208 protein-coding genes and 3 pseudogenes (1 of these 211 cut by a window edge) are annotated in these 225,270 nt (G+C 68.0%); 95 read left to right on the top strand and 116 right to left on the bottom strand.

Annotated features, from left to right (window positions below):
• Positions 1-42: 42 nt before the first annotated feature.
• Positions 43-546: pseudogene (locus tag ACIOU8_RS12985) on the bottom strand (IS3 family transposase); the annotation flags it as partial.
• Positions 547-915: 369 nt separating this feature from the next.
• On the opposite strand from ACIOU8_RS12985, the gene ACIOU8_RS12980 reads away from it, so the two are divergent.
• The gene (locus tag ACIOU8_RS12980) at positions 916-1,185 is read left to right on the top strand and encodes a hypothetical protein (protein ID WP_400790113.1); all 270 of its coding nucleotides are present in this window, start codon (positions 916-918) and stop codon (positions 1,183-1,185) included.
• Between the two features lie 115 nt (positions 1,186-1,300).
• Here the strand turns inward: ACIOU8_RS12980 and ACIOU8_RS12975 are convergent, their stop codons facing one another.
• Entirely contained in the window at positions 1,301-1,624 is a 324-nt protein-coding gene (locus ACIOU8_RS12975) for a hypothetical protein (RefSeq protein ID WP_400790110.1), read from the bottom strand.
• Between the two features lie 66 nt (positions 1,625-1,690).
• Between ACIOU8_RS12975 and ACIOU8_RS12970 the strand changes: the two genes are divergently transcribed.
• The 3 genes from ACIOU8_RS12970 (at position 1,691) to ACIOU8_RS12960 (ending at position 4,706) form a co-directional block, all read left to right on the top strand.
• Entirely contained in the window at positions 1,691-1,951 is a 261-nt protein-coding gene (locus ACIOU8_RS12970) for a hypothetical protein (RefSeq protein WP_400790108.1), read from the top strand.
• A 217-nt stretch (positions 1,952-2,168) separates the two neighbouring features.
• The gene (locus ACIOU8_RS12965) at positions 2,169-3,101 is read left to right on the top strand and encodes a DUF2971 domain-containing protein (protein WP_400790106.1); all 933 of its coding nucleotides are present in this window, start codon (positions 2,169-2,171) and stop codon (positions 3,099-3,101) included.
• A gap of 558 nt (positions 3,102-3,659) precedes the next feature.
• On the top strand, positions 3,660-4,706 hold the full coding sequence (locus ACIOU8_RS12960) for an NAD(P)-dependent alcohol dehydrogenase (protein WP_400790104.1): 1,047 nt from the start codon (positions 3,660-3,662) through the stop codon (positions 4,704-4,706).
• A gap of 78 nt (positions 4,707-4,784) precedes the next feature.
• Here the strand turns inward: ACIOU8_RS12960 and ACIOU8_RS12955 are convergent, their stop codons facing one another.
• The gene (locus ACIOU8_RS12955; RefSeq protein ID WP_400790102.1) at positions 4,785-5,540 is read right to left on the bottom strand and encodes a GntR family transcriptional regulator; all 756 of its coding nucleotides are present in this window, start codon (positions 5,538-5,540) and stop codon (positions 4,785-4,787) included.
• Between the two features lie 227 nt (positions 5,541-5,767).
• Between ACIOU8_RS12955 and ehuB the strand changes: the two genes are divergently transcribed.
• The 4 genes from ehuB to ehuA all read left to right on the top strand — a co-directional run bounded on the left by ehuB (position 5,768) and on the right by ehuA (position 8,863).
• Positions 5,768-6,658: an ectoine/hydroxyectoine ABC transporter substrate-binding protein EhuB gene (gene ehuB / locus ACIOU8_RS12950; protein WP_400790100.1), complete on the top strand. Its 891-nt coding sequence runs from the start codon at positions 5,768-5,770 to the stop codon at positions 6,656-6,658.
• Positions 6,659-6,670: 12 nt separating this feature from the next.
• Positions 6,671-7,390, top strand: a complete 720-nt coding sequence (locus ACIOU8_RS12945; RefSeq protein WP_400790097.1) for an amino acid ABC transporter permease — start codon at positions 6,671-6,673, stop codon at positions 7,388-7,390.
• On the top strand, positions 7,387-8,043 hold the full coding sequence (gene ehuD, locus ACIOU8_RS12940) for an ectoine/hydroxyectoine ABC transporter permease subunit EhuD (RefSeq protein ID WP_400790094.1): 657 nt from the start codon (positions 7,387-7,389) through the stop codon (positions 8,041-8,043). Before ACIOU8_RS12945 ends, ehuD begins: the two co-directional genes overlap by 4 nt.
• A 61-nt stretch (positions 8,044-8,104) precedes the next feature.
• On the top strand, positions 8,105-8,863 hold the full coding sequence (gene ehuA / locus ACIOU8_RS12935) for an ectoine/hydroxyectoine ABC transporter ATP-binding protein EhuA (RefSeq protein ID WP_400790128.1): 759 nt from the start codon (positions 8,105-8,107) through the stop codon (positions 8,861-8,863).
• A 9-nt stretch (positions 8,864-8,872) separates the two neighbouring features.
• Here the strand turns inward: ehuA and ACIOU8_RS12930 are convergent, their stop codons facing one another.
• On the bottom strand, positions 8,873-9,538 hold the full coding sequence (locus ACIOU8_RS12930; RefSeq protein ID WP_400790090.1) for a class I SAM-dependent methyltransferase: 666 nt from the start codon (positions 9,536-9,538) through the stop codon (positions 8,873-8,875).
• Between the two features lie 38 nt (positions 9,539-9,576).
• On the opposite strand from ACIOU8_RS12930, the gene ACIOU8_RS12925 reads away from it, so the two are divergent.
• Entirely contained in the window at positions 9,577-11,067 is a 1,491-nt protein-coding gene (locus tag ACIOU8_RS12925) for a dihydrolipoyl dehydrogenase family protein (RefSeq protein ID WP_400790088.1), read from the top strand.
• A 14-nt stretch (positions 11,068-11,081) separates the two neighbouring features.
• Here the strand turns inward: ACIOU8_RS12925 and ACIOU8_RS12920 are convergent, their stop codons facing one another.
• Entirely contained in the window at positions 11,082-11,729 is a 648-nt protein-coding gene (locus ACIOU8_RS12920) for a CDP-alcohol phosphatidyltransferase family protein (RefSeq protein ID WP_400790086.1), read from the bottom strand.
• A complete protein-coding gene (locus ACIOU8_RS12915; RefSeq protein ID WP_400790083.1) occupies positions 11,722-12,378 on the bottom strand; it encodes a TVP38/TMEM64 family protein in 657 nt (218 codons plus the stop codon). Before ACIOU8_RS12915 ends, ACIOU8_RS12920 begins: the two co-directional genes overlap by 8 nt.
• Positions 12,379-12,516: 138 nt before the next feature.
• Here ACIOU8_RS12915 and ACIOU8_RS12910 point away from each other — a divergent pair, with 138 nt between their 5' ends.
• From ACIOU8_RS12910 to ACIOU8_RS12895, 4 genes are read left to right on the top strand one after another with little or no spacing between them, the layout of a single operon-like run.
• Positions 12,517-13,758, top strand: coding sequence for an ABC transporter substrate-binding protein (locus tag ACIOU8_RS12910; protein ID WP_400790081.1), 1,242 nt, complete (start codon positions 12,517-12,519; stop codon positions 13,756-13,758).
• Entirely contained in the window at positions 13,755-14,630 is an 876-nt protein-coding gene (locus ACIOU8_RS12905; protein WP_400790078.1) for an ABC transporter permease, read from the top strand. The genes ACIOU8_RS12910 and ACIOU8_RS12905 overlap by 4 nt, the downstream gene beginning before the upstream one ends.
• Positions 14,631-14,634: 4 nt before the next feature.
• Positions 14,635-15,573: an ABC transporter permease gene (locus ACIOU8_RS12900; protein WP_400790075.1), complete on the top strand. Its 939-nt coding sequence runs from the start codon at positions 14,635-14,637 to the stop codon at positions 15,571-15,573.
• On the top strand, positions 15,570-16,619 hold the full coding sequence (locus tag ACIOU8_RS12895) for an ABC transporter ATP-binding protein (protein ID WP_400790072.1): 1,050 nt from the start codon (positions 15,570-15,572) through the stop codon (positions 16,617-16,619). Before ACIOU8_RS12900 ends, ACIOU8_RS12895 begins: the two co-directional genes overlap by 4 nt.
• Here the strand turns inward: ACIOU8_RS12895 and ACIOU8_RS12890 are convergent, their stop codons facing one another.
• The 8 genes from ACIOU8_RS12890 to ACIOU8_RS12855 all read right to left on the bottom strand — a co-directional run bounded on the left by ACIOU8_RS12890 (position 16,620) and on the right by ACIOU8_RS12855 (position 27,790).
• Positions 16,620-18,104 (bottom strand): hypothetical protein, encoded by a 1,485-nt coding sequence (locus tag ACIOU8_RS12890; protein WP_400790070.1) that lies wholly within the window; start codon positions 18,102-18,104, stop codon positions 16,620-16,622.
• 151 nt (positions 18,105-18,255) lie between these two features.
• On the bottom strand, positions 18,256-20,370 hold the full coding sequence (locus tag ACIOU8_RS12885) for a heavy metal translocating P-type ATPase (protein WP_400790126.1): 2,115 nt from the start codon (positions 20,368-20,370) through the stop codon (positions 18,256-18,258).
• Between the two features lie 69 nt (positions 20,371-20,439).
• On the bottom strand, positions 20,440-22,707 hold the full coding sequence (locus tag ACIOU8_RS12880; RefSeq protein WP_400790068.1) for a heavy metal translocating P-type ATPase: 2,268 nt from the start codon (positions 22,705-22,707) through the stop codon (positions 20,440-20,442).
• Positions 22,704-22,916, bottom strand: coding sequence for a heavy-metal-associated domain-containing protein (locus ACIOU8_RS12875; protein ID WP_400790123.1), 213 nt, complete (start codon positions 22,914-22,916; stop codon positions 22,704-22,706). Before ACIOU8_RS12875 ends, ACIOU8_RS12880 begins: the two co-directional genes overlap by 4 nt.
• Before the next feature lie 136 nt (positions 22,917-23,052).
• Positions 23,053-24,591, bottom strand: coding sequence for a glycoside hydrolase family 32 protein (locus tag ACIOU8_RS12870; protein WP_400790065.1), 1,539 nt, complete (start codon positions 24,589-24,591; stop codon positions 23,053-23,055).
• A gap of 36 nt (positions 24,592-24,627) precedes the next feature.
• The gene (locus tag ACIOU8_RS12865) at positions 24,628-25,461 is read right to left on the bottom strand and encodes a carbohydrate ABC transporter permease (protein WP_400790062.1); all 834 of its coding nucleotides are present in this window, start codon (positions 25,459-25,461) and stop codon (positions 24,628-24,630) included.
• Between the two features lie 8 nt (positions 25,462-25,469).
• Positions 25,470-26,408, bottom strand: a complete 939-nt coding sequence (locus tag ACIOU8_RS12860) for a carbohydrate ABC transporter permease (RefSeq protein ID WP_400790060.1) — start codon at positions 26,406-26,408, stop codon at positions 25,470-25,472.
• Positions 26,408-27,790, bottom strand: a complete 1,383-nt coding sequence (locus ACIOU8_RS12855; protein ID WP_400790057.1) for an ABC transporter substrate-binding protein — start codon at positions 27,788-27,790, stop codon at positions 26,408-26,410. Before ACIOU8_RS12855 ends, ACIOU8_RS12860 begins: the two co-directional genes overlap by 1 nt.
• Positions 27,791-27,986: 196 nt before the next feature.
• Between ACIOU8_RS12855 and ACIOU8_RS12850 the strand changes: the two genes are divergently transcribed.
• Both ACIOU8_RS12850 and ACIOU8_RS12845 read left to right on the top strand, forming a co-directional pair.
• The gene (locus ACIOU8_RS12850; protein WP_400790055.1) at positions 27,987-29,012 is read left to right on the top strand and encodes a LacI family DNA-binding transcriptional regulator; all 1,026 of its coding nucleotides are present in this window, start codon (positions 27,987-27,989) and stop codon (positions 29,010-29,012) included.
• Positions 29,013-29,129: 117 nt separating this feature from the next.
• A complete protein-coding gene (locus tag ACIOU8_RS12845) occupies positions 29,130-29,882 on the top strand; it encodes an SDR family NAD(P)-dependent oxidoreductase (RefSeq protein WP_400790053.1) in 753 nt (250 codons plus the stop codon).
• A 169-nt stretch (positions 29,883-30,051) separates the two neighbouring features.
• Here the strand turns inward: ACIOU8_RS12845 and ACIOU8_RS12840 are convergent, their stop codons facing one another.
• The 4 genes from ACIOU8_RS12840 to ACIOU8_RS12825 all read right to left on the bottom strand — a co-directional run bounded on the left by ACIOU8_RS12840 (position 30,052) and on the right by ACIOU8_RS12825 (position 32,494).
• A complete protein-coding gene (locus ACIOU8_RS12840) occupies positions 30,052-31,275 on the bottom strand; it encodes an MFS transporter (RefSeq protein ID WP_400790050.1) in 1,224 nt (407 codons plus the stop codon).
• Between the two features lie 74 nt (positions 31,276-31,349).
• On the bottom strand, positions 31,350-31,640 hold the full coding sequence (locus ACIOU8_RS12835) for a hypothetical protein (protein WP_400790047.1): 291 nt from the start codon (positions 31,638-31,640) through the stop codon (positions 31,350-31,352).
• Positions 31,641-31,643: 3 nt separating this feature from the next.
• A complete protein-coding gene (locus ACIOU8_RS12830; protein WP_400790044.1) occupies positions 31,644-31,973 on the bottom strand; it encodes a hypothetical protein in 330 nt (109 codons plus the stop codon).
• Positions 31,974-32,044: 71 nt separating this feature from the next.
• On the bottom strand, positions 32,045-32,494 hold the full coding sequence (locus tag ACIOU8_RS12825; RefSeq protein ID WP_400790041.1) for a MarR family winged helix-turn-helix transcriptional regulator: 450 nt from the start codon (positions 32,492-32,494) through the stop codon (positions 32,045-32,047).
• 120 nt (positions 32,495-32,614) lie between these two features.
• Between ACIOU8_RS12825 and ACIOU8_RS12820 the strand changes: the two genes are divergently transcribed.
• Complete coding sequence (locus ACIOU8_RS12820) at positions 32,615-32,872, top strand: hypothetical protein (RefSeq protein WP_400790039.1); 258 nt, start codon at positions 32,615-32,617, stop codon at positions 32,870-32,872.
• Positions 32,872-33,429 (top strand): MarR family winged helix-turn-helix transcriptional regulator, encoded by a 558-nt coding sequence (locus tag ACIOU8_RS12815; RefSeq protein WP_400790037.1) that lies wholly within the window; start codon positions 32,872-32,874, stop codon positions 33,427-33,429. The genes ACIOU8_RS12820 and ACIOU8_RS12815 overlap by 1 nt, the downstream gene beginning before the upstream one ends.
• Before the next feature lie 46 nt (positions 33,430-33,475).
• Here ACIOU8_RS12815 and ACIOU8_RS12810 read toward each other — a convergent pair whose 3' ends face one another.
• The 3 genes from ACIOU8_RS12810 to ACIOU8_RS12800 all read right to left on the bottom strand — a co-directional run bounded on the left by ACIOU8_RS12810 (position 33,476) and on the right by ACIOU8_RS12800 (position 35,634).
• Positions 33,476-35,053, bottom strand: coding sequence for an MFS transporter (locus ACIOU8_RS12810; RefSeq protein ID WP_400790034.1), 1,578 nt, complete (start codon positions 35,051-35,053; stop codon positions 33,476-33,478).
• 102 nt (positions 35,054-35,155) lie between these two features.
• The gene (locus tag ACIOU8_RS12805; RefSeq protein ID WP_400790031.1) at positions 35,156-35,329 is read right to left on the bottom strand and encodes a CsbD family protein; all 174 of its coding nucleotides are present in this window, start codon (positions 35,327-35,329) and stop codon (positions 35,156-35,158) included.
• 56 nt (positions 35,330-35,385) lie between these two features.
• A complete protein-coding gene (locus ACIOU8_RS12800; protein ID WP_400790029.1) occupies positions 35,386-35,634 on the bottom strand; it encodes a hypothetical protein in 249 nt (82 codons plus the stop codon).
• Between the two features lie 102 nt (positions 35,635-35,736).
• Between ACIOU8_RS12800 and ACIOU8_RS12795 the strand changes: the two genes are divergently transcribed.
• Complete coding sequence (locus ACIOU8_RS12795; protein ID WP_400790026.1) at positions 35,737-37,335, top strand: SDR family oxidoreductase; 1,599 nt, start codon at positions 35,737-35,739, stop codon at positions 37,333-37,335.
• Positions 37,336-37,474: 139 nt separating this feature from the next.
• On the opposite strand, the gene ACIOU8_RS12790 is transcribed toward ACIOU8_RS12795, so the two are convergent.
• The 3 genes from ACIOU8_RS12790 to ACIOU8_RS12780 form a co-directional block, all read right to left on the bottom strand.
• Complete coding sequence (locus tag ACIOU8_RS12790; RefSeq protein WP_400790023.1) at positions 37,475-39,475, bottom strand: BCCT family transporter; 2,001 nt, start codon at positions 39,473-39,475, stop codon at positions 37,475-37,477.
• A 71-nt stretch (positions 39,476-39,546) separates the two neighbouring features.
• Positions 39,547-41,253 carry an ABC1 kinase family protein gene (locus tag ACIOU8_RS12785; RefSeq protein ID WP_400790020.1) on the bottom strand — a complete coding sequence of 569 codons (1,707 nt, stop codon included), beginning with the start codon at positions 41,251-41,253 and terminating at the stop codon, positions 39,547-39,549.
• A 24-nt stretch (positions 41,254-41,277) separates the two neighbouring features.
• Positions 41,278-41,865 (bottom strand): PadR family transcriptional regulator, encoded by a 588-nt coding sequence (locus tag ACIOU8_RS12780; protein ID WP_400790017.1) that lies wholly within the window; start codon positions 41,863-41,865, stop codon positions 41,278-41,280.
• Positions 41,866-42,054: 189 nt separating this feature from the next.
• Between ACIOU8_RS12780 and ACIOU8_RS12775 the strand changes: the two genes are divergently transcribed.
• A complete protein-coding gene (locus tag ACIOU8_RS12775; RefSeq protein WP_400790014.1) occupies positions 42,055-43,584 on the top strand; it encodes a glycosyltransferase family 2 protein in 1,530 nt (509 codons plus the stop codon).
• A gap of 3 nt (positions 43,585-43,587) precedes the next feature.
• On the opposite strand, the gene map is transcribed toward ACIOU8_RS12775, so the two are convergent.
• Positions 43,588-44,412 carry a type I methionyl aminopeptidase gene (gene map, locus ACIOU8_RS12770; RefSeq protein ID WP_400790011.1) on the bottom strand — a complete coding sequence of 275 codons (825 nt, stop codon included), beginning with the start codon at positions 44,410-44,412 and terminating at the stop codon, positions 43,588-43,590.
• Positions 44,413-44,490: 78 nt separating this feature from the next.
• Here map and ACIOU8_RS12765 point away from each other — a divergent pair, with 78 nt between their 5' ends.
• Positions 44,491-44,769, top strand: a complete 279-nt coding sequence (locus ACIOU8_RS12765) for a helix-turn-helix domain-containing protein (protein ID WP_400790121.1) — start codon at positions 44,491-44,493, stop codon at positions 44,767-44,769.
• A 1-nt stretch (position 44,770) separates the two neighbouring features.
• Positions 44,771-45,529, top strand: a complete 759-nt coding sequence (locus tag ACIOU8_RS12760) for an SDR family NAD(P)-dependent oxidoreductase (RefSeq protein ID WP_400790008.1) — start codon at positions 44,771-44,773, stop codon at positions 45,527-45,529.
• A gap of 395 nt (positions 45,530-45,924) precedes the next feature.
• On the opposite strand, the gene panB is transcribed toward ACIOU8_RS12760, so the two are convergent.
• The 6 genes from panB to ACIOU8_RS12730 all read right to left on the bottom strand — a co-directional run bounded on the left by panB (position 45,925) and on the right by ACIOU8_RS12730 (position 51,091).
• Positions 45,925-46,794: a 3-methyl-2-oxobutanoate hydroxymethyltransferase gene (panB, locus tag ACIOU8_RS12755; RefSeq protein WP_400790005.1), complete on the bottom strand. Its 870-nt coding sequence runs from the start codon at positions 46,792-46,794 to the stop codon at positions 45,925-45,927.
• The gene (gene panD / locus ACIOU8_RS12750) at positions 46,791-47,177 is read right to left on the bottom strand and encodes an aspartate 1-decarboxylase (RefSeq protein WP_400790002.1); all 387 of its coding nucleotides are present in this window, start codon (positions 47,175-47,177) and stop codon (positions 46,791-46,793) included. Before panD ends, panB begins: the two co-directional genes overlap by 4 nt.
• A complete protein-coding gene (panC, locus tag ACIOU8_RS12745) occupies positions 47,177-48,154 on the bottom strand; it encodes a pantoate--beta-alanine ligase (protein ID WP_400789999.1) in 978 nt (325 codons plus the stop codon). The genes panD and panC overlap by 1 nt, the downstream gene beginning before the upstream one ends.
• Positions 48,151-48,930 (bottom strand): DUF2520 domain-containing protein, encoded by a 780-nt coding sequence (locus ACIOU8_RS12740; protein ID WP_400789997.1) that lies wholly within the window; start codon positions 48,928-48,930, stop codon positions 48,151-48,153. The genes panC and ACIOU8_RS12740 overlap by 4 nt, the downstream gene beginning before the upstream one ends.
• 167 nt (positions 48,931-49,097) lie before the next feature.
• Positions 49,098-50,324, bottom strand: coding sequence for a hypothetical protein (locus ACIOU8_RS12735; protein ID WP_400789995.1), 1,227 nt, complete (start codon positions 50,322-50,324; stop codon positions 49,098-49,100).
• A 296-nt stretch (positions 50,325-50,620) separates the two neighbouring features.
• A complete protein-coding gene (locus tag ACIOU8_RS12730; RefSeq protein WP_400789992.1) occupies positions 50,621-51,091 on the bottom strand; it encodes a hypothetical protein in 471 nt (156 codons plus the stop codon).
• Positions 51,092-51,320: 229 nt separating this feature from the next.
• Between ACIOU8_RS12730 and ACIOU8_RS12725 the strand changes: the two genes are divergently transcribed.
• Positions 51,321-52,817: a SulP family inorganic anion transporter gene (locus ACIOU8_RS12725; protein WP_400789990.1), complete on the top strand. Its 1,497-nt coding sequence runs from the start codon at positions 51,321-51,323 to the stop codon at positions 52,815-52,817.
• Positions 52,818-53,329: 512 nt separating this feature from the next.
• Positions 53,330-55,177, top strand: coding sequence for a glycoside hydrolase family 127 protein (locus tag ACIOU8_RS12720; RefSeq protein ID WP_400789988.1), 1,848 nt, complete (start codon positions 53,330-53,332; stop codon positions 55,175-55,177).
• A gap of 666 nt (positions 55,178-55,843) precedes the next feature.
• Here ACIOU8_RS12720 and ACIOU8_RS12715 read toward each other — a convergent pair.
• The 16 genes from ACIOU8_RS12715 to ACIOU8_RS12640 form a co-directional block, all read right to left on the bottom strand.
• A complete protein-coding gene (locus ACIOU8_RS12715) occupies positions 55,844-57,403 on the bottom strand; it encodes an aldehyde dehydrogenase (NADP(+)) (protein WP_400789985.1) in 1,560 nt (519 codons plus the stop codon).
• Positions 57,400-58,902 carry an FAD-dependent oxidoreductase gene (locus tag ACIOU8_RS12710; RefSeq protein WP_400789984.1) on the bottom strand — a complete coding sequence of 501 codons (1,503 nt, stop codon included), beginning with the start codon at positions 58,900-58,902 and terminating at the stop codon, positions 57,400-57,402. The genes ACIOU8_RS12715 and ACIOU8_RS12710 overlap by 4 nt, the downstream gene beginning before the upstream one ends.
• On the bottom strand, positions 58,895-59,365 hold the full coding sequence (locus ACIOU8_RS12705) for a (2Fe-2S)-binding protein (protein WP_400789982.1): 471 nt from the start codon (positions 59,363-59,365) through the stop codon (positions 58,895-58,897). The genes ACIOU8_RS12710 and ACIOU8_RS12705 overlap by 8 nt, the downstream gene beginning before the upstream one ends.
• Entirely contained in the window at positions 59,362-60,528 is a 1,167-nt protein-coding gene (locus ACIOU8_RS12700; protein ID WP_400789980.1) for an NAD(P)/FAD-dependent oxidoreductase, read from the bottom strand. Before ACIOU8_RS12700 ends, ACIOU8_RS12705 begins: the two co-directional genes overlap by 4 nt.
• The gene (locus ACIOU8_RS12695; protein ID WP_400789978.1) at positions 60,528-61,232 is read right to left on the bottom strand and encodes a GntR family transcriptional regulator; all 705 of its coding nucleotides are present in this window, start codon (positions 61,230-61,232) and stop codon (positions 60,528-60,530) included. Before ACIOU8_RS12695 ends, ACIOU8_RS12700 begins: the two co-directional genes overlap by 1 nt.
• Positions 61,219-62,289: an ornithine cyclodeaminase family protein gene (locus ACIOU8_RS12690; RefSeq protein ID WP_400789975.1), complete on the bottom strand. Its 1,071-nt coding sequence runs from the start codon at positions 62,287-62,289 to the stop codon at positions 61,219-61,221. Before ACIOU8_RS12690 ends, ACIOU8_RS12695 begins: the two co-directional genes overlap by 14 nt.
• Entirely contained in the window at positions 62,286-63,287 is a 1,002-nt protein-coding gene (locus ACIOU8_RS12685) for a proline racemase family protein (RefSeq protein WP_400789972.1), read from the bottom strand. Before ACIOU8_RS12685 ends, ACIOU8_RS12690 begins: the two co-directional genes overlap by 4 nt.
• Before the next feature lie 13 nt (positions 63,288-63,300).
• On the bottom strand, positions 63,301-64,209 hold the full coding sequence (locus ACIOU8_RS12680) for a dihydrodipicolinate synthase family protein (protein WP_400789969.1): 909 nt from the start codon (positions 64,207-64,209) through the stop codon (positions 63,301-63,303).
• 109 nt (positions 64,210-64,318) lie between these two features.
• Positions 64,319-67,249: a beta-L-arabinofuranosidase domain-containing protein gene (locus ACIOU8_RS12675; protein ID WP_400789966.1), complete on the bottom strand. Its 2,931-nt coding sequence runs from the start codon at positions 67,247-67,249 to the stop codon at positions 64,319-64,321.
• Positions 67,246-68,688 carry an aminopeptidase P family protein gene (locus tag ACIOU8_RS12670; RefSeq protein ID WP_400789964.1) on the bottom strand — a complete coding sequence of 481 codons (1,443 nt, stop codon included), beginning with the start codon at positions 68,686-68,688 and terminating at the stop codon, positions 67,246-67,248. The genes ACIOU8_RS12675 and ACIOU8_RS12670 overlap by 4 nt, the downstream gene beginning before the upstream one ends.
• Positions 68,685-69,992: an alpha/beta fold hydrolase gene (locus ACIOU8_RS12665; RefSeq protein ID WP_400789961.1), complete on the bottom strand. Its 1,308-nt coding sequence runs from the start codon at positions 69,990-69,992 to the stop codon at positions 68,685-68,687. Before ACIOU8_RS12665 ends, ACIOU8_RS12670 begins: the two co-directional genes overlap by 4 nt.
• Complete coding sequence (locus tag ACIOU8_RS12660; protein ID WP_400789959.1) at positions 69,989-70,921, bottom strand: ATP-binding cassette domain-containing protein; 933 nt, start codon at positions 70,919-70,921, stop codon at positions 69,989-69,991. Before ACIOU8_RS12660 ends, ACIOU8_RS12665 begins: the two co-directional genes overlap by 4 nt.
• Positions 70,918-71,808, bottom strand: coding sequence for an ABC transporter ATP-binding protein (locus ACIOU8_RS12655; protein WP_400789957.1), 891 nt, complete (start codon positions 71,806-71,808; stop codon positions 70,918-70,920). The genes ACIOU8_RS12660 and ACIOU8_RS12655 overlap by 4 nt, the downstream gene beginning before the upstream one ends.
• Positions 71,805-72,803, bottom strand: coding sequence for an ABC transporter permease (locus ACIOU8_RS12650; RefSeq protein WP_400789955.1), 999 nt, complete (start codon positions 72,801-72,803; stop codon positions 71,805-71,807). Before ACIOU8_RS12650 ends, ACIOU8_RS12655 begins: the two co-directional genes overlap by 4 nt.
• Positions 72,800-73,774 (bottom strand): ABC transporter permease, encoded by a 975-nt coding sequence (locus ACIOU8_RS12645; protein ID WP_400789952.1) that lies wholly within the window; start codon positions 73,772-73,774, stop codon positions 72,800-72,802. Before ACIOU8_RS12645 ends, ACIOU8_RS12650 begins: the two co-directional genes overlap by 4 nt.
• Before the next feature lie 2 nt (positions 73,775-73,776).
• On the bottom strand, positions 73,777-75,477 hold the full coding sequence (locus ACIOU8_RS12640; protein WP_400789949.1) for an ABC transporter substrate-binding protein: 1,701 nt from the start codon (positions 75,475-75,477) through the stop codon (positions 73,777-73,779).
• 810 nt (positions 75,478-76,287) lie between these two features.
• Here ACIOU8_RS12640 and ACIOU8_RS12635 point away from each other — a divergent pair.
• The 5 genes from ACIOU8_RS12635 (at position 76,288) to ACIOU8_RS12615 (ending at position 82,298) form a co-directional block, all read left to right on the top strand.
• Positions 76,288-77,364 carry an extracellular solute-binding protein gene (locus tag ACIOU8_RS12635; RefSeq protein ID WP_400789947.1) on the top strand — a complete coding sequence of 359 codons (1,077 nt, stop codon included), beginning with the start codon at positions 76,288-76,290 and terminating at the stop codon, positions 77,362-77,364.
• Between the two features lie 40 nt (positions 77,365-77,404).
• Positions 77,405-78,421, top strand: coding sequence for an ABC transporter ATP-binding protein (locus ACIOU8_RS12630; RefSeq protein ID WP_400789944.1), 1,017 nt, complete (start codon positions 77,405-77,407; stop codon positions 78,419-78,421).
• A gap of 109 nt (positions 78,422-78,530) precedes the next feature.
• A complete protein-coding gene (locus ACIOU8_RS12625) occupies positions 78,531-80,339 on the top strand; it encodes an ABC transporter permease (protein ID WP_400789941.1) in 1,809 nt (602 codons plus the stop codon).
• Positions 80,336-81,364, top strand: a complete 1,029-nt coding sequence (locus tag ACIOU8_RS12620) for a LacI family DNA-binding transcriptional regulator (RefSeq protein ID WP_400789938.1) — start codon at positions 80,336-80,338, stop codon at positions 81,362-81,364. The genes ACIOU8_RS12625 and ACIOU8_RS12620 overlap by 4 nt, the downstream gene beginning before the upstream one ends.
• Positions 81,365-81,404: 40 nt before the next feature.
• Positions 81,405-82,298 (top strand): metallophosphoesterase, encoded by an 894-nt coding sequence (locus ACIOU8_RS12615; protein WP_400789937.1) that lies wholly within the window; start codon positions 81,405-81,407, stop codon positions 82,296-82,298.
• Positions 82,299-82,526: 228 nt separating this feature from the next.
• Here ACIOU8_RS12615 and ACIOU8_RS12610 read toward each other — a convergent pair whose 3' ends face one another.
• Positions 82,527-84,968: a hypothetical protein gene (locus tag ACIOU8_RS12610; RefSeq protein ID WP_400789934.1), complete on the bottom strand. Its 2,442-nt coding sequence runs from the start codon at positions 84,966-84,968 to the stop codon at positions 82,527-82,529.
• A 508-nt stretch (positions 84,969-85,476) separates the two neighbouring features.
• Entirely contained in the window at positions 85,477-86,181 is a 705-nt protein-coding gene (locus ACIOU8_RS12605) for a hypothetical protein (protein ID WP_400789932.1), read from the bottom strand.
• Between the two features lie 931 nt (positions 86,182-87,112).
• Between ACIOU8_RS12605 and ACIOU8_RS12600 the strand changes: the two genes are divergently transcribed.
• Positions 87,113-87,241, top strand: coding sequence for a hypothetical protein (locus ACIOU8_RS12600; RefSeq protein WP_400789929.1), 129 nt, complete (start codon positions 87,113-87,115; stop codon positions 87,239-87,241).
• A gap of 830 nt (positions 87,242-88,071) precedes the next feature.
• Here the strand turns inward: ACIOU8_RS12600 and ACIOU8_RS12595 are convergent.
• On the bottom strand, positions 88,072-88,944 hold the full coding sequence (locus tag ACIOU8_RS12595; protein WP_400789927.1) for a hypothetical protein: 873 nt from the start codon (positions 88,942-88,944) through the stop codon (positions 88,072-88,074).
• A gap of 759 nt (positions 88,945-89,703) precedes the next feature.
• On the opposite strand from ACIOU8_RS12595, the gene ACIOU8_RS12590 reads away from it, so the two are divergent.
• From ACIOU8_RS12590 to ACIOU8_RS12580, 3 genes are all read left to right on the top strand, one after another.
• On the top strand, positions 89,704-94,584 hold the full coding sequence (locus ACIOU8_RS12590) for a DEAD/DEAH box helicase (protein ID WP_400789924.1): 4,881 nt from the start codon (positions 89,704-89,706) through the stop codon (positions 94,582-94,584).
• A 35-nt stretch (positions 94,585-94,619) separates the two neighbouring features.
• The gene (locus tag ACIOU8_RS12585) at positions 94,620-95,534 is read left to right on the top strand and encodes a restriction endonuclease (RefSeq protein WP_400789922.1); all 915 of its coding nucleotides are present in this window, start codon (positions 94,620-94,622) and stop codon (positions 95,532-95,534) included.
• A gap of 399 nt (positions 95,535-95,933) precedes the next feature.
• Entirely contained in the window at positions 95,934-96,854 is a 921-nt protein-coding gene (locus ACIOU8_RS12580) for a hypothetical protein (RefSeq protein ID WP_400789919.1), read from the top strand.
• A gap of 370 nt (positions 96,855-97,224) precedes the next feature.
• Here the strand turns inward: ACIOU8_RS12580 and ACIOU8_RS12575 are convergent, their stop codons facing one another.
• Positions 97,225-97,374: a TetR family transcriptional regulator gene (locus ACIOU8_RS12575; protein WP_400790118.1), complete on the bottom strand. Its 150-nt coding sequence runs from the start codon at positions 97,372-97,374 to the stop codon at positions 97,225-97,227.
• 82 nt (positions 97,375-97,456) lie between these two features.
• On the opposite strand from ACIOU8_RS12575, the gene ACIOU8_RS12570 reads away from it, so the two are divergent.
• The 4 genes and pseudogenes from ACIOU8_RS12570 to ACIOU8_RS12555 form a co-directional block, all read left to right on the top strand.
• Positions 97,457-98,458 (top strand): SDR family NAD(P)-dependent oxidoreductase, encoded by a 1,002-nt coding sequence (locus ACIOU8_RS12570; RefSeq protein ID WP_400789916.1) that lies wholly within the window; start codon positions 97,457-97,459, stop codon positions 98,456-98,458.
• Positions 98,459-98,610: 152 nt separating this feature from the next.
• Positions 98,611-100,680, top strand: a complete 2,070-nt coding sequence (locus tag ACIOU8_RS12565) for a hypothetical protein (RefSeq protein WP_400789914.1) — start codon at positions 98,611-98,613, stop codon at positions 100,678-100,680.
• A 2-nt stretch (positions 100,681-100,682) separates the two neighbouring features.
• Positions 100,683-100,952, top strand: a complete 270-nt coding sequence (locus tag ACIOU8_RS12560; RefSeq protein ID WP_400789912.1) for a DUF3850 domain-containing protein — start codon at positions 100,683-100,685, stop codon at positions 100,950-100,952.
• A 60-nt stretch (positions 100,953-101,012) separates the two neighbouring features.
• A pseudogene (locus tag ACIOU8_RS12555) lies at positions 101,013-101,129 on the top strand (short-chain dehydrogenase); the annotation flags it as partial.
• A gap of 3 nt (positions 101,130-101,132) precedes the next feature.
• On the opposite strand, the gene ACIOU8_RS12550 reads toward ACIOU8_RS12555, so the two are convergent.
• On the bottom strand, positions 101,133-101,408 hold the full coding sequence (locus ACIOU8_RS12550) for a hypothetical protein (RefSeq protein WP_400789909.1): 276 nt from the start codon (positions 101,406-101,408) through the stop codon (positions 101,133-101,135).
• A gap of 73 nt (positions 101,409-101,481) precedes the next feature.
• Here ACIOU8_RS12550 and ACIOU8_RS12545 point away from each other — a divergent pair, with 73 nt between their 5' ends.
• Together ACIOU8_RS12545 and ACIOU8_RS12540 are read left to right on the top strand one after the other, a co-directional pair.
• Positions 101,482-101,793, top strand: coding sequence for a hypothetical protein (locus ACIOU8_RS12545; RefSeq protein WP_400789907.1), 312 nt, complete (start codon positions 101,482-101,484; stop codon positions 101,791-101,793).
• Between the two features lie 31 nt (positions 101,794-101,824).
• A complete protein-coding gene (locus tag ACIOU8_RS12540) occupies positions 101,825-102,205 on the top strand; it encodes a hypothetical protein (protein WP_400789904.1) in 381 nt (126 codons plus the stop codon).
• Between the two features lie 10 nt (positions 102,206-102,215).
• Here ACIOU8_RS12540 and ACIOU8_RS12535 read toward each other — a convergent pair whose 3' ends face one another.
• Positions 102,216-102,626, bottom strand: a complete 411-nt coding sequence (locus ACIOU8_RS12535; RefSeq protein WP_400789902.1) for a DUF1428 domain-containing protein — start codon at positions 102,624-102,626, stop codon at positions 102,216-102,218.
• Positions 102,627-102,700: 74 nt separating this feature from the next.
• A complete protein-coding gene (locus tag ACIOU8_RS12530; RefSeq protein WP_400789900.1) occupies positions 102,701-103,270 on the bottom strand; it encodes a TetR/AcrR family transcriptional regulator in 570 nt (189 codons plus the stop codon).
• Between the two features lie 102 nt (positions 103,271-103,372).
• Between ACIOU8_RS12530 and ACIOU8_RS12525 the strand changes: the two genes are divergently transcribed.
• Positions 103,373-104,596 carry an FAD-dependent oxidoreductase gene (locus ACIOU8_RS12525; RefSeq protein ID WP_400789898.1) on the top strand — a complete coding sequence of 408 codons (1,224 nt, stop codon included), beginning with the start codon at positions 103,373-103,375 and terminating at the stop codon, positions 104,594-104,596.
• Here the strand turns inward: ACIOU8_RS12525 and ACIOU8_RS12520 are convergent.
• Entirely contained in the window at positions 104,572-105,138 is a 567-nt protein-coding gene (locus ACIOU8_RS12520) for a dihydrofolate reductase family protein (RefSeq protein WP_400789895.1), read from the bottom strand. The genes ACIOU8_RS12525 and ACIOU8_RS12520 overlap by 25 nt on opposite strands.
• A gap of 337 nt (positions 105,139-105,475) precedes the next feature.
• On the opposite strand from ACIOU8_RS12520, the gene ACIOU8_RS12515 reads away from it, so the two are divergent.
• Entirely contained in the window at positions 105,476-106,432 is a 957-nt protein-coding gene (locus ACIOU8_RS12515) for a G5 domain-containing protein (protein WP_400789892.1), read from the top strand.
• A 3-nt stretch (positions 106,433-106,435) separates the two neighbouring features.
• On the opposite strand, the gene ACIOU8_RS12510 is transcribed toward ACIOU8_RS12515, so the two are convergent.
• Both ACIOU8_RS12510 and gnd read right to left on the bottom strand, forming a co-directional pair.
• Positions 106,436-106,906: a GNAT family N-acetyltransferase gene (locus ACIOU8_RS12510; protein ID WP_400789889.1), complete on the bottom strand. Its 471-nt coding sequence runs from the start codon at positions 106,904-106,906 to the stop codon at positions 106,436-106,438.
• 199 nt (positions 106,907-107,105) lie between these two features.
• Positions 107,106-108,167, bottom strand: a complete 1,062-nt coding sequence (gene gnd / locus ACIOU8_RS12505; RefSeq protein ID WP_400789887.1) for a phosphogluconate dehydrogenase (NAD(+)-dependent, decarboxylating) — start codon at positions 108,165-108,167, stop codon at positions 107,106-107,108.
• Positions 108,168-108,739: 572 nt separating this feature from the next.
• On the opposite strand from gnd, the gene ACIOU8_RS12500 reads away from it, so the two are divergent.
• From ACIOU8_RS12500 to ACIOU8_RS12490, 3 genes are all read left to right on the top strand, one after another.
• Positions 108,740-109,909, top strand: a complete 1,170-nt coding sequence (locus ACIOU8_RS12500) for a MalY/PatB family protein (protein WP_400789884.1) — start codon at positions 108,740-108,742, stop codon at positions 109,907-109,909.
• A gap of 235 nt (positions 109,910-110,144) precedes the next feature.
• The gene (locus tag ACIOU8_RS12495) at positions 110,145-110,408 is read left to right on the top strand and encodes a type II toxin-antitoxin system Phd/YefM family antitoxin (protein WP_400789882.1); all 264 of its coding nucleotides are present in this window, start codon (positions 110,145-110,147) and stop codon (positions 110,406-110,408) included.
• A complete protein-coding gene (locus tag ACIOU8_RS12490) occupies positions 110,405-110,788 on the top strand; it encodes a type II toxin-antitoxin system VapC family toxin (RefSeq protein ID WP_400789880.1) in 384 nt (127 codons plus the stop codon). Before ACIOU8_RS12495 ends, ACIOU8_RS12490 begins: the two co-directional genes overlap by 4 nt.
• A 442-nt stretch (positions 110,789-111,230) precedes the next feature.
• Here the strand turns inward: ACIOU8_RS12490 and ACIOU8_RS12485 are convergent, their stop codons facing one another.
• The 4 genes from ACIOU8_RS12485 to ACIOU8_RS12470 all read right to left on the bottom strand — a co-directional run bounded on the left by ACIOU8_RS12485 (position 111,231) and on the right by ACIOU8_RS12470 (position 114,153).
• On the bottom strand, positions 111,231-112,415 hold the full coding sequence (locus ACIOU8_RS12485) for a MalY/PatB family protein (protein WP_400789877.1): 1,185 nt from the start codon (positions 112,413-112,415) through the stop codon (positions 111,231-111,233).
• A 238-nt stretch (positions 112,416-112,653) separates the two neighbouring features.
• Positions 112,654-113,418 (bottom strand): 3-keto-5-aminohexanoate cleavage protein, encoded by a 765-nt coding sequence (locus ACIOU8_RS12480; protein WP_400789875.1) that lies wholly within the window; start codon positions 113,416-113,418, stop codon positions 112,654-112,656.
• Positions 113,418-113,645, bottom strand: coding sequence for a DUF2188 domain-containing protein (locus ACIOU8_RS12475; protein ID WP_400789872.1), 228 nt, complete (start codon positions 113,643-113,645; stop codon positions 113,418-113,420). Before ACIOU8_RS12475 ends, ACIOU8_RS12480 begins: the two co-directional genes overlap by 1 nt.
• A 112-nt stretch (positions 113,646-113,757) precedes the next feature.
• Complete coding sequence (locus ACIOU8_RS12470) at positions 113,758-114,153, bottom strand: hypothetical protein (protein WP_400789869.1); 396 nt, start codon at positions 114,151-114,153, stop codon at positions 113,758-113,760.
• 222 nt (positions 114,154-114,375) lie between these two features.
• On the opposite strand from ACIOU8_RS12470, the gene ACIOU8_RS12465 reads away from it, so the two are divergent.
• From ACIOU8_RS12465 to ACIOU8_RS12445, 5 genes are all read left to right on the top strand, one after another.
• The gene (locus ACIOU8_RS12465) at positions 114,376-115,932 is read left to right on the top strand and encodes a serine/threonine-protein kinase (protein WP_400789866.1); all 1,557 of its coding nucleotides are present in this window, start codon (positions 114,376-114,378) and stop codon (positions 115,930-115,932) included.
• Between the two features lie 478 nt (positions 115,933-116,410).
• Entirely contained in the window at positions 116,411-118,744 is a 2,334-nt protein-coding gene (gene purL / locus ACIOU8_RS12460) for a phosphoribosylformylglycinamidine synthase subunit PurL (protein ID WP_400789863.1), read from the top strand.
• Complete coding sequence (locus tag ACIOU8_RS12455; RefSeq protein WP_181164282.1) at positions 118,741-118,884, top strand: hypothetical protein; 144 nt, start codon at positions 118,741-118,743, stop codon at positions 118,882-118,884. Before purL ends, ACIOU8_RS12455 begins: the two co-directional genes overlap by 4 nt.
• Before the next feature lie 318 nt (positions 118,885-119,202).
• Positions 119,203-119,910 (top strand): DUF2786 domain-containing protein, encoded by a 708-nt coding sequence (locus ACIOU8_RS12450; protein ID WP_400789860.1) that lies wholly within the window; start codon positions 119,203-119,205, stop codon positions 119,908-119,910.
• Positions 119,911-119,972: 62 nt separating this feature from the next.
• Positions 119,973-120,182, top strand: coding sequence for a hypothetical protein (locus ACIOU8_RS12445; protein WP_400789858.1), 210 nt, complete (start codon positions 119,973-119,975; stop codon positions 120,180-120,182).
• Between the two features lie 25 nt (positions 120,183-120,207).
• On the opposite strand, the gene ACIOU8_RS12440 is transcribed toward ACIOU8_RS12445, so the two are convergent.
• The gene (locus ACIOU8_RS12440) at positions 120,208-120,777 is read right to left on the bottom strand and encodes a TetR/AcrR family transcriptional regulator (RefSeq protein WP_400789855.1); all 570 of its coding nucleotides are present in this window, start codon (positions 120,775-120,777) and stop codon (positions 120,208-120,210) included.
• Positions 120,778-120,849: 72 nt separating this feature from the next.
• Between ACIOU8_RS12440 and ACIOU8_RS12435 the strand changes: the two genes are divergently transcribed.
• The gene (locus ACIOU8_RS12435; RefSeq protein ID WP_400789852.1) at positions 120,850-123,390 is read left to right on the top strand and encodes an MMPL family transporter; all 2,541 of its coding nucleotides are present in this window, start codon (positions 120,850-120,852) and stop codon (positions 123,388-123,390) included.
• Between the two features lie 658 nt (positions 123,391-124,048).
• Here the strand turns inward: ACIOU8_RS12435 and ACIOU8_RS12430 are convergent.
• The 5 genes from ACIOU8_RS12430 to phnD all read right to left on the bottom strand — a co-directional run bounded on the left by ACIOU8_RS12430 (position 124,049) and on the right by phnD (position 128,234).
• On the bottom strand, positions 124,049-124,612 hold the full coding sequence (locus tag ACIOU8_RS12430; protein ID WP_400789849.1) for a TetR/AcrR family transcriptional regulator: 564 nt from the start codon (positions 124,610-124,612) through the stop codon (positions 124,049-124,051).
• 191 nt (positions 124,613-124,803) lie between these two features.
• Entirely contained in the window at positions 124,804-125,571 is a 768-nt protein-coding gene (locus tag ACIOU8_RS12425; RefSeq protein ID WP_400789847.1) for a tyrosine-protein phosphatase, read from the bottom strand.
• On the bottom strand, positions 125,568-126,488 hold the full coding sequence (gene phnE, locus ACIOU8_RS12420; protein ID WP_400789844.1) for a phosphonate ABC transporter, permease protein PhnE: 921 nt from the start codon (positions 126,486-126,488) through the stop codon (positions 125,568-125,570). The genes ACIOU8_RS12425 and phnE overlap by 4 nt, the downstream gene beginning before the upstream one ends.
• Positions 126,472-127,335, bottom strand: coding sequence for a phosphonate ABC transporter ATP-binding protein (phnC, locus tag ACIOU8_RS12415; protein ID WP_400789841.1), 864 nt, complete (start codon positions 127,333-127,335; stop codon positions 126,472-126,474). Before phnC ends, phnE begins: the two co-directional genes overlap by 17 nt.
• A complete protein-coding gene (phnD, locus tag ACIOU8_RS12410) occupies positions 127,332-128,234 on the bottom strand; it encodes a phosphate/phosphite/phosphonate ABC transporter substrate-binding protein (RefSeq protein WP_400789839.1) in 903 nt (300 codons plus the stop codon). Before phnD ends, phnC begins: the two co-directional genes overlap by 4 nt.
• Before the next feature lie 166 nt (positions 128,235-128,400).
• On the opposite strand from phnD, the gene ACIOU8_RS12405 reads away from it, so the two are divergent.
• A complete protein-coding gene (locus ACIOU8_RS12405; RefSeq protein ID WP_400789836.1) occupies positions 128,401-128,751 on the top strand; it encodes a TraR/DksA family transcriptional regulator in 351 nt (116 codons plus the stop codon).
• Positions 128,752-128,769: 18 nt separating this feature from the next.
• On the opposite strand, the gene ACIOU8_RS12400 is transcribed toward ACIOU8_RS12405, so the two are convergent.
• From ACIOU8_RS12400 to ACIOU8_RS12370, 7 genes are all read right to left on the bottom strand, one after another.
• Positions 128,770-129,849: a tartrate dehydrogenase gene (locus ACIOU8_RS12400; protein ID WP_400789834.1), complete on the bottom strand. Its 1,080-nt coding sequence runs from the start codon at positions 129,847-129,849 to the stop codon at positions 128,770-128,772.
• Positions 129,850-129,997: 148 nt separating this feature from the next.
• Complete coding sequence (locus tag ACIOU8_RS12395) at positions 129,998-131,014, bottom strand: ABC transporter ATP-binding protein (RefSeq protein ID WP_400789831.1); 1,017 nt, start codon at positions 131,012-131,014, stop codon at positions 129,998-130,000.
• Positions 131,011-132,018, bottom strand: a complete 1,008-nt coding sequence (locus ACIOU8_RS12390) for an ABC transporter ATP-binding protein (RefSeq protein ID WP_400789829.1) — start codon at positions 132,016-132,018, stop codon at positions 131,011-131,013. The genes ACIOU8_RS12395 and ACIOU8_RS12390 overlap by 4 nt, the downstream gene beginning before the upstream one ends.
• Positions 132,015-132,917, bottom strand: a complete 903-nt coding sequence (locus ACIOU8_RS12385) for an ABC transporter permease (protein WP_400789826.1) — start codon at positions 132,915-132,917, stop codon at positions 132,015-132,017. Before ACIOU8_RS12385 ends, ACIOU8_RS12390 begins: the two co-directional genes overlap by 4 nt.
• Entirely contained in the window at positions 132,914-133,879 is a 966-nt protein-coding gene (locus ACIOU8_RS12380) for an ABC transporter permease (RefSeq protein ID WP_400789823.1), read from the bottom strand. The genes ACIOU8_RS12385 and ACIOU8_RS12380 overlap by 4 nt, the downstream gene beginning before the upstream one ends.
• 35 nt (positions 133,880-133,914) lie before the next feature.
• Entirely contained in the window at positions 133,915-135,612 is a 1,698-nt protein-coding gene (locus ACIOU8_RS12375; RefSeq protein ID WP_400789820.1) for an ABC transporter family substrate-binding protein, read from the bottom strand.
• 130 nt (positions 135,613-135,742) lie between these two features.
• Positions 135,743-137,575, bottom strand: a complete 1,833-nt coding sequence (locus tag ACIOU8_RS12370; protein ID WP_400789817.1) for an alpha/beta hydrolase family protein — start codon at positions 137,573-137,575, stop codon at positions 135,743-135,745.
• A 167-nt stretch (positions 137,576-137,742) separates the two neighbouring features.
• On the opposite strand from ACIOU8_RS12370, the gene ACIOU8_RS12365 reads away from it, so the two are divergent.
• Positions 137,743-138,459 (top strand): TetR/AcrR family transcriptional regulator, encoded by a 717-nt coding sequence (locus ACIOU8_RS12365; RefSeq protein ID WP_400789815.1) that lies wholly within the window; start codon positions 137,743-137,745, stop codon positions 138,457-138,459.
• A gap of 199 nt (positions 138,460-138,658) precedes the next feature.
• Here the strand turns inward: ACIOU8_RS12365 and ACIOU8_RS12360 are convergent, their stop codons facing one another.
• Positions 138,659-139,759, bottom strand: coding sequence for a M20 family metallopeptidase (locus ACIOU8_RS12360; protein ID WP_400789813.1), 1,101 nt, complete (start codon positions 139,757-139,759; stop codon positions 138,659-138,661).
• Complete coding sequence (locus ACIOU8_RS12355) at positions 139,756-140,637, bottom strand: alpha/beta fold hydrolase (RefSeq protein WP_400789811.1); 882 nt, start codon at positions 140,635-140,637, stop codon at positions 139,756-139,758. Before ACIOU8_RS12355 ends, ACIOU8_RS12360 begins: the two co-directional genes overlap by 4 nt.
• 132 nt (positions 140,638-140,769) lie before the next feature.
• On the opposite strand from ACIOU8_RS12355, the gene ACIOU8_RS12350 reads away from it, so the two are divergent.
• Both ACIOU8_RS12350 and ACIOU8_RS12345 read left to right on the top strand, forming a co-directional pair.
• Positions 140,770-141,585, top strand: a complete 816-nt coding sequence (locus ACIOU8_RS12350) for a hypothetical protein (RefSeq protein WP_400789809.1) — start codon at positions 140,770-140,772, stop codon at positions 141,583-141,585.
• On the top strand, positions 141,582-142,427 hold the full coding sequence (locus tag ACIOU8_RS12345) for an SMP-30/gluconolactonase/LRE family protein (protein ID WP_400789806.1): 846 nt from the start codon (positions 141,582-141,584) through the stop codon (positions 142,425-142,427). The genes ACIOU8_RS12350 and ACIOU8_RS12345 overlap by 4 nt, the downstream gene beginning before the upstream one ends.
• Positions 142,428-142,453: 26 nt before the next feature.
• Here ACIOU8_RS12345 and ACIOU8_RS12340 read toward each other — a convergent pair whose 3' ends face one another.
• Genes ACIOU8_RS12340 through ACIOU8_RS12330 form a run of 3 tightly spaced genes read right to left on the bottom strand, consistent with a single transcriptional unit; the run spans position 142,454 to position 145,228 of the window.
• The gene (locus ACIOU8_RS12340; RefSeq protein WP_400789803.1) at positions 142,454-143,308 is read right to left on the bottom strand and encodes a fumarylacetoacetate hydrolase family protein; all 855 of its coding nucleotides are present in this window, start codon (positions 143,306-143,308) and stop codon (positions 142,454-142,456) included.
• A gap of 32 nt (positions 143,309-143,340) precedes the next feature.
• Positions 143,341-144,315 carry a C-terminal binding protein gene (locus ACIOU8_RS12335; protein WP_400789800.1) on the bottom strand — a complete coding sequence of 325 codons (975 nt, stop codon included), beginning with the start codon at positions 144,313-144,315 and terminating at the stop codon, positions 143,341-143,343.
• A 19-nt stretch (positions 144,316-144,334) separates the two neighbouring features.
• The gene (locus ACIOU8_RS12330) at positions 144,335-145,228 is read right to left on the bottom strand and encodes a LysR family transcriptional regulator (protein ID WP_400789797.1); all 894 of its coding nucleotides are present in this window, start codon (positions 145,226-145,228) and stop codon (positions 144,335-144,337) included.
• A gap of 113 nt (positions 145,229-145,341) precedes the next feature.
• Here ACIOU8_RS12330 and ACIOU8_RS12325 point away from each other — a divergent pair, with 113 nt between their 5' ends.
• From ACIOU8_RS12325 to ACIOU8_RS12310, 4 genes are all read left to right on the top strand, one after another.
• Positions 145,342-146,661, top strand: a complete 1,320-nt coding sequence (locus tag ACIOU8_RS12325; RefSeq protein ID WP_400789794.1) for an MFS transporter — start codon at positions 145,342-145,344, stop codon at positions 146,659-146,661.
• Between the two features lie 78 nt (positions 146,662-146,739).
• Complete coding sequence (locus ACIOU8_RS12320) at positions 146,740-148,377, top strand: amidohydrolase (RefSeq protein ID WP_400789791.1); 1,638 nt, start codon at positions 146,740-146,742, stop codon at positions 148,375-148,377.
• A gap of 59 nt (positions 148,378-148,436) precedes the next feature.
• Positions 148,437-149,186, top strand: coding sequence for an SDR family NAD(P)-dependent oxidoreductase (locus ACIOU8_RS12315; RefSeq protein WP_400789789.1), 750 nt, complete (start codon positions 148,437-148,439; stop codon positions 149,184-149,186).
• Positions 149,179-149,514, top strand: a complete 336-nt coding sequence (locus ACIOU8_RS12310; RefSeq protein ID WP_400789787.1) for a nuclear transport factor 2 family protein — start codon at positions 149,179-149,181, stop codon at positions 149,512-149,514. The genes ACIOU8_RS12315 and ACIOU8_RS12310 overlap by 8 nt, the downstream gene beginning before the upstream one ends.
• A 5-nt stretch (positions 149,515-149,519) precedes the next feature.
• Here ACIOU8_RS12310 and ACIOU8_RS12305 read toward each other — a convergent pair whose 3' ends face one another.
• Genes ACIOU8_RS12305 through ACIOU8_RS12290 form a run of 4 tightly spaced genes read right to left on the bottom strand, consistent with a single transcriptional unit; the run spans position 149,520 to position 153,592 of the window.
• Positions 149,520-150,311 (bottom strand): SDR family NAD(P)-dependent oxidoreductase, encoded by a 792-nt coding sequence (locus ACIOU8_RS12305; protein ID WP_400789784.1) that lies wholly within the window; start codon positions 150,309-150,311, stop codon positions 149,520-149,522.
• Between the two features lies 1 nt (position 150,312).
• Complete coding sequence (locus ACIOU8_RS12300) at positions 150,313-151,389, bottom strand: mandelate racemase/muconate lactonizing enzyme family protein (protein ID WP_400789781.1); 1,077 nt, start codon at positions 151,387-151,389, stop codon at positions 150,313-150,315.
• Positions 151,386-152,153 carry an SDR family NAD(P)-dependent oxidoreductase gene (locus ACIOU8_RS12295; protein WP_400789779.1) on the bottom strand — a complete coding sequence of 256 codons (768 nt, stop codon included), beginning with the start codon at positions 152,151-152,153 and terminating at the stop codon, positions 151,386-151,388. The genes ACIOU8_RS12300 and ACIOU8_RS12295 overlap by 4 nt, the downstream gene beginning before the upstream one ends.
• 53 nt (positions 152,154-152,206) lie before the next feature.
• Complete coding sequence (locus ACIOU8_RS12290) at positions 152,207-153,592, bottom strand: hypothetical protein (protein ID WP_400789777.1); 1,386 nt, start codon at positions 153,590-153,592, stop codon at positions 152,207-152,209.
• A gap of 81 nt (positions 153,593-153,673) precedes the next feature.
• Between ACIOU8_RS12290 and ACIOU8_RS12285 the strand changes: the two genes are divergently transcribed.
• Both ACIOU8_RS12285 and ACIOU8_RS12280 read left to right on the top strand, forming a co-directional pair.
• Positions 153,674-154,330 (top strand): GntR family transcriptional regulator, encoded by a 657-nt coding sequence (locus ACIOU8_RS12285; RefSeq protein ID WP_400789774.1) that lies wholly within the window; start codon positions 153,674-153,676, stop codon positions 154,328-154,330.
• Positions 154,331-154,338: 8 nt separating this feature from the next.
• On the top strand, positions 154,339-155,181 hold the full coding sequence (locus tag ACIOU8_RS12280; protein ID WP_400789771.1) for an SDR family NAD(P)-dependent oxidoreductase: 843 nt from the start codon (positions 154,339-154,341) through the stop codon (positions 155,179-155,181).
• 34 nt (positions 155,182-155,215) lie between these two features.
• On the opposite strand, the gene ACIOU8_RS12275 is transcribed toward ACIOU8_RS12280, so the two are convergent.
• The 8 genes from ACIOU8_RS12275 to ACIOU8_RS12240 form a co-directional block, all read right to left on the bottom strand.
• Entirely contained in the window at positions 155,216-157,369 is a 2,154-nt protein-coding gene (locus tag ACIOU8_RS12275; protein WP_400789769.1) for a peptidase C14, read from the bottom strand.
• Between the two features lie 2 nt (positions 157,370-157,371).
• Complete coding sequence (locus tag ACIOU8_RS12270) at positions 157,372-158,400, bottom strand: hypothetical protein (RefSeq protein ID WP_400789766.1); 1,029 nt, start codon at positions 158,398-158,400, stop codon at positions 157,372-157,374.
• Positions 158,397-159,398 carry a hydroxyacid dehydrogenase gene (locus tag ACIOU8_RS12265; protein ID WP_400789764.1) on the bottom strand — a complete coding sequence of 334 codons (1,002 nt, stop codon included), beginning with the start codon at positions 159,396-159,398 and terminating at the stop codon, positions 158,397-158,399. Before ACIOU8_RS12265 ends, ACIOU8_RS12270 begins: the two co-directional genes overlap by 4 nt.
• Positions 159,395-160,456, bottom strand: a complete 1,062-nt coding sequence (locus tag ACIOU8_RS12260; protein WP_400789761.1) for a dihydrodipicolinate synthase family protein — start codon at positions 160,454-160,456, stop codon at positions 159,395-159,397. Before ACIOU8_RS12260 ends, ACIOU8_RS12265 begins: the two co-directional genes overlap by 4 nt.
• Positions 160,456-161,490 carry an NAD-dependent epimerase/dehydratase family protein gene (locus ACIOU8_RS12255; RefSeq protein WP_400789758.1) on the bottom strand — a complete coding sequence of 345 codons (1,035 nt, stop codon included), beginning with the start codon at positions 161,488-161,490 and terminating at the stop codon, positions 160,456-160,458. The genes ACIOU8_RS12260 and ACIOU8_RS12255 overlap by 1 nt, the downstream gene beginning before the upstream one ends.
• A 19-nt stretch (positions 161,491-161,509) precedes the next feature.
• Positions 161,510-162,418, bottom strand: coding sequence for a carbohydrate ABC transporter permease (locus tag ACIOU8_RS12250; protein ID WP_400789755.1), 909 nt, complete (start codon positions 162,416-162,418; stop codon positions 161,510-161,512).
• Positions 162,415-163,314 (bottom strand): carbohydrate ABC transporter permease, encoded by a 900-nt coding sequence (locus ACIOU8_RS12245; RefSeq protein WP_400789753.1) that lies wholly within the window; start codon positions 163,312-163,314, stop codon positions 162,415-162,417. The genes ACIOU8_RS12250 and ACIOU8_RS12245 overlap by 4 nt, the downstream gene beginning before the upstream one ends.
• 75 nt (positions 163,315-163,389) lie before the next feature.
• Positions 163,390-164,628 carry an ABC transporter substrate-binding protein gene (locus ACIOU8_RS12240; RefSeq protein ID WP_400789750.1) on the bottom strand — a complete coding sequence of 413 codons (1,239 nt, stop codon included), beginning with the start codon at positions 164,626-164,628 and terminating at the stop codon, positions 163,390-163,392.
• 186 nt (positions 164,629-164,814) lie between these two features.
• Here ACIOU8_RS12240 and ACIOU8_RS12235 point away from each other — a divergent pair, with 186 nt between their 5' ends.
• The 5 genes and pseudogenes from ACIOU8_RS12235 (at position 164,815) to ACIOU8_RS12215 (ending at position 169,310) form a co-directional block, all read left to right on the top strand.
• Positions 164,815-165,987 carry an ROK family protein gene (locus ACIOU8_RS12235; RefSeq protein WP_400789748.1) on the top strand — a complete coding sequence of 391 codons (1,173 nt, stop codon included), beginning with the start codon at positions 164,815-164,817 and terminating at the stop codon, positions 165,985-165,987.
• Positions 165,957-166,319 (top strand): annotated as a pseudogene (locus ACIOU8_RS12230) (Gfo/Idh/MocA family oxidoreductase); the annotation flags it as partial. The gene ACIOU8_RS12235 and the pseudogene ACIOU8_RS12230, both read left to right, overlap by 31 nt.
• A gap of 24 nt (positions 166,320-166,343) precedes the next feature.
• Positions 166,344-166,988: a Gfo/Idh/MocA family protein gene (locus ACIOU8_RS12225; RefSeq protein ID WP_400790115.1), complete on the top strand. Its 645-nt coding sequence runs from the start codon at positions 166,344-166,346 to the stop codon at positions 166,986-166,988.
• On the top strand, positions 166,985-168,010 hold the full coding sequence (locus ACIOU8_RS12220; RefSeq protein ID WP_400789745.1) for a Gfo/Idh/MocA family protein: 1,026 nt from the start codon (positions 166,985-166,987) through the stop codon (positions 168,008-168,010). Before ACIOU8_RS12225 ends, ACIOU8_RS12220 begins: the two co-directional genes overlap by 4 nt.
• Before the next feature lie 298 nt (positions 168,011-168,308).
• A complete protein-coding gene (locus ACIOU8_RS12215) occupies positions 168,309-169,310 on the top strand; it encodes a magnesium and cobalt transport protein CorA (RefSeq protein ID WP_309692831.1) in 1,002 nt (333 codons plus the stop codon).
• A 52-nt stretch (positions 169,311-169,362) separates the two neighbouring features.
• On the opposite strand, the gene ACIOU8_RS12210 is transcribed toward ACIOU8_RS12215, so the two are convergent.
• Positions 169,363-169,836: a cytochrome C5 gene (locus ACIOU8_RS12210; RefSeq protein WP_400789743.1), complete on the bottom strand. Its 474-nt coding sequence runs from the start codon at positions 169,834-169,836 to the stop codon at positions 169,363-169,365.
• 41 nt (positions 169,837-169,877) lie between these two features.
• Between ACIOU8_RS12210 and ACIOU8_RS12205 the strand changes: the two genes are divergently transcribed.
• From ACIOU8_RS12205 to ACIOU8_RS12185, 5 genes are all read left to right on the top strand, one after another.
• The gene (locus ACIOU8_RS12205) at positions 169,878-170,609 is read left to right on the top strand and encodes an SGNH/GDSL hydrolase family protein (RefSeq protein WP_400789740.1); all 732 of its coding nucleotides are present in this window, start codon (positions 169,878-169,880) and stop codon (positions 170,607-170,609) included.
• Between the two features lie 564 nt (positions 170,610-171,173).
• Positions 171,174-171,536, top strand: a complete 363-nt coding sequence (locus tag ACIOU8_RS12200; protein WP_400789737.1) for a PadR family transcriptional regulator — start codon at positions 171,174-171,176, stop codon at positions 171,534-171,536.
• A 1-nt stretch (position 171,537) separates the two neighbouring features.
• Positions 171,538-171,909: a DUF1048 domain-containing protein gene (locus ACIOU8_RS12195; protein ID WP_400789734.1), complete on the top strand. Its 372-nt coding sequence runs from the start codon at positions 171,538-171,540 to the stop codon at positions 171,907-171,909.
• Positions 171,906-172,745 (top strand): ABC transporter ATP-binding protein, encoded by an 840-nt coding sequence (locus tag ACIOU8_RS12190; RefSeq protein WP_400789731.1) that lies wholly within the window; start codon positions 171,906-171,908, stop codon positions 172,743-172,745. Before ACIOU8_RS12195 ends, ACIOU8_RS12190 begins: the two co-directional genes overlap by 4 nt.
• Positions 172,742-173,509, top strand: coding sequence for an ABC transporter permease (locus ACIOU8_RS12185; protein ID WP_400789728.1), 768 nt, complete (start codon positions 172,742-172,744; stop codon positions 173,507-173,509). The genes ACIOU8_RS12190 and ACIOU8_RS12185 overlap by 4 nt, the downstream gene beginning before the upstream one ends.
• Before the next feature lie 257 nt (positions 173,510-173,766).
• Here the strand turns inward: ACIOU8_RS12185 and ACIOU8_RS12180 are convergent, their stop codons facing one another.
• From ACIOU8_RS12180 to ACIOU8_RS12160, 5 genes are all read right to left on the bottom strand, one after another.
• A complete protein-coding gene (locus tag ACIOU8_RS12180) occupies positions 173,767-175,269 on the bottom strand; it encodes a lipase maturation factor family protein (RefSeq protein ID WP_400789726.1) in 1,503 nt (500 codons plus the stop codon).
• Positions 175,270-175,427: 158 nt separating this feature from the next.
• On the bottom strand, positions 175,428-176,336 hold the full coding sequence (locus tag ACIOU8_RS12175) for a glycine betaine ABC transporter substrate-binding protein (protein ID WP_400789723.1): 909 nt from the start codon (positions 176,334-176,336) through the stop codon (positions 175,428-175,430).
• Between the two features lie 85 nt (positions 176,337-176,421).
• Complete coding sequence (locus tag ACIOU8_RS12170) at positions 176,422-177,399, bottom strand: ABC transporter permease (protein ID WP_400789721.1); 978 nt, start codon at positions 177,397-177,399, stop codon at positions 176,422-176,424.
• Positions 177,399-178,703, bottom strand: a complete 1,305-nt coding sequence (locus ACIOU8_RS12165) for a glycine betaine/L-proline ABC transporter ATP-binding protein (protein ID WP_400789718.1) — start codon at positions 178,701-178,703, stop codon at positions 177,399-177,401. The genes ACIOU8_RS12170 and ACIOU8_RS12165 overlap by 1 nt, the downstream gene beginning before the upstream one ends.
• A 469-nt stretch (positions 178,704-179,172) precedes the next feature.
• Complete coding sequence (locus tag ACIOU8_RS12160; protein WP_400789715.1) at positions 179,173-180,390, bottom strand: class I SAM-dependent methyltransferase; 1,218 nt, start codon at positions 180,388-180,390, stop codon at positions 179,173-179,175.
• A 61-nt stretch (positions 180,391-180,451) separates the two neighbouring features.
• On the opposite strand from ACIOU8_RS12160, the gene ACIOU8_RS12155 reads away from it, so the two are divergent.
• The 7 genes from ACIOU8_RS12155 (at position 180,452) to ACIOU8_RS12125 (ending at position 186,686) form a co-directional block, all read left to right on the top strand.
• Positions 180,452-181,108, top strand: a complete 657-nt coding sequence (locus tag ACIOU8_RS12155) for a TetR/AcrR family transcriptional regulator (protein WP_400789712.1) — start codon at positions 180,452-180,454, stop codon at positions 181,106-181,108.
• On the top strand, positions 181,105-182,097 hold the full coding sequence (locus ACIOU8_RS12150; protein WP_400789709.1) for an ABC transporter ATP-binding protein: 993 nt from the start codon (positions 181,105-181,107) through the stop codon (positions 182,095-182,097). Before ACIOU8_RS12155 ends, ACIOU8_RS12150 begins: the two co-directional genes overlap by 4 nt.
• The gene (locus tag ACIOU8_RS12145) at positions 182,094-182,894 is read left to right on the top strand and encodes an ABC transporter permease subunit (protein WP_400789707.1); all 801 of its coding nucleotides are present in this window, start codon (positions 182,094-182,096) and stop codon (positions 182,892-182,894) included. The genes ACIOU8_RS12150 and ACIOU8_RS12145 overlap by 4 nt, the downstream gene beginning before the upstream one ends.
• A gap of 479 nt (positions 182,895-183,373) precedes the next feature.
• On the top strand, positions 183,374-183,781 hold the full coding sequence (locus ACIOU8_RS12140) for a GntR family transcriptional regulator (protein ID WP_400789704.1): 408 nt from the start codon (positions 183,374-183,376) through the stop codon (positions 183,779-183,781).
• Positions 183,778-184,695: an ABC transporter ATP-binding protein gene (locus ACIOU8_RS12135; RefSeq protein WP_400789702.1), complete on the top strand. Its 918-nt coding sequence runs from the start codon at positions 183,778-183,780 to the stop codon at positions 184,693-184,695. The genes ACIOU8_RS12140 and ACIOU8_RS12135 overlap by 4 nt, the downstream gene beginning before the upstream one ends.
• Positions 184,695-185,381 carry a hypothetical protein gene (locus ACIOU8_RS12130; protein ID WP_400789700.1) on the top strand — a complete coding sequence of 229 codons (687 nt, stop codon included), beginning with the start codon at positions 184,695-184,697 and terminating at the stop codon, positions 185,379-185,381. Before ACIOU8_RS12135 ends, ACIOU8_RS12130 begins: the two co-directional genes overlap by 1 nt.
• A 159-nt stretch (positions 185,382-185,540) precedes the next feature.
• Positions 185,541-186,686 carry an aromatic acid exporter family protein gene (locus ACIOU8_RS12125; RefSeq protein WP_400789696.1) on the top strand — a complete coding sequence of 382 codons (1,146 nt, stop codon included), beginning with the start codon at positions 185,541-185,543 and terminating at the stop codon, positions 186,684-186,686.
• A gap of 3 nt (positions 186,687-186,689) precedes the next feature.
• On the opposite strand, the gene ACIOU8_RS12120 is transcribed toward ACIOU8_RS12125, so the two are convergent.
• Positions 186,690-187,271 carry a helix-turn-helix domain-containing protein gene (locus tag ACIOU8_RS12120; RefSeq protein WP_400789694.1) on the bottom strand — a complete coding sequence of 194 codons (582 nt, stop codon included), beginning with the start codon at positions 187,269-187,271 and terminating at the stop codon, positions 186,690-186,692.
• Between the two features lie 75 nt (positions 187,272-187,346).
• Here ACIOU8_RS12120 and ACIOU8_RS12115 point away from each other — a divergent pair, with 75 nt between their 5' ends.
• On the top strand, positions 187,347-188,672 hold the full coding sequence (locus ACIOU8_RS12115; protein ID WP_400789692.1) for an MFS transporter: 1,326 nt from the start codon (positions 187,347-187,349) through the stop codon (positions 188,670-188,672).
• 25 nt (positions 188,673-188,697) lie between these two features.
• On the opposite strand, the gene ACIOU8_RS12110 is transcribed toward ACIOU8_RS12115, so the two are convergent.
• Positions 188,698-189,489 carry an SDR family NAD(P)-dependent oxidoreductase gene (locus ACIOU8_RS12110; protein ID WP_400789689.1) on the bottom strand — a complete coding sequence of 264 codons (792 nt, stop codon included), beginning with the start codon at positions 189,487-189,489 and terminating at the stop codon, positions 188,698-188,700.
• 116 nt (positions 189,490-189,605) lie between these two features.
• Between ACIOU8_RS12110 and ACIOU8_RS12105 the strand changes: the two genes are divergently transcribed.
• A complete protein-coding gene (locus tag ACIOU8_RS12105) occupies positions 189,606-190,106 on the top strand; it encodes a MarR family winged helix-turn-helix transcriptional regulator (protein ID WP_400789687.1) in 501 nt (166 codons plus the stop codon).
• A 60-nt stretch (positions 190,107-190,166) separates the two neighbouring features.
• The gene (locus ACIOU8_RS12100; RefSeq protein ID WP_400789684.1) at positions 190,167-190,625 is read left to right on the top strand and encodes a hypothetical protein; all 459 of its coding nucleotides are present in this window, start codon (positions 190,167-190,169) and stop codon (positions 190,623-190,625) included.
• Between the two features lie 77 nt (positions 190,626-190,702).
• Here ACIOU8_RS12100 and ACIOU8_RS12095 read toward each other — a convergent pair whose 3' ends face one another.
• The gene (locus tag ACIOU8_RS12095; protein ID WP_400789682.1) at positions 190,703-190,921 is read right to left on the bottom strand and encodes an SCO4848 family membrane protein; all 219 of its coding nucleotides are present in this window, start codon (positions 190,919-190,921) and stop codon (positions 190,703-190,705) included.
• Positions 190,922-191,356: 435 nt separating this feature from the next.
• On the opposite strand from ACIOU8_RS12095, the gene ACIOU8_RS12090 reads away from it, so the two are divergent.
• The 4 genes from ACIOU8_RS12090 (at position 191,357) to ACIOU8_RS12075 (ending at position 196,898) form a co-directional block, all read left to right on the top strand.
• Positions 191,357-191,983, top strand: a complete 627-nt coding sequence (locus ACIOU8_RS12090; RefSeq protein WP_400789679.1) for an RNA polymerase sigma factor — start codon at positions 191,357-191,359, stop codon at positions 191,981-191,983.
• Positions 191,980-192,462 (top strand): hypothetical protein, encoded by a 483-nt coding sequence (locus ACIOU8_RS12085; RefSeq protein ID WP_400789676.1) that lies wholly within the window; start codon positions 191,980-191,982, stop codon positions 192,460-192,462. Before ACIOU8_RS12090 ends, ACIOU8_RS12085 begins: the two co-directional genes overlap by 4 nt.
• A 186-nt stretch (positions 192,463-192,648) precedes the next feature.
• Positions 192,649-194,223 (top strand): S8 family peptidase, encoded by a 1,575-nt coding sequence (locus tag ACIOU8_RS12080; RefSeq protein ID WP_400789674.1) that lies wholly within the window; start codon positions 192,649-192,651, stop codon positions 194,221-194,223.
• Positions 194,224-194,399: 176 nt separating this feature from the next.
• The gene (locus ACIOU8_RS12075) at positions 194,400-196,898 is read left to right on the top strand and encodes a CHAT domain-containing protein (RefSeq protein ID WP_400789671.1); all 2,499 of its coding nucleotides are present in this window, start codon (positions 194,400-194,402) and stop codon (positions 196,896-196,898) included.
• 289 nt (positions 196,899-197,187) lie between these two features.
• Here ACIOU8_RS12075 and ACIOU8_RS12070 read toward each other — a convergent pair whose 3' ends face one another.
• The 5 genes from ACIOU8_RS12070 to ACIOU8_RS12050 are packed head-to-tail and all read right to left on the bottom strand — an operon-like array spanning position 197,188 to position 201,695.
• Positions 197,188-197,964: a DeoR/GlpR family DNA-binding transcription regulator gene (locus ACIOU8_RS12070; protein WP_400789668.1), complete on the bottom strand. Its 777-nt coding sequence runs from the start codon at positions 197,962-197,964 to the stop codon at positions 197,188-197,190.
• Between the two features lie 28 nt (positions 197,965-197,992).
• The gene (locus tag ACIOU8_RS12065) at positions 197,993-198,847 is read right to left on the bottom strand and encodes a ketose-bisphosphate aldolase (protein WP_400789665.1); all 855 of its coding nucleotides are present in this window, start codon (positions 198,845-198,847) and stop codon (positions 197,993-197,995) included.
• Positions 198,844-199,785: a 1-phosphofructokinase family hexose kinase gene (locus ACIOU8_RS12060; RefSeq protein WP_400789662.1), complete on the bottom strand. Its 942-nt coding sequence runs from the start codon at positions 199,783-199,785 to the stop codon at positions 198,844-198,846. The genes ACIOU8_RS12065 and ACIOU8_RS12060 overlap by 4 nt, the downstream gene beginning before the upstream one ends.
• The gene (locus tag ACIOU8_RS12055; RefSeq protein ID WP_400789659.1) at positions 199,782-200,774 is read right to left on the bottom strand and encodes an ROK family protein; all 993 of its coding nucleotides are present in this window, start codon (positions 200,772-200,774) and stop codon (positions 199,782-199,784) included. Before ACIOU8_RS12055 ends, ACIOU8_RS12060 begins: the two co-directional genes overlap by 4 nt.
• A gap of 24 nt (positions 200,775-200,798) precedes the next feature.
• On the bottom strand, positions 200,799-201,695 hold the full coding sequence (locus ACIOU8_RS12050; protein ID WP_400789656.1) for an SIS domain-containing protein: 897 nt from the start codon (positions 201,693-201,695) through the stop codon (positions 200,799-200,801).
• A gap of 290 nt (positions 201,696-201,985) precedes the next feature.
• Here ACIOU8_RS12050 and ACIOU8_RS12045 point away from each other — a divergent pair, with 290 nt between their 5' ends.
• The 4 genes from ACIOU8_RS12045 (at position 201,986) to ACIOU8_RS12030 (ending at position 205,907) form a co-directional block, all read left to right on the top strand.
• Complete coding sequence (locus ACIOU8_RS12045; RefSeq protein ID WP_400789653.1) at positions 201,986-203,230, top strand: extracellular solute-binding protein; 1,245 nt, start codon at positions 201,986-201,988, stop codon at positions 203,228-203,230.
• 50 nt (positions 203,231-203,280) lie between these two features.
• Entirely contained in the window at positions 203,281-204,255 is a 975-nt protein-coding gene (locus tag ACIOU8_RS12040) for a carbohydrate ABC transporter permease (protein WP_400789650.1), read from the top strand.
• 2 nt (positions 204,256-204,257) lie between these two features.
• Entirely contained in the window at positions 204,258-205,178 is a 921-nt protein-coding gene (locus ACIOU8_RS12035) for a carbohydrate ABC transporter permease (RefSeq protein ID WP_400789647.1), read from the top strand.
• A 324-nt stretch (positions 205,179-205,502) separates the two neighbouring features.
• On the top strand, positions 205,503-205,907 hold the full coding sequence (locus ACIOU8_RS12030; protein ID WP_400789645.1) for a hypothetical protein: 405 nt from the start codon (positions 205,503-205,505) through the stop codon (positions 205,905-205,907).
• 46 nt (positions 205,908-205,953) lie between these two features.
• On the opposite strand, the gene ACIOU8_RS12025 is transcribed toward ACIOU8_RS12030, so the two are convergent.
• The gene (locus ACIOU8_RS12025) at positions 205,954-207,120 is read right to left on the bottom strand and encodes an ROK family protein (RefSeq protein WP_400789642.1); all 1,167 of its coding nucleotides are present in this window, start codon (positions 207,118-207,120) and stop codon (positions 205,954-205,956) included.
• Between the two features lie 138 nt (positions 207,121-207,258).
• A complete protein-coding gene (locus ACIOU8_RS12020; protein WP_042541193.1) occupies positions 207,259-207,558 on the bottom strand; it encodes a chorismate mutase in 300 nt (99 codons plus the stop codon).
• A gap of 94 nt (positions 207,559-207,652) precedes the next feature.
• Between ACIOU8_RS12020 and ACIOU8_RS12015 the strand changes: the two genes are divergently transcribed.
• On the top strand, positions 207,653-208,933 hold the full coding sequence (locus tag ACIOU8_RS12015; RefSeq protein WP_400789638.1) for an AI-2E family transporter: 1,281 nt from the start codon (positions 207,653-207,655) through the stop codon (positions 208,931-208,933).
• A gap of 491 nt (positions 208,934-209,424) precedes the next feature.
• Here ACIOU8_RS12015 and ACIOU8_RS12010 read toward each other — a convergent pair whose 3' ends face one another.
• From ACIOU8_RS12010 to ACIOU8_RS11970, 9 genes are all read right to left on the bottom strand, one after another.
• The gene (locus ACIOU8_RS12010) at positions 209,425-210,348 is read right to left on the bottom strand and encodes an ABC transporter substrate-binding protein (protein ID WP_400789635.1); all 924 of its coding nucleotides are present in this window, start codon (positions 210,346-210,348) and stop codon (positions 209,425-209,427) included.
• A 53-nt stretch (positions 210,349-210,401) separates the two neighbouring features.
• Complete coding sequence (locus ACIOU8_RS12005) at positions 210,402-211,136, bottom strand: ABC transporter permease (protein ID WP_400789633.1); 735 nt, start codon at positions 211,134-211,136, stop codon at positions 210,402-210,404.
• Positions 211,133-211,813, bottom strand: a complete 681-nt coding sequence (locus tag ACIOU8_RS12000; RefSeq protein ID WP_400789631.1) for an ABC transporter permease — start codon at positions 211,811-211,813, stop codon at positions 211,133-211,135. The genes ACIOU8_RS12005 and ACIOU8_RS12000 overlap by 4 nt, the downstream gene beginning before the upstream one ends.
• Entirely contained in the window at positions 211,810-212,697 is an 888-nt protein-coding gene (locus ACIOU8_RS11995; RefSeq protein ID WP_400789628.1) for an ABC transporter ATP-binding protein, read from the bottom strand. The genes ACIOU8_RS12000 and ACIOU8_RS11995 overlap by 4 nt, the downstream gene beginning before the upstream one ends.
• Before the next feature lie 65 nt (positions 212,698-212,762).
• The gene (locus ACIOU8_RS11990) at positions 212,763-213,065 is read right to left on the bottom strand and encodes a DUF427 domain-containing protein (RefSeq protein WP_056310755.1); all 303 of its coding nucleotides are present in this window, start codon (positions 213,063-213,065) and stop codon (positions 212,763-212,765) included.
• 201 nt (positions 213,066-213,266) lie between these two features.
• The gene (locus ACIOU8_RS11985; RefSeq protein ID WP_400789625.1) at positions 213,267-214,700 is read right to left on the bottom strand and encodes a dihydrolipoyl dehydrogenase family protein; all 1,434 of its coding nucleotides are present in this window, start codon (positions 214,698-214,700) and stop codon (positions 213,267-213,269) included.
• A 383-nt stretch (positions 214,701-215,083) separates the two neighbouring features.
• The gene (locus tag ACIOU8_RS11980; RefSeq protein WP_400789622.1) at positions 215,084-216,454 is read right to left on the bottom strand and encodes an MFS transporter; all 1,371 of its coding nucleotides are present in this window, start codon (positions 216,452-216,454) and stop codon (positions 215,084-215,086) included.
• Positions 216,455-216,511: 57 nt separating this feature from the next.
• The gene (locus ACIOU8_RS11975; RefSeq protein ID WP_400789619.1) at positions 216,512-217,633 is read right to left on the bottom strand and encodes a lactonase family protein; all 1,122 of its coding nucleotides are present in this window, start codon (positions 217,631-217,633) and stop codon (positions 216,512-216,514) included.
• A 7-nt stretch (positions 217,634-217,640) separates the two neighbouring features.
• Positions 217,641-218,927, bottom strand: coding sequence for an adenylosuccinate synthase (locus ACIOU8_RS11970; RefSeq protein ID WP_400789616.1), 1,287 nt, complete (start codon positions 218,925-218,927; stop codon positions 217,641-217,643).
• Between the two features lie 344 nt (positions 218,928-219,271).
• On the opposite strand from ACIOU8_RS11970, the gene ACIOU8_RS11965 reads away from it, so the two are divergent.
• The 7 genes from ACIOU8_RS11965 to ACIOU8_RS11935 form a co-directional block, all read left to right on the top strand.
• A complete protein-coding gene (locus tag ACIOU8_RS11965; RefSeq protein WP_400789613.1) occupies positions 219,272-220,204 on the top strand; it encodes a DMT family transporter in 933 nt (310 codons plus the stop codon).
• A gap of 102 nt (positions 220,205-220,306) precedes the next feature.
• The gene (locus tag ACIOU8_RS11960) at positions 220,307-221,011 is read left to right on the top strand and encodes a Pr6Pr family membrane protein (protein WP_400789611.1); all 705 of its coding nucleotides are present in this window, start codon (positions 220,307-220,309) and stop codon (positions 221,009-221,011) included.
• Positions 221,012-221,208: 197 nt separating this feature from the next.
• Positions 221,209-222,351 carry an AAA family ATPase gene (locus ACIOU8_RS11955; protein WP_400789609.1) on the top strand — a complete coding sequence of 381 codons (1,143 nt, stop codon included), beginning with the start codon at positions 221,209-221,211 and terminating at the stop codon, positions 222,349-222,351.
• 52 nt (positions 222,352-222,403) lie between these two features.
• Positions 222,404-223,357, top strand: coding sequence for a DUF58 domain-containing protein (locus ACIOU8_RS11950; protein ID WP_400789606.1), 954 nt, complete (start codon positions 222,404-222,406; stop codon positions 223,355-223,357).
• A complete protein-coding gene (locus ACIOU8_RS11945; protein ID WP_400789604.1) occupies positions 223,344-223,835 on the top strand; it encodes a hypothetical protein in 492 nt (163 codons plus the stop codon). Before ACIOU8_RS11950 ends, ACIOU8_RS11945 begins: the two co-directional genes overlap by 14 nt.
• The gene (locus tag ACIOU8_RS11940; RefSeq protein WP_400789601.1) at positions 223,826-224,812 is read left to right on the top strand and encodes a VWA domain-containing protein; all 987 of its coding nucleotides are present in this window, start codon (positions 223,826-223,828) and stop codon (positions 224,810-224,812) included. The genes ACIOU8_RS11945 and ACIOU8_RS11940 overlap by 10 nt, the downstream gene beginning before the upstream one ends.
• Positions 224,809-225,270 carry the start of a VWA domain-containing protein gene (locus ACIOU8_RS11935; RefSeq protein WP_400789599.1) on the top strand. 564 nt of this gene lie beyond the right edge of the window, so 462 of the gene's 1,026 nt are visible here — the first part of the coding sequence; the start codon lies at positions 224,809-224,811; its stop codon lies beyond the right edge, outside the window. Before ACIOU8_RS11940 ends, ACIOU8_RS11935 begins: the two co-directional genes overlap by 4 nt.

Here is a 225,270-nt window from a genome sequence, read left to right as displayed (position 1 = left end):
CGGGACTGCTGACGGTTTGGTTGACTCGTCTTGTTTGGGTTTTCAGGCCGCGTGAGCGGCCGGTGTGTTGATTATCTCGAACTCGATGGGCGTGAGTCTTCCGAGGCGGCGTTGCCGGCGTCGACGGTGGTACGTGCGTTCGATCCAGGTAACCATCTCCAGCCGAAGTTCCTGCCTCGAATGCCATCGCTTCTTGTTCAGAACGTTCTTCTGCAGGAGTGAGAAGAACGACTCCATCGCGGCGTTGTCTGCGCATGCTCCGACGCGTCCCATCGACCCCGTGATCCCGCTCTGTCGGAGCAGCTCGACGAACTTCCGCGACCGGAACTGCGACCCTCGATCCGAGTGCAGCGTCGTTCCGGTGGGCTCACGGAGCGCGACTGCGTTGCGGAGCGCCGCGACTGCGAGTTCGGCCGTCATCCGTGAGTCGAGTGAGTAGCCCACGATCCGGTTCGAGTGCACGTCTTTGATCGCGCAGAGATACAGCTTCCCCTCGTCCGTCCATGCTCGGGCGGAATCGACGCGCCGTGGGCGGTCGACGCGGAAGGCCGCTCCCTTCCGACTCACTACGAAATCTCCGGCTCGACCCTCAACCAGATCGTCGACACGACCGGAGCGACCTTCCCCGTGGTCGCAGATCCCACCGTCAACTTCTACGGACCGTACATTCAGGTTCACCTGAACAGGCACGAGAGCCTCACAGCCATCTCTGGTTACGCTGCGTGCGCCGCGATCCTGGCCAAGTCGCCCGTTCCTTTCGCGAAAGCTCTGCAGATCGCGTGCGGCGCCGTCGCCGCAATCGGCACGGCTCAACTGGCAGCGGGCCAGTGCATCTCGATCCACTACGTCGTCGGCGTCGGTGGACCCGCCGGCGTATGGTGGCCTTGGATCAGAAACTGCTAGGAGAGACAGAACATGATTGGCGTAGCCGTTGCAGGTATAGCTCTTCTCATCGTTGGTGGGATTGTCGGGAGAGCCGGCCGGAAGCTAGGCACAGCCATCGCATGTGCACTCGTGTTGGCGTGGTTCGGCGTGCTGGGATGGTTTGCACTATCGGGGAACCTCGACGGACCCGCAGTGCAGATGCTCGCTCTCTACCTCGGAGTCGGGCTCGTGGCCTTCCTCATAGGTTCGAACCTCACCAGCCGCATCTCGCCGACCACAGAGTCCCGCGAGAGTAGCTAGCACGCTCCCAATGTGGGGTGGACTGCGCGAGCCGCGGTCCACCCCATACTTATGCCCTGGCGCATGGGAGCGTCGGCGAGGGCGGCAGTAAGCCGCGGGGCCGGCTGCGTCATGTTCACGCACGGTCACCTTCTGAGGAATCAACAGCGTTCCCCCAGACCCAGCAGCGGAAGGCGGTGTCGCCGGCTCGGAACTCGATTCCTGCGGCCGAGAGTGTGGAGCGGGCGAGCTTGGCGTCCACGCGGATGGCTTCTGGGCCGAAGCGGACCCACGCCCGGACCGCACGGTACGGCTGGGGGTAGATGGTGACCGGCTGCTCGCCTAGCGCAAGCTCGCGGTCAGTCAGCGACTGGAGGGGGCCGGATCGAGCTGCGGCGAGGATGGCGTGGTGCTGGGAGCGCATGTCGTAGTGGGCGGCTAGGCGCTTGCTCGTCCCCATGCCGACTCCCTTCTCCGGCCTGGATACAGGGTAGCAACATTCGAATCTATGTTCTATCCTGAAATCATGCGACCGGCGACCGAACACCTCCCTGCGACCCTATGGATGGTCGACGACATTCCGTCGCGCATGGTGTTCGCGGGACGCCGGTGGAGCGTGCCTGATACGCCCACGCGCCTGCGTCACTCGACCTGGTCGGCGTCGCCAGATCAGCATCATGGACTCTATGGCTGGCGCTTCCAGGGCACTGATGACGACAGTCAGTCACCGGTGTTCGACGTCTTCAAGGGCGAGGACAGCTGGCACGTCCACCGCAGCTACGACTAGAGAGGCGTGCAGCCGGTGCGACACCGACATCGGGAATAGAGGCCACCACTGCGCGGCGCGCCTTCACTCACGGTCAGGCTGGCGAGGAACGGGACACCTCAACGTGTGCGTATCGCGGACCTCGTTCGTCATCACTTAGGTCACGGCAATTCCGTCGAGGGCGGCGCGCCGTGCGCTCTCATCTTTCCAGCAAACCTGACCATGCCATCATCGGAAGATGAAGTCAGTGACGGAGTATGGCCTGCTGAAAACATTGTTGGAACAGCAGCCTTCTGTGTATCTGTACCACTACACCGGACCGGCCGGAGCAATCGGGATCCTAAAGTCGAAGAAGCTATGGGCCGGGCGCCCCGCAGACATGAACGACTCCACCGAGCAAGTTCTGGCACAGCAGTACGCCCAACAAGAGCTTCGCAGCCTGTCGGTACTGGAGGGATCGTTTGGGGAGGCGATGGTCGAGTACGCCCTTGAGCTACTTCAACGGCCAAACGAGTACTACCTGCGGCTGTCCCGGGTCTACACGGTATCCCTAACCTCCGAACGCGACTCGTTGGAACAGTGGCGCGCATATTGCCCCCGAAGCGGGGGAGTCGCGCTCGGCTTCAGGTCCGATCATCTGCGCAACGTCGCATCTGACCAGGGGTTCATTCTTGCGCCGTGTATCTACGATGAGGACGTACACGAGCGTATGGTCACACAAATTGTGGAGCATCACCTTCGCGTCTGGTCGGATCGCCGCAGCCTGGAGCTGCCAAGTCAGGGTCTCAGCTCACATCTGGTCCATGACTTCATCAACGATCTCGAGCGACTCGCACCCCTGATCAAGCATTCATCGTTCCGCGCAGAACGTGAGTGGCGGCTGATCTCACCCCATGTCTCCGAGGCGAGCACCGCTGGCTATGTGCACATCGCCGGGGAAACAGGCATTAGGCAGTTTCGTGAATTCAACCTCCTTACCGAGAACTATCCAACGATCCCCGACGGCGAGATCGACCCAAATGGGTTCCCAAGCGGGACAGGGCAGGGCCTTCACCCAGTCATCGGCCCGTCGCTTGACCCGCTAGCGATGGAGGAGGCGTTGCGCGCCCTAGCGCCCGAAGAATTCGGTTGGATGTACTCGGTGGGGCGAACGACCTCTCCGTATCGGTAGGCCGTTCGCGCGCAGCACTGGCGATGACGAGGCGGCCGGCCTTGCCGACGCAGGTCGCACGGATCCCGGAAGGGCGTCCGCACTGCCTGGCTTCGCACGGAACGAAGATCGGTGACGTTGCCGACCTCCCCGATGGGGTCGACTTGTTGGAGAAGCACCTCGCCAGCAAGTAGGCAAACTTCGCCCGCCGAGTGACATCAACCGCCTCGTCTCGCCAGACTTGACGAGACAAGGTGTCGAGATCACGCACGGGACGGCCTGCGAAACGCACGTACCGCCATCGCGGCAAGACAAGAAGTGTCACGGCAAAGACGACGCCGAATGCAGATAGTGGCCTTCCTGCGCGACTTTGAGTGTCACTCCATCGTGTTCCCGACATCAAGAGGTCGCCTGAATCACCCGCTGTGCTTTCCGCGCACGGGAGCGCGACAACGCCACCAGGGCCTTCGACGCCCGGCCGACGCCCACGCCCCAGGCGGATAATTGAAGGGACGGCCTCGAGCGCCCACGCCTCCGCACCGCGCGGCAGACCGCTCGGGCGCCAGGAAGAAGAAAAACATGAAAGCTCTGCGCTATGTCGAGATCGGCAAGCCTCCCGTCGTCGTCGACATCCCCATCCCGAAGCCCGGTCCGGGTCAGGTCCTGCTCAAGATCACGGCGGGCGGCGTCTGCCACTCCGACGACTACGTCATGGGCCTGCCCGAGAAGGACTACCTCGAGCAGAGCTATCCGCTGCCGCTGACGCTGGGCCACGAGGGCGCGGGCATCGTGCACGAGATCGGCGAGGGCGTCGACTCGACGCTGAAGGTCGGCGACGCCGTGGCGGTCTACGGGCCGTGGGGCTGCGGACGTTGCCACAACTGCTCACAGGGCATGGAGAACTACTGCACCAACGCCGCCGCCGAGGGCATCCGCCCTCCCGGCCTGGGCAGCCAGGGTTCGATGGCCGAGTACATGATTGTCGACGACGCCCGCCACCTGGTGCCGCTCGGCGACCTCGACCCGGTGCAGAACGTCTCACTGACCGACGCCGGCCTCACCCCGTATCACGCGATCAAGCGCTCGCTTCCGAAGCTCGGCGCCGGCACCTTCGCCGTGGTCATCGGCGCCGGCGGACTCGGTCACGTCGGCATCCAGATCCTGAAGGCGATCTCGGGCGCCACGGTCATCGCTCTCGACGTCAACGACACGAAGCTCGCGCTCGCGACAGAAGTCGGCGCAGACCACGTGCTGATCAGCGACGCATCCGCGGCCGACAAGATCCGCGAGATCACCGGCGGTCTGGGCGCGAACGCGGTGTTCGACTTCGTGGGCGCGAACCCGACGATGGCGCTGGCGCTGAGCGTCGCCGCTCTCGATTCGGACGTGACGATCGTCGGCATCGGCGGCGGAAGCATGTCCCTCGGCTTCGGCTCGATCGCGTACGACGCGGCCGTGCGCATCCCCTACTGGGGCTCGCGCTCGGAACTGATCGAGGTGCTCGATCTTGCACGCGCGGGGAAGATCCACGTGCAGACCGAGACCTACTCGCTCGACGACGGCCCGGAGGCCTACGAGGACCTCGCCGCGAACAGCATCCGCGGGCGCGCAGTCATCGTCCCGTAGACGGCGAACACGCAGATGGTGGCCGCTCCGACTCGCAGTCGGAGCGGCCACTGCTGTCTTCGCCGACCACCGGGGCCCTCACCCGTCGACGACGTCGATCCTGCCGAGCACGGGCCGCACCGGCACGGCGCCGGTCTCGACGGTCTCGATGTCGCGTCGCCCGGTGAGGCGAGCCACTGCATCGTCGAACTGCTCATCGAGCGCTCTCAGCGCCGTGGCCTCATCACCACGGGCGACGGCCTCGATGAGGGCCGCGTAGGTCGGCGATACGGATGCGGGAACGGTGTATCCCTCCTCCGCGCTGAAGCTGGCGATGCGGGTCTCGAGCGCCAGCGACACCATCGCGCGCGACAGTCGGGGGCTCGCCGCCGCGTCGACGAGACGCTGGTGGAAGACGATGTCAGCATCGCCGATGGCCATGGCCTCGGCCTTTTCGCTGGCCCGTTCGAGATCGGCCAGTGCAGACTCGAGATCGGAGATCGCGCTCGCGGAGCGCGTCTGTGCGAGGATCCGCACCGCTTCGCGTTCGACGGCACGGCGAGCCCGGTAGAGATCGGCGATGCCCTCGACCGGGATCACGCTCACCCTGAGGCCACGACCGGGCAGCGCCGTCAGCACCCCCTCCTGCACGAGTCGCTGCGCGGCTTCGCGCAGCGGGCCACGGCTCACGCCGAGCTGAGCGGCGATGTCGACCTCTCCGAGTTGGCTGCCCACTGACAGCGCGCCGGAGAAGATCGCCGAGCGGAGTTCGGCGGCGATCAGGTCGACGGTCGACGGCCGTGCCATGCGAAGGACCGAGCCGGGCAGCCCGGTCGGGGCAGGCGTGAGTGGCATGAGCGCTCCTGAGGGTCGATCGACGGTGACTCCATTCTGCCTCCCGACTCGCGCTCAGCACGCGTCGGGAGACCCTCACGATAACGAGTTTGTATAGATGTAGACAATCCGACAGTCTGAATGTGCACATCCGAGGGATTCGTCCTAACGTGGCCGACGGCCTGAACTCGACGGCAGCGTCGTCCGGCAGCACCGGACAGACCGCCCGACACCGAAAGAGGAAACGCATGACCTCCACCCGAACGCTTCTGCGCACCGGCGCGGCACTGTCCGCCGCCGCGCTCACCGTGGGCCTGGCCGCCTGCTCGTCCGACACCACCTCAGAGGGCGGCTCGACGCTCGAACAGCTGCAGGAGTCCGGCACGATCACCGTCGCGATCGCAGACGAACGCCCGTACTCCTGGGTCGAGGGCGGCGAGCCCACCGGGGCGACCATCGCGATGCACCGCGAGATCTTCTCGGGCATGGGCATCGACGACATCGAGGTGGTCGAGGTCGACTGGAACTCCCTCATCCCCGGACTCAAGGCCGGTCGCTTCGACGCGATCAGCGCCGGCATGTCGATCCTGCCGGAGCGCTGCGAAGAGGCCTCGTTCAGCGATCCCGAGATCATGTACACCACCGCGCTGATGGTGCCCGAGGGCAACCCGGCCGGCCTCACCGACCTCGATTCCGTCGTCGAGAACGGAGATGTCACCCTCGCTGTGCTCGGCGGCGGCATCGAGAGCGGCTACGCCGAGAAGCTCGGCATCTCGAACACGGTGTCGGTCGACAACGCCCAGTCCGGCATGGACCTCGTCGCCAACGGGCGCGCCGACGCCTTCGCGATGACGGCGATCTCGCTGAACTGGATGGCCGACAACAACCCGGATGCCGGGGTCGAGACGACCGACGCCTTCGTGCAGGAGATCGACGGGGTCGAGCAGATCGGCGCCGGTTCGACCGTGTTCCGCACGGGTGACACCGACCTGCTCGAGGCCTACAACGAGCAGCTCGCCACGATCACCGGCGACGAGCAGGCCTACCTCGACCTGGTCGGCGAGTACGGCTTCACCGCCGAGAACCTCCCGCCGTCCGACCTGACGACCGCGCAGCTGTGCGCGGGAGAGCTCGGCTGAGGCCACCGACGAATGGACAATCTGTCCGCGCTGTGGGCGGCTCTGCCCGCGATCGGCGACGGTGTGCTCATCACACTGCTGCTGACCGTGGGCGGAGCCCTGCTCGCCCTGATCGTCGCGGTGATCCTCGGTCTCTCGGCTCGTGCCGAGAACATCGTCATCCGCGGCGCCGCGCGCGTGATCATCGAGTTCTTCCGCGGCACCTCGCTGGTCGTGCAGCTCTTCTTCCTCTTCTTCGTGCTGCCGCAGCTGGGGTTCTCGATCTCCCCGATCGCCTGCGGCATCATCGGGCTCGGCCTGAACTACGGCGCCTATGGCGCCGAGGTCATCCGCGGCTCCATCAACTCGGTCGCCACCGGGCAATGGGAGGCCGCCACCGCGCTGAGCATGAGCCGAGTGCACCGCATGCGCAGGGTCATCTTCCCGCAGGCGTGGGCGCTCATGATCCCGTCGCTCACGAACCTGCTCATCCAGCTGCTCAAAGGCACCGCGATCGTCGGATTCATCACGCTCGTCGATCTGACGGTGGCGCTCGACCGACTCCGCATCCAGACCGACACCCTCTTCTACGGGATCGTGGGCCTGGTGCTCTACTTCGTGATCGCCTACGCGTTGACGCTGATCATGAACGCGCTGGAAGTGCGTGCGAAGCACAAGCTCGGCAGGGGTGAATCGCTGGCAGAGACCCTGCGGTTCCGCTCGCCCGTCACCCGAGGGGAGACCGCCGCATGAACGGCCCCGTCTGGAACTGGGACACCGCGTGGGAGGTCCTCCCACGCCTCCTCGAAGGCTTCTTCACCGTCACCCTCGTCGTGACGCTCGTCGGCAGCGCGATCGCCGCCGTGCTCGGTCTCGTGATCGCCGTGGTGCGTCGCAGTGCGCCTCGACCGATCGCCGCGATCGTCGGTTTCATCGTGAACTTCATCCGGATGACGCCGATCGTCGTCCAGCTGCTGTTCGCCTACTTCGCGCTGCTCGCGGTCGATCCGCTGATCATCGGCATCGGAGTGTTCGGCATCCACTACGCGACCTACATGGCCGAGGTGTATCGCTCCGGCATCGACGCGGTCCCCCGCGGACAGTGGGAGGCCACGACGGCACTGAGCATGTCGCGCGGGCGCACCTGGACCGCCGTCGTGCTGCCGCAGGCGATCAGGGCGACCGTCCCCTCGCTCGGCAACTACGTGATCTCGATGCTGAAGGACACCCCGTTCCTCATCGCGATCACGGTGGCCGACATGGTCAGCAACGCGCTCGAGTTCGGAGGCAACAGCTTCCGCTACCTCGAACCCATCACCCTCGCCGGCGTGATCTTCTTCCTCGCCAGCTACCCGGCATCCATCCTCGTCCGCAGATTGGAGAAGCGCCTTGCCTACGCCTCCTGAGAACACGCCTCCTGAGAACACCGCCCCCGGGGACACCGCTCCCGGGAACACCCGCCCTGCCATCCGATTCGACGGCGTGCACAAGCACTACGGCGATCACGTCGTGCTCGACGGGCTGACGTTCGACGTGCAGCGGGGCGACCGCGTCACACTGATCGGTCCGAGCGGATCGGGCAAGACCACGATCCTCCGCCTGGTCATGACGCTGGAGGAGGCCGACGGCGGATACATCTTCATCGACGGCGAGCCGCTGACGCACGTCGAACGCGGCGGCAAACGGGTGCCGCTGCGCGAGAAGCACCGCAACGAGGTGCGCAAGCGCATCGGCATGGTCTTCCAGCAGTTCAACCTGTTCCCCAACATGACCGTGATGGAGAACCTCATCGAGGCGCCCGTGCACGTGCTCGGCATGTCGAAGGACGCGGCGACCGCGAAGGCGTCGGATCTGCTGCAGAAGGTCGGGCTCTCCGACAAGGCCGACGCGCACCCGCTGCAGCTGTCGGGAGGGCAGCAGCAGCGCGTCGCGATCGCCCGCGCGCTGGCCATGGACCCTGAGATCCTGCTGCTCGACGAGGTCACGAGCGCGCTCGACCCGGAGATCGTCGGGGAGGTGCTCGGCGTGCTGCGCGATGTCGCTGAGACGACCGACATCACGATGCTCATCGTGACTCACGAGATGCAGTTCGCTCGCGACGTCTCGAACCGCGTGCTCATGTTCGACCAGGGCAGCATCGTCGAAGAGGCCGACCCCGAGACCATGTTCTCGTCGCCGCGCGAACAGCGCACACGGGACTTCCTCTCGGCGGTGCTGCACGACTGACGGCCCGGGTCAGATCTGGCCGGCGACCGCCACGATGTGACCGCCCTTGCGCTCGACCCGTCGCACGGACGACGGGTCGACGGCATCGCGCTCGAGCATCCGCCACGGCCGCGCCGAGATGTCGGCGCCGCCCGTCGCGCAGGCGAGTCGGGCCAGCGGGGAGAACGCGCGCCAGACGCCGTGCGGCGGCTGCATGTCGACGATGCACGCCCTCGCGCCGGGGCGCAGGCACGCGCGCGCTCGACGCCACGCCCCTTCGCGCTCGGTGATCACGCTGAGCGAGTAGGTGGCGAGCAGAGCGTCCGCACGGCCGTCGTCACCGCCGCGCAGCTCGGTCACGACCCGGGCCACAGCTTCGGGCCGGAGTTCGGCAGCATCCGCACGGATCAGGCGAACCCTGTCACCCCAGCCCTCTCGGTCGATCCGCCGCTGGGCCACGGCCAGCATCTCGGGGCTCCGATCTACGCCGATCACGATCCCTGACGGCGCCGTTGCCTCCAGGAGCAGCGCGAAGTTCAGCCCGGTGCCGCATCCGAGGTCGACGACGGCGTCGCCGGGGCTCAGGCTGAGCAGCGAGATCCCCGCCTGGCGTCCGGCACGATACACCGGGCGCTCACCGGAGAGCACGTCGTACCACCGCGCACCCACGCCGTAGCGCCGCATCAAGGCCGCCATCCGCCCTCCCCCTTCCGGGTCCACTCTAGGCTTCAGGAATGAGCACTCCTTCTCGCAGACCGGCGCGCGCACTGACCGCGCGCGACGCAGGCAGACGCGCGTGGGACCTGATCGTCATCGGAGCCGGCAGCGCCGGACTCGTCGGGTCGCGCACCGCGGCCGCGCTCGGTGCGCGCGTGCTGCTGATCGAAGCGCACCGGTTCGGAGGCGAATGCCTGCACACCGGCTGCGTGCCGTCGAAAGCGCTCATCGCGTCTGCCGCCGCCGCGCACGCCGCGCGCAGCAGCGCGGGGCTGGGCGTCACCACGGCCGAGGTTCGCGTCGACTTCCCCGCCGTCATGCAGCACGTGCACTCCGCGATCCATCGCATCGAGCCCGTCGACTCCCCCGAGACTCTCAACCGAGACGGCATCCACACGCTCGTCGGACGCGCGCGGTTCGATGGCCCTCGGTCCGTCGTGGTCGACGGCGAGCGCATCGAGTTCCGCGACGCGCTGATCGCCGCGGGAAGCACGCCGGTGCGCACGTCCGTCGAGGGCGAGGCGGCGATCGACGTGCTCACGAACGAGACGTTCTGGGATCTGAAGGAACTGCCCGCTCGGCTGCTGGTGCGGGGCGGTGGCGCCATCGGCTGCGAGATCGCCCAGGCGATGGCACGGCTGGGCAGCGAGGTGACGCTGATCCACCGGGGTGATCGGCTGCTGCCGAAGGAGGATGCCGCAGCGAGCGCCGTGGTGCTCGGCGCCCTCCGCGCAGACGGCGTCGACGTGCGCCTCGGCACGACCGTGCGCTCGTTCGATTCCGCCGGATCCGCCGATGCGCCTTCGCCGTCGGGCACCGCCCAGCTGAGCGACGGCACGCAGGTCGCCTTCGACAGTGCGTTGGCCGCACTGGGGCGTCGCGTCGAGTCCGCGGACCTCGGACTGTCAGCAGCCGGCGTGCGCCTCGATCGCCGAGGAGCCGTCGACGTCGATGCCTCGCTGCGCACGTCGAATCCGCGCATCCGCGCCGCCGGCGACGTCACCCCGCTGCCGCGGTTCACGCACACGGCGGGCATGTACGGCAGCGTCGCCGCGACGAACGCCGTGCTCGGGCTCTCCCGCAAGATCGACGTCGACGTCGTGCCCCGCATCACGTTCACCTCGCCCGAGGTCGCGGCCGTCGGCGTCTCGCCCGCCGATGCGTCCGCGCGCGGGATGCGAGTGGTCGTGCAGCATCACTCGCACCTCGATCGGGCGATCGCCGACGCACACACCGACGGCTTCACGAGCGTGGTCGTCGACCGACGGGGCCACGTCACCGGCGCCGTCATCGTCGGGCCGAGGGCCGGAGAGTCGCTCGCCGAGTACACGGTGGCGGTGAAGACCCGGATGGCCGTGCGCACTCTCGCGACGACGATGCACGCGTACCCGAGCTACTCCGACGCCGGGTGGAACGCTGTCGTGAGGGAGGCGCAGCGCGGCCTCCGCGGCGGGGCGGTCGGATTCGCGATCGGACTCCTGGCCCGCATCCATCGCCGCAGGCGCTGAGCCGGCACGTCTGCTCAGCGCAGGCTGCGGTAGCCGACGACGATGCGCTGCACGGCGCTCACGGCGACGAAGAGCGCCCAGACGAGCGCGATCTGCCATGCCCAGAAGGGCAGGATGAGCCACAGGGCATGCACGGCGATGGTCTCGGTGCCCTCGGCGATCCGCCCGAGGAACGAGAGCGATCGCCCATCGTCGATCGTCCGCCCGGTGCGCTCGGCGATCGACGAGAAGGCGAGGAAGGCCGTGCCGTTCACGTAGTAGACGAGAAGCACGACGAGGAACGGCCACCAGGGAGCCCCGAACTGCGACGTGGCGCCGAAGGCGACGCCGACGACCGTCGCGCCGTAGACGACGAAGTCGGCGGTGATGTCGAGAAACCCGCCTGCGTGAGACGGCGCCGACTCCCTGCCCTGCGACTCCGCCTCTCGTCGCCGGCGCCGGCGCCGGGCGAGGGTGCCGTCGAGACCGTCGGCGATCCGCGAGACGAGCCAGAGCACGAGAGCCACCCACCACAGCTGGAACCCGGCCGTGACGGCGGATGCGACGCCGAGCACGAGTCCGAGCACCGTCAGCCGGTCGGGAGTGATCCCCGGGCGGTCGAGGGCGGCGGCCGTCGCCTCGAGCGGTCGGGCGAGCACCGCCCGCAGCGAACGATCAAGCATCGTGGCCACCTTCTACCCTCTGCGCCGACGACGAGCGGTCGCCGTCGCGACGCCGCAGGATCGCGGCCGTCACGACACCGCCGAGGATGAGCACGCCCAGCACGGCGACCGCGATCCAGAAGGGCGGCCCGAGCTCGAGCCCGAACGCGCCCAGCGCCACATACGCGGCGGATCCGGGCAGGATGCCGATCGCCGTGCCCAGCGCGTAGTCGCGTCGCCGCACCGCCGTCAGCCCCGCTCCGTAGTTGATGAGCGTGAACGGGATGATCGGCACCAGCCGGGCGCCGAGGACGGCGAGGAATCCGCGGTGCGCGAGGGCGGCGTCGAGGCGCGCGACCCGAGCCCCGGTGAGCCGCTCGACGGCCTCTCTGCCGAGCGCGCGACCGATCACGAACGACGCGGCGGCGCCCAGCAGGGCCCCGACGTAGACGAGCGCCAGAGCGAGCCAGAACCCCCACACGAGACCGGCGGCGATCGTGAGCAGATTCTTGGGGACGGGCGTCAGCGTGAGGGCGGCGTACCCGACGATGAAGAGCAGCGCGCCACCCGGTCCGAGGCCGGCCGCCCAGTCGCGCACCGCCTCGAGATCCGTCGGCGCGAGGAAATACCCAACCGTTCCGACGAGGGCGACGAACAGAAGGAGAAGCACGAGGCGGACGATCGCCGACCGCTTCGAGGGGGTGTCTCTGACACGCGAATCACCAGCGTCCACAGCATCCTCCCCGACTCCTATACCCTAGCCCGGCGCGATATGCCGATACACCGATTCCGAAGCGAGGAACCCCTGATGAGCAGCATCGCACGCCGACCTCGGAGAACAGCGGCCCTCGCTCTCGCCGTGCCGCTGATCGCCCTCACGGCCTGCGCGGCACCCGAGAGCAGCGCGTCGACGACCTATGGCGACTGGAATGCCGTGCTCGCGGACGCCGAGGGCCAGACCGTGCAGCTGTGGATGTACGGGGGCGACGACCAGGGCAACGCCTACATCGACGACATCCTCGCTCCGGCCGTGGCGGAATACGGAGTGACGCTCGAGCGTGTGCCCGTGACCGACACGGGGGATGCGCTGAACCGCGTCTTCACCGAGCTCCAGGCCGGCCGCGCCGACGGCACGGTCGACCTGATCTGGGTCAACGGCGACAACTTCCGCACCGGCAAAGAGGCCGATGCCTGGCTCTGCGGCTGGACCGACCTGCTGCCGTCGATGGCTGCCACCGACCCCGACGACCCGCTGCTCGAGACGGACTTCGGCACGCCCGTCGACGGCTGCGAGGCCCCGTGGCACAAGGCGCAGTTCACGCTCGCCTACAACGCAGAGGCGATCCCCGACCCGCCGACGACGCTCGCCGGAGTGCTCGACTGGGCCGAGGCCAACCCCGGGCGCTTCACCTACCCCGCCCCACCCGACTTCACCGGCTCAGTGTTCGTGCGCGAGGTGCTGGCGAGCGTCTCGGGCGGCGCTGACGAGGTGCCTGCCGCGTACTCGGACGAGGCGTTCGACGAGCTGAGCCCTGCTCTGTACGACCGCCTGAGCGAACTCGCGCCCAGCCTGTGGCGCGGTGGGGACACGTATCCGGCGAACGAAGCCGAGCTCGGCCAGCTCTTCGCCGACCGCCAGATCGACATCACGATGACCTACGGCCCCGCGACGCTCACCGACCTCGTCGCCGACGGGGCCTACCCGCCGGAGACCACCGTGCTGCCCCTCGAAGACGGCACGGTGGGCAACGCGAGCTTCCTCGGCCTGCCTGCCAACTCGGACTCGATCGCGGGGGCCATGGTCGTCGCGAACGTCGCTCTCTCAGTCGAACAACAGGTCGCGAAGGCCCAGCCCGATGTGTGGGGCCAGTTCACGGTCCTCGACATCGAGAGCCTGTCGGACGACGACCGCGCCCTGTTCGATGCCCTCCCGACGTCGCCGGTCGTGCCCGGGTACGAGGTGCTCTCCGAGAACGCGCACGGCGAGCTGGCTGCCGAGTGGGTCCCCGCCCTCGACGAGGGCTGGCGCACCGGCGTGCTCGACCGATGAGCTTCGCGCCGGTGGCGCGCCGTCGAGGGAGCGCCCGTCAGCTCCTCCGCGGCACGCTGCTGGTGCTCCCCGCCGCCCTCGTGACGCTGATCGTCGTGGGCGGCGGCATCGGCGCCACCCTGCTCCAGGCTCTCGGTCTCATGCCGATCGCGGGTCCTGTGACCCCCGGCATCGACGCCTTCCTCGCGCACCCGCGCGACCTCGCCGCCGCCACGGGGGTGTCGATCGCCGTCGCCGCGGCGTCGACCGCGATCGCCGTCGCCGTCGGCACGGCCGCTGCGGTCGTCATCGCGTCCGGTCGCGTGGGCAGTCGCCTGCTCGCCGCCCTCGGAGCGACGACCGTCACCGTGCCGCATCTCATCGGCGCCGCGACCATCGGGCTGCTGCTCTCCGATGCCGGAGTGCTGCCCCGCCTGCTGGGGATTCCGCCCGAGTCGTGGGCCCCCTGGGTGGGCGGCCCCCTGTGGGGTGCGGTGATCGCCGAGTTCGCCTGGAAGGAGTCCGCCTTCGTCGCGCTCGTCGTCACGGGCACCCTCGCCACCCGGATCGCGACCTACGACGAGGCGGCCGCGCTGCTCGGCGCCGGCCGGTGGCGCCGCTTCCGCCATGTGCTGCTGCCCCTGACCGCACCGACCATCGTCATCTGCGCCGCGATCAGCTTCGTCTATGCGCTCGGATCGTACGAGGTGGCGTGGCTGCTCGGCCGCACCTACCCCGAGCCCCTGCCCGTGCTCGCCGTGCGACTGTTCCAGGGCGTCTCGCTGGCATCACGTCCCGAGGCGGCCGCCGTCGCGCTCGTGACGTGCGCGATCTCACTCGCCGTCGTGGCCCTCACCTTCGCGGCGCTCCGGCGCTCGGCCGTCTGGCGGTGACCGGATGCCGTCGCCATCCCTGCCGGTGCAGAGCTCGCCCACCCGTACCAGCATCCTCACCAGACCGCGAGGCCTCGGTCGCGTCGTCCGCGTGGCGCTGACAGTCCTGCTGGTGGCCTGGTTCGCGCTGCCGTTCCTCCCTCTGGTGCTCTGGTCGTTCGCCGACGCCTGGTCGTTTCCGTCTCCCCTGCCCACGGCATGGGGCGTGCGCGGCGTCGAGGATGCTCTGGGCTTCGGTCTGCTGCCCGGACTCGGCCGCTCGGTGCTCCTCGGCCTCGCGGTCGCCGCGATCGCCACGCCGTTCGGCGCCCTCGCCGCGCGGGCCCTGACATTCGGGGCGGTGCCGTTCCCCCGAACCGTGTCGGCACTGCTGCTCGCACCCATCGCCCTGCCGCCGTTCGCCGCCGTGCTCGGCGTCAATGTGCTGCTGCTGCGCGCCTACGTGCCTCCGATCGTCGGCGTGGCCCTCGTGCTCGTCGTGCTCGCTCTGCCGTACACGACCTTCGTGATGCGCGCGGCCTACGGCGCCTACGACCTGTCGTACGAGGAGGAGGCGCGGCTGCTCGGCGCCTCGCGCGCCCAGGTGCTGCGACGCGTGCACCTGCCGATGATCGCTCCGGCGCTCGCTCGCGCCGCGTTCCTCGCCTTCCTCGTCGCCTGGAGCGACTACATCGTGACGGTGATCGTCGGCGGTGGAGAGGTGGTCACGCTTCCGCTGATCGTCGCAGGCGCAGCCGCCGGGCTCGGCAACGACTCCGCGGTCGCCGTCATGTCGCTCGGAGCCGTCATTCCCCCGGTGCTGCTGCTCGTCGCCGTGCTGACGCTGCGCGGCTCGGCTCGGTCGGCCTCGAAGGGGCGTCGCCGGTCGACTGCGACGCCGAGCGCCGACGAAGCCCTCGTCTCACCCTCTGCCCACCCCACGACCACAGGAGCATCCGCGTGAGCGCCGACCTCGTCCTCGACGGACTCGACAAGAGATTCCCGGGCTCGCCCACACCGGCTCTGCACGCCTTCTCGCTCACCGTGGCCGCCGGCACGTGCACGGCCGTGCTCGGGCCCAGCGGATCGGGCAAGAGCACCCTGCTGCGGATCATCGCCGGGCTGGAGGAGCCGGATGCCGGAGCCGTGCGCATCGGCGGGAGGGATGTCGCAGGTGTCGCGGCCGAGCGCCGCGGGGTCGGCATGGTCTTCCAGCGCTCGCTGCTCTTCCCGCACCTCACCGTGCTCGACAACGTCGCATTCTCCGACCGGGTGTCCGGCACGAGCCGCCGTGCCGCCAGGTCACGCGCCGAGGAGTACCTCGAGATGGTGCAGCTGCGAGGGTTCGGCGACCGACGGGTCGGCGAGCTGTCGGGCGGCCAGGAGCAGCGGGTCGCGATCGCTCGCGCCCTCGCTGCCGAGCCTGCCGTCCTCCTGCTGGACGAGCCGTTCAGCGCGCTCGACCCTGCCCTCCGCAGCGATATGCACGACCTGCTCGACGCGGTGCGGACGGCGGTCTCACCCACGATCGTGCTGGTGACGCACGACCGAGACGAAGCGGCCAGGGCATCCGACCGCATCGCGCTGCTCGAGCACGGCGTGCTGCTGCACGAGGGCACCGTTCTCGAGGCCTATCGCCGTCCGCAGAACCTGCGCGCGGCGCAGATCATGGGGGGCCGCAACGAGATCCCCGGCGAGGTGCGCGACGGTGTCCATCACAGCGCGCTCGGCTCGGTGCCGGTGCCGCCCGAGACGCCCGACGGCCCCGGCATCCTCGTGATCCGGCACGAGGACGTGGCCGTGCTCGACGACGGTGCCGGATCGACGGATGCTGCCGCGATCGCGGGGGTCGTGGAGTCGACGCGCGTGGCCGGTGCTCGATCCGAGATCGTCGTCCGCTGCGGAGACGCCCGGGTGCACGCCGAATCCCCGCCGACGCAGCGGTGTCAGATCGGAGACCGCGTGCGGCTGGAGCTGCCGGTCTCAGCCGTGCACGTCGTCGCCGCCTGATCAGTGAGCGGCGGCTCGGGACGTGCCCGTCGCGCGGACGCCCGTGAGCCCCGAGGGCCGTGAGACGACCTGCGGCTCGGCGCCGTCACGGACCGAGGGGATCGGCAGCAGACGCCGCAGCTCGATGTTCTCGATCGGGTCGAGAACCGAGTGCTGCACGCAGGCCGGCACCAGGCGTCCGTCCTCCGGGTGCGCCATCGCATACATGCACGAGCCGAGGCGCTCCTGAGTCTCCTTGAGCAGCGGGTCGTCGGCGACGATGCCCTGCTCCATGAGCTTCCACGCAGGGTCGACCTGCTCGGCATCCATGAAGTTGTGCACCACGAAGGTCTTGAACGAGACCTTGCCGCGGCGAGCCTCGCGCAGCACCCGCCTCAGTCCACCGGCTCGGCGGAGCACGCGGCGGGCGAGGCCGATGAGCGGAGGGATGTCACCCGGGTGACCGGCGATCGCACGGACGACCTTCACCACGAGCACCGGCTTCGAGATGCCGCCGAAGATCATGCCGCCGAAGTGATCGAGGAACCGGTCGCGCGCCGCGATGTCCTTGGGGTCGTCGGGGTCGAGCAGCGCCGCGAAGCCGCCGCCGACTCGCACGCCGACCGTCGACCGGTTGCACCGCGGGTCGCCGAACTGCGTCGCCTGCCAGGGCAGCTTGTGCCCCGCACCCGCCTCGATCCGCTCCCAGACCGCGTCGATCGTGACCTCGCCGAAGTCCTCCCTCCACCGCCGGTCGTCGCCGATGAACGCGGCCGGCTGGAAGGACATCATGTCGAACGGCATCTCGAGCACGTCACGGGTGACCTGCTCGACCTCGTCGACGTTCGACGGCGTCACGGTCATGTTGTGCGCGAGGTAGCTGTCGACACCGTGGTCGCGCTTGAGGTCGATGAACATCTGCGCGAACTTCTCGCGGAACGGGTTCAGTTCGGCCTCGCTGTGCGGACGCACCGCGCCCTTGCGCCCCCGCATGAGCGAGTCGAAGTGTGCGGCGAACGACACCTTGTCGAACCTCGGCTTGCCCTCTTCATCGAGCACCACGTCGAGCAGGTAGTCGTACTCGAAGTCCCCGTGGGTCATCGACATCGGCTCGCGGCCGACGGCGCGCATCGCGAGGAGAGCCTGGGCGTGATCCTCAGCGGACAGCAGACTGACCTCGCCGCCGATCAGCTGCGCGTGGGCCCGCGGGCCACGGATCTGACGCAGGTAGGACATCTGACGCGCGACGTTGTCGACCGTGTGGTCGCCGTCGATGCGCACCTTGTTGGCGTCAGCCGAGTGGTAGCAGGGCGAGCACGTGAGGTTGCACTTGGGGAAGACGCCGTGCGTTCCCTCGCATCCGACCGCACATCGACCGAGCAGCTGGTTCGGCGTCTTCGCGTGCTCGGGCAGCTCCGACCAGCGGATGGCAAGAGCCCGACGTGTCTCCGGATGGATCGGGCGCGTCTCGAGTTCGATCCGCGTGAGCGTCTGCGCGAGTCCCATGGCTTCCTCCCGACCTCGGCGAGCGTCCGCACCGTCGACGGGCTCGATGTCCGAGGGTTGTTCGACGCCGAACGGATCTCGGATTGCATCCGATTCTCGCACCCCACCTGCACTGCCGCACAGGTCTCACGACCTCTCTGCGACCGACGTCTCACCGCCCCAGAACACTCCGGACGCTCGCCTCGGGAGACAGATCGATGCGCCGCAGCAGCTGCGCGTTCAGGGCGACGACGATCGTCGACAGCGACATCAGCACCGCCCCGACCGACATGGGCAGGACGAATCCGACGGGCGCCAGGATGCCGGCGGCGAGCGGCACCGAGATCAGGTTGTATCCGGCCGCCCACCAGAGGTTCTGCCTCATCTTGCCGTACGCGGCGCGGGAGAGCTCGATGACGGAGATCACCGATCGGGGGTCGGAGCTCGCGAGGATCACACCGGCCGAGGCGATCGCCACGTCGGTGCCGGCACCGATCGCGATGCCGACGTCGGCCTGAGCGAGCGCCGGGGCGTCGTTGACGCCGTCGCCCACCATCGCGACCTTCTTGCCCTCGCCCTGCAGCTCCTTGACCTTCGCCGACTTGTCTTCGGGGCGCACCCCGGCGAACACCCTGTCGATGCCGAGCTCGGCCGCCACGGATTCGGCCACCGCCTGGGCGTCGCCGGTGATCATGACCACTTCGACACCGAGGCGGTGGAGGGCATCGACAGCATCCCGAGACTCCGGGCGCACCTCGTCGGCGAGCTTCAGCCCTCCCACGACCTGCCCGTCGACGGTCACGTGCAGGATGATGGCGCCCTCGCCTCGCCATCCGTCGGCGGCGGCGATCTCTCGGCCTCCCGTCTCGTCGAGGAGCTTCGGCCCGCCCACGCGGACCTCGCTGCCGTCGACGGTGGCCGTCACTCCCACGGCCGGAGACGACGTGAAACCGGAGGCCTTCGACAGCGTCAGATTCCTGTCTTCGGCCGCGCGCACGATGGCGCGAGCCAGCGGATGCTCACTGTCGGCCTCTGCGGATGCGGCGAGCGCGAGCAGGCGATCGGCGTCGATGCCACCGGCCGGCTCGACGGCGGTGACGGTCGGCGCACCCTTGGTCAGCGTGCCCGTCTTGTCGAACAGCACGGCGTCGACCGTGCGCATGCTCTCGAGCGCGAGGCGGTCTGTGACGAGCACACCGCCACGGGCGGCGCGCTCGGTCGCGATCGAGACGACCAGCGGAATAGCGAGGCCGAGCGCATGCGGGCAGGCGATGACCAGCACCGTGATGCTGCGCACGACGGCGGCATCCGGATCCCCGACGAGAGTCCACACCAGCGCCGTGAGCACGGCCGAGACCAGGGCGAACCAGAACAGCAGCGCGGCGGCCCTATCGGCGATGCGCTGCGCCCGGGACGACGAGTTCTGCGCGTCGACCACCAGGCGCTGGATGCCGGCGAGGGCGGTGTCATCGCCGGTGGCGGTGATCTCGACCCGCAGGCCCGAGTCGGTCGCGACCGTGCCGGCGGTCACCGTGTCTCCCGTCGTGCGGGTGACGGGGCGGGACTCGCCCGTGACCATCGACTCATCCATTGCGGCGGTCCCGTCGATGACCCGACCGTCGGCCGGAACGCTCGCTCCGGGGCGCACGACGACCACATCGCCGACGACGAGATCGGCGGGTGCGACCATGACGATCTCGTCACCGTCGACTCGTTCGGCCCCGTCGGGCAGCAGCGCCGCGAGGGAGTCGAGCGCAGAGGTCGTCTGCGCGAGGGATCTCATCTCGATCCAGTGGCCGAGCAGCATGATGACGATGAGGAGTGCCAGCTCCCACCAGAACTCGAGCTCGTGGTGGAGGATCCCGAGGGTCGCGCCCCACGAGGCGAAGAACGCGACGGTGATCGCGAGGGCGATCAGCAGCATCATCCCCGGCTTGCGCGCCCTGAGCTCGCCGATCGCTCCCGTGAGGAACGGCCATCCGCCCCACACGTACATGACGGTGCCGAGCACGGGAGAGATGAACCGCGCCCCGTCGGCGACGTCGTAGCCGAGGATCATCGCGAACATCGGAGAGAACGCCACCACCGGCACCGCGATGACGAGGTTGACCCAGAACAGGCGCCGGAACTGGCCGACGTGGTCGCCGTGCCCGCCATGTCCCTCGTGCCCGCCATGACCGGCATGACCCTCGTGTCCGTCGCGGCTCCCACCCCCGTCATGAGCGTGATGATCGTGAGCGACCTGCTGGTCGTCGCCGGCACTTCCCTCGGCGTGGTGTGCGGTCATCATGAGTGGCTTCCTCCCGTTTCGGGTGTGGATCTCAGTGTCTCCCGTCGTTGCGAGAGATCGTGCGCGTCACCGCGTGATGACGCTTCGGAATCCGCGCAGGCGCAGGCTGTTGCCGACGACGAACACGCTCGACAGTGCCATCGCCGCTCCGGCGAGCATGGGGTTGAGCATTCCGAGCGCGGCGACCGGGATGGCCGCCACGTTGTAGGCGAAGGCCCAGAACAGGTTGGTCTTGATGGTTCCGAGCGTCTTGCGTGACAGTCGGATCGCGTCGACGGCGCTGCGCAGGTCTCCGCGCACCAGGGTGATGTCGGATGCTTCGACCGCGACATCCGCTCCCGTGCCCATCGCGATGCCGAGGTCGGCCTGAGCGAGCGCGGGGGCGTCGTTGACGCCGTCACCGATCATCGCGACGGTCTTCCCTTCACGCTGCAGCCGCGTGACGACGTCGACCTTGTCCTTCGGGAGGACCTCGGCGATGACCTCCTCGATGCCGACCTCGGCCGCGATCCGCCTGGCCACCGCATCGTTGTCTCCGGTGAGCAGGATGGGGGTCAACCCGATCGCCCTGAACCGGGCGATCGCCTCGGCGCTGCTGGGCTTCACCGTGTCGGCCACTATCAGGATGCCGCGCGCCTGCCCGTCCCAGCCCACCGCGACGACGGTCTTGCCCTCGCCCTCGGCACGGGCCTTCGTCTCCGCGAGCTCAGGGCTCAGCAGCTGCGACCATTCGGCGAGGAGTGAGTCCCGCCCGACGAGCACGGCGTGCCCGTCGACGATCCCCTGCACACCCTTGCCCTCGATGTTCGCGAAGTCCTCCGGCGTCGGCAGCACCCCGACCTCCTGGGTCGCTCCCTTCGCGATCGCCTGGGCGATCGGGTGCTCCGAGGCGTCCTCCAGCGCTCCGGCCAGTCGCAGGAGCTCCGCGCGGTCGGTGCCGGGCTCGACGACCACGTCGACGAGCGTCATCCTGCCGGTGGTCACCGTGCCCGTCTTGTCGAGCAGGACGGTGTCGATCCTGCGGGTGGACTCCAGCACCTCCGGGCCCTTGATGAGCACGCCCATCTGCGCACCGCGCCCGGTGCCGACCAGCAGCGCCGTCGGCGTCGCCAGACCCAGCGCGCACGGGCACGCGATCACCAGCACGGCGACCGCCGCGGTGAACGCCGCGGTCGCGGGGAACCCCGCGACGAGCCAGCCGCCGAGGGCCACGACGGCGATCACGATCACGATCGGCACGAAGACACCCGAGATCCTGTCGGCGAGACGCTGCACCTCGGCCTTGCCGGTCTGGGCGTCCTCGACGAGCTGGGCCATCTGCGCCAGCTGCGTGTCCGATCCGATCCGGGTCGCGCGCACCACGAGCCGCCCGCCGACGTTCGTCGTCGCGCCGGTGACGGTGTCGCCGTCAGCGACCTCGACCGGCACCGCTTCACCCGTGAGCATCGACGCGTCGACGGCCGAAGTGCCCGAGACCACCACGCCGTCGGTCGCGATCTTCTCGCCCGGACGCACGACGAACTCGTCGCCGACCTGCAGATCCTCGAGGGGGATCTTCGTCTCGACCCCGCCGCGCAGCACGGCGACCTCTTTCGCGCCGAGCTCGAGCAGCGCGCGCAACGCCGCGCCCGCCTGCTTCTTCGACCGCTTCTCGAAGTAGCGCCCGGCGAGGATGAACATCGTCACCCCGGCGCCGACCTCGAGATAGATGTTCGCCGCGCCATCGGACGGGGCGAGTGCGAACTCGAACGGGTGAGTCATGCCGGGCATACCGGCCGTGCCGAAGAACAGCGCGTACAGCGACCAGAGGAACGCTGCCGATGTGCCCATGGAGATCAGCGTGTCCATCGTCGCGGTGCCGTGCCTGAGATTCATCCATGCCGCGCGGTGGAACGGCCACGCACCCCAGACGATCACCGGAGCCGCGAGCGCGAGCGACGCCCACTGCCAGTACGTGAACTGCAGGGCCGGGATCATGGCCATCGCGATCACCGGCACCGTCAGCACGACCGCGCCGATCAGTCGGTGGCGCAGAGACCGCAGCTCAAGATCCGAGTCGGCCTCCCCGGCCGGCCACGCATCGTTCTTCGCACCCTTCGGGGCGGGGATCGACGCCGAGTATCCCGTCTTCTCGACCTCGGCGATCAGCGCGTCCGGGTCATAACCCTCCGGCATCGTGACCTTGGCCTTCTCGGTCGCGTAGTTGACGGTCGCCACGACACCCTCGAGCTTGTTCAGCTTCTTCTCAATGCGCATCGCGCAGGAGGCGCAGGTCATCCCGCCGATCTCCAGCTCGACGCCTGTCCCCGCGTTCGCGGATGCTGACGTGCTCATGCCGTCCGCACCGCCGAATAGCCTGCCTCTGCGACGGCGGCCAGGATCTGCGCGTCATCGACCGATGCTGAGCCGGTGACGACGAGCTTTCCGGTCTGCGCACTCACCTGGATGTCTTCGACACCGGGGATCTCCGCGACCTCTTCGCGGACCGACATCTCGCAGTGCCCACAGGTCATGCCCGTCACCTGAAACTCGTTCTTCGTCATCATGTCTCCATTCCTCGCCCTAGTACCCCTGGGGGGTATTAAGAACAAGCGTATACCCTCTCGGGGTATTCCGCGATGGGACCACGAATTTCACACGACCGCCGCTCGGCGCGCCCGCTACGTCAGTGCGCCTACCTCAGTGCGGCACCTCGGCGACGGCGACGCGCACCTCGCGCAGCGCTCCCCCCACGGCCTCCAGCGAACAGGTGCGGTGCGAGGATGCGGGAATCAACGCGGTGAGCACTCGATCGCCACCGTCCGCGAACAGCTCGAGCGACGACACCCGGTCGTTCAGCGCATCGATCCAGATCTCCCAATCGATCCCACCCGCACGCGCGACGGGAATCGACAGCGACGCACCCACTCCCGCGGAAGGAACCACATCGGGTCGGATGACGTCGATGCGCCCGCTCGCGCGATCCTGTCGGATCACGACCGCGTCGGCGTCCGCGGCCTCGATGCGCAGTTCGACGCCGTCGGCATCTCCGAACATCGCTGCGACTCGGATCCGCACCGCATCGGCCAGCGCAGCATCCGCCACCCCTGCATCTCCCAGTCCCGCCGCCAGAGCGACGCGACCCGCCATCGAGCCGAGCTCGGTGACCTCGTCGGGACCGACCTCGATCGCCGGCGCCTGCCGCAGACGCACGACGCCGGTGCGGTCGCGGGTGAGCGAGAGCCGTCGAGGAAGAGTCATCGCACTGCGGTACTCGGAGGATTCGTCATGGGGGATGCTGCCGGCATACCGCCAGTTGTCCATCCAGGCGATCAGCGTCCGCTCGTTCCCGGCGAGGCCGTCGAACGTGACGCCGGCATAGCAGTCCGGGCCGAAATCGATCCAGTCGAACGATTCGAGCTCGCCGCGCGACTGGCTGCCGTCGACCAGCAGCTCGGGAGCGGGAGTCGGGAGCGGCGCGGTCGGCCGGAAGGTCGTGCCGTCGAAATCACCCACGACGTAGTGGGTTCCCGAGCCGCCCGCGATCCCTCCCGGGTTGAGACTGATGAGCAGCACCCACCGCACGTCATCGTCATCGCCGTCGACGGCGAGCCGGAACATGTCTGGGCACTCCCAGACCCCGCCGACGGGCCCCGCCGGACCGTAGGACGACAGATGGGTCCACGTCGTGAGGTCGTCGGAGCGGTGGAACAGCACCTGGCGGTCCTCAGCCTCGACCGCGACCATGACCCAGTACGCGTCGGTCCCGTCGTCGTAGCGGAACACCTTCGGATCGCGGAAGTCGCTCGTGCCCCGGTCGAGCACGGGGTTGCCCCGATACTTCGTCCAGACGTATCCGCCGTCGGTGCTGTACGCGAGAGCCTGCGCCTGGTGCCCGTCCGCTGCCGCCGTGTAGAGCGCCACCAGCGGTGGTTCCTCTGCCGTGCCGAATCCGGAGGTGTTGCCGTGATCGACCACCACGGAGCCGGAGTAGATCTGCGCCGTGTCGTCCCAGAGGATCGCCGGGTCGTGCTCGGTCCATCGCGCGAGATCGGGGCTCGTGGCGTGCCCCCAGCTCACGTCGGCGTGCGAGACTCCGCGCGGGTTGCACTGGAAGTACAGGTGGTAGAGGCCGTCATGGAAGACGAGTCCGTTGGGATCGTTCATCCAGTTGCGGCGCGGAGCGAAGTGCAGTCGGGGGCGTGTGGTGCGGACCGGGGAGAGGTCAGTGGGGGTCACCGGGGCAGTCGTCTTTCTACTTGATGGGGGCGTGCGTCACTTGCCGACGCCCGCCGTGAGTCCTTCGCGCAGAGGCTTCTGCCCGAAGAAGAACACCAGGAGTGCGGGGATCATCGAGAGGATCACCCCGGCGAGCACCGTCGAGACGCTGCCGGTGCCGAGGTTGCCCTGCAGCGTGACCAAGCCGAGCGGCAGCGTGAAGTTCTGGTCGCTGATGGTCATGATGAGCGGTCGGAAGAACTCGTTCCAGTGATAGTTGAAGGCGAGGATGCCGACGATCGCGAGCCCGGGGGTGGCCAGCGGCAGATAGACGCCGAAGAACGTGCGCCAGGGTCCGGCCCCGTCGAGTTCGGCGGCCTCGCCGAGCTCGGTCGGGATGCCCATGAAGTACTGCCGCATCAGGAACGTGCCGAACGCGGTGGGGAGCGCAGGCACGATGAGCGCGAGCAGGGTGTCGGCGAGCCCCATGCCCCTCACCAGCATGAACACGGGGACGATCGTCACCTGCAGCGGAACCATCATCGTCGCGAGGATCAGCGCGAACATCAGCTTCTTGTGGCGGAACTCGTACTTCGCGAAGACATAGCCGGCCATCGCGGCGGAGAGCATCTGTCCGGCGGCGACCAGCAGCACCACCAGGGCGCTGTTCCACGCGTAGAGCCAGATCGGGATCTTGGCGAAGACGTCGGCGAAGGCTCCGAACCCCACGGTGACCTCTTGGGTCACACTGTCGGTCGGCGACAGTGCCGTGATCAGAGTCCAGACGACGGGCCCGAGGGTCAGCAGGGCGGCGAGCCCGAGCAGGGCGAACTTGCCGCCCGTGCCGAGTGTGTAGAGCCGGGAACGCTTCGTAACCACTGTCGTTGTCATGATGGGCCTCACCCGTAGAAGACGAATCGGCGGCTCAGCCGGAACTGGATGGCCGTGACGAGCATGATGAGAAGGGTGAGCACGATGCCGATGGCCGACGCACCACCGAAGTCGAGCTGTCGGAACGCGGACTCGTAGATCACCATCACGGCGGTGCGGGTCTCGTCACCGGGGCCACCGCGGGTCAGCACCCACGGCTGGTCGAAGATCTGCAGGGCGTTGATGATCGCCATGACGGATGCCACGAGCAGCGTCGGACTCACCAGGGGCAGCGTGATCATGCGGAACTGGGTCCACCCCGACGCACCGTCGAGCGAGGACGCCTCGTAGACCTCACTCGGGATGGCGGCGAGCCCGCCGATGAAGAGCAGGAACGTGAACCCGAAGTTCTGCCACACGTAGACCAGGAGCACGACGACCTTCGCGCCGAATCCCGTCGTCAACCATCCGACATCCGCGATGCCGATCAGGTTGAGCGTCTGATTCACGAGGCCGAACTCCTGGTTGAACAGGTAGGCCATGATCAGCGAGACGGATGCCGCCGACAGGATCAGCGGGAAGAACAGCGCCGAACGGAAGAACGTGCGCAGCCAGCTCGGCATCCTCGACTGCACGAGCACCGCGAGCACCAGCGCGACCGCGAGCTGCATGGTCACGGCGACGACGACGAAGCCGATGGTGTTCAGGAACGACACGCTCACGGTCGGGTTGGCGGCCAGGTCGACGAAGTTGTCGAATCCGACGAAGACCGGATCGGAGATGATGTCCCAGCGGAAGAAGGCCAGCACGAACGATCCGATGATCGGGACGAAGTTGAACAGTCCGAGGCCGATCAGGGTGGGTGCCAGGAAGACCCAGATGATGGATCGCCCCGAGCGGGCGACCGTGCCGGTCTCGCGCCGGGATCCGGGCGGCACGGTGAGAGTGCGGGTGGTGTTCTCGGACATCAGTTTCCCCCCAGCGCGAGCTCGAGATCTCGCTGCATGGTCTCGAGCCCTCGGCGGACGCCGGATGGGCCGTTCGTGATGGTCGACACCACGTTCTTGAGCAGAGCGGATTCGACGGCGGCCTGCTGCGGCGGAGCCGGCATCGGACCGGTGTCGGGGAACTTGTCGAGCGTGTCGTAGAAGACCTCCCAGTGCGCCGGCCCCACCCCCGCGCCGTAGAGCTCGGCGTTGAGCGAGCGGCGAGGGAGCGACGAGTCGGGCTTCGGGTGGGCGATCGTCATGCCCTCGACCGAGACGCAGTACTTGAGCCACTCCCACGCCTCGTCCTTGCGGGGCGAGGTCTCCATGATCGCGTAACCGCCAGCCCCGAACTGGTGCCGCTGCCCCGCCATCCGGGGGAAGTAGGTCACGTCGTAGGCGTCGTTAGCGACGCCCGCCTCCTCGAGGCCGCTGACCCAGAAGCCGCCAGCGGGGGTCATGCCGACCGAGCCGGTGGAGAACAGGGAGACCAGTTCGTTTCCGCCGCCCTGGGCCGGGTTCGCGGCGAGCCCCTCGGAGACCATGCGCTCGAGCACCGAGAAGCTCTCGACGGCGTGCTCGTTGAGCGCATCGGCCTGCTTCCACACATAGCCGCCGCTGCGGGCCGGCTGATCGGGATAGAAGCGGTCCCAGAGCCAGTCGCCGCCGCTCGCCTTCTCCTCGCGCAGGAAGCTCGTGTTGTTCACGTACAGCCAGGGGACGACGCCGCCCCACAGCCGGTTGTTCCAGAAGTACGGCAGGAACTGCCCCGACGCGCTCTTCTTCATCGCGCGGGCGGTGCCGAGGAAGTCCTCGAGCGTCCAGTTGTCGGCGGGGCGCTCCAGCCCCGCGCGCTCCATGGCCTTCGTGCTGTAGAAGACGTTCGCCGCGTTGAAGTTGTCGGGCATCTGGAACAGGCTGCCCTGGTACATGAACGCCTCGATGAGGGTCGGATTCACGTCGTCGAAGTACTCCTGCATCTCCGATGCGTCGCGGCGCACATAGGCGTCGAGCGGGTGCGCGAGGCGCGAGGCGAAGAGCTGCGCCCCCTCGGTGGCGACCGTGACGACATCGGGTGGCGTACCGGCCGCGATCATCGTGAGGATCTTCGCGAAGTACTCGCTCCAGTCATGCCCCTGGATCGCCACGATGCGCACCGAGATGCCGGGGTGCTTGCGTTGGAAGCCGTCGACCAGCGCCTGACGCGCCACCGCGTCCTGCGCGGTGCCGAAGAGGGCGACCGTCAGCGTGTCCGTGCCGCGCCCGGGGATGTCTGAGCCGGTGAGCCTCGGCCACGAGACGACGGTGCCCACGATTCCCAGTCCGATCGCGCCGAACAGAGCCCTGCGAGTGAGATCAACCACGATGTTCTCTCCTGAGTGAATGACTTCGCCGAGAGGGATGAGAGCCCCTGCGTCGAAGCTAAATTGATTCAGCATCGCCGAGATTAGCATCGTCGATGTACGTCCGCAACGATTTTGCTAAATCAATTCAACCACTGTGGTTCCGCGACCTGGCGTGCACTGCCTAAGCTGGAGATGTCACGACAGGAGGATGCCGGTGCCGAAGAACGTCGATCGCAGGCCGACGCTCGCCGACGTCGCTGCGCTCTCGGGCATGTCGAAGACCGCCGTGAGCATGATCCTCAACGACCGGCCGGGTTCGCGACTCTCCGCCGACGCCGCGCGCCGAGTCCGCGCCGCGGCCGAGGAGATCGGCTATCGACCGAATCCCGCGGCCCAGAGCCTGCGCCTGGGCAAGACGAAGACTCTCGGCTTCATCTCCGATCAGATCACCGTGACCCGCTATGCCTCCGAGATGATCCGCGGCCTGCTGTCTGCGGCGAAGGAGCACGGCCACACCGTGCTGATCGCCGAGACGGAGGGCGACGACGCGACCATCTCGGATGAGATCCAGGCGATGATCGACCGCCGGGTCGACGGCATCCTGATCGGCCTCCTCGGCGCCCGCATGATCGAGGTGCCCGAGACGCCCGCCGACGTTCCGGTCGTGATCGTCAACGGCACGTCGACGACGGGGCACCCCTCCGTCCTCCCCGACGAGCGCGTCGCCGGCCACGCGATGGCGCGCCTGCTCACGGATGCCGGCCATCGCCGTGTCGGAGTGATCGGCAACAACCCGCATGCGGTCTCGTCTCCCCGACACTCCGTGACCATCGGCCCGAGATTCGACGGCATCCGCGCCGCCTTCGCCGAGGCCGGCGTCGATCCGCTCATCATGGACGTGCCCGAGTGGAACCCCGACATCGGATACACGCGCACGCAGCAGATGCTCGACGCGCACCCAGACCTCACGGCGATCCTGGCCGGCAACGACGGCGTGGCGTTCGGCACGTATCAGGCGATCGCGGAGCGCGGGCTGAAGGTGCCGGACGACATCTCGGTGGCCTCCTTCGACGACGAAGAACTCGCCGGCTTCCAGCGGCCGGGGCTCACGACCGCTCGACTCCCCTACGACGTGATGGGGCGCACAGCGGTCGAGATGCTGCTCGGCGAGCGACCGCTCGACGCCGTGCTGATCCCGATGCCGGTCATCGAGCGGGCCTCGATACGCTCTGTGGATTGACTCGAGAAATCCATTCACGCGCATCCATCCCCCTCGGGCGGGCGTAGGCTGGAAGCCGAGGACGGACCGTCCGAGAAGATCTCCCGGCACCGCGACCGTCCGGAAGAGGAGTCACTCGTGGCTCAGTACGATGTCTCGAACCGCTCGGCGATCGTGACAGGAGCAGGCAGCGGAATCGGACGCTCGACCGCTCTGCTGCTCGCCCAGAACGGCGCCTCCGTCGTCGTCAACGACCTGAACGCAGAGCACGCGAACGCGGTCGTCGACGAGATCCGCGCCGCCGGCGGCACCGCCGAGGCCTCCGTCGGCGATGCGACCGACACCGACTGGATCGCCAGCTCGGTCGAGCTCGCGAACACGCTCGCCCCACTGCGCATCGGCGTGAACAACGCGGGCATCGGCGGAGCATCCGCCCCCACCGCCGAGTACGACGACGCCGCGTGGGACAAGGTCATCTCGATCAACCTCAACGCCGTCTTCCGCAACATGAAGGCGCAGATCCCCTCGATCCTCGCGAACGGCGGCGGCTCGGTCGTCAACATCGCGTCGATTCTCGGCAGCGTCGGCTTCGCCGGCTCCCCCGCCTACGTCGCCGCCAAGCACGCGGTCGTCGGCATGACCAAGTCGGCAGCCCTCGAGTACTCCGCACAGGGTGTGCGCGTGAACTCGGTCGGCCCCGGCTTCATCGACACTCCGCTGCTCGCCAGCATGGATGACGCTGCGAAGGAGTTCCTCGTCAGCAAGCACCCGATCGGACGCCTCGGTCAGGCCGACGAGGTCGCGAACCTCATCGCCTTCCTCGCCAGCGACGCCGCCAGCTTCATCACCGGCAGCTACCACCTCGTCGACGGCGGCTACACCGCCCTCTGACGATCTGACAGGGCCCCCGACGCCACCGCTTCGGGGGCCGACACACCGGATGTCGGCCCCCGAAGCGCGCGCGGTTCGGCAAGTGGCGTGCCGGCCCCCGAAGTGGAGCGCCGAACGTCGGATGCCGGCGCCACAGGCCCCGTACTTCGGTCCTGCATCCGGCACCGAGCTACCCCCGCGGCCGACGCTTCTCGAGCACGCCGGCGAGCAGCACCGCGACCACTGCCGCGGCCGGTGCCACGATCAACCCGGCTCGCAGGCTTTCGGTGTCGGCGATGAAGCCGACGAACGGCGGCGAGAGCAGGAAGCCGAGGCGCAACAGCCACGACACGATCGTGAGGCCGGCACCCGGGCGCAGACCCGGCAGCTCATCCGCCGCATGCATGGCCGCCGGGATGAGCGTCGCGATGCCGAAGCCCACGGCGGCGAATCCGGCGATCGTTCCCGGCACGCTCGGGAAGAGGAGCGCGAGGGCCATTCCCCCCGCGGCGATCAGGCCGCCGACGCGGGCCACGGCACCCTGGCCGAAGCGATCGGTCATGCCGTCACCCAGCATCCGTCCGATGAACTGCGCTCCCACCAGAGCGATGAACCCGAGGGGCGCGATCGCGGCTGCGGCGCCGAGCGATTCACTGAGGTACAGAGTCGCCCACGAGTTGCCGGCATCCTCGGCGATCGCGCCGGCCATCGCGATGAGCGTGAGGGCGATGAGGATCATCACGGTCCGTGGGCTCAGTCCACGGCGCACCGCGGTCTGCAGTTCGACCGGTTCGGCCGTCGCCTCGGCATCCGCCTCCTCATCGCGCCCGGGCAGGCAGAACCAGAGCGCCGTGAACGCCACCGCAGCGAACACCGCGGTCGAGATGCCGAGATGCACCCCGATCGGCAGCTGCAGGGCGATCGCCGCCGCCGCCATGCCGCCGCCGAGCACCGCGCCGATCGACCAGATGACGTGGAACGAGTTGATGATCGAGCGGCCGTAGCGCCGCTGCACTCGCAACCCGTGCGCGTTCTGTGCGACGTCGGTGATGGCATCGAACGCCCCGCCGAGCAGCAGGGCGACGGCGAACAGGATGCCGGAGGGCGCAAGGGCTGCGGCGAGCAGTCCGAGCGCGGTGCCGATCGTGCCGATCACGGCGATCCGCGCCGAGCCGAATCGGCGGATCAGCACAGCGGCGAACAGTCCGGCGGCGATGGCTCCGGCAGGGAAGGCGGCGATCGCGAGGCCGTAGCCGGCATTGTCGAGCCCCAGAGCCGCCTTGATCTCGGGGTAGCGAGGCAGGATGTTGGCGAACAGTGCGCCGTTCGTGAGGAACAGCGCCGAGACCGCGGTTCGTGCGCGACGAGTCGCCCTGTCGGCGGCGGGGCGTCGAATCGATTCGATCGAAGTCATAGCAACGACCGTACACGCCCGAGTGGGTCGCCGAAAATCGCCCTTCCGATGCCGGAGTCGACAGCCCTGCGCAGTCAGCCCAGCAGCGGTTCGACCTGGGCAGCGTCGTCCGTGATCACCGACGCCGCGGCGATCGCGGCCTTCGCGTCATCGAGGCGATCGAACTGACCGATGAAGTCGGATTGGGCCCCGAACGCCCGGAAGCCCTCGCGGGGCGTCCCAGTGATCGACCCGAGGAACTGGCGTCGGTCATTGCCGACATGGAAGCCGGGGTCGACCTCGACCCACAGCCCTCGAGTCCTGGATGCCGAGCGCACCCGTGCACTCATCACGGCCTTGGCGGCGTTCCTGATGCGTGCAGACATGGGTCACGCACTCATGGCATGCAGGGTGCGGGAACCGTCGACCGCCCGGGCGAACTCGTCGCGCGTGAGATCGAGGCCTCCAGCGGAGCTCGCCGCGTTCATCATCGCGACGACCAGCGCGCGATCGACATCCGCCTCCTGCGTCATGGAGAAGCGCAGGGGAATCGACGCGTGCACCCAGATCGTCTCTGCGACGCCGTCGCCCATCGCGAGCGTCAGCGGGAACGACTCGTTGCGCCGCAGCTTCGTCACGATCACGAGCCGCAGGTGCGTCATGAGCCGATCGTCGAGCTCGATCGGCGTTGCTGTGTTGCCGTACGTCAGACGTCCCATGATCTCTCCCTTAGGCGAAAATTCCCTTGAGAGATAGATTACTAGGTTACCTAGCTAAATGACAGTCGAACCTAGGGAAGGTCACCGATCTCCTCAGCCAGACGCCGCAGAAAACGGGTGATCGCCTCGGTCTGATCCGGGGTGAACTCGCTGGCGAGCGATTCGATGCGCTGTGTCAGCTCATCTGCCTGCGCGTTGAGATCGCGCAGCGACGGGCGCAGCACCTTCGACCGAGCATCGGCAGGATGCGGCGCCACCACGATCTGACCGCGCTCTTGAAGTCGACGCAGCAGGCTCGTGATCGCCGCGGTGCTGACGTTCAGATGGGCGGCGAGGCCACCCGGTGTGGCGGGGGCGTCGTCTGACGCGTCGAGGATGTACCTCATCGCCTCACGGTCGGTGTCATTCGGCGCGCGCACGGCGGCGAGGCGTCGCCCGAACTGGGCCTCGGCCCTGCGAAGTTCATCGACACGCGCGACGAGTTCGGTCGCCCGTGTCGTCGTCTCGGTCCTGCTGCTCATGCGTCACCCCCTGACCCCTCCATGGTACTCGACAAACAGGTAACCAGGTTGCCTAGTGAAATCCAATGCGACCAGCCACTCTCATGAGGTGAGATGATGGAATTCTGGGAAAGGAGCGTCATGGTCGAGCGATTCGCACTCGAGGATGCCGGGTACATCATGTACACCGACCTGATCGATCGCCTGCACGCGGACTTCCCCTCCGTGCCCGCATGGCGGATCGACCAGATCGTCACCGCCGAACATGACGCGATCACCGGGGGGATCCTGCAGATCGTGCCGGCTGAGGTCGAGTCCGGCGCGGCCGAGATGCTCGCGCGCGAGTCGAATTCCCATGGAAGTGAAGAGAGCCTGAGCGATGATGGCGAGGTGGCGTGATGGAGCGCCCTGAGGAGTTCGGCCGTTCGGGCTACTGGTACCCCGAGGCCGACAGCGCCAGCACCGTCGACGTCCTGAACCTGCTGCGTCGATACCGCTCGGCTGAGACCGCGATGCGGGAGCGCACACGCATCTCGATGAAGATGAACGAGACCGACCTCGTCGCCCTGCGCTTCCTGCTGCGCGAACAGCGGGCCGGCCGCATCGTGCGAGCGATCGACATCGCCCGCATGCTCGACATCTCCACCGCATCGACGACGACCCTCATCGACCGCCTCGAGAAGGGCGGGCACGCGAAGCGAGAGCCGCATCCGACCGATCGACGTGCCGGGATCGTGGTGCCGACGGTCAGCAGCGACGACGAGGTTCGCGAGACTCTCGGTGCGATGCACAGGCGGATGCTGGCCTTGGTCGACGAGATGAGCGACAAGGAGCGCGCGGTCGTCACCCGCTTCCTCGCCGGCATGACGTCGGCCATCGAAGAGGCGTCCGATCTCGACCAGGAATTGCGCGACGTCATCCGCTCGCACAAGGAATCCGAGTCCTCGGGCGAGTGATCGCCGAGAGTCGGTCGGGTGGCCGACCGGCCACCCGACGCTCTGATCAGGCTCTGCCGGCGTCAGTCTCCGTCTGGGTGACGGCCTCGCCCTCGGCATCCGCTGCCACGACCACCCGCTCGGGGAACAGCTCGTCGAGATCGAGGTCGGGATTCTCCTCCTGCGTCTCGACCAGCTCGACGGCCTCCTCGATCGTCTGCACGCTCGGCATCGCGCCGGGCAGCGGCCTGCGGGCCGACTCCTTGAGCACGATCACGGCGATGAAGCCGGCGATCGACGTGCCGATCACATAGAAGGCCGGCGCGAGCGACGAGCCGGTGAGCTGCACGAGCGCCTCCATGACGACCGGCGCCGTGCCGGCGAAGAGAGCGACGGCGAGGTTGTACGAGATGCCCATGCCGCCGTAGCGCGACGACGTGGGGAAGAGAGCGGGCAGCGACGACGCGAGGTTCGCCACGTAGAACGTCACCGGGAAGGCGAGCAGCACGAGCCCGAGCAGAGTCGACCAGATCTCGCCGTGCATCATGAACAGGAACGACGGCACCGCGAGCACGATCGCCGAGATCGACCCGACGAACAGCACCTTCTTGCGCCCGATGCGGTCGGACAGCTTGCCGGCGAGGGGGATGCAGAGGGCCATCGCCACGAGCACGGGCAGGGTGAGCAGAGTGCCGTGCACCTCGTCGTAGCCCAGGGTGCCGGTGAGGTACGTCGGCATGTACGAGGTGAGGGCGTATCCGACGGTGTTGGCCGCGGCCACGAGCACGAACGCCGTCAGCAGCTCGCGCCAGTACGTGCGGATCAGGGCGAGGACACCCTTCGGCGCATCCGGAGAGGCCTGGGCGTCGTCGGCCGCGCGCTTCGCCGAGTCCTGCGCCTCCTGGAACGCCGGAGTGTCTTCGATCTTGAGGCGGAAGTAGATCGCGATGAGTCCGAGCGGCAGCGCGACGAGGAACGGGATGCGCCAGGCGAAGCCCTGCATGGTCTCGGCCGACAGCGTCAACTGCAGGATCGACACGAACGCGGCACCGATCGCGAAGCCCATGTACGACCCGAGGTCGAGCAGCGAGGCATAGAAGCCGCGACTCTTGTCTGGCGCGTACTCGGTGATGAACGTCGTGGCACCGGCATACTCGCCACCGGTCGAGAAGCCCTGCGCGAGCTTGAGCACGATGAGCAGGATCGGCGCCCAGATGCCGATAGCCGAGAAGTCGGGGAGCACGCCGATGAGGAACGTCGCCGCGGCCATCATGATCAGCGTGAACGCCAGCACGCGCTGGCGACCGAGCCGGTCGCCGAGCTGGCCGAGCACGATGCCGCCGAGCGGACGGGCGATGAAGGTCACCGCGAACACGCCGAGCGAGAAGAGCGACTGCGCACCGGCTGACGCATCGGGCAGGAACGCACGGCCGATGATCACGGCGAGATAGCCGTAGATGCCGATGTCGTACCACTCCATGAGGTTGCCGACCACGGTGCCGGCGACTGCGCGGCGCAGCATCGGTCGGTCGACCACGGTGACGTCCTCGACGGTGAGGCGTCGTGGTTCGTCCGATCCGGGTCGCAGGCGACGGACCAGTCGCTGCCACAGGCTCAGGGTGGTGCTCTTCAGGGGATCGGACATCGTGCCATCTTCCTTCTCTTGCGGCATCCGCGTCTCAGTCGCCGGGCCGCACGAACGGCGGGGAGGCGGCTTGCGCCGCCTCCCCGCACTGTGTCGCTGGTGTCAGCCGTTGAAAGCGTCCTTGACGTTCTCGCCGGCCTTCTTGACGTTGGCCTTCGCCTGGTCGGCGCGACCCTCCGCCTCGAGCTTCTCGTTGTCGGTCACCTTGCCGGCGGCTTCCTTCGCCTTGCCGGTGAGGTCCTGTGCGGCGTTCTTGATCTTGTCATCGAGTCCCATGGGGGCTCCTCTCTCTTTTCAGCGGTGGTCTGTGGTCGGGGTCCTGCGGTGTCGTCTCACAGGGGGATGTCGAGCGCGGATGCCGTCAGCGGCAGGGTCGCCGCTGCGATGACGGCGATGAGGCCGGCGATTCCGGCGGACTTCCAGAGGGGCGTGCGCGAGGGTGCCGGCGGGACGCGTCGCATTCCGGTCGAGCGACCGATGGCCTCGCGGGCCGCGAGCGGAGCGAGTTCGACGGAGTCGATGCGGGCGAGCCGGCGCGAGCGGAGATCGCGCCGTGTGGTGTGCTGCGCTGCTGTCGACATCCGATTCCCTTCCGTTTCCCTTGCTCGGGGAAAAGATTACTAGATGAACTAGTCATTCGCCAGCCTAGTGAAAACTTCAGGAATCGCGCCTACGCTCGAGTCATGACCGAGCTCACGCAGCCCACCGGGCACGAAGAGGCCCTGCGCGCCCTCCCCAGCGACGACGGATCGGCGCCGCGCGCACTGGTGCTCGGCGCCACCGGATACATCGGCGGACGGCTGACACCGCGGCTGCTGAACGCCGGGTACCGGGTGCGCGCGCTGGCACGCGACGCAGCCCGAGCGGCATCCTTCCCCTGGGGTGCCGAGTGCGAGATCGTCGAGGGTTCGGCCGACGATGCCGATGCCGTCGCCGAGGCCATGAAGGACGTCGACGTCGTCTACTACCTGATCCACTCGATGACCGCAGGCAAGGGATTCGAAGAGAGCGATGAGCGAGCGGCCACCACGGTGGCGGATGCCGCGGTGAAGGCCGGCGTCCGCCGCATCGTCTATCTCGGCGGCCTGCACCCCGACGAGGTGAAGCTGTCGCCGCACCTGCGCTCCCGCGTGCGGGTGGGCGAGATCTTCCTCGAATCGGGCGTGCCGACGCTGGTGCTGCAGGCGGGCGTCGTGATCGGCTCGGGTTCTGCGTCGTTCGAGATGATCCGTCACCTCACCGATGTGCTGCCGTACATGCCGGCGCCGAAGTGGGTGCGCAACCGCATCCAGCCGATCGCCGTGCGCGACGTGCTGCACTACCTGCTGGGTGCGGCGCGCGTCGACGACGAGGTGAATCGTGCGGTCGACATCGGCGGCCCCGACGTGCTGCGCTACGGGCAGATGATGAACGGCTATGCGCTCGAAGCGGGACTCCGTCAGCGTGCGATCGCCGCGCTGCCGGTGCTGACCCCCGGTCTCGCCTCGCACTGGGTGAACCTCGTGACGCCGGTTCCGCGGTCGATCGCCCGCCCACTCGTCGCGTCGCTGCAGAACGAGTGCATCGTGAAGGATCACGCGATCGACGAGCTGATTCCGCAGCCCGAAGACGGGTTGACCCCGTATCGCACGGCCGTCTCGCTCGCGCTGGGTCGCGACGCCGCCGACACCATCGAGACGAGCTGGAAGGATGCCGAGGTCTCGGGCGCCCCGAGCGATCCGCTGCCGAGCGACCCGGACTGGGCGGGCCGCACCGTCTTCACCGACACCCGCACGCTGCGCACTTCCGCGCCGGTCGACGGCCTGTGGCGAGTGATCATCGGCATCGGCGGGTCGAACGGCTGGTACTCGTCGAAGTTCCTCTGGGCTGTGCGCGGCTGGATGGACCGCCTCGTCGGCGGGGTGGGCCTCCGCCGCGGGCGACGCAGCAAGGTCGAGGCACGGGTCGGAGATGCCATCGACTTCTGGCGCGTCGAGGCCGTCGAAGAGCCGGGCCACGAGACCGACTCGTCGCCCGCGAGCGGTGGACTGCTGCGCCTGCGCGCCGAGATGAAGGTGCCGGGCGAGGCGTGGCTCGAACTGCGCGCGCTCCCCGACGGCGACGGATCACGCTACGAGCAGCGCGCCGTGTTCTTCCCCCGAGGACTCGCCGGCCGGCTGTACTGGCTCGGCGTGCTGCCGTTCCACGGCTTCATCTTCGCGGGCATGGCAGCGAAGATGACCGCGGCTGCGGCCGTGCCGGTCGAGACGGTCGCGGCGGATGCGGCATCCGCTTCCCGCTGACCCCCTGCCTGCTGCGCGACTCGCGACGCTGGTGCGGGGTCACTTTCGCATCCGAACTCGCGTGCGGGGTCACTTTCGCATCCAAAACGGACGATTCCGATGCGAAAGTGGCCCCGCACGGCCAGTCGGCGGTGTGAGGTCAGGAAGGGCGCTCGGCCAGTCCTGCGGCGTCTGATCCTGCATCCGTACCGGCACCTGCATCCGTGTCGGCACCGGCATCCGCTCCGGCATCCGATTCCGCAGACGTTCCGTCGGCGGCCGGGATGATGTCGATGGCCTCGGTCGCCGTCGCATAGACCTCGGCGAGGCTGTCGTCGACGTCGGCCTCGTCGATCCAGGCGAGGTCGTCTTCGGAGTGGTCGTATTCGACGGGCACGAGGGCGAAGTCGTCGCCGTACTCCTCGAGACCCGCCATGACGCTGTGGCGCACGGCCATGCGGGCATAACGGTCACGCAGGATCATCGGATCGCGCCGTAGGTCCTTCATGAATGCGACCATCATGAACGCCATGATCACCGCGAACGGCAGCGCCGCGACGATCGTGACATTCTGCAGAGACTTCAGACCGCTGCCCTCTTCGCCGGTGACGAGCAGCACCGCGGCGATGACTCCGACCAGCACACCCCACACGACCGCGACCCAGCGAGACGGCTCGGGGCGCCCCTGCTGCGAGAGCGTGCCCATCACGAGCGACGCCGAATCGGCACCGGTGACGAAGAAGATCGAGATCAGCAGAATCAGCACGATGCTCGTGATCAGCGGGAACGGCAGGTTGCCGAGCACGCCGAAGAGCACCTCCTCGGGCGGATCCACGGTGAGGTTCGCGCCGTCCATCTGCTGCTGGATCGCCGTCGTGCCGAAGATCGCGAACCAGACGAGCGAGATCACGGCGGGCACGACGATGACGACCGACACGAACTGGCGCAGCGTGCGGCCGCGCGAGATCTTGGCGATGAACATGCCGACGAACGGCGACCACGAGATCCACCACGCCCAGTAGAAGATCGTCCAGCTCGACAGGAACATCTGCGCCTCGTCGCCCTGGGACGCCGAACGGGCCACCATCTCGGGCAGGTCGCCGAGGAACTGCACGGCGACCGACGGGATGACGTTGAGGATCAGCAGCGTCGGGCCGACGAAGAAGACGAAGAAGGCGAGCAGCAGCGCGACGACCGCGTTGATGTTCGAGAGGGCGCGGATGCCCTTCGAGACCCCGGACACGGCGGATGCGATGAAGCAGGCCGTGAGCACCGCGATGGCGGCGATGAGGACGCCGTTGCCGAGCTCTCCGATCCCCGCCACGATCTCGACGCCGTGGCCGATCTGCAGCGCGCCGAGGCCCAAGGATGCGGCGGTGCCGAACAGGGTCACGATGATCGAGAAGATGTCGATCGTGCGACCGAGGGGTCCGGTCGTGCGGCCCTCACCCAGCAGCGGGGCGAAGATCGACGAGATCAGCGGGGTGCGGCCACGGCGGAACGCGCCATAGGCGATCGCGCCACCGACGAGGGCGTAGAACGCCCAGGCCTGCGGGCCCCAGTGGTAGAGCACCTGCGCCTGCGCGGTGTGCATGGCCTCGAGAGTGTCGGCCTCCACGGTGCCGGGCGGCGGGCTCTCGAAGAAGGTGAGCGGCTCAGCAGCACCCCAGAACACGAGGCCGATGCCCATGCCGGCGGCGAACAGCATCGAGATCCACGAGAACATCGAGAACTCGGGCTCTTCGTCGTCACGTCCGAGGGGGATGCGTCCGTAGCGGCTGAAGCCGATGAACAGCATGAACGCGAGGATGACGGTGGCGATCGTCGTGAAGAAGAAGCCGAAGTATTCGACCACCCAGCCGAGCACTGCCGCGGTCGTGCCGGAGAGGTTGTCGCCCGCGAACACCCCCCATGCGATGAAGGCGATGGTGAGCGAGACGGCGACGCCGAAGACGAGCGGGTCGGTGCGATACGTGCGCCCGGTCTCTTCGACCGAGACCCCGGGCACGAGCGCCGGGTGCACACCGCGCGGCGGCACTGCGGAGATGTCGCGGACGATCTTCTGAGCGGCTTCCGTCGCCTTCGCGGCTTGGCGGACTGCTGCGGTGTTGGTCTTCGGAGCGTCGGTCCGTGAGGTGGGTGTGTCGTCCGGAGTGTCCATGGGAACCAATTCTCCCATGCCGGCATTCTGCGGGCGACGCAGTCGGCTGAGACGAAACGTCGAGAGCCGTCTCAGCGCGCCCCTCGGCGCCCGCCGAACACCGAGTGCAGCAGCGGCAGCGCCGAGACGCAGATGAGGGTGATGCCGAGCGGGGGCAGAGTCGCGACCAGCAGCGCTCCACCGACGAGCATCGCGGCGAACAGCACCCCCGAACCGATGCGACGGGCGATGCCCTCGAGTCGGTCGAGGCGACGCTCGAGGGCAGACGTGTCGAACGTGACGTTGCCGTCGTCGACGCGGGTGATGATCGCGTCGATGCGCTTGGGCAGTCGATAGGTGACGGCGGCTGTCTCCATGGCCTGCTGCGCCATGTCCTGCATGAGGTTGCCCGACTCATCGCGCAGCAGCCGCGCGGCATACGGCTCGGCGGCATCCCACACGTTGAACGAGGGGTCGAGGCTCGAGCACATGCCCGAAGTCAGCGACACCGCGCGGATCAGCAGCAGCATGTTCTCGGGCAGCTGCAGCGGCAGCGAGCGCACCATGTCGCCGAACTCCTCGGCGAAGTCCGTGAACTCGCGAGGGTCGACCTTGCTCAGCTCGGCGAAGCCCATGCCACCGAAACGCGCGAACAGCGCCCGGAGCGCTCGCTCGAGTTCTGCGGTGTCGGCCGACGGCAGCAGCACGCCGATCTCCTGAGCCGCGGTGACGAGCCCGCGGCTGTCACGACCGGCCACCGCGATCAGCAGCGTGCGCAGGCCGGCGCGCAGATTGTCGGGCACCTCGGCCATCATCCCGAAGTCGATGAAGGTGAGGCGGAAGTTCCTGCCCGGCCCTGCGGTCCCTGACCCTGTCGAGGGCTCAGGCGTCACGAAGATGTTGCCGGGGTGCGGGTCGGCGTGCACGAAGCTGTGCGTGAACACTTGGTCGAACATCACCTCGGCGAACACATCGGCGACCTCCGACGGATCGATGCCCGCCGCCCGCAGCGCATCCGTGTCGTTGATCTTGATCGCCGTAACGTCAGAGAGAGAGAGCACGCGACGCGTCGAGCGCTCCCACACGATCTCGGGGGCGCTGACGCGCGGGTCTCCGGCGAAGTTCTCGCGGAAGCGCTCGGCGCTCGAGGCCTCGTGCAGGTAGTCGATCTCCTCGAGGCTGGTCTGCGCGAACTCCTCGACGAGACCGGGCGCGTCGACCCGGTCGCTGACGAGCCTGACGCGCATCGCCCACCGTGCCACACGGCGCAGGGCCGCGAGGTCGACCGCGACGATCTCGTCGATGCCGGGGCGCTGCACCTTGACGACCACGTCGTCGAGGCCGGTGTCGGCGGCATCCTGCGCTGACAGGCGAGCGCGGTGCGCTTGACCGAGGGATGCCGCGGCCACCGGATTCTCGTCGAACCATGAGTACGCCTGCTCGAGCGGCATGCCGAGTTCGGCCTCGGCGGCCGCGCGGATGCCGGAGAACGGCACCGCCGGAACCTCGTCCTGCAATCCCTCGAGCTCTTTCGTGATCTCGGGCGGCAGCACGTCGAGGCGCGACGACATGAACTGCCCGACCTTGATCATGAGCCCGCCGAGCTCGACCGCGAGCACGTGGAATCGCTTCGCGAAGCGCTGCATCCGCGGGGCGCGAGTGCGCTCGGCGATCGAGCTCATGCCGAAGCGCGGCAGGACGAGCTCGAACCACCAGACCTTTATGAACTCGCGCGCCGCGAACGACACGATGCGGCGGTACCGGGCACGATGGGCGCCCTGCGCCGCAGCATCCGTCATGTGTCGTCCCTGGGTCGTGTGCGATCAGTCCTGAGCGAGGATCGAGTACAGCCTACGGCGGGCCTCATCGAGGATCTCGACAGCCTGCTGCACCTGCTCGGTGCTGCCGCTGCGACCGACTGCTGCGGCCGCTGCCGCGAGGTCGACGCCGGACTTGGGCAGCGCGCTGTAGCGGGGGTTGTCGTGCGATCCCTCGCTCTTCGACTGCGACTCCCACGGGGCAGGGGTCTCGGTGTGCTCGGCGGCGACGGCACGGCCGGCCTCGGTGAGCGAGTAGGTCTTGCGACCGTGCTGCTCGTCGGCCTCGATGAGGCCCTCATCGGCGAGCAGCTGCAGCGTGGGGTAGACCGAGCCTGCGCTGGGCTTCCACGATCCACCACTGCGCTCGGCGATCTCGTTGATGATCTGGTAGCCGTGCATCGGCTTCTCGGCGAGCAGCGACAGCACCGCGGTGCGGACATCGCCCTTCGCCATGCGCGAGCCGCCGCTGGGGCGCTGCTCGAACGTCTTGCGGAGCTGCTCCATGGCATCGAAGATCGCGGATGCGGGTCCGCCGGGGCCCGCGCCGAAGCCGGATCCGCCGAACGGGTTCGAGGGGAATGCGTTGTTCATGATGACCTCCCGGAAGTGGTGAGCGATAGTCAACGATATATCGTTAAGGCTGAGTGTGGGGTGGGAATCCGCCGCCGGCGGCACGGCGCATTCCTGAAAGCAAGCCCCCTGCGCTCCATAGACCACGATGTTTGACTGCCGTCGATGTCGAATTCTCCAGCCGTTTCCTCTGCGTCCACTTCCGTCCGAGTGAGCGTGGTCGTCCCCGTGTTCCGACCGGGAGCGGCATTCGACGAGCTCATCGCCTCCCTCGACCGTCAGACACTCGACCACGCCCGGTTCGAGGTGCTGCTGTGCGACGACGGGTCAGGCGAGGAGACAGCGGCCCGATTGGTCGAGGTCGCGCGCGACCGCCCTTACATCCGCGTCGCGTATCTTCCCCACTCGGGGTGGCCGGGGACCCCGCGCAACCACGGCATCGACGACGCACGCGGCACGTACATCCAGTTCGTCGATCAGGACGACTGGCTGTATGACGGCGCTCTCGAAGCCCTGTGCGACTACGCCGACCGGCATGCATCTGATGTCGTGGTCGGCAAGGAGGTGGGCATCGGTCGACGGCTTCCGAGTCGCATCTTCCGGAAGGACATCCCGCACGCCCGCCTCGGCCATGATCCGCTGCTCGAGATGCTCACGCCGCACAAGATGTTCCGCACCTCATTCCTGCGCGAGAACCGCATCCGCTTCCCCGACGGCAAGGTGCGGCTCGAAGATCACCTGTTCGTGATGCGGGCATACTTCGAGGCGTCGACGATCTCGATCCTCGCGAGCCAGCCGTGCTACGCGTGGGTCAAGCACGCGGGCAGTGCGAGCTCGTCGCGGATCGAACCGGAGACGTACTTCCCGCACCTCGAGGCCGTTCTCGACCTGGTCGAGAGATACACCGAGCCCGGGCGACTGCGCGACAGGCTGCTGCGGCACTGGTTCCGCGGCAAGATCTTGAAGCGGGTGTCTGGAAAGAAGTACGCCGGGTATCCCGAGGAGTACCGCGCGCGCCTGCTCGATGTCGTGATCCCGCTCGCGCGACGACGCTTCGGCCCCGGTGTCGACGGGGGCCTGGCTTTTCCGAACCGCATCCGAGCAGCACTCCTCCGCGCCGATCGGCGTGCCGACCTGCTGACGTTCGCCCGATTCGAGGCCGAACTCACCTGCCGCGCGGTCGTGACCTCGGCGCGGTGGTCACGGGGCGGCGGGCTGTATCTGACCGTCGACGTCTCGATCACTCGCGACGGGCAGGACGCTCTCGTCTTCGAGCCCGGCACGGGCGTGATGACATCACTGCCCATCGCTATGGACGGCCTGCCGACCGGGGTCGTCGAAGCAGGGCGTGAGCTGCAGAACGATCATGTCGAGCTGCTGTGGCGCGACAAGGCCGCCGGGGTCGAGCGTCGAGTGGCGCGTCTGCATCCGAGGAGTCTCAGGGCGATCCCCGTCGCCATCGATCCACTGAAGGCGTTCCGGCCCGACGATCAGACGCGCGGCGCGAAGCTGTTCGTGACGGTGCGGCGCGCAGGCTGGACATTCGACGTCCCCCTCACCGCCGATGCGGAGACGCTCGCCGCCGCCGGACGCTCGCCGCTGCTCGCCGGCCGCACGTGCACGCCGGTCGTGGAGCGCGGCGGTTCTGTCGAGCTGCGTCGGCAGTGGCCCGGTGGGCGGCTCAAGGACCTGGCCGGACGCGCTGCGCGCCGCATGCGGAGCGGATCGCAGACGAAGTGACACTCAGCGCGGGAGCGTGAGGGTCTCGGCGCCTGCCTCGGTGATCGCGATCGTGTGCTCGGTGTGGGCCGTGCGGCAGCCGGTGGCGCTGCGAAGGGTCCAGCCGTCTTCGTCGGTGACCAGCACATCGGTGTCGGCCATGACCCACGGTTCGAGCGCGAGCAGCATGCCAGGGCGCAGCCTGTAGCCGCGGCCGGGGCGTCCGTCGTTCGCGACGTGCGGGTCCTGGTGCATCGTCGATCCGATGCCGTGTCCGCCGAATTCGAGGTTGATCGGATAGCCGGCGTCGCTGAGCACGGCGCCGATCGCGTGCGAGAGGTCGCCGATGCGGGCGCCCGGGCGGGCCACCGCGATTGCTGCGGCGAGTGCACGCTCGGTGGCGTCGATCATCGCGAGGTCTGCGGATGCTGCACTGTCGGTGGATCCGGCGCCGGCGCTGGTGCCGGATCCGCCGTCGGCTCCGGATCCGGCGCCGACGACGAAGCTGATGGCCGCATCGGCGGAGATCCCGCGCAGCGTGACGGCGAGGTCGAGGGTGAGCAGGTCGCCGTCCGCGAGCGCGTAGTCGTGCGGCATACCATGCAGCACGGCGTCGTTGACCGCCGTGCAGACGTAGTGACCGAAGGGCCCCCGCCCGAACGACGGGGCGTAGTCGACGTAGCAGGACACTGCGCCGGCATCCTCGATCAGCTGCTTGGTCCAGCGGTCGAGATCGAGCAGGTTCACTCCGACCGTCGCACGCTGCTTCAGCGAGTGCAGGATGCTGCCGACGAGCGCTCCGGCACTCCTCGCACGGGCGAGCTGGTCGTCGTCGAGGATTTCGATCATGGTTGTCTCCGCATCCGCATCCTGGCTGTTCCAATAACTATCCCGGTAATACTATCCCGGGATTAGAATGGGCACATGATGGTTCGGATGCCGCTGACCCCCGCCGAGGTCGAACGCGGAGAGCGTCTCGGCGCCCTGCTGCGACGAGCGCGCGGCGAGCGTTCGATGCTGACCGTCGCCCTCGACGCGGGCGTGTCGCCCGAGACCCTGCGCAAGATCGAATCCGGACGCGTCGCGACCCCTGCCTTCTCGACGATCGCCGCGATCGCCGGCGTGCTGCACCTCTCTCTCGATTCGGTCTGGGCCGAGATCGAGCCCCCGGCGCGCATGATCGGTCGCGCACAGGTCGCGTCCTGAGATGGCGCATGCGCTGATCACGGGCAGCTCTCGCGGCATCGGTCGCGCGGTCGCGCAGGTGCTCGCTCGACGAGGCGACCGGGTCGCGGTGCACTACGGCCGGGATCGAGTCGCCGCAGAGGAGACTCTCGCGTCGCTCGAGGGGCCGGGCCATGCACTCGTCGGCGGCGACCTGGGCGATCCCGTTGAGGCGCAGCGCGTGGTCGATGAGGCCGTCGCCGCCCTGGGCTCGCTCGACATCCTGGTGAACAACGCTGCGGTGGCACCGAGCGCGGCCAATGCGCATCGCGTCGATTCGACGTCGTACGCCGAGTGGCAGGCCGCGTGGTCTGCGATGGTGTCGGTCAACCTGCTCGGGGCGTCGAACGTGACGATGCTCGTGGCGCAGCACATGATCGAACGCGGATCCGGTGGGGCGATCGTCAACGTCGGGTCACGCGGAGCGTTCCGCGGCGAGGCCGATCACCCGGCATACGCCGCGACCAAGGCAGGGCTTCAGGCATTCGGCCAGTCGATGGCGCTGGTGCTCGCCCCGCACGGCATCTCGGTGACCTCCGTCGCTCCTGGCATGGTGGCGACGGAACGACAGTCGTCGAAACTCGAGAGCGAGCAGGGCGACAGCATCCGCGGGCAGAGCCCGTTCGGTCGCGTCGGCACTCCCGAAGAGGTGGCGGATGCCGTCGCGTACCTCACCTCACCCTCGGCCGTGTGGGCCTCGGGCACAGTGCTCGACCTCAACGGGGCGTCGTACTTCCGGTAGGCCTCTCGTGCCGCAGGCCCGCACACCCTCGGTCCCGTACACCCTCGGGCGCGCACACCCTCGGTCCCGCACACCCTCGGTCTCTCACCCCCTCAGGCCCGCACGCCGTGGGGAGGGGGACTCTCCTCGGGGAGGAGACTTCGCGCAAATCTCTCCTCCCGAGGAGCAGATCTCCTCCCGAGCGGCGAGCTCGCTCCGCGCCCACGGCCCGGCGTTCAGCCGCGCAGCACGTACGCCACGCGAGTCGATGTGCGCCTGCGAAGTCCGAACCCCGGGAACTCGGACTTCTCAGGTGCACATTGCCTTCGCAAGCGCGCGCCGGATGCCGGATGCCGCACGCCGGATGCCGGATGCCGGATGCCGGATGCCGGATGCCGGATGCCGGATGCCGCGGCCTACCGCCCCGCGAGCATCTCCTGCAACCGTTCGGCCTCGCCCTCGGCCATCCCGTAGCCGTGCTCGGGCCCCGGGTACACGCCCTCGCGCACCTCGCTCGCATACGCCGCGACCCCGGCCGCTGACACGCCCCGCACGTCGGCGTAGCGCTTGACGAACTTGGCGACCCCGCCGGCGTAGATGCCGAGCAGGTCGTGGAAGACGAGCACCTGGCCGTCGGCATCCGCTCCGGCTCCGATGCCGATCAGCGGGATGCGCAGCAGGGGCGCGAGCGCCGCAGTGACCTCCGACGGCACGGCCTCGATGACCAGCACCGAGACTCCGGCATCCTGCAGGGCGAGGGCGTCGTCGATCACGGCGAGTGCGGCGTCGGCGGTGCGCCCCTGGGCGCGATATCCGCCGAGCGAGGTGGCGGTCTGTGGGGTGAGTCCCACATGCCCGACGACGGGGATGCCGGCATTCACCAGCGCGCGAGCTCGTTCGACGGTGGTGCCGCCGCGTTCGATCTTGACCAGATCGACGCCCGCCTCTTTGATGAAGCGCTGCGCGGTCGCGATGGCGATCTCGTCAGATGCCTCGTACGAGCCGAAGGGCAGATCCCCGACGAGCAGCGGCGTGGAGAGTCCTCGCCGCACGGCCTTCGTGAGCATCAGCATCTCGTCGATGGTGACGGGCACGGTGCTGTCGTAGCCGAGCACCGTCATCGCGGCCGAGTCGCCGACGAGCACCATGTCGACACCGGCCTCCTCGACGATCTGCGCGCTCGGGAAGTCGTATGCGGTGACCATGACGATGGGGTCACCCGCATGCTTCTTCGCGTCGAGATCGCGCAGGGTGAGGCGCTTCGTCGGGGCGGCGTGGGCGCTCATGAGGCAGCCACCAGTTCACCGACGGCATCGTCGACGCGAACGATCGCGTTCGACCGATCGACATGCACGACGACGGGTTCGTAGTCGACGAGGTCTTCGGGCGAGTAGTCGGCATAGGAGATGACGATGATCGTGTCGCCGGTGTGCACGAGACGGGCGGTGGCGCCGTTGACCTGGATGACGCCCGACCCGCGCTCGCCGACCAGTGTGTAGGTCTCGAAGCGCGCGCCGTTGTCGACATCGACGATGTGCACCTGCTCGTGCGGCAGGATGTCGGCGGCCTCGAGCAGGTCGGGGTCGACGGTGATCGAGCCGACGTAGTGCAGGTCGCTGCCGGTGACCGTCGCGCGATGGATCTTCGACTTGAGCATGGTGCGTCGCATCAGGCGTCGCCCTTTCCGTCGGTGGCCGAGCTGGATTCGCGGGCCGAGCTGGATTCGCGGGCCGAGCTGGTCTCGGTGGTCGAGGAGGATTCGGCGGTCGAGCTGGACGCGATGGTCGAGGTGATCTCGGTGGCCGAGGTGGCTGTCAGCAGGAGGTTGTCGATGAGTCGCGCGGCGCCCACGCGGGCGGCGACGAGCAGCAGCGCGTCTCGTTCGACCGCCGTCACGAGCCGCAGTGTCTCGGCATCCCGGAGTTCCAGGTACTCGGCGTCTATCCCGGCCGCCGAGAGCACAGCGTGGGCGGCCGACAGGATGCCGTCGCGCTCCCCCGCTCGGTGCGCGGCATCCGCCGCGTCGAGGGCGCGGTTGAGCGCGGTCGCCCGCACGCGTGCATCCTCGTCGAGGTAGACGTTGCGCGAGCTCATGGCGAGCCCGTCGGATTCGCGCACGATGGGGCAGGCCACGATGCGCACGTCGAGGTCGAGGTCGCGCACGACCCGGCGGACGACGAGCACCTGCTGCGCATCCTTCTGGCCGAAGTAGGCGACGTCGGGCCGCACGATGCCGAACAGCTTGGCGACGACGGTGGCGACGCCGTCGAAGTGGTGGGATCCGCGGCTCGCGCCGTCGAGCACTTCGGTGATGCCCGCGACGTGGATGTTCGTGGCGAAGCCATCAGGGTAGATCTCGACCGCATCCGGTGCGAACAGGACGTCGACGCCCTCGGCCTCGGCGAGCGCTGAGTCGCGGGCCTCGCCACGCGGATAGGTGCTGAGGTCTTCGTTCGCGGCGAACTGGGTCGGATTGACGAACAGCGAGACGACGACCAGGTCGTTCCGCTCCCGTGCCGCCCGCATGAGCGAGAGGTGCCCCTCGTGGAACGCGCCCATCGTCGGCACGAGCCCGACGGTCCGGCCCGCTTCCTTGGCTTCGCGGACCGCGGCTCGCACCTCGGCGATCGTGCGGAGGATTCTCATGCCCGGGGCTCCTCGGTGGTGGCCGCGTGCTCGGCGGTCGTGTGGGTCGCGTCTGCGCGAGGCGCGCGGCCGGCGACCGCGCGGGTGGCAGCGGCGAGGGCGTCGAAGAGGTCTCGGTAGTCGGCGGATGCTGCGCGCTGCCGCGCCACGGTGGCCTCGTCACCGCGAGCGATCGGCCCGGTGAGAGCGGATGCGGCGCCACGCGCCACCCAGTTGTCGACCGTCTGGCGCACGAGCGGCGCGAGATGGGCGCGGTCGACTCCGGCATCCTTCGCGAGCTGCTCGGCCGCGTCGAGCACGGTGAGCACGAAGTTCGAGGCGAAGGAGGCGGCGGCGTGATACTCCGCACGGTGGGCGTCGTCGACGCGGAAAGGGTTCGCGCCGAGTGCCCGCGCGAGCGCTTCGGCCACCTCGAGCGCCTCGGGTGTGCGGCCATCGACCGCGGCGCCGATGCCACGGAACACCTCGGGGGTTTCCTTGCCGGTGAAGGTCTGCAGGGGGTGAAGGCTGAAGTCGACGTCGGCGAGCGGAGTCGCACCGGAGACATGGGCGAGGAGGCGCGCATGCGGCCGCGCGGCGAAGGCCACCGCCGCGATGGCCGAGTCCGGAACACAGAGCAGAGCGATATCAGCATCCGGCATCCGGTCGTCCCGACGGAGAGGCCCGAGGACGCCGAGACCCGCTGCGCGCAGCTCTCGTGCGAGTACGCCACCGAGACGGCCGGCGCCGACGATGGCGATGGTCGTGTCAGGTGTGAGAGCAGGGCTGCTGTGCATGTCGATTCCCCGGCCGAGACGTGCGGCGCGGATGGGATGAGTATCCGCCTGAGACGGCGTGTGCGCAAAATCTGGGAGCAAAGTGCCCGGAATTGTCTCGCTCTCAGTTCGCATAAACGACACAGAGTGAATGTCTGATTTGTCATACTGGTCTGCGACTCAACCACTCAGACCAGCGCACATCGAGCGACCTCGCGCATCGCGGGCGTGATGACGCCGAACTGCTTCGGCCCCGACAGCGATGCGAAGCCCTCCGCGAGCCGCGCGATCTCCTCGCTCTTGTCTCCGACGTCGTCACTGATGCGGGAGGAGAGGATCCGGTCGAATTGATCACTGCCGAAGATCGAATCCGTCTGATCGAGAAGGACCGCTCCCGCGGCGACGTGGCTCGCGAGCTCATCGAGATGCTGCGCAGCACCATCGGCGATCGCCAGCAGAGCGATTGCCCCCTCGGCATCCCGCCGCGGAAGCGGCATGCCGTACCGGTCGCGCGTCGACGCGCCGATCTTCCCTGCCAGGGCCGCCAGCGTGCCCCGCGTCGGTTGGACGAGGCTCTTCGCATACGCCGTCGCGACGACGCGTCCCTTCAGACGCCGGATCAGTTTCGCGCGCCGGGCGAACGCGATCACCGTGCTGCTCGGCTCCCTGGGCCCCGGGCCGCCACCCCACCCCAGCGAGCGCGTGAGCCGCTCGACATCCGACTCGGGGATCCATCCGGTCACCGGGTCCTGAACGACCCCGGTTCCTCCGAGATGGCGCAGCAGCCCTGCGAGGGGAGCGACAGCGGTCTCGACCGTCGCGCGGTCGGGCACACTCTGGCGCAGCAGACCGATGGCGTCGATGTGTGAGAGCAGAGCCAGCCGCCGGGCCGGGGTGAGAGCGCTGAGAAGCGTGGCGATGCGCGACGAGCGACGGATGCGGGGATCGACGTCCCTCATATCCCGCTCCTCGAAGTAGGGCCTGACCACGCCATGCCGGCGCATCAGTTCGCGGTTCACGTCGTCCTCTCGGAACGGCGCAGGTTGCGTCAACCAGTCGCCCTGCACCGCGGGCGAGGACGTCGACGAGCACGCAGAGACCAACGACGCGCCCAGAGGCGGAGCATCCACAGGCCGCACGATGATGTCGGACCGATGATCGAGCGCGGGCATCGCCATGCGCCATCGGTCGATGGATTCCGCATCCGGGCGCGGGCGCTCGTAGTCGTCCGAGTCGTCGTAGTACTCGGGCTTCTCCAGCGGTTCCCGCCCGATGCTCAGGAGGTAGGCGTCAACGATCCACTCCATCGGAGCGGTCTGGGGAAGGACGATCGAACGATCGAACTCCGGATGGCCGGCGTTCGTGATTTCGACGCGCACGAAGGAGGCGACTCGGGCAGGTATCTGGATGCTCATGCGAGCGAGGCTATTGAGCATGCCCGACACCGACGGACCCTCATCCCGCGTTCTGTTCAGAACCCTATTCGGGTGTCAGCCGTGCAGGAGAGAAACGCCCGTCACGCGTAGCGCTCCGCCAGCCAGGCTTCACCGTGGCTCGGGATCCCGCGATCACGAGCCACGCAGCCTTCGTCACGGCTGGCTGCGGAGCGAAGCAATGCTCCCGCAGCCGCTGCTGCCATTCCGACCGGGGCCTGGCCATGTCGGACGTCAGTACGACGAGGCCCACGGAGTAGGCGCACCGACCGCCGCCGCTACAGGTAATACGTGCGCGTGAGCTCAGCCCCGTCTTCTCGACCCCATTCGAGCGTGACTCCCCGCACGGCAGGACCGCCAAGGGTGTGGTGCAAGCGCACTTGGAAGGATGCCGTCGGTGGCACGTCAAGCGGAAGCTGCTCGCGCAGCGTCGCCGCGACACCGGCCGTCGCCGAGATGCCCGACACCACCAGGAGTTCCCTGCTCGTGTTGCGGAAGGTCCCGACTCGTCCATCACTGATGAACGTCCACGGCTCCGCCTCAGCAACGGACGACGCACTGAGAGTGGGTCTCGTCGGCTGAACAGTCGGCTCGCGGTTCAGCGCATCCCCGATCTCGCGCACACCACCCTTCGCCGACAGGCTGTTGATGAAGGCGATGACCGCGACGGTCGACGCCGCGATGGATGCCACAGCACCGAGCCACGAAGGCACGACGACGCCCCAGAAGTCGGTCGGCACGGGTTCCATGACCGCACTCTATCCGCGGACGTCGACACCGGACAGGGGTGGTCTGCACCGTGCCGAGCCCTCGCCGCGTCTCGTCTCAGTCGACTTCGCCGTCTGCGCTCAACGGCCGGGGGAGGGACTCTGCGTCCTCGCGGGCTCCGCTCAACGGCCGGGGGACGCTGCGCTTCAGCATCCGCCGTACCCTTAACTGTTCTGCCCCATCCCCGGGCACCTTCTCTGGAGCATCCCCATGTCTGCAACTGCGATCGACGATCGCGCCCGCTATCGGGCGAATCCCACGGTTCTCGACGCGCTGAAGAGCCCGCGGATGCTGACGCGCGAGGTGCTCGCGGGGCTGGTCGTGGGGCTCGCGCTGATCCCCGAGGCGATCGCGTTCTCTGTGATCGCGGGCGTCGACCCGAAGGTCGGGCTGTTCTCGTCGTTCATCATGGCGATGTCGATCGCGTTCCTCGGTGGGCGCCCGGCGATGGTCACCGCGGCGACCGGAGCCGTCGCCCTCGTGATCGCGCCGGTCGCGCCGACATACGGGATGGATTACTTCATCGCGACCGTCATCCTCGCGGGCATATTCCAGGTGCTCCTCGGGGTGCTGGGCGTCGCGAAGCTGATGCGGTTCATCCCCCGCAGCGTCATGGTCGGGTTCGTGAACGCGCTGGCGATCTTCGTGTTCAGCTCGCAGTTCCCGCAGCTGATCGATGCGCCGTGGCTGGTCTATCCGCTGGTCGCGCTGGGAATCGTCGTGATGATCGTGATGCCGAAGATCACCACGATCGTGCCGGCGCCGCTCGTGTCGGTGATCATCGTGACGGCTGTGGTGATGGCGTTCGCGATCACCGTGCCGACGGTCGGCGATCAGGGGGAGCTGCCGAAGAGCCTGCCCGAACTGTTCATCCCGAACGTGCCGCTGACGTGGGAGACGTTCACGATCATCGCGCCGTTCGCGCTCGGGGTCGCGCTGGTCGGGCTCATGGAGTCGCTGCTCACCGCCAAGCTCGTCGACGAGATCACCGACACGCACTCGAACAAGACGCGCGAGTCGTGGGCGCAGGGCGTGGCGAACATGCTCTCGGGGATCTTCGGCGGAATGGGCGGATGCGCCGTGATCGGTCAGACGATGATCGGCGTCAAAGCCTCGGGCGCCCGCACCCGCATCTCGACGTTCTGCGCCGGCATCTTCCTGTTCCTACTGGTCGTCGTGTTCGGCGACTTCGTGAGCACGATCCCCATGGCCGCCCTCGTCGCCGTGATGATCATGGTCGCGATCGGAGCCTTCGACTGGCACAGCGTCAAGCCGTCGACCCTGAAGCGGATGCCGAAGAGCGAGACGTTCGTGATGGTGGCGACCGTCGTGCTCGTGCTCATCACGCACAACCTCGCCGTCGGCGTCATCGGCGGAGTGCTCGTCGCCTCGGTGCTGTTCGTGCGGCGGGTGGCGCACTTCGTCTCGGTGTCGCGGAGCGCTGCCGGTGATGTGGTCACCTACACCGTGACGGGCGAGCTGTTCTTCGCCTCGAGCAACGACCTGACGACGCTGTTCTCCTACCCGGAGGACCCTGATCGCATCGTGATCGACCTCACCGGATCGCACATCTGGGACGCCTCGACGGTCGCGGCTCTGGACGCGATCGAGACGAAGTACACCGCGCTCGGCAAGGCGGTCGAGATCATCGGGATGAACGACAGCAGCCAGCGGATGCGGGGACGGCTGACCGGCGGGTTCGAGTAGGGGCGGCTCAGCCCGGCCAGTCGGCGAGACTGCCCCGTCAGACGGCGAGACTGCCCCGTCAGTCGGCGAGATGGCCCCGTCAGACGGCGAGACCGCCGGGCCGGTCGGCGACTGCCCCGTCAGACGGCGAGACCGCCCGGTCAGTCGGCGAGACGCTGTTTCCGCGGCGAAACCCAGCTGCAGAACATAGGTCTCGTCACAGATGACGGGTCTCACCGGAGAGCGGGCTCCGCATGGGCATGGGACCCATATTCCAGGGCGAGACCCACCGGCAGGACATGGGTCTCGTCACGGAATGTGGGTCTCGGCGGATCCCCACCGGCAGGACATGGGTCTCGTCACGGGAGGTGGGTCTCTCCGGCATTACGCGCATGGGCTGGCCCCCAGCCCGCGAGTACAAGTACAATTGCACTCTCGAGGAGAGGTGCCGCCGGCGCACCTCGGAGAAGAGCCACGCGATGCCAGTGACCCGAGTCCCCGCTCATGCCCCGGTCGGACCCACGATGCACGGGGTGCGCCGTGCACTGCGATCACCTGCGCTGATCGAACACGGATTGCTGAGCGACTGGCACGCGCGCAACCGACAGGTCACGCTGCCGCACGGCATCGCGATGCTCGACGAATACGGCACCCTCGACAACGTGCGGCGCCTCACCGGTGAATCGGATGCCGACTTCCGCGGCATGCTCTTCGCCGACTCCGACATCTACAAGACCCTCGAAGCGGCAGCCTGGGAGCTCGGCCGCGAAGAGGATGCCGCCCTGCGGTCGTTCTTCGACCGCACCGTCGATCTCATCGAGCGCGCACAGCAGGACGACGGCTACCTCGACTCCGCGTACCTCGGCCGCGACGACCGCGGCCCATGGACGGACTTCGCCCAGGGCCACGAGCTCTACTGCCTGGGCCACCTGATCCAGGCGGCCGTCGGTGCACATCGGGCGCTCGGCGATGATCGTCTGCTGCGCGTCGCCGAACGTTTCGTCGAGCACGTCGTCGACCGCATGGGCGCCGACGACGCGGTGGAGTACTGCGGGCACCCGCTCATCGAGGCGGCGCTCGTCGAGCTCTACCGCACGACGGGCGAGCAGGCCCCACTCGACCTCGCCACGTCGTTCATCCGCCGACGCGGTGCCGGCTTCCTCGGGGGCGTGATGTTCGGCGCCGCGTACTACCAGGACGAGCAGCCCGCCCTGGAGGCCACGAAGATGCGGGGACACGCGGTTCGGGCGCTCTATCTGAACCAGGGGATCACCGACGTGTTCCTCGAGACCGGTGACAGCGCGATGCTCGATGTGATGCGCACCCAGTGGAACGACCTCGTCGCACACCGCATGTACCTCACCGGTGGCACGGGCGCCCGCCACGAGGATGAGGCGTTCGGCGAAGCCTTCGAGCTGCCGCCCGACCGCGCGTACGCCGAGACCTGCGCGGGCGTCGCGCTCTTCGGGTGGGCCTGGCGGATGTACCTCGCCACGGGCGATGCCGCATGCATGGATGTCGCCGAGACAGCCCTCTACAACGTCGTCGCCGCGGGCATCTCGACTCAGGGCGACTCGTTCACCTACGTCAACCCGCTGCAGGTGCGCGATGAGCGACCCTACGGTGGCGATGCCCCGGCCGCACGTCGCCGCTGGTTCAGCTGCGCGTGCTGCCCGCCCAACCTGATGCGCACGTTCGCAACGCTCGAGCACCACCTCGCCGCCGAACGCGAGGACGGCCTCGACATCGTGCTCTACGCCTCAGCCACCCTGCGCGCACACGGCGCGTCGGTCACGATCGACACCGCGTACCCGGCCGAGGGCAGCATCCGCATCACCGTCGACGGAGACGCCGATGAGGGATGCCGCCGACTGGCGCTCCGGATGCCGGAGTGGGCGCTCGGACGACCCGTCACCCTGCGCCGCGACGGCGTCGTCGTCGAGCCGGTCGTCGAGGAGGGATGGATCGTCGTGGACGACGCCCTCGTCGACGGCACCGTGCTCGAGCTGGAGCTGCCGGTGGCGGCCGAGGTCATCCATCCGAATCCGCGAATCGACGCGGTGCGCGGAACCGTGGCCGTGCGCCGCGGACCCGTCGTCTACAGCGCGGTGGGCGACGTCGACGGGCTGACCGTGGATGCCGAGGACCTCTCCGCTTCACTTGCCGAAGAGTCGGCCGTCACCGGGGGTGTCGGCACGCCAGGGCTTCTCGGTCCGCGGATCGCCCTTCCCGCCCGCCGGCTGCCGGCCACCCCGCAGCCGCTCTATGCGCGCGACGTCGACCGTGCCGCATCCGAAGAGTTAGTGGTCGAGCTGCGTCCGTTCGCGGAGTTCGACGGCGGCACCTCGATGCGCGTCTGGATGCCGACCTCGACGCCCTGAGCGTGCGGCCGTCGCCCGGGCTGAGCGGTGCGGGGCGTGACTCAGCGCGGGTATCGAGGCGCGACACCAGACGGTGCGGGGTCAAAAACGCACCCGAAGCGGCCCCGAGCGGTGCAAAACTGACCACGCACGCGGGATGCGGCGCAGGGCGGGCATCGAGGCGCAGCATCCGACGGTGCGGGGTCAAAAACGAACCCGAAACGGCCCGGAGCGATGCGAAACTGACCACCCACGCCGGATGGGGCGCAGGGCGGGCATCGAGGCGCAGCATCCGACGGTGCGGGGTCAAAAACGCACCCGAAACGGCCCCGAGCGGTGCAAAACTGACCACGCACACAGGACGCGGCGCAGGGCGGGCATCGCGACGCAGCATCCGACGGTGCGGGGTCAAAAACGCACCGGAAACGGGCCGGAGCGATGCGAAACTGACCCCGCACGCGGGATGGGGCGCGGATCTGGCACCGAGGCGCAGTAGGTAGCAGTGCGGGGTCAAAAACGCACCCGAAACGGCCCGGAGCGATGCGAAACTGACCACGCACGCGGGGCACGGAGACGGCAGACGGCAGGCGGCAGGCGGCAGGCGGCCGGCGGCGAACAGCACCGGATGCCGCGCGGGTGCTGCTCGGAGGGGCGGGGGCCGATGCACGCCGACCCCCGGCCCGTGCGTCAGGGCAGGATCAGGATGCCGTCGACGCGGCGCGCGATGCCGAGCGGGTTGCCGTCCTTGAGCGCCTCGGGCAGCAGGGGCTCCGGCACGTTCTGGTAGGCCACCGGACGCAGGAAGCGCGTGATCGCCGCCATGCCCACCGACGTCGTCCCGACCGCGGTCGTGGCCGGGTACGGGCCGCCGTGCTGCTGCGCCCAGGTCACCGACACACCGGTCGGCCACTGGTTCCAGAGCACGCGTCCTGCGCGGTCGGACAGCTTCGGCAGCAGGTCGACGGCGATCTCGTCGTCATCCTCGCCGATGATCGTGGCCGTCAACTGACCCTCGAGCCGATCCGCGAACTCGAGCAGTTCGCTCTCGTCGTCGTAGGTCACCACCAGCGCCGCCGGTCCGAACATCTCGCTCATCAGCGTGTGCATCTCGGCACGCAGCGTCTCGGACGACGCGGCGAGCAGCACGGGCGACGGCGCCTCGGCATCCGCGCCCGAATCGCCACCGGCGCCAGCACCAGCGCCGGCACCAGCACCAGCACCAGCACCGGCATCCGCACCAGCACCGCCACCAGCGCCGGCACCGCCACCAGCACCGACCGAGAGCGTGCGCACGCCGGCTACGCCCTGCGTCGAGGCGAGCGAGTCGCGGAAGCCGCTCTCGATCCCGGGGTTGAGCAGCGGTGTCGCGGCGGGCAGCTGCTGCGCTTCGAGCTCGGCGACGATCGACGACTCCGCGGGCACGAAGAGCACTCCCGGCTTGGTGCAGAGCTGCCCGGCGCTGCCGGTCACCGAGGCGACGAGGTCACGGGCGATGCCCGCAGCGTCGCGCTCGGCCGCGCGCTTGGTCACGAACGCGGGGTTGGTGCTGCCGAGCTCGCCGTAGAACGGGATGGGCTCGGGGCGGGCCGCCGCGATGTCGAACAGGGCGCGCCCTCCGCGCACCGAACCGGTGAAAGCCGCAGCCTTGATGCCGGGCGCCCGCAGCGCGCGCACGCCCGCCTCGGTGCCGTAGATCGTCTGGAAGAGCCCCTCGGGTGCTCCCGCCGCGGCGAACGCATCGACGACCACCGCGGTGGTCGCGTCGGAGAGGTCGGGGTGACCGTGGTGGGCCTTGAGCACCACGGCGTTACCTGCGGCGAGCGCACTGGCAGTGTCACCACCGGCGACAGAGAACGCGAACGGGAAGTTGCTCGCGGCGAACACGAGCGTCGCCCCGATGGGTTCGAGCTGACGACGCAGATCGGGGCGCGGCGCGCCCATCGGCCAGTCGGCGTCTGCGTGGTCGATCCGCGCGTCGAGCCAGAGACCCTCGGGGAGCATCTCGGCGAACATGCGCAGCTGGAAGGTGGTGCGACGCAGCTCGCCCCTCAGTCGCGCCTCGGCGAGGTGGGTCTCGCGCTGCGCCACGGGGACCAGCTCGTCGGCGTGCTGGTCGAGAGCGTCGGCCACGGTGGCGAGCGCCCGGGCCCGCTCGGAGATGGCGGTGCGCTTCCACTGCTCCGATGCGCGTACGGCGGCGTCGACGATCTGGTCGACGGTGGTGTCGGATGTGTCGTGCATGGTCATGACTCCTCCTGGTTCGGGTGGTGCGGCACGAGCGAGGCGAGGTCGCCCAGCGACACGGGCACGCCCACCTGTCGATTGGTCAAGGATTCGAGTGCGGGGGCATCGACGTCGCCGCCGGTTCCGGTCGCGACGAGCTTCGAGAGGGCGAACCCGCACACCCTCCCCTGGCAGAGGCCCATGCCGGGTCGCGCGGTGACGCGCACGTCTCGGGCGTCGTCGGCGCGCAGGCCGTCGACGGCATCCGTCACCTCGGCGGCGGTCACCTCTTCGCACCGGCAGACGTGGGTCTCGGGGGTCAACCACTGGTCCCACGCGACGGGCACGGGACTCGCCCGGTGCATGCCGATCGCGAAACGCCGCCCGCGCCGCAGGCGACGGCGATGCCGGGCCATCGCGCGCAGATCGGCCGTCGCACCGAGGTCGCTCGCCACCGCGGCTCCGGCGAGCTCGCCCTCGGCGCACGATGCGATCGCCCCGCCGATGCCGGTGACCTCGCCGGCGGCGTAGACCAGAGGATCCGACGAGCGCAGGTCGTCGTCGACATCGATCACGAGTGATCCATCGACGTCGATGCGGGTTCGCAGGCCGAGACCCACCGCCAGCTCGAGCTGAGGAGTGAAACCCCACCCGAAGGCGACGAGGTCGGCTGCCACGGTGCGAGCCGAGCCGGGGCGCACGCGTCCGGCGCCGTCGACGCGCGACAGCTCGACCTCGGATGCCCGCCCGGTGCCGCGCACCGCCGTGACGACGGTGCGCGTGCGGAACGGCACCCGATGACGGAGGAAGGTCGCGGCATACTGCACGCCCTCCCACAGCTTGCCCGGCTCCTGCACCGCGCGCAGCGGCGTGGCCACCCAGCGCGACAGGGCATTGGCGTCGACCACCTCGACGACCTCGACCCCGGCCTCGGCGAGCCCCGCGGCGACCGAGAGCAAGAAGGGCCCGGTTCCGGCGACCACCGCGCGTCGACCGGCGCGCACCTGGTTGGCCTTGAGCATCGCCTGCACGCCGCCGGCCGCCATCACCCCGGGCAGCGTCCACCCCGGGACGGGCAGCTGTCGGTCGTAGGCCCCGGTCGCGATCACGAGTCGTCGCGCCCAGGTGGTGCGCTCGGCGAGCGGCAGGGTGTCGGCGCCGGTGACCGCGCTCGTGCGCAGGGCCACGCGGTCGCCGAAGCCGTCGGTGCGCCACACCTGTCGCCCCGACAGATGCCGGATGCTGCCGGATGCGACGGCGGCGGCGAGCCGATCGCGCAGATCGGTGTAGTGCTTCCAGTGATGGTGGCCGGTGTGCTCGGGCGCCGAGAACTCGTCACGATGGCGCTCGTCGGGGTGGCGCCAGTACTGGCCACCCGTCTGTCGCCCGGCATCGATCAGCACGACCCGCAGGCCGTGCTCGGCGGCGGCGACCGCGGCGCTCAGCCCTGCGGGCCCAGCACCGACGACCACGACATCAGCGGGGGCGGCCTCGGCGGTCGGCGCGATGTTCTCGTCAGTCATGCGACTCCTCCGGCTCCGACGGTGATTCTGAAGGGGACACCGACTCGGGCAGCGGCTCCTCCAGCGGCAGCGGCTCCACCAGCGGCAGCGGCTCCACCAACGGCAGCGGCTCCACCAACGGCAGCGGTTCATCCGGATCCGCGCTCCGCACATCCTGACCTGCGCACGCCTCGACGAGACAGGCGCGCTGGCTGCGCGCGCCGTCGACGGTGACGAGGCAGTCGAAGCAGACGCCGATGCCGCAGAAGAGCCCGCGCGGTGCGTGGTCTCGTCGCGTCGTACGCCACGACACGATGCCCGCGCCCGCGAGCACGCCGCCGATCGTCTGCCCCGGCGTGAACGGCACGGGGGTGCCGTCGAAATCGAGGCTGGCGGCGGATCCAGCACCGGTGCCAGACCCGGCATTGCTCACGGATCCCGCACTGTTCACGGGTTCGGTCCTGTCGATGTTCGTCCGGGTCATGCGGCGACGAGTCCTTCGAGTCGGTCGGGCCGGAAGGGCGTCAGGTCGAGATCGGTCGCCTCCGAGCGCAGCGCCTGCGAGAGCAGCTTGCCCGTGCCGACGGAGAGCCCCACGCCCGCGCCTTCATGCCCTGCAGCGTGCCAGAGGCCCGGCAGCCGGGCGTCCTCACCGATGGCCGGCAGGTGGTCGGGGCAGTACGGCCGGAACCCCGAGTACGCGCGTTGCACGCCCACATCGCGCAGCGCCGGGAACAGGCCGAGACCGCTCGCGGCGATGCGCGCGACCGCCTCGGCCGAGAACGACCGGTCAAACCCGACGCGCTCGCGGCTCGCTCCGAGCAGGATCGTCCCGCTCGGGGTGCCCTCGACCACCGGGGAGACCTGCAGACCGGCATCCGAGCTCGCGACGTCGCCGACGTATTCGGCGGCGTAGACCTTGTGGTGCACCGTGATCGGCACGGGCTCTGTGACGAGCACGAAACCGCGCCGGGGCAGCACCGGCAGGTGCACGCCCGCGAGCGCGGCGACCTCGCCGCTCCAGGGTCCGGCGCAGTTGACCACGGCCCCGGCCGAGATGCGACCGAGTGAGGTGTCGACGCCGACGACACGACCGTGGTCGGAGAGGATGCCGTGCACTGTCGTTCTGGTGTGCAACTGCGCTCCGTGCTCGATCGCCAGCCGCAGCAGATGGTGGGTGGCGAGCAGCGGCTGCACCTGCGCGTCGTCGGGGTAGAACGCGCCGCCGACGAGGGCGGGGTTGATGTACGGCTCGACCTCGCGCAGGCCGGGGTTGCCGTCGATGATCTCGGCGCGGATGCCCAGCTCTCGCTGATGCGCGACGAGTCCGACCAGACCAGACATGCTCGCGTCGCTGCCGGCGACGACGAGGCCGCCCTTGGATTCGAACTCCCAGAGGCCGGCGTGCTCGGCGAGATCCTCCCGCCACACGCGCTGCGAATAGAGCGACAGCTCGAGTTCCGGCCCCACCTCTTTGTCGGAGACGAGGATGTTGCCCTCGCACCGACTGCTCGTGCCCGAGGCGATGGAACCGCGCTCGATCACGATGGTCCGAAGGCCGGATGCCGCGGCGAAATACGCCGTCGCGGCACCGACGACTCCCGCGCCGACGATGACGACGTCGGCGCGTGCTGTCGATGGAGTCACTAGCCGTTCGCCTCCGAGGGGTGGGGCTCGCCCACGGTGTGACCAGACCAGTCGCCCTTCACGTGCTCGATGTGCGAGAACACGAGGTCGCGGGCGCGCACCGCGTCGCGGGCCTCGATCGCATCCATGATCGTGTGGTGCTCCTTGGCAGAGCTGGTGAGATGCCCGCGTTCGTAGAGTTCGGCGAGGCCGAACAGACGGGTCTGCGAGCGCAGCGACTGGATGAGCTGCGTGAGACGGGCGTTGCCCGCGTACTGCAGGATCGCCAGGTGGAAGTCGCTGTCGGCGCTCAGGTACTCGACGAGGTCGCCCCGGTCGGCTGCCGCGACGATGTCGTCAGCCTTGCTGCGGAGATCCGCGAACGCGCTCTCGGGAATCAGCGGGGTCGCCTTCTCGACGGCCGGCGGCTCGAGGAACAGTCGCAGCTCGGTGACCTCGGCCAGGTCGTGCGACGACACCTCGGTCACGCGGAATCCGCGGTTGGGCATCGCGACGACGAGTCCTTCGCGCACGAGATCGAGCATGGCCTCGCGGATGGGCGTCGCCGACGTGCCGAACTCCTCGCCGAGGCTCGGTGCCGAATACACGCGGCCGGGCTGCATCTCGCCGCTGATGATGGCCGAGCGCAGGGCACGAGTCACCGTGTCGCGAACACTGGGCTGCTTGCTGAGCCGAACGAGGCTGCGCGTGTCACTTCCGGACATCTGTGTTCCCTCTCTGAGGCGATGCTTCGGCGCTCGGCGCCTGCCTCAGGATCCGCGCCACCACGGCGAGATCCTCCCAGCTCATCCCGACACCCGTGTAGACCGCCGGTCGAGCCTCGCGGCGCACGAACGCACCCGCGACCAACTCTCGCAGATTCGTCACAGGCTGCGCACCTGTCTGCCAGTCGCCGAGGTCGCGGGCCTGCAGCAGGTTGCCGTTCTCGCGGAACGCCGATGCCCGGGCCTCGACCACGAGATCGGCATCCGTCACCAGCTCCGCGGCCAGCTCGCGACGGTCGGCGCCGTGCGAGCCGACCGCGGCGACGACGGCGTGAGCGCCGACGTCGTCACGACCGAGCACCGGCACGCTCGACGACGTGGCAGCGATGACGACGTCGGCCGCACGCAGACTTTCGGCGTCGCGGGATTCGGCATCAGCTCCCACTGCCGGGATGCCGTCGGCACGCAGCCGCTCGACCAGATCAGCAGTGCGGCCGGCGGTGCGCCCCACGATGCTGACGGCGCCGACCGGCATCAGGTCGACGAGAGTGCGCACGTGCGCCTCTGCCTGCGGACCCGAGCCGAGCACGGCGAGCGACTCGATTCCCTCTCGCGCTCCACGCGGGTCGGCCTGCAGCATCCCCCGGATCGCGACCGCGGTGACCGCGGGGGTGCGGAGCGTCGTGAGGTGCGCGCCCTCGAGGATCGCGAGCGGACTCAGCGTCGCCGCGTCGAAGACGAGGTACCAGGCCTGGATCTTGGGCAGCCCGCGCTCGGGGTTGTGCGGAGCGATGGTGACGACCTTGATGCCCGCATGCTCGGGCGACTGCGTCGGCATCAGCAGGAACTCGCCGCTGTCGAGCGGGCTGAACAGGCGCCGCGCGTCGGCCTCGATGTCGACCCCGTCGCGCAGTGCCGACTCGATGGCGTCCACGGCGCCGCGCCGGTCGATCGCCGCATCGATCTCGTCGACGCCGATCACCGGCACGGAAGCCGGAGCGACGGGCGTCAGAGCCGCAGGTGTCAGAGCCGCAGGTGTCCCAGGAACAGTCGTCACAGTACGAACCCCTGGGGGAAGGGATCACTGGGGTCGAGCATGTACTGCGCCGTGCCCGTCACCCACGCCCGGCCCGTGATCGTGGGGATGACGGCGGGGATGCCGGCGACCTCGGTCGTCTCGACGAGACGCCCCGTGAAGCTCGTGCCGATGAACGACTCGTTGACGAAGTCCTGGTCGAGCGGCAGCTCGCCGCGCGCGTGCAGCTGAGCCATCCGGGCGCTGGTGCCGGTGCCGCAGGGCGACCGGTCGAACCAGCCGGGGTAGATGGCCATGGCGTGACGCGAATGCTGCGCGGTCGACCCCGGCGCCTTCAGGTACACGTGGTGGCAGCCACGGATCGTCGGGTCGACGGGATGCACCGGCTCACCCTGCGCCTCGATGGCCTCCATGATGCTGAGGCCCGCGGCGAGCAGCTCGTCCTTGTGCGCGCGGTCGAACGGCAGCCCGATCTGCTCGAGCGAGACGATCGCATAGAAGTTGCCGCCGAACGCGAGGTCGTACTCGACGGCCCCGAGCCCCGGCACGTCGACGACCTGATCGAGCGCCACGACGAACGAGGGCACGTTGCGCAGGGTCACGCTGTCGGCATGCCCGTCGGAGACGTGCACCTCGGCGATCACGAGACCCGCCGGGGTGTCGAGGCGAATGGTGGTGACCGGCTCGACGACAGGGACCATGCCCGTCTCGACGAGCACGGTCGCCACACCGATCGTGCCGTGCCCGCACATGGGCAGGCAGCCGGACACCTCGATGTAGAGCACGCCGAAGTCGGCATCCGGTCGCGTCGGCGGCTGGAGGATCGCTCCGCTCATCGCGCTGTGACCGCGGGGTTCGTTCATCAGCAGCAGGCGCAGGTCATCGCTGTTCGCCATGAACCACTGCCGGCGCTCCTCCATCGTCGACCCCGGCATCACTCCGACGCCGCCGACGATCACGCGCGTCGGCATCCCCTCGGTGTGGGAGTCGACGGCGTGGAAGACGCGTTGTGCTCGCATGTGGATCTCCGGATCAGCGGTAGCCCTTGGCCAGAACGGCCTCGGTGTCGGCGATGATACGCGTGCGCACCTCGTCGGGAAGCGGCAGGCGCGGCGGGCGGGTCGTGATGCCCGCGGGCGCGACACCGGCGACCTCCTGCGAGAGCTTGATCGCCTGCACGAACCAGGTCTTCGAGTCCCAGCGCAGCAGCGGGTGCAGGTCGCGGTACATCGCGTGGGCCTTGGCCCAGCTGGCGGGGTCGCCCGAGGTCGACAGGTTGTAGAGCTCGACCGTGGATGCCGGGATCGCGTTCGGGTAGCCGGCGACCCACCCGAGGGCGCCGTTGATGCCGAGCTCGAGCACGACGTCGTCGGATCCGATCGAGATGTCGAGACCCGGGGCGAGCTCGCGGATCGCGTACGCGTTGCGCACGTCACCCGAGAACTCCTTGACCGAGACGATGAGCCCCTCGTCGAAGAGACGCGCGAGCAGCTCGGGGCGCAGGTCGATCTTGGTGTCGATGGGGTTGTTGTACGCGAGGATCGGCAGGCCCACGGCGGCGACGCGGCGGTAGTGGTCGACGACCTCGTCATCGCTCGCCCGGTAGGCGTTCGGGGGAAGCAGCATCACGGCCGGTGCGCCATGCTCGGCGGCGTGCTCGGTGAAGCGCACGCTCTCCATGGCGCCGTACGCGCCGACACCGGGGATCACGGCGACGCCCTCGGGCGACGCCTCCACGGCGGTGAGGTAGACCTGCTTGCGCTCCTCCTCCGTCAGCGTCTGGTACTCGCCGAGCGATCCGTTCGGGATGATCCCCGTCACACCGTTGTCGGTGGTGAAGCGGATGTGCTCGGCGTAGGCGTCGTAGTTGACGGAGAAGTCCGGGTTGATCGGAAGGGTCGTCGCGAGATTGACGCCGTGCCAGGGCTTCTTTTCGGTCATGAGTCAGAACTCCTGTGCTGTCGGCGCCCCTCGGCACCACGGTGATGAATGAGTACAATTGCAATGTTAGTGGCGAACGGCGCCTGTGTCCATGAGTCTCGCGGTTTCTTCACGAGGCATCACCCCTCGCCGGCAGAATCAGCCGCTGACGAGGCTCTTCATTGCCCGCTCGATCGGTCGCCGCGAACTCGATGACCTGCTCGTCGTCGGAGAGCGCACGCACGAATGCCTCCTGGAAGGTCGCCCAGAACGTGCCGAGCCCCTCCCACTGGATACGCTCGACGCCCGAGATCTCGTCGGTCGCGGTGAGCGTGATCTCGACGCTCGATCCGAGTCGTCGCACGGTGGCCCGAGAGAGGGGTGCCGCAGTGTCGACCGCGAAGCCACGCGACGCATGGCCTGTCGCCCCCGCCGCATCGGTCGCGCGCGCTCGCACCTCGTGCCTGCCGTCGCCGGGAAGAGAGAAGGGGCCGGTGTACGGCATCCATCCGTCGTCTCCCACCGCGACCTCGACCCGCAGGTCGCCTGCCCCGGCCCCGGCCCCGGCCCCGGCCCCGGCCCCGGCGAGATCGTCGGCTGCGACGACGATCGTCGGAACCTCCGTGAACCAGCCGGACGGCGCGGGCAGTGCGGGCGTCGTGATCGCGACCGACGGCGCGATCGGTGCGTCGGCGAGGGACCGAGGGATGCTCCACTCGACCACGGGGATGCCGTCGCCGTCGGCCCGCTCACGCCAGGTCACCGTCGAGGCGTCGACGTCGTGCACCGAGCCGGGAGCGCGCCCTCCGAGCCCGTCGATGTCTGCGACGGCGGCCGCCTGCAGCACCTGGATGAGCTCGCTCTGCGCGAGCAGCCCCTCGCGGCGCGCGGCGCTCGCGGTCTCGCCGACCCTGTCGAGAAAACCCGCTCGCGTCGACGGCACGGGCTCGCGCCACACGTCATCGAGCAGCGAGCTGCCGTCCTGCCGCAGTCTCACCGGCACGTCGGTCTCTGCGCCCAGGAACCCGATGGTGGGCCCGGAGGCGCGCACGTACATGTGGTACCTGTCGTCGCTGCCGGTCCAGACCGGTTCGAAGCGCACACCCGCGATCTGCACGGCGCCGTCGTTCCGCAGCGCCACCTCGACGTCTGCCGCGGAGCGCGCATCATCGGCGATCAGCGAGCCGTCGAGCCGACGCCGCTGGGCGAGCGCCAGGTCGAGGGAGGTCGTGGCATCCGACCGCGCGACGAGCACCGACGGCCCGAACTCGATCGACTGCAGCACCCGGTCGTCGGGGGTCGGCACGGCTCGCAGCGACACGCGCGACTCGATGCGCAGCACCTCGCCCGAGGTCCACGGCCGCCGCACGACCAGATAGCCGTCTTCGACGGGAGCGGTGATCTGCTCGTCACCGACGTGCAGGATCTGGTCGTCCACGGCCCACGCGGGCACGCGGATGCGGAGGGTGAGCGTCGTGCCGTCGACGAAGTCGTCGTCGCCGTCGATGCGCAGCTCTGTGACGCCGCCGAGGGGCTGCGTCGTCTGCATCCGCACCGTCGCGTGCTGCTCGCGCCAGTCGAGCGTCGACGACACGAACAGGTTGACCCACAGCTCGGCATCCGCCTCCGCATCCGCGTCCGCCTCTGCACCTGCGCCCGCCCGCGTGAAGAAGATCGTGTCCTGATACTTGACGTGGTTCTCGAGGCCGGTGCCGCCGCAGCACGTGCCGACGTTGTCGAACTCGGCGACCGCCCCGGGGTTCACCGGGAACATGTAGGCGACCTCGGGGCTCGTGTCGGAGTCGACGTCGCGCCGCGAGGCGAGAATGTGGTTCAGCGCTCCGCGCTCGCAGTACGCCATGAACCGCGGATCGCGGGTGAGTGCGAACAGGTGCCGAGCGATCTTGAGCAGGTTGTAGGTGGCGCAGGTCTCGGCGTTGCGCTCGCCGATGTCGCCGGCGACGGTGCCGGGCGGGCCCCACAGCTCGCTCTCGCCCGTGCCGCCGTGCGCGTAGATGCGGCCGGGAACGATCTGATCCCAGAGGCCGAGCACGGCGTCGAGGTAGCGGCGTTCGCCGGTGAGGTCGTACTCGTGCAGGTATCCGATCAGCTGCGGCAAGTGCTGGTTCGCGTGCATGTCGGTGAGCACGTCGCGGCGCTCGGCGCCCGCTGTGAGCAGATCGTCCTGGTCGAAGAGCCGCGCGACCTCGAGGAACAGCGGCTCGTCGGCCACGACGCTCAGTCGGGCCATCGTCTCGTTCATGCCGCCGTACTCGCCGGCGATGTACAGCGACCACATGCGCTGGATGCGCTCGTGATCGAGGCGGGTCAGCCGGTGCGCGACCCAGTGCCCCATCGAGACGGCGATGTCGCGCGCCTCGATGCTGCCGGTGAGCTCGTAGGCGTCGAGCAGGCCAGCCATGATCTTGTGCGTCGTGTAATACGGGGCCCAGATCTCGCCGTAGGGTGCGTAGTGCTCGAGTCGCGAGAACTGCCATTCGCCGTAGGCCGCGAGGAATCCGGGGTGCGAGTAGCGACCGGTCGCCGCGAGCGCCCGCTGCACCTCGCCGAGGCCCGAGACGAAGTCGTCGACCTTGGCGCGCAGCTCTTCGTCGCGCTCCCCCGCGTAGGCGAGGGAGAGCATCGACAGGAAGTGTCCGGCATAGTGGCCGCGCAGCAGGTTCGCGGTCTGTGCGTTCTCACGACCGGGATAGTCGGCTTCGCCCCATGCCTGCTCGTTCGGGTGCCCGAAGTCCTCCCAGTTGCCCGGGGCCAGCGCACCGCGCGTGTCGAGTCCGGCGTTGGCGCGGAAGACCGCGAGCAGCCGATCCACCGGATACACGCGCGCCAGGTGCAGCATCTGATCCCGCGCGCGGGCGAAGACGCTGTCGTCGCCGAGGCGCACTCGGTCGAGAGGGAACGGGCGCAGCAGCGCCGACGAGAGGATGCCGGAGGATGCCGTCGCCCCGCCACCCTCGGTCGTCACAGCGCCACCCTCGGTCGTCACACCGCCACCCTCGGTCGCCGCACCGCCCCAGGCCATCGCGTTGCCCCGGGTCATCGCGTCGCCCACTGGCTTCGCGTCCACTGCTCGATGCCGGCGGCGTCGATCGGAAGGCCGTCCGAGAGCACGTCGGAACCGGTGGGGGTGACGAGGATGTCGTCTTCGAGCCGCACGCCGATGCCGCGCAGCTCTGGCGGCAGGGTGAGGTCATGGGCGTGGAAGTACAGCCCCGGCTCGACCGTCATCACGACGCCCGGTTCGAGGTCGGCGCCCATGTAGTCCTCGTAGTGCGCCTGACTGCAGTCGTGCACGTCGAGCCCGAGGTGGTGGCCGATGCCGCACGCGAGGTAACGCCGGTGCTGCTGCCCCTGGGGCGAGAGCGCCTCGTCGACCGACACCGGCAGCAGCCCCCAGTCGTGCAGGCCCTGTGCCACGACCTGCATCGAAGCGAAGTGGAAGTCGAGGTACGGGGTGCCCGGCCGGATCTGTGCGAGACCCGCGCGGTGCGCCTTCTCGACCAGGTCGTGCACCTCTCGCTGGGCCGGGCTGAACGTGCCCTCCGCCGGAACCGTGCGCGTGACGTCGGCGGTGTAGAGCGAGCGGGCCTCGACACCCATGTCGAGCAGCAGTGCCTGATCGGGGTGGACCGGGCCATCGCAGCGCACCCAGTGCAGGATCGGCGCGTGCGATCCTGAGCCGACGATGGTCGAGTATCCGGGGCCGTTGCCGTGCGTGCGGGCGTGCCGGTCGAACGTGCCCTGCAGCCAGCGCTCGCCGAGCCCGTCGGCGATCGCGCGGGGGATCTCGGCGACGACGGCGGCGAAGCCCGAGACGGTCGCATCGATCGCGAGGCGCAGCTGACCGATCTCCCAGTCGTCCTTGACCATGCGCAAGCGGGAGAGTGTGCGCTCGAGGTCGGCGGAGACCTCGAGGTCGTGGGTCGCGGCCAGCGCCTGTGCCGAGCGGGCGGCGAGCGCGCCGCGCAGCTCGGCGGCACGCACCGCGAGCGCCTCGAGGGGCTCGACCGTGACCTGCAGTTCGTCTGCCCACTCCGCGAGTCCGGCGGACGGACCGACCCAGAGCTCACCGTGCAGCGCGTTGCTGAAGAAGCCGTCGTCGCCGGGACGGAACGGTGCGGGCATGTAGAGCACGGCGTCGTGGCCGCCGGGCCGAGCCCACATCACCAGCGTGGCGTCTTCGGTCTGGCATCCGGTCGCCCAGACGAAGCTGCTGTCAGCGCGGAACCCGTACGACGAGTCGTCGTTGCGCACCGGGGCGATCCCCGAACTCAGCACCAGGGTCTGGCCCGGCATCGCCGCGCTCAGGCGCTCGCGGTGCGAGGCCGCCGACTGTGCGGTGCCCGAGGGCAGGTCGGGACGGGTCGGCACGTCGTCCCACCCCTGCGCGATGAACTCGCGGAAGGCGGGGATCTGCGCCAGCTTCGGGTAGCGGGTTCCCGCGTACGGCGGGCGTGCTCCGGTGGTCGTGTCGCTCATGCGCGCTCTCCTCCGCGGTCTCGGACGAGTTCTCTCAGGCGCGTCAGCGTGCGGCCCGATCCGATCCCGTCGTGTTCGTATTCGTTGGTCACCCAGTACTGCGAGTTGCCGACACCCGCCAGCGTCTGCAGCTGCAGACCCGCGTCGACGAACATGTCGTCGAAGTAGACGACCGCCGCCACCGGCACCTCGTTGCGCTCGAGGGCCGCGGGGTCGTACAGCGGTGACCAGTCGGTCTTCGCGGCGAGCTGGTCGACGGCCGAGCGGAAGCCGCGCAGCAGTCCGACCTCGTCGAACATCCACGGGAAGGCCATCTCGCCCGTGAAGAGCAGGGGTCGGCGGTGTTCGTCGAACTGCGGGCGCCGCTCGCGCTCGGCCTGCGCGGCCCACGCCGTCGGGCCACTGTGCTCGTCTCCGTAGATCGACTCCTGCAGCGTCCAGAACAGAGGGTTGCCGGCGCTCGACGACAGCATCATCACGTCTTGCAGGAACGCCGGCGACAGCCGATCGGGCTCGATGAACGCCTTCTCGACGAGCCAGTGCAGGCGCTCGAAACCCGGCTTCATGCCGAAGTCGATGCCCAGCGACTGCCAGCGCTTCACCGTCAGCACGTCGCCGTCCGGCAGGCGCACATCGCCCGCGACCAGCCGGTCGGAGATGCGCGCGACCGCGGCTTCGTCGTCGGGATAGCGACGGTAGAACTCGGCCGTCTTGGCCTCGACCCGATCGAACGTGCGGCGGTACACCTCGCTCGCACGGGGCGGCATGCCGGGCACTCCGCCACAGATGTAGCTCGCCGTCAGCCCCTCGGGAGCGAACGACAGGTAGGTCATCGTGATCCAGCCGCCGAAGCTCTGCGCGAGGGTCGCCCACCGGCGTCCGTCATAGAGCGCGGTGCGCACATGCTCGAGGTCGCGCACGATCGAGTCGGCGCGGAAGCACGCGAGATAGTCGCCGCCCGCGTCGCCGCGGTCGGCCACGATCGCGGCATCCACCGGCGTGCTGAGGCCCGTGCCGCGCTGGTCGACGAGCACCACGCGGTAGTCGCGCAGCGCCTCGTCGATCCAGCCGTCGCGGCCGAGCGGGCGCGGGTTCGCGCCGCCCGGGCCACCCTGCAGGTAGGTGAGCAGCGGGCGGTCGGCGGTGTCGGATGCCGGATCGACCAGCTCACGCACGAACAGCTCGATGGTCTCGCCGTCGGGGGCGTTCCAGTCGAGCGGCACCGACGTGCGGTATTCACGGACGCGGATGCCGGGCAGCATGTACTGCGCGGTCGGGGTTGCGGTCGTCGCACTGCGGGTCATCGGGGGTCCTCCGTGTCGGGCGCGGCGGGGGTCACGTTCTGTGCGGCACCCTGCGCAGCATCCGGCTCGGCATCCGCTTTTCGGCCCGCACGCGCAGCCTCGGCCTTGCGGCGCCGTGCGTCCCACTCGGGGTTGATGCGCGGCACGGCCTGCAGCAGGGTCTTCGTGTATTCGTGCTCGGGGCGCTCGAAGATCGCGTCGCGCATGCCGGTCTCGACGATCGCGCCCTGCGACATCACGGCCACTCGGGTCGCGATCTGCCGCACCACGGCCAGGTCGTGCGCGATGAAGAGGTAGCCGAACCCCTCGTCTGACTGCAGGTCGCGCAGCAGGTTGATGACCTGCGCCTGCACCGAGACGTCGAGGGCCGACACCGCCTCGTCGCAGATGACGAGCTTGGGCCGCACGGCCAGGGCGCGGGCGATGCCGATGCGCTGCGCCTGGCCGCCCGAGAACTGCGAGGCGTAACGCTCGGAGTGCATCGGGTTGAGGCCGACCCGCTCCATGAGCTCGCGCGTGAAGGCGCGGGCTCCGCCGGGGATCTTGCGTCCCTGATAGACGAGCGGTGCCGTCACCAGACGTTCGACGGTGTGCTTCGGGTTGAGCGACGAGTAGGGGTCTTGGAAGATCACCTGCACGGCGCCGCGGAACTCCCGCAGCTCAGAGCCCTTCGCGTGGGTGACGTCGGTGCCCTCGAACTCGAGCTTTCCGCTGGTGGCATCCATCAGCCGGGCGACGAGTCGTGCGGTGGTCGACTTGCCCGAGCCCGACTCGCCCACCACGGCGAGGGTCTCGCCGCGGTGCACCTCGAGCGAGACCTCGTCGACCGCGCGGAAGGTCTTCGACTTGCCGAGCGGCCCGGCAGAGCCCGTGGCGAACTCCTTGACCAGGTCGGTGCCGCGGAACAGGGGTGTCGTGGTGTTCGTCATGCGCTTCTCCCGTCCTGCACGGTGATCTCGGTCGTGCGCAGCACGCCGATCTCATCGTCGATACGCGGCACCGCGTCGAGCAGTCGCCTCGTGTAGTCGGCCTGCGGGTCGCTGAAGACCTGCTCGACGGCTCCGCGTTCGACCGTCTCGCCCGCGCGCATCACGACGATCTGATCGGTGACCTCGCTCACGACGGCGAGGTCGTGGGTGATGAGGATCAGGCCCGCGCCGGTCTCGCCGCGGATCTCGTCGAGCAGGTCGAGGATCTGCGCCTGCACCGTCACGTCGAGCGCGGTGGTCGGCTCGTCGGCGATGATCAGGTCGGGTTCCATGCTCAGCGCCATGGCGATCATGATGCGCTGGCGCATGCCGCCCGAGAACTGGTGCGGGTAGTGGTCGACGCGGCGGGCGGCGTCGCGGATGTGCACGCGCTCCATCGCCTCGATCGCCACCGTGCGCGCCTGCTTGCGCGAGACGCCGCTGCGGTGCGAGAGATAGGCCTCGGCGATCTGCGTGCCGACCTTGTAATAGGGGTTCAACGACGACAGCGGATCCTGGAAGATCATCGCGATGCGGTCACCGCGGATGCGACGCTTCTCGCGCTCCGGCATCCCGAGCAGCTCAGCGCCGTCGAAGCGCACCGAGCCTGAGGCCGTGCCGCCCTTGGGCAGCAGGCCCATGATCGCGAGGCTCGTCATCGACTTGCCCGACCCTGATTCGCCGACGATGCCGAGCGCGCCCCCGCGGGGCACGTCGAACTCGAGGTTCTTCACGACGCTGACGGGCCCCTGTGCCGTGCGGAACGAGACGGTGAGGTCTCGCACCGACAGCAGCGGGCCGCTGCCGGTTCCGCTCTCGGGTGCGGTGGTGTTGACGGTGTCGCTCATGCGGTGGCCCCCGTTCTGACGCGCGGATCGATGGCGGTGTAGAGCAGGTCGACGACCATGTTGCCGATGATCACGAAGAACGCCGACAGCAGGGTGACGGCCATGATGACGGGCTGATCGTTCGCGGTGATCGAGTCGGCGGTGAGCTTGCCGACGCCGTTGAGGCCGAACACGGTCTCGGTGATCACGGCGCCGCCGAGCAGGCCTGCGACATCCATGCCGAAGATCGTGACGATCGGGGTCAGTGCCGGGCGCAGCGCGTGGCGCCGCCAGACGAGCCCCGGCTGCAATCCCTTCGCCCGCGCGGTGCGCACGAAGTTCTCCTGCAGGGTGTCGATCACGTTCGCGCGGGTGAGGCGCGTGTAGACCGCCGCATAGCCGACCGCCAAGACGATCCACGGAAGGATGAAGTTGAGGAACCACTGCACCGGATCGTCCGAGAACTTCACGGCCTGCGGGAACGGCAGCCAGCCGAGCGCCACCACGAAGATGAACTGCAGCGCGAGCGCGAGCACGTAGTTCGGGATCGACATCGAGCCGAGCGTGAGCCCGGCGAAGAAGCGATCGAGGAACTTGCCCTCCTTCACGGCGCTGAGCACACCGGCGATGACGCCGCCGAGCAGCCAGAGCACCGCCGCGCCGATCGCGATGGTCGCGGTGATGGGCAGGCGCTGCACGATCATGTCGCCGACCAGCTGGCTCGTCTGGAACGAGTAGCCGAGGCACGGAGCCGCGCACTCGACCGCGGCACCGGCGACCATGAAGGTGCGTCCGGTGAACAGGCCGCCGACGTAGCCCCAGAACTGCGTCCAGAAGGGCTGGTCGAGTCCGAGGTTCAGCCGGATCTGCTCGATGCGCTCTGGCGTGCAGTTCTTGCCGCAGATCTGCACGGCAGGATCCGCCGACAGCAGGAAGAAGATCGCGTAGGTGAACAGGGTCACCAGGAACAGCACGACGAGCATGCCGAGCAGACGTGAGCCGACGATGCGGATCATGAGCGGGCCTCCCCACTGGTGGCGATGGTGCGGATGCGGTCACCGAGGGTCGTGAACGACAGCACCAGGAGGAAGAGGAAGGCACCCGGGATCACGAAGTACATCGGGTCGACCGCATACCAGGGGGTCGCGGCGGCGATCATCTGGCCCCAGCTCGGAGTCGGCGGAACCACACCGACGCCGAGGAACGAGAGCCCTGCTTCGGTGCCGATGTAGCCCGGCACCGCGAGGGTCGCCATCACGATGATCGTGGACTGCAGGTTGGGCAGGATCTCGCGGAAGATGATCCGCACGCTGGTGGCACCCGACGCCTTGGCGGCCTCGACGAACTCGCGCTCCTTGAGCGAGAGGGTCTGCGAGCGCACGATGCGGGCGAGGTAGGGCCAGCCGAACAGCGAGATGACGACCACGAGCAGGAAGACGCGGTTGTCGGCGGGGAGTGCCGAGAGGATCGCGATCATGAAGATGAGGGCGGGGAACGCCATGAGGAACTCCATGACGCGCGAGATGACGAGGTCGACGAGTCCGCCGAAGTAGCCGGCGAGCAGGCCCATCACGACACCGATCACGGTGGTGAGGAGTGTCGCCGAGAGGGCGACCGTCATCGAGACGCGGGCACCGTAGGCGATGCGGGCGAAGATGTCGCGGCCGCTGCCGGGCTCGACACCGAACCAGTGCTCGGCGCTGATGCCGCCGAAGGGTCCGATCGGGATGGCGCCGAGGTTGGGGTCGATGGCCGACTGGTCGAACTGGTACGGCCCCCACCCGCTCAGCATCGTCAGCAGCGGCGCGAAGATCGCCATCAGGATGATGAGCAGGATGTAGGCACTGGAGAGCATGGCTCCCCAGTCGGTCAGGAACGCGCGAAGCAGCCGCCGGCCAGAGGCCGGGGGTGACTCCAGTGTCGTTTCGAGACTGGAGTCACCCGCCGGCGTGGCTTCGGACTCGAGCGATGTCGAGCTGAAGGTCATGCTCAGCCCTTCGAGGGGTCCTTGAGACCGATGATCGTCAGGTCCGTCAGGCTGGTGCTCGGGTAGTAGCCGGCGATGTTCTCACCGGGCAGGAAGATGCCCTTGCTGAACACGAGCGGTGCCACCGGAGAGAGCTCCATGATCTGCTCGTCCAGGTCGCCCCAGGCGGTCTTCGCCTCGTCGACGTCGGTCATCGCGGTGATCTCGTCGATGCGGTCGTTGACGGCCGGGTCGTTGATCTGGGCGAGGTTGGAGTTGCCCTTCTCGAAGATGTTCCGTCCGTCGAACAGCGGCGGGATGATCGTGCTGGCGCTCGAGGCCCAGTCGGGGCACCATCCGGTGATGGCGGCGTCGTTCTGCTGCGCCGGCGTGCCGATCGTCTCGTAGTAGATCGACGTGTCGATGACGTTGAGGTTCACCGTGACGCCGAGCGGCTCGAGAGCCTGCTGGATCGCCTCGGCCTGCCCCTGCATGAGCGGCTGCGAGCGGATGTCGAGGGTGAACTCGAATCCGTCAGAGAGACCGGCCTCGTCGAGCAGCTCCTGAGCCTTCTCGATGTCGCCCTTGTCGCCCTCGGTCTCCCACAGGTTGAAGTCCTTGAAGCTCGAGACCACCGGGGGGATGATCGTGTACGCCGGGTCGGCGAGCTGCGTGCCACCGCTCGCGTTGACCAGGGCCGAGCGGTCGATCGCCCAGTTGACGGCGTCGCGCACGTTGACGTCGTCGAACGGCGCCTTGGTGGTGTTCATCGACATGTAGGTCGTGCAGAAAGCATCCGCGGTGATCGCGCGGTCTTTCAGCTGCGGGGTCTGCAGGCGCGGCAGGGTCGCTGCGCTCACGGTGCCCGAGATGGCGTTCTGATCGTCGCTCTGACCGGCGATCATGCGCTCGTCGATCGTGGCGGCGTCGATGCCGATCTCGAACTCCCAATTGTCGGGGTAGGCCTTGCGCACGTCATCCGTCGCGTCATCCCAGTACTCGTTGCGCTCGAGCACGATCGAGCTGCCGGGGGTGTACTCGGCGAGCGTGTAGGGGCCCGACGCGATGATGTCCTTGATGAACTCGTCGCCGGCGCCGGTGCCCTCGGGGAACGGCACGGCGTTGGGCTGGGCGAGCACGTTGTCGAACTCGGGGAACGGCTTCTTGAGGTGGAAGACGATCGTCTTGTCGTCGGGCGTCTCGATCGTGGGCAGGTCGCCCGTGACGTACGGCCCCTGGTATCCCTCGGGGGCATCGATGACCTGGCGCAGGTAGGGCGAGCCGATGCCGACCTGGGGGTCCCACGAGCGCGAGATGCCGAACTTCATGGCCTCCGACGTGATGGGGGTGCCGTCGTCGAAGAAGATGTCGTCCTTGAGGGTGTACGTCCAGGTGAGGCCGTCATCCGACGCCTCGCCGAGCGACTCGGCCAGGTCGGGGACGATCTTGTTGGGGTCGTCGGCGTCACCGGCGGCCTGCATGGTGAGGCCGCGATAGATGAGGCGGTAGAACGCGTTGACGCCACCGTCGAACCCACGGGACGGGTCGAGGTACGAGAAGTCGGCGTTCTGCAGCATGTGCACGGTGCCGCCCGTCTGGGGCGTGCCGTCGGTGCCTGGCTGTGAGGCGTTCGATTCACCCCCTCCGGCAGAACAGCCGGAGATGAGCAGAGCGGATGCGGCGGCCGCGGCGATGAATGCGGGGAGCCTCTTAGATGCGGTCACGAGACCAGACCTTTCTGTCGATTGCGCCATTGCGAATGGTTTCCATAGAACCCCATGACAGTGCAATGTACAACTGTACTGGTGAGACTTTTCTAGCCGAGGTTCGTGAGGAGTGGCGGTTTTGTAACAGGATCGTCATGCGGGGAGGCGGGGAGTCCGGGGCCGGTTTTGGGGTTTGACCTGGGGATGTGGGGTGGTGTTCGGCCGAAACCCACCTTCCGTGGTGAGACCCCCGACCCACGGCGAAACCCGCCTTCCGCGGTGAGACCCACGTGCAGGACATGGGTCTCGTGACCGGATGCGGGCCTCGGCGGATGTTGGGGGATGCCGACGGATGGCCAGGGCGGCGCTCGAACGAAACCCACCTTCCGCGGTGAGACCCAGGTGCAGGACATGGGTCTCATGACGGGATGCGGGCCTCGGCGGATGCCGGCGGATGCCAGGGGCGTCGTCCGAGCGAAACCCACCTTCCGCGGTGAGACCCAGGTGCAGGACGTGGGTCTCGTGACGGGATGTGGGTTTCGGTGGATGCCGGTGGATGCCGGCGGATGGCCGGGGCGTCGTCCGAGCGAAACCCACCTTCCGCGGCGAGACCCACGCGCAGGACGTGGGTCTCGTGACGGAATGTGGGCCTAGACAGATGCCGGCGGCGGCGACCGTTCACCCCGCCCTCCCCCGGCGTTCACTTCCGCCGCCTATCTTGAGTGCGGTCGCGCGAACGCGGCTAAGAATCAGACCGATCGTTGTACATACACCACAACTCCGGGGTAAAGTCAGATCCGACATACCTCGATGACGAGAAAGGCGACCATGGTCGACATCCGAAAGAAGCGCTGGTCTCTCCTGGGAATCGCTGCGGTGGCGGCCGTGACCCTGACCGGCTGCGCAGGCGGCAGCACCGAGACCGACCGCGGCTCGAGCGACGGCGGGTCGGATGCGACCCTCATCGTCTACACGAACTCGAACAGCGACGGCCGTGGTGAGTGGATCACCGAGCAGGCAGCGGATGCCGGCATCGACATCGAGATCGTGGGCCTCGGCGGCGCCGACCTCACGAACCGCATCATCGCCGAGAAGAACAACCCTGTCGGCGATGTCGTGTTCGGTCTGAACAACATGTTCTTCGAGCAGCTCAAGGCCGAAGAGGCGATCACCGCCTACGAGCCCGAGTGGAGCGGCGAGGTTCCCGCCGACGCGGGCGACCCGGCAGACGGCGCCTTCTGGCCGCTCGTCGAGCAGGCCATCGTCACGGTCTACGACGAGAACAGGATCACCGACGCTCCCTCCGACGAGGAGGACCTCTGGACCGACGAGAAGTACGCGGGCCGCTACGAGGTCAACCCCGCACTCGGCCAGGCCACCCCGCAGCTCGTGCTCGCCAGCATCCTGTCGCGTCACCTCGACGAAGACGGCGACCTGGGTGTCAGCGACGAGGGCTGGGAGCTCGTCGAGGCGTACTACGCCAACGGCTCCCCCGCTGTCGAGGGCACCGACCTCTACGCCCGCATCACGCGTGACGAGATCGACTACGGCGTGCTCCCCTCGAGCGGCATCGCCGCCCGTGACGAGGAGTACGGCACGACGACCGGCATGATCGTGCCCGACTACGGAGTGCCGTACGTCACCGAGCAGATCGCGCAGATCAACGGCACCGGCAACGAGGCCAAGGCGCAGGAGTTCATCGACTGGTTCGGCAGCGCCGAGGTGCAGGGCGAGTTCGCGGCCGAGTTCAACTCGATGCCCGTCAACGAGGGCGCGGTCGAGCAGGCCAACCCCGAGGTCGTCGAGCTCATGGGAACCCTCGACCGTCAGGACATCGACTTCGGCTTCGTGAGCGAGAACCTCGGCGCCTGGGTCGAGAAGGTCACGCTCGAGTACATCGGCTGACCCGACCGAACCCCGCCAGAAAGACGACCGGAAAAGACACATGATCCGTTTCGAAGATGTCGAGGTCGCGTTCGGCGATCACCGCGCGGTCTCGCACCTCGATCTGGAGATCCAGGAGGGTGAGTTCTTCACCCTCCTGGGTCCGTCCGGATGCGGCAAGACCACCGCCCTGCGTGCACTCGCGGGGTTCGTCGAGCCGACCGGCGGACGCATCCACATCAATGGCCGCGACGTGACGCGCGTGCCGAGCGAGAAGCGCGGCGTGGGCATGGTGTTCCAGAACTACGCGCTGTTCCCGAGCATGAACGTGCGCGAGAACATCGCGTTCGGGCTCTCAGTCCAGAAGACGTCGAAGGCCGAGCAGCGCCGTCGCGTCGACGAGATCGCCGACCGCACGGGCCTCGCACTCTCGCAGCTCGAGAAGAACGTGTCAGAGCTCTCGGGCGGGCAGCAGCAGCGCGTGGCGATCGCCCGCGCTCTCGCGCTGACCCCCAGCATCCTGCTGCTCGACGAGCCGCTGTCGAACCTCGACGCGAAGCTGCGCGTGCAGCTGCGCGAGCAGTTGAAAGACCTGCAGCACGAGGTCGGCGTGACCACCGTCTACGTCACGCACGACCAAGAAGAGGCGCTCACGCTCAGCGACCGCATCGCCGTGCTCGACGCCGGCACGCTGCAGCAGGTCGGCACTCCGGAGGAGATCTACGACCGCAGCACGACGCCGTTCGTCTGCCGGTTCATCGGCGAGAACAACCGTCTCAGCCCGGCGCAGATCACGAGCCTCGGCGGCGGACTGGATGCCACGGCCGAGAGCTACGTGCGGCCCGAGAAGCTGCACCTCGCCGAGGCCGGCGAGGCCTCGACGGCATCCGCCTCGCTCGATGGCACCATCGTCGATCGCACGTACCACGGCAGCCACAGCGTCTACACGGTGAGAGCTGAGGATGCTGCGCTGCGCGTGAGCGTTCCGGCTGCGGCGAGCGCCCGCCAGTGGAACCCGGGCGATGCGGTGCGCGTCGACGTCGACCCGCGCTGGATCCTGCAGTACCCGGCGGCGTGACATGTCGACTCCCCAGAACTCGCAGAACTCCCAGAACCCCTCGAGCTCTCACAACCACACAGACCCCGCGGTCCCGCCGTCAGCGGCCGTGACCGGAGAAGCCGGCTCCTTGACGACCCAAGCGGTTGTCGAGGGTCAGACGGCGGGACCGCGGCTCAACAAGAGAGGGCGCCCCGGCAGCGTGAAGGCGATGCTGCGCTCGCCGCTCGCCTGGATCACGGGCATCATCGTGATCTGGTTCGCCGCGGCGTTCCTCGTACTCCCCAACGCCGCGCTGCTCGGCGTCACGTTCTTCCCTGACGGGCAGTTCAGCATCCGTGCCGTCGAGAAGCTGTTCGGCAGCGAGCGTGCGCTGAAGACGCTCGGCAACAGCTTCCTGCTCGCGATCACCCTGTCGATCACGGTCAACGTGGTCGGTGTGTTCATCGTGCTGGTGACGAAGTATTTTCAGGTGCGCGGGGCGAAAATCCTCTGGCTCGGCTATGCCACCACCCTGATCTACGGTGGCATCGTGCTGGCCGCCGGTTACAACTTCATCTACGGCCGATTCGGGTTCTTCACGAACATGATGGTCAACTGGTGGCCCGACATGGACCGCGACTGGTTCTCGGGATACTTCGCGGTCGTCTTCGTGATGACCTTCGCGACCACGACCAACCACATGCTGTTCCTGTCGTCGTCGCTCGGCAAGGTCGACTACGCGTCGATCGAGGCGGCCAAGCTCATGGGCGCCTCGACCTGGACGATCCTGCGCCGCATCGTGCTGCCGGTCATGAAGCCCATGCTGTTCGCGGTCACGGTGCTGACGTTCCTCATCGGACTCGGGGCGCTGACGGCTCCCCTCGTGCTCGGCGGGCCGGACTTCCAGACGGTCGCGCCGCTGATCATCGACCTGTCGCGCAGCCCCATCACGCGGGACATCGCAGCACTCCTGGCGATCGTGCTCGGAATCGCGACGATCATCCTGCTCGCGATCATGAACCGCTTCGAGAAGTCGGGCGTCTACTTCTCGGTCGCGAAGGTGGCGACACCGATCCAGAAGCAGAAGATCCGCAGCCCGTTCGCGAACGTCGTCGTGCACGTCATCGCCTACCTGCTGTGGGTGATCTACCTGATCCCGGTCGTGCTGATCGTGATCTTCTCGTTCGTCGATGCGCGCAGCATCCTCGCAGGTTCCATCACCCTCGACAGCTTCACGCTCGACAACTACGTCACGGTGTTCTCGAGTGCCGAGGCGATCCGTCCGTTCATCGTCAGCGTCGTCTACAGCGCCGTGGCATCGATCGTCGTGGTCGGCGGGCTGCTGTTCGTGGCGCGGATGCTGCAGAAGCACCGCAACCTGCTGACTACCGCGATCGAGTACGTGCTGCACATCCCGTGGATCCTGCGGATCGTGCTGATCGCGCTCGCGCTCGTGACCGCGTTCGACGAGCCGCGGGCGATCGTCGGCGGGCTCGTACTGACCGGCACGCCGATCCTGCTGCTCATCGCCTACATCTGTGTGAAGATCCCGTTCACGCTGCGGCTGCTCAAGGCCGGGTTCGCGTCGGTGCCCGACTCACTCGAAGACGCCTCGCGCATCCTCGGTGCGAAGTCGCTGACGACGTTCCGCAAGGTGCTGGTTCCGCTGGTGCTGCCGACGGCCGCGGCGATCACGGCGCTGAACTTCAACAGCCTGCTCGACGACTACGACGCGGCGATCTTCCTCTACCACCCGCTGTTCAAGCCGCTGGGTGTGGCGATTCAAGAGAGCACGCGCGGCGAGAACAATCTCGACGCGATGCCGATCACGTTCGTCTACACAGTGCTGCTGATGATCATCATGGGTGTCACCATGTATCTCGTGTATGGACGAGGTTCGCGCGGCATGTCTTCCCAAGCGAGTGCGCCCCGCAAGGCCAAGAAGGCTCGCGCATGAGTTCTTCGGAGCCCGGTGGGCCGGGATTGCGCGTCACGGTCAGCGATGTGGCCGCGGCCGCCGGGGTGTCCCGGGCCACGGCGACCAGGGCGCTGAAGGGCGAGGGGCGCTTCGCCCCCGAGACCCAGGAGCGGATCCTCGCCGAGGCCGAGCGCCTCGGATACGTGCGCAACACGATGGCCGCCGAGCTCGCCGCCGGCCGCACCGGAACCGTCGGGCTCATGCTGCGCGACGCGAGCAACCCGGCCTACGGTCTGCTGTTCTCACGGCTGCAGGATGAGGCGCACAGGCGTGGCCTCGACCTGGTGACCGTGACGATCGGCGCCGATGAGCAGGGCGCCGAGCAGGTCAACGCGCTGCACCGACTGCTCGGGATGCGGGTGGCGGGGCTGATCGTGGCGACCGGAGGAATCACGGCCGCACAGCTCGAGCCGTTCGCCGACCAGGTGCCGATCGTGCGCGCGGGGCGGGTCGAGACGGCGGAGGGGATTCATACCGCGCACTATGACGACCCTGAGCATGGGCGGATGCTGGCTTCGCACGTGCTGTCGCTCGGGCACCGTCGGGTTGTCGTGCTGTCTGGCGCGGAGGACGTGTCGTTCGCTGAGCATCTGCGTGCGTCGGCGATGGAGGCGACGTTGGTTGCTGGTGGGGCTTCCGTGACTCGGGTGTCTGCGGGCGCTGCGCCGACCGATGGAGTGGATGAGGCGCTGGATGCCGTGCGCGATGGGGCGACGGCTGTGATGTGCGCGTCGGACTATCGGCAGCTCGCCGTCATGCGGGCGTTGCGTGCTGCGGGGCTGTCTGTGCCCGGCGACGTGAGCGTGACGGGGTGCGACGGCATCCTTCCCGGCGCCGACCTGCTGGGGCTGACGACGCTGCGGATTCCGGTCGAGTCTGTTGCCGCAGCGGCTGTGGAGACGATGCAGCGGTTGCTTTCGGGATCGGATGCGGATTCCGTGCCGACCGTTCGCCAGCCGTTCGTCGGCACCCTCGTGCGCGGGTCGACTGCCGCAACCGTCTGACTTCTGTCCTGTACTTGTTCGTCGTCTCACTGGAAGAGAAATGATCCTCACCGAGCACTCTCGCCCATCGCACACCTTCGTGCACATCTCCGACACGCACCTTCCCGGTGAACGCGCACCGCTGTATGGCAGTGGGGCGGATGCCGATGCGAACCTGGCTTCTGTGTTGTCGCGGTTGGTGTCTTCGGGGCTTCGCCCTGACGCTCTGCTGTTCACCGGGGATCTGGCTGATCGAGGGGACGCGTCGTCGTATCAGCGGTTGCGGGAGTTGGTGGAGCCGGCGGTGGAGGCGTTGGGGTGTGAGGTCGTGTGGGCCATGGGGAATCACGACGAGCGCGGGGCGATGCGGGCGGAGATGGGGCTTACCGGCGGGCCTTCGGATGCCGTGGTCGAGGTGCGCTGGTTCGGTGGGATGCGGGTGATCGTGCTGGATTCGACGGTTCCCGGGCAGCACTGGGGGCGGGTCGATGAGGCGCAGCTGGAGTGGCTCGCTGGGGAGCTTGCTACGCCTGCGCCGGAAGGTTCGCTGCTGTTGATCCATCACCCGCCGCTGCCGACGGTGCTCGACCTTGCGGTGACGGTAGAGCTACGCGAGCAGGCGGCGCTGGCTGCGGTGCTGGCGGGGTCGGACGTGCGGGGGATCCTGTCGGGGCACGTGCATCACCCGTCGTTCGGAACCTTCGCGGGGATTCCGGTGGCGGCCGCATCGTCGAGTGCGTACGGGCAGGATCTGGCTCAGCCGGTCGGGGCGACCAGGGGGCAGGATGCTGCGCAGGGGTACAACCTCGTGCACGTGTATGACGGGACGATCGTGCACTCGGTCGTCGGGCTCGAAGTCGGTGCGGATGTCGGGGAGCCAGTGGGTGCAGAAGACGCCGGTCGCCGGATCGCCGGCCGGGGGATCTCCTGGCGGGAGCGCACCCTCGGTCGTTGATCGGATTGAGCCCGTGACCCGTACGCCGCCGAAGGTAGGTGTTCGAACACCGCCAGAGACAATCGCGGAGCGCAAGACGGTCAGAGTGGTTAGGTCGGAGTCGACCCTAGCCGAACGCCGCATGCCGCTCACCGCTTTCGCTGACGCTCTTGAGTTGGCAAATACTTCGATGCAGTAGCTGTCGACACTCAGGCGGCACAAGAGCTCGCTGTCTCAATAGCGGTGAGGTTACCGTTCGTTGACGCCGGGGCCCGAGACACTCAGTCCATTGAGGTCCGCGACCCTGATCAACTCTGCTGCAGCACCGCGGATGATTCGCCGCTGATCCGACCTCGCCATCGTCCGAACCAACGGAAGCCATGGAGCCACCGACTGAGACCCGGAGGCGGCGAGCGATTGCAGGCCGTGAAGGATCCGAAGCGGGCAACGAATGCCGTCCGATTGCAGCAACGCCTTCGCGCGCTGAGTGATCATCTCCGAAGCGAATGACTCGGAAGAAAGCAACTGAATCATGGCAAAGCCCGCCTCAGCCCGGACATCCGGGTTGCCGTCATCTGCTAGTTGCAGTAACAGCACATGAGCCCACGTGGCCTCGTTCGAATTGACAATGAGCGGGATCGAGCGCGCTGCCTCCATCCGTCCGACGTTGCCGGACGCGCTGAGCCGCAACACTGCCTCGAGTCCCTCAGTTGGAGTGAGCGCTTCGAATGCCGCCGCCATGCGAAGCGCTTCCGGAGTGAGAGGCAGATTATCCCCACCAAACCATGAATCTCGACGCGACTCCGCGATCTTGCGCCAGTCGACCGCCAATCGCTCGCGAGTACTCGCGGGCACCCTCGCCGCGTTGGATGCGAGGCGCTCTAGCGCCGACTCCTTGAAGTCAGACAACACGTTCGCATCGATGAGGTGCTTAGTGACCGCTTCCCAGACGATCGGATCGTCAAAACGAAGTGCGAACGCCACGCCAACATTCGCAGGCTCGATCCCACCGAAAGCGAAGCTGCCACTAGCTGCCGCTCTTGCTTCCGCGGTGAGTGCCGAGATGATCGCTTCCCGCGCGTCACGGAGTTGCGACTCGGGTGCTTCGGGTGGAAGTCCATCATCCGCAAGTATCGCCGCCGCCTCGAGGCCCGAGGAATGCTCAAGCCCATTGTCAGGGAGTTGCAGCGCCTCACGGAGCTGGAACACCAACGCCTCAAGCTCCGGATCAGTGGCAGATTGACGTTCCACCCACTGCGACCATCTGTCGCGAACGTGATCTTGAACGCGGCTCCACTCGATCACGCCAACCACACGAGCGAGCGTATTGGACAAGGGGCGCACAAGCGCCTTCGGCTCACGGAGGAGTTCGCTCGCGCTTCGTGCGACTTCGTCATCTTGCTCGCTGCCAGGCAGGAAGCGAGCAGTCGCCTTCCACGCATTGTCAAGATGCGTCCATGCGTATCGATTCGTGCGCTTCATCGTTTCAAGATGAATCCGCGCGACATCAATGCCCTGTGCGAGCTCCGCTGGCTCAAGGATGTCTGCGGCGCCCTCCAGGACCAGCAGATCGGACTCCGACGCGTAACGATCGCGCACGGCGCGAGAAAGCACTTTGAGAGCGTCATCCCTCAAAGCTTTTAGAGGGCCTTCCGCCCGTACCCACGCGAGCGCAGCCTTGAGAGAAGCCGTGTCATTGGATTGCCGAAGTAGACGCAACGCCTCGCGCACGTGAAACTCAGCATCGTCGCGCTCAAGAAGGTGAATCTTGGCCATCTCCGCTCGGTTTGCACGCGCTACGCCCACATCGCCCGATAGCTCAGCCATGAGCAAAGCGCTGTACGCAACGTCGGTCGCTGTCTCGCGCCCGAACACTCGCTTTCCGGACGTGGATTCGAGCCGAGCTTCGAATGCCTCGCGCACGATGGCGGTGCCGCGGTTTCTCTCGAGTAGGTGTTGCCGCAGATCGATCCAACCACTCCGAGCGCGAACGACACGGACCCACCCGCGGCCGCCGAACCTCTCAATCGTCGCTTTGGCGGCCGAAGCGTTGTGCCTCATCGCTGCAAGAATGTCTCGTTGCACCCGTACGGAACTCCAGCTGATGCCCTTTGACACGGAGAATTTCTCTAGTCCGGCTACCGACGCGCTCGGCAACCAACGGTTGACCTCGGCGATGCTCGCCTGAGCATCCTCGAACCGAAGGGAGTCGCACGCGCGCACTACCCGCTGCTGATGTAGAACAGCTACTGCAAGTCGATACGACGGAGACAAATCTTGAGGAGCAGCGACATCGGACAGCTCCGTAGCAATCACGCCTAGTAGGTCGACCGAGCGGGAGGCGTCTTCGAGTTCCAGCGATCCGAGAGCGGCATATGCTGCCGCTGCGACGCGAGCGCCAACCTCCAAGTCGCCTCGCTGCGCAATGGTCCATAGTGCTTCGGTCGCTTCGGCCTGAGTTGCGGCGACAAGCGACGACTGGGCTGCGCTTACGAGCTCACCCTCCCAGCCGGGCCACGACGAACTCATGTCAGACTGCTCGCCGTCAGCATGAGCATTGCGACGTTCCGTCACTAGGGCGAGCGCCTGCGCAGCTGTGATCTCGCCTGCGCCGAAATTCGGATGAGGCGAAACCGTCCACGGCGCGAGTACCGCAGCGATCCAAGCCACGCTTACTGGCTGGATGTTCATATGGCCTCGTACCTCCTTCTTCGGGGACTAACAAGCGGGGCGCGCACTATGGCTCCGTCCTCGAGCTGTGTCGGTGGCAGCTCCATCAGATGTCGCTCTTCCAAGCATTGGATTAGCACGCGGCGACATTCCATCGTTAACGCGTCGGGAATGTTGGTACGCAGGTGACGCGCGCCACGCAACCCAGGTCCCTGACCGATGAGAAGTTCTCGAACTTCCGGCAGTCGAAGTGCGGGCTTCCTCTGCGCACATGCCACCAATAGGACGGTGGTAGATCCTAGGTCAGAGCGGGCCCGAAGGAGCGCGGCGAATGTGTCCCCCTGCACTATGCGGTCGTGGTCTCCAGCCATGTAACCGACTACAAGCAAGTCGGAGTGATCGTCCGCGGGCGCGCGAAACCGAACAGGTGACTCGCTTCGCAGCATGCCAACAGCAAGCTGGAGCGCGGACTGCCATTCAATGTCGTCGAACGGCAACAGTTCGTGCCACTCGATAACGAACTCGGCGCTCACTCAGCGACCGGCCGAATCACGAGTATGTCCGTCCGCGCGACTGTGAACTCGACCAACTCCTCGGAGGCCCCAAGTCCGCACACATCGCTGCTGATCTCTAGGGTCAGGGCATCTCCCAGCGACCGAAGCTCGACGGTCTTTGCGGTCGCTTCGAACACTTCCGGAAGCGAGGGGCAGAGCGCCTTGGTTGGTGAGTTGTCGGAGAGACTGAAAGCCAGCACTTCACGATGCTCGTTGATGAGAAGCATTGAGATGAGCGCCGCGATGATAGTCAGGATGGCACCTGTGGCGAACCACATCCCGACGTCGGTTGCCCGCATGATCTGACGCTGCACAGACTCGATCGAACGTCGATACTCCTCGGCGTCTGGCCCGCTTTCCTTGCGTTCGAAAAGCGCTTCCCACGGGCGGAAGAACTTATTGACAGCGCGACCGGCCCTTGTTGCCGCCGTCGCACGCGCGTGGAGAACGGACCCGACCACGAAGACCCCCGTTGCGAGTACTAGCAATACAACCGAGGTCATTGCCAGGACTCGCGTAATAAACGGGAAAGCGACCAGAGTCGGGTTCAAAGCCAGCGCTGCCGCGAGCGCCGCCGCGGCAGCGGCAGTAAGGGCAGCAACCGAACTCGAACGCGCTCGATACTTGTCTGTCGTGGCTATCTCGACCAGCAAGTCTTCGTCGTCGCCGCCATCCGCCATGGGGAAATGCTACCGAAGGAAACTGGCCACATAACATCAGACACGTCAGGGCGACGACGTGAACTTCCTGCGGGTTCCGCCGCACAGCGGCAGCAGATTGGGGGCCCTCGAAGCACGAAATCCGTTTGGGCTGACGGCGGCCTTCGAAGCGCGCCAGCCCACCCAGACAGAATTCAGTTCGGTCGCACCGGCGATCCAGACGCATCGGCGGAGCGGCCGGTCCATCTCAGAGTTGTTATCCGATCGTACCTTCGCGCTCAATGGACGGACACGCGGAGGTCGTGTGCACCACGGCCGTGCGACGCTGTCGCCCCTCCGCCACCGCACGCGCAATCGCCTCGCTGGGGCACTGTCATGCCTGTCCCGACCATCGAGCGTCGTCTTACTCCACATGATGATCATCGGTGGCGCTCTCACTCGCGCAACGTCACCGGAAAGCGAGCGCAGCATCACGCCCCCAGAGTCGGCATCCGCGCGCGGAGCTGCGACATCGCAGGGTCACGATCCCGTGCAGCATCCGACCTGTTACCGTGGCCGCAGCGTCGCGTGTCGATGGCAGTCTGTGCCAGGCATGGAGGCGTGGGACCCGAGGAGCGCGACATGACCCCGTCGATCTCTTCGCCCTCCGGTGCCTGAGGGCGAGAAGGCCAAGCTAATCGCCTGGGCTGATGAACTGCGAGCCGTGCACGCTCGCCTGCGTGAGGCGCTGGCGGTGCGCAGGACGCCGTCGCCGACGGCAAGCGCGCCGATGCGGCATCCCGTGATCTGTTGCTGCTGTTCTGCCACGGATTCGGCACTGCGCTCACCGGGCATCACGAGGGCGAGGATCGGATGCTGTTCCCCGCACTCGTCGAGGATCATCCGGAGCTGCCGACACGATCCGGATGCAGGATCATTCGATGATCTCTCACCTGATCGGGGGCTGCAGTCGGTGATCTCGTCGGGCACGACCGCGGGCGAGCTGGCGTCGCATCTCGAGGGCATCAGCGTCATCATGGGGAGCCACTTGGATGGGCTGGTGCTCGATGCGGATCCGGAGCGGGTGCTCGGGCCGGTGTGATCCCCGGGGCGGCGCCGCCTCGGAGAGCCCACCGGGGCGACTCCCCTGGTCGTTGAGCGAGCGAAGCGAGACAAGAAACGGGATCCCCGCCTCACGACGCGTCTGCCAGCACCTCGAGCCACTGGCGGCACAGCCCGCTCTCGCCAGATGTGGGGCCGTACAGGCCGTCCCAGAACAGGATGGTCGCGTCGACCTGCGAGGGGTACTCCGCTGAGCGGCCTTCGTTTTGTCCACTGCCCGAAACAGTGCTTCGGCTGCGCCTCGACGGTCTTCGCCCGCACGGGCCCCGCGCCGCATCCACATTCGCGCAGGCCCAGTACCGGAACGCAGGCTCCGCCCCGTGAGCCACTCCTGCGACCGTCCCACCGACGGCACCTCCGCCGGAAAGGTGTAACTGACGTCGCAGTTTGCGGGCCACCTCAACGCATTCGCGAGCGATCGCGGACTCGTACTTCGGAAGCACGGAGTCAAGCGGAAGTGCCGTTATAGCTTCGAGAACCCTCTCGTTCACCCCTTCGTGATTCTCCAGGGCGTGTAGGAGGGGATCCTGACGCCCCGAGGCGCTTGACGACTGATGCCAACGCAGGGCCGTAACGCTCGTGGAAGTCGCATCACAGTCGCCTTACTTCGGCGCTAGCGACGCCCTGTGCGCTCGATCGAGGTACTTCCAGTTCCTGTTCGCGGACGAATCACTTCGATCTTGAGACCCCCGGAGGCGCCAAGCCTCTGGGTCGAGATTGAAGTACTCCCCGCGAATGCTTGCGACTCGCGGAGCGCTGCGCCGAGAGGCGCTGACGAGTAAGAGCCTGAGCCAAGTACGTTCTGATCGATCATGAGTGTCCATTCAGTCGATTGAAGCGCGTGTCGAAGAAGTGCTTTCGCTGAACCCACTTGAAGTCTTCGTGCTTCGTAATTGTAGCAATCTCGATAGGCCCGCCGACCGTAGGGTTGCCGGGCGAGAAGCGAACAAACTGGATCGTCGCGTGGACCAGGAACTCGGCCAGCTCAATGGCGTCCTGCACCGGCATCGCCGGCGACACCATCTGCGAGTTGAGTTCGTTCTGCACTGCTGCGTAGATGCTCAAGGCATCTGCAGGAGTGCTGACTAAGCCGGTGTTCAAGAGTGTCTGCGGGAAGGCAGTGCTTACACCACCGAGGATCCGAGCGATCGCGTCAGGCATCCCCCACCACGAGGCACCGGCCTCCTCTGGGATCACCTCTTGGATGTCGCCTGACGGGTTCGCGTCGTCGAAAGAGATCACGTACGCGTGCGGCTCGTCCGCCGAACTTGAGTAGCCAGCAACTAGAAAACCGAACACGGGCACCGGCATACCGGCAGCGTTGGCGTCCGCAACTACTTTTTCGTACCTACCATCATGGAGGAACTCTCTTGCTTTCTCGGCAACGCCCTCGATCGTGTAGCTGTTTTCGTCGAGTTCCCAGCCGGCGAAAGCCAAGTCCTCACCCATGAAGCGTCGCCTCAAGTCCTTGGCGAGCGTGGCGATCGAAGCCGGACCCATGCTGCCGAGCCCCCAGGTCATGGCCCCGACCGGCAATCCCTTGTACAGGTTGAACACCTTATTGGCGTTGTTGTAGATGTTGGCGACCGTGCTCGCTCTGCCTTGATTGAAGCTGAGGGTCGTCGCGCTATCGGATGACAGAATCAAGCCGTCGTTGACCTTGACCAGGAGGGCGATCGTCATCCCGGAATCATCGCACACCCGACGTCGATCACTGGCAATGACGACGGTTTCGCCTTCGGATGCCAGTCCTTTCGCTGTGCATGGCCTTTCCTTCCACTGTGCTTGCAGAATTTCGCAGCGCGCGTATCCCGTGCTTATGAAGAACAACGCGTGTCGACGTCGAGGATCGCTGGCTGCGATTCCGGCAAGTTCCCGGACTGCCGCGACGCCGAAGGACGAGGCGTAGTGCTTCACTTGTGCAAAGGAGCGCGTTCCATCGACGTGGTCGGTGGGGTGCCCGTCGCGTCAGTGCTGTTCGTGCGGCGGGTGGCGCACTTCGTGTCGGTAACCCGCTCGGTGTCAGGGAATGCCGTCGCGTACGTCGTGGACGGAGAGCTGTTCCGCGCGCCGAGCAACGATCGGACGACGTTGTTCTCGCACTCGGAGCATACTTCTCGGGAGGTGATGGATCTGTCGCGGTCTCATGTGTGAGATTCGTCGACCTTGGCGGCGCTCGACGCGATCGAGACGAAGTACGCGGCGCTCGGAATGACCGTGGAGATCGTCGGGATGAACGACGCGAGTCAGCGGATGTGGGAAGGTTGACCGGCAGGTTCGAGTAGAGCTGAACGATGCGGAGCCGCGAGATGGTGCTCTCCGGCTCTGCAGCGATCGGGGCACTCGATGGGCCTCACCTCATAGCTCGCGACGACGCATGAAGAGCAGACACGCGTCGATCCGTCTCAACATGCGGAGTCGAGTTTGCGAGAGCATAGGCGTATGTCTGCCTCTTTCACATCGACGCCGGATGCCGCGACGCCTGACGGCGAGGGGACGGCGGGACTGCTGCGGCGTTCGTTAAAGCCGACGAATCCCCAGGTCACTCTCTGGGACCTGCTGGATGACATGTACCGATCGGCGACGAACGAGCGGGACAAAGGCTCGAAGTTCGAGCGGTTCCTCAAGAGCTACCTGCAGACAGAGCCGAAGTATGTGGACCTGTTCTCCGATGTGTGGATGTGGCAGGAGTGGCCGGGGCGTGCTGGCCGACCCGATACGGGCATCGACCTGGTCGCGCAGGATCGGTACACCGGTGAGCTCACGGCGATTCAGGCGAAGTTCTATGACCCCGCCCGGTCGTTGCCGAAGCAGGAGATCGATTCGTTCTTCACTGAGCTGGGCAAGGCTCCGTTCGCGAGCGGGATGATCGTCACGACGGCACGGAATTGGTCGAAGCACGCCGAGGCGGCGCTCAACGATCAATCCAAGCCTGTACAGCGTGTGGATCTCAACAATCTTGCCGATTCCCGGATCGACTGGTCGCTGTTCGACCCACGCACGCCAGAGGTTCTGTACAAGGGGCCCGGTAAATCTCCACGCAAGTATCAGCGCGAGGCGATCGATGACGTGATCGCCGGGTTCCAGACGCACGATCGCGGCAAGCTGATTATGGCGTGCGGTACGGGCAAGACCTTCACGTCGCTGAAGCTCGTGGAGGAGCATGTCCCCGTTGGTGGTTCGGTGCTGTTCCTTGTGCCGTCGATCGCGCTGCTGCAGCAGACGCTGAACGAATGGACTGCGCAGGCCGGTGTCCCGATCCGGCCGTTCGCTGTGTGTTCGGATTCCTCGGTGGGGCGCAAGGAGAACGAGGACGTCTCCGCCCACGATCTGGGGTTCCCCGCGACGACCGACCCGGCGAAGCTGTTCCACCGTTTCCAGATCTCCACAGGCGAGGAGACGATCTCGGTCGTGTTCTCCACTTACCAGTCGATTGATGTGATCCACCAGGCGCAGCAACTTGGACTCCCCGAGTTCGACCTGGTGATCTGCGACGAAGCGCACCGGACCACCGGCATCTCGCAGCCCGGCAGTGACGACAGCGCGTTCGTGCGCGTGCACAACACCGAGTTCCTCGCGGCGAAGAAGCGGCTGTACATGACGGCCACTCCGCGCGTGTACGTCGAGGACTCGAAGGCAAAGGCCGCGAAGGACGGCATCGTCACCTATTCGATGGATGACGAGCACACTTTCGGCCCGGAGCTCCATCACCTCGGGTTCGGTCGCGCCGTCGAGATGGGGCACCTCTCTGACTACAAGGTGCTCATCCTCGCCGTCGACGAAGAGTCGGTCGCGACCAGCTTCCAAGACCTCCTCGCACGCGAGGGTGACATGAACCTCGATGACGTCGCTCGGATCGTCGGATGCTGGAACGGTCTCTCCAAGCGCGGCGTGAATGGCGAACGCCTCTCGATCACGGATGACGCGCCGATGCAGCGGGCGGTCGCGTTCGCGAGGAACATCAAAGAGTCCAAGGCGATCGCAAACCAGATGAACGTCATCGGCCGCGAGCTGCTAATGAACGACCGCGATGGTGATTCGGCCCTCGAGCTGCAGGCGAAGCACGTCGATGGGACGTTCAACGTACTGGAACGCTCCGCCCGGCTGGACTGGTTGCAGGGCGGAGACGCGGCAGACGAGTGCCGCATCCTCACGAACGCGAAGTGCCTCACCGAGGGTGTGGACGTGCCGAGCCTCGACGCGGTGCTGTTCCTGAACCCGCGCAACTCGCAGGTCGATGTGGTCCAGGCCGTCGGGCGGGTGATGCGCCGCGCCGAGGGCAAGGAGTACGGGTACATCATCCTGCCGATCGCGGTGCCCGCCTCGCAGGATCCCGAGACGGCACTGAACGACAACAAGAAGTACAAAGTCGTCTGGGACGTGCTACAGGCACTGCGCGCACACGATGACCGCTTCGAAGCGATGATCAACAAGATCGACCTCGATAAGAACGCCAACAATCGCATCGACGTCATCGGCATCGGCGGAGGCGGTAACGACCGCGACGCCGGCTCGGCATCATCGGATGCCGGCGCGAACGCCGCCCTGTTTTCGATGGCGAACGCAGCAGAGTGGCAGGACGCGATTTTCGCCCGCATGGTTAAGAAGGTTGGCGACCGCCGGTATTGGGAGGACTGGGCGAGCGATGTCAAAGACATCGCCGACCGTCAAGTCACCCGCATCCAGTCGATCCTCGACACCGTGCCCGACGCGCAGACTGAGTTCTCTGACTTCCACGAAGCCCTGCAGGCGAATTTGAACGACGGCATCACCCGCCGCGACGCGGTCGACATGCTCGTGCAGCACCTCATCACCAAGCCCGTGTTCGATGCCCTGTTCGAGGACTACGCGTTCAGCGAGCACAACCCGGTCTCACAGGTGATGGACCGCATGCTCGCCGTGCTCGACGGCTACCACCTCGACTCCGAGACGGCACAGCTGGAGAACTTCTACCGCTCAGTCCAAGTACGCGCGGAAGGGATCACGAGTGCAGCGGGCAAGCAGAAGATCATCACTGAGCTCTACGAGCGGTTCTTTAAACTCGCCTTCCCTCGCGTCGCCGAGAGCCTAGGTATCGTCTACACGCCGATGGAGGTCGTCGATTTCATCCTTCGTGCCGTCAATGACGCCCTCGCCGAGCACTTCGGCGCGAGCATCGGCGACGAAGGGGTACACGTGCTCGACCCCTTCACTGGCACCGGCACGTTCATCGTGCGGCTGTTGCAGTCCGGGCTGATCGACCAGCAAGATCTGCTGCGCAAGTACACGCAAGAGCTGCACGCGAACGAGATCCTGCTCATGGCGTACTACATCGCCGCGATCAACATCGAAGCGACCTTCCACGCTCTCCAACAAGATCGGGCACGTGAGCGTGGCGAAGATGCGGATGCTGTTAGTTATGAGTCGTTCGGCGGGATCGTGCTCACCGACACGTTCCAGATGACAGAAGACGGCGACGCACTCGACGAGCGCGTGTTCACCTCGAACAGCGACCGAGTCGTCGATCAGAACGCGCTCGACATCCGTGTAATCGTCGGCAACCCGCCCTACTCGGTTGGACAGACCAGCGGCAACGACAACAACGCGAACCTCAAGTACCCGACCCTCGACGCGAGCATCCGCGATACCTACGCGAAGTTGTCCACCGCGACAAACAAGAACTCGCTCTACGACTCCTACATCCGCGCGATCCGCTGGGCGTCTAATCGCGTCTTGAAATCCGACCACGGCGGCATCATCTGCTACGTCTCCAACGGCGGCTACATCGACGGCAACACCGCCGACGGACTACGCAAGACACTCACCCGCGAGTTCCACGACATCTATGTCTACAACCTGCGCGGCAATCAGCGCACCGCCGGTGAGCAGAGTCGCAAAGAAGGCGGCAAGATTTTCGACTCAGGCTCAAGAAACACCGTCGCAGTCCTGCTGCTCATCAAGCGCCCCGGCACGGTCGCCGACAGCGCATTGCACTACAAAGACATCGGCGACTACCTCACCCGCGACGAGAAGCTCACCACCGTCGACGGCGCATCCCTCAGCACGCTCGACTGGCAGACGATCACCCCGAACCCGGAGGGTGACTGGGTCGACCAGCGCGACCCGCACTACGACACCTACCCGGCTATTGGCGACAAGAAGGACACGACCGGCCGCACCATCTTCCGCACATACGGCGCTGGACTCCAGACAAATAGAGACGCTTGGGTCTACGGTTACTCGTCTGAGCAAGTCGAGTCGAACGTACGCCGGATGATCAAGAACTACAACGCCGAGGTCGACCGGTGGGAGAAGGCCGGCATGCCCAAGCCAGTTGAGCAATTTATCGACCCGGATGAGACAAGGATTAGCTGGGCTCGAAGTCTTCGGGGCGCAATGGCGAAGGGCACGCGGGTTGTTTTCGCGGCTGCCTCGCTGCGCGCAGGGCTGTATCGACCGTTCCAGAAACAGCATGTCTACTTCGCGCAGTACTTGAACCATGAGCGAGGCCAGCAGCCAAGATTCTTCCCGTTACCCTCGAGCCCGAATGTGGGCTTCTATGTGACTGCGCCCGGCGCAAGCTCGCCCTTCACGACGTTGATCTCTGAGGTGCTTCAGGACCTGGTACTCCCGGGAGCTGGTAACGGCGGCCAGTTTTTCGCACGTTATTCGTACACCCAGCCTGACGCCAATCAACTCTTCGAGGAGCCGGAGCGCGTAGACAACATCACCGACTGGGCGCTCGACGAATACCGGCGACACTACGGCGGGCAGGTCACGAAGGATGACATCTTCTTCTACGTGTACGGTCTGCTGCACTCGCCCGAGTACCGCGAACGGTACTCGGCAGACCTGAAGAAACGGTTGCCGCGCATTCCGATGGTGCCCAGTCGTGAACGCTTCGAGGCGTTGGCCAAAGCTGGAAGAGAATTGTCGGATCTGCACATCGGCTACGAGACCGTGGAACCGTATCCGCTCACCGAAACCATCCGCATGGGCGCGCCGGAGGATGCGTACGAACGGTTCACGGTGCAGAAGATGAAGTACGCCGGCAAGGCTGGCGCGTGGGACAAGACCCGCATCAGCTACAACGCGTTCATCGACCTCGACGGCATCCCTGAAGAAGCGCAACGCTACATGCTCGGTAGCCGATCCGCGTTGGATTGGATCATCGAGCGCTACCAGGTGAAGACTGACAAGCCCTCTGGCATCGTCAACGACCCCAACGACTGGTCACGCGAGCACGAGCAACCTCGATACATCATCGACCTCATTGGCCGCATCACCCGCGTAAGCCTCGACACGATGGCGATCGTCGACGGTCTGCCCGACCTCGGCATCTGAGATGGCGCAGGCCGCGAAGCTCAAGGAACAACCGTATGTCTGAAGAATCACTCGTCCCCATCTGGCCGATGCTCGTCGTCCCTACGCTGCAAATGCTCTCGGACGGACAGAGCCGCCATCGCCGCGAGGTCTTCGATGCGGTCGCCGATTACGCGAACGTGGGAGACGAGGCGCGCGCCGAGACCCTGAAGTCGGGAGGTACCCGCTTCGAGCAGCGCATGGGCTGGGCGCTGAGCAACCTCAGCAAGGCGCAGTGGGTGGATCGGCCCGAACGCGGACGGTACCTGATCACTGAAGCCGGTCGCGCGGCTCTGGCACAGTGCCCCGACGGATTCGACTACGGCCTGGCCAAGGTGGTGTTCGCGCCGTTCTGGCCCGCGAAGAAGGCGACCGACTCGGCGCACGAAACCACGTCACCACAATCGGACGAGGTCTCTGATCCGGTGGAGGTGATCGAAGACGCGATCGCTCGCATCGAGGCGCGCGTCGGTGACGAGCTCCTCGACCGGTTGCGCGACAGCCATCCTGACTTCTTTGAGCAAGCGGTCGTCGACCTGCTGCTGAGGATGGGATATGGCGGTGCGGCCCAACGGGGCAAGCGCATTGGCGGCACGAATGACGAGGGTGTCGACGGCCTCATCGACCAAGACGCGCTCGGCATTGATCAGGTCTATGTTCAGGCCAAGCGCTACAAGGAAGGCAACAACGTCGGGCGTGAGGCGATCCAGGCGTTCGTCGGAGCGTTGCACGGCTTCGGGGCATCTCGAGGTGTGTTCCTCACGACCAGCGCGTTCACCGGTGGTGCGATCGAGTACGCGAATAAGGTTCCGTCGCGGATCATCCTGATCGACGGCTCCCGGCTCGTAGAGCTCATGATCGCGTACCGCGTCGGCGTTCAGGAGGAGAAGCACTTCAGCGCCGTCGAGGTCGACGAGGACTACTTCAACTGACCGCCGACCCCTCACCTCATCAGGCGAGATCTCGCGATCTACCCGTCACTACGCGAATCGCTTCGCGAAAGATGGTGCACAGGGACGGGACCCGACATAGGGTTTCTCGCTTCATCACCGCATTGACGGTCGCCGTGGGCACCCAAGAGGTGCGCGGCGATATCGTCGGTTCCGACGCGCTTGAGAGATCCCTCGGCACCTTCGACGACGTGTTGGGCGACATGTGGTGGCCCGTTGAAGGGGTGGAGGGAGTCGACAGCTGGAATGGGACAAGTTTTCGATACACGCATAATCGTGTCGGACATCACAAACCTCCGTAGACGCCACTAACTTTGTCGTGTTGAGTCTTGGGGGGGTCCTGCGTCAGAAGAGTCTGCCGTCAGCGGTTCGGTCGTCCGGTTGGGCGATCTCGATGAGTCTGAGGAGATCGGGAGCCACCCTGAGCCAGCAGGCCGCTACTTCGTCCGGTTCGGAACCTTCTTCTTGGCGATGGAGCGGCCGCGAACGGATCTGACCAACCTGCGCGACTCTCTGCAGAAGGCCCTCGATGACGACCCGCGTGTGGCGTCAGTGACGGCGGATCCTCTTCGCGTTGCCTGGTCGTCTCAAAGCAAGATGTACCCGCCAAGCGAGAAGATCGATACTTTCGAGTTGATTACCGGTGCCGACGGCGTCATAGCTCCGCACTTCCCGGATCCTCTCCGTTTTCGCATACACGTCCCTATCAAAAACCAGCCACTATTCCGCGACGAGGCCGACGTTCCCAGCGATAACTATTGGGTCGTGTGGGATGGCCTGACCGTTGTTCTGGGCTGGGAGCGGGGTGAGGAAGAGAGGGTTCCGCCTAGGTCAGGGGGACAGATCGTCGTCGAGATTCTTGAGCAGGCGGCCATATCCGCCGGTGCGCGTTTGGTCGTGCAGGCTTGCAGCCCGGGCTGCAAGAATCTGTTTGCCCACCGGGTTCTCAGCGTTGTGCAGTATCCGGGCACCGATCGTGCGATTGGTTACGTCAAGCGAGGCTTTCCCGTTGTAGCGACACATGTTCACGTAGACGGCGGGCCCGAGGAGCTCGTTATGCGGGTCTGGGAGGATCTCTCGCGCTCGTCCGAAGCATTCGCGCAATACAAGAACGTGGGTCGACGGATCCTTACGCCAGAACAACGCTCTCGCGCGCTGGTTGCGGAGCTACTCGCCCGCGACATGGTGGAGGCAGAAGCCCAAGCGCGCAACGTGATCTGGAGAGGAGGCCGCGCGATCGGGAACGGCGCTATTGGCATCGCTTTGGTTAGCACTGATCTCGATCGAGACGCTAACTCGTGACTGGAACCAACATCGTGCGCACTTCCTCGAATCCGCCAGCAGAGGACGGAAGAAGATTTCTGCGGATGACCGCGACGAAGACGAAGAAGCTATGCGGCTCATGGACCTCGGTTTTGTGCGGGGCGCCGTGGAGCAGAAAGGTGCAAGCCTAGATTCGTGGGTCATCGTCGTGGCGACGGTCGGGGGTGCGATCGTCGGTGTCACCGGGACTCTCATCGCGGGCCTCCTCGCCGCGGGGGGCGGCGCCGCCCCTTGACTTGAATCTGCAACACAATTCGTCAGCACCTGCGTGGGATCTTGATGCCTGCGTGCTCACCTGTCTCGTGACCGGGCAGCGCCTCGGCTGACCGAGGATCACAGCCATCGACGGCTACCACCTGTAAATCGTCTGCCTCGATACCTGGGCGGACTCGGCGAGACCCTCGATTGTCACGGCCTCGTATCCGCCCACGACGAGCGCACGCCCTATCGCCGCCAGCACCAATTGCCGGGCTTTTTCGCTGCGAAGACAACCATCCATCCTCCGTACAGAGGCGTACACTGGGCAATACATAGACGACCCGTTGCGAAACTACGATGGCAACCGAGCAAGGAGAAAGAACATGGCCCTCACCGCACACTCCACCATCGGCGACTGGATGAACGACCCGACCGGCGGGCCACTCATCCGCGCACTCTTCGAGCAGACGGGGGCCGACCCCGAGCTCCTCACTCCCGTGCTCGGCCTGCCGCTGCAGCAGCTCGTCGCGATGAGTCAGGGCCAGCTGCCGCAGTCGGTCGTCGACAACCTCGTGCGCGCGGCCAACGGCGGCGAGATCCCCGAGGCTGATGAGTCCGAGGGCTGGACCGAGGAGCCCACCGCTGGACGTTTCGCCGACAAGACCGTGATCGTCACGGGCGCAGCATCCGGAATCGGCAAGGCCACGGCATCCCGCATCGCCCGCGAAGGCGGACGCGTCATCGCCTCCGACATTGCCGCCGACAAACTCGATGCCCTGAAGGCCGAGCTGCCGGATGCCGACATCACCACCGTCGCCGGAGATCTCACCAGGCAGGACGCGATCGACGCCGTCATCGCCGCCGCGGGCGACCGCATCGATGCCCTCGCGAACGTCGCCGGCATCAACGACGACTTCTCCCCCGCGGGCGAGACGACGGATGCCGTCTGGGACCGCGTCATCGCCATCAACCTCACCGCCCCTTTCAAGCTCATGCGCGCGGTGCTGCCGATCATGGAGAAGGCCGGCCGCGGCTCGATCCTCAACGTTGCCAGCGAAGCGGGCCTGCGAGGTAATGCGTCGGGCAACGCCTACACGGCCAGCAAGCACGGCATCATCGGGGTCACGAAGTCCGCGGCGTTCATGTACGGACCGAAGGGCATCCGCGTGAACTCCGTCGCACCGGGCGGCGTCGCCACCGGCATCCCGATGCCCCCGAACATGTCGGAGTACGGCTCCGGTCGCCTGGCCCCGTTCCAGCAGGCGATCCCGACGGTCGCGACCGCCGAGCACCTCGCCGCGTCGATCACTTTCCTGCTGTCGGACGACGCCGTGAACATCAACGGTGCCGTGCTGGCATCTGATGGCGGATGGTCGGTGCAGTGAGTACTGGAACTCTCGGCATCGAGCCATCGTCGCCACGCTGCGTCAACCGCAGTTCCTGGACTATCCCTGGGCTATCAGAGCGACTGATCGCTGGCGAGAAAATGCGGCAACGTTCGGACGCACGACTGAGGCTTTAGCAGTAGGTTCGAAGCATGTCAGCCGCCAATAGCGCTCCATCCCCGCCTCCCAGAGACGTCTTGGAGCGCTATCGCGTCCTCGCGGGCACCGATATATTCGCGATCGGGCTGTTCGACGACTCAGTCACTGTACTAAGCCAGCAGGTGCGAGCACTCAACCTTGCATGGGCCCTCGCCGAGGCACGCCGTATGGAGACACGTCCAAAGATCGCCATTCTTGGAGCGGGATTCGCTGGCTTGACCTTCGCCGCGGGCCTGATCGGCAAAGAGATCGATGCTGAGATCACAATATTGGAGCAGCTGGACTCGGTAATTCCTTTACAACAGGGATCAGACTCGCGCTGGCTCCACCCGCATATTTACGACTGGCCATCCCCGGGGAGCCAAGCTTCCTCTGCCACCTCTCCGCTACTCAACTGGACCGCCGGTAGAGCGAGTGATGTAGCTGTGCAGGTTCAATCGGCCTGGAGCGAACTTGTGGACAGCCATGAGCCAACGTTGAGCTTGTTCTGCAACACTTCGCGAACCAGGCTCTCTCGCGAGGGCGGGCAGTTATACATCGAGTGGATTGGCCATGAACGCGAGCCGAGCCAGCCCTCGACGGCGAAGGGATCCGACGCTCACGTTGGCCGACGCGAGGCCTTCGATTTGGTGGTCCTTGCAGTTGGCTTCGGAGTTGAAAAGGGCGGAGGCATGTCGTACTGGCGTAATGAGACTCTTGCTCAGCCTTCGCTGAACAGGTCCGTCACACGGCATGTGGTGTCAGGCCACGGGGACGGCGGCTGGATCGACCTATTCCGCCTTCGAATCATGAACTTCCGACAGGACAGAATTCTTGGCGAACTCTTCGCCAACCTAGATGATTTTATTGAACGACTTCGTGTCACAAAACTTGATCTGAAGCCCTCCGAGAGCGCAATCGCCGCGCTGGAGGAGATCTGGGACGACTACGATGCAGACGCGAAACTAGTCGAAGACAGAATGCGACGACGCCTGCGGCATGATACGTCCGCCGCGATGAATCTCCGCGGAGAACGTGGATTCAGCGAACTGTTCGCGAGACGGGTCTCGTTCCAGAACCAGGTTCTGGCTTGGATTCTGTTCAGAGTTGGCGCCTTTGAGATCCAGGTTGAACCGAACCTCCAAACGGCCGCCGACGGATACGCAAACTCAAATGTTGTCCTCCGACACGGGCCCAATCGTTTCTCACACCTTTTGACCACTTTGAGCAATTCGCTGCAAGAAGAACTACTGGTGGGGCACACCGAAGACGTGGCGGAAGAACTGCTACGCCTCCGCTGCAGGCAAACCGATGCCGTAATGTGGGATGCAGGGTATTTTGACCGCCCCATGAATCGATCAAAGTCCGACCAACGCTCGCACTGGAATCGTGAGTATCTACCACCCGTGACTCAGATTATCGCGGCAAGCATCTGCGGCGCCGTCGCCAAGTACATCGAAGCGAGAGGTCACCGTCAAAGCAAGCGATTGAGAGTTACCCTTCACCGGGCAATTCCTGTCGGTCGCGTAATTTACCTTCAGCAATGCTGCGATTACCAGGGCTTGGCACTCGAGGAGGGATTTTCGACGGCCGCACGAACGTACGCCACCTCAGACTCTGCGATCGGTCAGGCGTATCAAACCCGGGCGATCGTCCGTAATGCCAAAAAGGTCAAACCTAGAGACCTAAAAGCCGAAATGACTAATCAGCTCAGCCTGACCACGAGGTCTCGACCAATGGACGATGAGGTGAAGTCGCTTCTCTCGATTCCCATTATCGACGAAAGCTCCCAGGCCGTTATCGGCGTAGTCTTCTTAGACAGCTTTCAGCGAAGAGTTTTCAAGGATGATGTCGTCCACGAATTGGTGAGCATCATCGAGGGACAACTGCGCGCTGCAATCAGAGAACTCGATCGCACAAAGCATGCCCTGACAAATGTCGAATGGGCTGAGGCACCTGTCTCCTCGACCTCGCCAGCGCCTTTAAAGGTCAGGAGTCTCGAAGTCGTCGCAGTCCCGCCTCCGTCTGTGGCCGCCGGTAGAATCAATATCGATCTTGCGAGCTTCGTGAAGGTAGGGATGTGAGCATGCAACATGAGCTGAAGAGTTGGCCAGCCTTCTTCGGGCCGATCGCCGCGGGAGTCCGCACTCACGAGCTCCGCCGCAACGATCGATGCTTCTCAGTCGGTGACAGCTTGCTTCTGCGCGAGTACGACCCGGATAAGGGGGAGTACACCGGGGCGCAGCAGCTTGTTCATGTGACATCGTTGACGTCCGCTGAAGTCCCCTGCGCGGTGTCGGCGGGCGGCCTACATCCCGACTTCTGTATTCTTTCCATCGCATTAGGCGCCGCATAGCGATCCATGCAGTGAGTCGCGTGAAGCAATCCCGCTCGATCCCGCAATAGCCGCGTCTCACCTACGGTCGCGAGCGCCGAGCACCTCGCCGCGTCGATCACGTTCCTGCTCTCGGGCGACGCCGTGAACATCAACGGTGCCGTGCTGGCATCCGATGGTGGATGCTCGGTGCAGTAAGCGTCAGTCTTGGAGGCCGGCACGGCGACCGTGTCGGCCTTCGAACTCGCCGATCGCTCGACGCGCCCTGCGCATCTGGGAGACCCCGAGGGCCACTCCGGCGCCAAAGACTGCGAGACTGATCCATCGGTATGGCGCGCTCGAATCGATCGCGATAGTGACGGCCCATCCGGGAAACATGACCGCGGAAAATACAATTGTGTACAGCGCGAAGTTCCGCTGACGCTGCAGTGCCATGCGCTGCTGGATCGGGGAGGGATCGGCGGCGGGCTCGCTCATGAGGCGAGCGTAGACTGCAGCTTCGCTAGTGAGGTCAGGCGGCCTGCTCTCAGAGCGGTGAGAGACTAAACCCGTGCCTGAGTGTCCCGAGATCGTCTGCATCTGCGGCTCCATGCGGTTCGCGGAGGACATGCGAGCAGTGAGCCAGTCCTTGACACTCGCTGGCGTCATCGTCCTGATGGCCGGCGAGGTCGACGCCCCGATCACTGACGAGCAGAAGGCGGCTCTCGGCGAGCTGCACCTGCGCAAGATCGACCTGGCCGATCGGGTTGTGGTCGTGAACCGCGGCGACTACTTCGGCGAGTCCACGATGCGGGAGATCGACTACGCGCGCGTAGCCGGAAAGCCCGTGACCTTCGTCGGTCCTGCCTACGACCAGGCGTAGATCTCACATCTCCCCCGCCTACCCTGGCTCTATGAAGAAGCTCCCCGCGCTCGCGACGCTCGCCGTCGGCATTCTGCTGCTGTCCGGATGCTCTCAGGCGTCGACCATCGCCGCTTGCGGCCAGGTCGCAGCTCAAGCCGCGCAGGTGACCGGTGTGATCGGCAGCGTCAGCTCGCCGACTCCCGAGGCCGCACAGGCGGCTCTCGATGAGGTCAGAAACGTCGCCGAGAACATCCGCGGTGTTGACGGACCCGAGGAGTTCGTCACACTCCGCGACTCGTGGACGACGAGCATCGACGCATTCGCCGTCGAGGGCGAGAAGGCCATCGCGGGCGACATCGCTGGCCTTGATACGGCGACGACGGAGATGCGCACAGCAACCGACGCGATGCTCGCCTACTGCACCCCGTGACCGGAGCCCGTCACTCTTCCTGCTGAACAGTCATCGCGATCTCGAAGCTGTCACCGATCACGCGACCTCCGTCGAAGACTGGGTCTTCATCGAGCGTCTCGAGAACGCGAAGATCGCTCGTGACGGCAGCGGTTCCGCGGTCACGAGCCTCGCGCGACGGCCAGGTCGTCACCGTGACCACGACGGACTCCTCGGCTTTCGCTCCCGCAAGGTCGGCGATGCTCTTGAGCTCACCCGATTCGTACGATGCGCCGTCTGCGTGAAAGTCACCCGGGTCGGCTGAATCGCTCGACTGCCAGTAGTCCACGACGCTGATCGCACCGTGATCGCGGTAAACCTTCGCCATCCGCTTCGCGAAGTCCAGATACGCGGCCTTGCGTTCCGTCGGCACGGGAACGATCGTGATGTCAGCGACGACCATTCTTGCTCCAGTCCTCAGCAGTGAGTGTCTGTCGCAAGAGTATCCACCGTCGGCCTCACCCGACCAGGCGCGCCCTACCGCGCGATGCCCCGCAGCAGCCGCGTCACCGTCTCCTCGACGCGCTCTGCGCTCAACGGCTGACCGATGAGCGCCGCGTACGACGCCATGGCGATGAGCTGGTCGGCGATCGCGTCAGCATCCACGTCCGCCCGGATCTCGCCCGCCGACTGCCCGCGCGCGATGCGTTCGGCAACCCATAAGCGGATCGGCGCCGCAAGACGCTCGTTGAGCGCCAGCCCGAGTTCATGGTCGGTGGCGGTCACCGCGATCAACGCCCGGGCGAGGGCCACGCCCTCGGGCTTCGCGAGACCGGCTGACATCGCCGAGAACCAGGCGTGCAGGTCGGCCCGGATGTCGTCGCTCATCGCGACTGCGGGATCCGCCCCTGGCAGGTCTCCTTCGAGCAGCGCCTCGCCGAGGATCGCCGCCTTCGACGGCCACCAGCGGTAGATCGTCTGCTTGGCGACTCCCGCGGTCTCGGCAAGCCCCTCGATCGTCACCGCTTCGTACGTACCGGCCACGACGGCAGCGCGCATCGCCTCGAGCACGGACTGGCGCGCGGCTTCACTTCGGGGACGGGGCATCTGAACAGGCTACTGGTCACCACGTTCCGTCTCGGGGCATCGCGCCTCGCTCAACGACCGGAGACCGGTGACTTCGCGGCCTGCCTCCGCCAAGCTGGACTCATGCGCATCGTGGTGAGCGGGGCCGGTCTCGGCGGACTCGTGCTCGCCCAGGCCCTGCGCGACCACGCCGACGTCATCGTGCTCGACCGCGATGCGAATCCGGCCGACACCGGCGGTTACCGCATCGCCCTCACTCCCGAGGCGGTCGCTGTGATCGAGCGGCACGTTGCGGGCCGACTCGTCGACCGCATCCGCTCTGTCTCCGACGGCCCCGAGACGTTCTCGCAGTTCACGGTCGCTGACTCGCGCCTGCGACCGATCGTCGTGGCGCCCGAACCGCCTGGACAAGACCGGATGCTGTGCCAGCGTCGCGCGCTGCGGCAGATCCTCAGCGAAGACCTCGGCGAGCGCTTGCGATTCTCCTCGACCGTGGCCTCAACCGAAGCCCACGACGGCGGGGCGAGCGTGACGCTCGCGGACGGCTCGCGCATCGAGGCCGACCTGGTCGTCGCGGCCGATGGCGCCCGCTCGGCGACTCTTCGCTCGATCACCCCCGACACGAGTTCGGACACCGGCCTGGTCGGCATCGCCGGTTCGACACCGCTGACCCGGCGCACCCGGTTTCCGCGCTACCTGCTGCGCGGACCCGCCCTCGCCGTCGACCGTCACGGCGTCGGCATGTTCCTCTCGCTGACATCGCGCGGATTGCGCGACATCCCACCCGAACTCGCGGACGCCGTCGGCCCGCCATCACTCGTGTGGGGCCTGATCGCCCGGCGCGACAGCATCGGTGCGGTGCAAGCGGCGTCCTCCGACGAGCTCGTCGCGACGGCATCCGCCCTCGTCGACCGCTGGACTCCATGGATGCCGGGAGTGATCCGCGACTCAGATCCCGACCGCACTGCCGCGTTCTCGTTCCGCGCCGCCGACCCGAAGGCGCCGCGCTTTCCGTGGGATCCCGACCGCATCACCGCGGTCGGTGACGCAGTGCACGCGATGCCTCCCACCGGCGGACGGGCCGGGTCGACCGCCATCCGCTCGGCCGGCGCACTCGCCGAAGCCCTCATCACCGAGCCCGACATCGACTCCGCGGTGGCGCGCTACCAGGCCCGGATCGACGACTGGGCAGTGCCCGCGATCGAGGAGTCTCTCGGTCCGGTGCGGGCGATCCGGGCTCTCGGCAACCCACTGGCTCAGCTCGCCGCCGGACCGCTGCTCGGGGTCGCCGGATGGATCGGTGCCGGCAGGTATCGCCGCAGTCAGGCGACCGGCGCCGGACGATAGCGGTTCGCGACCGCTCCCGACGCGAACTCGCGGCGGTCGATGAGCTCGAGCCGGGTGCGCTCGCTCAGTCCGTCGAGGAGTCTCGGGCCGTGGCCGGCGATGATCGGATGCACGACGAAGGTGTACTCGTCGATGAGTCCCAGCTCGGCGAGCGTCAGGGGAAGAGTCACCCCGCCGACGGACAGCCCCTCACCCGGTTGCTGCTTCAGCTCGCGAATCGCCTCGGCCAGGTCACCTCGGATCAGGTCGGCGTTCCAGTCGACGGCATCCAGCGTGCTCGACACGACGTGTTTCGGCACGCGGTCGATGGCCTCGGAGAACGGGATCTCCCACGCGCTCATCCAGTCGGGCCAGGCTCCGGATGCCGGGCGACGCCAGGCCGACTGCATCATCTCGTAGGTCGTTCGGCCGTAGATCACGGCATCCGCCCGCTCCATCTCGGCGGTCCAGTACTGCATCAGCTCCTCGTCAGGAGCGACGCCGGCCTCGTGATGCACGCAGCCGTCGAGCGTGACGTTGATCGAATAGCGCAGTGGTCTCATCTCGCCGATCTCCTTCGATAGACATCCGTGGCTGTGATGAACGACGTAACCACACCAATCGATCCTGTGGAAGACGCATCGGATCACATCAGTCCCATGTCTGTCATCGCCTATGCATGACGAGAGACTCATGAATCTGAGGCTTGAGATTCATGGTTTCGACCCCTGCCCTTCAGCTCGGCTCGGGTGGGGCCTCTCATAGCGGCGCTGACGTCTCGCAGATTGAACCGATCTGCATTGAATCGTTACTTGTCCGCCGAGTCCACATACCGATATACAGGTCACAGCGCTCTGGGGGCGCTGGCGATTCGTCGCCTCACTGTCGAGGGGAACTCTCATGTCACTGCCGCCTGCGTCCTGGCACTCAGATCCGGAGAATCCGAATCAGCTGCGGTGGTGGGACGGCCATCGCTGGACGGATGCCACGTCACCGTCGCCCGCTGCCGCCGCGACGACGCAGATGGCCGCACCAGCCCCGCCCGCAGCGCCTGTTGCGGCGAAGCGACGGACGGGGTGGCGCACCGCGGGGATCATCGTCGGCGCACTCGTGGTCGGCGGAGTGCTCGCCCGGCTGTCGCCGATCGCGATCCTGCTGGTCGCCACGGCCATGGTCGGTATCGCGCTCTATGTGATGGTGGCTCGCCCTCTCCCCGCGCTGGGACTCCGGTCACGGATGTCGGGCGTGGCCGCCCTGGGCATGGCCGCGCTGCTTGTCACGGGCGGTGGCATCGCGAGTGCGAACAGCGGAGGCACCCCGACGGCATCCGAACCGCAGAACTTCGCGGCGGTGGCGACATCGACCCCGAAGCCCAGCCCGACCCCCACTCCGACTACGTTCGAGACGGCGATCGAAGAGGTGCCCGTGCCGTTCGCGGCGACCACCGTCGACGACCCTCAGCTCGATCAAGGCGCCACAGCGCTCGTCGCCGCCGGGGTGAACGGCGTGAATGTGATCACGTATCGCGTGACCCTGGTCGACGGCGTGGAAGTGTCTCGCGAGGTCGTCGGAGAGGCCGTCTCTGTGCAGCCGGTCAACGAGGTGACGGCGATCGGAAGCAAGGCTCCCGCGCCGGTTGCCGTGCCCGCTCCCGCGCCCGCACCGGTGCCGCTCGTGCAGCAGGGCGGCGGTGGATGCGACCCGAACTACACCGGCGCGTGCGTACCGATCTCCAGCGACGTCGACTGCGCGGGCGGCAGTGGGAACGGGCCGGCGTATGTGCAGGGCCCGGTGCAGGTCGTCGGCTCGGACATCTACGACCTCGACCGCGACGGAGACGGGATCGCCTGCGACTAGTCGCTAACCGTCAGCCTCCAGCGACCTGTAGAAGTAGAACGCCCGCTCGCCGGTATCGGACACCAGCCCGCTGAACCCGTGCCGTTCATAGAAGCGCATCGCGTCGGCATCCGACTCGTCGACGTTGATCTCGATCGCCGCGACGCCGAGTTCCCGGCAGATCTCGACCATGTGCTGCACGATCGCACTCCCGACGCCGCTGCCCCGCTGTTCTGGCGAGACGTACATCTCGTCGAGCAACGCGACCGGTCCGTCAGACCACACGTTCGGGCGCAGGGTCACAAGCGCGAGACCGACCGCGGGATCGCCGCCGAGCACGGCGAAGGTCTCTGCTCCGGCCAGCAGGGTCCGCAGCCGCGGTTCGAGAGTCTCGACCCCCGGCGTCTCGCTGTCGAACTCTGTGTTGAAGGCGTGCAGCATCTCGGCGAGAGAGGCGGCGTCATGCGGGGTGGCTCGACGTGTGACGGTGGTCATGTGGTGGCCTTTCTCGGGTCGGAGCTTCGTTGTTTCGGGCCGGTGAGCGGCGTCGCCGGTTCACAACTCAGGACGAACGGGTCGGCCGACGCATCCGTCCCACGGAATTCCGGGGCCGAGCCCGTGGACGAACCCGACTCTTCCTGAGTTGTGAACGCGGACCTCCGCGGACATCGCTCGGCGAACCGGGAGAACTCGCTCAGGCGCTGTCGGAATCCGACTTCCGCGCACCGGCCTCGAGCACGTCGCCGGCGGGCAGCTCCTGATGTCCGCCGAACTGCAGACGCATCGCCGACAGCACCTGGTTGGCGAACTGATCCTCACCGCGCGACGCGAAGCGCTCGAACAGTGATGCCGCGAGCACCGGCACGGGCACTCCGACGTCGACGGCGGCCTTGACCGTCCAGCGGCCCTCGCCCGAGTCGGACACCCGCCCCGCGAGACCGTCGAGCGTCGGATTCTCCGAGAGCGCGGCGGCGGTCAAGTCGAGCAGCCACGACGAGATAACGGATCCTCGGCGCCACAGCTCGGCGACCTTCGAGGTGTCGATCGGGAACTGGTAGAACTCCGGCTCTTCCAGCGGGGCGATTTCAGCGGAATGCTCGGCTTCGCGCACTCCGGCATCCGCGTTGTGCAGCAGGTTGAGGCCCTCGGCGATCGACGCCATGATGCCGTATTCGATGCCGTTGTGCACCATCTTCACGAAGTGTCCCGCGCCCGACGGCCCGCAGTGCAGATAGCCCTGCTCCTCGGGCGTGAGGTCTCCCGTACGACCGGGAGTGCGCTCGATCTCGCCGACACCCGGAGCGATCGTGCGCAGCACCGGTTCGATGCGCTGCACGGCCTCATCAGGACCGCCGACCATCAGGCAGTATCCGCGGTCGAGTCCGAACACTCCGCCGCTCGTGCCCACATCGACATAGTGGATGCCGCGCTCGCGGAACGCCTTCGCGCGGCGCACATCGTCGCGATAGTTCGAGTTGCCGCCGTCGATCAGGATGTCGCCCTCGTCGAGCACCTCCGCCGCCTGATCGGCCACCATGCCCGTGAGCGAGGCGGGCACCATCATCCACACGGCCCGCGGCGCCTCGAGCTTCGACGCCAGGTCGGCCATGCTGTCTGCGCCCGTGGCACCCTCGGCGACCAGCGCCTGCACGGCATCCGCATTCACGTCATAGACCACGCACTCGTGCCCGTCGCGCATGAGTCGGCGCACGATGTTTGCGCCCATCCGGCCGAGTCCGATCATCGCCAGCTGCATGAGAATCCCTTCGTCCCCGCCCCCGGTGAGCCGAGTCGGGGCAATCCTGGCACGGGTGCGAGGCGCGCTCAATGGTGTGGCGCGGCGCGGGTCGGTGCGTGCCGTCGGTGCGGGGTCGGTGCGGGGTGTCGGTGCGTGGTCGGTGCGTGCCGTCGGTGCGGGGCCAAAAACGCACCCCTACCGCCGGTTTCGGATGCGGAAGTGACCCCGCACGCGTCGGGGCTCGGTGCGGATTCGGTGCGGGGCCAAAAACGCACCGCTACCGCCCGTTTCGGATGCGGAAGTGACCACGCTCGCGGCGCGGCCCCGCGCGGATTCGGTGCGGGGCCAAAAACGCACCCGCGGTGCCCGATTCCGATGCAGAAGTGACCACGCACCGGACGCACGTCGGTGCGGAGCCAGAACACGGGCGACAGTTGCAGGCGCAGATCACAACTGCAGGTCGAACCCGTCGATCTCGGCATCCATCTGTGATCCGAGCCTGCAACTGTGGTGAGCCGGCATCCGCAGCCGTGCCCGAGCCCGAGCCCGAGCCCGAGCCCAGTGTCGCTGGCGGGTGAAAGGATTGGATCATGACTTCCCCCGCGTTCGACCAGATCACGCAAGACGACCTGCGCAGCGCGGGCAGCCTGAAATGGACGACCTTCCCCGACATGATCGGCGCGTTCGTCGCCGAGATGGACTTCGGACTCGCCCCCGCCGTCAGCACCGCCGTGAAGGATGCGTTGGACCTGGGCGTCACCGGTTACCTGCCCGAGAAGCTCGCGAAGGATCTCTCGCAGGCGACGGCGCGCTGGTATTCCGACTCGTACGGGTGGGAGATCTCGCCCGAGCGGGTGCACCACGTGCCCGACGTGATCGCCGCATTCGAGCTGGCGATCGAGCACTTCACGACTCCCGGCTCGGCGATCATCGTGCCGACGCCCGCATACATGCCGTTCCTCCTCGTGCCGCCGATGCGTGACCGCCGGGTGATCGAGGTTCCCAGCATCGAGGTCGACGGGCGCTGGGTCATGGACCTGGATGCCGTCGCCCAGGCGTTCCGCGACGGCGGCGAGATGCTGGTGCTCTGCAACCCGCACAACCCGCTCGGCACGGTCGCGACCCGTGAAGAGCTGCTCGCGATCGCCTCGGTCGTGACGGATGCGGGCGGACGCGTCTTCTCCGACGAGATCCACGCGCCGATCGTCTATGCCCCGGCGCAGCACATCCCCTATGCCTCGATCTCGGAAGAGGCTGCCGCGCACACGCTGACCGCGACCTCCGCCTCGAAGGCGTGGAATCTCGCCGGCCTCAAGTGCGCGCAGGTCATCCTCTCGAACGACGCTGACGCGACGCTCTGGGAGAGCCTCGGATTCTGGGCCGGACACGGCACCTCGACGCTCGGCGTCGTCGCGAACATCGCGGCCTACACGGACGGTCGCGAGTGCCTCGACGGGGTGGTCGACTACCTCGACGGCAATCGGCGGATGCTGGCGCAGCTCGTCGACGAGAAGCTGCCCGGTGTGCGGATGATCGTGCCGGAGGGCAGCTACATCGCGCTGCTCGACTTCCGCGAGACCGGGTTGACCGGGGATCTCGGGGAGTGGTTCCGTGAGCACGCCCGAGTCGCCATGACGGATGGCGCCGCCTGTGGTGTGGCCGCGATCGGATACACCCGCTTCGTGTTCGCACTGCCCCGCCCGGTCATGGTCGAGGCGGTCGACCGCATCGCCGCCGCGCTGCGCGACCGGGCCGTCTGAGCGCGTTCTAGCCGTGAAGCGCGTGTCGTCGCGTGCCTGGCCGATGCGGGGTCAGTTTCGCATCGGAACCGGCCGTGTCGGATGCGAAATCGCCCCCGCATGATCAGGCCTGCACGTTGACCATCGACCCGCCATATGACCAGGGCGGAATGTCCGAACCCCCGCGCAGGATGGGATGACGCGAGCAGGAGTCGCGATCTACTACTTCTAGTACATCGCGCGTAGAATCGGGGGCATGTCCAGGGTGACGAAGACGGAACTCAATCAGCAGACCGCCAAAGTGCTGGCGCGGGTGGCTGCCGGCGAGCGGCTGATCATCACAGACCGCGGGCGCCCGATCGCCGAACTGACACCTCCCGCACAGACAGTCTGGGAACGACTCGTGTCGTCAGGCCGCGTGACGATGCCTTCGAAGTCCGGGGCCCTCCCCACACCCGCCGCCATGAGCGAACGTTCGACCCGAGACATCCTCGACGATCTTCGAGCCGACCGGCTGTGATCTACCTCGACACCTCTGCGGCGGCCAAGGCACTCATCAACGAGGACGGCAGCGCAGCGATGCGCCGAGCATTCGCCGACGGCACCGCCTTCGTCTCCTCCCGGCTGCTGGCCGTCGAACTGCACGCCGTCGCCGACCGACGCGCGATCAGCAGGGATGCCGCACAGGAGCTGCTCGATCGCGTGGCTCTCGTCTCACTCAGCGATGACACGCTCGCGCGGGCCGTCGAGCTGCACAGCGGACTGCGCACTCTGGATGCACTGCACCTGGCGACCGCGCTCGAGGTCGGCGACGCGATCGAGAGCATCCTCACCTTCGACCTGGAGTTCGCGGCAGCAGCGGAGCGATGCGGGCTGACTGCGGGGTCACGGGTCCAGTGACTCGCTGACGGGCGGGCGCCGTGGCGCGGTGGATGACCGACTCTCCATCTGTGCGGGGACAATTTCGCACGCCAAGGGCGCACTAGGGATGCGAAAGTGACCCCGTAACCGCGGCGCGTTGCGAAAGTGACCCCGCAACCGCGGCGCGTTGCGAAAGTGACCCCGCAACCGCGGCACGTTGCGTGGTCGACCCCGCATCCGCCGGGCGCGTGCTGTGGCGCGTCGCGCGCTCGACCCCCGCATCCGTGCGGGGTCAATTTCGCACCGCAAAGGCGCGATACGGAAGCGATAGTGACCCCGCATCCGCCGAGCGATGCGATAGTGACCCCGCACGTAGTGCCCGAAGGACGCGAACGACCCAAGGACGCGACCGACCCAAGGAGCGCGCCCGCCCCACGGAGCACGACCGATCGGCAGGGCCCGACCGGGCGGGTTGCCCGCGTCACCGCGCCCGAACGGCATCCCCCATCGCGGCGAACGCCTCATGCAGGATCGGCCGCGGAGTCGCGAACACGACGCGCACGAAGTCCTCATACCCGCGTCCGAGCAGCGCGCCCTCGGTCAGCACGACGCCCGCATGCTCTCGGAAGAACGCGGCGGGCGGGCCCTCGATCCCCAGCGCGCTGGTGTCGATCCAGCCGATGTAGGTCGCGTCCGGTTCTCGATAGATCGCGCCGGGAAGATGCTCGGCGACGAGCGGTCCCAGAAGGCGTCGCGATTCGGAGAGATACGCGAGCACCCCGTCGAGCCACGGCTTGCCCTCGCGATACGCCGCGGTCGAGGCGACCACGCCTAGCGTCGCTGCGCCATGCTGCACCGAGAACCCGAACCGGCGATACAGCTGCTGGTCGGCATCGTTCGACGTGATCAGCTGTGCGGTCTTGAGCCCCGGGATGTTCCATGCCTTCGACGCGCTCGTGCCGGTGATGGTGTGCGCGGCCGTCGCCTCCGACACCGACGCATACGGGATGAAAGGCCGACCGTCGAAGCGCAGCGGCGCATGGATCTCGTCCGCGAACACACGACCACCGTGGCGCTCCACGATCTCGGCGAGCGCCTCCAGCTCGGATCGCTCGACCACGGTTCCGGTCGGGTTGTGCGGGTTGCAGAGCACGAGCGTGCGGGCGCCGGCGGCGAACGCTTCGTCGATCCGCTGCAGGTCGTGATGCCAGCGTCCGTCGACCTCGACACCCGGGATCTCGATCACCGGATGTCCGAGCGTCGGCAGATATGTCAGAAACGGCATATATGCGGGAGTCGGCACGATGACCGGCGATCCGGCGGGCGCATACTCCTCGACCGCCACGCGCAGCGCGGCCATCACATCGGACACCGGATGCACGCGGTCGGGGTCGAACGACCAGCCGTACTCGTCGCGCATCCACTCTGCGGTCGCCTCACCCAACCGTGCCGCGAGCGGCGGAGACAGGTATCCGAGGTTCTCCTCATCGATCGCTCGGTGCATCGCATCGGCGATCACCGGCGCGACACCGAAGTCCATCTCGGCGACCCACGCACCGATGCGCCCGGGGTGCAGGCTCCACTTGCGGCTCTCAGGCCGATCGAGGTCGAATCTGGTGCGAGAGTCGAACGGATGCGGGTCAATGCGCGTGCGGTCGTCGGTCATGGTGCGCCGTTCACACTGCCTGACATCGAACGGCGGCACCGACGGAACGGAGGCTCACACGATCACTGTCGCAGGACGACGGCGGACAAGCTGCCGACCGATACGGCCTGGAATCAGTCACGGATACTCCTTCATTGCGCGAGCTTCCACACTAGAGACGACGCTGTGATCTCGCGATTCTCGTTTCTGTGGGTGACGGTCGCGATGTGCTTCGCCCCCCAAGGACGGCGGGATCGCGTCAGCCGGCGAACGCGATCCCGCTCGCCGCGCGCACCAGGGCCGCGTTGTCGGGAGCCGGTCGGCCGTCGGGCAGTACGAGGGTGTCTTCGAGCCCTATGCGCGAATCGAGACCGAGCGCGACGGCGAGAGTGAACGCCGGCCATGCTGACCGCAGTTCTCCGTGCAGCAGAATCGGGATGCTCGGTTCGTCGAGCCGAACATGCGCGATCAGTCCCTCCCCGTGGCGTCGGACGACCTCGGCGGCCTCATCGGGCAACTCGATCAGCACGCGTGCACACCGTCGACGGACCGGTGACCGACTCCAGGCCTCGAGGCCGGTCGCGTCCCAGATGCCCGCTTCGACGGCGACACCTCGGCTCAGCAGCAGTTCGGCCACGCGATCAGCACCTGTCTCATGCCAGTTCACCGACGCGTAGTCGGGGAGCTCGGTCCACTCGGCGATGGATGCCAGGCGTGCGTCGACATCCGGGGTGATCCATGCTCCGGTCGTCACACCGATCGGCACGCCGGGACAGGCTGCGCGCAGCGCCCCCACCCAGCTCGCGACATCGGCGGTGCTCAGCGAATCCCGGCCCTCGGCATCCTTGGGGTGCACGTGGATCTCCTGCGCACCGGCTGCCACCGCTCTCGCCGCATCGGTGGCCGCAAGCGTCTCATTCGCGCTCAGCCCCGGATGCTCGGCGACGTCGCGCGCTCCGTTGAGACACACCTGCAACAGCATCCGTCGCTCTTCACCGCCCGCGGAATCGGCTCCTGTCGCCATCAGTTCATGAGGTCGCGGGGGTGCCAGTCGTAGAGGGAACCCCTGTCGGACGGACCCTCTTCGGTGCGTACGGTATGTGCGACCTGGCGTGCGGCTGCCGCACCGCGACCGACCCGCACGGCTTCGTCTTCGGTCTCGAAGCTCGCCCCCAACGTGCGGGACTCGCCCTCGATGCGGTTGAACCAGATCCCGTCGCGCTGGAACGTCTCGATGTCACCTGAAGCCATGTCCATCCTTTCGATCTCCCTCTTTCATACCCGGTGAGTCATACACGGGACGAGGCCCTTGACAGTCTCGTCCGCCGACGCTCGGTCGCTCCAACGAGGTGCGCCGACCGGATCACGCAGCGGGCCCCCTGCGCGTGAGCCGTATCGCTGAACTCGCATACGCCGCACCGATCAGCAGCAGGACGACTACTGAGACCCTGCCCGGCACCACCAGCGGCGGAGACCACGAGCTGAACGCCGCGAACGTCGCCTGAGCCAGGAACATCGCAGACAGCAGCCCGCTGGAGAAGGGAGCAGCCGTCATCTGCCACCAGGGGCGCGGGGCAGTCGTCTCCCCGGCGCCTCGGAACACCCTGGCCGTGAACACCACGAGCGCCGTCACCGCGAAGAGCATCCAGGCGGCGCCCCACCAGGGGTTCACGATCAGCAGGGCCACACCGATCATCGGCATCAGGATGACAGCGGCGACCACGATGCCCGCCTGGGCCGATGGGGTGGAGATTCGCATGCGGGTGCCTTTCGATTCGCCGCTTCGGAAGGAGCGTAGCCACGTGGAGCTCCGATCTCCACGTCTGCACCAGCTCGTACTCCCGCATCCCGGAATGGAATGAACGCCCCTACAAGCCTCCATCCACCATCGCGCGCCGACGTCAACCCCGATGACGACGGGCGGCCAACCGATATACAGTCGCGTGATGCATGACCCGGATGCATCGGCAAGGAGCAAGTGATGACGCTGGAAGTGGTGTCGCCGACGGCGGCGCTCCTCGACGGACGGTACCTGTTGCATGACCGCGTCGGGCAGGGCGGCATGGCGACCGTCTATCGCGCCGAGGACACGCACCTCGGACGCATCGTGGCGATCAAGATGATCCACGAAAGCACTGGCCCGGTCGCGTCGATCGAGCGCGCTCACACCGAGAAGGCGCTGCTCGCCTCACTGAGTCACCCCTCGCTCGTGACGTTGTACGACGCCCAGCTCACCCCCGGGCGCCCCCAATACCTCGTGATGGAGTTCGTCGACGGACCGACGCTCGCCGGGCGCATGGCGGAAGGCCCCCTGCCTCCGCGAGACGTCGCTCGCATCACCCGCGACCTCGCCGAGGGACTCGCTGCGGTGCACGCGGCGGGAATCGTGCACCGCGACGTCAAGCCGTCGAATGTGCTGCTGGCACGGAGCCGCTTGCGCCGCCCTGTCGCCGCGAAGCTCGCCGACTTCGGCATCGCCTGCTCGATCGAGGACACTCGGCTCACGACCCCGGGGATCGTGCTCGGCACACTCACCTATATGGCGCCGGAACAGCTGCGCGACGCCGACCCCGGCACTCCGGTCGACATCTTCGCGCTGGGCCTGGTCGTGCTCGAGGCCCTTTCGGGTGAGACCGGGTATGCCGCGCTCGGTTCCGGTCGCGCCGCGGCGATCGCCCGGCTCTCGCAAACGCCGACGATCTCCGAGACGGTGCCCGAGGAATGGCGCGACCTGCTGACTCACATGACGCGGCTCGAGCCCGAAGAGCGGCCGACCGCGGCCGAGGTCGCACGCGCCGCGCGAGGTCTACTGCGGGGCTACGTGACGGACGACAACGGCTCCGCGGTCGCTGCGGCGGCTGCAGCCATCGTCGCGTCGGCCGGGGCGGACTCGGCCGCCAGAGCGACGGCAGCGGATCCCGGCGCGGAATCGCCCGACGGCTCGACCGCAGCGGCAGAGTCTGCAGCACAGCGACCGGATGCCGTCGGCGTTGCGACCGGGCCTGATGCAGGGCGATCGGATGCTGTCGGCGCGTCGCCGACCGGAGCGACAGCCGTCCTCCCGGCGAGAGGCGTCACTGCGGCCGTCGGTGTCGCCGCCGCGACTGATGCCCCCGCTTCACGCACCCGTACGAGAACCCGCAATCGCGTGCTCGCCGGCGCTGCCGGACTGGTCGCGACCGGGGCGATCGTCGTCGGACTTGCGGCCTTCACCGCCCCTGCATCCGCCGAGCTGTCGAGAACGGCTTCTTCGCCAGTGGTCCGAGTACCGGCCCAGACGACACCTGAGGACGTTCCCGCGGATACGCCTGCGGCCCCCGTTCAGGTCGTCACCGAACCCGTGGATTCGGCGCACAACGGGAACTCGGGCATTGACGGCAACTCGGGCCAGAACGGCAACAGCGGCAACGCGGGCAATGACGGCAACAGCGGCAGCACGGGCAATGACGGCAACAACGGCAACTCAGGCGACAAGGGCAATAAAGACAACCCCGGCAAGGGCGACAAAGGCGATAAGGGCAAGGGCGGGACGGGCTGAAATCCGGTGCCGTGGCCCGGCTCACCCTCTCCCGCCGTTCACAACTCAGGACGAACGCGACGATTCTGCGCGACAACGGCCCTTTGAGGCCGCTTCGACGCAGTCCTTCCTGAGTTGTGAACGACAATCGGCTCAGCCCGCTTCGATGCCCCCCCCCCCCGTTCACGGTCGTCGGCCCGCCCGCCCTCGCGGACGCCGCAGCCGCCCTCGCCGCTCGCTTCGCCGCCGCATCCTGACCGGCGCGATCTCGCATAGCGCTCCTCGGGTGGTCAATAGCGCATCGCATACTCGAGATTCGGATGCCTTTTCGACCACCCGCCGCGCAGAAGACGCCTTTTCGACCACCGAACCTCGACACGGAAACCTCGCTTCGCCGCCGCATCCTGATCGCCGATCGACCGACGATCGACCGGCGATCGACCGGGGCATCCCCCGGTAGACTGGCCATGCCCCGCCGGCCCCTCATCTAGGAGTGCGCGTGACCACCGCCCCTGCACCTGCCCACAAGCACGTCCCCGACTCTGTCGAGAACGCCGCCGCGACTCCGGAGAAGGAACAGCCCTACGCAGCGCTGGGCCTCAAGGATGACGAGTACGCCCGCATCAAGGAGATCCTGGGCCGCCGCCCGACCTCCGGCGAGCTGGCGATGTACTCCGTGATGTGGTCGGAGCACTGCTCCTACAAGTCGTCGAAGAACTACCTGCGCCGCTTCGGCCAGAAGGTCTCCGACGAGATGAAGGAACGCCTCATGGTGGGCATGGGCCAGAACGCGGGCGTCATCGACGTCGGCGAGGGCTGGGCCGTCACCTTCAAGGCCGAGTCGCACAACCACCCGAGCTTCATCGAGCCGTTCCAGGGCGCGGCCACCGGCGTCGGCGGCATCGTGCGCGACATCATCTCGATGGGTGCCCGCCCGGTCGCGATCATGGACGCGCTGCGTTTCGGCGCGATCGATCACCCCGACACCGCCCGCGTCGTGCACGGTGTGACCAGCGGCATCAGCTTCTACGGCAACTGCCTGGGCCTTCCGAACATCGGCGGCGAGACCGTCTTCGACTCCGTCTACCAGGCCAACCCGCTCGTCAACGCGCTCGCGGTCGGCGTGCTGCGCCACGAAGACCTCAAGCTCGCCAACGCCACCGGCGTCGGCAACAAGGTCGTGCTGTTCGGCGCCCGCACGGGTGGCGACGGCATCGGCGGCGCCAGCATCCTGGCATCCGACTCGTTCGACAGCACCGGCCCCACCAAGCGCCCCGCGGTGCAGGTGGGCGACCCGTTCGCCGAGAAGGTGCTCATCGAGTGCTGCCTCGAGCTGTACCGCGACGAGCTCGTCGAGGCGATCCAGGACCTCGGTGCGGCCGGCATCTCGTGCGCCACCAGCGAGCTCGCGGCCAACGGCAACAGCGGCATGAAGGTCTCGCTCGACAACGTGCTGCTGCGCGACCCGTCGCTCACGGCCGAGGAGATCCTCATGTCGGAGTCGCAGGAGCGCATGATGGCGATCGTCGCCCCCGAGAAGCTCGACGCGTTCCTCGCGGTCGTGCAGAAGTGGGATGTCGAGACGTCGGTGCTCGGCGAGGTCACCGGAGACGGCCGCCTCATCATCGACTGGCAGGGCGAGCGCATCGTCGACGTCGACCCCTCGACCGTCGCTGTCGACGGCCCGGTCTACGACCGTCCGGTCGCATACCCGACGTGGATCGACGCACTGCAGGCGGATGCCGCCGAGAACCTGCCCCGCTCGAACGACCCCGAGGTGCTGCGGGAGCAGTTCCTCAACCTGGTCGCCTCGCCGAACCTCGCCGACACCCGCTGGATCACCAACCAGTACGACTACTACGTGCTCGGCAACACGGCCCTCTCGTTCCCCGACGACGCCGGCATGATCCGCGTCGACGAGGAGTCGGGCCTCGGCTTCGCGATCTCGACCGACGCCAACGGCCGCTACTGCCAGCTCGACCCGTATGCCGGTGCGCAACTGGCCCTCGCCGAGGCGTACCGCAACGTCGCCGTCACCGGCGCGGTGCCCACCGCGATCACCGACTGCCTGAACTTCGGCTCTCCCGAGAACCCCGAGGTCATGTGGCAGTTCGGGCAGACCGTCGACGGCCTGGCCGACGGATGCTACGAGCTGGGCACCCCGGTGACCGGCGGCAACGTCTCGTTCTACAACCAGACCGGCGACGTGCCGATCCACCCGACCCCGCTCGTCGGCGTGCTCGGCATCATCGACGACGTCTCGCGTCGCATCCCGTCGGGGTGGCAGGACGAGGGCCAGAACATCTACCTGCTCGGCACGACCTCGACTGAGCTCTCGGGCTCGGCGTGGGCCGAGACCGTGCACCAGCACCTCGGCGGACTGCCCCCGAAGGTCGACCTCGCGGGCGAGAAGCGCCTCGCGGGTCTGCTCGGCGCGGCTCGTGACGAGTGGCTGATCTCGTCGGCGCACGACGTGTCGGAGGGTGGCCTCGCACAGGCACTCGCCGAGGGCGTCTCGCGCTTCGGCGTCGGCGCGCGCGTCTGGCTCAACGAGATCATCGAGCGCGACGGGGTGGATGCCGCATCCGCTCTCTTCTCCGAGTCGACCGGTCGCGTCATCGTGACGGTTCCGCGCGAGGACGACGTGAAGTTCCGCGGACTCTGCGAAGGCCGCGACTACCCGGTGATGCGCATCGGCGTGACCGACTCCGAGGGCGCGAAGCTCGAGGTGCAGGATGTCTTCACGGTTCCCGTCGCCGAGATCCGCGAGCGTTCGCAGGCCACTCTTCCCGCAGCCTTCGGCCCCACCGTCAGCGAGCCGGTCAGCGCATGAGCGGTGACGGTCTGAGCGAGGACTACGGCGATCTCGGCGAGAAGCGCAATCGTCGCCTGCGCATCATCGCCTGGAGCGTCATCATCGCGCTCATCCTCGGTGGCGGCGGCGCGACCGTCATCACGCTGATCCTCGGCTGAGGCCGGTTCCCCTCCTTCCCTAGCCCTTCCCCCGGGTCCCCCTGCCGGGCACCTTCTGCCCTGCCCTTTCTGCCCTGCCCTTTCTGCCAGGCCCCTTCTGCCGGGCACAACTTCGGAGCGCACGGACGGAGCCGGTGACCCACGTCTCCTCGACCGTGTGTCGTGCGCGCGGTCCGAATCCGTGCCCGGCCAGGCTTCGCTGTCGTCTTCTGCACCGGCATCCATGACCTGGACTTCTCCACAGCCCCCGTGAATCGGCGCCCGAATGTAGGCACCCCCGCGAAGGATTCGAAGCATCACAGATCCAAGGGGGATGCCATGACCGAAGCCAAACTCGACCTGATCGCCAAGCTGCTGGCGAAGGCTGAGAGCACGACGCCAGAAGAGGCCGAGGCTCTGACCGAGCACGCCGAGCGACTGATCGTGAAGTACGGGATCGAGCAGGCGCAGATCGACGAACGACGGGGACTCCTGGGGCAGGCGCAGGAGCAGATCGTCACCGAGCGGATGCTGTTCCGCGGCGTCTACGCGAAAGACCTGCGCGAGATCGGGATCGGTGTGGCCAGAGGTCTCGGCGCCGTGCGACCGCTCCTGGCCGAGTATCCGCCGATCGCCGGACTGCTGCTGGTCGGCCACTCGTCCGATGTCGCTCAGGTGCAGACGCTGACCGCAAGTCTCCAGGTGCAGGCGATGGTCGCGATGCGCAGCTGGTGGCTCGAGCACCGCCACTTCTACGTCGAGCAGCGCGAAGGGGTGAAGCGGCGTGGGCGCAGCGGGTTCCTCCGCGGCTTCGCCGCCGGCGCGATGAGCCGCATCGAAGGGAGTCGCCGCGTCACCGTCGAAGAGAGCAGCCCTGGCACAGAGCTCGTTCTCGCCTCTCGCCGGAGCCGCGTCGATGCGGCGGTCGACGAGATGCACACCTCGCACGCGAGACGTCGACGCACGGCGGATGCCGGCTCGTGGTCGCACGGACATCGTTCGGGGCGGCAGGCGCAGACCGGTGGCCGTTCGGTGGCGGCGGGATGACCACGTATCGGTGCGACGTCTCCGACGTGTGCCCGGCGTCGTGCGCGCGCTACGCTGCGCAGATGGACGAGTCCGGATCCTGGTTTCTCGGCGGAGCATCGGCCCTCGGGGCGTCGATGCTGATCCTGCCGACCGAGCAGCCCGAATGGTGGTCGATCCTGACCATCGTCGTGACATTCGCCGGCTCTGCGGTGATGTTCATCCGAGGTTCAGTGGACTGGCGTGCCGCACGACGCAGGGCAGCCACCTGCACGGGGTCGCCGCCGACGTGATGGCGGAGTGCCTCGGCGGTCGCCGTCAGCGCGCGAAGAGGAACCGAGTCAGCCGCACGATCGAATCGGGGTCATGGTGCTCGCGACCCAGCGACTCGACGATGATCGCGCCGAGAATCGCTCTCCCGAGCTGTTCGACGGGCGCGTCCTCAGCGAGCTGCCCGTCGCGGATGCCACCACGGATGCGCTCCGTCAGGTACTTCTCGACCCCCAGGCTCTCACCGAGGTGCGCTCCGACTCCTGCATCCTCCGTCGCCGCTGCGACCAGCGATCGGAGAAGGGCTCCGCCCTCGGGCGCCTCGAGGATCGAGAGCACGCTGCGCAGCCAGGTCTCGACGTCTGCGGCGAGGTCTCCGGTGTCGGGAACGACGAAGTCGACGGGAATGAGTCGGCCTTCGGCGAGGCATTCACCGATGAGGGCTCCACGCGACGGCCACCACCGGTAGATGGTCTGCTTGCCGACGCCCGCCTCTTTCGCGATCCCCTCGATCGTGAGCCGGTCGTACCCCTGATTGTGGAACAGGCGAGAGGTCGCGTAGAGGATCGCCTCACGGGCAGCCGTGCTGCGCACAGGTCCGCTTCGATGCTCGTTCACCACACGTTCAGGATAACCACAGAACCCTAGACGATACGCACCGTATGATCTATTCGTCTGAAGGAGATCGTTTTGGCTTCACTGCTGTTCCGCCTAGGTTCGTTCGCTGCACGCAAGGCGTGGACGGTGATCGTCTCGTGGGTCGTCATCCTCGGCCTGGGCGTCGGCGCGTTCCTCACGCTCGGGGGCACGCTGAGCAACAGCTTCGACATCCCGGGCACCGCCTCGGGCGCAGTCACCGACCAGCTCGCGGAGAAGCTGCCCGACACAGCGGGCGGCACCGGCACGGTGGTCTACCAGACGACCGACGGCTCGGCCTTCACCGAGGAGCAGAAGCAGGAGATCTCGCAGCTCGCGATGAGCGCCGAAGATCTCGACGGCGTGGCGTCGGTGATCGATCCGTTCGACGCCCAGCAGCAGCAGGCCGATCAGGAGCAGGAGCTCGCTGACGGCGAGGCGCAGATCGCCGATGGTCGGGCCCAGCTCGATGCCGGCCAGACGCAGCTCGATGACGGCCGTGCGCAGCTCGACGCGGGTCTCGAGCAGCTGACCACCGCGCGGGCGCAGGCGGAAGCGGGTGGTGCTCCCGCTGAGCAGCTCGCGGCACTGGACGCACAGATCGACGCCCTGAATGCGCAGGCCGCCGAACTCGACGCGCAGCAGACGACCATCGACGAGTCACGTGCCGAGCTCGACACCAACGCCGAGCAGGTCGAGCTCGGATCGACCCTGCTCGACCTCACGAACGGCATCGGCGTCGTCTCCGATGACGGCTCGACCGCGATCGTCAACGTCTCGTTCGAAGACCCCCGCCTCGAACTCTCCGAAGAGGTCAAGCAGGGCACGATCGAGCACTTCGACTCGTCTCCGATCGATGGCGTCGAGGTCAACTTCGGCACCGACATCGCGCAGGGTGTCCCCGAGATCTTCGGCGTCGGTGAGGCGATCGGCCTCGCGTTCGCGGCCATCGTCCTGATCGTGATGCTCGGCACGCTCATCGGTGCCGCGCTGCCGATCGTCACGGCAGTCGTCGGCGTGGGCGTCGGCGTGACCGCATCCCTCGCCTTCTCAGGTGTCGTCGACATGGCATCCGTCACCCCGGTGCTGGGAGTGATGCTGGGCCTCGCGGTCGGCATCGACTACTCGCTCTTCATCGTGAACCGGCACCGCAAGCAGCTGCTGAACGGCGTCCCGGTGAGGGAGTCCATCGGCCTCGCCACCGGCACCTCGGGCACGGCCGTCGTGTTCGCCGGAACTACTGTGATCGTGGCACTGCTCGCCCTCAACGTGACGGGTGTGCCCTTCCTCGGCCTCATGGGCACGGTCGGTGCGGTCTGCGTCGCGGTCGCCGTGCTCGTCGCGATCACGCTCGCCCCCGCCATTCTCGGACTCGTCGGCACACGCCTGCTCAGCGGCAAGGCCCGTGCGACGATCGGGCAACCCCACGCCGCAGGCAAGCCCGTGAAGCAGATGTCCACGCTGCGCGCGATCGTCACCGTGCTCGTCAGCGTGATCGCGCTGCTGATCGTCGCGATCCCCTCGATGTCGATGCGCCTCGGCCTGCCCGACGGCGCAAGCGAGCCCTCCGACTCGACCAGCTACCGCGCGTTCCACGTCGTCGACGAGCAGTTCGGCGAGGGTGCGAACGGGCCGCTGCTCGTCACCGCGACTCTCGACGACGCGGTCAGCGACGACGATCTGCTCGCCACACAGGTCGAGATCGCCCAGACTCTCTCCGACCTGTATGACGTCGTCGGCGTCGCTCCGATCGCGGCCTCCGACGACAACACTCTGCTCGCGTTCCAGGTGCTTCCCGCCGAGGGCCCGAACAGCGCCTCCACCGAGAAGCTCGTGCAAGACATCCGCGCATTGCCTCAGCTCGATGGCGGTATCACTCTCGGCGTCGCCGGCCAGGCGGCCACGAACATCGACATCTCCGAAGCCCTCGCCGGCGTACTGCCGCTCTACCTGGTGGTCGTGGTCGGGCTCTCGCTGCTCATCATGATCGTCGTGTTCCGCTCACTGCTCGTGCCTATCATCGCGACCGGAGGGTTCGTGCTCTCGCTGTTCGCGACGTACGGCCTGATCGTCGCGGTGTTCCAGTGGGGTTGGGGCGCCGAGATCATCGGTCTGCACAGCACCGGCCCGATCCTGAGCTTCCTGCCGGTGATCCTCGTCGGCATCCTGTTCGGGCTGGCGATGGACTACCAGCTGTTCCTCGCGTCGGGCATGCGCGAAGCGTATGTGCATGGAGCCTCAGCGCGGGATGCCGTCGCTCAGGGCTTCCGGGCCGGTCGCTCGGTCGTCGTCGCCGCGGCGCTCATCATGGTCTCGGTCTTCGGCGGGTTCATCTTCTCGGAGTCGACGATCATCCGCTCGATCGGCTTCGGACTCGCGTTCGGCGTGCTGCTCGACGCCTTCGTCGTGCGGATGCTGCTCATGCCCGCCCTCATGCACCTGCTCGGCCGTTCGGCCTGGTGGCTGCCGCGGTGGCTCGACCGCATCCTCCCCAACGTCGACATGGAAGGTGCCGCACTCGAACGCGACCACCCCGGCGTGCGCACGGACACAGTCGTGGTCGTGCCGAGCTCGGGGGCCCCGGAAACGCGCTGATCGCCACGCCGACCGGCCACGCTGACGCCACCCCGGCACGGCACGGCACGGCACGGCGCGCTGCCGCCACGGCACGGCACGCTGCGCCACGGCACGGCGCGCTGATCGTCACGCCGGCTGGCGACGCTGACCACGGCACGGCACGCTGATCGTCACGCCGGCTGGCGACGCTGACCACGGCACGGCACGGCGCGCTGACGGCACGGCACGGCACGCTGATCGTCACGCCGGCCGGCGACGCTGACGCCACCCCGGGCAAGGCAGGCTTCGAGGTGCTCGACGGACGCGCGCGGGGCGGCGCACATCCGGGCGAATGACAGGCTCATCACGGGGTGGCTGAGGCTGCTGCACGCTCGACGCCAGGTTGGCTGATCGAATCCCGGATGGCTGGACGGATCACCCCGATTCGGCCGCCATCCGGGAATCCGTCCGCCGAACGCACCCACCAGCCCAGCCCGCACACTGACATGCCCAGCTCACGAATGCAGGCCGGAATCCGGGGTTCTCGACCTACAACCGGGATTCGAGCATGCAAGTGTGCACGGGGTTCGGATGGCCGGTCGTATCCCGGATGGCTGACGGAATCACGGCGATTCGCCCGCCATCCGTGAAACAGCCAGCCGGATTCGACGAACCGGCGGGGGTGGCGGATGCCGGGTCACACGACCATCCCGCGCCAGATCACCTCGACGGCCGCCCTCAACCGGGCGGCGACTGCCGGGTCGTCCATACGGTCGCCGCGCACGACGATCTGGTAGTACGCGGTGCCGGCGATCGCGTCGAAGCACGCGTCGACGTCGAGATCCGGTCGCAACTCGCCACGCGCGATCCCTGCTCGCAGCGCGTTCAACAGCGGCACCCGCCTCCGCGACACATGCGATTGCCAGTACGCCTTCTGCAATGCGCGGTCTGACATCACCAGCCGGATGCGCTGACGGAAACGTTCCTCGGCATATCCGGATGCCGCGACCGACAGAGCCACTCCGTTCTCGCCGAGCCCGAGCCCGTCGAACAGTGCATCGCGAAGATCGACATCGTCCGGGTACTCCGGCGGCACCATGCGACCGACATCGAGCGCTGCGGCGATCAAGGTCGTGAGCGACGGCCATCGGCGGTACAGCGCCGCCCGACTCACTCCGCTCCGCGCGACAACGCGGCTGACCGTCACGTCCTCCCCCGCATCGATGATCTCGAGGGTGGCGGCGACGATCAGACCGTCCATGTCTTCATCCCGCGGACGACCCGGCCGACGGCGAGCAGCAGCAGCAGCTGCACCCGTCGCGTCCAGCGTTCCGGTCGCAGTTCGTGTCGGCTCCATGGGGTCCGAAGCGGCACCAACTGCAACCGGAGCGGCGGCGGCGGCCGCACCACCACGACCCTCGCGCGCGACCCGAGCGTCCAGATCGACGGTCGTCACGCGGCGAGCGCCCGCTCGCGAAGACGCCCGATCGTGGCATCCGACAGCCCGGCCGCTCGCAGCGGCGCGAGAGCATCGCCGTGCTGTGCGCGAAGCGTGTCGAGCAGGGTGCGCATCGACACCTCCATCGAGCCCTCGAGCAGCGCCGAGCTGGCACCGGCGGCATCCGCGTCGAAGCCGAGCGCCTTCCACATCGCGCCCATCACGGGCGCGGTGCGCTGCATGATCGCGACCATGTTGCCGCCGGTGAGGGCGTAGTCGGCGACGATGTCGTCATCCGCCGCTCCGAGTGCGAGCAGCAGCATCGCCGCCACCACACCGGTGCGATCGCGCCCGGCTGCGCAGTGGAACGCCGCGGTTCCCGGGGTGTAGGCGATCACGTTCAGCGCGGTGACCAGCTGCGGCGCGGCAACCTCGACCATGCGCAGGTACATGCGCCCCATCGTGTCGTGGCTGAGCTCGGGGGCGTCCCGGTTCATCGACTCGCCCACATCCGCGATGAGCGGCAGGTGGTGGTAGGCCACCGGGTAGTCGCCGAGCGGCCCCCGACCGGTGACCGACACCTCCAGCGGCGAGCGCAGGTCGATGATGGCGGTGAGGCCCGCACCGACCAACTGCGAGGCGACGTCGGTCGTGACGTATGCGAGGTCATCCGTGCGGATCGCGAGTCCCTCGCGCAGCACACCGCCATCGATCGGGATTCCGCCGAGGTCGCGCAGGTTGACGGGGGCGCTGAGCACGAGGTCGATGTCTGCGATGGTCATGTGATTCTCCTTCGGATGAGGGCACTGCCCTGGTCGATCGCCGTGACGAGCACGATGATGCAGATGATGATGGCGCTGAGGTGGCCGTAGTCGTACATGCGCATCGCGGTGGTCAGTTCGAGGCCGATTCCACCGGCGCCGACGAGACCGAGGATGGTCGCGCCGCGCACGTTTCCCTCGAACAGCAGCAGTGTGTAGGAGGTCAGCAGTGGTGCCGACTGGGGCAGGATGCCGTACTGGATGACCTGTCGCTTCGAGGCGCCGACGGCCTCCATCGCGACGACGGGTCCGCGGTCGACCTGCTCCATGGCCTCGGCGAAGATCTTGCCGATCGATCCGATCGACCCGAGGGTCATGGCCAGGATGCCGGCGAACGGGCCGAGTCCGACGGCCGACACGAACATGAGCGCGAACACGAGGTCGGGCACCGAGCGGATGATGTTCATCACCCAGCGCGTCGGGTAGTAGACCCACTTGGGTGCGATGTTCGACGACGCTCCGAACGCGGCGAACAGTGACAGCACGGCGCCGAGCACCGTGCCGACGACCGCCATCTGGAACGTCTCGAGCAGCAGCGCGAGGATGGTGCCGATCTTCGAGAAGTCCGGCGGGAACAGCCGCGACAGGAACTCGCCCATGTTGACGGCGCCGTCGCCCAGCTTGATGAAGTTGAACTCGGCGCCGTTGAACGACCAGAGCAGCAGCAGCGCCGCGATGGGCAGACCGATCAGGAACCGAGCGCGCGGGATGCGGAAGGCGCGCTCCAGACGCGACCGCTCGGCAGCGTCGAGGGTGGGGCGCGTGGTCGCGCGGTCGGACCCGGTGCCCGCGCGTCCGCCGGCCGAGCCACCGGCCGAGCCACCCGTCGGTCCGCCGGTCGAGCCACCCGTCGAACGGGGATCAGTGGTGAGCGTCATCGTCGTGCTCCTCGTCGTCGTAGAGCGGCGAGAGCGCCGCGGCATCCAGCTGCGATGTGGCGCCGGCGACCAGCATCCGTCCGTGTCGCAGCCCGATGATGCGATCGCTGTGCGCGAGCGCGAGCGGCAGCACGTGCAGGCTGACGAGCACCGGGATGCCGTCTTCAGTGGCGATCTCGCGCAGCAGTTCGAGCACCGAATCGGCGAGCTTGGGGTCGAGCGATGCGACGGGCTCGTCGGCGAGGATCACCTTGGGCTGCTGCATGAGCGCCCTGGCGATCGCGACGCGCTGCTGCTGGCCGCCCGAGAGCGAGCGAGCGGGGGCGTTCGCCTTGTGCGCGATGCCGACCCGGTCGAGCAGCTCAAGCGCGCGGCGTCGATGCGCACTCGAGAAGCCGCCGACCAGGTTGATCGCGCCCGCCCCGTGCAGGGCACCCGCGAGCACGTTCGTCATGACGCTGAGCCGCGGGATGAGGTTGAACTGCTGGAACACCTGGCCGACGTCCGACCGCAGGGTGCGCAGCTCGCCCCGGGCAAGGTTGGTGACGTCGTGGCCGGCAACCCTGACGGATCCCGCAGAGATCGGTGCGAAGCCGGTGAGGCTGCGCATGAGCGTCGACTTGCCCGACCCCGAGGCGCCGAGCAGCGCGACCATCTCGCCGGGGAACAGGTCGAGATCCACGCCGTCGAGCACCGTGGTGGTGTCGTACGCGACGCTGAGGTCGCGAACCGACACGCGCGGCAGAGTCTGGCGCAGCTCGGCGGTGGAGGTGCGGGCGGAACCGACGGTCGAGGCCGGGAGGGCGGATGCCGCGGCATCCGCCCTCATCAGTGAGGGGTTCGTCACTTGAGGTCCTTCAGCTCGACGCCGGCGACCGCGGCGATCTCAGCGAACGACTCGAACGACGATCCGTCGGGGTCGGTCGTCTGCGGGGCCGCGGCGAAGGATCCGTAGGCTCCGAGGGCCTCGGCGTTCTCGGGCGAGAAGACCTCGGCGATGCCGTCCTGGATGAGCTTGCGAGTCTCGTCGTCGAGCGACTGGCGGCCGAGCACCGCACCCTGGATGTCCATTGCCGGGCTCTCACCGACCGCGCGCCACTCCCCGTCGGCGAAGGGAAACATCGGGGCGCCGAGTTCGGTGAGCATGACGGCGGTGCAGGCGGCATCCACCTGTCCCTGCTCCAGCGCCGCGAAGCTGCCCTCGTGGCCGCCGGCGAAGATCGCCTCGTAATCGGTTCCCTGCTCGAGACCTGCCTCGTGCAGCATGTACACCGGCATGAAGTAGCCCGAGCTCGATGCCTGGTCGGCAAAGGCGACGGTCTTGCCCTCGAGGTCCTCGACGGTCTCGATCGGCGAATCGTTCAGCACCACACAGGTCGAGACCGGCTTGCCATCACCCTGGAAGGCGACGAGTGCATCGACCTCTCCCGTGTTCACGGCGAGCGCCGAGGGGAAACCGCTCATGATGCCGATGTCGACGTGGTCGGCGCGGATCGCCTCGACGACGCTCAGGTAGTCGGGCACATCGGTGATCTCGACGTCGCGGCCGGTGGACTCTTCGAGCAGCTCGGCGAAGACCTCGATCGGGTTCTCGGCGGTGGGGTCGTCGCCGACGGGAAGCGTCGCGATCGTGATGGGAGCGTTCGGGTCGGCGGGAGCCGCTTCGGCGGTCGGGCTCTGGCAGCCGGTGAGGGCGAGGGCGGCGAGGCCGAGGAGGCCGACGGCGGGCAGGGTGAAGCGGCGCATGATGACCTTTCGGGAGGAGATGTTCCCGAATTCCGAGAACATGAGTATTCCAACTCGCGAAGGTGACAGGGAATTACGAGACCGCCGTACTCGAAACGGAACGCTGAGTGAACGGCTGGTGTCGGTGACCGGGCCGGATGTCGGAACCCCGGCCTAGAGTGTGCGGATGACCTCGGATGCCCATGCTCGCCTCGAACAGCTGCGCGCCCAGGCGGCAGAGCGAGTCGCGGCGACCGGGGCCGCCCTCGCCGAGTTGATGCACGACCGGGAGGGCTCGAACGACGACGACGAGCACGACCCCGAGGGCGTCACGCTCTCGTCGGAGTGGTCACGGCTGACCGGGCTCGCCGAGGCGGCGGCATCCGAACTCCGGCAGGTCGACGATGCGATCGCTCGGTGGGATGCCGGCGCCTACGGCCTGTGCGCGAACTGCGGACGACCGATTCCGCAGGCTCGTCTCGAGGTCCGTCCGTTCGCCACACACTGCGTCGCCTGTGCCGAGAAGCTCGGGCTCTGAGCCCGCGACTCGACAGCCCTACCCGGCGACGACCTCGGCGATCGCCTGGCCCAGCTCGACCGTCGTGGCGGTGCCGCCGAGGTCGGGGGTGAAGGGCGCGGCATCCGCTCCCCTGCTGAGCACATCTTCGATCGCGCCGAGGACGGCGGCTCCGGCATCCGGGTATCCGAGGTGCTCGAGCATCATCGCGCCGCACCAGATCTGGCCGATCGGGTTCGCGATGCCCTGACCGGCGATGTCGGGCGCTGACCCGTGCACCGGCTCGAACAGGCTGGGGAACAGGCCCTCCGGGTTGATGTTGGCGCTCGGTGCGATGCCGATCGTGCCGGTGCAGGCCGGGCCGAGATCCGAGAGGATGTCGCCGAACAGGTTGCTCGCCACGACCACGTCGAACCAGTCGGGATGCAGCACGAAGTTGGCTGTGAGGATGTCGATGTGGAACTGATCCCGGCGCACGTCGGGGTAGTCGGCACCGACGGCGGCGACCCGCTCGTCCCAGTAGGGCATCGAGATCGAGATGCCGTTGCTCTTGGTCGCGGAGGTGAGGTGCCCGCCGCGCTGCTGCGCCAGATCGAACGCATACCGCAGCACCCGGTCGACACCGGTGCGGGTCATCACGGTCTCCTGCAGCACGAACTCCCGGTCGGTGCCCTCGAACATGCGGCCGCCGATCGACGAGTACTCACCCTCGGTGTTCTCGCGCACCACGTAGAAGTCGATGTCACCCGGTTCGCGGCCGGCGAGCGGCGAGACGACCCCTGGCATGAGGCGGCACGGCCGCAGGTTCACGTACTGGTCGAACGCCCGGCGGAATTGGATGAGGCTGCCCCACAGGCTCACGTGATCGGGCACGACATCGGGCCAGCCGACCGCGCCGAAGTAGATCGCATCGAATCCGCTGAGCGTTTCGAACCAGTCATCCGGCAGCATCTGCCCGTGCTTCTGCCAGTACGCGGCGCTCGCGAAGTCGAACTCCTCGAACTCGAGGGCGATGTCGAAGCGGGATGCCGCGGCCCGAAGAACCCGCAGCCCCTCGGGCATCACCTCGGTGCCGATGCCGTCGCCGGCGATCACGGCGATGCGGTGCGTGGTGGTCATGGGGTTCCTTCCGGTGGGGCGATTGGTGATTGCGGTCGCAGTTCGTGTCGCTTCACGGGCGTTCGAGCGGCACGAAGTGCGACCGGAACAGAGACACGAGCGGCGCGAGCGGCACGAAGTGCGACCGGAACAGGGGCACGGGCTCGTCTCAGAGCACGTCCCGCTCGGCGGGGTGGTGGCAGGCGACGCCGTGGGTGTCGCCGTGGTCGACGAGCAGGGGCACGACCTCGGCGCACACCTCGGTGGCCTTCCAGCAGCGGGTGCGGAAGCGGCATCCGGATGGCGGCGAGACCGGACTCGGCACGTCGCCGGTGAGCACGATGCGCTCGCGCGCCCGCTCGGCCCGCGGGTCGGGCACCGGGATCGCCGACAGCAGCGCCTGGGTGTACGGATGCAGCGGCCGCTCATACAGCTCATCGACCGGACCCTCTTCGACGAGCTTGCCGAGGTACATCACACCGACCCGGTCGCTCAGGTGCCGCACGACCGAAAGATCGTGCGCGATGAAGAGATAGGTGAGGCCGAGGTCGCGCTGCAGGTCGTCGAGCAGGTTGAGCACTCCGGCCTGCACGCTCACGTCGAGTGCACTGACCGGCTCGTCGAGCACGATCACCTCGGGTTCGACGGCGAGCGCCCGCGCGATGCCGAGTCGCTGGCGTTGACCGCCCGAGAACTCGTGCGGAAAGCGGTCGGCGTGGGCGGGGTTCAATCCGACCTGAGCGAGCAGCTCTTCGACGCGGCGCTCGTGGTGGCCGCGGTGCAACCCGTGGATCACGAGAGGTTCGGTGAGCGTCGCACGCACGGACTTGCGCGGGTTGAGCGACGCATAGGGGTCTTGGAACACGAACTGCACCCGACGACGCAGCGCCCGCAGCCGCCCGCCTTCGATCGTCGTGATGTCGTCATCCCCGAGCCGGATCATGCCGCCGTCACTCGACTGCAGGCGCGCGACGCTGCGCCCGAGCGACGACTTGCCACACCCGGATTCGCCCACGAGGCCGAACGTCTGTCCGGCACCGATCGAGAGGCTCACATCCGACACGGCCTGCACGATGTCGCGCGTGCGTCCGAAGAGCCCTCCGCCGACCTTGTACTCCTTGACGAGCCCCTCGACGGTCAAGCCGGTGCCTGCTCGCACGACCTCGCTCATGACGCGATCATTCATGACGCGACCTCCTTCTGCCACTCGTCGACCCGCACGCATGCGGCCGTGTGCCCGGCGCCCACCTCGACCGGCGGCGGCACCACGGCATCGCAGAGACCTGCGACGGCATGGGCGCAGCGTGGAGCGAAGCGGCATCCCGCAGGCCACGCCGTCGCCACCGGCGGTTGCCCCGCGATCTGATACAGCCGCTCGTCACGAGACGAACGGCGGTCGATGCGCGGCAGCGAGGCGAGCAGTCCCGCCGTGTAGGGGTGCGCGGTCTCGTAGAACAGCGGGTCGACGTCGGCCGTCTCGACCAGCCCGCCCGCGTACATCACGAGCACGCGGTCGGCGGTGCCCGCGACGACGCCGAGGTCGTGGGTGATGAGCAGCACCGTGGTGCCGGTGCGCTGCTGCACCTCGCGCAGCACCTCGAGCACCTGCGCCTGCACCGTGACGTCGAGAGCGGTGGTCGGCTCGTCGGCGATCAGCAGGTCGGGCTCGTTCGCGATGCTCATCGCGATCATCACGCGCTGGCGCATGCCGCCCGAGAACTCGTGCGGAAAGCGGTCGACACGCAGCTCCGGCGAGGGGATGCCGACGATGTCGAGCAGCTCGATCGCCCGCGCCCTGCGCTCGGCCGCCGTCGACTGGGGCCGATGCACCCGCACCGCCTCGATCAGCTGCTCTCCCACCCGCATGACCGGGTTCAGCGCTGTCAGTGCATCCTGGAACACGATCGCGATGTCCTTGCCGCGGATCTCGCGCAGCTCGGCATCCGAGAGTCCGATGAGCTCTCGTCCCCGCAGCCTGATCGAGCCGGTGACGACCGCCTTCTTCGGCAGCAGTCCCATGATCGCCATGGCGGTCATCGACTTGCCCGACCCGGATTCTCCGACGATCCCGACGGTCTCGCCTGTGCGCAGCACGAACGACACTCCCTCGACGGCTCGAGCGAGCCCGGCGTCCGTCGGGAAGCTGATCGCGACGTCTTCGACCTCGAGGAGGATCTCTGCGGTGCTCATAGGTTCTTCCCCTGCGGGTCGAGGGCGTCACGGAGTCCGTCGCCGATGAAGTTGACGCACAGCACGGTCACGAGGATGAAGAGGCCGGGGAAGTACAGCAGGTACACCTGGGGCGTGCCCACGTATCCCGCGGCCTGACTGAGCATCGAGCCCCAGCTGGTCTGCGGCGGCTGCACACCGAACCCGAGGAAGCTCAGGGTCGACTCGGCGATGATCGACGACGCGACCGCGAGGCTCATCGCCACGACGATGACGCCCGCGAGGTTCGGCAGCAGATGCGAGACGACGATGCGGAATCCGGATGCTCCGATGCCGCGCGCCGCGTCGATGAAGTCCTTCTCCCTGAGCGACAGCACCTGGGCGCGCACGACGCGGGCGATGTAGGTCCACCCGAGCGCGGTGAGGGCCAGCACGATCGTGGTGGGCGACGGCCCGAGACCCTGCAGGATGACTGCGAGGAGCGCGATGGCGGGGACGATGAGGAACAGGTCGGTGATGCGCATGATGAGCTCGCCGACCCAGCCGCCGACGTATCCGGCGATGGCCCCGAGAGCCGTGCCGACGACCGTCGCGAGGAGTGCGACGGCGAGGCCGATCGCGAGCGAGATCTGCCCGGCGAACAGGATCTCGCTCAGGTAGTCGCGACCCAGCTCGTCGGTGCCGAGCCAGTGCTCGCCCGACGGTGGCGTCGGGCCGAGCAGCAGGTCCTGCTGCCCCTGCGGGTAGGGCGCGATCCATCCTGCGCCGAAGCACGCGATCAGCAGGATGCCGAGCACGATGAGGCTCGTCACTGCGAGCCGGTGATGCAGGAACCCCGTGATCAGCTGACGGGTGGGCGCCTTCTGCGGATCCTGCTCGGCGAGGATCTCCTCGCGCCCGGCGATGCCTGCTCCGCTCATGACAGCCTCACTCTCGGGTCGAGCACCGCATAGGCGATGTCGGCGATCAGGTTGCAGATGACGACCGCGACGGCGACCACGATCATCCACGGCAGCAGCACGTAGACGTCACCGGCGACGAGCGACTGCAGGAACAGCCGCCCCATGCCCGGGATCGCGAAGATCTGCTCGGTGACGACGAGGCCTCCGATGAGGATCGCGGCATCGAGCGCGACGACCGTGACGAAGGGCGCCATCGAGTTGCGCACCGCGTGGCGCCAGATCACCTGACGACGCGGCACACCCTTGGCCCTGGCCGTGCGCACGTAGTCGCTCGACAGCGCGTCGAGCATCGCCGCCCGCCCGAACCGACTCCACGAGGCGACCAGCGCGATCATGAGCGCGGCCACCGGCAGGATCAGGTGCCGGATGTAGTCGAGCACACCGGTCTCACCCGGCGAGTGCAGCCCGATGAAGAAGAGCGGCGGCTCGCTGAGACCGAACGCCTCCTTCGGCCACACCGCGAAGGTCTGGATGAGGATGAGCCCGAACCAGAACGCGGGCATCGCGATGCCGATGTACGAGGCCCCGGTGAGCAGGTTGTCACCCAGCGAGTACTGGCGGACGGCCGAGTAGACGCTGATGCCGCCGGCGATCAGCACCGCGATGATCAAGCCCCAGAAGGCGAGCTGCAGCGTCGGCCACAGTGCGTCGCCGATCAGCGGCAGCACCGGGGTTCCGGTGCGGGTGCTGAGCCCCCAGTCGCCGACGACCAGTGACCGCAGCCACAGGAAGTACTGCTCGGGGATCGACCTGTCGAGGCCGAGGCGCTCGATCTCGCGTGCGATGACGGCGGGGTCGTGCGCCTGCCGGAGCTTGGCGAGTGGATCGAACGTCGACCGCACCGCCCAGAACAGGATGAACGAGGCGACGATGATCACCGGGACCGAGTACAGCACCCGTCGTGTGATGAAGGTGATCATGTCGCCTCGTTCCTGTCGTGCGCTGTCTGCCCGGCTCAGCCGGCCAGGCCCCACTCGGCCAGGTTCCAGAACGGACCCTCGACCGGGTTGATCTGCAGCGGGCCGCCGACCGTGTCGCTCCACAGGAGCACGTTGGGCACGGCGTCCAGCGGCAGCGACGGCACGTTCTCGGCGATCAGCTCGTCGGCCTCGTGCGAGGCCGCGATGCGGGCATCCGGATCGATCTCGCTGTCGACCTGCGCCAGCAGATCGTCGAGGCCCGGGATGTCCGTGCGGTAGAAGTTGATGCCGGAGAAGCCGTTCGCCTCGCTCGGGATGTTGACCGATGAGAACGTCGAGCTGAGCGTGGGGTCGGGGAACGTGTCGACCAGGGCCCAGAGGCCGGCCTGGAAGTCACCCTGCGGGGCGATCGTGCCGAAGAGATCGGCGGGAGTCACCTGGTCGATGGTCATCTCGAATCCCGCATCCGCGAGCTGTGACTGCAGCACCTGCACCGTGAGGTCGCGGCGCTTGTTGCCGGCGAGGGTCTTGATCGAGAACGTCGCCGTCTCGCCGCCCTTCGCCCAGACCCCGTCGGAGCCCTTCGACCAGCCATCGCCCTCCATCAGCTCGTCGACCTTGTCGAGATCGAGTGAGTACTCAGAGAAGTCGTCGGCCGCGAACGGGGCGACCATCGGCGAGTTGAAGCTCTGCTGCGCCTCGTCGATGCCCAGGCTGCCGAACAGCCGCGAGACGATCGCGTCGCGGTCGATCGAGTAGGCGAGAGCCTGACGCACCGCGACCGAGTCGAAGGGCGCGGCCGCGTTGTTGAGCCAGATCGCCTCGAGGTTGCCGCTGCGGGCATCGACCTGCGACTGGATGCCGGGCAGGCCCGCCTCGATCTGGTTCAGGGCATCGAGCTGCGGCGAGGGGTAGAGCGCGCTGACCTGGCCGCTCTTGAGCGCCTGGAAGGCGGCGGTCGTGTCGGGGAGGAAGAGGAAGGTCACCTTGTCGAGGTGCGGCTTCTCGCCCCAGTAGTTCTCGTTCGGGATGAGCGTGACCGAGGTGCCTCGGGTCCACTCGTCGATCTTCCACGGGCCGCCGCTGAAGTCGTAGCCGTCGGCCATCAGCGCGTTGCGATCCTGACCCTCGAGCAGGTGCGCGGGCATGATGCCGTAGACGCTGAAGAGGGTGCGCCATCCGGCGTAGGGCGAGCTCAGCGTGACGACCGCGGTGGCCGGGTCGCTCGCGTCGATCGAGGCGATGCGGTCGTAGCCGGTCTTGTCGAAGATGTCGTCGCCGTCGCGGATCTGCAGCGCGGTGTACTCGAAGTCGGCCGAGGTGATCGGCTCGCCGTCCGACCAGACCGCATCCGGGTTGATCGAGTAGGTGATGGTCTGGGTGCCGTCGTCTGCGACCTCGACCTCGGGCTCGGCGGTGACGAGGTCTGAGGGCACCGGCACCCATTCGTCGTCGACCTGCCGCGTCTGGAAGACACCGGGCAGCGTCGGGATCTGCATGATGTACGTGCCCCAGATCGAACCGCCGCAGGTGGCGATCCAGTCGGCGCAGTCGGGCTCCTGCTCGGCGCCGATCACGATCTCTCCGCCGTCGACGACCTCGACGTCGCTCGGTTCGGGCGTCGCGGATGTCGGCGAGCAGGCGGCGAGCGAGCCGACGAGCGCGGCGGCGGTGAGGGCGGCGATGATGCCGCGACGGGAAGCGGGTACAACAGTGCGAAGGGATTTCGACATGGTCGGATCTCCTGTGATCGGGCTACTGAGGGACAGTTCGGGAGTGCTGTCGTGCTGTGGTGGTCTGACTCTAGAACTGACCAGGAAAGATAGCAAGCCTTTTAGTCAATGTTCGTGACTAGAGGCGAGATCAGCGATCCCAGCGGTCCCCCGAGAGCGTCCGGACAGCGAGTTCGTGCATTCGCCGCTGGTCGATCGCCGCAGCCTCGAGGCCCGTGGGCTCATGGCCTCCCTCGAAGATGTCGAGCACGACGTCGCCGCCCCGCGCCTCGAGCTCGTCGACGTAGCGCTGCACACCGATGATGGGCGTTCTGGTGTCGATCGAGCCCTGGTTGATCCAGACCGATGCCGTCACGTCGTCGAGGTACGACACCGCCGAGAAGCGCTCGACCATCTCGGGCGGCACCCACGAGCTCCACACCGATCGCACCGCCGGGTTCATCGCCGCGATCGCGGCCGTCCAGTCGGCGACGGCGACGTGTGCGAGCCCGCCGGCGAAGAGCTCGGGCAGCCGGCCCACGCTCAGCAGCGTCATGTGCCCGCCGTACGAGGCGCCGGTGATGAAGGTCGACGCGGGCTCGGCGAGGTCGTGCTCCCGCAGCCACGCGATCGCCGCGGCGACGTCTTCGATCTCGCGGTCGCCTCCGGCTCCCCAGAACCCCTCACGGAATGCGCGGCCGAAGGTCACCGACCCGCGGTAGTTGAGCGAGGCGTAGGCGAAGCCGGCATCCAGCCAGGCCTGCGCCGACGGGTTGTACGCGTCGATCGTGACGAGCATCGGACCGCCGTGGATCTCGAGCACCGTGCCCCGGGGCTCGATGCCTGCGGGCCGCGCCCACCAGAGCTGCACGCGCGTGCCGTCTGCGCTCTCGACCATCGCCGACGCGAGCGGATGCCCGGCGGGCGCTGCCGCAGGTTCGACCAGGGTCGTGCCGGTTCCGTCTGCGGCGATCTCATCGATGTGCAGCGGAACGTCCCACGACGAGCGCACGGCCCGGACCGATCCGTCGGGCGAGTAGTACGACGCCCACTGGAACGGATGCAGATCGGCCACGTCGGGGTCGGCGAAGCTGCCGCCCTCGGCGACGACCCGCACCGAGCCGTCGTCCTCGTGGATCTCGAGCAGGCGGTGGATGCCGTCGTCGACGTGCACCGCGAGGATCCTGCCCGTCGACGAGTGCCAGTCGAGGGGGATGACCTCACCCGCGAGCTCAGTCAGGTCGAAGTCCTGGCGTTCGCCTGTGCGCACGTTCCAGATCGCCGGACGCGAGCAGCCGCTGCGCTCAGTGTTCAGCAGCAGCCGGTCGTCGCCCGCATCCGCTGCGAAGCGCACTCCGCGCACGGGCCCTGCCGGCAGGTCGTCGAGCGTCGCGATCGTCTCGGCGGTCACGCCGTCGACGACGGTGAGCATCGGGCGTCGGATGCCGGGGTTGTGGGCCGTCGTGTCGACGGAGATCAGCGAGCCGTCGGGCGACGCCTGCCCGTACCAGGCCTCGATCGGGTCGGAGTAGACGACCCGGGGCTCACCCCAGGGCGCCGCCGGGATCACGAGCACGTGGAAGCCGTCTTCGTCGACGACGGTCGCGACGACAGTCGAACCGTCATACGAAGACTCGAGACCGCGCACCACGTAGGGCGCTCGGCCGGGTGTGAGCGCGATGCGCTCGGAGCCGTCGACGGCGAAGGCGACCAGGCCGCCGACCTCCGAGCCGCCGTCGTCGTCGAGGTCGATCACCCACCGCGCGTCTGCAGTGAGGATCGCTCCGACGCTCACCGGGAACGGCAGAAGTTCGCTCGGCTCCGATGGGGCCCGCCAGATGCGCCCGCGCGCCCCGTCGGGGTGATTCTCGACGAGCAGCGCGAGGTCGACGTCGCCCGGCACCGGCCGCACGGTGAGGAGGTAGGGCACGGCGAATCGCGCATCGAGCACATCATCGGACGGAACTGCGGGAACCTCGAGCATCCTGACTCCTTCTGACCATGTTGCCAATGCCGTTGACTATAACAGTGGCTATTACGGGCCACCAGAGCTTGTCCCATTGTCGACGGCGCTGACAGACTGGCTGACAGCGGTGAGGTACCGTGATGTCTGCGCGGCCGAACGGCTGCGACCTGCGAACGGAGTTCTCGATGGCGACGACACGGAAGGCCGCTGATTCGGCGAAGGCGAAGGCCCCCGCGAAGGCCGCCGCCCGACCACGGCGCGCACGCGATTCGCTGAGCCGCGAGATCATCGTCGCCGCCGCCGACCGCGTGGTCGAGCGCGAGGGCCTCGACCGGATGACCTTCCAGTCGATCGGCGAAGAGCTCGGCGCGCACCCGACGTCGATCTACCGGCACTTCCGCGACAAGGATGAACTGCTCCTGGCACTCATCGACACACTGCGCGCCCGGTCGTACAGCGGTGGCATGGTGGCGACCGACGACTGGCTGGCAGACCTCCGCACGCAGGCGCACCTGATCCACGACCACTACATGCGATACCCCGAGTTCGCGCTGCAGATGGCTCTGCGCCGCCCGACCGACTTCGCGTCGATGGAGTTCTCGATCGGCGCGCTCCGCCGCGGCGGCTACGACCAGATGCAGGCGGCTCTCTACGCACGGGCGCTGGGCCAGCTCATCCGCTCGGCATCCAGCATCCAGGCCGCCCTCACCGCGCTGCCGGCCGACGCGCAGGATGCCGATGAGCTGACCTGGCAGATGGACTACCGCCGTCTCGACCCCGCCGAGTACCCCGAGATCGTGTGGGCCGGTGACGCTCTTCCCGGCATCCGGGATCCTCGGGCGTGGGAGACTGCGCTCGACCTGCTGCTCGAGAGCATCGAGCGGCACGCGCCGGGGGCCTGAGCCTCTCGGCGCCGCCGCCGCCGCCCTCGCCCTCGCCCTCGCCCTCGGGAGAAGATCTGCTCCTCGGGAGGAGAACTCGCCCTCGGGAGGACGAATCCTCGTGGATTCCTCAGCCCCAGGCGCAGTTCTCCTCCCGAAGCGGTGACGCGAACCGCGACCCGTGACCCGTGACCCGTGACCCGTGAACGGATGCTGCGCGTCAGCGCTCGCGCCCACCGACGAGGTCGTCGAGCATGCCGGCCAGCAGGTCGACCCGCTCGTGCATCGACGCGATCGACACCCATTCGTGGTCGGCGTGAGCTCCGGCGCCTCGTGGTCCGAGGCCGTCGAGAGTGCGGGCACCGACCGCGGCCGTGAAGTTGCCGTCAGAGGCACCCCCGGCCGAGACCGCCTCGACCGCGGGGTGGCCCAGGGCATCCGAGACGCGGCGAGCGCAGGCGAGCAGTTCGGCCGAGACGCTCTCTTCCATCGGCGGGCGGTTGACGCCGCCGAACACCTCGACGCTGACGTCGTCGGTGTGCGCGCCGAGCGCCCGCATCCGCTCGTCGACGCGTTCGAGTTCGTCGAGGGTCCAGGCACGTACATCGATGCGCAGCTCTGCGTGCTCGGGGATCACGTTCGTCACGGTGCCTGCGTGCGCCACGGTCGGGCTCACGGTCGTTCCGCGCTCGTCGTCGGCGAGCTGCGGCAGTGCCAGCACCTGGTGGGCGAGCTCGGCGAGGGCGCTGCGGCCCTTCCAGGGTTCGAGCCCGGCATGCGCCGCGCGTCCCGTGATGGCGAGTCGATAGATGCTGCCGCCGCGGCGCGCGATCTTCAGGGCGCCGTCGAGGCTGGGTTCGAGCACCAGCACGGTGCCCGCCCGAGCGGCTTCGCGTTCGATCAACGCACGCGAGGTGGTCGAGCCGACCTCCTCGTCGCTCGTGAGCAGCACCGCGATCTCGCCGGGGCGGGCGACCTTCTCGAGTGCGGCGGCCATGATCACGATGCCCGCCTTCATGTCGAAGACACCCGGCCCCGTGGCGCGATCCCCGTCGAGGCGGAACGGGCGTTCGGCGATCGTGCCCCTGGGGAACACCGTGTCGAGGTGCCCGATCAGCAGCACCGAGGGCGCGTCGCCACCCGGCCAGAGCAGATGCGGGATGCCGTCGACCGTCTCGATCACACCTTTCTCACCGAGCACGGGCTCGAGCCAGGAGCGCACGAGATCCTGGGCTGCGGTGAGCCCCGCGGGATCGCCCGTCGGGGTCTCGATCGTGACGAGCTCGGCGAGGCGCTCGGTCTCGCGGTCGCGAGCGCTCACGAAGACACCTCCACGCTCGTGAGGAATGCTCCGAGGGCGGCGGCCGTCGGCTCCGGGGCCTCTTCGGCGAGGTAGTGGTCGGCATCGATCGCCTGCCCGCTGACGTGCTCGGCGTACGGCGTCCACGTCTCGAGCACGTCGAAGTTGCGGCCGACATAGCTGTGCGCACCCCAGAGCGCGAGCACCGGGCACGCGATGCGGCGACCGTCGGCGCGATCGGCGCGGTCGTGGTCGAGGTCGATCGTCGCGGCGGCGCGGTAGTCGGCTCCTGACGCGAACACGGTGTCGAGATCGAAACAGCGCAGGTACTCGTCGAACGCATCGGGCAGCGCATCGCCGGAACGCCTCCGACCCATGAAGCGACTGCGCAGCCAGGTCTCGCGATCCCCACCGATCAGCGCTTCGGGCAATCCGTCGGCACGGGCGAGGAAGAACCAGTGGAAGTACGCGGACGCCATCTCGCGGTCGACGTTCTCGAACATGTGTAGCGTGGGCACGATGTCGAGCACGGCGAGGGCTGCGACGGCATCCGGATGATCGAGAGCGAGTCGATGCCCGACGCGGGCTCCCCTGTCATGCCCGATCACGGCGAATCGCTCATGACCGAGCTCGCGCATGAGCAGGAACTGATCGCGGGCCATGTCGCGCTTGGCGTACGAGGCCTCACGCGGCTTGGACGAGTCGCCGTAGCCGCGCAGGTCTGCCGCCACGACGGTGTGGTCGGCGCCGAGAGCTATGGCGACGGCATCCCACATCGCCTTCGTCTCGGGGTAGCCGTGCAGCAGCAGCACAGCCGGCCCCGAGCCGCGCACCTCGGCCGCGATCTCGATGCCGTCGCAGTCCACCGCGATCGATGTCGCCGTGCGGGAATGGGTCATCGTCGTCCAACTCTCGGAATCCACTGCACAAGTCAATTGCATTGACTATATCAATGACCAGGGATTTGGGAAGAGGCGCTCACGACCGACACCCGAGACGGCGTGGAGCCCGAGAAGTAGGCTGATGGCATCATGCAAGAGTTCTGGCAGTGGGCGGGCAACTTCTGGTGGCTCATCTTCCCGATCATGGGAATGGCCGGTGGCGCCGCGAAGGCCTGGGAGCAGGGCGCCAAGCGCCGTCATGAGCGACGCCTCGAGACGCTGCGACTCAAAGCCGAGATCAAGACCGCCCAGCTCGAGGCCCGCAACGGCCACACCAAGCGGGTGGGCGCCTCGGTCATCGACACCAGCGCACCCGTGGCCCCGAACGCGCTGCTCGAGCGCCTGTTCGCCGAGCACGACGAGATCACCGCCCGCTGGCTCGACTACGAGCTCGACGTCGCCAAGCTGATCGCGTTCCCCGCAATGAGCGACGGTCGCCAGCCGCTGGTCGCCGCGTTCCTGCGGGCCAAGAAGACGGCCGACGCCCTTCGCCCCGTGTCGGCGGAGGCGAAGACGACCGAGCAGCAGGTCTCTGAGTATCTCGATGCCGTCGGCGCCTACGCCGTGGCCTTCGAGATCGCCGAGAAGGATGCCAGGCGCCTGCGCGACTCGACCTTCACCGAATCCGAGCGCAAGCGGCTCGACCGGGCGCAGCAGCTGCTCAAGGTCGCCGTCGACGAGTCGGCCACCCAGGCCGAGCGCAACGTCGCCTACCGACGCGTGCGCGACGAGCTCGAGGGCCTGATCCTGCTGAGCGACGAGGCCGTGCAGGTGCTCGAGAAGCAGGTCGCGCGCGAGCTCCCCGCACATCCGTCGGCGGGCACCGTCACGGATGCCGCATCGCCGAGCACACCCGAACCCCAGCCCGAGCGGATGCCGCTGCGCAGGACCGACGAGACGCCATGAGGCCAGAGAACGTCACGGGGCCGATCTGCGTGCACGCGGAGGCCCCTGTGTGGTCGCCGTCGTGGGGCGGAATCCGCTGGGTCGACGGCGACGCCGCCGATCTGGTGACCCTGCGCGACGACGGCATCCACCGTCTGCATCTCGACGACGAGTACGCGGCCTTCGTGCGGCCGCGTGTCGACGGCGGCTTCGTCGCGATGAGTGCGCGCAGCCTGCATCTCGCCGACTCGGCCGACGGCCCGACCCGCCTCGCCGCGTCGTTCGACCTCGGACCGGCGCGTTTCAACGACGGCACGGTCGATCCGCGCGGTCGTCTGCTCGCCGGGTCGATGGCGCTCGACGACGCAGGCCCGGTCGGCCGTGTGCTGCAGATCGACGCCGGGCTCACCGGCGTCGAGGTGCTGTCGGGGGTCGAGTGCTCGAACGGCGTCGGCTTCGATCCCGACGGAGCGAGGGCCTATTACACCGACACCCCGACCGGCCGCATCGACGTGTTCGACGTGGTCGACGGCGACCTGCGCGACAGGCGCCCGTTCGTCACGATCGCCGATGACCAGGGCATGCCGGACGGCCTGTGCGTGGCAGCGGACAGATCGGTCTGGGTCGCACTCTGGGGCGGAGGAGCCGTGCACGGGTACGCACCGGACGGCACACTGATCGCGCGCATCGAACTGCCGGCACCGCAGGTGAGCGCCTGCACGTTCGGCGGCGACGACCTCGACACCCTGTTCATCACGACCTCGGCGCAGGGCCTCGGCGATCGCCACGGCACCGAGGCCGGATCGCTGTTCGCGGTGAGCCTCGGCATCCAGGGCCAACCGGTCGTGCCCTTCGCCGGCTGAGACCGAGCCACGCGGCTGCGAGGCGCTCACCCCAGAACGACCCTCTCGACCTGCTGGGTCTGAACTCCGAGGCCCTCGATCTCGATGCGCATCTCGTCGCCCTCGACGAGATACGGGAAACGACCCGAGAGCGCCACACCCTGCGGTGTGCCCGTGTTCACGACGTCGCCCGGCTCGAGCACCATGTACTGGCTGAGATCGCGGATCAGCTCGTGCACCGAGAAGATCATGTCGGCCGTCGACGAGTCCTGCCTGGGCGATCCGTTGACGAACGACCGCAGCCGCAGGCTCTGCGGGTCGACCTCGTCGGCGGGGACGAGCGCCGGACCCAGCGGGTTGAACGTCTCGGCGCACTTGCCCTTCGACCACTGCCCGCCGGACACCTCGATCTGCAGCTCGCGCTCAGACACGTCGTTCGACACGGTATAGCCGGCGATCACGTCGCGTGCAGCCTCAGCAGACGGCAGATACCGCGCGCGGCGACCGATCACGACGGCGAGCTCCACCTCCCAGTCGACCCTGTCGGCGCCCGGAGGCATCAGCACCACGTCGTCGGGCCCGACGACCGTGTTCGGATGCTTGAAGAAGACGACGGGGTGCTCGGGCGGCAGCGATCCCGATTCCGCGGCATGGGCGGCGTAGTTCATGCCGATGCAGATCACGGCACCCGGACGGGCGACCGGGGGACCGACGCGCAGCCCGTCGGCATCGGCGATGGGAAGTTCACCCATCGCGACCGCGGCGCGCACGCGACGGATGCCGTCTGCCGCGAGGAACGCACCGTCGATGTCGCCGGTCATGGCGGTGAGGTCGTAGGTGATGCCCGCGTGGCGCACGAAGGGGCGCTCTTCACCGGCGGGGCCGAGACGAAGGAGTTCCATGAGTGCCTTTCGATGAGGGGTCGACGGTCGGCTCACCGCGCGTCGGCGTAAGCGGGGTTCACGACGGGGACGGATTCGCCGGCGAGGAAGCGGATGATGTTCTCGGCGGCGTGCACCGGAAGATCGAGCAGCGCCTCGGGCGAGAACCACGCGGCGTGCGGGGTGAGCAGCACGTTCTCGAGGTCGCGCAGCGGAGAGTCGGCGCCGAGCGGCTCTCCGTCGAACACATCGAGCGCGGCAGCGCCGAGGTGCCCCGCCCGCAGGGATGCGGCCAGCGCGGCCTCATCGATCAGCGGACCCCGGCAGGTGTTCACGACGACCGCTCCCGGCTTCATCGTCGACAGTGCGGCAGCGTCGATCAGGTGGCGCGTCGCGTCGGTCAACGGCACATGTAGGGTCAGGAGGTCGGCCTGCGCCACCGCGTCGGGTATCTCGACGGGTTCGCAGCCGGCCTCGCGGATCGCGTCGGGGGCGGCGAAGGGATCGGCGACGAGCACGCGGAACCCGATCGCTCTGCACGCCTGCGCGACGATCGAGCCGATGCGCCCGAAGCCGAGAACCGAGACGGTCGTGCGCGAGGGCCGCACGGCCATCGGGCGGGCGTCGACCGCCTTCCAGGTGCCTGCCCGCACCGCACGGTCATAGGCGGGAAGGCCTCTGGCCTGGGTCATGATCATCGCGACGGTGTGGGCCGCCACCTCTTCGATGCAGTAGCTCGGTGTGTTCGCCACAGCGATTCCGCGAGCGGTCGCCGCGGCGACGTCGACCATGTCGTAGCCGATGCCGACGCGGCTGATGATGCGCAGCTGCGGCATGCGGTCCATGATCTCGCCCGTGATGGGCGCCCACTGCACGACGAGCCCTTCGGCCTGCGCTCCCGCGACGGCGAGATCATCGGGGGCTGGCGATGTGGCGCGCACGGAGCGGAGTCCGGCATCGCGAAGGGTGTCTTCGATGACGGTTCCCGGGAGGTCGCAGTCGCTGACCAGGATGAACGGCTCTGTCATGCACCAAATGCTATAGCATCTAGCGCTCGCTGCCGACCGGGTCGTACAACCCGCGCACATGATCGCCCGCGAACTCGGCGAGCTCCTGCACCACCCGGCGAATGTCCTCGCGGGCGTAGTGCGTGCGCTCCCAGCTGGCGTAGAGGGCGCACTGCATCGGTTCACCCCGGTGATGGAGCGGCCGGGAGACGAGCCCGAAGCGTGGCGGCTCGACCACGACGCACGGACCGTGACCGGCCGACGATCGCGCCTGGATGATCGGGGCATCCGCACCGAACCCCGCCATCTCGATCGACCACGCCTCGCTCTCGGCCGCTCGCTGAATCTGCGTCCAGGCGGCCGACCCCGCACCGGAGGTGAGGAAGGGCGCGGCGAGCATCTCCTCCAGCTCCGGGCGATCCCGCGCCGCGAGCGGATGCGACGCCGGCATCTGGCAGAGCAGGGGTAGCGTCAGGATGCGCACGCTGCTCAGCCGCGAATCCGGCACGCTCGTGGTCACGGCGAGGTCGGCACCGCTGCGAAGCCGGTCGTAGGTCTCGGGCGGCGTCGCGACGACGACATCCGAGATCGGACCGCCCCGTGCGATGAACGGAGCGAGCACGAGCACGCTCGTCATCTCGGGCGCTGCGGCGACGAACGATCGCTGCTCCTGCACGATGCCGGTCATCACCTCTCTCGCACGCCTCCCGCGTCGCACGAGGTCCCGTGCCATGGGTTCGAGGCGGTCGCCCGCATAGGTCTTGACCATCCCGTGCGGCATGCGTCGGAAGAGAGATGCCCCCACCTGTCGCTCGAGCAGGGCGATCTGCCGAGACACCGTCGGCTGCGTCCTGATCAGGCGTTCTGCGGCCAGACTCACCGACCCGCAGTCGATGACCGCGACGAACGCTTCCAGCTCTCGTTCTCCGTACATACGTAAAGCGTATGCCGTTACCCGCTTTCTTCATTGGACGAGCATGGGTCGAGACCGTGAGGATGGGCACACCCGCTCCACCCCGACTCCCCCCGACAGAGAGAGCCTTCCCGATGGCCAACTCGCGCACCGACATCAGCACTGCCCGGCAACGTCGTTCGATGGTGGGTGCCTTCGTGGGCACCGCGATCGAGTGGTACGACTTCTACATCTTCGGCACGGCGGCCGCCCTCGTCTTCGGCCGCGTCTTCTACCCCGACGTCGCACCGGGCGCAGCGCTCCTGGCGTCCTTCGCCACCTTCTGGGTCGGATTCCTGATGCGCCCCGTCGGCGGTCTGGTGTTCGGCCACTTCGGCGACAAGTTCGGTCGCAAGAACGTGCTCGTGCTCACCCTCATCCTGATGGGCAGCGCGACCACTCTGATCGGCCTCCTTCCCACCTACGCGCAGATCGGCATGCTCGCACCGATCCTCCTCGTCGTGCTCCGCGGCCTGCAGGGCTTCGCCGTCGGCGGCGAATGGGGCGGAGCCGTGCTGCTGTCGACCGAGAACGCCCGAGCCGAGAAGAAGGGCCTCGCCGGCGCCTGGGTGCAGCAGGGCTCGCCCGCCGGCTCCATCCTCGCCACCCTCATGTTCCTGCTCGTGGGCCTGCTGCCCGACGAGCAGTTCATCACGTGGGGCTGGCGCATCCCGTTCCTCGTCTCGGCCATCCTCGTGATCGTGGGGCTCATCATCCGCGTGAAGGTCGAGGAGTCCCCCGACTTCGTCGCCGCGAAGGAGAGCAAGGAGGTCGTGAGCGCTCCGGTGCTCGTCGCCCTCCGCACCGCCCCGATGCTCATCGGCCTCGGCGTGCTCGCCTCGGTCATGGGCATCTCGAACGCCTACTTCTCGAACACGTTCCTGCTCGCGTGGACGACGGGCTCGCTCGGCATCGACCGCCAGCTGATGCTCAACATCCTGCTGGGCATGGCGATCCTGCAGTTCATCTGGCAGCCGATCGCCGCGAAGATCGCCGAGCGCCTCGGCATCGCCCGCGTCATGCTCGCCGGCCTCGTGCTCAGCGTGCTGCTGACGGTGCCGTACTTCCTCGCCATCCAGGCAGCATCCCCGCTGTGGATCACCGTGACGCTCTACGCGACGATCATCGGCAGCACGGCGTACTACGCGCTGCTCGCGACCCTGCTGGCCTCGGCCTTCCCCGCACGCATCCGCTACTCCGGCGTCTCGCTGGCCTACCAGCTGTGTGCGACGGTCTTCGGTGGTTCCACGCCGCTCGTCGCACAGTGGATCCTCAACTCCAGCGGCGGCAGCGTCTGGGGCGTCGCCGTCTTCTACGCCGCGATGATCCTCGTCACGATCGCCGGCGTCTGGGGCCTGCAGCGCCGGATCACCCGCACGGTCGAGGCCGAGACCGCGGCCGTCGCCACCGCCTGACGCCTGCCCCGCATCTGCCCGACCGCCGCCCGTCGGCGGTCGGGCTTCCACCACCCGTCATCGACGACCGGAGAGACCATGCGCGTAGACGCGATCTTCACCAACGCCCGCATCCGCACACTCGACCCCGAGCGTCCGACCGCGCACAGCATCGGCACGCTCAACGGCCGCATCGTCGGCTTCGACGACGAGCTGCACGGCGTCGATGCGGACCGCGTCGTCGACCTCGGCGGCCAGCCCGTGCTGCCCGGTTTTCACGACGCGCACCACCACCTCTCGCTCACGGGCTTCCGGCTGGCATCGTTGAACCTGCGCCCCGGAGCGGTGAACTCTCTCGCCGAGCTGTACGAGGCCGTCCGCGTTCACGCCGACAGCCTGGAGCCGGACGCCTGGGTGCGCGGCTCCGGCTACGACCAGAACTTCCTCGAGGGCCACCCCACGGCCGACGAGCTCGACCGCGTGTCGGGCGGGCGCCCGGTCATCCTCGAGCACGTCTCAGGTCACATGATGGTCGCCAACACCCGAGCCTTCGAGCTGGCGGGCCATCCGCGGCGCGAAGGCTTCCCCGAGATCGCCGGCGGAGGAATCCCCCGCGACAGCGACGGCCGGCCGCAGGGCCTGCTGCAGGAATCGGCGATGGCCCCGATCTTCGCCCTCGTGCGACCCATGGGCCTCGACGAGGTGCAGCGCAACCTCGGACTCGCGAGCGACCAGGCGCTCAGCTACGGCCTCACCTCGGTGACCGAGCCCGGCATCGGCGAGATCCGCATGGTCGGCAACAGCCCCCTCGACTATCACGCCTATCAGAGCGCGGTCGAGCAGCGCCTGCTGCGGGTGCGGACGACCCTGATGCCCTACATCACGGTGCTGCACCCGTTCTCCGATCTGCCAGACAAGCAGATGCTGGGCCTCGACCTCGGCATCCGCACCGGCCTCGGCGACGACATGCTGAGCGTCGGCCCGGTGAAGATCGTCGCCGACGGATCGTTCATCGGTCGCTCCGCGGCGATGCACGCGTGCTTCCACGGCGAAGCCGACAACTTCGGAGTGCTGCTGCACGAGCCCGAGGCGCTGCGCGACTACATCGTCGGTGCGCACCGCGCGGGGTGGACCGTCGCGACGCACGCGATCGGCGACCGCGCCATCACGCATGTGCTCGATGCGATCGAGCACGCCCAGAGCATCGCACCGCGACCCGATGTGCGGCATCGCATCGAGCACTTCGCCCTCGCGAGCGACGCCGACATCGCCAGGGCTGCGGCGCTCGGCGTGATCCCCGTGCCGCAGGGGGTCTTCGTCTCGGACTTCGGCGACGGCATGGCGGCGGCGGTCGACGCGGACCGCCGGGACGACATCTATCGCGTGAAGTCGCTGGCGGATGCCGGGATCGTGCTCAACGGCTCGACGGATTCCCCCATCTCCGACGCGAATCCCCTCGTCTCGCTGCGCGACATGGTGCTGCGCCGCACGTCGAGCGGAGAGGTGCTCGGAGCCCGCGAGCGCGTGAGCATCGACGAGGCCGTGCGCGCCTACACCCACGGCTCGGCATATGCCGTCGGGCAGGAGCAGCGCAAGGGCACGCTGAAGGTCGGCATGCTCGCCGACTTCATCGCCCTGAGCGACGACCTCTTCGAGATCGCCCCCGAGCGGATCGCCGATCAGCAGGTCACGACGACAGTCGTCGGCGGCAAGGTCGTCTTCGGCGGAGGGTTCTGATCGGTCACCCGGCGAGGGAAGATCGAGACGAACGGATGATTTTGCTATAGCGTTTAGTCATGACCACCCGTCGCGCACTCATCACCGGCGCCAGCTCCGGCATCGGCACCGCCGCCGCCCTCGAACTCGCCCGTGCGGGCCTCTCGCTCTGGCTGACCTACACGGGCCGCCAGGCCGAGGCCGCACAGGTCGCCGACGAGTGCCGCGCCGCCGGATCGCCCGACGTGCGGGTCTCTCGACTCGACCTCCGCGACCCCGAGTCCATCGACGCACTGGTCGCCGAGATCACCGCCGCCTGGGGCGACCTGCACGTGCTCGTGAACAACGGCGGCGTCTGCCCGTACACGCCCTATCCCGACATCGATATCGAGGAATGGGACTTCGTCCTCGAGACCAACGCCCGCGGCACCTTCCTGCTCACACGCGCCGCGCTGCCGCTGCTCCGCGCCGCAGACGGCGACCGCTCGGTCGTGAACATCGCGTCGATCGCCGGGCAGGTCGGCGCACTGCAGACCGGCATCCACTACGCCGCCAGCAAGGGAGCCCTGCTCGCGATCACGCGCAGCTTCGCCCGCCACCTCGCCGCGGAGGGCATCCGGGTGAACGCCGTGACCCCGGGGCCGGTGGCGAGCGCGATCACCGACCAGCTGCAGGGCGACGGGCGACAGATGCTCGAAGCGTCGATCCCGCTCGGATCGTTCGGGCAGCCGGCCGACGTCGCCTGGATCATCTCGTCACTCGCCTCGGAGCGCGCCCGATTCATCACCGGTGCCACCTACGACGTCAACGGAGGTGTGCGCATTGACTGATCGCACCGCCCACGACACCGTCCAGGCACAGCTCGACGCATTCAACGCGCACGACCTCGATGCCTTCGTCGCCACCTACGCCGCCGATGCCGTGATCACAGGGGTCGCTGCAGAGCCGATCGTCGGGGCCTCGGCGATCCGCGCCTTCTACGAGCCGCGACTGCAGAACCCCGAGCTGTCGTGCACCATCGAGACGAGCGTGCTCTTCGGCACCCGCTGGGTCGTGGCGCAGGAGCAGGTCGTCAACGGCGGCGTCGCGACCGAGACCATCGCGACGTTCGACGTCGTCGACGGCCTGATCGCCCGTGCCTCGATGCTCAAGGCCTGACCGGATCAGCGTTCGAAGCGCGCACGCAGAGCCGGATCGACGGTGATGTGCCCGAAGGATACCGTCCATGCGCCGTCGACCGCGATCGACTGACCAGACAGGTACGGCGCCTCATCCGACAGCAGGAACGCCGTGACGGCGGCGACCTCGTCGGCGCGGGCGATGCGACCCATCGGGGGCCCTTCTGCGAGCGCTCGCTCGGCCGCGACCGGATCGACGGACGCGGCGATCTGAGCCTCGAGGTGCGGTGTGCGCACTCCCCCCGGGGCGACCGTGTTGGCGCGGATGCCGAGTCCGCCGTACGTGACGGCGACGCTGCGGGTCAGCGCGTCGATGCCGCCCTTGGTGAATTCGTACGCCGCGTGGTCGATGAAGCCGGCGCGACCGTGGATGGATCCGATGTTCACGATCGCTCCGGCGACGCCCTGATCGACGAAGGCAGACACCGCGGCCGAGCACCCCCATATGTATCCGAAGCCGTTGATGCCGACCAGTTCGCGCACCGCGTGCTCGTCGAGCTCGTGCAGCGGAGTGCGCCTGGTGACGCCCGCATTGTTCACCCACCCGGCGAGCGGCGCCAGGGAGCGGGCGACCTCGGCCGCCCTCTCGTGCACCGCGCGATCGGCGGCATCGCCGAGCACGACCTCCGCCACGATGCCGTCGTCGACGGTGCCCGAACCGGCAGACCTCTCGAGCCCGACGACGATCCAGCCGTCGGCGGTGAGGCGCTCGGCGACCGCCCGCCCGATGCCCTTGCCGCTGCCGGTGACGACGGCGCTGCGTGCGATGCGCGTCATGTCAGTTCCCCTCGAATCGGAAGACGGAGTCATCGAGCCCGAAACCGAGCCCCGGCGACGCCGGCGGCCGCACCCGCCCCTCGAACCGCGGTCCGCCGGTGATGAACGACGGCGCCGGATCATAGGGATTCACGCCGCGCGCGAACGTCTCGACGCCGAGGCCGAGGTGCGCGGTGACCTCGGGATACACATGCCCCGAGACCGGGACGCCGCGATCGGAGGCCCAGGCGATCACCTCTCGAGCCGGGGTCACACCGCCGATCGCGACGACGTCGAGGCGCAGCACGTCGACGCCGCCCTCATCGACCAGTGCGCGTAGCACGGCCGGGTCGGTGACCTCGTCGCCGACCGCGACGGCCAGCCCCGATTCGCGGCGGATGCGCGCGCACCCCGCCGCGTCCTCGGGGAGCAGCGGATCCTCGAGCCACGCGAGCTGCGGATCGCCCCACTGCGCGATCTCGGCGAGCGCCGTGTCGGCATCCGGCCAGCCGAAGCCGACGTCGACCACGAGTGCCGTGCCGTCCGGCAGCTCGCGATTCACCGTCGTGATCAGCTCGCGCATGTAGGCGGGGTCGGGCGTCCGCGAGATCTTCACCTGCGCCCACCCGGCCGACTGGACGAGCACCTCATCGGCGACCTCGCGGGGTGTCCGCGTCGGCGACGGATACGCCGCCACGAGCATGGCGTCACGAGGCGCAGCGCCCGTGCCGAGCATCTGCCACAGCGGCATGCCCGCACGCCGTGCCGCGATGTCCCACAGTGCGATGTCGACGAGGCCGATGGCTCGCCGGACGAGTCCGACGCGGCCGACGATCGCGCTGCCTCTGAGCATCCGCTCCCAGGTGGCCGCCGGGTCGTCCGCGTCGGCGCCGACGGCGTGGCCCGCGACGAGCCTCTCGACGATCTCGGCCATCGGCGCCTCGCGAGAGAGGCAGTAGGCGACGCCGACGGTGCCGTCGGCGTCTGTCGCGCGCACTGCGCTGTACTCGCGCCGGGTCACCGTCATCGCACCGAGGTGCAGCGGCGCGGCAAGAGGCAGAACCGTCGTGGCGGTGTCGATGCGGGCGATCTCGGTCATGCGGGCCTCTTCGCGAGCGGCACGCCGTAGTCGACCATGAAGCCGCCGTCGACGTACAGGGTCTGACCGTTCATGTAGCGCGACTGGTCTGACACGAGGAAGCTGACCGCGTCGGCGATCTCGGTGGCATCGGCCAGGCGCTGCGCCGGGATGCGCGACAGGATGGTGTCGAGGCTGAGGGTGCCCTGCTCGACGCCCTGCCGGAAGACGCCGGTGTCGACGTACCCCGGTGCGACCGCGTTGACCCGCACGCCCCTCGCCGCCCACTCCGCCCCGGCGGTGGAGGTCAGTCCGATCACGGCGGCCTTCGTGGTGGCGTACGGCGCACGCCCGGCCGAGCCACGGGACGAGATCGACGAGATGTTCACGATGCGCCCCTCGCCGCGCGCCAGCATGCGCCTGCCCGCCGCCTGCAGCGCCGAGAAGACCCCGTGCAGGTTGACGTCGACGACGGCGGCCCACTCGTCCCAGCTGAGGTCCTCGATGCCGCGATGGCGCTGGATGCCCGCATTGTTGACCAGCACCTCGATCGGCCCCAGCTCGGCCTCCACCTCTCCGAACACCCGGTCGACGTCGGCATGATCGGTGACATCGAGTTCGCGCCACAGGATGCCGGCGTCGGCCTCGACCTCGGTGAGGCCGGGCACCCGATCGGCGGCGACGACGAGGTAGCCGTCGGCGGCGAGGCGTCGACCGATCGCCCAGCCGATGCCGGCGGATCCCCCGGTGACGATGGCGACGGGTGCGGGAACGGGGGTGGTCATTTCTCTCCTCGGTGACGGTCGGCTCCGCGACAGCGGGCCTGGCGGGTGGTGTGTCAGTGGTCCAGCAGCTCGGCGACGGCGGCGCAGGCGTGCTCCTCGAGCAGTTCGAGGGCGCCGGGCGCGAGCGGCGTCTGCCAGGCCTGATACGCGCCGCGTTCATACGCCTCGCGCGTGGGCAGATAGACGAAGCCGGGGCCGTTGGTCAGGTTCATGACGACGATCGGGGTGCCGGGGAATCGCGCACGCACCGTCGTCTGCAGCCGCGAGTAGGCCTCGCCGGGGTGACCGATGATCACGGCATCCCCGAGCCGCCACGCCCACAGCGGATGCTGCACCGAGGGGCCGTCGATGTATCCGTCACGCAGGTTGCGCGCCCGCCCCAGCCGCTCCTCGCGGGAGCGCCCGTCGATGTCCTTCCATTCCTCGGCCAGCTCGTCGAGAGTCGGCAGAGCTCGCAGTGGAAGCTCCACGCTCGTCAGCGACCCCGCGGCGCCTCCGCCGCCCTCTGTCGGATGCCCCGCCCAGATCGCGAGTGGCGCCCCCGACTCGACGACGCCCGTGAGAGTCAGATCGTCACCCGGCTCGGGCAGCGAATCGAGGGCCGCGAGCACGGAATGCCCGAGAGAGCGACCGTGGCGATCGGCCACAGCGGTGTCGCCCGTGTACTGCTCGCGCGGAGCCAGCTCGCCCGACGCCCCCTGGACGAACAGGCAGGGCGCGGCGGTGGCCGTCTCGACGACCTCTCGCAGTGCTCCGACGTAGTCGGGAGACACCTCTCGGTTCTGCCATGCGAGCGTGGTGGGGTGACATGCGTAGTTCACGAGGGTGGCGCGCACGACGTCGTCGACACTGACCCGACCGATCGTCACGGTGTCGTCGGCGACGGTCGTCGGATTGAATCCCACGAGCGCCCGGCCGTCGAGATCGAGTTCGCGGTCGGCAGCCAGCCCGCATCGGCCGGTGGTCCATTCGATGAGCCCGGGTGCCGCCGTCTGCAGGGCCTCGCGACCCGCCTCGGCACCTCGCGTTGCGAGCATGTCGAGGTAGCCGGGAATGAGCTCGCCTCCGGGCAGGTGCGCATCGGCGGCGCACAGCACCGCACCCGCGTGGGTGTGCGAGAGCGAGATCATGAGCTGATCGGGGTCGAGGCCGAGCGCTCCGAGGATCGCACCCCGCACGCGGTGCTCGTCGGCCACCCGGCGCCACCAGGTGCCGTCGACGGCGAGCAGCAGCCGGGGCCGTCGATCACCCCCGATCACGGCGAGCGCAGTCAGCTCGAACGGCCGATGGGCGCCCTCCGACCTCTCCCAGTCAGCGGGACCCCAGTTCTTGGCCCTGATGCCCGTCGGCGGAGTGATGTCGCGGCGCGCGATGCCGATCGATGCGCGGGTCCGCGGGGTGCGGACCCGGTCGCCGATCACTGTCGTGCCGACGCGCATCAGGCACGCCCCCGTCGATCGTCTGCTGCACCCGATCTGCTATAGCCTCTGGATAGCAAGCTCGCCGGGAAGGGCACACGAATGCGCAGCGTCTCAGACCAGAACATCGCGGAGCAGGTCGCCGACGAGCTGCGCGCGGCGATCCACTCGGGTGAGCTCGCCCCCGGCGAGCGACTCGTCGAACGCAAGCTCGCCGCTCGCCTGGGAGTGAGCCACATCCCTCTGCGCGAGGCACTGACCCGACTGGCGCAGGAGCGACTGGTGGTCCGCGAGCCCCGTCGCGGCGCCCGCGTCGCCGCGCTCACCGCCCGGGACCTCGAGGAGATCTCGAGCCTGCGCATCGTGCTCGAGCAGTTCATGGCCATCCGTGTGCAGGAGCGCTGGGATGCCGAGTCGGCCGAGCGCCTCGGTGCGATCGTCGACGCGATGTCGAGTGCCGCCCCCGGGGACATCGCCGAGGTGCTGCGCCAGGATCGACTCTTCCACGAGACGCTCGCCGACCTCGCCGAGCATCGGTTCCTCGACGAGATCAGCTCGCAGCTGCGCGGCCGCATCGCGGGCTTCCTGCAGGCGGCCAACGCGGCGCTCGACCCCGCCGAGCAGGAGGAGCACGTGCGCAGCCACCAGCAGATCATCGACGCTCTCGCGAGCGGCGACCCCGAGAGGGCACGCACGGTCATCGCCGAGCATGTGACCCGCGCGGTCGAGCGCATCGCACCGACGGCCCCGACGGAATGACACCGACCATGACACGCAAGACGATCGTCCTCACCGGAGCCTCCGACGGCATCGGAGCCGCAGCCGCGCGCCAGCTCGCGACGGCGGGCCACCGGCTGATCCTCGTCGGCAGATCCGTCGAGAAGACGAAGGCCGTGGCCGAGGCGGCATCGGCTGAGTTCCTCACCGCCGACTTCGCCCGTCTCGACGAGGTGCGAGAGCTGGCCGAGCAGATCTCCGCGCTCGTCGACGGCGACGGCATCGACGTGCTCGCCAACAACGCCGGGGGCATCTTCGGAGACCGCACCCCGACGGTCGACGGACACGAGAAGACGATCCAGGTCAATCACCTCGCCCCCTTCCTGCTGACGAATCTGCTGCTGCCGCAGCTCCTGCAGGCGGATGCCGCGGTGATCAACACGTCGAGCGTCGGTCACCGCCTGTTCGGACGCATCGATGTCGACGATCTCGACAACGACCGCCGCTACAGCGCCAACAAGGCCTACGGCGACGCGAAGCTCGCGAACGTCCTGTTCACCAAGAGCCTGCACACCAGGTTCCATGCCGACGGCCTGAGCTCCGTCGCGTTCCATCCGGGAACCGTGCGAACCAACTTCGCGTCGGACTCGTCGACGATCATGCGCCTCGTCTACCGCTCGCCGCTCAAGCACCTGCTGCTCACCAGCACGGCAGAGGGCGGCAGCGTCCTGCGGTGGTTCATCGAGGGCACGCCTGACGAGACCTGGTACTCGGGCGCCTACTACGACGAGCGGACGCTGAGCAATCGCGTGAATCCGCAGGTCGACGACGCCGACCTCGCCGACGCCCTCTGGCGCAGGAGCGCCGAGCTCGTGGGGCTCGACAGCCGCTGATCCGGCGTCCACCCTCTCAGACGCCCCGCCCGACTCAGACAACGAGGTTCGCGGTGTCGACCACACGATCGCCCTCCGCGGGGAACGACGTGCGCGTGACCCCCGACTCGACGTTGCCGGTGTGCAGCAGCGTCGAGTCCGCACCGAATGCACCGTCGGCGAGCTCGATCGCCCCACCCTCGAAGCGGTTGCCGACGGCACGGTAGTGCGTCGAACCGGTCTTCACCGACACGTGCGAGGCCGAGCCCTCGGCGCGCAGAATGCTGTCGGCCACCGTGAGGTGCAGCGTCCCGTTTCCGGTGCGCGAGACGCCGATGCCGCTTTTCAGCCCGACGTCCGACCCGACGATCTCGACGCTCTGCTGCTCGCCTCTCGCGGCGGCGATCCTGGCGTTGCGCAGCGTAGAGCCCTCGAACCGCAGCCGCTCGGACGACGAGGTGATGGGTGTGGCGTCGTCGGCCGCCGTGAGCGTCGAGCCACGGAACGTCACGGCACCGGGACCCGAGATCTTCATGCCGCCGACACCGCTCAGCACCGTGTCGACGAACGTCACCGGGGTCGTCACCGCCGTGCTCGTGAGCTCGCCAGGGGCGACGAACGTGAAGTGCGAGTCGGCGATGACGGTGGGCCGGGCCGAGGCATCCGACTGCTGGGTGATGATGAGCGTGTCGGATGCCGTGCAGCCCCGCAGCTGGGCGCCGTCGGCGTTGATCCAGAGCATCCCCGAGCCCGCGAGAGACGGCTTGCCGATGACCTGGACGTCTTCGAGGGTCAGGTCGGTGATGCGCACCCTGGCGACGAACCACGAGCAGACGTGCTTGCGCACGGTGATGCGCTTCGCCGCCGATCCCCAAGCGGCACCCGAGTTCGCGAACGTCATCAGCCCCGAGTTGCCGGTGTAGGTGAGGTCGTGCTCGTACTGTCCGTGCGTCACGAAAGGCCCCTGGTCGTCGCCGTCGCCGTGACAGTTCTCGACGAGGCAGTAGGCGCTCGCGGTGAAGTCGTTCAGGTGACGTGCGTTCGCCGTGTGGCAGTTCGCGACATAGCCGTAGAGGCAGTAGATCTGCTGCGTCAGGTATCCGGCACCGCCCCAGGTGACCGATGTCGGGTTGGTGAGGTTGCAGCTCTCGGTCGTGAAATAGGTGTTCCAACGGCGCTGGATGAGCGGCCAGAACGTCGCCGTCCCGTCGATGTGGTCGACGTCGCAGCGCACCGCGTATTCGAAGGCGAGCGGATGCGACCCCGTGAACTCGTCGGCGCCCCCGCCGAGGAACCTCAGGTTCGAGACGGTGATGTCCTGCACGGGCACGACATGACGCCATGTCATCGTGCGGTCCTTGCCCAGAGGCCAGCCGTTCTTGTAGTTGACGCGGATGTGCGTGCCGTCGACGATCTGAGTCACCTGCACCAGGCGCTGGAGCTCGCGCTCCCACCGGCCGGCCAGCGCGTTGACCTCTGCGGCGTACCAGCTGCCGACCGTGAAGAACGACGAGTCGGCCACCGGAAAGACGTCGCCGAGATCGGGAACGGCTTCGCCGAGCTTCGCCTCCTGCACGGCGTCGGTGACCTCGCCGCGGAAGAACATCACCGCAGCGAACGGGTCGTCCTTCGGCGCGTTCTCGATCCCCTGCGTGGTCATGAGGTGGTTGCCGAAGTCGAACGCGAGGCCGGATCGCGTGAAGCGGTGACGGCGCACGAAGTTCAGATCGGTGTGGGCCTCGATCCGGCGGACCGCCGCGTCGCCGACCATCGCGTCGAGGGCGTCGTCTGCCGGCGCCGAGGCGTCGAAGATCCCGAACTGGCGGAACTCCACGGTGCCCGAGTGCACGAGAACCCACACGCCCTCTTTCCGGGCGGCCAGCACGGTGCCGCCGTTGACGGCCGGGGCGTCCTTCTTCACGAAGCGGTACAGGCCGTGACCGCCGTCGCCGGGGACGGCGTACCCGGAGGTGCGCACGAGGTCACCGGTCTTGCCCTTGAGGTCGGCGAGGTCGACCGCCGTGCCGGCGTTTCCGACGGCCGTCGAGGTCGCGGCGCTCAGTGGCGCGACCGGACCGGCGGCCTGCGCCGGCGTGTGACCGGCGACGGCCACCACCCCGCCGAGCGCCGCCGCCCCGAACCCGGCGAGGAGCATCCGCCTGCTGCGGAACGCGGCCGTCTCGGACTTCTCTTCCTGCGTGATCGTCATGGTCATCCTTCGTGCGGCATGGCAGCCGCGGTCAGGCGTGCGGCCTCGCGGTCGCACGCGGCATCCGGAACTTCCCCAGATCCCCAGGTCTCATCGGGCCCAGCGCCCGCGGTCCGGCGCGCGATCTGCGCGGCACGGACGGTGTTCTCGACCACGGCCCGCGCGGTCGCCCAGGGGGCGACGACGCGGCCTTCCGCGCTCGCCTCGCAGAGCGCTGCCACGAGCCCGCGGAACCCCAGCGACTCGTTCGCGTCCGTGGTGTCGAGTTCGAGCGAGCGGATGCCGTCGCTCGTGACGACCTCGACCCCGTAGGCGTCCGGCCCAGGCACCCCGGTGACGCTCAGCTGCACCGGGACGACGGCGCCGCCCGCATCGATCACGGCATCGATGCCTGCGGCGTCCTCGGAGTACGACGAACCGGCGCGGCAGCGCACCCATCCGGTGCCCGAGAGGATACTGGCACCCGGACGGAGCACGTCGAGGATCTCCCATGCATGCACGCCGACGGTCACGAGGATCCCGCCGCCGAGCTCGGGGTCGTCCTGCCAGAGGCGCTCGGCAGTGCGGAACCCGGCCGCATCGTGCTGCACCCGCAGACGGATGCTCAGGATCTCGGCGCCGACGAGTTCATCGCGCAGCACGGCGAGCGCCGGGGCGAACCGCAGCACGGAGCTCGTGCCCACCCGCAGCCCCTGCACCGCATCCCTCCAGTCGGCGAGCTGGTAAGCGGTCGCCGCGACCACCTTGTTGACGAAGACGGGGGCGTCGATCGCAGCCAGCGCACGCACGACTCTCGCGGCCTCATCGGGTCGCGGGGTCGCGATGATCAGGTCGGGACTCGCCGCCGCGAGACCGCCGAGCGAGAGCGTCGCCACGCCCCCGAACCGCTCGGCGAAGTCCGCTGCGGCGCGTGCATCCTCATCGAAGACCGCCACGACCCGGCCGCCCGAGACCGCGACGTTCGCCGCGTCGGCAGCGGGGTGGGAGTGGGCGAGTCCGGCGAAGGCGACGCGCAGCGGCTGACGGGTCATGCCATCGACGCCAGCTGGTCGTGGTCCACGGCGTGCGCGAGTGCGCGACCGCCGACGAATGCCTCGACCTCGTCGGCGATGATCCTGCCCTGTCGAAGACGACCCTCGCTCGTGCCGGCCGCACGATGCGGGGTGAGCAGCACTCCGGGCAGCCGACGCAAGGGGCTGTCGACGGCGATGGGCTCCTCGTCGAACACGTCGATCCCCGCGCACAGGCGACCCGCGCGGATCTCGTCGATCAGTGCCTCCTCGTCGACCACCCACGAACGCGCGGTGTTGACCAGCCCCGCGCCGTCGGTCATGAGCGCGAGCTCCCGACGACCGATCAGATGATGCGTCTCGGCGAGAGTGGGGGCGTGCACGGCGACGATCCTCGCTCGGGTGAGCGCCTCGTCGAGGGGCACGAGCTCTGCCCCGAGAGCCGACGCCGCAGCGGCGTCGAGCGTCGGATCGACCAGCAGAGGCTCGGCGCCGAGCGCGCGGATCAGCTCGACGTAGGCACGCCCCGTGCGCGAGGCGCCGATCACCGCGATCGGTGCGCCGAGGATCTCATGCTGAGTCCCGACCGACGCGGCGTCATACCATCGGCCGCCCTCGCGCATCGCGTTGTGCATCTGCGGGATGCGGTGCAGCAGCGCCAACGTGAAGGTCAGCGACACCTCGGCCACCGACCGGGCCATCGCGGCGCCCGCCTGGGTCACGGTCACGCCGCGGTCGAAGAGCTCCTGCGTCGCGAAGGCCTTGAGCGACGCGCCGGTGTGCGCGACGAGCTCGAGCTCGGGCAGAGCGGCGAGCACCGCGCGGTCGAACGGCGGCATCCCCCAGCTCGTGATCACGACGCGGGCCTCGTCGAGCCGCGCGTGCTCGAGTCGGTCCACACGCGCGAAGGCGTCGTGGGCCGGCCCCGCGGCGGCGCGCAGCCGTTCTGCGTCCTCGGGGGAGAAGAACTCCGCGAAGAGCTCCTCCGGCACCACGGCGACCACGGTCGGAGCGCTCATGTCAGCCACGCCTCGAGGTGCTCCGCGATGAACGCATCGTCATTGAGCTCCGGATACGCGAGGCGCACGCGCTCGATCTCGGTCGCCTGCCCCGGCGACAGACCTTCACCGGGATCGAGGCACCAGGTGCCCTCGAGCAGACCCTGCTGCGCGAGCATCTCGTGCACTCCGGCGATCACGCCGTGAAAGTCGTTGCCGGGGTCGAACACGGCCTGGTTGACATCGACCATGTCGGAGGCGATGAGTCCGAGCGCTCGGTAGGCATCGGCGTCGCCCTCCATGGCACGACGGGCCTGGTCGAGCAGCCGCACAGCAGCGCGGGTGCCCACGGCCCACTGCCCGAGCAGCCCGCCCACGAACCGCAGCGTGCGCGGACCCGAGGGCGAGTCGACGTGGAACTCCGACAGCAGGTCGGCGACGATCGCGTCGTCGTTGCCCGTGTACAGCGCGATCTCGTCTGCGCGGCCGGATGCTGCCACTCCCCGCACGAGCTCGAGCGTGCGGTACCGGTCGAACGGTGCGGCCTTGACAGCGACGACGGCGGGGATCGCCGCGAACTCGCGCCAGAAGTCCCGGTCGAGCACGGGTCCGCCGATGGCCGTCTGCAGGTAGAACCCGACGATCGGCAGCACCTCGCCCACGGCCCTGGCCCGCTCGAGCAGCGCCCATTCGTCGGCTCCGGCGACACGGGGGCTCACGAGCACCGCGTCGTATCCGAGCGACCGGGCAAGCTCCGCCTCGGCCACGGCCTGCGCGGTCCCGCCTGCGACACCGGCGATGCGCACGAGCCCGGCGTCGGCCCGCGCGTCCATCTCCTCTGCGGCGAGCGCGAGCACGGGTTCGAGCAGCGCATGCTCGGGGTCTCTGATCTCGAACTGGGTCGTGTGCACCCCGACGGCGATGCCGCCTGCACCCGCATCGAGGTAGTACCTGGTCAGGGCTCGCTGCCGCCGCTCGTCGAGGCTGCGATCGGCGGTGAGGGCGAGCGGGTGTGCGGGGATCACGGCGCCGCGGGCGAGAGTCGCCGCGGCGTCGGGGCGGAGTCGGGGAACCGTCATCAGAACTTCCCGTCCCTGACAGCCCACTTGGTCGGCTTGGCGATCATCGGCAGGCCTGCGGTGATCCAATCCGCCTGCATCCCGATGAGCGACTCGGCCGACACGGAGGGATACCCGAAGAGAGCCATGCAGCGGCGGGCGTCGCTGAGCAGGGCGGTGGCCTGCGGTTCGTCGACGAGCGTCACCTCACGGTCGAACAGCGTCCCGAACCGGCGCGCGATCGATTCGACGCTGAGCAGCTCGGGACCGGTCAGGTTGATCGTGAACGGCTCGGTCGACGCATGACGCAGGCTGCGGAGCACGACCTCGTTCGCGTACCCCTGCCAGATCACGTTGACGTTCGCCGTCGCGACCGACACCGGCTGCCCGGCGCTCACCGCGCTTCCGATGTCGGCCAGCACGCCGTATCGCAGGTCGACCGCGTAGTTCAGTCGGATGATCGCGACCTCGGTGCCCCGCTCCTGCGCTCCGAACTCGAACACCCGCTCACGGCCGAGGCACGACTGCGCGTACTCGCCGATGGGCGCGGGTGGGACCTCTTCGGAGGCGCCACCCGACGAGGCGGGGACGAACGGGTACACGTTGCCGGTGGACAGCACCGAGATGGAGCTGTCGCGGTATCGACGGGCCACCCGGTCGGGAAGCGCGGCGTTCACCTCCCACGCCCACGAGGCGTTGGTCGCCGCGCCGAACTTCGCTCCGACCATGAACACCACGTTGGGCGCATCGGGGAGTGCTGCGAAGTCGTCGTTCTCGATGAGGTCGAAGGGCACCACCCGGATGCCGGCCGCTTCGAGGCGCTCGCGGATCGCCGCGTCCCCGAAGCGCGACACCGCGTAGACGGCGTCGTCCTTCCGACCGGCGGCGTCCATGCCCCGGCGGGCGAGCATCGCCAGCGTCGGGCCCATCTTGCCGCCGGCGCCGAGGATCACGAGATCGCCCGATCCTGCGGCCAGGTCCTCGATGAGGGCGGCGCTGGGGGTGGCGAGTGCCTCCTCCAGCTCTGCCTCCGAGGTGAATGAGTGCTGAGTCACGTGGTGCTTTCCCTTCTTCTCAGCCCTTGATGCCCGTGCCGGTGACGCCCTCCTGCACATACCTCTGGGCGATGAGGTAGGCGAGGAAGATGGGCAGCAGTGCGACGACGGACCCCGCGAGCATGGTGCTCAGCGGTACGTTCTGCTGCTGCAGCGACGAGATCCCGACGGTGAGTGTGAACATCGAGTTCGACTTGGCGATGATGAGCGGCCAGAGGAAGTCGTTCCAGTGCCACAGGAAGACGAAGATGCCGAGCGTGGCGAGGATCGGCTTGCACAGCGGCAGCACGATCCGCAGGAAGATGCGGAACTCCCCCGCACCGTCGATGCGAGCGGCTTCGAACAGCTCGTCGGGAAGACCCTCGATGAACTGGCGCATGAGGAAGACGGCCTGGGCGTTGGCCAGGGTCGGGAGAATCAGACCCCAGTAGGTGTCGATGCCGCCCAGGTTCGCCATCAGGATGAACGTCGGGATCAGGGTGACGTGGAACGGCACCATGACCATCGCCAGGAACGACCAGAACATCACCTCCTTGCCCGCGAAGCGCTTCTTCGCGAAGGCGTATCCGGCGAGCGCCGACAGGAACAGCACGGCGACCACCGAGACGAGGGAGTACACGAGCGTGTTGCCCAGCCATCCGACGATGTTCTGGCCGCCGAGCACCTGCTCGTACGACTCGAACGAGATGTCCTTCCACGGCAGCAGCGAGCCGGGCAACTCGACGACCATGCCCGGCTTGAGGCTCAGCACGACCATCGCGTAGAAGGGGAAGAAGCTCAGGATGCCGGCGATGCTCAGCCAGATCCATCGAAGCACCACACCGCCCCTCGTGGGTTCGAGCGCACGGAACGAACGGCGTCGCCGTGAAGACGACGGCCGCGGCTCCTCAGCCGGTGCGGTCACGGGCGGCTGGATCAGGGCGGTCATTTCTGCTTTCCGATCACGAGGCGCTGAATGAGTGCGACCGCGAGGGTCATGATGAACAGGGCGACCCCGACCGCGGCGGCGTAGCCGTAGTCGAAGTAGCGGAAGCCCTGGTCGTACAGCAGGTAGACGAGCGAGTAGCTGGCGTTGGCCGGGCCACCCTGGGTCATCACGTAGATGACGTCGAAGACCTGGAACGCGGCGGTCGTCTCGATCACCGCGAGAAAGAAGAAGGTCGGACGCAGGTACGGCAGCACGATCCAGCGGAAGCGCTGCCAGGCGTTGGCGCCGTCGACCAGCGCAGCCTCCTCGAGTTCGCGGGGCACGTCCTGCAGCGCGGCGATGATGATCATCATCCCGTAGCCGAACCGCGACCAGACGCCCACGACGACGATCGCGGGGATCACGAGCACGGTGCTGCCGAGCCATGATCCGCCGAGTCCGAGAGGAGCCATCAGGGTCGACCACGGACCGTTGCTCGAGAAGATCCAGACGAAGATCGACCCGGCGAGCACGAGAGAGGTGATGACGGGGAGGAAGAAGATCGAGCGGAAGAAGCGCGCGCCGCGGAATGCCCGGCGCACGCCCAGCGCCATCACGGTCGAGAGCACGAGCGAGATGGGGACCGCGAAGACCGTGTAGATCAGCGTCGTGCCCATCGCGCGCCAGAACAGCGGATCCGCGACGAGACGCTGGAAGTGGTCGAGGCCGCGCCAGGCCACCTCGCCGGAGATGTCGTAGTCGAAGAAGCTCAGCGCGACCCCGGCGATGCTGGGGCCGAAGCGGAAGGCGATGAACAGCAGGAAGGCGGGGAGCACGAACAGGAATGCCACCCGGGCCTCTCGCCGGGCGAGCGCCCGCGTCACCCGCCCTCGGGGCCTCGTCGGCGTGGTTGCCATCGTCGTCATCATTCGAACCTCACGTGGTGATGAAGCGGGAGGGGCGCACGACGAATGCCGTGCGCCCCTTGGTCACTACTTGATCAGCGGTGCGGCAGCGGTCGCCGCATCCTTCAGGGCATCCTCCGGAGACTTCTGTCCGAGCAGAGCCGCCTGGATCTCGGGTGCGAGCACCCCCATGAGTGCGCGCGACGAGGCGTTCAGCTCGCCGACGGTCGTGTCGGGCACGTACTTCTCGACCTCGCCGAGCAGCGGGTCGTCCGCGTACAGCGGCTCGGTGGTGCTCAGCGCCGAGAAGTATCCGGCCGCCGTCAGGTAGGGCTCGACGATGTCGGCGCTCGTGGCGAACTCGGCGAACTTCGCCGCGGCATCCTGAGCCTTCGAGCCTTCGAGCACCGAGAGCGACCCGACGGTGCCGTACGCGACGGACTCCTCATCGGTGAGCGGGGCCATGACCTTGACGTTCTCCTCGCCCCAGAACGGAGCGACTTCGTTCACGGCGTTGTTCCACGTGCACGCGACCTTGCCCTGGGCGATGGCGGTCTGCTCGAGCGGGACGTTGGTGGTGAGAGCCTCGGGGTCGAGCGCGCCCGCCTCGGCGAGATCGGTGATGAACGTGAGCGCGTTCTCGCCGGCCTTGCTGTCGAATCCGACCGCTCCCTCGTCGTCGTAGACCTCTCCGCCCGCCTGCCACAGCAGCGGATAGAAGGTGAGGTTGAGGGTGTTCTCCGCAGAAGCCGGGTAGTTGAGGACGTACATGTCCTTCGCCGTGAACTTCGGCGCGATCTCGGCGATGTCGTCCCACGTCTCGGGATACTCGGTGACGCCCGCCGCCTCGAACGCCGCGGCGTTGCAGATGAGCGGCTGGGCGCTGGTGAGGATCGGGGCTCCGAGGATGTCACCGTCGATCGTGACGGACGTCTTGACGTTGGGGAGGAGATCGTTCTGACGTTCCTCGCTCAGCAGGTCGTTGAGCGGAGCGATCGACTTCTGGTAGGCCGCGAGCTGGTCGGGGATCAGATAGACGACGTCGGGGCCCTTGCCTGCGGCGATCGCCGTCTGCAGCGCCTCGTCGCGGTTCGCCCACGGGAAGATCTCGTACGAGACGTTGACGTTCTCGTTCTCCTTCTCGAACTCGGCGATCGTCGAGTCCCAGAAGTCCTTGTGCACCGCCTCGTCGGCGATGACCGGATAGAGCCAGACGGTGATGTCCTGCTCTCCCTCTGCGGTGTCTCCTCCGCCGGCCGAACAACCGGCCAACAGGGTGGCTGCCGCGATTCCCGCGACGATGCCGGTGATCTTGCTGACGCGCATGGTGCTCCTTTGCTCATACCGTGCTGAGTACGGTTCATTATGACATTGGTGTGGGATAATTCGTCAAGTACAACTTCCCAGGCGTTCGTTACAGCCGTGTTTCCAGCACGAAAACGACTTGTCTTGATTTGAAAATCCGGTGTGCTATTTTGATCGCACCAGCGACGGCGAAAAGGAGGACCGCTCATGGTCGTGCCCAGTCAGTTGTCGATCGTCGCGCGATCGGCCCTGCACCTGAGAGACGTCGGACCCGCGACGGTGAACGAACTCTCACGGTCGCTCGAGATCTCGCGCACCTCCGTCGAGAACGCGGTCGCCGTGCTCAGCGACTCCGGCCTCATCGCCGACGCGTCCGTGCAGGTCGCCGCCGGAGCCGGCCGCCCCGCCCGCCGATACTCGTTCCTCGCCGATGCGGGCACGGTCGTCGGAGTCGACATCGGCGTCGCGAGCGTACGGGTCGTACTCTCCGATCTCACCGGTCGCGTGATCGCCCAGCAGGGATTCCCCGGCGTCGCGGCACAGCACGACGGCGCATCCAAACTCGCCGCCGTCATCGACGACATCAGGCAGACCCTGACGAGAGCATCCGTCGCCCCCTCTCGGGTGCGTGCGATCGGGGTCTCGCTGCCCGGCCTCGTCGACGACGCGGGTCGAGTGGTCAAGTCGGTGGTGATCCCGGAATGGTCGGGCGTCGACATCGGCTCCCAGCTGCGGCACGCATTCGGGTGCCCGGTCTGCGTCGACAACGGCGTGCGCCTGGCGGCCGTCGCCGAACACCACCTCGGCGTCGCGCAACTCGTCGACGACGTCATCTATCTCTCCGTGGGCAACCGCATCTCGATGGGGCTGATCCTCGGCGGGCGACCGAGACGGGGCATCCACAATGCCGCGGGCGACATCGGCCGCCTGGCGTTCCGCGGACTCAACACCGAGACGGGGCAGATCTCGTGGCGCAGCGCCGAGACCGCCGCCGAGGTCTTCGCCCTCGCGCGCACCGGCGACGCCACAGCGCAGAACGAGCTCGACTCCTTCATCGACGAGCTCGCGCACGGCATCGCGACGCTCACGATGACCGTCGACCCCGCGATGATCGTGATCGGCGGTGGGCTCTCGGCCGCGCACGAGCAGCTGCTGACTCCGCTGCGTTCCGCCCTGCCCGCGCATCTCGGCCTGCCCTTCCAGGTGCCGATCGCCGAAGCGAGGCTCGGTGCGGACGCGGCAGCGCACGGAGCCCTCGTCCACGCGTTCCAGCGCAACGGCGCCGATGTCTACGGCATCCACGACATGTCCGTCCCGCCGATCACACCCCTGCCGCACGAGCACGTGGCACCCGCCGACCCCATCGAGGAGAAGAAGTGAGCACGTTGAAGGTCGGACTCATCGGAGCCGGCGGAATCTCCCGCGTGCACGCGGACGCATGGCGGGCACTCGGTGTCACCGGCTACGTGACCTCGCTGGTCGGAGCCGAGGAGATCGCCGAAGAGTACGGATTCGATGTGGTCGCCGACGTCGACGACCTCATCGATCTCGTCGACATCGTCGACATCGTCACGCCGAGCAGCACGCACGCCGACTTCGCGCTGCGGGCGATCGCCAGGGGTCGCGATGTCATCTGCGAGAAGCCCCTGGCGGCGACCGCCGACGCCGCCGAGGAGGTCGCCCGTGCGGCCGCCGCTGCGGGCGTACGACTCTTCCCCGCGCACGTCGTGCGCTACATGGCCGAATATCGGGCGATCAAGGCCGGCATCGACGCGGGGCAGATCGGCACGGTGGCCGTGCAGCGCTTCAGTCGGTCGGGGTCCGCGCCGCAGACGCCCTGGTTCTTCTCGGAGCGCGCGGGCGGGGGTCTCATCCGCGACCTGATGATCCACGACATCGATCAGGCCCTGTGGTTCGCGGGCCCGGTGGCATCGGTGTACGCGGTGCAGAATCCGCCGACGATCGATGACCACGTGCCGGTGCCGGTGTCGTCGCACGTCGTGCTCACGCATCGCAGCGGCGTGATCAGCCACATCCACGGCAGCTGGGTCGCCACCGGGATGCCGTTCCGCACGAGCGTCGAGGTCGCCGGCTCAGACGGCCGACTGCGTCACGACAGCGCCGAGGAGCAGGCGCACAGGACGGATGCCGTGCTCGACACCGCCAGCACCGACTACCTGCCCCCGATGTCTGCCGAACAGAGCCCGTACTTCACCGAGATCGCCGACTTCGTCGCCGCGCTCGCCGGCGGACGAGAGGCGTCTGTCACGCCGCGCGACGGGATCGAGGCGGTCGCCGTCGCCGAGGCGGCCTACGCGTCGATCGCCCTGGGCGCCCCCGTCGCGCTCACCCCCTCCGAGGCCGAGGAGGCCATCCGATGACCGCCCTGCCGACGCTGCGGATCGCCGTGCTGTCGTTCGCCCACACCCATGCGCTCAGTTACGTGCACGCGCTGAAGACGATGCCGGGTGTCCAGCTGATCGCCACAGATCCCGACGGCGCGAGCGCTCCCGACGAGGCACTGCGGGGCGCCCGTCTCGCCGCCGAGCTCGGCGTGGACTACGTCGACGACTACGACGCGGCCTTCGCGTGGCGACCGGACGCCGTCGTCGTCGCAGCCGAGAACTCGCGGCACCGTGAGCTGGTCGAGCGCGCCGCCGCCGCCGGTGTGCACGTGCTGTGCGAGAAGCCGCTGGCAACGACTGTCGCGGATGCCGTCGCCATGCGCGACGCGTGCGAGCGTGCCGGCGTGATGCTGATGGTCGCATATCCCGTGCGCTTCTCGCCCGTGGTCCTCACCGCCATCGCGCAGCTCCGCAGCGGAAGCCTCGGGCGGATCCTCAGCGTCACTGGCATCAACAACGGCAAGCTCCCCCAGGATCGCGCCTGGTTCACCGACCCCGAGCTCGCCGGCGGTGGCGCGCTCGTCGACCACGTCGTGCACTGCGCCGATCTTCTCGACGAGCTTCTCGGCGAGCGAGCCGAGTCGGTGCGAGCGGTGAGCAACCGCATCCTGCACGCGCAGCGAGAGCTGTCGGTCGAGACCGGCGGGCTCGTGACGCTGCGCTACCCCAGCGGTGTCATCGCGACGATCGACTGCTCGTGGAGCTGGCCGATGAGTTCGCCGACCTGGGGTGGCGTCACCCTGCAGATCGTCGCCGAACGCGGCACCGTGACCGTCAGCCCCTTCGCACAGGGCGTGGCAGGGCACGATTCCCGCGGAGAGACGTGGACTCCCGTCGGAGCCGACCTCGACGCCCTGCTGCTCGAGGAGTTCGTCACCGCGGTGCGCGACGGGCGTCAGCCGCAGCCCGACGCCGAGGTCGGCATCCGGACGGTCGAGATCGTGAAGGCCGCTCAGGAGTCGGCCGCGAACGGCGGCGAGGTCGTGACCCTCGCCTGAGCGCACCTCTCGCCCCGGGCGACGCGCCCGGAGATCGCGTCCAGGATGCAGGAGTATGCTGGCACACCGGGTCATGTGACCCCTTCAGAGCGCGAGAGGCGGTGATGGCGATGTCCGGCGATAGTTGCGACGCCGCCTTCGTTGCGTCGCGTCTGACTGCATCCGTGCGTTGAGCTTCGGCTCCGCACCTGCACGTCCGTTCTGCTCCGCAGCCGTCGGCGGCGTCATCCGCCCCCTGACGAAACACTGCGCACACCCCCTCTGACGAGGCAGTGCGCCTGCGAGAACGGAGCCAGCCATGGCCCTCATCGACAACGGCGTGTACGTGCACGGACGCCGAGTGGAGACCCCGAAGAACCTCGACGAGACCTACCGGTCGCTCGACGCCCACGGCGGCATCGCCTGGATCGGCCTGTATCGACCGAGCCCCATCGAGGTCGCGTCCGTCGCGCGCGAGTTCGACCTGCATCCGCTCGCCGTCGAAGACGCGCTCTCGGGCCACCAGCGGTCGAAGGTCGAGCGCTACGGCGACACGCTCTTCGCCGTGCTGCGCCCCGCCCGCTATCGCGACGAGCAGGAGTCGATCGAGTTCGGCGAGCTGCACCTGTTCGTCGGCCCCGACTTCGTGGTGACGATCCGTCACGCCGAGTCTCCCGACCTCGCAGCCGTGCGCCGTCGCATGGAAGCGCACCCCGAGCTGCTCGCGATGGGACCCGAGGCCGTGTTCTACGCGATCCTCGACGAGGTCGTCGACGGGTACGAGCCGATCGTCACCGGGCTGCTCAACGACATCGACGAGATCGAGGACCAGCTCTTCGGTGACAGCGACGACGACGCCCTCTCGCGCCGCATCTACGAGCTCTCGCGCGAGGTCATCAACTTCCAGCGGGCGGTGCATCCGCTCGCCGGGATGCTGGAGTGGCTGCGCCGCGGGTCCGAGAAGTACCGTATCGACGAGGAGCTGCAGCGGTCGCTGCGCGACGTGCTCGACCACGTCATCCGCGTGAACGAGCGGGTCGACTCGTTCCGAGCGATCCTCGAGAACGCACTCACCGTGCACTCCGCCCTCGTCGCACGACGCCAGACCGAGGCAGGCCTGGCGCAGAACGACGAGATCAAGAAGATCTCCTCGTGGGCGGCGATCATCTTCGCGCCCACGCTCGTCGGCACGGTCTACGGCATGAACTTCGAGGTGATGCCCGAGCTGCATTGGGCACACGGATATCCGATGGCGATCGGCGCGATGGCCGCTTTCGCGGTCGCCCTCTACGGGGTGTTCAAGTACAAGAAGTGGTTGTGAGGCACGACAGGCTCAGGGGTTTGCCGCCGCTGAGACTGCAGGCCTCGATCGTCTAGAGCTCGGCGCCGTCGCGGTCGCGCACCTCGATGTTGGCGACCTCGAGGTCCTCGTCGAGCTGCACCAGGATCCGCGAGTCCGGGAACTGCTTCGGCGCATCGAACGCGATCAGCACCGCGTCGGCGAACACCACCACGGAGGTGGCCTCGAGATCGTCGCGCAGGTCGATCTGCTCGAGCACCGGCTCATCGTCGACGGCGTCGTCGATGTCGTCGGCGACCTCGTCGATCACCGCACGCCACCGCGTCTCGGACACCGACAGGATGCGCGTGATCGCCTCGATCAGCGCGTCGTCGTCGAGGGTGTCCTCGTCGTCCTCCAGCTCGGGGTCGACATTGACCTTCACCACCGCACCGGCTGCGTCGATGGTCGCCCGGCCGTAGACGAGACCGTTCTCGGCGACCGGATCATCGAGCAGGCCGCTGTCGACGATGCGGGCGAGCAGGTGGTCGAGCAGTGGGGAGGCCATGAGACCAGTCTTCCACTCACGCCGCCGCTAGGCTCTAGGGCGTGCCGAATGCCGTCTCCCCCGCCTCCGCCGCATCCGACCTCAGCCGCATCGCGGCGTCGCTCGCCGGCCCCGGGCCGCTGAACTGGGTCGTCACCGGCGACTCGATCACCCACGGCCTCGTCCACACGCAGGGCGGCCGCAGTTATGCCGAGCATCTGCACGAGCTGATCCGCGGCGAACTCGCGCGCACCCGCGACGCCGTCATCAACACGGCGATCAGCGGACACCGTCTCACCGACATCCTCGACGACTGGGATCGCCGCGTCGCATCATGGCGGCCCGACATCGTCACCCTCATGATCGGCACGAACGACATGGCGACCGGCGAGGGTCGGGTCACCGTCGAGCCCGCCGCGTTCGCCGCCTCGCTGCGTGAGTTCGTCTCACGCGTGCGCGCCTCCGGCGCCGTTCCGGTGCTGCAGACCCCGCCGTCGATCGACGTGGCGAACGCACCAGGTCGCGAGAGGATCGCGGAGTTCGCGGATGCCGTGCGCGACGTCGCCGCGATCGAAGACGTGATCCTCGTCGACCAGCACGCGCGCTTCACCGAGCTCGGCAACGGCGGAGTGCCGTGGGGCCTGATGGGAGACCCGTTCCACCCGAACGCTGCGGGTCATGCCGCGCTGGCCTTCACACTCGCCAATGCGCTCGGCATCTGCCCGCAGCCCGATCGAGACCGCACCCTGCCACTGCTCGAGGCGCAGGTCGCGATGGCGCGCCTCAACGGCTGATCGGCTCGCCGAGCAGTCGCCCGGCGAGGTCCGGTCCGGAACGGTCCCACGAGTCCCGCCGCCGTCCCCGGCCCGGCGAGTCCCGCCGCCGTCCCCGGCTCCGCCTGGCCTCGCTCGGCCTCGCTCGGCCTCGCTCGGCCTCGGCTCACGGTGTGCGGGGTCAAAAACGCACCGCACAGGCCCGTTTCCGATGCGAAATTGACCCCGCATCGCCGCGGACATGCGAAATTGACCCCGCATCGCCGCGGACATACGAAATCGGCCCCGCATCACCGCGGACATACGAAATCGACCCCGCATCGCCGCCGGCGACTGAAGCGGAGTGAACGGTGGCACGCGTCTGCGTTCCGAGGTCGACGCGTTCACAACTCAGGATGAACGCATCAGATCGCTCCGGTTATCGCACTTTCGCGCACCTATCGCCCGATTCCTCCTGAGTTGTGAACGGCGCTCGGCGAGCAACGCGAAGAACGCCAGTATTCGGTGTTGCTAAGTACCGGTACTCAGTGTTACTTTGTACCGGTACCCAGCAACACTGAGTACCAACCAACGAGAGGAGGCCTCATGGGCAAGCAGATGACCGAGATGCTCAAGGGCACCCTGGAGGGCATCGTTCTGGCTCTCCTCGCCGAGCAGCCGGCCTACGGATACGAGATCACCAACCGCGTGCGTGACCACGGATTCACCGACATCGCCGAGGGCACGATCTACGCCCTGCTCGTGCGCGTCGAGCAGAAGAAGCTCGTCGACGTCGAGAAGGTGCCGAGCGAGAAGGGGCCGCCCCGCAAGGTGTACTCCCTCAACTCCGCCGGCACGCAGGAGCTCGAGGAGTTCTGGAAGACCTGGAGCTTTCTCACGCAGCGCATCGACAGCCTGCGCACCGAAAGCGCGAAAGACGACACGAACAACGACACAAAGGAGAACTGACATGGCCGCCAAGTGGATCGAAGCGCTCACCGGATCGCTCGAGCAGAAGAAGCAGTACCGCGATGCGAAGAAGCGCATCGACGCTCTCCCCGAGCCGTACCGCACGACCGCCTTCGCCCAGCACCGCTACACGATGTACTACGGGGGCATCACCGACGGCGACACCCTCGTGCAGATCTTCGTCGACCTCGCCGATCTGTGGGAGCGCGCGTCAATCGACGGCACCCCGATCGCCGACATCACGGGAGACGACCCCGTCGAGTTCACCGAGACCTACGCCGAGGCGTACGGCGGAACCCAGTGGATCGACAAGGAGCGCGCACGCCTCATCAAGGCATTCGACGACGCGAAGAAGAAAGGGTCACGATCATGACCGCACCCGCCATCGCCGTTCGCGGCCTCGAGAAGTCCTTCAAGGATCTCCACGTGCTGCGCGGCGTCGACTTCGAGGTCGAGAAGGGGGCGATCTTCGCCCTCCTCGGCTCGAACGGCGCAGGCAAGACCACCGTGGTGCGCATCCTCTCGACATTGCTGAAGTCGGATGCCGGCACGGCCACCGTGCAGGGGGTCGACGTCGCCGCCGATCCGCTCGCCGTGCGGCAGAAGATCAGCCTGACCGGGCAGTTCGCCGCAGTCGACGAGATCCTCACCGGACGGGAGAACCTCGTGCTGGTCGCGAAGCTGCGGCATCTGCCCGACGCCGCGAAGGTGGCCGACGACCTGCTCACGAGGTTCCGCCTGACGGATGCCGGAAGCCGCAAGGTCGGCACCTACTCGGGCGGCATGCGTCGTCGCCTCGACATCGCCATGAGCCTCGTCGGACACCCCGAGGTCATCTACCTCGACGAGCCGACGACAGGACTCGACCCCGAATCCCGCATCGAGGTGTGGGACGTGATCAAGGAGCTCGCGAACACCGGCACCACGGTGCTGCTCACCACGCAGTACCTCGATGAGGCCGAGCAGCTGGCCGACCGCATCGCGATCCTCCATGAGGGGCGGATCATCGCCAACGGCACCCTCGCAGAGCTGAAGCGCCTGCTGCCGGCCGCGAAGGTCGAGTACGTCGAGAAGCAGCCCACCCTCGAGGAGATCTTCCTCACCCTGGTCGGCCCGAAGTCGGGCCCTTTGACAGAGTCGGGCCCCTCGACAGGCTCAGGCCCTTCGACAGGCTCAGGGACCCAGTCGGGAAAGGAGAACGCAGCATGAGCACGCACTTCGTCGCCGACACCGCGACGCTCACCGGCCGCTCGATGCGGCACATCTTCCGCAGCGCCGACACCATCATCACCACGGCGGTCACCCCGATCGCGCTGATGCTGCTGTTCGTGTACGTCTTCGGCGGGGCTCTCAAGCAGAGCATCGGCGAAGAGAACTACGTCAACTACCTGCTCCCCGGCATCCTGCTGATCGCCGTGGCATCCGGCATCGCCTATACGGCGTACCGCCTGTTCAACGACCTGCAGAGCGGGATCTTCGAGCGCTTCCACTCCATGCCGATCGCCCGATCGAGCGTGCTGTGGGCACACGTGCTCACCTCGATGGTCTCGAACGCCATCACGCTGGCGATCATCTTCGCCGTCGGTTTCGTGATGGGATTCCGCACCGGGGCGGGCCCGCTGGCGTGGCTGGCCGTGATCGGCATCCTGCTGCTGTTCACCCTGGCGCTCACCTGGCTGGCCATCATCGCGGGTCTCAGCGCCAAGACGCTCGAAGGAGCCACGGCGTTCTCGTATCCGCTGATCTTCTTGCCGTTCATCAGCTCGGCCTTCGTGCCGACCGAAACGATGCCCGGTCCTGTGCAGTGGTTCGCCGAGAACCAGCCGGTCACCTCGATCGTCGACACCATCCAGGCGCTGTTCGCCGAGAAGCCGGTCGGCACCGACATCTGGGTCGCCCTCGCCTGGTGCGTCGGCATCCTGATCGTCGCCTACGTGTTCGCGATCATCGCGTACCGCAAGAAGGTCAGTTGAACGCCTGCAGTGAGACGGAACGCTTCGTCCGGGCCTCGCGCCCGGCCGGGGCGTTTCGCCGCGCTCGGCGTCGGGTTCTTCGGGATGGTCTCTGCGCCTCGGGAGGAGGATCCTGCTCTGAGGCTCCTCCCGAAGAGCAGTTCTCCTCCCGGCGGGGCGCGGGGGCGCTGGGCGAGGGGCGAGGGGTGAGGGGTGAGGAGCGAGGGGCGAGGGAGATGTGGGACAGCGACGGATGCCGACAAAAGACGCCCCCCGACCTATCTCAGCCCGAGGGGACCGAGCACGATGCGCTGTCGCGTGCGCACCCACACCACACCGTCGGCGCGCCGCTCGGCCCGCGTGGCGAAGCGGTAGCGATAGGACACCGCGCGCACCCACCGAGGCCGCTCCCCGTCGAACGGGTCTATGCGCAGCAGGGCGAGGGTAGGGGCATCCGCCTCGAGCAGGCGCAGCAGGAACACCGTGAACCAGTCGTCCAGTGAGCGCCCGAGCGGCAGGAACCACATCAGCCAGTCGAGCCGCAGGTGGTACGGGGCGAACTGGCGAGGGATGCGGCGCACATCACCGGGTTTGCCTTTGAACTCGTACTCGCGCCACAGAAGGCCGTCGTCATCGACCGAGCTCTCGACGACGATCTCGATGCGCTCCTTGGTCACGGTGCCGAAAGCTCCGTAGGCGTTGCCGATCTGCCACCTGTTGAAGCTCGCGTTCATCAGCTGCCGGCGGGCGAACAGATTGCGCAGCGACGGCCAGCTCAGCGCGATGACGAGCAGACCGACGGCCGCGGTGATCACGAACCAGTACAACGGGATGCCGGGCCAGAGAGTTGCTCCGACATCAGTCTGGCTGCCGCCTGGTGCCCCGCCGACCGGCATCCCGACCGGCATCCCGACCCCAGGCATCCCGATCGCCGAGAACGCGATGACGATCGTCACCCAGTTCAGCCACGCGAAGTTGCCGGTGGCGACGAGCCACACCTGCGTCGCGATCACGATGACGGCGGCCACAGCCCCGACGATCTGCGGCACCGGCCCGGGAACCCACACCGACAGGAGCGGTGCGAACACGAAGAAGGGCACCACGAGCTGCGCGAAGTGGTTGCCGACGACCTCGCCGCGGTGGAACCACCGGGGGAGCAGATGCGCCTGACGGCTGAGCGGCCCCGGCATCGGCTGCGTCTCGTGGTGGTAGGTCAGGGCGGTGAGGTCACGCCACTCCTGCCCGCCACGGATCTTGATCATGCCGGCACCGAACTCGACCCGGAACAGCAGCCACCAGAACAGCACGATCACGACGGTCGGCGGCGGCTGATCGTTCGACCCGAGGAACGCGGCCAGGAACCCCGCCTCGAGCAGCAGCATCTCCCAGCCGAACGAATAGAAGGTCTGACCGATGCTGACCACCGACATGTACCCGAGCCACAGCGCGAGGAAGCACAGCATCGGCACCCACGGCGGACCCCACTGCGGAATCCCGATGACGAGCAGCGCCGACACGGTGATCCCCGCCCCGCACAGCAGTGCGAGTCGCTGATCGGAGTATCGGATGCGGAGGAAGAGGGTCGGATGCAGCATCCGCCGCCGCTCCCTCTTCTCGCCGACCCAGTCGAGCAGCACGGATGCAGGGAGCAGTCCGTTGTCACCGAGGAGCGCCCGGAACTGATTCAGGGTCGAGAGGAACGCGACCAGATACAGCGCCGCGATGCCCCGCTGCAGGACCTCGCGGGCGAACCCGAAGTCGACCGCCGCGAACCCGTCCACGAGCACAGGCTACGCTCCGGCCTCACGACCCCGCCCCGAAACGCAGAACTCCCGTCGCACTTCCTGCCGCCCGGCGAACCGGGAAGCGACAGAAAGTGCGACGGGAGCGAGACTCCGGGCGGAGTCAGCTGAGTCAGCTGACTCCGCTGAGTGCTGTCTTACTCGGAGACGACCCAGTCGAAGTCGTCGCCGTGCTCGTCGAGCCATGCGTCGACGGCATCCGCTTCCTTGCCCTCGCCGAACTCGTTCACGACCATGTCCTCGAGCGAGCCGTACTGCGCGTCGTCGAGCTTGATCTGCTCGATCAGCTCAGCCGCCTCGGGGAACTCCTCGGCGAAGCCCTTGTGTCCGAGGAAGTGCAGGCCCTCTGCCTCACCCATGGCGCCCTCGGGGTCTTCGAGGTCCTTCATGCCGAACGCCTCGTTGGCCCAGAACGGACGCCACAGGGTGACGACGAGGTCCTCCTGCGCGTCGGTCGCGGTCTTCAGCTCGGTGAGCATCGCCGCGGTCGACGAGGTGACGAGCTCGTATTCGCCCTCGAGTCCGTAGGCGGGGATCATCTTCTCGGTCTGAGCGGTCAGACCCGCACCCGGCTCGATGCCGATGATCTTGCCGTCGAACTCCGCGCCCTTGCCCTTGAGGTCCTCGATCGAGGTGAGCTCGGAGTACTCCGGCACCGCGATCGTGAGCTTGGCGTTCTCGTAGTAGGTGCCGATGTCCTCGATGTCGTCACCGTAGGTGTCCATGTACTCGGCGTGCGTGAGCTCGGGCCAGGCCGACGGGTACATGTCGACGTCACCTTGCGCGAGGCCGGTGTAGAGCGGGCCCGCCTCGGTCAGCGTCTTCATCTCGACCGTGTAGCCGATCTTCTCGAGCTGGTCCTGCAGCAGGTACGCGGTGCTCAGGCCGTCGGTCCACGAGGGCAGGAAGCCCAGCGTGATGGTGCCCTTGTCTTCTGCACCGTCTCCACCGGAGTTCGTGCCGCCGGCTCCGTCTCCACTGCAGCCCGCGAGGGCGAGGGATGCGGTGATGCCGAGCGCTGTGATTGCGAGGAACTTCTTCTTCATGTGTATATCTCCTGGTTCCGTATAGGGGTTGTTTCGTACTGTGTGAGTTTTCGTCGGCAGACTCGTCGGCCTGCCGACTCGTTCGTCAGACGCCGACAGCAGAGCGACGCGGTGCCGCCTTGCGACGCTCTGCATCTGACGCAGCATCCTTGTCGTCGGAGGCGGCCGAGCCTGACCCCTCGTCGTGACCTCGGTTGCGGCGGCGTGCGAGCATCCCGAGCAGCGACGAGTGGTTCTCACCCGGGGTGCCGAGAGCTGCGGTGACGCGGTCGAGGAAGACGGCGATGAGCACGACGCCCAATCCGGCCTCCACGCCCTTGGGGATGTTGATGGTCGAGATAGCCTCCACGACCATCTTCCCGAGGCCGTCAGCACCCGCCATCCCGGCGATGACCGCCATCGACAGCGCGAGCATGATGACCTGGTTGACGCCCGCCATGATGGTGGGCGTGGCGAGCGGCAGCTGGATGCCGCGCAGGATCTGGCCCGGCTTGGCACCGAACGCGTGACCGGCCTCGACGGTCTCGGAATCGACGCCGCGGATGCCGAGCTCGGTCAGTCGCACGCCCGGAGGCAGCGCGAAGATCACGGTGGCGACGAGGCCGGGGACCACGCCGATGCCGAAGAACACGATGGCCGGGATCAGGTAGACGAAAGCCGGCATGGTCTGCATGAAGTCGAGCACCGGCTTGAGCACCGCACGCACGGTGGCGTTGCGCGCCGACCAGATGCCGAGCGGCACCGCGATCAGCACGGCGATGATGGCGGCGACGAGCACGAGGGCGAGCGTCTGCATCGCCGGAACCCAGAGGTCCATCCCGACGATCAGTCCGAACGACACGACCGTTCCGATCGCGAGCTGCCACGAGCGCACAGTCCAGGCGATCAGCGCGGCGATCACGATGATGACGGCGAAATGCGGCGTCAGCAGGGCATTCGTGAGCCCTTCGACGAGGAAGCTCATCACGAACGAGATGACGTCGAGGAGACCGTCGAGATTGGCCTTGACCCAGTCGACGACCGCTTCGATCCACGTTCCTACGGGGATGCGGAAACCTTCCATCAGCGCACCTCCTCGCTCGTTTCGGCGACCGGCTGCGCGTCGGCCGTCCATCCGTCGTCGAGCACCGCATCGATCTCGGCCTGCGGCATCGGAAGAAGCGGCAGGGTGAGTTCTCCGGTGGCTCCGGGGCCGGGGCCCAGGGCGGCAAGCAGGGTGATTCGCGGAATCACGCCGGTCAGGCGGCCCGCGGCATCCACCACTGCCAGCGGCAGCGGCGACTCCACCGACGGGATGAAGAGGTTCATGAGGATCTCGTCCTCGCTGACGCTCTGCGGCACCGGCTTGATGATCGACTCGAGCGTCGACACGCCCTGGCGCACCAGCTTGACGGCGTCGCGATCGGTGACGATGCCCAGCAGCTTGCGGTCGCGGCCCGTGACGTAGGTGGCCGACATGAACGCGTCGCGCATCTGGCGCAACGCCGTGCGCGGACCGGCGGTCTCGGCGACGACGGGACGAGGGCGCTCCATGACGTTCGCGGCGGTGAGCACGCGAGCGCGGTCGACATCTTGCACGAATTGCTCGACGTAGTCGTTGGCCGGATCCGTGAGGATGTCCTCCGGGGTTCCGATCTGCACGATGCGACCGTCACGCATCACGGCGATGCGGTCGCCGAGGAACATCGCCTCGTTGAGGTCGTGGGTGATGAAGACGATGGTCTTCTGCAGCTTCTCCTGGAGCTCGAGCAGCTGCTCCTGCATCTCGCGACGGATCAGCGGGTCGAGCGCGCTGAATGCCTCGTCCATGAGCAGGATGTCGGAGTCGGCCGCGAGCGCACGGGCGATGCCCACGCGCTGCTGCATGCCACCCGACAGTTCGGACGGCAGCTTGTCGGCCTGACCCTCGAGACCCACCAGGGTGAGGATCTCGTCGGCCTTCTTCAGGCGCTCGTCCTTGCCGACGCCCTTGAGCTCGAGGGGGTAGGCGACGTTCGCGGCGACCGTGCGGTGCGGCAGCAGCGCGAAGTGCTGGAACACCATCGAGACGCGGTCGCGGCGGATCTCCCGCAGACGCGATGCCGGGATGCCGGTGATGGGGTCGCCGTTCACGATGACGGAGCCGTCGGTCGCGTCGTGCAGCCCGTTGAGCATGCGGATGATGGTGGATTTGCCGGAGCCCGAGAGGCCCATGATCACGAAGATCTCGCCCCGGTTCACGGTGAAACTGGCGTCGATGACGGCGGCGGTTCCTGCGTCGGCGACTGCGGTTCTGCTCTCACCGGCCTTCAGCCGACGGACAGCGCTGCTCGGATTCTTCCCGAACACCTTGTACAGATTGCGCGCTTCTAGAGCGATTTCGGACACGTTTCCCCTGCGGCTCGCCTTCGGGTGGCTGAGCCTGCTTCGGTTACGCCCGGGTGATCCTCCCGGCCGTTTCGACATGGTGCTGTGGCGGCGCGGACGGCGGATTTCGGATCCACCGCGATAGAGCATCGACCGTACGTCCACGCCTCTTCGCAGCACAGCACATTCGAAAGAAGGACGTGGTCGCGGACTGGTCTTCGGGCCGTCAGGCCCACCAACCAACGTAACGAAATGGCCGGTCAGAGGCAAATGCGCTATTCCGAGCAGCGTTCAGTTTCTTCGGCTGACCGGGGGATTGCGCGGGTTTCGGATGCGCGTACGCGCTCGGGCGTGGCGCGGGTTCGACGGCATACTGCGGTCGGGTGGCGGCCCTGGGGCGGTCGCCTCCGGCGTCCGTGTGCGCCTGCGAAGTCCGAATTCCGGAGATTCGGACTTGCGAGGCGCACACGGCCTTGCGAGGCGCACGCGATCAGCGACGGATGCTGCGCGTCACCGTGAACTTCGGAGTGCGGTGCACCTGCTCGGTGGCACCCACGAGACGGGTCAGCTCGGCGCGGTAGCCGAGTGACGAGTTGTAGACCGTGAAGAGCTCGCCACCGGGGCGCAGGATGCGGGCGGCAGCCTCGAACAGACGCGTCGCTGCGCCGGTGTGCACGCTGTTGCCGAGGTGGAACGGCGGGTTGAGCAGCACGGCATCGGCACTCGCGTCGGCGAGCTCGGATCCGGCGTCGTCGTGCATGACCGTGACGCGGTCGGCCACGCCGTTGGCGGCGACCGTGGCGCGGGCCGATGCGACGGCTGCAGCGGACCGGTCGGTGGCGATGACCCGGGATTCGGGGTGCGCAAGAGCGTACGAGGCGGCGAGCGCGCCGGTTCCACAGCCCAGGTCGACGACGGTCTCAGCCGGGGTCGCTTCGACAGGCTCAGCGACCCAGCCCGCACTCGACGCCTGTCCCCCGCTCGGCCCCTGAGCCTGCCTGAGTTCCTGAGGCTGTCTGGGTCCCTGAGGCTGTCTGGGTCCCTGAGCTTGTCGAAGGGCCTCGAGCAGCACGCGCGTGCCGATGTCGAGGCGAGCCCCCGCGAAGGCGCCACCGTGTGCGACGAGCACGAGACCGTCGTGCCGCGCAGTGACCGGGAACGGCGGATCCGACGGCGCGGGCGACGGCGCGGAGGCCACGACCAGCCGGGACTTGCGCACCGCCCGCTCGGCCTGCACCTCCGCGAAACTGCGCCCGAGCACCTCGTTCTGGGCGATCGTCATGTGCTTCACGCGACCGCCCGCGACGAGCACGGCATCCGGCGCGGCCCAGCGAGTCACGGCATCCGCGATCTGCTCGAGTTCCGCCAGCGCCTTGGGCAGCTGGAGCAGCACGAGTCGCACGCCGTCGAGCAGAGTCGCATCGAGCTCATGCGACGAGAAACCGGCGAGATCCAGCTCCGCAGCGTTGCGGGCCAGCGCACGGCGACCCGTCGCGAGGTCCTGGTGCACGCGGATGCCGTCGAGTCCGGCATCCGTCAGCGCGAGCGTGATCGCTCCGTACTCGTCGCCGATGACCGCGATCTCTCGCCCATCGATCCCGAGCGACAGCGCGCGCTCGACGAGCAGCAGATCGGTGGCGTCGTAGGCCTGGAGGTTGTCGGCCTCGACGTCCGGCCAGCGACGCAGGCGATTGAAGGGGAAGTCCACTCCTCAAGACTAGGAGCGCCCCCTCTTGACACCGACTGAACACGTGTTTAGTCTGCTGTACATGCGTTCAGCTTCTGACGACATCACGGCTCGTGCCCGCATCCGCGATACCGCCATCGCCGCCTTCGCCCGCGACGGATACGACGGTGCGAGCATGCGCGCGATCGCCAGGGAGGCCGGCGTCAGCCCCGCCCTGATCGTGCACCACTTCGGCGACAAGAACGCTCTGCGCACAGCCTGTGACGACTATGTCGTCGGCGTCTTCATCGACGAGGACCACGACCTCATCGTCGCGCCGACCCGCGACCGCATCCGCACCGCGCTCAACGACCTCGATCGCTACGGCCCGTACATCGACTACCTCGCCCGCATGCTCGCCGACGGCTCGGCCGCTGCCGATCGCCTGTTCGACAGCTTCCTGGCCAACACGCGCGATGTGCTCACCGAGCAGCGCGAGGCGGGGATGCTCGAGCCGATGAGCGACCCCGAGATGACGACGATGCTCCTGGTGCTGATCGGACTCGCCCCGGTCGTTCTGCGCGCACAGGTCGCGCGAGCACTGGGCACAGACCAGCTGAGCCCCGCTGGGCTGCTGCGCACCACGCTGCCGACGCTCGAACTGCTCACCCACGGCATCTATTCGACGACCGCACTGCTCGACGGCGCGCGAGACGCACTCGCGGCCGAGGGGAACACCCCGGGAGGAGACGCATCATGACCGACACCGTCGAGATCGACCGTCTGCAGAAGCGCTACGGCAGCCGCATCGCGCTGCACGAGCTCGACCTGCACGTGCGACCGGGCACCGTCTTCGGGCTGATCGGCCCGAACGGTGCCGGCAAGACGACGACGCTCCGCACGCTCGTCGACATCATCCGCCCGTCATCCGGCTCGGTGCGCGTCCTGGGCGAAGACCCCCGACGTGGCGGCGCAGCCCTGCGGCGGCGCATCGGGTACGTGCCGGGCGAGCTGCACCTCGAAGGGCGATCGAGCGGGCACCGGATGCTGGCGTTCTACGCCCAGGTCTCGGGATCCCGCGACGCAACCGCGACGCTGCGCACCGGCCGCGAGCTGGGCGACCGGCTCGGCGTCGACCTGACGCGCCCGGTGCACACGCTGTCGAAGGGCAACAAGCAGAAGGTCGGGCTGATCCAAGCGTTCATGCACCGACCGGAGCTGCTGATCCTCGACGAGCCGACGAGCGGTCTCGACCCACTGGTGCAGCGCGAGTTCCTGCAGATGGTGCGCGAAGCGAAAGAGGCGGGGCAGACGGTGCTGCTGAGCTCGCACGTGCTCAGCGAGATCCAGCAGGCCGCCGACGAGGTCGCGGTGCTCGCCAACGGACGGGTCGTCGCCGACGGCGACGTGGCCTCGCTGCGCCTGGGGTCCATCCGCCGCGTGCGAGCCGAGGTCTCGACGACGGATGCCGCCTCCGCCCGCGCCGACTTCGACCGTGTGCCGGGGCTCACCGGCCTCGACGTGCACGACATCGACGGCATCCTGCATCTGTCCGGCACCGTCGACGGAGCGATCGACCCGTTCATCAAGGCGCTCGCCCGGTTCGAGGTGCGCGATCTGACCGTGGAGGAACCGGACCTCGAGGAGTCCGTGCTGCGCCTGTATGGCGCCTCTGCCGCGAGCGCCAGCGCACCTGCGAACGAGCCACCGACGAGACGCACGCGGCGCGAAGGGAAGGTGCAGCGATGAACGGCATCCTGCCGGTGTTCCGGCGCAGCCTGCGCGAGTCCTGGCGAAGCCTGCTCGGATGGACCGCCGGTCTCGCCGCGGTGCTGTTCCTGTATCTGCCTCTGTATCCGAGCCTCGCGGGCGACGGTCAGCTCGAGGCCATGATCTCTTCGCTGCCCAAGGAACTCGTCGACACCCTCGGGTACGACCAGATCGCGACCGGTTCCGGATACGCGCAGAGCACGTTCTTCGGCCTGATCGGCTTCCTTCTGCTGACGATCGCGGCGGTGACCTGGGGCTCGGCGGCCATCGCGGGCGCCGAGGAGAGCGGACGGGCAGAGCTCGACCTGGCGCACGGCATCGGGCGCGGCCAGTATGCGCTGGAGTCGGCCTTCGCCGTGCTCGTGCGGCTCCTGTGGCTCGGCGTCTTCTCGGGCCTCATCGTCTGGGCGTTGAACGACTCGGCCGAGCTCGGCCTCGAGGACTGGCGCATCGTCGGAGCGAGCGCCGCGCTCACCGGTCTCTCGTTCCTCACGGCATCCGCTGCTCTGCTCGCGGGCGCAGCGACCGGCCGCCGCATCTGGGCGACGGGCGTCGGCGCAGGAATCGCCGTGGTCGGGTACGTCCTGCAGGCGATCGCCCGACAGTCCGACGACCTCGAGTGGTTGAACGCGCTCTCTCCCTACTCCTGGGTCTACCGCCAGCCGCCGCTGGCCGAGGGTGCGGATGCCGGTGGACTCGCCCTCACCTGGGGCCTGGCGCTCGTGTTCGTCGTGGCATCGGTCTTCGCGTTCCGCGCTCGCGACCTCCGCGGCTGACGCCCGCCCGCCAGGCGGGGCCAGTTCCGCGCCCCATCCCCCAGGCGGGGCCAGTTCCGCACCCCATCCCCCAGGCGGGGCCAGTTCCGCACTGCAATGGCGCCTTTCGGATGCAGAACTGGCCCCGCACCCGTCACGGCACGGGGCACCTGTCATGGCACGGGGCACTCGTCACGGCACGGGGCACCTCCGCGCCGGTGCGGCATCCCGCGTGGGTGCGGTGCCAAAAACGCACCCCCGCGCCGGTGCGGGGTCAAAAACGCACCGGAATCGCGCCTTTGCGATGCCTTTTTGACCACTCAGCGAACTCGCGCACGCGTCTGGGCGCTCGCGCACACGTCTGGGCGCTCGGGCGCCCGGGCTTTTGGTCGCGCGCGGAGCCGCACCCCGCCCGCCCCGCCGCAAGTGACGGTTGACACGATCCGGGTTCAGTGGTTACCTAGTCGAGTAACTAACCCACCAACCGCAGCGGAGGACTCGTGATCGAAGAAGGCAAGCCACTCTTCCTCCAGATCGCCGAGCAGATCGAGGACTCGATCCTCGACGGCTCGCTCGCGGAGGAGGCGCAGGCCCCGTCGACGAACGAGCTCGCCGGCTTCTACCGCATCAACCCCGCAACAGCAGCCAAGGGAGTCGCCATGCTCACCGACAAGGGAGTTCTGTACAAGCGCCGCGGCATCGGCATGTTCGTCGCCACCGGCGCGAAAGACCTGCTGCTCGGCGAACGCCGCGCGGCATTCGCCGAGCGCTACATCGACCCGCTCCTCACCGAGGCTCGCACGCTGGGGCTCGGCGCAGACGATCTCGCCGCCCTGCTCCGCGAGCGCGCGGCCGAGGAGCCACAGACATCACCGGCACGACAGACAGAAGGGACGACCCCCGCATGACCGCCGTCATCGAGGTGCAGAACCTCACCAAGCACTACAAGGAGAAGAACGCGCTCGACAACGTGTCGCTCACGCTCGAGGGCGGCGCGATCTACGGACTGCTCGGTCGCAACGGAGCGGGCAAGACCACGCTCATGTCGATCCTGACCGCGCAGAACTTCGAGTCGTCTGGCACCGTTCGCGTCTTCGGCGAGCACCCCTACGAGAACACGCACGTCCTCAACCGGGTCTGCTTCGTCCGCGAGAGCCAGAAGTATCCGGACGACGCATACCCGCGTCATGCGTTCAAGGCCGCGAGTCTGTTCTTCCACAACTGGAGCCAGGAGCTCGCCGACGAACTCATCGAGCAGTTCCAGCTGCCGATGAAGCAGACGATCAAGAAGCTCTCGCGCGGCCAGCTGTCGGCCGTCGGCGTCATCATCGGCCTCGCCTCCCGCGCCGAGCTGACCTTCTTCGACGAGCCCTACCTGGGGCTCGACGCGGTCGCCAGGCAGATCTTCTACGACCGGCTGCTCGAAGACTATGCCGAGCACCCGCGCACGATCATCCTGTCGTCACACCTGATCGACGAGGTGTCGAACCTCATCGAGAAGGTCATCGTGATCGACAACGGGCAGATCCTGCTCAACGAAGACACGGATGCCGTGCGCGACCGCGCCGTCACCGTGGTCGGCGAAGCCGGCAAGGTCGACGCCTGGGCCGCCGATCGCGAGGTGCTGCACCGCGAGGCCCTCGGCCGAGTCGCCTCCGTCACCGTGCTCGGGGCACTGTCTGCCGCTGAGCGCGCCGAGATCACGGCATCCGGTCTCGATCTCGCCCCGGTGTCGCTGCAGCAGCTGATCGTCAGGCTCACACAGAAGGCGGAGGCGGAGTCCGTCGCCAGAGGCGCCGCCGCGAAGGAAGGAGTCCGCTGATGCGACGCACACTCAACGTCATCCGTCTGCAGTTGATCAACAGGCAGACGTTCATCTGGGTGCCGCTGATCATCCTCGGCGGCGTCACCGTCCTCGGGGTGCTGATCTACGCGATGATCCCGGGCGACGGACCGAAGTACATCGGGGCCGGTCAGGCACCGCTCTGGTACTTCTTCGCGATCGGCATCTCGGCCATGACACTCACCTTCCCTTTCTCGCAGGCCATGAGCATCACCCGGCGGGAGTTCTTCGCGGGCACCCTGCTCACCGCGATCCTGGGCAGCGCGTTCCTGGGCGTGATCTTTCTGATCGGCGCAGGCATCGAGGTGGCCACGAACGGCTACGGCCTGAACGGCTACATGTTCTACCTTCCATGGCTGTGGGAGGCTGGTCCGCTCGGGGCGTTCACCGTCTACTTCACCCTCGCCCTGTTCCTGTTCGTCGTCGGCTTCACCGGGGCGACCATCTACAAGAGCTGGGGACCCACCGTGCTCACCATCGCGAGCGTCGCCCTCGGCCTCATCCTCGTGGGGCTCGCCTTCCTCGCCACGAGACTCGAGCTGTGGGACGAGGTGTGGCGCGGAATCCTCGGCGCCGGCGCACTCGGACTCGCGCTGTGGGGCCTGGTGGCCACGGCGGCGCTCGCGGGCATCTCGTTCCTCGCCTTCCGCAGGGCCATCCCCTGATCAGTCGGTGATCACTCGGCGCCGGTCGCTCCTCACGGGGCGGCCGGCGTCGTCGCGCGAGGCGGGCGCTACCCGACGGGAGCGCGAGAAGCAATCCGGTGCGAGGACGGATGCCGAACGGCTAGCGTCACCTTTCGGGGAGCATGACGGGAGGAAGCCGTGACGAACATCAGGACACGAGTGCGCGCGCACCGCCCCGGCATCGTGCTCTCCTTGCGCCAGGCGGTCGATCCCGCCCGGCTGCTGCTCGTCGCCAAGACCGCACTGGCGGTCGGGCTCGCGTGGCTGATCGCTCCGCATACGCCCGGGGTCACCGACCAGTATCCGTACTACGCGCCGCTCGGCGCGCTGGTCAGCATGTATCCGACACTGATGGGCTCGGTGCGGTCGGGGCTGCAGACTTTGCTCGGCCTCGCGACCGGCATCGGGTTGGCCGCAGTCGTCGTGCTCACCATCGGCCCGACGTGGTGGAGCATCCCCGCCGTCGTCGGCATCGGAGTGCTGGTCTCGGGCACCGGCTGGTTCGGCGTCGGGCGCGAGTACGTGCCCATCGCTGCGCTGTTCGTGCTGATCGTCGGCGGCCAGGACGCCGAAGACTACTCGCTCGGCTACCTGGTGCAGATGGGGGTCGGAGTGGTCGTCGGGTTCATCGTGAACCTGGTGATCGCTCCCGCTCCGCTCACTCTCGCCGCCGCGGCGAAGGTCGACGCCTTCCGCACGCAGCTGAGCCAGCACCTGCACGACATCGGTTCGGCTGTGTCGGATTCCTGGCCGCCGGAGCGCGGGCAGTGGGCCGACGACGCGGCGTCGCTGGCCGACACCACGTCGGAGCTTCGCACCGCACTGTCTGACGCCGACGACAGTCGACGGGGCAACCCGCGCGCATTCGGGCGCCGGGGAGAGACGCGGCACATCCACGAGGACCTCGTGCGCCTCGATCGGATCGCGCATCTGATCCGCGACCTCTCCGATGAGCTGGCCGACACGATCTGGGCGCGACCAGGATCACTCGACCTGGATGCCGCACTGCCCGAACCGCTCTCGGCCGCCTGCCACGCCGTCGCCGAGGTCATCGCTCAGCAGGACCCCCTCACGCCGGACGATCACCGCGCCCGCGGCGAGGCGGCGCGGGCGATCCGGCTGCTGCTCGAGACGGTCGACGACCGCACGATCGATGTGCGCCGCTCGATGGGACCAGGCGTCCTCGCGGCCATGCATCTGCGTCGCATCCTGATCCTCAGCGGACTCCGCGAGACGAACGACGACGAGGAGGGCGAGGCCGACGAGGAGACCGCGGGCGCGTAGGGGTCAGATCGTGTCGTCTGCGGCGACGAGATCGATCTGCCAGAAGCGACCTTCGGGGTCGTCGTCATCGTGCGCGGCTTCGGCCTCGGCCATCGCCTTGTCGAAGATCTCCATGACCGCCGTGAACTCGGCCTCGGTGAGCCGGGTGGTGCGCTGCTGGAACACGGCATGGATGCCCGAGGCTCGGCCCCCGTAGTACTCGGGAGACCACGCGATCACGCGCTGGAGAAGGTCGTGGTGCTCGGCGGCCACGGCTCGCACGACGGCTCCGCCGAGTTCCTCGTCGGCCACCGGGTGGTCGGGGTCGCCGACGCTCATGGCACCCTTGACCGGCGCCCAGACACGGTCACGACGATCGCGCGCATGCTCCGGAGCCTCGACGATGAGGCCCGCGTCAGCGAGAGTGCGCAGATGGAAGCTGACGCTGTTCGCGGCGACGTCGAGCTCGGCGGCGATGTCGGCCGCGCGCATGTGGTGGCGTCGGGCGAGCAGGCGAAGGATCCGTCGCCGCAGTGGATGCGTGTAGGCCTTGAGCATGGCCGTCGTCATCCATACGGGATCTTCGCCGTGAATGCCATCTCCCATGATCAGATCCTACTTGCACGAATAATTGCGCAAGAGTAGTTGCGCAAAGTTTCTTGCGGAACTACTCTCTTGAGCATGACGACGATCGTGACCGAACCCCACCGGCTCTGGCGGAACGCTCGGTATCTGACCTGGCTCGTGAGCGACACGAGCAAGGGCCTCGCGGCGACACTGTTCACCTTCGCGATCCCGCTGCTCGCCCTGATCGTCACGAACGACCCCGCCCAGGCGGGCGTCATCGGCGGTGCAGGAATGGTCGCGCGCCTGGTGCTCACCCTCGTCGGCGGCATCCTCGCCGACCGGCATCCGCGCATCGTGCTGATGCTGATCGGCTCGCTCCTCGGCATCCTGTTCGCCGGCGCCTTCACACTGCTCGCGCTCGCCGATGCACTCACGTTCGGCACCCTGCTCGCGGCGAACGTGCTGCTCGCCGCCCGCGGCGGGGTCTTCGACGTCGCCGGCGAGAGCGCGATCAAGGAGATCGTGCCCAACGAGGCGATGGGCAGGGCTCAGGCCGCGAACCAGGGACGGGATGCCGCACTGCAGCTCGCCGGCGGCCCCCTCGGCGGACTCCTGCTCGGTGTCGGCGGCTGGCTGGTCGGCGTCGTCATGACGCTCTGCCACGCGGTCGCCGCAGTCACGGCATGGATGCTGAAGAGAGAGGCCCGCCGCGCCGGAATCGCGGATACGGGGGCGGATGCTCTGGGTCTCCCCACGGAGTCGGCTGCGGATGCCGAGGCGACCGCCCCGGTCAGGACGAGCGCGTGGGCCGAGCTGCGAGAGGCGTTCGCCTGGCTGTTCTCACGCCCCGACCTCGGCGGTGTGCTCGTCATCATCACGATCGTCAACCTGGGCTTCAACGCCGCGATCACGACCGTCATGTACGCGCTCCAGCAGGCCGGATACTCCGAGCTGCTGATCGGCTCGCTCGGCGCGGGGGTCGGTGCGGTCATGCTCGCCGGTGCCATCGTGGCACCACTGCTCGTACCGCGAATCCGCACCGGAGTGCTCGCGATCGCCGGTCTCGCGGGCGGCGCCGCGGGCACGGTGGTGCTCGCGACGGTGACAGAGCCCTGGGCGATCGTCATCGTGCTGGGCGCATCGGTGCTGCTGCTTCCGGCGTTGAACGCGGGGATGATGGGCTACTTCATGGTCGCGACGCCCACCCAGCTGCTCGGGCGCGCGAACAGCGCAGCCGCGGTTCTGGGCATGGGCGCGATGCCGCTCGCGCCGCTGATCGCGGGCTTCGGGCTCACCTGGATCGGCCGCGAATCGACGATCCTCGTGTGCGCCGCGCTCTGCGTGATCGCCGTCGCACTCGCGCTGAGCAACCGCGCGCTCCGCGCCCTGCCTGTCGAGTCCCGTTGGACCGAGCACGCGAAGCAGTACGAGAACGCCTGAGCCGGCTCCGAAGCCCGCGCCGCCGTCAGAGCATCGCCGTCAGCACGCCCCCGTCCGCACGCAGGGCGGCGCCGTTCGTCGCGGACGACAGCGGGCTCGACAGGTACGCGACCAGGCTCGCGATCTCGGTCGGGTCGATGAATCTCTCCAGCAGGGTGGTGTGATTCTGACCGATGATCGCGTTCTTCATCGCCTCGACGGGAAGAGACTGCGCTTCAGCCACCGCCGCCACGGATGCGGCAACTCCGTCGGAGAACGTGGGGCCGCCGAGCACGGTGTTGACCGTGACCGCCGTGCCGCGGGTGAGCTTCGCCAGACCGTTCGCCACCGCGAGCATCGCGGCCTTCGTCATGCCGTAGTGCACCATGTCGGCCGGCACGTTGACACCGGACTCGCTGCTGATGAAGACGATGCGGCCCGAGCCCCGCTCGAGCATGCCGCCGAGCATCGCGCGCGCGAGCCGAACGCCGCTCATCACATTGACCTCGAAGTACCGCGCCCACTCCGCGTCGCTGATCGACGCGAAGTCGGCGAGGCCGAAGAGCCCGACGTTGTTCACGAGGACGTCGACATCGCCGAGAGCATCCGTGAGTCGCGCCACCTCGTCAGCACTCGCGAAGTCGGCCGCGAGGCCCGCCACCCGCGCTCCCGGGTACTCGGCGCGCAGACGCTCGACCGCGGCGTCGAGACGCTCCGCGTCGCGCCCGTTCAGCGTCACCTCGGCGCCCTCCGCGGCGAGCGCGGCCGCGATCGCGTAGCCGATCCCCTGCGTCGATCCACTGATGAACGCTGTCTTGCCCTGCAGTCCCAGGTCCACGATCACTCCTTCTCGCACTCGCGTTCGGTGCGCATTAACTTGCCGGAGCAAGTCACTGTACGAGGTTTTACTTGCGTGAGCAAGTCATTGCATCCTGGATGGCGTAGGCTCGTGACATGCCTGAGCACTCGACCGTCGACCCGTTGAGCGCAGAGGAGCTGGAGACCTGGGCTCCCGTGGCCACACTGCTCGAGCGGCTCCCGACCGCTCTCGACGCACAGCTTCAGCGCGACAGCGGGCTGACCCACTTCGAGCACGGGATCCTGTTCGCGCTCGACTCCGCCCCCGATCGCACACTGCGCCTCAGCGTTCTCGCGAGCTACGCCAGCTGCACCCTCTCGCGACTCTCGCGCGCTGTCTCCCGCCTGGAGACGAAGGGGTGGGCCCGGCGCGAGACCGATCCGACCGATGGTCGTTTCACGCTCGGGATCCTCACGCCGAGCGGGCACGAGAAGGTCGTCGAGTCGACACCTGCGCATCATGCACTCGTCCGCGAACTGGTCTTCGAGAGCCTGACCGCGGCGCAGAGCCGCCAGCTCCGTGCGATCAGTCAGCGAATCGCGTCCGCGATCGGTCCGGATGACGCCTGGAGACCTCCGCTGCCCGAGCGCCCGTGACGGATGTCGGTGTCCGAGCGTAGGATCGGCGACACGCACCCACGACCTGAGGAGACGACGATGTCAACCCTGGAGACCAGCGAGAAGCCCCTCCCGTTCGTCCGACTCGCGTCGCTGACCGAGACCGTCGCCTCGCAGCCCGAGGTCGCGGCCGTCGTGGGTCCTCTGTTCGACCGGGTGGCCGACGCCCTGCGTGATGCGGGGGCGATGCCGGGACTCCCCATCGCCGAGTACGACATGGACAAGCACGGCGTGCGCATCACGGTCGGCTTCGTCTACGACGGCCCCGCCGTCGACGGGGTCGTCATCGTCGAGCTGCCGGCCGTCGAGTCTGCGTTCTCCACCACCCACCTCGGCACCATGTCGACGATCGACGACAGCTGGAGTGCGCTGAACACAGCGATCGCTGAAGGCGGCGCCACCGCCGTCGGTGCGTGCCGCGAGGTCTACCTGCGGTCGGAATCCGAAGATCAGGCCGACTGGATCACCGAGCTGCAGCAGCCGATCGCCCGGAGCTGACCGTCTAGGGCCTGACCTTCTCGGGCATCATCTTCTAGGGCCTGCCGTCCTCGGCCTGACCGTCTTCGGCCTGACCGTCAGAGCGCTCCGGCCAGCGCCGCGATGCCGACGATCACCGAGACCAGTGCGAGCACCAGGGCGATCGCGATCAGCACGGCGTGCACCTTGAGGAACATCGTGGCCCTGCCGTCGGCATCCCGAGCCCGGGGGTCGGTCGCGACGCGCTTGTAGAAACGGGGCCACACCAACACATTGAAGGCGGCGTTGAGGAAGAGCACGACGGAGAGAACGATCACCCCTCCACGCTAACGCCCTCGGCTCGAGTGCCCCCGGCATCCGTCCCCCTCGCTGCGGCATCCCTCCTCGCATCCCCGTCTCACCCGTACCGTTTGCAGGACCCCGGCACGTCTGCACGGCCAGACCTCACGTCCGACCCTGCAGACGTGCATCCGTCCTGCAGACGGTACGCACCCCCCGATGCCCGACGCCCTCCCCGGCATCGGTCCCCGCCCCCTCCCAGGCCCCCGTCTCAGCCGTACCGTTTGCAGGACCCCGGCACGTCTGCACGACCAGACCTCACATCCGGCCCCGCAGACGTGCATCCGTCCTGCAGACGGCACCCCACGAGTCACCCGGCCCGACCGATCCGCGCAGTGTTCCGAAAAAACACCGGGTCCATGTATCAGCAAGCTCTTGCCGTGCTCCTGAATGGTGTGATCACAATGGGACTCATGATCGACGGCGCACCCGATGGCGCCGGCCTCGATCCTGCACCGGACGACGGTGCGGCCCGCTGGAGGCGAGCCGCCGAATTCTTCGACGCATGGCGAGACGGCGACAGCCGCGCGATGGACGACCTCGTGCGGCTGATGACGCCTGTGCTCTGGCATGTCGTGCGCGCGTACGGACTCGAGCGCACACTGGCCGAAGACGTCATCCAGACCACCTGGCTGCAACTCGTGCGCGGCCACCGCTCGATCAGCGATCCGAAGGCGGTGTCGGCCTGGCTCACCACCACCGCCCGCCGCGAGGCCTGGCGGGCCGGCAAGGCGCACAACCGCATCGACACGACAGAGTCGGATGCTCTCGACGCACTGCTTCCTGAGCAGCAGTCCGCCGAGCACCACGCGACCGTCGGAGACGAGAACCGGCGCCTCTGGGCTGCGGTGCATCGCCTCGCCGATCGATGCCAGCGCCTGCTGCGTGTGATCGCCTTCGAGGAGCGACCGGATTACGCCCGTCTCGCCGCCGACCTCGCTATGCCCGTCGGCAGCATCGGACCCACCCGCCAGCGCTGCCTCGCGAAGTTGCGCGACCTGCTCGACGCACCGACACCACGAACGGAGGGCAGCTCATGAGCGAGAACGACGGCGCCCACGGCGGCGACAACCACGAGGATGCCGAGCTGTTCGCGCAGCTGCGTTCACTCTGGCGCGACGTCGACCCGATGCCGGCCGCCCTGATCGACCGCATGATCGCGACCGTCGCGGCCGAGGGTCTGTCAGAGGAGTACGCGCTGCTCACACTCATCGACGAGCCGCTCGGTGCCGTGCGCGGCGACGCCGATGCACTCACCCTGCAGTTCAGCGACGGCACCACCAGCATCCTGCTGCACGTCACCCGCACCGCGACCGGCGCGCACCGCGTCGACGGCTGGGTCGACTCGACATCGGGCGCGATCGAACTCGCGCAGGGCGAGCACATCCGCACCACGACGGCCAACGACACCGGTCGCTTCATGTTCGACGACGTGCCCGACGGGCTGACTCTCGTGCGCCTCCGCACCACGGTCGGCGATCAGGAGCGAACCGTCACGACTCCGCAGTTCGAGTTGTGATCCACCGCGGGGCGACCCGCACACACCACCGCCGGGCGACTCCCGCACTCCGCAGGATCTCCCTCAGGGAACGCGGGCCAGCCCCCATACGACGCGGGTCAGCCCCCACACAACGCGGGCCAGCCCGCACACACCGCGGGAACTCCCGCACAGGACGCGGGTCCGCCCGCGAGGAGAGGACCGACGATGGAGCAGCCCAAGGGGTGGAGCTGGCAGGACAGAGCCGAGGGGTCGATCAGGCGGGGGACGGCTCTCGATCCGTCGGTCGAACCCGTCGACGGCGTCAGGGCGTTCCCCACGGCGTATCTGCAGGAGCACCTGCTGATCACGCAGGATCAGGAGAACGACCAGGAGGCCTACGACAAGGAGATCCGCGAGCTGCGGGAGGCCGCCGGCTCGTTCGGCTGGAACCTCGAGATCGAATCGCCGGATGCTCTCCGCGCCGCCGATCCGCTGGTTCCCGGGGTGCCGGGCTTCCTCCGCGCCCGCCTGACCACACCCGACGAGCCGACCAGAGGCGAGTCTCCGGTGCCGCCCGATGCCTGGCGTGTCCTGCAGCGCGCACGTCGCAGCTCGGGCACTCCGATGCCGAGGACCAGCCTCGAGCACGTGCTGTCGATCGACCCGGTCGGCCTCAATCCGTTCAGTCGCACCAATCCCTTCAGCCGCACCAACCCGTTCAGCCGCACCAATCCGGTGCGCGGCGCGGGCGGAGGGGTCGGAGGCAGCGACGACTACCTCGAGCCGGGCCGAGGCGCCCGCCAGCCGGTGACCTGGCTCGGTCCCGCGCCGCGGCGCACGGCCACCCCGAAACGCGGCCGCCGCCCGGTGGTGGCGGTGCTCGACACCGGATGCGGAGTGCACGACTGGCTGTCGGACGACATCGTCACCCGACACCTCGAGCTCGACGGTGTGCCGATCGGCCTCACCGACGACGCCGATCCCGAGCGCTATCCCGACCTCTACGGGCAGCTCGACGGAGAGATCGACGCGGTCGCCGGGCACGGCACGTTCATCGCGGGAATCATCCGCCAGACGGCGCCGGATGCCGACATCGTCTCGATCCGCATGGCCGGCGCGCTCGGCGTGATCGACGAGAGCACGTTCCTGATCACGGTCGCCCAGGTCGTCGAACTGCTGCGGCGACACCGCGAAGACCCCTCGACAGGGCATCCGATCGACGTCCTCAATCTGTCACTCGGGTACTACCACGAGACGCCGACGGACGGCCTCTTCAGCACGACGCTGCACGCCCTGCTGACGAAGGCGCGCGAGCTCGGGTGCGTGGTGGTGTGTTCGGCGGGCAACGATGCGATCGATCGGCCGTCGTTCCCGGCATCCCTCTGGCCGTGGCCCGGAGCCGACAACGGCATCCCCCGCGATGACGACGCGCCGCACGTGTCGGTCGGCGCCCTCAATCCGTCTGCCCGATCGGTCGCGCTGTTCTCGAACATCGGCCCGTGGGTGCAGGTCTACGCGCCCGGCGCCGCCGTGGTCAGCACGTCGCCGGCGTTCGTCGGAGGCGAGCAGGCGACGACCAGGGCGGATGTCGCCGGGCTGCGCCGCGAGACGATCGACCCGGACGACTACCGCGGAGGCTTCTCGATCTGGAGCGGCACGTCGTTCGCGGCTCCGTATGTCGCGGGTCGCATCGCCGCTCAGCTGGGCTCGGTGCCCGCGCAGGGCGTCACGGCGCATGCCGCGGCCAAGGCCGTCGCCGCCGTGCGGAAGACGCTGCCGCCGCCGGTGACGGGCGGGTAGCCGGGGGGCGGTGGCTCGACACGGCGGCCGGATGGCTGAGGATTCCCCGGATGGCTGCTGAACAGGGTCAGTAGGGTCAGCCATCCGGGCATCGATCAGCCACAGCGAGTGCCCGGAACAGGGCGGATGCGGCCGCACGTCTTCCCTGAGGCCAGACATACCGGCATTCTGGTGCAGTGCCCCTGTCTGCTCTCGAGCTGCATCAGCGCGGCGTCGACGCAGCCAACTCCCGACGGTTCGCGCAGGCGCGGCGTGCGCTCACGACCGCTTCCGCACGCACCGACGACGGTGATCTGCGCGCACGCATCGACGGGACCATGGCCTATGTGCTCGCCCAGACGGGCCAGCCGGCGGAGGCCGAGCGGCTCTCCCGAGAAGCACTCTCGCGCCCTGGCCTCAGCGATGAGACGATCGCCCTCGCGAACGGGCAGCTGGGCACGCTCCTCATGCACGGGGGACGCTTGGATGAGGCCGACCTGTTTCTCACGAAGGCGATCGACGGTCTCGACGAGGGCTCGATCGAGAGCGCGAACTGCCTGATGAGCCGCTCGATCGTCAGCATGCAGCGACACCGGCTCGACGACTGCTCGGCCGACCTCCAGCGAGCGATCGCCGCCTATGAGGCCCACGGGGCAGACGCACCGCTCGCCGAAGCCCGCCACAATCTCGGCTACGCCGCACTGCTCGGGGGCGACCTCGTCACGGCACTCGGGTTGATGACCCGATCGCGGTCGATCCTCGCCGCCACAAGCGACCTCGCCGCCGCGATCAGCGACCTCGACCGCGCCGAGGTGCTGCGCGATGCCGGCCTCACGACAGAGGCCGAAGAGCTGCTCAGCACGGTCGCTGTGCAGTTCGGGGCGCAGCGGATGCGGCAGGCGCGCGGCGAAGCCGAGTTCCACCTCGCCCGGTCGCTGCTACGGCACGACGCCCCTGCCGCCGAGCGGGCCGCCGCGACCGCATCCCGTCGCTTCGCCGCACTGGGAAGCGAGAGCTGGTCGGCCCGCGCCGAGGCGGTGCGGCTGGAAGCGCGACTGCTCGCGCGCCCGAAGGCCGCACCGAGGTCCGAGGACTTCGCGCGTACCGCCGCAGCGCTCACTCGGGGAGGGTTCCTCACCGAAGCCACCGCCCTTTCTCTCACAGCTCGACTCGCTGACGGAGGGCGGATGCCGCGGCTCGCCGCCGAAGCACCGACGCCGCTGCGGCTGCGCGCGCACGAGGTGCGAGCGGTGCGAGCGGCGTCTGCAGGCAGGGATGCCGACGCCCGCCGTGCCGCAGCCGCCGGCCTCGACCTGCTCACCGCGTGGCAGCAGTCGTTCGGCGCGCTCGACCTGCAGGCGTCCGTGGCGATGCACGGCACCGAGCTGATGTTCACGGGACTCGCCGCCGCCGCACGGTCGCGCGACCCCGAGGTGCTGTTCGAGTGGTCGGAGCGCGCCAGGCATCTGAGCCAGCAGGTCGCTCCGGTGCGCCCGCCGCACGACGCAGAGCTGTCTGCCGACCTGGCCGAACTGCGGATGCTGCGCGCAGACCTCGCGGGGTCGGATTGGACGACCGATGCGCGGGTTCGCGAGCTGCGCGACCAAGTGCGTGACCGGCAGTGGTCGTCGACCGGTGTCGGTGGAAACCACCAGCGCCTCGAACTGCTCGAGACCAGAGCTCGTCTCGACGGCGACACGGCGATCCTCGCCTACGTCTTCACGCGTGACGAGCTGCTCTGCGTCGTGGTGACAGCATCCGGTTCGTCGATCGTCGAACTGTCGCTGCCGCGCATCGAGTCCGCGCTCGACGGGCTCCGCGCCGACCTCGATGTGGCCGCTCTCACCCATCGCGGCCCGATGGCCCACGTCGTGGCCCGATCACTCGACGAGAGGCTGCGCCGGCTCGACGATGCCCTGCTCGCGCCTGCCCGTGCGGCGTCGGGTGGGGCTGCTCGTCTCGCCCTGACGGTTCCCGGCATCCTCGGCGGCATCCCCTGGGCGATGCTCCCCGGCATGCGCGGAACGCCGTTCACGATCGCGACCTCGGTGTCGCGTCTGCTCGGCGAGCCGCCTCGACGAACCGATCCCTCGTCGACGTCTCCTCTGCCGCACTCCTCGCGCGCCTCGCTCCGACGCTCACCGGACGCAGCGGCGCCGAGTCCGACGGCCGGATTCGCCGCCGGTCCTCGCGTCGCGCGGGCAGACGAGGAGGTGCGTCGAGCGGCGGCAGCCTGGAACGGCGCCCGAATCCTCACCGGCGAAGAGGCTCGCGTCTCGGCCGTCACCGAACTCGCCGAGCAGGTCGACGTGCTGCACATCGCCGCCCACGGTCGCCACGCGGTCGACAATCCACTGTTCTCGGGATTCGAACTCCACGACGGCACACTGTTCGGCTATGACGTCGACCTGATCTCGCGCGCGCCGGAGACCGTGGTGCTCTCGGCCTGCGAGTTAGGACGCTCATCGGTGCGCTGGGGCGAGGAGGCACTGGGCATGACGCGTGTCTGGCTGCACGCCGGCACCGGCTGCGTCATCGCCGCACCCGTGGTGGTGGCAGACGACATCGCCTGCGAGCTGCTCGGGGCCGTGCACCTCGAGCTGGCGGCCGGCGCACGACCGGCCGTCGCGCTGGCTGCGGCAGCCGAATCCACCGGGCTCCGTGCGCCGTTCCAGTGCCACGGAAGCGGACTCTGAATCTTTTCTCCACTCGATGTATCAGAACATCGGTGGCTCGCTCCTTATCTCCAGAAGGTGCCAGCGAAGGGCTTCGGAAACGAAGCGCGAGGGAGGCGCAGTCGAACTGGGGAAACCCTCGTGCACTGGGGAGTGTGAGGGAACGACAGGACACCATCTACTCCGGGGGTGCCGCGAGAGGGGTCGCGGCGCCCCCACCAGGAGTTCGACGCCGAGACCCACCTTGCGACGGGGGCAGTGGGTCTCGGCGTCAGGGGGATGCCAGCACGGAGGCCGCACGGGGCGACGCTCAGGCGGTCAGGACCTCGTACCCCGCGTCGCGGAACGCGGCGAGCGTCGCGGCATCCGCCCCGTCGTCGGTCAGGAGCACGGGGAACAGCTCTGAGCCGCCGACCGCCGCGAATGCCACCCTGCCGATCTTGCTGCTGTCGGTGACGACCACTGCTCGGCGGGCGCGCTCGGCCATCATCCGGTTCACCGCGGCTTCGCGTTCGTCCTGGGTAGTTGCTCCGGCTGCGGCGTCCATGCCGTTGACTCCGATGAAGGCGATGTCGAGCCGCACTCCGCGCAGCAACTGCTCGACGAACGGGCCCACCAGCTCATAGCTGCGCGAGTGGATCACCCCGCCGGTCACGACGACCTTGATGTCGGGGCGGGTCGCGAGCTGCGCGGCGATGTTCACGGCGTTGGTGACGACCGTGATGCCCGCGCCTGTCGCGAGATCGTCGCGAGCGGCGAGCGCTGCGGCGATGGCCGTGGTCGTCGTTCCGCCCGACAGCCCCACGACCATGCCCGGCGCGACGAGGGCGGCGGCGGCCAGGGCGATGCTCTCCTTCTCGTGCGCGCGCAAGTGGCTCTTGTAACGAATCGGCAGCTCGTAGGCGACCGAGTGCGCGACCGCCCCGCCGTGCGTGCGGGTGAGCAGACGCTGCTCGGCGAGCGAGTCGAGATCGCGGCGGGTGGTGGCAGCCGAGGCGCCGAAGCGCTCGACGAGCTCGTCGACATTCACCTCGCCGTCCGCGGCCAGGAGGTCGAGGATCGCATTCAGGCGGGCGGCGCGCTTCATGTCACCATCCTGCCCGTGTTCACACTGGTCACCCCGCCACTCCGGCGGGATCGAGGGCGAACAGCCGCAGCATCCGCGCCGCCTCCCCCGCGAGCGCCTCACGCGCGGGTGAGAGGTACTTGCGCGAGTCGACGAGCTTCTCGTCGGCGTCGAGGGTCGACCGGATCGCGCGAGTGAAGAAGCCGTTCAAGTGCGTCGAGACGTTGATCTTGGTCATGCCCGCGCGCACCGCATCGGCGATCACGGCATCCGCGACGCCCGACGAGCCGTGCAGCACGAGCGGAACGGGAAGCGCCTGGCGCAGTCGGCCGATGAGCTCGAGGTCGAGAGATGCCGTGCGATGGGTCATCGCGTGCGACGAGCCCACGGCCACGGCGAGCGCGTCGACGCCTGTCGCTGCGACGAATGCGCGTGCCTCGTCGGGGTCGGTGCGCACGCCGGGTGCGTGTGCGCCGTCCTTGCCGCCGACCTCGCCCAGCTCGCCCTCGACGTAGACGCCCGCCGCGTGAGCTCGCTCGGCGACGGCGGCGGTGATCGCCACGTTCTCGTCGTAGGGCAGCGCGCCGCCGTCGAACATGACCGAGCCGAATCCGAGGGCGATGGCCTCGTCGACGAGCTCGGGGCGCTCGGCGTGGTCGAGGTGCACGGCGACCGGCGTCGCTGCCCGGCGGGCGACCGCGAGGGTCGCCAGCGCGATCGGCTCGAGGCTGCCGTGATAGTCGGCGCAGTTCTGCGAGATCTGCAGGATCACCGGCAGACCCGCGTCGGCCGAGGCACGCACGAGTCCCTCGGCCGTCTCGAGGTGGATCACGTTGAACGCGCCGATGCCGGTGCCGCGTGCTGCGGCATCCGTCACCAGCTCGCGGGCGGAGACGAGTGTCACTGAGGGTCCTCTCGAACGGTGGGGTCGTAGGGAGCGACGAGCAGGCGCTGCTCGAGCGCCTCCCACTCATCGGAGATCTCGCCCGCGAGCGGCATGAGCACGGCGGCAGCCGACCAGGCGGTCGCGCGGCGCAGGACGACTGCGGGGTCACGGATGCCGTCGGCATAGAGCACCGCGCACGCGGCCACCCCGGCGTCACCGGCTCCGGTCGGGTTGCCGGCGAGCGGAGCGTCGAGACGGGCGTGCAGCACCTCGGATGCCGTGACTGCGAGCATGCCCTCGGCACCGAGCGACAGCAGCACGAGGTCGACGCCGCGCTCGATCAACGAGCGGGAACCCTCGACCGGGTCGGTGATGCCCGTCGCCTCGACGAGTTCGGCGGCGTTGGGTTTGAGCACGGATGCTCCGGCATCCGCCGCGTGCAGCATCGCGACACCGGATGTGTCGACGATCACCGGCACGCCCGCGTCTCTCGCCGTGCCGATCAGCAGGGGCAGCAGCGTCTCGGGTGCCCCGGGTGGCAGGCTGCCCGAGATCACCAGCACCTGCGCGCCGGGCAGAGCGTCGACGACTTCGCCGAGCAGAGCGGCCCACTCGGGATCGGTCGGATTCACACCCCGCTCGTTGACGATCGTGGTGTCGCCGAGCGCCTCGTCGACCAGGGCGATGCTCTGCCGGGTCGCTCCCACCACAGGGACCAACCGGTGGGGCACCCCGCTGGCACCGAGTTCGGCGGCGAGCTCGACACCGCTGCGACCACCGGCAGTAGACACCGCGAGCACCGAGGCCCCCTGAGCATGGGCGACCCTGGCGACGTTGAGGCCCTTGCCGCCGGCACGCACGGCACCGGCATCCGCTCTGTGCGTCTCGCCGAGGGTCAGTCGCTCGACGTGCCACGTGAGGTCGAGGGCGGGGTTCGGGGTGACGGTGAGGATCATGCGAGCTCCCTCGCGCGCAGTGCCGCGCCCAGGATGCCGGCGTTGCCCGAGAGCTCGGCGGGCACGAGCTCGGGAAGCCGATGGAAGCTCAGTCGTTCGGCGAGCCGGGCGCGCAGCTCGTCGAAGAGCGCTCCACCGGCCCGGGAGAGCCCGCCGCCGATCACGATGGCCTCGGGTGCGACGACCGCGGTCAGCTGTGCGAGCGACAGGGTGAGGGCGTCGAGCGCCGAGTTCCAGATCTCCGAGGCGATCCGGTCGCCGGCAGCGGCGCGGGCGATCACGTCTTTGGCGCCGTCGGGGGTGATCCCCGTCGCCTCTCGATAGCGGCGCGCGATGGCACCGGCCGACGCGACCACCTCGAGGCAGCCCCGCGCGCCGCACGCGCACACCGGTCCGTCGGCGATCGGCGAGTGTCCGATCTCGCCCGCATAGCCGCCCGCCGTGTAGGGCTCTCCGCCGACGAGCAGCGCGCCGGCGATGCCGGTGCCGATCACGAGCACGACCGAGTTCGAGTAGGCGCGGGCGCCGCCCAGGCGGTGTTCGGCCCAGCTCGCCGCACGTACGTCGTGGTCGAACGCCACCGGCAGGCCGAGCTTCGCCGACGCGAGGTCGCGCAGCGGCGAGTCGTGCCAGCCGAGGTTGCTCGCGAACACGCCGAGCCCGGCATCCGCGTCGACGATCCCCGGCACCACGAGCCCCGCCGCCTGTGGCACGACGTCGGGGTGGTCTGCCCGCAGCTCGGCGGCCAGCACTCCGAGTCGCTCGATCAGCACCGCGGTGCGATCGCCGTCGGCCACCGGGGTCGGCGTGCGGCGCAGGCCGAGCGCCGTGCCGTCGGCGTCGAACAGCGCCGACTTGATGTCGGTGCCGCCCACATCGAAGGCCAGCACCGGAGCACCGCGGCCCAGTGGGCGCGCGGAGGCGAGCCTCTCGCCCGATGCGTCGCTCACGACGTCGGCGATGCTCGCGGCATCCTCAGGGCTGGTCATCGAACTCTCCGCGGGTGGGTCGGGTCATGCATCCAGGATGACGGATCGCGTGAGGTTGCGCGGCTGATCGGGGTCGAGACCCTTGGCGACCGCGCGGTCGAGGGCGACGCGGTGCAGGCGCACGAGGTCGGCGAGCGGGTCGACCGGATGCTGCACGAAACGCGCCCCGGTGGCCTCGACCTGCACGGCCAGCCCCTCGGGCGCCTGGCCGAACTGCCAGGTCACGCGGCCGGGTGCGGCGATCGCGATCGGACCGTGGCGGTACTCCATCGACGGGTACGACTCGGTCCACGACTGCGACGACTCGCGCATCTTCAGAGCGGCCTCGTGTGCAAGGCCGACGGTCCAACCACGTCCGAGGAACGAGTACTGCTCGGCATCGCGCAGCTCGTCGTCGTAGTCTGCGGCGAGCACAGCCGCGGCATCGTCGATCGCGCCGGTGAGGTCTTCGCCGAGCGAGGCACGGAAGAGCGCCAGCGCGGTGGTCGCGAAGCGCGTCTGCACGACCGACTTCTCGTCGGCGAAGGGCAGCAGAACGGCGTCGTCGACCAGCGAGACGAGCGGCGAGGTCTCGTCGCCGATCACGCCGATCGTGGGCACGCGGCCCTTGATGCGCTCGACCAGCTCGAGCACCTCCGTCGTGGTGCCCGAGCGCGTCAGCGCGACGACGGCGTCATAGCCGCGGTCGACGAACGACTCGGATGCCGCGAACGCGTCGGTCTCGCCCTGCCCCGCGGTCTCGCGCAGGAACGCGTAGGACTGCGCCATGAACCACGACGTGCCGCATCCGACGACCGCGATGCGGGCTCCGGATGCCGGCAGCAGCGCCTGGGCATCACGGAGATCGGCGGCGCGGGCCCAGGTCTCGGGCTGCGAGTTCAGTTCTTCGCGCATGTGTGCGCCGGGCAGAAGTTCGGTCATGTCGGGCCCTCCGGACCAGATGTTGCAAGTTTGTGATTGTTTCGAGGTTGATTCGATCATAGTATTTCGACACGAGGAAATCATGCAAGGTTCCTCTTGATTTGTTTATTCTCCTGACAAATAATCGAACAAGTTCCACCGCCCCTCTGCAGATCCGGTCCACGGAGGGTTCCTCGAGCCGACCCGGCTTGAACCGATCGCCCAGCCACCGGCGAAGGCGATCACACGCACCGTCGCGTGAGTTGTGCTTGCGACTGTGCACCACCTACACAGTGAGGAATGCAATACACATGAAGAAGTCACTGCGATTCGGTGCCGTCGCCCTGGCGGCGACCGCCACGCTCACGCTCGCTTCGTGCGGGTTCGGCGGCTCGACAGGAGGCGGCGGAGACGCCGAGGGCGAGACCACGCTCAACCTTCTGGTGCCCAGCTACTCCGATGCCACCAAGGGCCTGTGGGAAGACGTGATCGAAGGGTTCGAGAGCGAGAACCCCGACATCACGGTCGAGCTCGAGGTGCAGTCGTGGGACAACCTCGAGAAGGTCGTCTCCACCAAGATCCAGGCCGGCGAGGCTCCCGACATCTACAACGGCGGACCGTTCGCCGGATTCGTCGGCGACGAGCTGCTCTACCCGGTCGAGGAGGTGGTCTCGGAGGAGACCTACTCCGACTTCCAGGACGCGTTCCTCGCGAACGCCGAGGTCGACGGCACCGCCTACGCGCTGCCGCTGATCGCATCCGCTCGTGCACTGTTCGTCAACAACGCTCTGCTCGAGCAGGCGGGCGTCGAGGCCCCGACGACCTGGGACGAGCTGCTCGATTCCGCGACCAAGGTGTCGGCGCTCGGCGGCGGCGTGGCCGGCTACGGCATGCCGCTCGGATCCGAAGAGGCCCAGGCCGAGGCGGCCGTGTGGCTGTGGGGTGGCGGCGGCTCGTTCGGCGACGCCTCGGAGATCACGATCGACACCCCCGAGAACCTCGCAGGGGCCGAGCAGATCAAGAAGATGATCGACGCCGGAGCCACGCAGGCAGACCCCGGTTCGACGCAGCGCTCGCCCCTGATGGACATCTTCATCCAGGGCAAGATCGGCATGCAGGTCGGTCTGCCGCCGACGGTGGGCCAGATCGAAGAGGGCAACCCCGAGCTCGACTACTCGATCGTCCCGATCCCGACCGAAGACGGCTCGCCGTTCACGCTCGGCGTCATGGACCAGCTGATGGCGTTCCAGAACGACGGCGACAAGCAGGAGGCGATCACCGCCTTCTTCGACTACTACTACTCGGCCGACGTGTACGTGCCGTGGGTGCAGGCCGAGGGCTTCCTGCCCGTCACCAAGTCGGGTGCCGAGCAGCTCGCCGGCGAGGAGGCGCTCGCGCCGTTCCTCGAGGTGCTGCCCGACGCGCAGTTCTACCCGTCGACGAACGAGAAGTGGTCGGCCACCGACGGCGCCTTCAAGGCGCTGTTCGGCCAGCTGCAGTCGAAGCCGGCCCAGGACGTCCTGGCAGAGATCCAGGCACAGGTCGACGCGGGCTGAGCCGCGCTGACCCTGCCCACACCACGCGACGGAGAGGTTCGGGAATTCCCATGAGCCAGACGACAGAATCCTCGAACCTCGCGGGGGCGGCCACCGGCCGCCCCCGCACCCCGGGGCGCCGAGCAGGTGCCGCCCGCGGCAAGCCCGGCGGGAAGGACCTCCTCCAGGCGCTGCCCTGGATCGCTCCGGCACTGCTGCTCATCATCGGCGTGGTGCTGTTCCCCGCCGGAGTGATGTTCTTCAACTCCACCCGCGACATCTCGCTCTCGGGCCTCGACAAGGGTTCGGTCGGCTTCGACAACTTCGTGACGGTGTTCACGTTCGCCGAGTTCTGGCCGATCATCTTCCGCACGATCATCTGGGTCGTCGCGGTCGTGACCTTCACGGTGCTGATCTCACTCGGCCTCGCCCAGATCCTCAACAAGGCCTTCCCCGGCCGGCAGATCGTGCGCATGGCCGTCATCGTGCCGTGGGCGGCATCCGTCGTGATGACGACGATGGTCTTCTACTACAGCCTCGAGCCGTACTTCGGGGTCTTCAACAAGTTCCTCTACGACATCGGGCTGTCCGATGACGCGGTCGGCTACGGCTGGACCAAGAACCCCGCCACCGCGTTCGCGTGGTCGATCGTGATCGCGATCTTCGTGTCGCTGCCGTTCACGACCTACACGATCCTCGCCGGGCTCCAGACTGTTCCGGCCGACACCCTCGAGGCCGCGAAGATGGACGGCGCCGGAGCGACGCGCACCTATTGGACCATCGTGCTGCCGCAGCTGCGCAGCGCCCTCGCGGTCGCGGTGCTCATCAACATCATCAACGTGTTCAACTCGCTGCCGATCCTCAAGGTGATGACGGGGTCGATCCCTGGCTACGGCGCCGACACGATCATGACGATGATCTTCAAGTACATCGAGCTGCAGAAGAAGGTCGACGTCGCGAGCGCGCTCTCGGTCGTCGCCTTCCTCATCGTGATCGTGATCGTCGCGATCTACGTCAAGGCCGTCAAGCCCATGAAGGAGGTCTGATCATGACTCTGACCGAGACCGCCCTCGTCACCACCGCAGGCGACGACGCCGCCCCCCGCATCCCCGGGCGCAAGCGCCGGTACACCGAAGACCAGGTCACGCTGCCCCGCGTGATCCTGCGCATGGCCGCCGGCATCCTGGTGCTCGCGATCTTCGTGCTGCCGTACCTGATCATGTTCTTCGGCTCCGTGAAGACGAAGTCGCAGATCCGCTCGGTCGACCCGACCTACCTGCCGATCGAGTGGCACTGGGAGAACTACATCTCGATGTGGTCGACGCCCGAGACCCCGCTGCCCTACAACCTGATCTCGACCATCATCATCGCCGTGTTCGCGACGCTGCTCGTGCTGCTCGTCTCGCTGCCGGCCGCGCACTACACCGCCCGCTTCAAGTTCCCCGGGCGCATGGTGTTCCTGTTCCTGGTGATCGTGACGCAGATGCTGCAGCCGGCCGTGCTGACCTCGGGTCTGTTCCGCCAGTTCACGGTGCTCGGACTCAGCGACACGTGGGCCGCGATGATCTTCATCAACGCCGCGTTCAACCTGTCGTTCGCGGTGTGGATCATGCACTCCTTCTTCGCGGGCATCCCGAAGGAGATCGACGAGGCCGCTCAGATCGACGGCGCCGGACGCTTCACCGTGCTCTTCAAGATCAACCTGCCGCTGGTCTGGCCCGGCATCGTGACCGCGATCGTCTTCACGTTCGTCGCCTGCTGGAACGAGTTCGCCGCATCGCTCGTGATCCTCTCCACCGACAAGAACCAGCCGCTGTCGGTCGCGCTCACCAAGTTCGTCGGTCAGTACGAGACCAGCTGGCAGTACGTGTTCGGCGTCTCGATCGTCGCGATCCTGCCGGTCGTCATCCTCTTCATGCTCATCGAGAAGCGCCTCGTCGGCGGCCTCACCGCCGGTAGCGTCAAGTAGAACCTGCTCGCGACCACCCGGACGCGAGACGAGATCTCGGCGCGCGGGCTGGGCCTCCTCCGCATGGAGCACGTCCAGCCCGCGTTCACAATTCAGCACGAGATCGATGGATCCGCGCGACCTCGGTTGCAAACCGGCGTATCGACACCGCTCATGCTGAATTGTGAACGGCGGTGGCGCTGGTCCGCTCGTCAGGTGCTCGGAGCGGATGAGCGCCGTCTAGTGTGGTGACGCAGGGGGGGGCAATATATGACATGGCAGGATGCGGGACGAGTTGATCGACGACCGTCAGGCGATGCACACCCGGGGTGGGGATGGGGCGTCGTGCTCGTTCCGGCAGCGGTCGGACTCGCGGCGCTCGGGCTGTTCTTCATCCGATCTCTCGACCCCGGGATGGGCACCCTGATCGGCGTCGCCCTCATCGCCTGGGCGGTGTCCCTCGCGATGCCGTTCTTCGTCATCGCCTGGTACGCGGCGCAAGCGGCATGGAAGGCGCCTCGCGAGCAGCGCGGACAAACGTTCGCTGCACCATCGCACGCGCTGCGACGCATCGGATTCGGCATGCGCTGGAGCTTCCGCGCGCGCGGCTCGCTCTTCAACCCGGCGTCGTACGACGGACCGGACCTCCCGATGCTCGTCACCGGCAAGATCGTCCACTACCTCGCAATCGCGATCCTGGTGATGGCCGGGCTGGTGGCCGCACTGGTCGGGATCGCTTCACCGCGCTGAGCGGAGCCCTCGCGTCCGCAGCGGCCTCAGGAGTGAGCGCTGAACCTCAGCCGCGAAGAGCGGATGCTGCGCGCAGCTGCGCCGGACTCCAGCGCACCCCCAACGCGCTCGAGAGCGCCACCTGTGCGACACCCGTCGAGATCGATGCGTCCGAGTCGGCGTATCGCACCGGCACGTTCGCGGTGCCGGTCGCGGTGTAGTCGATCTCCGCCTGCACGAGTTGCAGGAACCGCTCGCCCAACGCCCGTGCGGGCCCGCCGATCACGACCTCGGCCGCATCCAGCACCGCGGCGATGAGCTTGATGGTGCGGGCGAGAGACCGTGCGCCTTCCGCCAGGTGCTCGTCGTCGGCAGACGCGGCGAGCGCGGCGATCGTCTCGTCGTCCATGGCGTCATCGAAGTCGTCGCCGAGCATGGCCGTCATAGACGAGGCTGACTCCAGGCAACCCTGCCGTCCGCAGCGGCACGTCCGCGCATCATCGCCGAACTCCACCTGGACGTGACCGATCTCGCCCGCGCGGTCACGCGGACCCGGAGCGAGCTCGCCGTCGAGAGTCACGGCCGCGCCGATGCCGGTGCCGATGTGGATGAACAGCCGGTAGCCCGAGGACTCGTCTTCTCTCGCAGCCTCGGCGATCGCCTCGGCATCCACGTCGTTGACGAGCAGCACGGGAGTCCCGAGCACCGCTTCGAAGCGATCGGCGAGCGGAACATCCGTCCAGCCGAGCTGCACGCTCTCGAACACTCGGCGTCCGTCGGTCGTGCCCGGCAGCTGTACTCCGGCGATGAGCAGTCGACCGGAGTATTCGGCCGCGATGTCGGCCACGGCGTCATCGAGCAGCTGATCCCGCGACTCGTCAGAGAATGCGACCCTGCGCGTCTCGACCTCGGTGCCGTCGAGCGCGACCAGCGCGATGCGCGCATCAGTCGGTCGGATCACGAGGACGAGGATGACATGATGCTCGGCAGCGATGCTCAGAGTCGTCGCCCGCTTGCCGCCTGTGCTCGCAGCCTGCTCGCCGTCGACGATCAGCTGCAGATCGATGAGCTCGGCCACCAGAGATGAGGCGGTCGCCGCCGTGAGACCGGTGGCGCGAGCGATCCCCGCCCTCGTCTCCGAGCCGGGGTGGCGGAACACGAGCTGCAGCGCGCGACGCAGGTTCGCGCGGCGAACTGAGGCCTGCGTGTCGAGTGCGTCGTCGCCGTTCAGCATCCTGCCGGCCCCGGTGTCGGAATCAGTTGACAGACCTGGTGGTTCTGCGTACCCTCGATCATAGTTTATTCAATAAACTTAGTTCGGTCCCCGGGCGGGTGAGTGCTGCACACACTGTCACTCGCCCGGAAGGCCGGATCATCGCCCCTCGGCGGCTTCGGTGTGATGGCGGATGACTTCAGCCACCACGAAGTTGAACCACTTCTCGGCGAACTCGGGGTCGAGGTGCGCGTCCTCGGCCAGCGCTTTCAGGCGCGCGACCTGCTGCTCCTCGCGCCCCGGATCGGATGCCGGCATCTCGTGCTCGGCTTTGAGCTGTCCGACCTGCTGCGTGGCACGGAAGCGCTCGGCGAGCATGAAGATGAGTGCGGCATCGATGTTGTCGATGCTCGAGCGCAGTCGGAGGAGTTCAGCCCGGGGATCTTCGGCGGCGGTCATGCCCCCTACTCTACGGAAACACGGGGCTGGATCACCGCTCGTGACCGTGCGGATGCTCCCGGGTCGGGCGTCGATCGGACGCTATCGTGAGCACATGAGCCGAGAAGAGCAGGAACCGTCGTCGAGCGCGTCCGCTGCCGCATCCGACCCGCCCCCGGCGTCCGCGAACGGGGCGCCGGCGGCCGACGCATCCGCTGACGCCGTCGCGTCCGCGAGCTCCTCCGCATCGGAGGCTGCCGCCGTCGCGACGAGCGCTCCGCACGAACCGCCGACGTCACCCGACCCGCGCACCGGCGTCGTCGAGCCGATGACGCCGAGCCGGTCGTTCTGGACGCGCATCGACCGCCCCTTCGTGTTCGGCTTCCTGGTGACGCTCGGAGGCCTCGCCGCCATCGTGCTCGGCCTGGCCGTCGCGAACCTGTCGACCGTGCTCATCTACATCGCACTGGCTCTCTTCGCCGCGCTCGGGCTCGACCCCACCGTGCGATTCCTCGAACGACGAGGACTCTCGCGGGCGATCTCGGTGGTCGTCGCGATCCTCGGACTCGTCGTCGTGGCGGGTCTGGTCGTGTGGACGGTGCTGCCCGTGGTGATCGAACAGGTCGCGAGCTTCATCCAGTCCGTCCCGGGGATGATCCGCGAGTTCACCCGCAGTGACATCTATGCGACCCTCGAGACCCAGTTCGGCGACCAGTTCGAGTCGCTGGTCGCCGACGTGCAGAAGTTCCTCACCGACCCGGGCAACATCGCCACGATCGGAGGAGGGGCACTGCAGGTCGGCGCCTCGATCGCCAACGCCATCTCGGGCATCATCGTGGTGCTGGTGCTCACGCTGTACTTCGTCGCGACACTGCCCTCGATCAAGGCCGGGATGCTGCGCTTGGTCCCCGCTCGCGATCGCGCTCGCGCCGGCGACATCACCGAGCAGATCACCGACTCGGTCGGCGCCTACGTGATGGGCATGGTCGTGCTCGCGTTCTGCAATGCCGTGCTCACGTTCCTGCTGTACCTCTTCCTCGGCCTGCCCTTCCCCCCGCTGATGGCGACCGTCGCATTCTGCATCACTCTGATCCCGCTGGTCGGATCGGTGATCTTCTGGATCATCGGCAGTGGCCTCGCGCTCTTCAGCGACCCCCTCGCGGCCCTCGTGTTCGCCCTGATCTACGTGGTCTACATGCAGATCGAGGCGTACGTGATCACACCGCGCGTGATGAACCGCGCCGTCGCAGTGCCCGGAGCGCTCGTCGTGATCGGGGCGCTCGCGGGCGGCACGCTGCTCGGGCTCCTCGGGGCGCTCGTGGCGGTGCCGGTCGCGGCATCCATCCTCATCATCATCAAACAGGTCCTGGTACCGAGGCAGGACGCCCGGGTCTAGCCGCCTACCCGGCGGTCCCTCCCGCCCCTTCCCGCCCTTCCCGCCCCTTTCCGCCCGCGAAACCCCTCTTCCCGCACGAGACCCACGCCCTGCACGTGGGTCTCGCCCAGGGATGCCGGTCTCACGAAACCACCCCACCCCACCGGCCCTCCCTCCCCGCGAAACCCCTCATCCCGCGCGACACCCACGCCCTGCACGTGGGTCTCGCCCAGGGAGGGCGGTCTCACGAAACCACCCCACCCCGGCGGCACTCCCGCCCCGCGAAACCCCTCTTCCCGCGCGACACCCACGCCCTGCACGTGGGTCTCGCCCAGGCACGCCGGTCTCGCCCAGGGATGCCGGTCTCGCCCAGGGATGCCGGTCTCGCCCAGGGATGCCGGTCTCGCACAGAGCGACCGCCATCCGGAACCCGGCCCGCGGCAGCTCAGCGAACACAGAAGTGCCCGGCCCCCTGAGGGACCGGGCACTTCGTGCATGAAGGCGACTCAGAGTCAGACGAGGTCGTTGTCTTCGAGCCACTTCTTCGCGATGTCAGCGGACGACTGCTGGTCGACCGTGCTCAGGACGTTGAGGGAGACGAGCTCCTCGGCCGTGAGCTTCGCGCTGATGGCGTTGAGCACGTCGGAGACGTCATCGGCGATGTCGCTGGAGACGATCGGCACGACGTTCGACGAGATGATCAGGTTCTCGGGGTCCTCCAGAGCGACGATCTCCTCGGTCTCGAAGGCCGGGTCGGCCGTGTAGATGTCGGCGACCTGGATCTGGCCGGCGAGCAGCGACTCGAGCGTGGTCGGGCCGGTGGCCGAGAACGTCAGGTCGACGCCGTAGACCTCTTTGGCCGCTGCCGGGCTGTACGGGCGCTGCTCGAACTCGGGGGCCGCACCGATCGTGACCTCCGAGGTGACCTTGCTGAGGTCGCCGATCGTCGTCAGATCGTTCTCCTCTGCGAAACTCTTCAGCACCGTGTAGGAGTCCTGATCGGTCGCCTCGGCGAAGTCGAGGGCCGTGAGGCTCTCGGGCAGGGCGTCCTGCAGTGCGGCGTAGACGTCGTCGGGGCTGGTGACGTCGATCTCGTCGTCCGAGATGTACTCGAGCAGGCTGCCCGTGTACTCGGGGAAGACATTGATGTCGCCGGATTCGACGTCAGGCATGTACGCATCGCGCTGGCCGATGTTGAGCTTCTTCTCGACATCGAAGCCCGCACCCTCGAGTGCCTGGGCGTAGATCTCGGCGATGATCTCGTTCGAGTAATACGCCTGCGAGCCGACGACGATCGTGTCGCCGCTGCCCGAGCTCTCGCCGGAGTCGGACGGCTCGTCGAGCGGGTTGCTCGACGAGCAGGCGGTCAGGGCGAGTGCTGCCGCGGCGACAAGACCGACGGCGAAGACAGAACGCTTGCCTCGTGCTGTGAACATGGACTTCCTCTTCTCTGGGACTGCTGTGGGGGACATCACGGGGGATGAAAGACTCAGGCTGTGGCCGGTTCGACCGCGGCGGGCCGAGCCGACGCCCGAGACCGACGTCTGGCGGGGCGGCCGGTGCGCAGGCCCGCAGGCACGGCGGCATGCTGCAATGACGCGAAGATCAGGTCGACGATCAGGGCCAGCACCGCAACGATGATCGCGCCGGCGAGCACCTGATCGAACCGGCGCAGGGGGATTCCCTGGATGATCGGCCACCCGAGGCCGCCGAGATTGACGTAGGCCGCGATCGTGACGGTCGCGATGACCTGCAGCAGCGCAGCGCGGATGCCGCCGACGAGCAGAGGCAGACCGAGCCGTACCTCGACCTTCCAGAACACCTGCCAGCCGGTCATCCCCATCGACTTCGCGGCGTCGATGACGCGCCGGTCGATCGCCTCGAGGCCCGTGTACGCCCCGGCGAGAAGCGAGGGAATGGCGAGCAGGACGAACGTGATGATCGCGGCCTCGGGAATGCGGAGCACTCCGAGCAGCAGCACGAGCAGGACCATGAGGCCGAAGGCCGGAATCGCACGCGCGGCTCCCGAGACGGCGACAGCGATCTCGCGTCCGCGACCCGTGTGGCCGATCACCCAGCCGATCGGCAGGGCGATGAGAGCCGCGATCACGACCGAGATCACGGTCAGAGCGAGGTGCTGCCCCAGAAGGACCGGCAGAGCGTAACGCCCCTGCCACTGCTCGGGCGCGACCATCCACGCGATGGCTTCGAGGAAGAGGTTCATGCGGGAGCCCCCACAGCGAGAGCGCGAGCCGCTGCGGGCCTTGCGGCAGCCCTGGTCCACGGCATGAGAGCGCGGCCGAGGAGCAGCAGGATCAGATCGATGATGAGCGCGATCACCACGACGGCGATGACTCCGGCGAACACCTCAGCGATGATGCGGCGCTCGAGGCCGTTCGTGAAGAGATAGCCGAGGTTCGTGACCCCGATCAGGATGCCGACCGTGGCGAGCGAGATGGTGCTGACCGCCGTGACCCTGAGCCCGGCGAGGATCACGGGACCCGCGAGCGGGAACTCCACCGCCCAGAAGCGACGGAACGCGGCGAACCCGGTCGCGGTGGCCGCTTGACGCACATCGTCGTCGACCGAATCGAGGCCGTCTGAGACGGCACGCACCAGGATCGCGACGGCGTAGATCGTCAGCGCGATCACGAGGTTCGACTCGCTGATGGCCGAGTAGCCGAGCGCGGCAGGCAGCAGGATCAGCAGCGCGAGCGACGGGATCGTGTAGAGGAGCCCGGTCAGCACGATGATTGGTCCACGCACCAGGCGGAAGCGCCACGCGACCCAGCCGAGCGGAAGCGACAGCACGAATCCGAGCACGATCGGGATGATGCTCTGACGCAGATGCACCAGAGTCAACTCGAAGATCAACCCGAGGTTGTCGGTGACCCAGTTCACGCACGCTCACTCTGTACAGCGCCGAGGGCCGCGGCATCCGGCCCTGCGAGCGGACCGTCGGCCTTCTCGACCTCGGCCACGATCGCACCCTGCGTGCGCCCCTCGGAGTCGACCACCACGGTGCCGTGCGGTGTCTCCTTGAGGTGCAGCGCTCGACGCCCTCGATCGGCGCCGATGAAGGAGGCGACGAAGTCGTCTGCCGGGCTCTCGATGATCTCGCTGGGGCTGCCCACCTGAACGATGCGCGCGCCCTTATCGAGGATCACGACCTGGTCTCCGAGCAGGAAAGCCTCATCGATGTCGTGCGTGACGAACACCACGGTCTTGTCGAGCTCGTGCTGCAGCCGCAGCGTCTCCTGCTGCAGGTCGGCGCGCACGATCGGGTCGACCGCGCCGAACGGCTCGTCCATCAGAAGGATGTTCGGGTCGGCCGCCAGCCCGCGGGCCACGCCGACGCGCTGCTGCTGACCACCCGAGAGCTGGCTCGGATACCGCTCGGCCAGCGACTGGTCGAGGCCGACGGTCTTCAGCAGCTCGCGCGCGCGCTCGTGCGCCGGCCCCTTCTTGACACCGGTGAGTCGCAGCACGGTGGCGACGTTGTCGATCACCGTGAAGTGGGGCATCAGACCGGAGTTCTGCATGACGTATCCGATGCGGCGACGCAGCGCGACGGGGTCGCCGCCGAGCACGCTCTCACCGTCGATCTCGACCTCGCCGGACGTCGGCTCGACCATGCGATTGATCATGCGCAGCAGAGTGGTCTTGCCGCATCCCGAGGATCCGACGAACACCGTCGTCTTGCGTGACGGCAGCACCAGGCTGAAGTCCTTCACGGCGGTGGTGCCATCGGGGAACTGCTTGGTGACGTTGCGGAACTCGATCACGATTTACTCTCCGGTCGGTCGATCGACGAGGCGGGCATCAGCGCCGCGGCTGCGGCATACAGAGGTCATGCGGAGACTTCGACCCGAGGATCGAAGGCGACGAACCCCGAGAAGTCCTTGCCCACGCGATCGAACGCGCTCGGGAAGGGGGTCGGATACGACCAGGCGTAATCCGTGTGCAGCTCGCCTCCGGCCTGCACCGAGAAGTACTGAGCGGCGCCCTTCCAGGGGCACGTGTACTGGGTCGGGCTCTCGACGAGCGCGCCCTCGGTGATCGACGCCGGCGGGAAGTACCAGTTGCCCTCGATGCGGGCGAGATCGCTCTCGTCAGCCTCGGCGATGACGGTTCCTGCGAGTACAGCCTTCATGGTCCTGCCTCCTCGGATGTGGTTTCGAGCGTATAAGAGGTGTGCGACATTCAGTCGGGGGTTGTGCCCGCGGCCGTCAATGTGAGAAACAATCCTGCTCCGGGCGCGCCGATCGCGCCAGGTCTCTCAGCAGCTGTTCGGAGCGGATGCCGGAACGGATGGCGCCGTGCGGCATCCGCTCTCCGCATCCGCCCGACGCGCTCATGCGGAGTCCCGCCCGTAGGCCTCGAGCAGCCGCAGCCAGATCTCGCTGATGGTGGGGTAGGCCGGAACCGCGTGCCACAGGCGGGCGATCGGCACCTCGCCGACGATCGCCACGGTCGCCGTCTGCACGAGCTCTGCCACCTCAGGGCCAACGAACGTCGCGCCGACGATGACATCGCGTGCCTTATCGATGACGAGACGCGCCTGACCCTCGAAGCCGTCTTCGTAGAGGCTCGCCCCGGCGATCGAGCCGAGGTCGTAATCGATCACGGCGAGGTCGATACCCGCCGTGCGGGCGTCTGCCTCGGTGAGTCCGACCGACGCGACCTCGGGGAACGAGAACGTCACCTGCGGGGCCGCGGCGCTGTCTGCCGTCGCGACATGCCTGCCCCAGGGGGCGTCGTCGACATCGTCACCCTTGGCGCGCGCGGCGATCACGTCACCGGCGGCCCGCGCCTGGTACTTGCCCTGGTGGGTGAGCAGAACCCGGCCGTTGACATCGCCGACCGCGTAGAGCCAGTCCGACCCGGGCACGCGCAGCGTGTCGTCGACGGTGATCCAGCGGCCCGACTCGAGGCCCACGACGTCGAGGCCGATATCGCCGCTGCGCGGCGAGCGCCCGGTCGCCACGAGCACCTCGGCCGCGGTGACCGTCGACCCGTCGTCGAGCACGATCGAGACGCCGTCGTCGCCGCGCGTGACGCTCGTGGTGCCGGTGTCGGTGCGCACGTCGACGCCGAGCTCCTTCAGCCCTGCCGCGACCCGCTCACCCGCGAACGGCTCCATCGAACCCAGCAGACCGCTGCGGGCGATGATCGTCACCGTCGAGCCGAGTGCCGCATAGGCCGTCGCCATCTCGACCGCGACCACGCCGCCGCCGATCACGGCGAGAGACTCCGGAAGCTCTTCGGCGCTGGTCGCCTCCCGGCTGGTCCAAGGAGAGGACTCGCGCAGCCCGTCGATCGGCGGGATCACAGCATCCGACCCCGTGCTGATCGCAACAGCGTGGCGAGCGTGGAGCACGCGGGTGCCGCCATCGGCGTCCGTCACCGTCACCTCGCGCTCGCCCGTGAGGCGCCCGTGGCCGCGGGCGAGGTCGATGCCGGCCGAGTCGAGCCACTTCACCTGCCCGTCGTCAGACCAGTTGCTCGTGAACGAGTCGCGACGGTCGAACACCGCACGCACATCGAGCTTTCCGGTCACGGCCTCGGCCGAGCCCTTGACCTTCTGCGCCGCACGCAGCGCCTGGGCCGGACGCAGCAGCGCTTTGGACGGCATGCAGGCCCAGTACGAGCACTCACCGCCGACCAGCTCGCTCTCCACGATGATCGCGGTCAACCCGTTCTGCACGGCGCGGTCGGCGACGTTCTCGCCCACCGGCCCGCCGCCCAGGACGATCAGGTCGTATTCGTCGGTCTTCTCAGCAGTCATGAGGTGCACCTCTCCGTCGCCCAGTCTTGCTCAAGACCAACGTCGAGTCACGGGGTGATTGTTCCTTGCGCGCATCGCCGGGCGCGTCGGTGGCCGAGCTCGCCTCCTCGCGCAGGCCCGTCTGCAGGACCGTGGCACGTCTGCAGGACCAGGCCCGCGTTCTCGTCCTGCACCCGTGCTTCCGTCCCGCAGACGGACCCACGGTCGCCCCGAGACCCGTGCGGCGCCTACCCGGCAGAGTGCCGTTCTTCCTGAGCCTTCGCACCACCGCTGTTCACAACTCAGCACGAACGCGCGGCATACGCCCGCCTTGACACGATTTCGGCCGCACCGCCCGCATCCATGCTGAATTGTGAACGACCGCTCACCCCACCGCCCGGGACTCAACCCACCCGGGGCGCGACGCGAACCGCGAGCACCGCCGCGGCGAGCGCGATGATCCCGGCGAAGGCGAACACCGCGATGAACGGGTCTCCCGCAGCCGCCAGCCCGGTGAACAGCACCCCCGTGATCGCGAGCGCCAGCGCACTGCCGAAGGAGTCGGCCACGGTCATGGCCGAGCTGTTGAAGCCCTGGTTCTCGGGCGCCGACATCTCGAGGGTCAGAGCGCTCGTCCTCGGACTCATCAAGCCCATACCCGCCCCGGCGACGATCCACGCGACGATGATGACGACCACGGGTGCGGCGAGCACGGTGGCGACGAGCGCGAGAACGACCCCCGCGACGACCAGCACCGTTCCGATGCGCACGGCCAGCACGCTCGAGAGCCTGGCACCCATGCGCCCCTGCACGGTGGCGGCAGCAGACCAGGCGAGTGCGCCGCCGGTGAGCGAGAGCCCGGCGATGGTCGGCGACACCTCGTAGCGCTCGGTCAGCAGGTACGGGATGTAGACCTGAGCGCCGAAGAATCCTGCCGCGGCGAGCCCGCGCACGAGCAGCACTGACGGCAGGCCCCGTCGCGCCCGCAGCGTGCCCTTCGGCAGCAGCGCCCGAACGGCGACGAGTGCGACGACCACGGCGGTGGCCGCGAGCAGGGGCCCTGCTCCGGGCAGATCGCCGACGAGATTCAGGGCGAGAACGGCGACCGCGGCGAGCACCGACCAGCCGAGCCGCCCGAAGGCCCAGGGCGTGGTGACGTCACCCTCGCCCGAGAGTCCTCGGAGCGCCGGGACGACCATGAGCAGCGCGGGAACGACGAGGAAGACGACGCCGAGGAACACCCAGTGCCAGCTCCACAGCTCGGTGACCGCCCCGGCCACGGTCGGGCCGACGAGCGAGGGCACGACCCAGGCCGCGGCGAACCCCGCGAAGATCGCAGGATGCACGTCGCGCGGGTACACGCGGGCGACGACCACGTAGAGCGCCACCATCAGCCCGCCGTTGCCGAGACCCTGCGCGAAGCGCCCGGCCACGAGCACCTCCATGGTGGGCGCGAGCCCTGCGACGATCAGCCCGATCACGAACAGACCCACCGCGGCGTAGAGCGGAGCCACCGGACCGCGGCGATCCGCCCAGTTGCCCGCCACGGCCATGCCGATGACCCCGGTGGCCAAGGGGCCCGCGAACGCGAGGGCGTAGAGTCGCTCGCCGTCGAGGTCGGCGCTCACCGCCGGCATCACCGTCGTGACGGCCAGGGACTCGAAAGCCCCGAGGAACACGAGCGCACATGCGCCGATGGTGATCCAGACGTAGTCGCGGCTCAGGATGCCGGTGGCGGGCTTCGCGGTCGGAACCGCATCGGTGTCGATGGTCATAGGCTCGACCGTAGAACCTCAACAATGCTTGAGGTCAAGCTGCGCCCGTCGACTGCCTCAGCGCACCGGCAGGATGTGCGTCGGCGCCGGAGCCTGCGCGATGTGCCGGATGTCGAGCGGTGCCCCCGTGCGCTCGTCGAGATCGATCAGCGCGACGGTGTCGGAGCGCTGCCCCGCGACGAGCAGCTTGCCCTCGTGCACGAGGTGATGACGCGGCCAGTCGACCCCCGAATCGGCGAGCGCGATCGACTCGAGCGCCTCGCCTCCGCCGCGCACCCGCAGCGCCGCGATCGTGTTGCTGCCTCGCAGCGCCGTGTAGAGGAACTGCGAGTCACGGGTGCGGGCGAGCTCAGCGGGGAAGTCCACGCCGATCTCGGCGATGGGGCTCGTGAGCACCGACGACACGACAGCCCAGGTGCCGTCGCGCCCGGCGGCGAGCGTGAACACCTCGCACGAGTACTCGGTCACCACGTGCAGATGTCCGCTGGGGTGCACGACCATGTGACGCGGGCCGGTGCCGACGGGCAGCACGACCTCATGATCGAGCGTCAGACCGTGGGCTGCTGAGCCTGTCGAAGCACGCCAGATGCGCACCAGATCGAATCCGAGATCGGTCGTCGCGATGCGCCCGTCGGCCAGGAAGGCCGCGGAGTGCGCATGAGAGGAGCGCGCATCGCCGGTGGCGGTGAGCTCTCCCGAGTATGGATCGGATGCCGCGGCGGCCACACCGGCCGGCGCCGTCTCCTCGAGCGGTTCGCCGAGGAGCGCTGCCCGCAGCTCGGCGGCCTTGTTCACAGCATCCGGCACCAACTGTCCCTGCGCGTCGATGCCGATGCGCACGACGCGCCCGTCGCCATAGCAGCTCGCGATGAGGAACGATCCGGTCGACGACACCGCCACGTGGCACACACCATCGCCCGCGGCGACCGGCTCGCCGAGCGGCCGCAGAGCCGACTCGCCGCTGCGGGCGAACGCCTGCACCCCGGCATCCGCCTCGAGCGCCGCATAGACGACATCGAGCGACGGATGCTGCGCCAGCCACGAGGGCGAGGAGGTCTGCGTGACCGCACCGCGGTACTCGAGCGCGGTCGGCGCGCTCTCGTCACCCGCGAGCAGGCCGATGCCGTCGGCGGAGCCGTCCATCGCGGGGCCGTACCCCCCGAGCCAGAAGCGTGTCACGGGGCGCTCAGTCGAGCAGGTCGTGACGCACGATGACCTGGTCGCGCTCGGGGCCGACACCGATGACCGAGATGCGCGTGTTGCTCATGCCTTCGAGAGCGATCACGTAGTCCTGCGCGTTCTGCGGCAGGTCGTCGAAGGTGCGCGCGGTCGAGATGTCCTCGCTCCAGCCGGGGAAGTACTCGAGCACGGGGGTCGCGTGGTGGAAGTCGGTCTGGTTGACAGGCACCTCGTCGAAGCGCCGGCCGTCGACGTCGTAGGCCACGCACACCGGGATCTGCTCGAGTCCGGTCAGGATGTCGAGTTTGGTGAGCACGAGGTCGGTGATGCCGTTGACCCGGGTCGCGTAGCGCGTGATCGGGGCGTCGTACCAGCCGACGCGGCGCGGCCGGCCGGTGGTGGTGCCGAACTCGAAGCCGCGCGAGCGCAGCCAATCGCCCTGCTCGTCGAACAGCTCGGTCGGGAACGGGCCTGAGCCGACGCGGGTCGTATAGGCCTTGACGATGCCGACGATGCGGTCGAGCGTGCCCGGCCCGATGCCCGATCCGGTCGACGCGCCACCGGCCGTGGCCGACGACGACGTGACGAACGGATATGTGCCGTGGTCGACATCGAGCATGGTGGCCTGGCCGCCCTCGAACACCACGACCTCGCCGCGGCGCAGGGCCTCGTCGAGCAGGTACCCGGTGTCGGCGACCATCGGACGCAGGCGCTCGGCATACGACAGCAGGTCTTCGACGATCTCGTCTGCGGTGATCGCGCGGCGGTTGAAGATCTTCACCAGCAGGTGGTTCTTCTGGTCGAGGGCGCCCTCGACCTTCTGTCGCAGGATGTTCTCGTCGAAGAGATCCTGCACGCGGATGCCGACGCGGTTGATCTTGTCGGCGTACGCCGGGCCGATGCCGCGGCCGGTCGTGCCGATCATGCGCTTGCCGAGGAAGCGCTCGGTGACCTTGTCGAGCGTGCGGTGGTACTGGGTGATCAGGTGCGCGTTGGCGCTGACCTTGAGACGCGAGACGTCGATGCCGCGTCCGCCGAGCGCCTCGAGCTCGCTGAACAGCACCTCGAGGTCGATCACGACGCCGTTGCCGATCACCGGGGTGACCCCGGGCGACAGGATGCCGGAGGGCAGCAGGTGCAGCGCGTACTTCTCGTTGCCGACCACGACGGTGTGGCCCGCGTTGTTGCCGCCGTTGAACTTGACGACCCAGTCGGTGCGCTCGCCGAGCAGGTCGGTGGCCTTGCCCTTGCCCTCATCGCCCCACTGGACGCCGACGATAACGATTCCTGGCATGGGTATCCCCCTTGCTTTCGCCGGGTTTGCACCGGCTGATGAGCTGGCCCTTGTCGGGCGACTCCATCCTACCGAAGGGCTGTTTCGCGGCCGTTTCGGCCTGTGGGGGCGGCGGGCGGCGGGGGCGGCGGGCGCGATGCGCACGTCTGCAGGACCGATGCACGAATGCAGGAGGAGAGCACTGATTTCGTCCTGCATCCGTGCCTGCGTCCTGCAGATGCACGCGCCTGAGCGGCGTCGGATGCGCGGGCCTGAGCGGCGTCGACGAAGAGCTGGCGGAAAAGCATCGGATGCTGTCGCTCGGGCGCATCGCCGATGTCGGTGGCCGGTGCCAGGATCGGAGGATGCCGAAGACCGGTCGCGTGCGCCGCGACGACAGCCTGAATCCCGCGAAGCCCCGCACGCAGGGACCGCTCGTGCTCGTCGCCGCCCTGGTGACGGTGGTGCTGTGGGCGTCGGCGTTCATCGGCATCCGCGGCGCCGGTCCGCACTTCGATCCGGGCGCACTCGCGCTGCTGCGCATGGCGGTGGGCACCGCGGTGCTCGCGATCATCGCGGTGCGCCACGGCATCCGGCTTCCCGACCGCCGGCACTGGTGGCTCGTGGCGGTGTGGGGCATCGGCTGGTTCTGCGTCTACAACCTCGCCCTCAACGCCGCCGAGCGCACCCTCGACGCGGGCACGGCGGCGATGGTCGTGAATCTGGCACCGCTCATGGTCGTGGTCTTCAGCGGACTCTTCCTGCGTGAGGGCTTCCCCAAGCCGCTCATCATCGGAGCGCCGATCGCCTTCCTCGGCGTGGTGCTGATCGGCATGAATTCGTCGACGAGCGAGGGCGCCGACATCACCGGGCTGCTGCTCGCGCTGCTCGCCGCCGTGATGTACGCGGGATGCACGCTGTTGCAGAAGCGCCTGCTCAGCGCGGGCACCGACGCGACGACCCTGACATTTCTCGGTGCAACAGCCGGCACCGTCGCGCTGCTCCCCTGGGTGGGCAGCCTGATCAGCGCGCTGCAGACCGCCCCTCTCGACTCGACGCTCTGGGTGATCTATCTCGGCATCTTCCCGACGGCGGTCGCCTTCACCACCTGGGCGTACGTGCTGCAGCGCAGCACCGCGGGCCAGACGTCGGCAACCACCTACGTCGTGCCCGCGATCGCGATCCTCATGTCGTGGGCGATCCTCGGCGAGTTGCCGACCCCGCTCATGTTCGTCGGCGGTGCACTGTGCCTGCTCGGAGTGCTCGTGACACGGATGCGCTGGGGCCGTCGCGCCTGATCACTGCTCCTCCCATCGCCCCGCGGGCCCAGTGTCGACATACCGGTATTTCGGCCTAGCGTCGACCGGCATCCCGACCGATAAAGTGTGCGCGGAGGCGAAATGAAGACCTGGTGGCCCTACGCACGCCTCGCCGCGGCGGCGCTCGCACTCGCGGCGATCTTCGCGCAGCTCGCGCGCAGCCTCGAGAATGCTCTCGCAACCACCACCGAGTGGGGTCAGCATCTGCCGACTGTCGCCGCGAACTTCTTCAGCTTCTTCACCATCCTGTCGAACCTGCTCGCGGCGATCGTGCTGGTCATCGCGGCGACTTGGGCTCTCCGCCACCGTCGCGACGGCGAGAGTGAGCCTGGTTGGCTGGCGGTCCTCCTGGTCTGCGTCAGCACCTACATGATCGTCACCGGCATCGTCTACAACACCCTGCTTCGAGGCGTCGAACTGCCGCAGGGCTCCACGGTCCCCTGGTCGAACGAGGTGCTGCACGTCGTCTTCCCGCTCTTCCTGCTCGCCGACCTGCTGTTCGCCCCGCGTCGCCGCGCGCTGCGCTGGCGCACCGTGGCGACGGTCACGGTCTTCCCGATCGTCTGGGTCGTCTACACGATGATCCGCGCGAACCTCATCATCGCCCCCGCCACCGGCGAGACCTGGTGGTACCCGTATCCGTTCCTCAACCCCCACATCGTGCCCGGCGGCTACCTCGGCGTCGCCGGCTACATCGTCGGCATCGCCATCGCGATCATCGGCGTCGCCTGCGTGGTCGTCTGGGTGGGCCGCAAGCGCGGCGCGGCAGTCCCCAGCACGGCCTGATCCGGCACGCGGAGCCGCTACTCCGTGACACCTGCATGCTCGGATCACGGATGCATGCCGCAGGGGCCGTTCTGAGCATGCATCTGTGAGCTCGACCTGCATCCGTCGCCGGGCCGGAGCGGCGAGACCGGATGCGGTTACGCTGTTCGACGGGGGGGTCGTCGATGCGTCCCCCGTGGGAACGAGGAGACATACCGATGAACGAGCCCTACGCGCCCGGCCCCTCTGCAGGTACGACGCCGCCGCCTCCGCCCGCGCCCCCCACCCAGACAGCTCCACCGGCCGCTCCCGCGACCCGCGCCGCCGCCTCAGCCTCGGCCCCCGCCGCGTCGACGTCCGCGAGCAAGAGGTCCGAGGCCCCCACCGAGGCTGAGCTTCACCGCGCGACCGCCGTGCTCAAGACCGTGTCAGACGCGTACTCCGCGAAGATGGTCGGCCAGGAGCGGCTGCGCATGAGCCTGCTGATCTCACTGATCGCGGGTGGGCACATCCTGCTCGAGAGCGTCCCCGGGCTTGCGAAGACGACCGCCGCGAGCACGCTCGCCGACACCGTGAGGGCGAAGTTCAAGCGCATCCAGTGCACGCCCGACCTGCTGCCCAGCGACATCACCGGCAACCAGATCTACGATGCGGCCACCGGATCGTTCCGCACCGTGCTCGGCCCGGTGCACGCGAACTTCGTGCTGCTCGACGAGATCAACCGCTCGAGCGCCAAGACCCAGAGCGCCATGCTCGAGGCGATGCAGGAGCACCAGACCACGATCGGCGGCGAGGTGCACCACCTGCCCAAGCCCTTCCTCGTGATCGCGACGCAGAACCCGATCGAGCAGGAGGGCACCTACGAGCTGCCCGAGGCGCAGATGGACCGCTTCCTGCTGAAGGAGATCGTCGAGTACCCGAGCCCCGCCGAGGAGTTCGAGATCCTCGGGCGCATCGACTCGGGTGTGCTCGACCCCGACCGCCACGTGTCGAGCGCGATCAGCCTCGACGACGTGCACATGCTGCAGGACGTCGCGAGCCGCATCTACGTCGACCCGGCGATCCGCAACTACATCGTCTCGATCGCCTACGTGACCCGGAACCCCGCGCCCTACATCGGCGAGGAGCGCGCCCGCTTCATCAAGTACGGCGCCAGCCCCCGCGCGAGCATCGCGTTTCTGCAGGCGTCGCGCGCCCTGGCGCTGCTGAACGGCCGCGGTCACGTGATCCCCGAGGACATCCGCTCGCTGCGCCACCTCGTGCTGCGCCACCGCGTGCTGCTGACCTTCGAGGCCGACGCAGACGGCATCCGCAGCGAGGAGATCATCGACCAGATCTTCGCCGCGGTGCCCACACCCTGACCCTTCGACACGCTCAGGGACCGCCCATCGACAAGCTCAGGGACCGCCCAGAATGTCCAGCCTGATCGCCCAGGTGAAGAGCAAGCTCTTCATCCACTCGTCGCGCAAGTCGCTGCACGCGCTCGACGGCGCCTACGCGTCGCTGCTGCACGGCCGCAGCCTCGACTTCGAGGATCTGCGCAAGTACGAGTACGGCGATCAGGTGCGCGACATCGACTGGCGCGCCACGGCACGACTGGGCACCCCGTTGGTCAAGCGACACCGCGCCATGCGCATGCACACCATCCTGTTCGTGGTCGACACCGGACGCTCGATGGCCGCGCTCGCGCACGACGAGAGGTCGAAGAAGGATCTCGCGATCCTCGCCACCGGCGTGCTCGGCGTGCTCGCGCTGCGCCACGGAGACGACTTCTCCCTCGTCTACGGCGACTCCGACCGCATCCGCCGTCGCGCACCGGGCCGCAGCGAGGGCGCGCTCGAACACGCCCTGCGCACGATCGACCAGTCGATCGACTCGAGCACAGCATCGAGCGACCGAGACGCGCTGCTGTCGTACGTCACCCGCACGATCTCGCGGCGCATGATCGTGGTCGTCATCACCGACGAGGCTCCGGTCACCGAAGAGACAGAGCGGATGCTGCGCCGACTGCGCGTGCAGCACGACGTGCTGTGGTTGACCGTGAGCGACGCCGATCCGGTGCTCGACCACGCGACGGGTACCGTCCGCAGCGATGTCGACAGCATGTGGGAGGTGCCCGACTTCGTGCAGGGCGACCCCGACATCATCCGCGAGCTCGCGGCGCAGACCGAGGCCGACGCCGCACGTCTGGCAGAGCTGCTCAAGCGCATGGAGATCAGCCACACCGTTCTGGCCGGCCAGGACGACGCCGTCGCGCAGCTGCTGCAGCTGCTCGCTGCGCGCAGTGGGGGCAGACGCGCCGCGGCGCCCGCACCCGGTGGGTCCCTGAGCCCGTCGAACGGTCGGAGGTCGAATGCCCGGCTCTGATGAGCTCTACCCGCCGTTCCAATACGGCTGGGGATGGCTCCTGCTCGCCTTCGGCATCCTGCTGCTGATCATCGCGGCGGCGTGGCTGATCGTCGCCCTGACGCGACCGCGGCGCGACCTCACGCTGACACGCGACGCACAGGGACCCACCCTGCTCACGACCGACGTGCTGTCGCAGCTGAGAGTCGAGTATTTCGACCGCATCCAACGGATCGAAGACGACTACCGCGCACGCACGCTCTCGGCCCGCAACGCGAATCTCGAGCTCAGCCGCGTGGTGCGCACGTTCGTGAACGAGTACAGCGGCCTCGAGGCCCCGGTGCTCGCGCTCGACGATCTCGTGTCGCGCGGAGTGCACCCCGCCCTGGTCGACGCGATGGGGCGCCACTATTACCCGAGCATCTTCCGACCTGGCCCTGCGATCGATCCGATCGCAGGCGCCGAGGCGGCCAGAACGGTGGTGCGCACGTGGCACTAGCGAACGGCTGGCTCATCCTCGTCGCCGTCGGCGTCGTCGTCATCGCAATCACGCTCGGCATCATCATCGGTCTGCGGAGCACGGTGAAGACCGAGGCGCACGAGCGGGCGCGTGTCGCGCGCGCCGAACGCCTGCGCGCGCTGCCGACGTTCCGTCAGGCGCTGAACCGACGTGTGCTGGCGCTGTCGAGCATCCTGCTGATCGGCGTGGTCGCGGCCCTGGCCGCCGGAGTCGTCTCGGCGCGCCCCATGGCGTCGCAGACCATCCAGCCCGTCAACACGAGCCGCGACATCATGCTGTGTCTCGACGTCTCGGGCTCGATGAGCGAGGTCGACGTCGAGGTGCTCACGGTGTTCGAAGAGCTGCTCGAGGATTTCGAAGGCGAGCGCATCGGCCTCACGATCTTCAACAGCTCGCCCGTGCAGATCTTCCCCCTGACCGATGACTACGAGTTCATCCGCGACCATCTGCGGAGCATCCGCGAGAGCTTCGAGTTCAGCGAGTCGATCCCCGAGCACTGGGTCGGCACGCTCAACGGCAACGGCGCCTCGCTGATCGGCGACGGTCTGGCTGCATGTGCCATGGCATTCGACCACCCCGACGACGAGCGGTCGCGATCGATCATCTTCGCCACCGACAACGAGGTCAACGGCGCCTCGATCGTGACTCTCGACGAGGCTGCCGCCTACGCCGATTCGAACGGAGTCCGGGTGTTCGCCCTCAACCCGGTGCAGGGCAAGGATGCCGACGTCAGCGCCGAGCTCACCAGGGCCGCCGAAGCCACGGGCGGCCAGGCCTTCGGCCTGCGCGACACCACCACCGTGAGCGACATCGTCGCGCAGGTTCAGGAGCAGGAGGCGGCCGCGCTCAAGGGCCAGGCGCAGGTCGTCTGGACAGACGCCCCGAACCTCTGGATCGTCGTGCTGATGATCTCGATGCTGTCGTTCGTCGTCGTGCTCTGGAGGGTGAGACTGTGATCTTCCAGCCCGTCCTCAACGTCTTCCTGCTCGTGCTGCTGTGTGCGCCGGTGGCCGCTCTCGCCGTGATCGCACTGACCAAGGCGAAGGGCCGAGACAAGGCCCTGTGGGCCATGCGGCTGGTCATGCTGTTGGCCTGCTTCTTCATGTTCCTGCGCCCGGGAATCCCCGGTGGCGCCACGCAGACGCTCGCGACCGACACGGACATCGTGCTCGTCGTCGACACCACCGCCAGCATCGTCGCCGAGGACTGGAACGGCGATGAGCCGCGCCTCGACGGCGTCCGCGCCGACGTGCAGGCGATCGTCGATGAGTACCCGGGTGCCCGCTTCGCCCTGATCACCTTCGACGCCTCAGCTGATCTGCGGATGCCGCTCACCACCGATACGACCGCGCTCGTCTCTTCACTCGAGGTGCTTCGCCCCGAGGTGACGAGCCAGTCGCGCGGCAGCTCGATC

The organism is Microbacterium sp. NPDC087589 (genome assembly GCF_044743635.1).
In the GTDB taxonomy this organism is placed as follows: Bacteria; Actinomycetota; Actinomycetes; order Actinomycetales; family Microbacteriaceae; genus Microbacterium.
This window is presented reverse-complemented; position numbering and strand designations above follow the sequence as displayed.

What these genes read in the sequence shown, in the direction of transcription:
- ACIOU8_RS12980 (WP_400790113.1), top strand. Translation starts at nt 916, where the DNA reads ATGATTGGCGTAGCCGTTGCAGGTATAGCTCTTCTCATCGTTGGTGGG.
- ACIOU8_RS12975 (WP_400790110.1), bottom strand. Translation starts at nt 1,624, where the DNA reads ATGGGGACGAGCAAGCGCCTAGCCGCCCACTACGACATGCGCTCCCAG.
- ACIOU8_RS12970 (WP_400790108.1), top strand. Translation starts at nt 1,691, where the DNA reads ATGCGACCGGCGACCGAACACCTCCCTGCGACCCTATGGATGGTCGAC.
- ACIOU8_RS12965 (WP_400790106.1), top strand. Translation starts at nt 2,169, where the DNA reads ATGAAGTCAGTGACGGAGTATGGCCTGCTGAAAACATTGTTGGAACAG.
- ACIOU8_RS12960 (WP_400790104.1), top strand. Translation starts at nt 3,660, where the DNA reads ATGAAAGCTCTGCGCTATGTCGAGATCGGCAAGCCTCCCGTCGTCGTC.
- ACIOU8_RS12955 (WP_400790102.1), bottom strand. Translation starts at nt 5,540, where the DNA reads ATGCCACTCACGCCTGCCCCGACCGGGCTGCCCGGCTCGGTCCTTCGC.
- ehuB (WP_400790100.1), top strand. Translation starts at nt 5,768, where the DNA reads ATGACCTCCACCCGAACGCTTCTGCGCACCGGCGCGGCACTGTCCGCC.
- ACIOU8_RS12945 (WP_400790097.1), top strand. Translation starts at nt 6,671, where the DNA reads ATGGACAATCTGTCCGCGCTGTGGGCGGCTCTGCCCGCGATCGGCGAC.
- ehuD (WP_400790094.1), top strand. Translation starts at nt 7,387, where the DNA reads ATGAACGGCCCCGTCTGGAACTGGGACACCGCGTGGGAGGTCCTCCCA.
- ACIOU8_RS12930 (WP_400790090.1), bottom strand. Translation starts at nt 9,538, where the DNA reads ATGGCGGCCTTGATGCGGCGCTACGGCGTGGGTGCGCGGTGGTACGAC.
- ACIOU8_RS12925 (WP_400790088.1), top strand. Translation starts at nt 9,577, where the DNA reads ATGAGCACTCCTTCTCGCAGACCGGCGCGCGCACTGACCGCGCGCGAC.
- ACIOU8_RS12920 (WP_400790086.1), bottom strand. Translation starts at nt 11,729, where the DNA reads ATGCTTGATCGTTCGCTGCGGGCGGTGCTCGCCCGACCGCTCGAGGCG.
- ACIOU8_RS12910 (WP_400790081.1), top strand. Translation starts at nt 12,517, where the DNA reads ATGAGCAGCATCGCACGCCGACCTCGGAGAACAGCGGCCCTCGCTCTC.
- ACIOU8_RS12905 (WP_400790078.1), top strand. Translation starts at nt 13,755, where the DNA reads ATGAGCTTCGCGCCGGTGGCGCGCCGTCGAGGGAGCGCCCGTCAGCTC.
- ACIOU8_RS12900 (WP_400790075.1), top strand. Translation starts at nt 14,635, where the DNA reads ATGCCGTCGCCATCCCTGCCGGTGCAGAGCTCGCCCACCCGTACCAGC.
- ACIOU8_RS12890 (WP_400790070.1), bottom strand. Translation starts at nt 18,104, where the DNA reads ATGGGACTCGCGCAGACGCTCACGCGGATCGAACTCGAGACGCGCCCG.
- ACIOU8_RS12885 (WP_400790126.1), bottom strand. Translation starts at nt 20,370, where the DNA reads ATGACCGCACACCACGCCGAGGGAAGTGCCGGCGACGACCAGCAGGTC.
- ACIOU8_RS12880 (WP_400790068.1), bottom strand. Translation starts at nt 22,707, where the DNA reads ATGAGCACGTCAGCATCCGCGAACGCGGGGACAGGCGTCGAGCTGGAG.
- ACIOU8_RS12875 (WP_400790123.1), bottom strand. Translation starts at nt 22,916, where the DNA reads ATGACGAAGAACGAGTTTCAGGTGACGGGCATGACCTGTGGGCACTGC.
- ACIOU8_RS12865 (WP_400790062.1), bottom strand. Translation starts at nt 25,461, where the DNA reads ATGACAACGACAGTGGTTACGAAGCGTTCCCGGCTCTACACACTCGGC.
- ACIOU8_RS12860 (WP_400790060.1), bottom strand. Translation starts at nt 26,408, where the DNA reads ATGTCCGAGAACACCACCCGCACTCTCACCGTGCCGCCCGGATCCCGG.
- ACIOU8_RS12840 (WP_400790050.1), bottom strand. Translation starts at nt 31,275, where the DNA reads ATGACTTCGATCGAATCGATTCGACGCCCCGCCGCCGACAGGGCGACT.
- ACIOU8_RS12835 (WP_400790047.1), bottom strand. Translation starts at nt 31,640, where the DNA reads ATGTCTGCACGCATCAGGAACGCCGCCAAGGCCGTGATGAGTGCACGG.
- ACIOU8_RS12830 (WP_400790044.1), bottom strand. Translation starts at nt 31,973, where the DNA reads ATGGGACGTCTGACGTACGGCAACACAGCAACGCCGATCGAGCTCGAC.
- ACIOU8_RS12825 (WP_400790041.1), bottom strand. Translation starts at nt 32,494, where the DNA reads ATGAGCAGCAGGACCGAGACGACGACACGGGCGACCGAACTCGTCGCG.
- ACIOU8_RS12820 (WP_400790039.1), top strand. Translation starts at nt 32,615, where the DNA reads ATGGTCGAGCGATTCGCACTCGAGGATGCCGGGTACATCATGTACACC.
- ACIOU8_RS12815 (WP_400790037.1), top strand. Translation starts at nt 32,872, where the DNA reads ATGGAGCGCCCTGAGGAGTTCGGCCGTTCGGGCTACTGGTACCCCGAG.
- ACIOU8_RS12810 (WP_400790034.1), bottom strand. Translation starts at nt 35,053, where the DNA reads ATGTCCGATCCCCTGAAGAGCACCACCCTGAGCCTGTGGCAGCGACTG.
- ACIOU8_RS12805 (WP_400790031.1), bottom strand. Translation starts at nt 35,329, where the DNA reads ATGGGACTCGATGACAAGATCAAGAACGCCGCACAGGACCTCACCGGC.
- ACIOU8_RS12800 (WP_400790029.1), bottom strand. Translation starts at nt 35,634, where the DNA reads ATGTCGACAGCAGCGCAGCACACCACACGGCGCGATCTCCGCTCGCGC.
- ACIOU8_RS12795 (WP_400790026.1), top strand. Translation starts at nt 35,737, where the DNA reads ATGACCGAGCTCACGCAGCCCACCGGGCACGAAGAGGCCCTGCGCGCC.
- ACIOU8_RS12790 (WP_400790023.1), bottom strand. Translation starts at nt 39,475, where the DNA reads ATGGACACTCCGGACGACACACCCACCTCACGGACCGACGCTCCGAAG.
- ACIOU8_RS12785 (WP_400790020.1), bottom strand. Translation starts at nt 41,253, where the DNA reads ATGACGGATGCTGCGGCGCAGGGCGCCCATCGTGCCCGGTACCGCCGC.
- ACIOU8_RS12780 (WP_400790017.1), bottom strand. Translation starts at nt 41,865, where the DNA reads ATGAACAACGCATTCCCCTCGAACCCGTTCGGCGGATCCGGCTTCGGC.
- map (WP_400790011.1), bottom strand. Translation starts at nt 44,412, where the DNA reads ATGATCGAAATCCTCGACGACGACCAGCTCGCCCGTGCGAGGAGTGCC.
- ACIOU8_RS12765 (WP_400790121.1), top strand. Translation starts at nt 44,491, where the DNA reads ATGGTTCGGATGCCGCTGACCCCCGCCGAGGTCGAACGCGGAGAGCGT.
- ACIOU8_RS12760 (WP_400790008.1), top strand. Translation starts at nt 44,771, where the DNA reads ATGGCGCATGCGCTGATCACGGGCAGCTCTCGCGGCATCGGTCGCGCG.
- panB (WP_400790005.1), bottom strand. Translation starts at nt 46,794, where the DNA reads ATGAGCGCCCACGCCGCCCCGACGAAGCGCCTCACCCTGCGCGATCTC.
- panD (WP_400790002.1), bottom strand. Translation starts at nt 47,177, where the DNA reads ATGCGACGCACCATGCTCAAGTCGAAGATCCATCGCGCGACGGTCACC.
- panC (WP_400789999.1), bottom strand. Translation starts at nt 48,154, where the DNA reads ATGAGAATCCTCCGCACGATCGCCGAGGTGCGAGCCGCGGTCCGCGAA.
- ACIOU8_RS12740 (WP_400789997.1), bottom strand. Translation starts at nt 48,930, where the DNA reads ATGCACAGCAGCCCTGCTCTCACACCTGACACGACCATCGCCATCGTC.
- ACIOU8_RS12735 (WP_400789995.1), bottom strand. Translation starts at nt 50,324, where the DNA reads ATGAGCATCCAGATACCTGCCCGAGTCGCCTCCTTCGTGCGCGTCGAA.
- ACIOU8_RS12730 (WP_400789992.1), bottom strand. Translation starts at nt 51,091, where the DNA reads ATGGAACCCGTGCCGACCGACTTCTGGGGCGTCGTCGTGCCTTCGTGG.
- ACIOU8_RS12725 (WP_400789990.1), top strand. Translation starts at nt 51,321, where the DNA reads ATGTCTGCAACTGCGATCGACGATCGCGCCCGCTATCGGGCGAATCCC.
- ACIOU8_RS12715 (WP_400789985.1), bottom strand. Translation starts at nt 57,403, where the DNA reads ATGACCATGCACGACACATCCGACACCACCGTCGACCAGATCGTCGAC.
- ACIOU8_RS12710 (WP_400789984.1), bottom strand. Translation starts at nt 58,902, where the DNA reads ATGACTGACGAGAACATCGCGCCGACCGCCGAGGCCGCCCCCGCTGAT.
- ACIOU8_RS12705 (WP_400789982.1), bottom strand. Translation starts at nt 59,365, where the DNA reads ATGACCCGGACGAACATCGACAGGACCGAACCCGTGAACAGTGCGGGA.
- ACIOU8_RS12695 (WP_400789978.1), bottom strand. Translation starts at nt 61,232, where the DNA reads ATGTCCGGAAGTGACACGCGCAGCCTCGTTCGGCTCAGCAAGCAGCCC.
- ACIOU8_RS12685 (WP_400789972.1), bottom strand. Translation starts at nt 63,287, where the DNA reads ATGCGAGCACAACGCGTCTTCCACGCCGTCGACTCCCACACCGAGGGG.
- ACIOU8_RS12680 (WP_400789969.1), bottom strand. Translation starts at nt 64,209, where the DNA reads ATGACCGAAAAGAAGCCCTGGCACGGCGTCAATCTCGCGACGACCCTT.
- ACIOU8_RS12675 (WP_400789966.1), bottom strand. Translation starts at nt 67,249, where the DNA reads ATGACCCGGGGCAACGCGATGGCCTGGGGCGGTGCGGCGACCGAGGGT.
- ACIOU8_RS12670 (WP_400789964.1), bottom strand. Translation starts at nt 68,688, where the DNA reads ATGAGCGACACGACCACCGGAGCACGCCCGCCGTACGCGGGAACCCGC.
- ACIOU8_RS12665 (WP_400789961.1), bottom strand. Translation starts at nt 69,992, where the DNA reads ATGACCCGCAGTGCGACGACCGCAACCCCGACCGCGCAGTACATGCTG.
- ACIOU8_RS12660 (WP_400789959.1), bottom strand. Translation starts at nt 70,921, where the DNA reads ATGACGAACACCACGACACCCCTGTTCCGCGGCACCGACCTGGTCAAG.
- ACIOU8_RS12655 (WP_400789957.1), bottom strand. Translation starts at nt 71,808, where the DNA reads ATGAGCGACACCGTCAACACCACCGCACCCGAGAGCGGAACCGGCAGC.
- ACIOU8_RS12650 (WP_400789955.1), bottom strand. Translation starts at nt 72,803, where the DNA reads ATGATCCGCATCGTCGGCTCACGTCTGCTCGGCATGCTCGTCGTGCTG.
- ACIOU8_RS12645 (WP_400789952.1), bottom strand. Translation starts at nt 73,774, where the DNA reads ATGACCTTCAGCTCGACATCGCTCGAGTCCGAAGCCACGCCGGCGGGT.
- ACIOU8_RS12635 (WP_400789947.1), top strand. Translation starts at nt 76,288, where the DNA reads ATGGTCGACATCCGAAAGAAGCGCTGGTCTCTCCTGGGAATCGCTGCG.
- ACIOU8_RS12630 (WP_400789944.1), top strand. Translation starts at nt 77,405, where the DNA reads ATGATCCGTTTCGAAGATGTCGAGGTCGCGTTCGGCGATCACCGCGCG.
- ACIOU8_RS12620 (WP_400789938.1), top strand. Translation starts at nt 80,336, where the DNA reads ATGAGTTCTTCGGAGCCCGGTGGGCCGGGATTGCGCGTCACGGTCAGC.
- ACIOU8_RS12615 (WP_400789937.1), top strand. Translation starts at nt 81,405, where the DNA reads ATGATCCTCACCGAGCACTCTCGCCCATCGCACACCTTCGTGCACATC.
- ACIOU8_RS12610 (WP_400789934.1), bottom strand. Translation starts at nt 84,968, where the DNA reads ATGAACATCCAGCCAGTAAGCGTGGCTTGGATCGCTGCGGTACTCGCG.
- ACIOU8_RS12605 (WP_400789932.1), bottom strand. Translation starts at nt 86,181, where the DNA reads ATGGCGGATGGCGGCGACGACGAAGACTTGCTGGTCGAGATAGCCACG.
- ACIOU8_RS12595 (WP_400789927.1), bottom strand. Translation starts at nt 88,944, where the DNA reads ATGACGATCGCCCTCCTGGTCAAGGTCAACGACGGCTTGATTCTGTCA.
- ACIOU8_RS12590 (WP_400789924.1), top strand. Translation starts at nt 89,704, where the DNA reads ATGTCTGCCTCTTTCACATCGACGCCGGATGCCGCGACGCCTGACGGC.
- ACIOU8_RS12585 (WP_400789922.1), top strand. Translation starts at nt 94,620, where the DNA reads ATGTCTGAAGAATCACTCGTCCCCATCTGGCCGATGCTCGTCGTCCCT.
- ACIOU8_RS12575 (WP_400790118.1), bottom strand. Translation starts at nt 97,374, where the DNA reads ATGGATGGTTGTCTTCGCAGCGAAAAAGCCCGGCAATTGGTGCTGGCG.
- ACIOU8_RS12570 (WP_400789916.1), top strand. Translation starts at nt 97,457, where the DNA reads ATGGCCCTCACCGCACACTCCACCATCGGCGACTGGATGAACGACCCG.
- ACIOU8_RS12565 (WP_400789914.1), top strand. Translation starts at nt 98,611, where the DNA reads ATGTCAGCCGCCAATAGCGCTCCATCCCCGCCTCCCAGAGACGTCTTG.
- ACIOU8_RS12560 (WP_400789912.1), top strand. Translation starts at nt 100,683, where the DNA reads ATGCAACATGAGCTGAAGAGTTGGCCAGCCTTCTTCGGGCCGATCGCC.
- ACIOU8_RS12550 (WP_400789909.1), bottom strand. Translation starts at nt 101,408, where the DNA reads ATGAGCGAGCCCGCCGCCGATCCCTCCCCGATCCAGCAGCGCATGGCA.
- ACIOU8_RS12540 (WP_400789904.1), top strand. Translation starts at nt 101,825, where the DNA reads ATGAAGAAGCTCCCCGCGCTCGCGACGCTCGCCGTCGGCATTCTGCTG.
- ACIOU8_RS12535 (WP_400789902.1), bottom strand. Translation starts at nt 102,626, where the DNA reads ATGGTCGTCGCTGACATCACGATCGTTCCCGTGCCGACGGAACGCAAG.
- ACIOU8_RS12530 (WP_400789900.1), bottom strand. Translation starts at nt 103,270, where the DNA reads ATGCCCCGTCCCCGAAGTGAAGCCGCGCGCCAGTCCGTGCTCGAGGCG.
- ACIOU8_RS12525 (WP_400789898.1), top strand. Translation starts at nt 103,373, where the DNA reads ATGCGCATCGTGGTGAGCGGGGCCGGTCTCGGCGGACTCGTGCTCGCC.
- ACIOU8_RS12520 (WP_400789895.1), bottom strand. Translation starts at nt 105,138, where the DNA reads ATGAGACCACTGCGCTATTCGATCAACGTCACGCTCGACGGCTGCGTG.
- ACIOU8_RS12515 (WP_400789892.1), top strand. Translation starts at nt 105,476, where the DNA reads ATGTCACTGCCGCCTGCGTCCTGGCACTCAGATCCGGAGAATCCGAAT.
- ACIOU8_RS12510 (WP_400789889.1), bottom strand. Translation starts at nt 106,906, where the DNA reads ATGACCACCGTCACACGTCGAGCCACCCCGCATGACGCCGCCTCTCTC.
- gnd (WP_400789887.1), bottom strand. Translation starts at nt 108,167, where the DNA reads ATGCAGCTGGCGATGATCGGACTCGGCCGGATGGGCGCAAACATCGTG.
- ACIOU8_RS12500 (WP_400789884.1), top strand. Translation starts at nt 108,740, where the DNA reads ATGACTTCCCCCGCGTTCGACCAGATCACGCAAGACGACCTGCGCAGC.
- ACIOU8_RS12495 (WP_400789882.1), top strand. Translation starts at nt 110,145, where the DNA reads ATGTCCAGGGTGACGAAGACGGAACTCAATCAGCAGACCGCCAAAGTG.
- ACIOU8_RS12485 (WP_400789877.1), bottom strand. Translation starts at nt 112,415, where the DNA reads ATGACCGACGACCGCACGCGCATTGACCCGCATCCGTTCGACTCTCGC.
- ACIOU8_RS12480 (WP_400789875.1), bottom strand. Translation starts at nt 113,418, where the DNA reads ATGGCGACAGGAGCCGATTCCGCGGGCGGTGAAGAGCGACGGATGCTG.
- ACIOU8_RS12475 (WP_400789872.1), bottom strand. Translation starts at nt 113,645, where the DNA reads ATGGCTTCAGGTGACATCGAGACGTTCCAGCGCGACGGGATCTGGTTC.
- ACIOU8_RS12470 (WP_400789869.1), bottom strand. Translation starts at nt 114,153, where the DNA reads ATGCGAATCTCCACCCCATCGGCCCAGGCGGGCATCGTGGTCGCCGCT.
- ACIOU8_RS12465 (WP_400789866.1), top strand. Translation starts at nt 114,376, where the DNA reads ATGACGCTGGAAGTGGTGTCGCCGACGGCGGCGCTCCTCGACGGACGG.
- ACIOU8_RS12455 (WP_181164282.1), top strand. Translation starts at nt 118,741, where the DNA reads ATGAGCGGTGACGGTCTGAGCGAGGACTACGGCGATCTCGGCGAGAAG.
- ACIOU8_RS12450 (WP_400789860.1), top strand. Translation starts at nt 119,203, where the DNA reads ATGACCGAAGCCAAACTCGACCTGATCGCCAAGCTGCTGGCGAAGGCT.
- ACIOU8_RS12445 (WP_400789858.1), top strand. Translation starts at nt 119,973, where the DNA reads ATGGACGAGTCCGGATCCTGGTTTCTCGGCGGAGCATCGGCCCTCGGG.
- ACIOU8_RS12430 (WP_400789849.1), bottom strand. Translation starts at nt 124,612, where the DNA reads ATGGACGGTCTGATCGTCGCCGCCACCCTCGAGATCATCGATGCGGGG.
- ACIOU8_RS12425 (WP_400789847.1), bottom strand. Translation starts at nt 125,571, where the DNA reads ATGACCATCGCAGACATCGACCTCGTGCTCAGCGCCCCCGTCAACCTG.
- phnE (WP_400789844.1), bottom strand. Translation starts at nt 126,488, where the DNA reads ATGACGCTCACCACTGATCCCCGTTCGACGGGTGGCTCGACCGGCGGA.
- phnD (WP_400789839.1), bottom strand. Translation starts at nt 128,234, where the DNA reads ATGCGCCGCTTCACCCTGCCCGCCGTCGGCCTCCTCGGCCTCGCCGCC.
- ACIOU8_RS12405 (WP_400789836.1), top strand. Translation starts at nt 128,401, where the DNA reads ATGACCTCGGATGCCCATGCTCGCCTCGAACAGCTGCGCGCCCAGGCG.
- ACIOU8_RS12400 (WP_400789834.1), bottom strand. Translation starts at nt 129,849, where the DNA reads ATGACCACCACGCACCGCATCGCCGTGATCGCCGGCGACGGCATCGGC.
- ACIOU8_RS12395 (WP_400789831.1), bottom strand. Translation starts at nt 131,014, where the DNA reads ATGAATGATCGCGTCATGAGCGAGGTCGTGCGAGCAGGCACCGGCTTG.
- ACIOU8_RS12390 (WP_400789829.1), bottom strand. Translation starts at nt 132,018, where the DNA reads ATGAGCACCGCAGAGATCCTCCTCGAGGTCGAAGACGTCGCGATCAGC.
- ACIOU8_RS12385 (WP_400789826.1), bottom strand. Translation starts at nt 132,917, where the DNA reads ATGAGCGGAGCAGGCATCGCCGGGCGCGAGGAGATCCTCGCCGAGCAG.
- ACIOU8_RS12380 (WP_400789823.1), bottom strand. Translation starts at nt 133,879, where the DNA reads ATGATCACCTTCATCACACGACGGGTGCTGTACTCGGTCCCGGTGATC.
- ACIOU8_RS12375 (WP_400789820.1), bottom strand. Translation starts at nt 135,612, where the DNA reads ATGTCGAAATCCCTTCGCACTGTTGTACCCGCTTCCCGTCGCGGCATC.
- ACIOU8_RS12370 (WP_400789817.1), bottom strand. Translation starts at nt 137,575, where the DNA reads ATGCTCGAGGTTCCCGCAGTTCCGTCCGATGATGTGCTCGATGCGCGA.
- ACIOU8_RS12365 (WP_400789815.1), top strand. Translation starts at nt 137,743, where the DNA reads ATGGCGACGACACGGAAGGCCGCTGATTCGGCGAAGGCGAAGGCCCCC.
- ACIOU8_RS12355 (WP_400789811.1), bottom strand. Translation starts at nt 140,637, where the DNA reads ATGACCCATTCCCGCACGGCGACATCGATCGCGGTGGACTGCGACGGC.
- ACIOU8_RS12350 (WP_400789809.1), top strand. Translation starts at nt 140,770, where the DNA reads ATGCAAGAGTTCTGGCAGTGGGCGGGCAACTTCTGGTGGCTCATCTTC.
- ACIOU8_RS12345 (WP_400789806.1), top strand. Translation starts at nt 141,582, where the DNA reads ATGAGGCCAGAGAACGTCACGGGGCCGATCTGCGTGCACGCGGAGGCC.
- ACIOU8_RS12340 (WP_400789803.1), bottom strand. Translation starts at nt 143,308, where the DNA reads ATGGAACTCCTTCGTCTCGGCCCCGCCGGTGAAGAGCGCCCCTTCGTG.
- ACIOU8_RS12335 (WP_400789800.1), bottom strand. Translation starts at nt 144,315, where the DNA reads ATGACAGAGCCGTTCATCCTGGTCAGCGACTGCGACCTCCCGGGAACC.
- ACIOU8_RS12330 (WP_400789797.1), bottom strand. Translation starts at nt 145,228, where the DNA reads ATGTACGGAGAACGAGAGCTGGAAGCGTTCGTCGCGGTCATCGACTGC.
- ACIOU8_RS12325 (WP_400789794.1), top strand. Translation starts at nt 145,342, where the DNA reads ATGGCCAACTCGCGCACCGACATCAGCACTGCCCGGCAACGTCGTTCG.
- ACIOU8_RS12320 (WP_400789791.1), top strand. Translation starts at nt 146,740, where the DNA reads ATGCGCGTAGACGCGATCTTCACCAACGCCCGCATCCGCACACTCGAC.
- ACIOU8_RS12315 (WP_400789789.1), top strand. Translation starts at nt 148,437, where the DNA reads ATGACCACCCGTCGCGCACTCATCACCGGCGCCAGCTCCGGCATCGGC.
- ACIOU8_RS12305 (WP_400789784.1), bottom strand. Translation starts at nt 150,311, where the DNA reads ATGACGCGCATCGCACGCAGCGCCGTCGTCACCGGCAGCGGCAAGGGC.
- ACIOU8_RS12300 (WP_400789781.1), bottom strand. Translation starts at nt 151,389, where the DNA reads ATGACCGAGATCGCCCGCATCGACACCGCCACGACGGTTCTGCCTCTT.
- ACIOU8_RS12295 (WP_400789779.1), bottom strand. Translation starts at nt 152,153, where the DNA reads ATGACCACCCCCGTTCCCGCACCCGTCGCCATCGTCACCGGGGGATCC.
- ACIOU8_RS12290 (WP_400789777.1), bottom strand. Translation starts at nt 153,592, where the DNA reads ATGCGCGTCGGCACGACAGTGATCGGCGACCGGGTCCGCACCCCGCGG.
- ACIOU8_RS12285 (WP_400789774.1), top strand. Translation starts at nt 153,674, where the DNA reads ATGCGCAGCGTCTCAGACCAGAACATCGCGGAGCAGGTCGCCGACGAG.
- ACIOU8_RS12280 (WP_400789771.1), top strand. Translation starts at nt 154,339, where the DNA reads ATGACACGCAAGACGATCGTCCTCACCGGAGCCTCCGACGGCATCGGA.
- ACIOU8_RS12275 (WP_400789769.1), bottom strand. Translation starts at nt 157,369, where the DNA reads ATGACGATCACGCAGGAAGAGAAGTCCGAGACGGCCGCGTTCCGCAGC.
- ACIOU8_RS12270 (WP_400789766.1), bottom strand. Translation starts at nt 158,400, where the DNA reads ATGACCCGTCAGCCGCTGCGCGTCGCCTTCGCCGGACTCGCCCACTCC.
- ACIOU8_RS12265 (WP_400789764.1), bottom strand. Translation starts at nt 159,398, where the DNA reads ATGAGCGCTCCGACCGTGGTCGCCGTGGTGCCGGAGGAGCTCTTCGCG.
- ACIOU8_RS12260 (WP_400789761.1), bottom strand. Translation starts at nt 160,456, where the DNA reads ATGACGGTTCCCCGACTCCGCCCCGACGCCGCGGCGACTCTCGCCCGC.
- ACIOU8_RS12250 (WP_400789755.1), bottom strand. Translation starts at nt 162,418, where the DNA reads ATGACCGCCCTGATCCAGCCGCCCGTGACCGCACCGGCTGAGGAGCCG.
- ACIOU8_RS12245 (WP_400789753.1), bottom strand. Translation starts at nt 163,314, where the DNA reads ATGGCAACCACGCCGACGAGGCCCCGAGGGCGGGTGACGCGGGCGCTC.
- ACIOU8_RS12240 (WP_400789750.1), bottom strand. Translation starts at nt 164,628, where the DNA reads ATGCGCGTCAGCAAGATCACCGGCATCGTCGCGGGAATCGCGGCAGCC.
- ACIOU8_RS12235 (WP_400789748.1), top strand. Translation starts at nt 164,815, where the DNA reads ATGGTCGTGCCCAGTCAGTTGTCGATCGTCGCGCGATCGGCCCTGCAC.
- ACIOU8_RS12225 (WP_400790115.1), top strand. Translation starts at nt 166,344, where the DNA reads ATGGCCGAATATCGGGCGATCAAGGCCGGCATCGACGCGGGGCAGATC.
- ACIOU8_RS12220 (WP_400789745.1), top strand. Translation starts at nt 166,985, where the DNA reads ATGACCGCCCTGCCGACGCTGCGGATCGCCGTGCTGTCGTTCGCCCAC.
- ACIOU8_RS12215 (WP_309692831.1), top strand. Translation starts at nt 168,309, where the DNA reads ATGGCCCTCATCGACAACGGCGTGTACGTGCACGGACGCCGAGTGGAG.
- ACIOU8_RS12210 (WP_400789743.1), bottom strand. Translation starts at nt 169,836, where the DNA reads ATGGCCTCCCCACTGCTCGACCACCTGCTCGCCCGCATCGTCGACAGC.
- ACIOU8_RS12200 (WP_400789737.1), top strand. Translation starts at nt 171,174, where the DNA reads ATGGGCAAGCAGATGACCGAGATGCTCAAGGGCACCCTGGAGGGCATC.
- ACIOU8_RS12195 (WP_400789734.1), top strand. Translation starts at nt 171,538, where the DNA reads ATGGCCGCCAAGTGGATCGAAGCGCTCACCGGATCGCTCGAGCAGAAG.
- ACIOU8_RS12190 (WP_400789731.1), top strand. Translation starts at nt 171,906, where the DNA reads ATGACCGCACCCGCCATCGCCGTTCGCGGCCTCGAGAAGTCCTTCAAG.
- ACIOU8_RS12185 (WP_400789728.1), top strand. Translation starts at nt 172,742, where the DNA reads ATGAGCACGCACTTCGTCGCCGACACCGCGACGCTCACCGGCCGCTCG.
- ACIOU8_RS12175 (WP_400789723.1), bottom strand. Translation starts at nt 176,336, where the DNA reads ATGAAGAAGAAGTTCCTCGCAATCACAGCGCTCGGCATCACCGCATCC.
- ACIOU8_RS12170 (WP_400789721.1), bottom strand. Translation starts at nt 177,399, where the DNA reads ATGGAAGGTTTCCGCATCCCCGTAGGAACGTGGATCGAAGCGGTCGTC.
- ACIOU8_RS12155 (WP_400789712.1), top strand. Translation starts at nt 180,452, where the DNA reads ATGCGTTCAGCTTCTGACGACATCACGGCTCGTGCCCGCATCCGCGAT.
- ACIOU8_RS12150 (WP_400789709.1), top strand. Translation starts at nt 181,105, where the DNA reads ATGACCGACACCGTCGAGATCGACCGTCTGCAGAAGCGCTACGGCAGC.
- ACIOU8_RS12145 (WP_400789707.1), top strand. Translation starts at nt 182,094, where the DNA reads ATGAACGGCATCCTGCCGGTGTTCCGGCGCAGCCTGCGCGAGTCCTGG.
- ACIOU8_RS12135 (WP_400789702.1), top strand. Translation starts at nt 183,778, where the DNA reads ATGACCGCCGTCATCGAGGTGCAGAACCTCACCAAGCACTACAAGGAG.
- ACIOU8_RS12130 (WP_400789700.1), top strand. Translation starts at nt 184,695, where the DNA reads ATGCGACGCACACTCAACGTCATCCGTCTGCAGTTGATCAACAGGCAG.
- ACIOU8_RS12120 (WP_400789694.1), bottom strand. Translation starts at nt 187,271, where the DNA reads ATGGGAGATGGCATTCACGGCGAAGATCCCGTATGGATGACGACGGCC.
- ACIOU8_RS12115 (WP_400789692.1), top strand. Translation starts at nt 187,347, where the DNA reads ATGACGACGATCGTGACCGAACCCCACCGGCTCTGGCGGAACGCTCGG.
- ACIOU8_RS12105 (WP_400789687.1), top strand. Translation starts at nt 189,606, where the DNA reads ATGCCTGAGCACTCGACCGTCGACCCGTTGAGCGCAGAGGAGCTGGAG.
- ACIOU8_RS12100 (WP_400789684.1), top strand. Translation starts at nt 190,167, where the DNA reads ATGTCAACCCTGGAGACCAGCGAGAAGCCCCTCCCGTTCGTCCGACTC.
- ACIOU8_RS12090 (WP_400789679.1), top strand. Translation starts at nt 191,357, where the DNA reads ATGATCGACGGCGCACCCGATGGCGCCGGCCTCGATCCTGCACCGGAC.
- ACIOU8_RS12085 (WP_400789676.1), top strand. Translation starts at nt 191,980, where the DNA reads ATGAGCGAGAACGACGGCGCCCACGGCGGCGACAACCACGAGGATGCC.
- ACIOU8_RS12080 (WP_400789674.1), top strand. Translation starts at nt 192,649, where the DNA reads ATGGAGCAGCCCAAGGGGTGGAGCTGGCAGGACAGAGCCGAGGGGTCG.
- ACIOU8_RS12070 (WP_400789668.1), bottom strand. Translation starts at nt 197,964, where the DNA reads ATGAAGCGCGCCGCCCGCCTGAATGCGATCCTCGACCTCCTGGCCGCG.
- ACIOU8_RS12060 (WP_400789662.1), bottom strand. Translation starts at nt 199,785, where the DNA reads ATGATCCTCACCGTCACCCCGAACCCCGCCCTCGACCTCACGTGGCAC.
- ACIOU8_RS12055 (WP_400789659.1), bottom strand. Translation starts at nt 200,774, where the DNA reads ATGACCAGCCCTGAGGATGCCGCGAGCATCGCCGACGTCGTGAGCGAC.
- ACIOU8_RS12050 (WP_400789656.1), bottom strand. Translation starts at nt 201,695, where the DNA reads ATGACCGAACTTCTGCCCGGCGCACACATGCGCGAAGAACTGAACTCG.
- ACIOU8_RS12045 (WP_400789653.1), top strand. Translation starts at nt 201,986, where the DNA reads ATGAAGAAGTCACTGCGATTCGGTGCCGTCGCCCTGGCGGCGACCGCC.
- ACIOU8_RS12040 (WP_400789650.1), top strand. Translation starts at nt 203,281, where the DNA reads ATGAGCCAGACGACAGAATCCTCGAACCTCGCGGGGGCGGCCACCGGC.
- ACIOU8_RS12035 (WP_400789647.1), top strand. Translation starts at nt 204,258, where the DNA reads ATGACTCTGACCGAGACCGCCCTCGTCACCACCGCAGGCGACGACGCC.
- ACIOU8_RS12025 (WP_400789642.1), bottom strand. Translation starts at nt 207,120, where the DNA reads ATGCTGAACGGCGACGACGCACTCGACACGCAGGCCTCAGTTCGCCGC.
- ACIOU8_RS12020 (WP_042541193.1), bottom strand. Translation starts at nt 207,558, where the DNA reads ATGACCGCCGCCGAAGATCCCCGGGCTGAACTCCTCCGACTGCGCTCG.
- ACIOU8_RS12015 (WP_400789638.1), top strand. Translation starts at nt 207,653, where the DNA reads ATGAGCCGAGAAGAGCAGGAACCGTCGTCGAGCGCGTCCGCTGCCGCA.
- ACIOU8_RS12010 (WP_400789635.1), bottom strand. Translation starts at nt 210,348, where the DNA reads ATGTTCACAGCACGAGGCAAGCGTTCTGTCTTCGCCGTCGGTCTTGTC.
- ACIOU8_RS12005 (WP_400789633.1), bottom strand. Translation starts at nt 211,136, where the DNA reads ATGAACCTCTTCCTCGAAGCCATCGCGTGGATGGTCGCGCCCGAGCAG.
- ACIOU8_RS11990 (WP_056310755.1), bottom strand. Translation starts at nt 213,065, where the DNA reads ATGAAGGCTGTACTCGCAGGAACCGTCATCGCCGAGGCTGACGAGAGC.
- ACIOU8_RS11985 (WP_400789625.1), bottom strand. Translation starts at nt 214,700, where the DNA reads ATGACTGCTGAGAAGACCGACGAATACGACCTGATCGTCCTGGGCGGC.
- ACIOU8_RS11980 (WP_400789622.1), bottom strand. Translation starts at nt 216,454, where the DNA reads ATGACCATCGACACCGATGCGGTTCCGACCGCGAAGCCCGCCACCGGC.
- ACIOU8_RS11970 (WP_400789616.1), bottom strand. Translation starts at nt 218,927, where the DNA reads ATGCCAGGAATCGTTATCGTCGGCGTCCAGTGGGGCGATGAGGGCAAG.
- ACIOU8_RS11965 (WP_400789613.1), top strand. Translation starts at nt 219,272, where the DNA reads ATGCCGAAGACCGGTCGCGTGCGCCGCGACGACAGCCTGAATCCCGCG.
- ACIOU8_RS11960 (WP_400789611.1), top strand. Translation starts at nt 220,307, where the DNA reads ATGAAGACCTGGTGGCCCTACGCACGCCTCGCCGCGGCGGCGCTCGCA.
- ACIOU8_RS11955 (WP_400789609.1), top strand. Translation starts at nt 221,209, where the DNA reads ATGAACGAGCCCTACGCGCCCGGCCCCTCTGCAGGTACGACGCCGCCG.
- ACIOU8_RS11950 (WP_400789606.1), top strand. Translation starts at nt 222,404, where the DNA reads ATGTCCAGCCTGATCGCCCAGGTGAAGAGCAAGCTCTTCATCCACTCG.
- ACIOU8_RS11945 (WP_400789604.1), top strand. Translation starts at nt 223,344, where the DNA reads ATGCCCGGCTCTGATGAGCTCTACCCGCCGTTCCAATACGGCTGGGGA.